The sequence below is a fragment of the Paraburkholderia dilworthii genome (assembly GCF_000472525.1).
In the GTDB taxonomy this organism is placed as follows: domain Bacteria; phylum Pseudomonadota; class Gammaproteobacteria; order Burkholderiales; family Burkholderiaceae; genus Paraburkholderia; species Paraburkholderia dilworthii.
On sequence record NZ_AWZT01000001.1, the window covers coordinates 337,278 to 567,963 of the forward strand.

Sequence of the window (230,686 nt, forward strand, 5' to 3'; positions counted from 1 at the left end):
TGCAAAATGCCCGAAGCGGCGGTGCTGAGAACATTGACCACCACCATGCCCACGACCACGGCGGGCAACACGCCGAGGATCGCAGCGCGCACGGCGCGCCAATCGATGTGATGCAGCTTGCCGGGCAACGCGGTCGCGCTGTTGGCGAGCGTGACGAGGCTCGCCAGCGCGGCGAGACTGGTCACCGGTGCAAGCTCCATGCCGCTAGCGGCGCCGATCACGATCATGCTGAGGCCGAAGCCGGTGATGGTTTGAAAATAGCTCGCGGCGCCCATCAGCGCGAGTAGGGGCAGCAACTTCTGAACGATCATGAATGAGATGAAAAAGATACGGGGATGTCCGCGCCGGGGCCAGCCAGGGCGGCTTGCGCCTGGACTGCCGTGACGGCGATGACGTAGTAGATGTCGTCCGCGCTGCAGCCGCGCGAGAGATCGTTGGCCGGCTTTTGCAGGCCTTGCAGCAAGGGACCGATTGCCTTCGCGCCGCCGATCCGCTCGGCCAGCTTGTAGCCAATGTTACCCGCTTCGAGGCTCGGGAAAATCAGCACGTTGGCGTGCCCTTCAACCTGCGAGTGCTTGACCTTGCGCAGCGCGATCTCGGAGACGATGGCCGCGTCGAGTTGAACGTCACCGTCGATGGCGAGTTCGGGGCGGCGCGCCTGCACCAGGTGCGTCGCCTCGATCACCTTGTCGACAGCCGCATGATGCGCGCTGCCGCTGGTCGAGAACGACAGCATGGCGACGCGCGGGTCGTCCATGAGCAGGTTGCGCGCGCTGTCCGCTGCCGCCATCGCGATCTCGGCGAGCTGGCCCGCGTCGGGTTCGACCACCAGCGCGCAGTCGGAAAAAATGAGGCCGCCTTTGAGCGTGTGGAACGGCTCGCACAGCATCATCAGGAAGAAGCTGGAAACGAGCTTGAACGAAGGCGCAATGCCGATGATCTGGATCGCGGTGCGGACCACGTCCGCCGTGGTGTTGACGGCGCCCGACACCGAGCCGTCTGCGTGACCGAGCCGCACCATCAGGTTGGCGAAGCACAAGGGGTTGAGAATCGCGCGCCGTGCTTCGTCTGGCGTCATGCCTTTCCTGCTGCGCAACGCAAACAGTTCATCCGCGTAGGACGGTGCGAGCGCCGAACTGACCGGGTCTACCAGTTCCATGCCCGACAGGTCGATGTCTTGAGCGGCGGCTGCCTCGCGGATCTGTGCGGCGTCACCCACCAGCACGATGCGGGCAATGCTTTCACGGACGGCTCGCTGTGCCGCCAGCAGGACGCGCGGATCCTCCGCCTCGCTCAACACGATGCGCATGGGCTTGGTGCGCGCGCTGTCGATGATGCGGTTGATTGCTTTCATGGAAGTCGTCGGTGACGGTTGCGAAGGGTGAAGCGGAACAAAGAGGCCGGAAACGGAGGGCCGGGCCGAAGACACCCGGAGTAACCCATTTCCGGCCTGTGAGCACCAACGAATCCCGAACGGCTACAGGACCCGTCGACGCTCAGCTTCTTAGACGTAATCCTTGTACTTGTCGAGCATGCGTACTGGCTTCGCAAGCGCGTCGCGACGGAACGGGTCACCCAATTCACGCGTGCACATTATCTCGATGATGGTCGTCTTGCCCTCGTTCATCTGCATCTCGATCGCGCGCTTGAGCGCGGGGCCGACATCTTCCAGCCGATCCACCACGATGCCCTCGGCACCCATCGCGCGGCCAATTTCCGCAAAGCTCTGGTTGTCGAGCTCGCCGGCGACGAAGCGGCGGTTGTAGAAGTCGACCTGGTTCTTCTTCTCGGCGCCCCACTGGCGGTTATGGAACACCACCGCGGTTACCGGAATATTGTGACGTACGCAGGTCATGGTTTCCATCAGGCTCATGCCCCAGGCACCGTCGCCGGCATACGAGACGGCCGGGCGGTGCGGCGCTGCGACCTTCGCACCGATGATCGTCGGGAATGCGTAGCCGCAATTGCCCCAACTCATCGCGGCGAAGAAGCTGCGCGGTTTGTTGAAGCGCAGGTAGCTGTTGGCCACCGAGTTGATATTGCCGATGTCCGTCGAGACCATCACGTCTTCAGGCATGGCCTTTTCAAGCTCGCGCAGCACCTGGCGCGGATGCAGGTAGGTTCCACCGCCAGGGGTGCGCTCGTTCTTCTGCTCCTCGATCATGTCGAGACTGTAGGGGTCGCGTTCATGCGTCCACTCGTCGAGCTCTTTCTCCCAGGCAGCCTTCTCGGCGGCGATCTGGCTTGCGCGCTCGTCGAGCGTGGCGTCGCAAGCAAGCTTGCGTCCCGCGAGGCGCTCCGTCAGGGCGACAGCGGCGGCCTTGGCGTCGCCGCAGATGCCCACCGAAATCTTCTTCACCAGACCCAGCATCTTGTGGTCGGCGTCGATCTGGATGATCTTCGCGTTGGTCGGCCAGTAGTCCATGCCGTGTTGGGGCAACGTGCCGAAGGGTCCGAGCCGCGAGCCGAGCGCGATCACTACGTCGGCGCGTGACAGCAGCTTCATGGCGGCCTTGGAACCCTGATAGCCGAGCGGGCCGCACCACAGCCGGTGGTTGGCCGGGAACGAGTCGTTATGCAGGTAACTGTTGACGACCGGTGCACCCAGACGCTCGGCCAACGCCTTGCACTCTTCGATCGCGTCGCCCATTACCACGCCGCCGCCGGAAATGATGACGGGGAACTTCGCCTGCGCGAGCAGTTCGACGGCTTCGTTCAGACGCTGCTCGCCACCGGCGCCGCGATCGAGCCGCTGCGGTTGCGGGATTTCCGCCTTGATCTGACCGTAGAAATAATCGCGCGGGATGTTGAGCTGCGTGGGGCCCATTTCCGCCAGGGCACGGTCGAAGCAACGGCCGGTAAATTCCGCCATACGCGCAGGGTGGGTGACGTGGCCCTGGTACTTGGTGAACTCCTGGAACATCGGCAGTTGCTTGGCTTCCTGGAAGCCGCCGAGGCCGATGCCCATCGTGCCCGCTTCCGGCGTGACGATCACGACAGGGCTGTGCGCCCAGTAAGCGGCTGCGATGGCGGTGACGCAATTGCTGATGCCCGGGCCGTTCTGACCGATCACCACGCCGTGACGCCCTGAGACTCGGGCATAGCCGTCGGCCATGTGGCCAGCGCCTTGTTCATGCACGACGGGAATCAGGCGAATGCCGGCGGGCGCAAAGATGTCCATCGCGTCCATGAACGCGGAGCCCATGATGCCGAACATGTCGGTCACGCCATTGGCCGCGAGGGTTTCGACGAACGCCTCGGACGGCGTCATTGCTTGAGGGCCGCTGGCCTGGGTGGCGGTGGTGGCCTCGCGGATAGTGGGGTTGTGCTCGCTCATTAATGTGTCTCCGGCTCTTTGAGATTAAACGGAACAAAAAATACCAAAATCAGTGATGTTTAAAATGTAGGTCAGGCATGATCAAGCGGTCAACCTTTATTTACAATAAACGATACGTTTTGTATCAAAAACTGAAGCCGCCAAGGTCGATTCGACGGGGTGGCGCGCAGTCAGTCCCACGGCAGCGAGTACGTTTTCACGTTGGTGAAGCTTCTGATCGCTTCCTGGACTCCTTCCTTGTAACCCAGCCCCGAATCCTTGATGCCGCCGAAGGGCGTGAGTTCGAGCCGGTAACCCGGCACCTCGCGCACATTGACGCTGCCCACGTGCAATTCGGAGACAAGGCGCGTGATGTAGTCGAGACGGTTCGTGCAGACCGACGAGGAGAGGCCGTAGTCGGTCGAATTGGCAATCCGGATTGCGTCGTCGATATCGCGGAAGCGGATGATGGGCGAAACCGGACCGAACGTTTCATATCTGACGAGCGGCATGTCCGGCGTGACACGATCCACCACCGTCGGCGAATAAAGCGCGCCTCGGCGAACGTTGCCGGTCAGCAGTTGCGCGCCGCGGCTGAGCGCGTCGTTGACTTGCGCCTCGAAGAACCTGGCGGCGGCTTCGTCGATAACGGTGCCCATGTCGGTGTCCGGATCGGCGGGATCGCCATAGCGCACCGCGTGAGTCTTTTCCACCAGCAAGTCGACGAAGCGGTTCGCCACCGCCTCGTGAACCAGCATCCGCTTGATCGCCGTGCAACGCTGGCCGGAGTTCTTGTACGAGCCGGCAACGGCGAGCGTGCTGGCTTCTTCGAGGTCCGCGTCTTCCATGACGATGAGCGGATCGTTGCCGCCGAGCTCCAGCACCGCGCGGCGATAACCCATCCGCGCCGCGATATGCTTGCCGATGGCAACACCGCCGGTGAATGTGATCAGATCCACGTGCTCGTTGGTGATGAGCTCGTCGGCGATGTCTCGCGGATCGCCGGTCACCACCTGAAGCATTTGTGGCGGCAAACCGGCGCTGTAGAGAATGTCCGCGAGGAGGCAGGTCGACAGCGGCACCTTCTCGGACGGTTTGACGACGATCCGGTTATTCGTCGCAATGGCCGGCACAATCTTGTGTGCGACCTGGTTCATCGGATGATTGAACGGCGTGATTGCGCAGATCACACCCAGCAGCGGATCGCGCTGCGTGTATACGCGGCGCTGTTTGCCGTGCGGCGTCAGATCGCAGGAAAAGATCTGACCGTCGTCCCTCAACGCCTCGTTGGCGCCGAAGGTCAGTACGTCGCTGACGCGGCCTGCTTCGTAGATGGAATCTTTTCTGCACAGGCCGGATTCCGCAGTGATGAGGTCGGATATTTCGTTGGTCCGCTCGCGCACGATGTCTGCCGCGCGGCGCAGGATCTGCGAGCGCTCATAACGTGTTAATTGCGCACGGTACGCGTGCGCGTAGTCGAAAGCGCGGCGCACGTCGTCCACCGTAGCCCTCGGGACGCTGCCCACCAGGGCTCCTGTGTACGGGTTCAAGACTTCGATCACCTCGGCGCTCGTTACTCTCTCCCCACCGATGCGCATGGTTTCGTGCCGAACTGTCGAAGACGGCTCCGGCTTGACGATCGCGTTCATGCGCACCCCTGATTGGATTGACGAGCGTAGTAGGTGAAAACGCACCGGTAAGCTTGCAGGTCATGCAAAGTGCGCGAACTGCGCAAGCTGCGCGAGTTGCGGCTTACCGGCCGGTCACCGAAATGTCCTACGGTTAAGTTCGATATTGCCGAAGAGGGCGGCAGAGGAGTAGAGCCAGCTTGGAGGAGTCGCTGAGGCCAGCGTTGCGCCGGCGAAGAGCCCGAAGGGCACGCATCAGTTGAAGATGACGGCGCCTTCCAGTGTGAGGCATCGGCACAGCGATTCGAACTGCGGTGAACTGTGCGGCGAGGATCGGTCGACCCCGATGGCGTGACCGATTTCCTCGGAAGCGTAGGTGAGCAGGGTGTGCGCAATGCCACTGCGCCGGTATGCCGGCTCTACAAACAAAGTGGCGAGCGATGCATAGCCGTCAGCCCCGCTGGCGTCAATCTCTATACGTAGCTCGCCAACAGGCTCGCCCTGGTGATAGGCAATAGCACGCGTGCAATCGGCGTCAAGCTCGATTTGAATGACCCGATTGCAACGGTCCTTAAAGACGACCACGCGCATGACAATTTCCTCGACTGGCCTTCACTGGAGGAGCCGGGAATCGGTTTTCCTCACACCTTGCCTTTCCATGGGACCAGCACGCGTTCAACATAACGCATCAGCAGATCGAAACAGAGCGCAAAAAAGCCGATCACGATGATTCCCATGATCACCACATCGCTCGCCAGAAACTCCGCCGCGTTAAGCACCATGAAGCCCAGTCCGCTGGTCGATGCGACCATCTCCGCGGCGACCAGGGTCGTCCAGCCGACGCCGATGCCGATGCGCATGCCAGTAAATATTTCGGGCAGCGCGGACTTCAGGATCACGTGGAGGACCACCTGGGTACGCGAGGCGCCCATCGAATAGGCGGCATGGATCTGCTCGATGGATACCGAGCGCACGCCAGCGCGCGCCGCTATCGCAAGAGGCGCGAAAATGGCGAGGTAAATCAGAAGGACCTTGGAGAATTCGCCAATGCCGAACCAGATGATGATGAGCGGCAGATAGGCGAGCGGCGGCAGCGGGCGGTAGAACTCGATCGGTGGATCGAATGCGCCGCGCGCGAAACGCGATACGCCCATCATCACGCCGACAGGGATGGCGGTCAGACAGGCCAGCGCGAAAGCGCCGAACACGCGCAACAGGCTGATACCGGTGTGCTGCGCAAGTGTCGAATTGGCAAAGCCCTCGGTGGCGACATAGACGAACTTGGCGTAAACGGCCTGCGGGGACGGCAAAAACAGGGGCTTGATCCAGTGCAGGTTGGTCGCCGCGAACCAGAGCGCGATGAAAGCAGCGACGGTGATCAGGCTCGTCGCGACACTGCTTCCTTGCCCCGGCACACCGAATGTGTCGCCGGGCTTAGCGGGCTTCTTCGCGAGAACACGAGGGCCCCGGCCGGGTTTGCGCGGAGGGCGAACGGCTGCGTCCGCTTCCCGGGGAGCCGCATTGCCGTGCATCACGGCGTGAGCAGATTTTGAGCTAAACATGCGCCACCTCGGCTTGGGCGCCGTGCATCTTCTCGTCGCCGTAAATGATGTTGAGAACACGCTCTCGCATTTCGATGAAATCCGGACTCGATTTGATAGCGCGTGCGTCACGTGTTTCGAGAAAGCGCCGGTTAAAGTCAAGTTCATAGGTATGCGTGATACGGCCTGGCCGCGGCGACATCACGATCAGATGGCTCGCAAGAAATAGCGCTTCTTCGACGCTGTGGGTGATGAAGAAGAACATCTTGTTGGTCTTCTTCCAGACGTCGAGCAGGAGTTCCTGGATAGTCTCTCGCGTGAGCGCGTCGAGCGCAGCCATTGGTTCGTCCATTAGCAGCATCGCGGGATCGCAGGTCAGTGCGCGGGCGATCCCGACGCGCTGCTGCATGCCGCCGGAGAGCTGATAGATCATGTGCTTGTGGAAGTCCTGCAAGCCGACCAGCGCCAGATTGCGGACTGCGATCTCGCGCCGCTGCGCTCTCGGCACGCCCTGAAGCTTGAGACCGAACTCGGCGTTATCAATGACATTGAGCCACGGCAACAGCGCGTGCTTCTGAAACACCACGCCGCGGTCGGCGCCCGGGCCGGCGATCGTTTCTCCACCGAGCAGCAGTTCACCCTCAGTCGGCGCGATGAAGCCGGCCATCAGCGAAAGCAATGTGGTCTTGCCGCATCCCGACGCGCCCAATGCGACTACGAAGTCGCCCGTGCGAATCGTCAGGTTGATGTTGTCAAGTGCCTGCACGGTCTGACCGGGACGCCGTCCCGGAAAGACCACGCTCACGTTTCTGACTGTCATGTTTTCCATGTTGCCTCCAGGTCCGGCGGATTTCGATCAGTTCATTTGAGCTTCGCTGCGGCCTCGGCATAAGCCGGCGTCACGAATTTCGAGTAGTCCGGCAGAACGGTGCTGATCTGTTTCTGGCTCTTGAGGAATTCCGACGTGTCCTTCAGCGCAAGAGCGGCGCGGCTTGTTGTGCCGCCGCCGAGCCATTGCTGGGACGCCTGCTCCTGGAGCGTCGGGAAGGCATAGAGCGACAGCGATCCAGGCACCTCCGCCGGTGAGCCGCCGATCATCTTCGCGATGGCCGCGGCTTGCGGCGACGTCGCGTTCCATTGCGAAGGATTGCGCCTATATTGCTCGTCGGCGTCGGCAATCGCCCGGACCAGTTTTGCCATGAACTCCTTATGATCCTCGCCCCATTTGCGATCGACCACAATCCCGTCAAACGTGGGCTTGCCGAGCTTGGAGAGGTCGCCGGAAGTAATCAGCACCTTGCCGCTTTTCTTCAATTCCGAGAGCGCCGGATTCCACACGTAGGCAGCATCGATGTCGCCACGCTCCCAGGCCGCGACAATCTGGTTCGGCTGCATGTTGAGGATCTTTACGTCAGATGGATTGATGCCCCAGTGCTGTAGCGCGAACATGGTGTGATAGTGGGTCGTGGAAACGAACGGCACGCCGATGGTTTTGCCCTTCAGATCCGCGGGCTTCGTCACGCCGGAGCCGTTACGCACGACCATCGCTTCGGCCTGGTTGATGTTGTCCAGAATCCAGAAAAGCTGCAGATCGAGACCTTGACTGACGGCCGCAGCGAGCGGACTGGAGCCGATCACGCCAACCTTCACGTCACCGGATGCAAGCGCGGTGGCAACTTTTGCCCCAGACTCGAATTGCCGCCAGTTGATCTTGTAGCCAGTCGCTTTTTCGATCGATCCGTTCGCGATGCTGACCACCCAGGGATCGACGATCTGCTGGTAGGCGATTGTGATTTCCTTATCGTCAGCATAGGACGGCGCCGCCACGAGGCTCGCGGCCGCGGCCAGCACGAGAGACAGGACGCGCGCCGTCCATAGGAACGGCGAGCGGGATATCGAGTTTTTATGGTGTTTCATAATAGGTCTCTCACGTAGCTGGCTATGGAGCAGGAAGTCGTGTCGAGCACGACCGGTGCTTGTCCCGATCGCGGCGAACGGGGTGATTCGAGTATCGTCAGTAAAAAATAGAGCAAGTTAGTGCCAGACGCCGCCGATCGTTGAGTCCACATTGCCGGTTCGCGGGCGCTCCTTGCGCCCTTGCCGAAACGCAACGCGCGCCGACAATAGTGGCCATGCGCACCCACGCCGCCGCAGCCGCGCGGTGCATCGCATTTCAGGAGGAAGCATGTCTAGCCGTACTTCGACGGCTCTTTGGACCCAGCGTTTTCAGCGTTCGGCCGACTCCAATATGAGCCTGCAAGGGCAGATTCGCCAGATGCTGGTCGCCGCGATTCTGGATGGGCAACTGCCGCCGCAGACCGCGTTGCCGTCGAGCCGCGAGCTGGCCGATCAATTGAGCGTCGCTAGGAATACGGTCGTGCTGGCCTATCAGCAACTGGTGGAAGAGGGCTATCTGATATCGCGCGAGCGCAGCGGGCACTTCGTTAATCCGGCGATGCTCGAAGGGCGCCTTGGTACCTTCGCGGCACAGACGGTTGCCACGTGCCCGGCCAACGAGACCATCGCGCGGCCAGATTGGGCTCACCGGGTTCAGCGGCGGCCTTCTGACCAGCGCAATATCGTTAAGCCCGGCAACTGGCAAAGTTACGAGTACCCGTTTATCTACGGACAGTTCGACCAGTCGCTGTTCCCGACCAACGACTGGCGCGAGTGCTGCATGAAGGCGCTTTCGGTGATGGAGATCCGCAACTGGGCGCCCGATCTGATCGGACGCGATGACGACACGCTGATCCAGCAAATTCGCACGCGAGTGCTGCCGCGGCGCGGCGTCTTTGCAATGCCGGATGAAATCGTGATCACAATCGGCTGCCAGCAGGCGCTCTATCTCGTCGCCGATCTGCTTGCCCGCGAGCACACCACCGTGGGATTCGAGAACCCCGGCTATCCCGATGCCCGCAACATCTTTGAAAACCGTAATGCGCTGCTGTTGCCGCTGCCGGTCGATGAAGGCGGGGTGCGTCCCGTCGAGGACGCCGACCTGTTTCGACAGTGCGATTATGTCTACGTGACGCCGAGCCACCAGTGTCCCACAACGGCCACCATGCCGATTCAACGCAGGCATGCGCTACTGGAACTTGCGCAGCAACATGACTTTGTGCTGATCGAGGATGACTACGAAAGCGAAAACAATTTCTCCGGTACTCCGCACCCGGCGTTAAAGAGCCTGGATACGGCGGATCGGGTTATCTACATTGGCAGTCTGTCGAAGACCTTTGCGCCCGGCTTGCGCCTCGGGTATATCGTCGGGCCCCGCGAGCTGGTTACCGAGTTGCGCGCATTACGGCGGCTGATGGTGCGTCACCCGGCGGCATACATCCAGCGCGCATTCGCTACCTTTCTCGCGCTTGGCCACCATGACGCGCTGCTGCGCAAGCTGGCGTACGCATATCGCGAACGCGCCCAGGTGCTGATGGCCGCCCTCGACGCTCATCTGCCCGAAGCCCGTCATTTTCCCGTTACCGGCGGCGCTTCGTGCTGGGTCGAGGGGCCGCCCTGGCTTGACGCAACGCGCCTCGCCGCCGACGCCGAGGCGCACGGCATCCTGATCGAGTTGGGCAGCGTATTCTTTATGAACGGACGGGAGCAGAACAATTGCTTCCGCATGGGCTTTTCGGCGATCAGGCTCGACAAGATCGATGCGGGCGTGCGCCTCCTGGCCCAACTCGTGCGCGAGCAGCAGCCGAAGGGTTGAATACGGCAGAGCCGCGACGGCCCTTCCCTAGAACGTCTCGACGAGTTCTCGCGCCGCCTCCTTAAGCCGCGGCACGAATTCGAGCGCCCGCGAAAGCGGTGCGCGCGACACCGGTGCATGGACGGCGACCGCCGCGATGCAGGTACCGCTCGCATCGACGATCGGCGCCGCCACGCATACGATACCGGCCACGAACTCTTCATTGTCGATGGCAATGCGCTTGTGCGAGGTCCGGTCGAGTTCGGCTTCGAGCAATTCGGTATCGGTGATGGTGTTCGGCGTGAAGCGTTCGAGTTTCAGCGCGCGCACGAGCGCCGCGCGTTGTTCGCGTGGCTGCATGGCGAGCAGCAGCTTGCCGCTTGCGCTGCAATACGCGGGCACGTGCGAGCCGGGCTTGAGATCGAGGCGCAACGGCCACGGCGCTTCAACCCGGTCGAGATAGAGCACGTCGGTTTCATGCAGCATCGTCAGGTTGCAGGTCTCGCCCAGATCGGCGACGAGCCGCGCGAGGATCGCATGGCGTAAGCGGCGCGAGCCCGAATGCATCATGACGCCAACGGCCAGTTGCGCCAGTCGTGGGCCGATCACATAAGCGTTTTTCTGACCCGGCTCGCGGATCACGAGGCCACCCGCCTCCAGTGAAGCAAGCATGCGATGCAGCGAAGCCTTGGGCAGCGTGACCTCTTGCGCGATGTCCGCCAGTGAGACGGGGCCTTCGGTGTTGACGAGGTGTTCGAGCAGCGCGAATGCGCGCAGCGTCGGGGTATCCGCTTTAGTCACGTCCGCCGTTCCGGAAAATTGGTCGGCATCATTGTACAGGCCACCTTGATCGGGGCGGCTCCTCGACCGATCGACTGACGCGGAGGCCGAATTCGGCGCGGCACCGTTGCGTTTTCCGGAACGCGGAGCCCGCGCAAAATCTGATTCGGCGACTTCGCCGGTTGTCGCACGGGCTTCAGGGTCGATGTCCATTGCTCAATCTCCTCGAAAGCGTGAGCCGCCATTGTCGTGGTTTGCCGCGGACATGCCCGCACTGAGCAGCGGGGCGATCTTCAAGGCGGATTCCTTGAGCCGGGGCACGGCTTGCAGCAATTCCTGCAGGCTCGCCCGCGCGGTAGGCGCATGAATGGCGAGCGCCGCGAGCACGTGAGCGTCGGCAGTGTTCCACACCGGCACTGCGACGGCGACCATGCCCCGCACGAATTCTTCGTTGTCGATGCCAATGCCGCGGGCGGCCAGGCGATCCAGTTCGGCCTCGAGCAAACTCGATTCAGTCAGCGTGCCGTGGGTTCTCCGGTCGAGCGTCAGCCGCGCGAGCACGAGACGGCGTTCGGCCACCGGCATATGCGCAAGAAACAGCTTGCCGCTGGCCGTGCAGTGCAGCGGAACGCGCGTGCCGGGCTCCAGATGCAAGCGCAACGGCTCGGTGGTTTCCACCCGCTCGACGTACAGCACGGTGTCGCGGTCGAGCGCGGTGAGGTTGCAAGTCTCACCGAGCGCTTCCACGAGCGAGCGCAGCAGCGAGCGGCAGGCGCGCCCAAACGTATTGTTGGCGAGAGTGGTCAGTGCGAGCCGCGCCGCTCTCGGGCCCAGCGTGATGCCACGGTCAGCGCCGCGCGAATCGGGCAGGTGTGTCACATAGCCTTGTGCTTCAAGCGATTCGATCAGCCGCATCAGCGTCGCTTTGGGAATGCGCAGCCGCACCGACAGCTGCGACAGCGAAAACGGCTGTCCTGCTACCGCGAGTTGTTCAAGCACGGACAGGGCGCGCAACGCCCTTGAGTCTTCGGCAAGTTTGTCGTTGCGCGCGACGGGACAAGGTTCTTGCATAGCGCTTCCTTGCTGTCGAAAAGAGTCGAGGTTCCGCATCCGTTGCGTGGCCTATCGTCCAACTCGGAAATGAAACAAAAATGTCTGTTTTCGTTTCACATGAACCGATGGTAAGGGGAAATCCTTGAACTTGGAACGTCTCTTACATAAATTCGACCGAAACGTACCGGTTTATTAAAACAGGAGACATATCACATGGCAGACCGATTCGACTTTGTCGTCGTCGGCGCAGGATCGGCCGGTTGCGTGCTGGCGAACCGGCTTTCCGAAGGAGGCCGTTATTCCGTCTGTCTACTGGAAGCCGGGCCTGCCGACCGGTTCATGTGGATTCACATCCCCATCGGTTATGCCAGGACGATGTTCCATCCCGTCTACAACTGGGGTTTCTATACCGACCCCGACCCGAACATGCACAACCGCCGTTTGTACTGGCCACGCGGACGCACGCTCGGCGGTTGCAGTTCGATCAACGGTCTGATCTACGTGCGTGGTCAGCGCGACGACTACGATCACTGGGCAAGGCTCGGCAACGGCGGCTGGAGCTGGCAGGAGTGCCTGCCGTATTTCAAGCGCCTCGAGCACAACGAACTTGGCGAATCGCCCACGCGCGGTGTCGGCGGTCCGCTGTGGGCCTCGACCATCAAACAGCGGCACGAACTGGTGGACGCGTTCATTGCGGCTTCGAATTCATTAGGCGTAGAAACCGTCGAGGACTTCAACACGGGCGACCAGCAAGGCGTCGGCTACTATCAGTTGACGACGCGGCACGGTTTGCGGTGCTCGACAGCCGTGGCCTACCTGAAGCCTGCACGGCACAGAGCTAACCTTCACGTGGCGACGGAAGCCACGGCTTCGAAGATCCTCTTCGAGGGGACGCGCGCCAGTGGCGTGCAATACCGGCAACATGGCGCGCTGCGGGAAGTGCGCGCGAATCGCGAAGTCATTCTGGCAGCAGGCGCGTTGCAGTCTCCGCAACTGCTGCAACTGTCCGGTGTGGGGCCGGCTGCGCTGTTACGGGAGTATGGCATTCCGGTGGTGGCCAATCGCGCGGGCGTCGGCGAAAATCTGCAAGACCATCTGCAAATCCGTCTGATCTATGAGGTGAGCAAGCCGATCACGACAAACGATCAACTGCGCTCCTGGACGGGCCGCGCGAAGATGGGCCTTCAGTGGGCGCTGATGCGCAGCGGGCCGCTTGCGGTCGGCATCAACCAGGGCGGCATGTTTTGCCGGGCGTTGCCGCACGAGTCGAGAACGCCGGACATCCAGTTTCATTTCTCCACTTTATCGGCGGATTCCGCTGGCGGCGACGTGCACGCGTTTCCCGGTTGCACCTACTCCGTTTGCCAACTGCGCCCCGAGTCGCGTGGGACGGTGCGCATTCGCGCCGCCGACATGCGTGAGGCGCCATCCATCCAGCCCAACTATCTCGACACGGACCTCGACCGGCGCACGGCGATTGCCGGCCTGCGCTTCGCGCGGCGCGTCGCCGCCGCGAAGCCGATGGCCGCGCTGATGAAGCGTGAAGTGCGGCCAGGCGCAGAGGCGCAGACCGACGACGAGCTCCTGCATTTCTGCCGCGAATACGGACAGACAATTTTCCACCCGTCGGGCACCGCGAAGATGGGGCCGGCCAGCGATCCGCTCGCGGTCGTCGACGAACGCTTGCGCGTGTACGGAACGCGAGGTCTGCGCGTGGTCGATTGCTCGATCATGCCGACTCTCGTGTCGGGCAATACCAATGTGCCGATCGTCATGGTGGCTGAGAGAGCGTCGGACATGATCCTCGACGACGCGCGCAGCGCCGATCGAGGCGCGGCGACGACGCCTGCGCGCGCAGTGGCCGTCTAGTGCGAACAACCGCGGACCACGGACCACCGTCTGTGACAGCCGCAACACGCAGTGCTCGCGGCACCCCTTCGTGGGCGGTGCGAGCGCTGTCTATAAGGCGCCCCGGAGGAGACAACTGGGGTCTACCGTCCGGCCGCTGCTTGACGACTTAGAACTCAGGACTCAGCGCGGCATGGTCGTCCATTGAGGAGCTGCTATGGCAATCGATTCCCGTGCTGTACGTCGTGTCGCGTTCGCCAGCGTCATCGGCGCAACTGTCGAATGGTATGACTTCTTTCTTTATGGCGTCGTGGCCGGCATCGTTTTCAACAAGCTGTATTTTCCGGCGAACGATCCGCTGGTGTCGACGCTGCTCGCCTACACCACCTTCGCAGTCGGCTTCGTCACGCGGCCGCTGGGTGGCATCGTGTTCGGCCATTTCGGCGATCGGATCGGCCGCAAGTCCGCGTTGATCCTGACGCTCGTGATCATGGGCGTTTCGACGGCGGGTGTCGCCTTTGTGCCCACCTACGCGCAAATTGGCATCTGGGCGCCGATCCTGCTGTTATCGCTGCGGGTGCTACAAGGCATCGGGCTGGGCGGAGAGTGGGGCGGCGCGGTCCTGATGGCCTACGAATACGCGCCGCCTCAACGGCGCGGCCTGTATGCCAGCCTGCCGCAGATCGGTTTGTCGATCGGACTATGCCTCGCCTCCGGCATGGTCGCGGGACTTTCCCGGCTGCTGCCCGAAACGGCGTTCCTGGCGTGGGGCTGGCGGATCGCATTCGGCGCCTCGCTCGGCCTCGTCCTGATCGGACTTTATATTCGCGTCAAGGTCATGGAAACCCCCGAGTTCCTTGCGCTCAAAAGGAACCGGCGCGAAGTGAAGATACCGTTTGTCGACATGATCACGCGCTATCGCGGCGCAGTGGTGCTCGGCATGGGCGCGCGTTATATCGACGGCGTTTTCTTCAATGTCTTCGCGGTGTTCTCGATCGGCTACCTGACGCAGCATGTCTCGATGAGCCGTACCGATGCATTGCTCGGCGTGATGATAGCGGCGGCCGTCATGTGTTTCTTTATTCCGTTGTTTGGCAATCTGTCCGATCTGCTCGGTCGCGCGCGCGTGTATCGCTGGGGCTCGCTGATTTGCGGCGCGTCGGTATTTCCAGCGTTCTGGCTGATGGAGAGTCAGCCGGCCAACACGATGATGATCTGGCTAGCGATCATCATTCCCTTCGGCATTTTCTACGCCGTGGTGTACGGTCCCGAGGCCGCGCTCTTTGCTGAACTGTTCGACGCTGAAGTTCGCTATACAGGTATTTCGTTCGTGTACCAGTTCTCCGGCATCTTCGCGAGCGGGCTCACGCCGATCATCGCCACGGTGATGGTACGCATGAACGGCGGCAAACCGTGGACGGTCTGCGCGTATGTGCTGTTCGCGGCGCTGGTGTCGGCATGGTCGGCGCGTGCGATCGAGAAGAGACGGATGGGGACTTTCGGGGCAGTCGTACAGGCACGATGACCGGCAACGTTTTACGGGCAGCCAGTCGCGACGTACGCACGGCGTGCGTTGGTACGGCTGCATGCCCCGCCTGGCCGTTGTCCACCTGTCTCACTCCCGGAATGTCTTCGCGGTCTCCTCCGCGGCGTGGCGCAAGTCCGGCAGGAAGGTGAGCAGATCGTCCAGCGTGACGCGGCCGACGGGTGCCTGAACGGCAATCGCCGCGCACGCCCGGTTACGATCGAGTATGACGGGCACGGCAATGGCGATCAGCCCTTGCAAGTGCTCCTGATTGTTGATCGCGAGCAATCGGCGACGTGTGGTCGTCAGTTCCTTGCGCAACGCGTCCCGGTCGGTGATGGTTCGCTCGGAATAGCCGCGTAGCGGCAGCGTTTCGATCATCCGCTCACGTCTTTCCTTTGGAAGAAAGCTGAGCAGCAGCTTGCCGCTCGCCGAGCAGTGCAGCGGCACGTGCGAGCCCGGCTGAAGATGCATGCGCAGCGGCCACTCCGTTTCGACGCGGTCCACGTACACCACGTCGTTGCCTGAGAGCATCGTCAGATTGCAGGTCTCGCCGATTTTCGCCACCAGCTGTTCGAGCAGCACATGGCGAGCCGCGGCCGGCCCCGCGTGCATCAGCACGTTGACCGCGAGCGTGCGCACGCGCGGCGAACATTCATACAAACGATCGCCCGCGCCGCGTGTGACGAGCCATGCGTCCATCAATTGCACGAGGATCCGGTGCACCGTCTGTTTGGGGAGGCCGAGCGCGTTGACGAGATCCGTCATCGACATTGGGACGCCGGCTTCGGCAAGTATTTCGAGGACCCTAAACGCGCGCACCGCCGCTGCATTCGACTGATTGGAAGTCGTCATTCCCTCTCCTGGCCGCCGGATTCATCCGTATCCACAGGATCAATTTTGCATCGACTTGATCGTTTTTCGGGACTAAGGAAAGTACCGAATTTTGCATGTTTCGATGCTATGGAGTGCGTTATAAGCGATAGCGCAAAAAACGGGACTTCGGATTGGACCCGGCTCGCTAGATTGATACCACCGCAGCCACTCTTTTCCATCCGGAGTTGAACGTATGAATGCCAGGGACACTGGAGTCGAACTCAGAAACACACCTGTGGACAGCGAAGCGGAGCGCATCGCGGCATCGCTCGTTGCGCGCGCCCGCGCCGCGCAGCGCAGATTCGAGAGCGCGGGGCAGCAGGCGCTGGACACAGCGTCAGCGGCAGCCGCGTGGGCCATCATGGAGCCTGGGCGCAACCGGCAGCTTGCCGACCTCGCTGTGCGCGACACGGGCCTCGGCAATGCGGACGACAAGTACCGCAAGAACTTTCGCAAGACGCTCGGCCTGCTGCGCGATCTGCACGGCCAGAAAACTACGGGTGTGATCGCCGGGGACAAGGCGCGCGGCATTGTCGAAATTGCGCGCGCGGCCGGCGTGGTCGCGGCGGTCACGCCGTCCACCAATCCCGCGGCGACGCCGGCCAACAAGATCATCAATGCGCTCAAATGCGGCAATGCGGTAATTGTCGCACCGTCGCCGAAAGGGTATTCGTCTTGCGCGCTGCTGCTCGAGTTCATCCACGAGCAATTCGACAAGGCCGGCATTCATCCGGACCTCGTCCAGATGCTGCCCGCGCCGATCAGCAAGCCGGCGACCGCGGCCCTGATGCGGCATTGCGATCTGGTGGTTGCGACCGGCTCGCAGGCGAACGTGCGCATGGCCTATGCAAGCGGGACGCCCGCCTTCGGCGTGGGCGCGGGCAACGTTGCATCGATCGTCACCGCATCCGCCGATCTGCGGGATTCGGCGCGCAAGATTCTTCACTCGAAAACGTTCGATAACGCGACGAGCTGTTCTTCCGAAAATAGCCTCGTGATCGAAGACGCGGTATATCAGCCGATGTTGTCCGAACTGGCCGCATGCGGCGGCGTGCTGCTCGACGCCGCCCAGAAAGCCCGTTTGCAGGCAGCGATGTGGGTCGACGGCAAGCTTTCCGAACAGTGCACCGCGAAGTCGGCTGAAGTGATCGCGCGGGTCGCGGGCCTGGAGGAGGTCGCCGCGCGCCGCCCCGCCTTTCTGATGGTGGAGGAAAGCGGTGCTGGCGCCGACTATCCCTTCTCCGGCGAGAAACTCGCGCCGGTTCTCGCCGTGTATCGCGCGGCCGATTTCGACGCGGCGGCCGGCGTGGTGCGCGACATCTACGAATATATGGGCGCAGGACATTCCGTCGGGCTGCATTCCGGCGACGCGGGCCAGGCGGTTCGACTCGGCGTCACGCTGCCGGTCGCGCGCGTCATTGTGAATCAGGCGCACTGCCTGGCTACCGGCGGCAATTTCGATAACGGTCTGCCATTCTCGCTTTCAATGGGCTGCGGCACGTGGGGCCGCAACAATTTCTCGGACAACCTTGGGTTTCGCCATTACCTGAACATCACGCGGATTGCCTATCCGATTGAAGAGCGCGTACCGGAAGTGGACGAACTGCTCGGGGACTTCTTCAAAAGGTTCGGCCAATGAAAACGCCTGCAACGATTCGTGCGCTCATTGACGAGCGCGCCGCGCAGTACGCGGATAAGCCCTTTCTGCTGACCGCGCTCGACGAAGAAGGAATGCAACTGGACGGGCGGCATGAAAAGGTACTGACGTTTCGTGAACTGCGCGATGACTGCCGCATGCTGGCAACGCGCTTCGGGGAGGCCGGCTTGCAGCGCGGCGATGTCGTGTCGGTGTTCATGGGCAACGGCATTCAGACCGCGCGTCTGTTGCTCGCCGCGATGTACAGCGGGCTGATTGCGAACCCGCTCAATCTGTTGTGCCAGGCGTCGCAAGTGCGTTATATCGTCGAGCATTCGGATACGCGGATGATTTTCGTCGCACGCGACACGCACGACGCGATCGAAGCGGCCGTGGCCGATTTGCGGGTAGACGGCCTGAGCCGCGAGATCGCGTTGATTCAAACAGAACCGGACGCTATCGCACCGCCGGAACTAGCGCGCTGCGAGCCGGCTTGGGCGGAAACGGTGCCGCCGCGCGGCGCGGCGCGGTCTGCGTCGGCCCTCGAAGCAGCCCCCGCTTCCACGCAGCGCGTTGCAGAAGAGAACCCGATATACGGTTCGGATGCCGAAGACGTGGCTCTGCTGATGTACACCTCGGGCACGACAGGCACGCCCAAAGGCGTCATGCTGACGCATCGCAACCTGCTGGCGAACGCGCGCAACATCACCGGCGAACACCGGCTGAACGCTGATGACCGCGTGCTAGCTTCGCTACCGCTTTATCACATCAACGGCCTGGTCGTGACCCTGCTCGCGCCGCTCTTTCACGGCGGTTCGGTGGTGATCACATCGCGCTTTTCCGCCCGCACGTTCTGGCGTGACGTCGCGCGTCATGCATGCACCTGGATCAATGTAGTCCCGACGATCGTCGCCTATCTGCTCAACGCCGACGAACCCTGCACCTTCGATCTGTCGGCGCTGAAGTTCTGCCGCAGCGCATCGGCGGCGCTGCCTGTCGATCACCATCGTGCCTTCGAGGCGCGTTTCGGTATCGGCGTGATCGAGACTATGGGTATGACTGAAACGGCCGCGCCAGTATTCAGCAATCCGTATGATTCCGAGCGCCGGCGCATCGGCAGCATCGGACTGCCTTCGGGTGGCGAGGCGAAAGTGATCGATCGCAATGGCCGCGAGTGCGCGCCCAACGAATGCGGCGAACTCGTCTTGCGCGGGGAACAGGTGATGGGCGGCTATTACAAACAACCGGAAGAAACCTCGGCGGCCTTCACCGCCGATGGCTGGCTGCGCACCGGCGACCTCGGCTACCGCGACGACGACGGCTACTTCTACATCAACGGCCGCGCGAAGGAGCTGATCATCAAGGGCGGCGAAAACATCGCGCCGCGCGAGATAGACGAAGCGTTGCTCAGGCATCCCGATGTACAGGATGCGGCAGCGGTCGGCATGCCCGATCCGGCTTATGGACAGGACATCGTCGCCTTTGTGGTGCCGCGCCTAAGAGAAGGGCAGCCCGCGCCAGATCCGGCGGATTTGCGCGAGCACTGCCTGCGCGAACTCGGCCGCTACAAGACGCCGAAGGAATTCCGTTTTGTCGATGAACTTCCGCGTGGGCCGTCGGGCAAGGTTCAGCGGCTCAAGCTGGTGCCCACCTGAGATAGCGCCGACGTCAGACGGTTGAGCCAGCAGGTACACGTTGGTAGTCGTGATCCGTCACATGCATCGGCGGATCACGGACGACCTGGACACACATAAGAGAGATAGGAGACAGTATGGAGACGCGTATCCGGCGTGTCAAAACACGCCATATCATCCTCGCGGTCATGTGCCTGATGTACTTCATTTCGTACATCGATCGCGTGAATATCGCAGTGGCGGGTCCGTTGATTCGCCATGAAATGGGCCTCACGACGGTCCAGCTTGGGCTGGTGTTCTCGGCATTCGCTTATCCGTATGCCGCGATGCAGATTGTCGGCGGCTGGCTCGCCGACAAGTACGGGCCGAAAGTAGTGCTTACGGTGCTTTCGCTGATATGGGGCGCTGCCACGTTCGCCACGGGTTTTGCCGGCAGCGTCACGACTCTCGTGCTGCTGCGCTTCGCGCTCGGCATCGGCGAAGGCGGCGCGTTTCCGACCGCCACGCGTGCGTTTACCTACTGGATGCCGGTCGGCGAACGTGGCTTTGCGCAAGGCATTACACATAGCTTTGCGCGCCTGGGCGGTGCGGTCACGCCGCCGCTTGTTCTGGCGGTGGTGGCCACGGGAGGCTGGCGCGACGCATTTATCCTGCTCGGCGTCGCGAGTCTCGCGTGGACGGTGCTTTACCTCTTCGTGTTCACGAACTCGCCGGAACAGAACCGGCGCATCACGCCCGAGGAAACAGCGGAAATCGGCTACCGTACGGGCGACTGCGACCGCGCAAAGCACGCGGCCACTCCGTGGCGCAAGCTAATCCGCCGGATGTGGCTCGTCACGTTCGTCGACTTCTGTTATGGATGGTTGCTGTGGGTCTATTTGACCTGGCTGCCGTCGTACCTCAGGGAGTCACGCGGATTCGATCTCAAACAGCTTGCATTGTTCACGGCGTTGCCGTTGCTTGCAGGTGTGATCGGCGACACGCTTGGCGGCGTCGTATCCGACAAGATCTACAAGGTTACCGGGCGATTGCGGTTCGCGCGCTGCGCGGTGCTGGTGGTCGGCATGGGCGGCTCGCTGGCGTTTCTGCTGCCGATGGTATCCGCGTCCAATCCGCTCACCGCCGTGCTGTTGCTGTCTGCATCGTTCTTCTTCCTCGAAATCACCAATCCTGTGCTGTGGACCTTGCCGCTCGACATTGCCGGCAAGTATGCGGGCACGGCCGGCGGCATGATGAACACAGGTTTCGGCGTGGCGGGCATGGTGTCCCCGGTGGTATTCGGTTATCTGATTGAGAAGAGCGGCAGCTACAACGTCCCGTTCAATATCTCAGCGGGTCTGCTCGCGATCGGTGTCGTGGCGGCACTTTTCATCGATACCAGCAAGACGGTCGAGGCCGACGAGGAACGCAAGCGCGAAGCCGGCGTGCAGATCGACAGCATGCCTGCGTTCCTGCCCGCAGGAGCGGCGGTGCGGCTGGAGCGTCATCACTTGCGCCGCCCGTTGCGATGGCGCAAGTGAAGTGCGCCGGATGCACGCGCGCTGGCCGATCTCAGCTGCCCGGCTTAAGCGCGCGTAAGCGCATGATCAGACTCGATGTATCGAAGCGGCTGCCGCCCAGGGCCTGAACCTCGGCGTAGAACTGATCGACAAGCGCGGTCACCGGCAGGGATGCTCCGTTACGCCTCGCCTCCTCCAGGCAGAAGCCAAGGTCCTTGCGCATCCAGTCAACTGCAAAGCCATAATCGAACTTGCCGTCGATCATGGTTTTGCCGCGGTTATCCATCTGCCAGCTTGCCGCTGCACCCTTGCTGATCACTTGCAGCACTCGCTCCATGTCGAGGCCCGCGAGCTGACCGAAGTTAATTGCCTCCGACAATCCCTGCACCATTCCGGCGATGCAGATCTGGTTGACCATCTTCGCCAGTTGCCCTGCGCCGACAGGGCCAATCAGTGTGACGGCCGCCGCATAGTGCTCAAGTATCGAAGACGTTCGCTCGAAGACCGACGGCTCGCCGCCGCACATGATCGTTAGCTTGCCGTTCTGCGCGCCGGACTCGCCGCCTGAAACCGGCGCATCGATGAAATGCAGGCCTTGCTGTGCCGCGATATCCGCGAGTTCACGCGCGACGTTGGCCGACGCCGTCGTGTGGTCGACAAACACGGTGCCCGGTGCCATACCGGCGAATGCGCTCTCGTCGCCGAGAGTGATGCTGCGCAGATCGTCGTCGTTGCCGACGCACGCGAGCACCACATCGGCACCGTCAGCGGCTTCTCGCGGGGTGCGCGCCATCCGGCCGCCGTACTCGGACGCCCATTGTTCCGCTTTCGACGTGGTGCGGTTGTACACCGTCACTTCGAGGCCGGCTTTCATGAGATGGCCGGCCATCGGATAACCCATCACGCCGAGGCCGAGAAACGCGACGCGACGAACTGGGGGCGGGGAGGGCTGCGCTGCTGGGTGACTCATGATGTCTCCGTAGACGGGGGCGGGGTTGGGGTGGGGCGATTATTATGGCAAGGATAGTTGCAGGCGGGTGTCGCACTCTGGCGGTGAGGTGTTCATGCTGTGCGCTCTCCACACCCGTCCTGTCGGGTGCTGCCTGAAATTGCACCGAGCATCGTTACATGCCACGGCATCCGAATCTTGACGGTTCTCCTTAACGGCCGGTCAAGACCATTTAGCATCCATTCCCTGTGGCCGAACCGGATCTGGGCTCCACGCCCGAAAAGGGTGCGCGTTGACGCATCGCAGTGCAGGCCATCACCGAGCGCGGGCACAAAAGACGTCTGAAACGCCCCAAAGGCCAATTTCTTCGTTGGCACGCTTCCCGCTTAAGAGAGTGGGCAAGGAGCCGGCGCATCATCCGGTTCATCAGACAATCTGGAAATGGACGGCTAGGGTTCCGGCCTGCTTCTCGCAGGCGCTGGTCCGAGAGCTGTCGACCTCAGGCGAGGTTACACGGCGGGATAAAAGCCCGGGAGAGAACGCGATGTTTGCGCTGCTCCCTGCCGCCGCTAACCGTCCCCTCCGAGGTCAACCTCATGCGCAAGCTCGTTCGCTGTCTCTGCATTGCCGCCATCTCCCTCGCCACATTCGCCTCCAGTGCCGCGTTCGCCGCGGGTCGCAACGACTTCAAGGTTTGCTGGACCATCTACGCGGGCTGGATGCCGTGGGGCCAGGCAAAAACTCAAGGCATCGTCTCCAAGTGGGCCAGGAAGTACGGCATCAACATCGATGTCGTGCAGTTGAACGACTACGTTGAGTCCATCAATCAGTACACAGCCGGCAAGTTCGACGGCTGTGCGATGACCAATATGGACGCGCTCACCATTCCTGCCTCGGGCGGTGTCGATTCGACGGCGTTGATTGTCAGCGACTACTCCAACGGCAACGACGGCGTGCTCATCAAGGGCAAGGGCAAACAGATCGCCGATCTGAAAGGTCAGCAGGTCAACCTCGTGCAGTTCTCCGTGTCTCATTACCTGCTCGCGCGCGCATTGGAAAGCGCGCACATGAGCGAGCGCGACCTCAAGGTGGTGAACACATCCGACGCCGACATTTCAGGTGCCTTTGCGACGCCTGCCGTTCACAACGCGGTCACGTGGAATCCGATGCTCGCCGACCTGAAAGCGCAGCCGAACGTCACCGAGGTCTTCGATTCGAGCAAGATTCCAGGCGAAATCATGGACATGATGGTCGTCAACACGAAGACGCTGCAGGCGAATCCGGCGCTCGGCAAAGCGCTGACGGGCGCCTGGTTCGAAATGGTCGCGTTGATGCACAGCAATTCTGCAGAAAGCACCTCCGCTTTGACTGCGATGGCGAAGGCCTCCGGCACCGACCTCGCAAACTTCAGAGGTCAGCTTTCGACAACGGCGCTTTTCTACACGCCGAAGGCCGCACTCGACTTCGTCACGAGCCCCGACATGCCGAAGATCATGTCGCGCGTCGCAAAGTTCTCCTTCGACCACGGTCTGCTCGGACAGGACGCCCGCAGCGCGGACGCCGTGGGCATGGCGTTCGACAAGAACGTCGTGGTTGGCAACAAGAACAACGTCAAGCTCCGTTTTGACCCGACCTACGTCGAGATGGCTGCCGCGGGCAAGCTTTGACACGGACATTCCCGGCTTAAACAGGCGGTCACCATGAGACTCATCAATCGACATCCGAGCCGAATCGGCGGCCTGATGCTACTTCTGCTGCCGTTCGTCGTGCTGTTGGCTGTTTATTTTATGGGGTCCGCCGAGCGCCTCAAGCTCAACCCTGATGACAAACTGCTGCCGAGCGCGGCGCAAATGAGCGATGCCGTGAAGGCGGTCGCATTCACCGAGGACATGCGCACAGGTGAGTTCCTGTTGTGGGCCGACACGCTGTCGAGCTTGAGACGACTCGGAATCGGCCTTCTCGTGAGCGCGGTGATTGCTCTTGTGGTGGCCGTAGCGACCGGCTCTGTTCCGGTGGTCAGTGCAACGCTCACGCCATTCGTCACCGTGATCTCGATGGTGCCGCCGCTCGCGGTCCTGCCGATTCTTTTCATCGTGTTTGGACTCGATGAATTGTCGAAGGTGGTGCTCATCGTCATCGGCATTACGCCCATGATCGTTCGGGACTTGCATGCTCGAGCGAGAGAAATTCCCACGGAACTGTGGGTCAAGGCTCAGACGCTGGGAGCCACCAGTTGGACTTTGATCTTGCGGCTGGTGCTGCCACAACTGTTGCCGCGATTGCTTTCGGCGATGCGTCTTTCGCTCGGGTCTGCGTGGCTTTTTCTCATCGCAGCGGAGGCGATCGCTTCAACCGATGGTTTGGGCTACCGCATTTTTCTCGTGCGCCGCTATCTGTCGATGGACCTGATTCTGCCGTACGTCGCGTGGATTACGCTGCTTGCCTGGCTCACGGACGAACTGCTTCGCCGCATCACGCAGTGGTCCTTCCCATGGTACGGCGGAGGCGCGCGATGATCGAGGTCCGCAACGTATGGAAGGAGTATGGCGACCAGGTTGTCCTCGAGCGCTTGAATCTGACCGTCAAGGAGGGCGAGTTCTGTTCGATGGTCGGCGCGTCTGGATGCGGTAAATCAACATTTCTGCGACTTCTGCTGGGGCAGGAGCGAGCGACGCGCGGCGAGATTCTGCTGGACGGCCAGCCTTTGCCGGGAGAGCCGGACGCGCATCGCGGCGTGGTCTTTCAACGATACTCCGTGTTCGACCATCTGACTGTGCTGCGCAACGTGATGCTTGGACTGGAGCTTCCACGAGCGAAGTTTACGGGTCGGCTGTTCGGTGCCCAGCGACGTCGCGCGCGCGACGAGGCTACTGCGATGCTCGAACGCGTGGGTCTTGGCGCCGCCGCGAACAAGTATCCGCAGCAACTCTCCGGTGGTATGCAGCAACGCCTTGCAATCGCTCAGGCGCTGATGATGAAGCCTCGCGTCCTGCTGCTCGACGAGCCGTTCGGCGCGCTCGATCCCGGCATTCGTCAAGACATGCACGAGTTGCTGTCTGACCTGTGGCGCGAATCGAAGCTCACCATCTTTATGGTCACGCATGACCTGAAGGAAGGTTTCACCTTGGGTAGTCGCGTGCTCGTCTTCGACAAGGTGCGGGTGGACCCGCAAGCGCCCGGGGCCTACGGTGCGCGCATTACCTACAACATTCCGCTCGACCGTAGCCGCGAATCCGTATCCGCAGTCCATCTGGCTCAAGCGGCGGTGCAGGGCGCGTCGAGTGTCGAAGCAATATCGGACTGAAGGGAACCCGGATATGAATCTGCTACTTGAAGAAACCGTCCCTGGCGGCGGTCATACGTCGCTCATCGTCAAGCGCGGACAGTCGCTTCGCGTGACCGATTTGCGCGGTGGCGCTAACGTCAGCGTCATGATGGTCAATGCAACGGAAAAGAGCGAACGTCTCAACCTGCCTGATTCGCTGAAGTGCCAGCACACCGCGAAACTGACGACCGGCCACTGCCTGTATTCGGACATGGGCCGCGTTCTCGCTGCGATCGTGGCGGACACCTGCGGCTGGCACGACAGCATCGGCGGGGTATCGAACGCTGACGAAGTCTTCGAGCAATACGGCAGTGGCCGCTACCAGGAATTGCGCAACTCTTTCTATCGCAACGGTACCGACAACCTGCTCGTCGAGATGAGCAAGTGGGGGCTCACCATCTCCGACTTGCTGATGACGCTGAACCTCTTCAGTCGTGTCGACGTTAGCGACGCGGGAACACTCAGCTTCGTGAAGGGCAACTCGAAGGCCGGCGACTACATCGAGTTGTATGCGCCGATGAACACGCTGGTCGTGCTCACTGCGATCCAGCATCCGCTCGACCCTAGCCCTGAATATTCGCCGAAGCCTGTGAAGCTCGAATTGAGCGAGGCAGACCCGGGCGTGGCCGAAGTATGTCGCACCGCATGCGATGAGAACGTGCGCGGCTTTATCAATACCGAACGATTCTTCCTGTGAGCGGAGGACTACTCATGACCAGCACACTTGTTGTCAGTGACAAAAGGCCAGAAACGGCGGCTTTCCGCCAGACCGTCGCGGCTGGCGAACCCTGGCTTCACGAGGTAAAGGCAGGGCGCACATTGCGCATTGTCGATATCGAGGGCAATCAGGCGGTGGACACACTGTTCTATAGTCTCGCCGACCCTCATGAGCGTTTCGATCCCCAGCGTACGCTGCGTCGTCAGAAAAGCCTGTATCTGACAGCCGGTTCCGTTCTGTATTCGAATCGCGGCAACGCGATGTTGACCATCGTTGCGGACACCTGCGGTCGCCACGATACCCTCGGCGGTGCCTGCGCGCAGGAGAGCAACACCGTTCGTTATGCGCTCGAAAAGCGTTACATGCACAGCTGTCGCGACAACTTCCTGCGTGCCTGCGCTCATGACGGTCGCCTCTCTAAACAGGACGTCGGCGCGAACATCAACTTCTTCATGAACGTGCCGGTGACTGCCGAAGGCGGCCTTACCTTTGAAGACGGCATTTCTGCGCCGGGCAAGTATGTCGAACTGCGCGCGGAGATGGACGTCATCGTTCTGATTTCCAATTGCCCGCAGTTGAATAACCCGTGTAATGCCTACAACCCCACGCCTGCGGAGCTGCTGATATGGGACTGAAGCGTATTCGCAATTGGGTGTACTTGCTCCTGCTCGTCCGCTCGGGACGCTGCACGACCTGCACGCGCGAACAGTTGAATCTCGCAAATCGCTGACGCGACTTCGGCCGTGGACGACCGCGGCTGCAAATTCCCACGGCGGGACGGCCCGCCTTTGAGTCTGGGTTCCTCCCATGTTTGAGAAGATCCTCATCGCCAATCGCGGTGCAATCGCTTGCCGTATCCTCAGAACGTTGCGCGAGCTCGATGTCACCGGAGTCTCCATTTTCTCGGAAGCAGACAGAGGGAGCCGTCACGTAAGCGAAGCGCCTATTGCGCATGAACTGGGAGACGGCCCAGCAGCGATGACGTACCTCGACTCGACGAAGATCCTGGCAATTGCGCGCCGCGAAGGCGTGCAGGCGATTCATCCAGGGTATGGGTTTCTGTCGGAGAACGCGGCTTTCGGCGAGGCATGCGAAGCAGCGGGTATCGCCTTCATCGGCCCGACGCCCGCGCAGTTGCGAGCGTTCGGTCTGAAACATACGGCTCGCGAAATCGCCGGCAGTGAGGGCGTGCCGATGCTTAACGGCACCGGCTTGCTGGAAGACTTGCCGGCAGCACTCAAGGCAGCCAAAGCCATTGGCTATCCGGTGATGTTGAAAAGTACTGCCGGCGGTGGCGGTATCGGCATGCGGGTGTGTTGGAATCTCGATGAACTCCGCGCGCATTTCGACGCTGTCAAACGCCTTGGCGAAAACAACTTCAGCGATTCGGGCGTGTTCATCGAGAAGTACATCGAAAGGGCGAGGCATCTCGAAGTTCAGGTTTTCGGCGACGGAAAGGGAGACGCGATAGCGCTCGGCGTGCGCGACTGCTCGGTGCAGCGGCGCAATCAGAAGGTGCTGGAGGAAACCCCCGCGCCTTGCTTGCCGGAAGGTATAGCCGAAGCGTTGTGCGACGCGGCGGTCAAGCTTGCAAAGGCGGTCCATTATCGCTCTGCCGGTACCGTCGAATTCGTGTACGACAGTGCCGCTCAGCAGTTTTACTTTCTGGAAGTGAACACGCGACTGCAGGTGGAGCACGGTGTGACCGAACAGGTCTGGGGTGTCGACCTTGTTCGCTGGATGATCGAATTGGCGGCAGGAACACTTGCGCCGCTGAATGAGCTCGCCGCGGGTCTTGCACCGCGAGGCCATGCGATTCAGGCTCGACTTTACGCTGAAGACCCGGGCCGCGATTTCATACCGAGTCCGGGCCTCGTAACCGAGGTTGCTTTTCCGAAGGCCGATGGAAGCGCGCTGCGTATCGATACGTGGATTGAATCCGGTTGCGAGGTGCCGCCGTACTTTGATCCGATGCTGGCAAAGATCATCGCGTGGTCGCCGACGCGCGAAGAGGCGCGGCATGCGCTGAACGATGCGTTGCAGAACACACGCATCTTCGGCGTCGAGACAAACCGCGACTACTTGCGCCAGATTCTCGACGACCGGCCGTTTGCTTCGGGTGAACCTTGGACGCGGTGCCTGGAAGGACTCAAGTATCGAGCGAGTACCGTTGAAGTGGTCAGTGGCGGCACTCAGACCACGGTGCAGGATTTCCCCGGCCGACAGGGCTTCTGGGCGGTAGGCATTCCGCCGTCGGGTCCGATGGACGACCGCGCCATGCGGCTCGGCAATCGCCTGCTCGGCAACGAGCCGCAGGCGGCTGCTCTCGAAATCACAATGAGCGGGCCGACGCTGCGATTCAACACCGACGCCGTTATCGCCGTTACCGGTGCGGACATTCCGGTGCTGCTGGACGACGTCAGGCAACCGCTGAATACGAGCGTCTTTGTCCCGGCGGGTTCTGTGCTGGCGCTCGGTACGATTCGGGGCGCGGGCGCGCGCGCTTATATGTGCGTGCGCGGTGGTCTGGACGTTGCGGTGTATCTGGGCAGCCGCAGTACTTTCACGCTCGGTCAGTTTGGTGGACATGGGGGCCGCGCCATTCGCGCGGGCGACGTGCTTCACCTTTATCCACTGCAGGATATGCAAGCTGGCGCCGCGCTCGTCAATCTACCGAAGCTGGAGAGCGTGCGCACGATACGGGTGATCTACGGTCCGCAAGGCGCGCCGGAGTACTTCAGTGCCGCCTACATCGAGCGATTCCTCGATACGGAGTGGGAGATACATTTCAATTCCAGTCGTACCGGCGTGCGCCTCATTGGGCCGAAGCCGGAGTGGGCGCGCGAAGACGGCGGAGAAGCCGGGCTGCATCCGTCGAACATTCACGACAATCCCTACGCTGTGGGTGCCGTCGATTTCACCGGCGACATGCCTGTGATTCTCGGGCCAGACGGTCCGAGTCTTGGCGGGTTTGTGTGTCCGGTGACGATTATCGAAGCCGACCTCTGGCACATCGGTCAGCTGAAGGCAGGCGACAAGATTCGTTTCGTACCTGTAGAAATCGAGCATGCGCGCGAAGCGGCACGCGAGCGCAACCGCGAGTTGGAGAGCCTTGAGATTCGGCAGCGTGCGCCAATCGAGAGACGCCCGTTCCTGACGTCTCCGATTGTTCTCGACTCGGGCTCTGCCGGCGAAAGGCTCGTTGCACGCTTGTCGGGTGACACGCATCTTCTTCTGGAGATTGGTCCGCCGGAACTCGACCTCGTTTCGCGTTTTCGCGGGCATGCACTGATGCAGGCACTCGAAGCGAAAGCGCTTCCGGGCGTGATCGACCTCACGCCGGGAATACGTTCGCTTCAGATTCATTATCGGCCCGAGGATTTATCGCTGGCGCAACTGCTCGACATCGTGGGGAAGGCCTGGGAGCGGGTCCTGTTGATGAAAGACCTTCGCGTTCCGTCACGCGTCGTCCACATCCCTCTTTCATGGGACGACCCCGCGTGCCAGCTCGCGATTGAAAAGTACATGACCACGGTCCGCAAAGACGCGCCGTGGTGCCCGAGCAACCTCGAATTCATCCGGCGTATCAACGACCTCGAGTCTATCGACGCGGTCAAGCGCATCGTCTTCGACGCGAACTATCTCGTGATGGGGCTAGGCGACGTGTACCTGGGCGCACCGGTTGCGACGCCGCTCGATCCGCGTCACCGTCTGGTGACTACCAAGTACAACCCGGCGCGGACCTGGACTGCGGAGAATTCGGTGGGCATCGGCGGCGCGTATCTCTGTGTGTACGGAATGGAAGGGCCGGGGGGCTATCAATTCGTGGGCCGCACGCTGCAGATGTGGAATCGCTACCGCAAGGTCGCGGACTTCGCCGGGCAGCACTACTTACTTCGCTTCTTTGATCAGATCCGCTTCTACGAAGTCTCGCCCGAAGAACTGCTGCGCATTCGCGCTGACTTTCCGCTCGGACGCTACCCGTTGCGGATAGAGGAATCGGAGCTTTCTCTGCCGGACTATCAGGCGTTCCTTGCGAACGAATCTGCTGGCATTAACGAGTTCCGGTCCCGACAACAGGCAGCATTCGAAGCCGAGCGTGAGCGCTGGCGTGAAGCGGGCACATCGGAAGAGGCAATCGAGGCGCCCGTGGCCCAAGACGCTCAACTGAGTCCTCTTGACGACGGCGAGGTTGCAGTGGACAGCGAGATTGCGGGCAGCCTTTGGCAGGTGAAGGTAAAGACTGGCGACGTGGTTGCCGCAGACGACGTACTGCTTATCATCGAGTCGATGAAAATGGAAATATCCGTGTGTGCTCCGTGCGCTGGAACCGTCGGCGAGATTTACGTGGGTCCGGGCTCGCCTGTGCGCGCCGGGCAGCGGATCGCAGTCATTGAACGTCATTGAATACGAGGATATACAGCCATGTCGTCATTTGACCTGCGCCTTCCGGCGCTGCGGAATGCATACCTTGCCGGGACCCTTGCGCCTCGTACTCTCGTGAATGAACTTCTTCGGAAAGCCGCGGACCTGAATGCCGAGTTCAACCTCTTCATTCATCTTCTGAGCGAGGAAGAAGTCGCGCCATACCTCGATTGGCTCGATCGGCAGAACATTGAGAACCTGCCGCTTTACGGCATTCCATTCGCTATCAAGGACAACATTGACCTCGCCGGTATCCAGACCACGGCTGCGTGCCCGGCTTTCACGTACACGCCCTCTGAGTCGGCGACGCTGGTTGAGCAACTGATTGCGCTCGGCGCCATCCCGCTCGGAAAGACCAATCTCGATCAGTTCGCCACCGGTCTTAACGGCACTCGCTCGCCTTATGGAAAGTGCCGCAACAGCGTGCATCCGGCCTATCCATCGGGCGGTTCCAGCGCTGGTTCGTCGCTGGCTGTTGCGCTCGGTGTCGCCAGTTTTGCGCTTGGCACCGACACGGCGGGTTCCGGCCGCGTGCCTGCCGGACTGAACAATCTCGTCGGACTCAAACCGACTAAAGGTATTTTGTCGACGGCGGGCATAGTGCCCGCTTGCCGCACCCTCGATTGCGTGACGTTCTTCACGGCCACAGCGGAAGAAGCGAGCGCGCTTCTCTCGCTGACTGCGCTGACCGATCCTCGCGACGCATACAGTCGCAGGAATCCGCAATGGAATTCAGCGCGGGCCTTTGGCACGCCGACTGCGTTTCGATTCGGTGTTCCTTTGCAACTGGAGTTTGCGGGATGCGAGGAGAGTCCGGCGCTATTCGCCAAGGCTCGCGCGATGCTTGAAGCAGCAGGGGGCGAGGCTGTCGAGATCGACTTTGCGCCGTTTGTTGAAGCAGCGAATCTTCTCTATCAGGGTCCGTGGGTTGCGGAGCGTTACAGCGTGGCGGGCGAGTTGATGTCGGCGAGGCCGGACGCTGTGCTTCCAGTGATTCGCGACGTGCTGGCGAAGGCGCCGGGCGCAACCGCCGTCGAATTGTTCCAGGCCCAATATCGCCTTCAGGCATTGAAAGCTCGTTGCGATGCATTGATCGAGACATTGGACTGCGTCCTGACACCGACGTATCCGCGCCCGGTGACGCTCGCTGAACTGGAGCGAGATCCGATCGGGCCGAACTCATTGCTCGGCTACTACACGAACTTTATGAACCTGTTGGACTACGCGGCCGTCGCCACGCCGACAGCATTCATGAAGAATGGCCTTCCGTGGGGTGTGACCGTTTTCGGACGCGCTTTTACCGACCAGTATCTGTTGGGCATTGCGGACCTTTTGCAACGGACAAGCGGCATCGAATGCGTTGGAGGAAACAGGATAGCGCCGTCCGAGCGACGTCCGGCGACAAACGATCGAATGCTCGTCGCGGTTTGCGGCGCGCACATGCAAGGCTTGCCGCTGAATAGGGACATGCTTTCTCGCGGCGCGGTTTTGCTTCAGTCCACGCAGACCGCGCCGCATTATCGCCTTGCAGCGTTGCCAGCGTCGCAGGATGGCACTCGGCGTCCGGGGCTCTGGAGAGTTGACAATGGCGGCGTCAAGGTCGAGGTCGAAGTCTGGAAGATGCCCGCCTCGGAGTTTGGCTCGTTCATCGCGACGGTGCCATCGCCGCTGGCTCTCGGCAAGATCGAACTATCGGATGGCGTGTGGGTGACCGGTTTCCTGTGCGAACCGTATGGCGTTCAGTCGGGGACCGATATCTCCGAATTCGGCGGATGGCGAGCATGGCTCGCCAATGAGCGCGGCGTCAACGCCTGAGCGCGGAGTCCGGCTTGAGAGCCGTTCTTGCGATGTCACGCGTGAACGACGGGTTGCTCTGCGCGATCTGCACGTACTCTGTCGCCCGCCCGCCCGCCCGCCCGCCCGCGCACCGCACGAAGACTCGAAGCCGCGGGCCTGGCTGTACTGCGGAATCGAGCGACCGCGCCGCGGCCGGCCCGTAGCGCAGCAGAATGTCGTTTTGCTGCTAGCGGACGTCGCGTTCGCGGCATGCGGGCGAGGCGGCGGACCGCTACATTCGAAAGAAGGAACCCCGCCACGTCGCTACAACCGTGCCGCACACGACGAACGAGACTCAGCCCGAATGAAACAGGCACGCGAACCGGCGGCCCGTCAGCCGACAGGCGCGTCCTTTTTATCGGACGCGCAACCGCTTGCCGACCGGTGGCAAAACGGTGCTTCGGNCAACGCGGCTACCCAGCCGGGTCAGCAGATTCCCGGCGCCGCGCCTGCCGCGCCCGCCGCGCCTTTTCTGGAGCCCGCGCCGGTCGTCGGCAGCTTGCGCTCGACCGCGGTCCTGCTGCTGGCCTACGCGATTCTCATCACCGGCAACGGCCTGCTCGGCACGCTGATCTCGCTGCGCCTCATCCAGCAGCAGGCGCCGTCGATTGTGGTCGGTGTCGTGCAGTCGGCGTATTACATCGGCTTCCTGCTGGGCGCTGTATATGGCGGCGCGCTCATCACACGCGTCGGTCATCACCGCGCGTTCGTCACATTCGCTGCGGCCTCGGCATGCTGCGCTCTCGGCTACGCGGTGTGGGACGCGGCCGCGATGTGGGCCGGTCTGCGGTTTGTCACGGGCTTCTGTCTTGTCGGCATCTTCACGGTCGTCGAAAGCTGGTTGCATCAGGTCGCGAGCAACGCTCAGCGGGGCCGCGTATTCTCGACCTATCTGATCACCAATTATCTCGGTGTCGGCACCGGGCAGTTCCTCATTGGGCTCGCGGATCCGGGCAGCTTCGAGCTCTTCAGCGCTGTCGCCGCCTTGTTCACAGCGTCTTTGATCCCGGTCGCCCTGGCAGGCACTGCGCCTGCAATCGCCGGCACGCCCGACGCTTCCTCTGCGGCATACGGCTCGCGTCTCGCGCGCGGCGTCTCCGGCCTACAGACCATTTATCGGTGGGCGCCGCTCGGCGTGGTCGCGTGCCTCTCGGCTGGCGCGCTCAATAGCGCGTTTTATACGATGCAGCCGGTGTTCATGCGGCGCGTCGGCTATGCGGTGCCGGACGTGTCGCACTTCATGGGCTTCGCGCTGCTCGCCGCGCTCGTGCCGCAATGGCCTGTCGCGCGGTTCGCCGACCGGTTCGACCGGCGCAAGGTGCTGCTGTGTCTCGCTGTCGCCGCGGGATCGCTGAGCGTGCTGCTGTTCCTTCTACGCGATGACGGCTTGATCCGGGGCTTCGGCTATCTGTACGTGGCGGTGGCCTTCTCGATGTACGGCGTCGTCACATCGTACGTAAACGACTGCATCCCCGCCAATCAACGCATCGCAGTTAGCGCCGGTCTGCTGCTGATCTTCTCGGTGGGCGCGAGTGCCGGGCCCACACTCGCCTCCGCGACGATGGCCGCAGCGGGTCCGGCTGGCCTCTATCTGTTCACGGCGCTCGTCACAGGGGCGCTCGCCACGCTGACGATACGCAGCGTTTGGCGTCGGCAAGCGCGATAACGCAAGCTCTGTGTGCTGACAGGCGACGCGTGTGAAGCGTCGCACAGTGAAGCGTCGCGCGGCGTGCCTTCGCCGGGTACACCCTCGTCGCGCACCTTCCCCAGTTCCAGGATTCTGTCACGGCGGCGACCTGTCGCTTCGAGGATCAGGATTAACCCTATCGGCGCGCCGCTGGACGCAAGCCCCGCAAGGAAAATGCCCCGCAGCAAAATTGCGATGTCGCATTCGTGACAAACGACGTCGAATGCAGATGAAGGGTTCCGAGTTTTGTCCGGATATCTTTGCCGCATAGCGAAGCACACCGACACACGCCTGCAACAGGCCGTCAACGCCGGAACGGGAGACAACGTGGAAACCCTTGCTTTCATGCTCGATAACCTTGCATCGATCATCAGGCTCACCGTCGAGCACATAGAGATCGTCGGCGTCGGTGTCGGCCTCGCCATTGTCACGGGCGTGCCGCTCGGCATCGTGATTACGGCCAATGCACGCGCCGCGAAGATCGTGTTGTACCTCGCGGCGATCCTGATGACCATTCCGTCCGTCGCGCTGTTCGGTTTGATGATCCCGGTCCTGTCGGTGATCGGCCAGGGCATCGGCTTTCTGCCGACGGTCATCGCGCTCTTTCTCTATTCGCAACTGCCGATTGTGCGCAACACGTACACGGCGATCACCAACATCGACCCTGCGCTGCGCGAAGCGGCGCGCGGCATCGGCATGACTACGCGCCAGCGTCTGTGGAAAGTCGAGATTCCCATTGCGCTGCCCATCATCATGGCGGGCGTGCGCATGGCCGTGGTGATCAATGTCGGCATTGCCGCCGTCGCCGCTTATATCGGCGCGGGCGGGCTCGGCAAGCTGATCAGCCGCGGCATTTCCCAATCGGACCCGCGTCAGCTGATTGCCGGCGCGATTCTCGTGAGCGTTCTTGCCATCGCCGCCGACTACGGCCTCGGCTGGGTGCAACGTCTGCTGACGCCGAAGGGCCTTCGCAGTCCGTCGCGGACCGGCAGACTCGCATTGCGTCTCGGCGCGTGGGCGTCGTTCCGTAAATCTCCTCATCACGCGCAATAACCATGATCAAGCTCTCCAGCATCTCGAAGCGCTATGAAGGCGCGAGCGCCCCGGTGGTCGACGGCATCGACATGGAAGTCGGCGCGGGCGAAATCTGCGTATTGCTCGGCCCGTCAGGCTGCGGCAAGACGACCACGTTGAAGATGATCAACCGTCTGATCCAGCCGAGTTCGGGCAAGATTTTTATCGACGGCCGCGATACCGACGAGTTCGAAGTGGTCGAATTGCGCCGCCAGATCGGCTACGTGATCCAGCAGATCGGGTTGTTCCCCAACATGACGGTCGAGGAGAACATCAGCGTGGTGCCGCGTCTGCTCGGCTGGGACAAAGCGAAGGCAAAGCGCCGCGCGGCCGAGTTGCTGGAGATCGTGGCGCTCGATCCGTCGATCTATCTGTCGCGCTATCCGAAAGACCTTTCGGGCGGCCAGCAACAGCGCGTCGGCGTAGCGCGCGCGCTCGCCACCGATCCGCCCGTCATGCTGATGGACGAACCGTTTGGCGCAATCGACCCGATCAATCGCGAGTTGATCCAGGACGAGTTCCTGCGCATCCAGCAGCAGGTGAAGAAGACGATCATGTTCGTCAGCCACGACATTGACGAAGCGGTGAAGATGGCCGACCGCATCGCCATCTTTCGTGGAGGCAGGCTGGAACAGTTCGACACGCCCGACACGATTCTCGCAAGGCCCGCGAGCCCGTTCATCGCCGGCTTTGTCGGCGCGGACCGCGCATTGAAGCGGCTGCGCCTCGTGCGTGCCAAAGACGCTTTGTCGGCCTGCGACTGCGCCGCCCGCGTGGGCGACAGCAGCGACCGCGCGCGGGCGTTGCTCGAACTGCACGGCGTCGAGCAGATCGTGTTGCTCGATGCCGCGGGCAAACCGCAAGGCTATCTCAGCGCTGCGGAACTCCGTGCGATCGACGGCACGCTCACGGCGGCGCACGCGAGACCGGTGCAAGGCGTTGCGCGTCATAGCGACGACTTGCGCAGCGTGATTTCGTCGATGTTCGCACTGGGGCAATCCTGGCTGGCTACTGTCGACGACGAGGGCCGCTTCGTCGGTTACGTGAATCAGGCGCACATCGTCGACATGTTGCGTCTGCCTGCGGAGACCCGCGCATGAAGACGCTGCTTTCACGCTGCGCTGTCCTGTTCGCTTGCGCTGCGCCGCTGCAGGCGCGCGCGGACAACTGGCTTCTATCCATTGCGCAATATCGCAGCGATATCGTCTACCAGTCCATCACGCAGATGACGATGGTCGCCATCGCAGGCGGGCTCGCAATCGTCGTTGCGGTGCCGCTCGGCATCTATCTGAGCCGCGAGTCGGGCAAACACGCGCGTGTCGGTCAGGCGCTGCTGCAGACGCTTAACATGGGGCAGGCCGTGCCGAAACTCGCGCTGCTCGCGCTCGCCATGAGCGTGCTGGGCATCGGGCGCTGGCCGTCGATCTTCGCGTTGTGGGTGGCCACCTTGCTGCCGATCGTGCTGAACACGCTCGAAGGCTTGCGCGCCGTGCCGCGCTCGCTGATCGAAGCGGCCACCGGCATGGGTATGACACCGAGACAGGTTCTGTTGCGCGTCGAATTGCCCAACGCGCTTTATGTGATCTTCGCGGGTATTCGCACCGCGCTCGCTATCACCGTCGGCACGGCGCCGCTTGCATTCCTGGTGGGCGGTGGCGGGCTCGGTGAACTGATCTTTACCGGCATCGACATGAACGATTTTTCGATGCTGCTGGCGGGCGCCATTCCTACCGCGGCGCTCGCGGTTCTCACCGACGTGCTCATCGGCCAGATGCAGGTACATCTCGTGTCGCGCGGCGTCACTCCCCAACGCTAGTTCAATCACACGCATACGCGTTTTCTTCGAGGACATCATGAAGACTACTTTTTTCAAGCGGGCGTGCGCGCTCGTCGCTCTCTCTTTTGCATCCTCCTGGGCCGTCAGCTGTGCGGCGGCCAGTATCGTGGTCGGCGGCAAGAACTTTACCGAACAGCAACTGCTCGCCGAAATGACCACCGAGCTATTGCAGGCGAAGGGCTTCACCGTCACGAAGAAGGACGGCCTGGGCAGCGCGGTGCTGCGCGCGGCGCAGGAGAATGGACAGGTCGACGTGTATTGGGAATACACGGGCACGTCGCTGATCACGTACAACAAGATCAATGACCGCCTTTCGCCCGAAGACACATACAAGAAGGTAAAGGAACTGGATGCGGGGAAGGGCCTGGTGTGGCTCGACCCTTCTCGCGCTAACAATACCTATTCGTTCGCGATGAATCAGGACGAAGCGAAGAAGCTCGGCATCGTGACGCTTAGCGATCTCGCGAAGGCCATCAAGTCTGGCAAGACGCTGAGCTTCGCGTCGAACTCGGAGTTCTATGCGCGCCCGGACGGGCTGCGTCCGCTGCAAAAGCTCTACGGCTTCGAATTTTCGCAGGACGAAGTGAAGCGGATGGACTCGGGTCTCACGTATCAGGCGCTGAAGGACCGTCAGGTGGACATTGCGCTCGTTTTCGCGACCGACGGCCGCGTGCCCGCATTTAACTTCATCATTCTCAAGGACGACAAGGGCTTCTTTCCTTCCTATGCGCTGACGCCCGTGATTCGCAAGGCGACGCTCGACGCGAACCCGAAGCTCGGCCCGATCCTCAACTCGCTTTCGGCAAAGCTCGACGCGCCGACGATGGCTCGTTTGAATGCATCCGTCGACGTGCAAAAGAAATCGTTCAGCGAAGTCTCGCATGATTTTCTGAAGCAAGCGGGTCTGCTGTAACGCTCGCGCCCCGACCCAACCTGAGAGACAAGAACATGCCTTCGTCTTCCCTCGACGCGCCGCGGGACAGCGCGCTGAAAGTCGCCGCCGCGCAGATCGACAGTTCATACGGCGATCTCGACGCCAACCTCGGCAAGCATCTCAGCATGATCGCAGAAGCGCGCCAGCGTGGCGTCACGATGCTGCTGTTCCCCGAATTGTCGCTGTGCGGACATAGCGCGGGCAAAGACGCGCTGCAGCTTGCACTGCGCGTCGATCATCCGGCCATTACGGCGCTTGCGCAAGCGAGCGTCGGTCTCCATACGTCATTTGGTTTCATCGAAGAAGCGCCTGGCGGCCAGTTCTACAACAGCCAGGCGACTGTGACGCAGGGCAGGATCGTGCACGTGCATCGCAAGATTCAACTGGCGACCTACGGCAAGCTGCGCGATGGGCTGTATTACGCACCGGGAGCGGAACTCGGCGCATTCGGCATCGACCGCGACTGGCGCGTCGCCACGCCCATCTGCAACGACCTGTGGAACCCCGCGCTCGTGCACGACCTGATGTGCGACGGCGTGACGCTGCTCGCCGCGCCGATCAGTTCAGCGCGCGAGGCGGTGGGCGGCGGCTTCGACAATCCGTCCGCATGGGAACTGAACCTGCGCTTCTATGCAGTGAGCTACGGGGTCGCCGTGGTGATGGCGAACCGGATCGGCACCGAAGGCATGCTGCGTTTCTGGGGCGGGTCGCGCATTCTCGATCCGTTCGGCAACACGGTCGCAACGGGTTCGACGACCGACGAAGAACTGGTGGTCGGCGAACTCGACTATGCAGCGCTGCGCGAAGCGCGCTTCCTGCTGCCGACCGTGCGCGATTCGCGCGTCTACGCGGGCCGCGGCATCCGTGCGGCTCATTCACCCGTCAACACCTGAAGCGTCGTCTGCCATGCAAGATTTTCTCCTTACCGACGAAGACCGCGCGTTTCGCACTGAAGTACGCGCCTTTTTGCAACGCGAACTCGCGCCGCGCGCCGCCGATATAGAAGAGCGCCGCGACTGGGACGCCGTCAAGCACGTGGTGCGCGCATTGGCTCAAGCCGGCTATCTGCGGCTCATGTTTGCGGACCTGTATCGCGGCTCGCTGAAAAAGCCCGGACTCACGCACGCGACGATATTGTCCGAGGAAGCGTCCGCGATCAACTATGCATTTGAAACCACCATCGCTACGGCGCTGAGTTGCGCGTACCCGTTGCATCGTCACGCGAGCGAGGCACTGCGAGAAGCGTATCTCGAACCGATTCTGGATGGCCGCGCGGTCGGCGCGATCTGCGTGACCGAGCCCGGCACAGGCAGCGATTCCGCGGACATGCAAACGCGCGTCGAATACGACGCACGTACCGACGAATGGGTGGTCAACGGCTTCAAGCGCTATATCTCGAACGCTTCGGTAGCGGACGTCTATATCGCCTACGGCATCACGCCGCGCGATGGCACGTCGAAGCCGGGCATCACCGCGGTGGCCGTGCCGAAGGACGCCGGCGGTATCAGCTTTCCGCGCAACTACACGTTCATGGGCCGGCACGGCTGCATTGTCGGCGAGGTCAAATTCGACAATTGCCGCGTGCCTGTCGACCATGTGTTGGGCGGCGCGGGCGAGGGCTCCGCGATCATGCGCGGCATGTTCAACTTCGAGCGCGCGATTCTGGGCGGCTCGGGCCTCGGCGTCGCGCGTAGTGCGTTCGAAATCGCGCGTGCGCATGCGCAAAGCCGCAAGACATTCGGCCAATTCCTCGGCTGCAAGCAACTGATCTGGGACAAGATCGCTCAGATGAGCTGGCGCATCGACGCCGCCGAACTCATCACCTACCGCGCCACCAAGATGTACGACGCCGGCGTCGACGGCCGGGCACTGATGAAGGAAGCGGCAATGGCCAAGCTCGTCGCAACGGAGACAGCGAATTTCTGTGTCAACGAGACGGTACAGATATTGGGTGGCGATGGCCTCACCAAGGAATACGGCCGGGCCGAACAGCTGTATCGCGACGCGCGCGCGCTGACGATCGTCGGCGGCACCTCGGAAATGGCGAAATACCTGATCGCCTCGCGCGATCTCCCCGATCTGAAGATCAACCTCTGAGCGCATTCCATTTCCATCATGCTGACCATTACCTCGCTGTTCGAAAACACGGTCGCGAAGTACCCGGACCGTCTCGCGCTGGTCTGCGGCGACGCGCGCTTTACCTACGCGCAGTGGGACGCGCGCGTACGCGGACTCGCGCAGGCGCTGTTCGACCTGGGCGTGCGGCAAACGGACCGCGTTGCCATTTTCCAGAAGACGTCCGACGCAACGGCCACCGCTTATCTTGCCTGCCAGTTGCTGGGCGCAATTGCCGTGCCGATGAACTACCGGCTGTCCGCGAACGAAGCGGTATTCATCATCCGCGATGCCGGTGCACGCGTGCTGATTTACGACGATTCGATGCAGCCCGTTGTTGCAAAGATCGAACAGGGTCTGCCCGATCTGCGCATTTATGTGCGTGTAACAGGGCATGGCAACCACAGCGATGAACCCGATCGCCACGATGCGCCTTCGTATCATCACGACTTCGATGCGCTGATAGACAGCACGCGCCATCGCGATGCGCCGCTACCCACGCTCATGCCCGACGATATCTCCGCGCTCGTCTACACGTCGGGCACGACCGGGCGCCCGAAAGGCGCGATACACACGCATGGCAACGACGTCGCGATCGCCACGAACTGCGTGATGGAGTACAGCCTGACGAGCACCGATTCCGCGCTCCATATCGCGCCGCTTTACCACGTCGGCGGCATGCAGGCGTATTTCCTGCCGCACCTGATGGTCGGCGCGGCCAACATCGTGCTGCCGCGCTACGATCCGCAGCGCACGCTCGCCGCGATCGCGCAACATCGCATCACGACGCTCTTCGCCGTGCCGACGCAGATTCAGGACATGCTGTTCCATCCGTCATTCACGCAGACCGATCACAGCAGCCTGCGGATGATCACCACAGGCGGCGCGGCCATTCCCGCCGCAGCGATGCAACGGGTGATCGATGAGTTCTGTCCGAACGTGTACAACGGCTACGGCATGACGGAAGCGAGCCTCACGCTGCTTCTGCATCCACGCGATGCACTCTCGCGCCTCGGCTCCTGCGGCAAGCCGACGCTGATCAGCACCTGCCGCGTCGTGACGAACGACCCCGCGCGCGCCGTGCCGTCGACGGAAGCCGTCGTGTCCGGCGAAGTAGGCCAGCTGATCGTGCGCGGCCCGCAACTGGCGCGCGCCTACTGGAACAATCCAGTCGAAACGGCCAGGAAGTTCCGCGACGGCTGGCTCTATACCGGCGATCTGTTCAGCGTCGACGAAGGCGGCTATTTCCACTTCCGCGGTCGTGCCGACGACATGATCGTCTCGGGTGGCGAGAACATCTATCCGCGAGAAGTCGAAGAGGTGTTGTATCACTGCCCTGGCGTGCAGGAGGCCGCGGTGATCGGCGTGCCGGACGCGAAGTGGGGCCAGGCGGTGACGGCGTTCGTCGTGCGCAGCGACGCGCAGTTGACGGAAGACGCGATCATCGCGTTCTGCAAGGCTAGTGACGACCTCGCGCCGTACAAGCGGCCGAAGAAAGTGCTGTTTGTGGAGCGCTTGCCGCTGAATCCGAGCGGCAAGGTGCTGCGGCGCGAACTGGCCGCTTCGGTGGACCAGAATCTTTTGCGAACGGGAACGCGATCATGAACGAACCGGTACTTTACGAACTGGACGGCGGCGTTGCCACAATCACGCTGAACCGCCCCGAAACGCGCAACGCACTCACCGAAATGGACGTGGTCGATGCGCTGGTGGAGAGCCTCGAACGCGCGCAAGCCGATCTGCACGTGCGCGCGATCGTGCTAACGGGCGCGGGTCCCGCGTTCTCCTCGGGCGGCAATATCAAACACATGCGCGACGAGGTGGGCACGTTCAGCGGTAACTCGGCGCAAATACGCGAGAACTACCGGCGCGGCATTCAGCGCATTCCGCGCGCATTCCATGAACTCGACGTGCCTTGCATCGCCGCCGTCAACGGACCGGCGCACGGCGCGGGCTGCGATCTCGCACTGATGTGCGATATCCGTATCGCGGCGCACAGCGCGCTGTTCGCGGAAAGCTTCGCAAAAATCGGCATTATTCCCGGCGACGGCGGCGCGTGGTTGCTGCCTCGTGCAATCGGCCTCTCGCGTGCAGCCGAGATGATTTTTACGGGCACGCCCATCGACGCTCAATGCGCGCTCGACTGGGGCCTCGTATCGCGGGTCGTGCCCGACGCGGAGTTGTTGTTAGCGGCGAAGGAACTGGCGGCACGCATCGCGAGCAATCCGCCGAACGTGCTGCGCATGAGCAAGCGACTCATTCGCGAAGGACAGCGGATGGACCTGCCGAGCCTGCTGGAACTGTCGGCGGCTTTCCAGGGAATCGTGCATCGCACGGCGGATCATCGCGAGGCGCTCGCCGCGACTTTCGAGAAGCGCGCGCCGAGCTACACCGGCGATTGATGCCGGTGTAACCGGTCAATCGCAACGAACGAGGCGATGGACCGGCGCGGCGCAATATGCGAGAGTTTCGCCAACTTTGTCAATCCAGCATGGACATGCGCAGGAAAATTAACGACGAGATGCCGCAATCCGCCGCCGCCCGCCATGTGCAGTGGCCAACGGCGGTGGAGGGCGCACTCGCCGCCGCGCAAACGGAAAGCACGGCGGATTCCAGCGACGAGCGGCCGGCCGATACGCAACGCATCGGTTTTTTTCTGGTGCCTAACTTCTCGATGATGGCGCTCAGCTCCGCGAGCGAGCCGCTGCGCGCGGCTAACCGGATGAGCGGCAAGCCGCTGTACAGCTGGCATCTCATCAGCGCCGACGGCGAGCCGGTGTCCTCGAGTTCGGGGTTCTCGTTGCAGCCGGAATCGGCGATGACCTCGTCCATTGCTGTCGATCAGCTGTTCGTGGTGGCGAGCATCGGCGTCGAAAACTATCGCAATGAGCGGGTGTTCGATTTTTTGCGCCGCTACGCCGCGACAGGCAAACCGCTCGGCGGCGTGAGCCTCGGCACGATGATCCTGGCGCGCGCCGGGCTTCTCGACAAGCGGCGTTGCACGATTCATTGGGAAGCGTTGAAAGCACTCGCCGACGAATTCCCCTCGTTGGCCGTCACGCGCGACCTCTACTGCATCGACGGCGACCGGCTTACCTGCGGTGGCGGCACCGCCGCGATCGATCTGATGCTGGACGTGATCGCTCGCGCGCATAACCATCGGCTCGCCGCCGATGTCGCCGATCAGTTTCTGCATACGCGTATTCGCGCGTCGCAGGAGAGCCAGAAGATGGCGATTCAGTGGCGCTATGGCATCGAGGACCGGCGCATCGTCAATGCGATTACGCTGATGGAGCAGAACATCGAGCGCCCCGTTCCCGTGCAGACGCTCGCCTCGCTGGTCGGCATCTCACCCCGCCAGTTCGAACGTATGTGGCTCAAGCACTTCGAGATGGGGCCCTCGCAGTTCTACCTCGGCGTGCGCCTGAAAGCGGCGCAAAAGCTCCTGCACGAATCGACATCTTCCATTTTCGACATTGCAATGCAGTGCGGATTTGCCAGCGCGTCGCATCTGGGGCGGTGTTATCGGAGGGTCTTTGACGTCACGCCCGGACAGGAACGCGCCGCGAGGGGCAAGTGAAGCTGCCGTGGCGACGGTACGCCTCCCCGCCTGGCGCGCAATGTGCGTCTGGCTGCTCCTGGAGCTTCTGGCTTCATCCTTTCTGACGATGGTGCCTGCTGTCAGCCGTCCCAGGACCCGCTCCCCGAGCGTTCGCGTCCAAACGGTGTCCGGAAAAATGCTGTATCTTGGCCAGTCGTAGTGAACGGCCGCGGACAACGGAATGAGGGAAACACCTGTGCCGGCGGCAGTTTGATGGATTTGGCACGATCACAATAGAGCACGCTATACCTATGTTAAGAGAAGATAATCTGCCGACCAGCGCCGTCGCGCCGGACGATGCCGCGCCGTCGTCGCTGCGTTCGTGGCTCGCAGTTGTCGCCGTTGCAATCGGCGCCTTTGCATTCGTGACGACCGAGTTTTTGCCGGTCGGTCTGTTGCCCCGCATTGCGGCGGATCTCGGCGTGTCGCCTGGCACGGCCGGTTTGATGGTCACCGTGCCTGGTGTAATTGCCGCGATCTCCGCGCCGGGCCTGATGCTGGTCGCGGGCCGCATGGATCGGCGGCTCGTATTTCTGTTACTCACTGCTTTATTGCTCGCATCGAATCTGATTTCGGCATTTGCGCCGAACTTCAGTTTGATGCTGGTGGGCCGCGCGTTGCTCGGCGCCGCGCTGGGCGGCTTCTGGACTCTCGCGACCGCAGCGTCGGGGCGTCTCGTGCAGCCGAAAGATTCGGCGCGCGCAATGGCCACGATTCTCACCGGCGTCACGTGCGCAACGGTGATCGGCGTGCCGCTCGGAACCTTCATTGCGAGCTTCGCGTCGTGGCGCGCGTCGTTCATGGCGACAGGCGGCCTCGTCGCGACTGCGCTCATCGCGCAGTTCGTGTTCGTGCCGTCCTTGCCGTCGGGCGCCGCATTGCGTCTGCACGATCTCGTTTCGCTGCTGCGCAGGCCCCATCCGCGCAGGAGTATGCTGATGGTCGGGCTCGTATTCGGCGCGCATTTTTCGTCGTACACGTACATCACGCCGTTCCTGCTGCGCAATGCAAATCTGACGATGCCCACGATTACCTGGCTGTTGCTCGGCTTCGGCATCATCGGCTTCTTCTCGAACTTTGCCGTGTCGTCGACAGTTACGCGCAGCCTGAAAATCTCCCTTGGCGCGATGATCTCTCTGCTGATGTTCGCGCTCATCCTGCTGCCGGTGTTGCAGCATTCGTCGATCGGTGTCATCGCGCTCGTGCTCGCTTGGGGCGTTTCTTTCGGCGCGTTGCCGCTTTGCTTCAGCATCTGGATTCAGCGCGCGACGCCCGATTCTCCGGAAGCCGGCTCTGCGCTGTTCGTGAGCATCATTCAGGTGGCGATCGCGGCCGGCTCGCTCGTCGGCGGCATCGTGGTCGATCAGGTGGGCATTTCCACCGACTTTCTGTTCGGCAGCGCGCTGGCGTTGCTGGGACTGGCGGCGCTCGCGAGCTTCGGCAGAAGCAGCGAGGGCAAGACCGCGCCTAAAGCGGTGGCTTGCAGGGAGTGCAGTGCGGCGTGTGGCGACTAGTCGCGCATCGGGGCCTGCGCGCATGACGCGGGTATTGATTTTTCCGCGAGCGCCCGCAGTTTCATTTGCTGACTATCCATACGCCCGACACGCCGGCGAGTGCTGACCGATGAAAGACAAGCGGATGAAAAAGACGGAATCGACGCAGCCGTCTGCCACGCGAGCAGAACTGCTGTGCTTCCTTGTGGCGATCGCAGCGGCGTCGTATGCACTCAGTGCACAGTGGCGTGTGGATCACGTCGTCCAGTGCTGCCGCCAATGGCTCGCGAAAAACGACATGACCATGCACTGGCTCGAGCGCGTAAAGATCGGACAACTCGCTTTAAAGATCGCGAGCCAGGACCTGAAGGAAGCAGGTGTGGCAGTTCGACTGTCGAATGTGCAGGCACTCTTCACGAGCGAAATGGAACTGAACGAAGCAAGCACAATGGTTCAGCGAATGATGGCGCTTTGCCAGGAAGCGCTTTGACATGGCGTTATCGATGAGCGGTCGCGACGGGCATCGCGGCTAAGCATCGCAATTGCAGTAACCCTCCCTGTACTCCGCTAGCCGGAAGTCTCTTCGCATTGGCGCGGCACGCTCGCCGCCATTCCCGATTCACTTTTGTTATCGACCTTTCGAATTCTCGGATTGTTACGGCATCGCGTCGCTCGTATATTGGCGTGAAGCGGAACACGGCACTAGCGGCTACAACAACCGGGACGCACGTCAACGCGTGCGACAAGAGACACAAATGAATCGAATCGATCTGGAAGGACGCGTTGTCGCGATCACCGGCGGCGCGCGAGGCATCGGCTATGCAGTGGCGCAACGGGCGCTGAACTCGGGGGCGTCGGTCGCGCTATGGGACGTCGATGCCGAACGTCTCGCTAGCAGTCAGCGTGAGCTCAGCGAACTCGGCAAGGTCACCGCAGTCACCGTCGAGCTCACCCAGGAAGCGGCTGTCGCGCAGGCCGTCGCACAGACGGTTGCCGATCACGGCGCGGTCGACGTGCTGATCAATTGCGCGGGCATCACCGGCGGCAACGGCACGACATGGGAACTGGAGCCGGATGTTTGGCGCCGCGTCATCGACGTCAACCTGATCGGGCCGTATCTGACGTGCCGCGCAGTTGTTCCGCAGATGCTCAAGCAAGGCTACGGACGGATTGTCAACATCGCGTCGGTCGCGGGCAAGGAGGGCAATCCGAACGCCTCGCACTACAGCGCGTCGAAGGCGGGGCTTATCGGGCTGACGAAATCGCTCGGCAAGGAACTTGCGACGAAAAACATTCTGGTCAACGCGGTTACGCCTGCCGCCGCCAAGACCGAGATTTTCGATTCGATGTCGCAGCAGCACATCGACTACATGCTCTCGAAGATTCCGATGAACCGTTTCCTGCTTCCCGAAGAAGCGGCGTCGCTGATTCTTTGGCTCGCATCCGAGGACTGCGCGTTCAGCACCGGTTCGGTGTTCGACCTGTCGGGCGGACGCGCGACTTACTGAGCGTGAGCGCGCGGCGGCGCCGATATGTGAATGTACGGCGCCGCGGACCATACGAGCCGCAAGCAGCACACCACACAAGAACCGCGCAGCCGCCAACGCAGGCTACGCGAAGGAGACGACATGGACCCGCATGCGAGCGCTTCACTGGAGGCGATCAACAGCAAGGTAATGCGCAGGCTTTTGCCGTTCCTGCTGCTGATGTACGTGCTGGCGTTTCTCGACCGCGCGAACATCGGCTTCGCACAGAAGGCGCTGCAACACGACACTGGGCTTTCGAACGCAGCGTTCGCGTTCGGCGCGGGCGTATTCTTCGTCGGCTATGCATTGTTCGAAGTGCCAAGTAATCTGCTGCTGCATCGTGTCGGCGCGCGTGCGTGGATGTGCCGCATCATGGTGACGTGGGGCCTCGTATCGGCCGCGATGTGTCTCGCGCATACCGCGACGGCGTTCTACACGCTGCGGTTTTTGCTGGGCGTCGCCGAAGCCGGTTTTTTCCCCGGCGTCATTTATTACCTGACGCACTGGTTTCCTCAGCGTGCGCGTGCGCGGGCCGTTGGCGTGTTCTATTTCGGCGCGCCGTTGGCGTTCATTTTCGGCAGTCCGTTGTCGGGCTCGCTGCTCGAATTGCATGGCGCGCTCGGTTTTGCTGGCTGGCAGTGGCTTTTTCTCGTCGAAGGCATTCTGGCCTCGCTGGTCGGTGTGTGGGCGTTCTGGTATCTCGACAATCGTCCGGAAAACGCCCGCTGGCTTAACGTGGACGAACGCGCGAGCTTGCGCGCGGCTCTGGACGAAGACGCGCGTGCAGCGTCCGCACATGGGCCGCATCGCATTCTCGCCGCGCTGGTGGATCGCCGCGTGTTGCTGCTCTCGCTGATCTATCTGCTGATTCAGATGAGCGTCTACGGCGTGATCTTTTACCTGCCGCAACAGGTGGCCGCTTTGCTCGGCACGGCGGTGGGTTTTCATGTCGGTGTCGTCGCCGCATTGCCTTGGCTGTGCGCACTCGCGGTGACCTGGTATGTGCCGCGCCGCGCGGATCGCACAGGCGGGCATCGTCGCTGGGCGTCTGCGTTGCTGGTTGTGGCGGGTCTTGGCATTGGCGTGTCGGGTCTTGCGCATAGCGCTGCGATCGGACTGATTGCATTGTGTTGCGCGGCAAGCGGCTTCATCGCGGCGCAACCGCTTTTCTGGACCTTCCCGACGCGCCTGCTAACAGGTGCGGCTGCGGCGGGCGGCATCGCGCTGATCAACTCGCTGGGCAGTCTGGGCGGCTTTATCGCGCCCAGCTTGCGCACGGCTGCGGAGCGCGCGTTTTCCTCGACATCCGCGGGACTGGTCGTGCTGGGCGCGTGCAGTGTGCTGGCCGCGCTGCTGATCGGTACGCTACTGCGTCGCGACGGCGCAGAGGCATCCGGCAAATTCCACGACTTGCTGCACCGCGCCCGCTAGGCGCATTTCCGGCGACACGTTCGACGCCCATTACGGAGCTTCTCTCTCATGGCCATGCCTACTATCCGGCACGTGCGTGCCTTCATCGTCCGCGGCGGCGGAGCGGACTATCACGATCAGCCCGGCGGACACTGGATCGACGATCACATCTCCACGCCGATGGCGCGCTATCCCGAGTATCGCCAGAGCCGCCAGTCGTTCGGCATCAATGTGCTCGGCACGCTGGTGGTCGAAATAGAAGCGAGCGACGGCACGGTCGGCTTCGCGGTGACGACGGGCGGCGAGATAGGCGCGTTCATCGTCGAGAAACATCTCGCGCGTTTTCTTGAAGGTCAACTCGTGACCGACATCGAGAAAATGTGGGATCAGATGTATTACGCCACGCTTTACTACGGGCGCAAAGGCGTGGTGCTCAATACGATTTCCGGCGTCGATCTCGCGTTGTGGGATCTGCTCGCGAAGGTGCGCAAGGAGCCGGTGTATCAACTATTGGGCGGCCCCGTGCGCGACGAGCTCGTGTTTTATGCGACCGGCGCGCGTCCCGATCTCGCGAAGGAAATGGGCTTTATCGGCGGAAAATTGCCGTTGCAGCATGGCCCCGCCGAAGGGGAAGCCGGGCTCAAGCTCAACCTCGAAAAACTGGCGGACATGCGCAGCCGCGTGGGCGACGACTTCTGGCTGATGTACGACTGCTGGATGAGTCTCGACGTGCCGTATGCCACGCGGCTCGCGCAAGCCGCACACGAGTACGGACTGAAATGGATCGAAGAGTGCCTGCCGCCTGACGACTACTGGGGTTACGCCGAACTGCGCCGCAACGTGCCGCGCGGCATGATGGTGTCCACGGGCGAACACGAAGCAACGCGTTGGGGTTTTCGCATGCTGCTCGAAATGCAATGCTGCGATCTGATTCAACCTGACGTGGGCTGGTGCGGCGGCATCACCGAGTTGATCAAGATCTCGGCACTTGCGGATGCGCATAACGTGATGGTCGTGCCGCACGGTTCGTCGGTGTATAGCTATCATTTTGTGGTCACGCGTCATAACTCGCCATTTTCCGAGTTCCTGATGATGGCGCCTAAAGCCGACGAAGTCGTGCCCATGTTCACGCCGCTTCTACTCGACGAACCGGTGCCCGTGAATGGACGGATGAAAGTGCCCGACACGCCCGGTTTCGGCGTGCGGCTCAATCCGGAATGCGCGCTGGTGCGGCCTTATCCGCGTTGATGGACCGCCGCATTCCAGGTTCACTCAGCAAAGGAGAATGACGTGCTGCTCAAGGACAAGGTCGTGATCGTCACCGGTGGCTCGCGTGGCATTGGCCGCGCGATAGCCGTCGCGTGCGCAACCGAAGGCGCGGACGTTGCGATCAACTACTGGGGCGATAACGACGCGTCGTATGGACGCCGTTCCGCCGTCGCGGAAGTGGTCGAGGAAATCGAGGCGCTCGGGCGGCGCGTGATTGCGATCGAGGGCAACGTTGCCGCGCGCGAAACGGGGCAGCAACTGGTGCGACAGACCGTCGAAGCATTCGGCAAGGTCGACGTGCTCGCAAGCAACGCCGGCATCTGTCCGTTTCATGCGTTCCTCGACATGCCCGCCGAAGTTTTGGAGTCGACAGTCGCGGTCAACCTGAACGGCGCGTTCTATGTCACGCAAGCGGCCGCGCAGCAGATGAAAGCGCAAGGTACAGGCGGGGCGATTGTGGCGACGAGTTCGATCAGCGCGCTGGTAGGCGGTGGCATGCAGACCCATTACACGCCGACCAAGGCGGGCGTCCATTCGCTGATGCAGTCATGCGCGGTTGCGTTGGGACCGTACGGCATCCGCTGCAATTCGGTGATGCCCGGCACGATCGCGACGGACCTGAACGCCGAAGATCTCGCCGACGAAGCCAAGAAAGCCTACTTCGAAAAGCGCATTCCGCTGGGCCGTCTTGGCCGTCCCGAAGACGTGGCCGATTGCGTGGTGTTCCTCGCATCCGACCGCGCGCGCTATGTGACGGGCGCGGCGCTGCTCGTCGACGGCGGCCTGTTCGTCAATCTGCAATGACGCGCAATGCCGATTTCAGCTGACCGGGGCGGAAGCGATAACGGGCTGCGTGGACGCGGCGGTGTCCTCGCGTGCGAGACGCCGCGAGAAGCCGCGCAGCAGTTCGATGAAGCGCAGCGCCGGTTCCGCGAGCGGTTCTTCCTTGCGCGTGAGAATGCCGAAACCCGCGAGGCTTTTGCCGATTTCGAGCGGCAACGCAACCAGCAGTTTGCCGCGCAAATGATCGCGCACGACCGACTCCGGCAGCATCGCAATCGCATCGTAGTTTTCGAGCAATTGCAGCGTGGCGAAGATCGACGCGCATTCGGTGAGATTGACCGGCGTCGCGAGTCCGGCGCGCGCGAGCTCTTCCTCGAACAGCACGCGCGCCGGGCTGCTCACCGGCTGTGCAACCCACGGCCAGTCGATCAGTTCGCGCAACGTGATACGCGCGCGGCTCGCGAGCGGATGCACCGAGCGCACCACGAGCAGCAAGGTCTCGCGCGCGAGCGGCTCGAAACTGAAATCGTTGTGCTGCAAGGGACTTGTCAGGCGGCCAAGCGCCAGATCGACTTCGCGGCGATGCAGCAACTGCACGACCTGGTCGCTGGTTTCGCCGAGAATGCGCACGTTCAGCAGCGGGCTTTCGGTTTTGAGCGCGGCCACCGCCATTGCCATCAGATCGGGCGCGGCGCCCATGATCGCGCCAACGGTCAATTGCCCATGTCCGCCACGGCGTTTGACTTCCAGGTCTTCGGCGAAACGCGTGAGTTCGGCGAGCGCACGCCGCGCATAGGCCAAGGTGACGACGCCCAGCGGCGTGGGCGTCATGCCGCGCGCGTTGCGCTCGAACAGCAGAAAGCCGAACGCTTCTTCGATATCGCCCAGCATGCGGCTCGCGCTCGGCTGCGCAACGTTCACCGCTTCGGCGGCCTGGTGGAGATTGCGCGCGTCGTCAAGCGCGACGAGCAGCGCGAGGTGCTTGAACTTGAGCCGATTGACGAGTGCGACGGTTGCTGAGAGTGGGCTCATGGTTCCGGTGCGATTCGGTTTGTGGATCGCCCAATCCCAACAACGGATTGAGATGCTATCGACGCAGGAATTATAGTCTTTGAAGGCGCTTCGCCGCGAAGGCGCCAATAACGACGAGACAGCCGCAATGGAGACAATCGCTTTCCGGATGGTGCTCAACCCCGGCATGCGCGAGGAATACGAGCGCCGTCACGCGCAGATCTGGCCTGAGCTCGTTGACGCGCTGCACAACGCCGGCGTTCGCGAGTACCGCATCTTCTTCGATCCCGGCACCGACCATTTATTCGCCGTGCTGACGCGAACCACACATCACACGATGGACGCGCTCCCCGAACTCGAAGTCATGCGCAAATGGTGGGATTACATGGCCGACATCATGCACACAGCGCCGGATCACACGCCGCATCAGCAACCGCTCGAACAGGTGTTTCGCTTGAGTTCGCTCGGCTGACTTCGCGCTGACGTTTTACGTTGCCGCTTAAGCTTGAAACGACGGAGGCATCGCATGCAGGTTGTCGATTCGCATATTCACTTGTGGGATCTGAAGACGCATCGCTATCCGTGGCTGGAAAACCCGGGCGTGTCGTTCGTCGGCGACGCGCGCGATCTGAAGCACGACTATCTGCTGGACCATCTGCTCGCAGAAGCGGGCGATATCGATGTGAAGAAACTCGTGCACGTGGAAGCGAATCACGATCCCGCCGATCCAGTGGAGGAAACGCGCTGGCTGCAGTCCATTGCGGATCGTCATGAGTCGCGCGGCATGCCGAACGCGATTGTCGCCGCCGTCGATCTGTCTTCGCCGGACGCGCCCGCGTTGCTCGAAGCGCATGCGTCGTTCGCGAATACACGCGGCGTCCGGCAGATTCTGAATGTGCACGAAGACAAGCTGTTCGATTATGTGGGCCGCCATTACATGCGCGAGCCGCAATGGCGCGAGAACTTTGCGCTGCTGCGCCGTCACGGCATGTCGTTCGATCTGCAACTGTATCCGTCGCAAATGGAAGAGGCCGCGGCGTTGGCGCGCGAGCATGGCGACACGCTCTTAGCCGTCAATCATGCAGGCATGTTCGTAGACCGGGGCAGCGTCGCCGGTTATCGGGCGTGGCGCGACGGCATGCGCACGCTCGCGCAGTGCAGGAACGTCTGCGTGAAGATCAGCGGACTCGCGATGTTCGATCATCAATGGACCGTGGAAAGCTTGCGGCCCTACGTGCTCGAAACGATCGACACGTTTGGCGTGGAGCGCGCAATGTTCGCGTCGAACTTTCCCGTCGATCGTTTGTTCGGCTCTTACGCGGATTTGTGGCATGCCTATGCAGCGATCGTCGAAGATGCGAGCGTTGCCGAGAAAGAGGCGCTCTTTTGCCGTAACGCGGAACGTTTCTATCGCATCTGAGGCGGGTCGCATCGACTCAAGCAAACCGTGCACGCCATAACGCAAAAGAAGGAGACACGCAGTGCAGCAATCCTCAACCGCTCAGCCGAGACTCGAATTGCGGCACGCGAGTAAATCATTCGGCCGGGTCCGCGCGCTATCGGACGGCGATCTTTCGCTGTGGCCGGGTGAAGTGCATGCGTTGCTCGGCGAGAACGGCGCGGGCAAATCGACGCTCGTGAAAATTCTGGCGGGCGTGCATCAACCCGATAGCGGCGAGCTGCTGGTGGACGGCGCGGCGCGCCGCTTCGCGACCCCCGCCGAAGCGCGCGATGCCGGGCTCGCGGTGATCTATCAGGAGCCGACGCTGTTCTTCGATTTGTCCATTGCGGAGAACATCTTCATGGGACGGCAGCCGGTCGACCGGATCGGCCGCATTCAATATGACGCGATGCGCCGCGAGGTGGACGGCTTGCTCGCCTCGCTCGGGGTCGATCTGCGCGCGGATCAACTGGTGCGTGGCTTGTCGATTGCGGATCAGCAGGTGATCGAAATTGCGAAAGCGTTGTCGTTGAACGCAAACGTGCTGATCATGGACGAGCCGACGGCGGCCTTGTCGCTGCCCGAAGTCGAACGGCTCTTTGCAATCGTGCGCAAGCTGCGCGAGCGCGACGTGGCGATCCTGTTCATCACACACCGGCTCGACGAGGTCTTCGCGTTGACGCAACGCGTCACCATCATGCGCGACGGCGCAAAAGTGTTTGACGGCCTGACCGCCGATCTGACCACCGACGCCATCGTGGCAAAAATGGTCGGCCGCGATCTGGAGACGTTCTATCCCAAAGCCGAGCGCCCGCCCGGCGAAGTGCGGCTATCCGTGCGCGGCCTGACGCGTGTGGGCGTTTTCAAGGACATTTCCTTCGACGTGCGCGCCGGCGAAATCGTCGCATTAGCGGGGCTGGTCGGCGCTGGGCGCAGCGAAGTCGCGCGTGCCATTTTCGGCATCGATCCGCTGGATGCAGGCGAAATTCTGATAGGCGGTGAGCGCCTGAGCGCGGGCAAACCTGCCGCGGCAGTGCGCGCAGGCCTCGCGCTGGTGCCGGAAGACCGACGGCAACAAGGGCTCGCGCTGGAGTTGAGCATCGCGCGCAATGCGTCGATGACAGTGCTCGGCAGGCTCGTCCGTCACGGCCTTATCACGACGCGCAGCGAGATGCAGCTGGCTAACCAATGGGGCACGCGCCTGCGTCTGAAGGCGGCCGATCCGAACGCGCCGGTCGGCACGCTGTCGGGCGGCAACCAGCAAAAGGTGGTGCTCGGCAAATGGCTTGCAACGGGCCCGAAAGTTCTGATCATCGACGAACCCACGCGCGGTATCGACGTAGGCGCGAAAGCCGAGGTGTATAGCGCGCTCGCCGAACTCGTGCGCGACGGCATGGCCGTGCTGATGATTTCGAGTGAACTGCCGGAAGTGCTCGGCATGGCCGACCGAGTGCTGGTGATGCACGAGGGGCGTATCAGTGCGGACATTGCGCGCGCCGAAGCCGACGAAGAACGCATCATGGCCGCGGCGCTAGGACAACACATTCCACCGTTAGGGAACGCGGCATGATGCGCCATTCTTCGACTCATCCCGCGCCGGTCCAGGCACCGCCGCCGTTAAAGGGCGCGACGCGTGCCTCTGGCGGCTTTGCAGCGAACCTGGCAAAGAGCCGCGAGACGACGCTCTTCGTCGTGCTGATTCTGTTGATTGTCGGCACCGGGCTCGCGAGGCCGCAGTTCCTGAACCTGCAAAACTTGCGTGACGTGCTGCTCAACGTGTCGATCATCAGTCTGCTTACCGCGGGCATGACCGTGGTGATTCTGATGCGTCATATCGATCTGTCGGTGGGTTCGACGGTCGGCATCAGCGCATATGCAGTGGGCAGCCTGTACGTCGCGTTTCCGCAGATGCCGGTGATCGTCGCGCTCGCGGCGGGGCTCGTCATCGGTCTCGTGGCGGGCGGCATCAACGCTGTGCTTGTGGCCGTGGGCCGCGTGCCGTCGCTGGTGGCGACGCTCTCCACGCTTTATATCTTCCGGGGCGCGGATTACGCGTGGGTACACGGCGGACAGATCAACGCGACCAGTTTGCCCGACGCGTTTTCGCGCCTTGCGACCGGCACTTTCTTTGGCATACCGACGCTCGCGTTGATCGCAGTCGTCGTGCTGCTCGCTCTCGCGATCTATCTGAAGCAGTTTCGCGGCGGCCGTGAACACTATGCGATCGGCTCGAATCCCGAGGCAGCGCGGCTTGCTGGCGTCAACGTGGAACGCCGTGTGATGGCGGGCTTTCTATTGTCGGGTGCGATTGCGGGCTTCGCGGGCGCATTGTGGCTCGCGCGCTTCGGCACCGTCGATGCCAGCACCGCGAAGGGCATCGAACTGCAAGTCGTGGCGGCCGCCGTTGTAGGTAGCGTGGCAATTACAGGCGGCGTCGGCACGATACTCGGCGCGACGCTCGGCGCGCTCGTGCTCGGCGTGATCAGCATTGCGCTCGTCGTGCTGCATGTGTCGCCGTTCTGGGAGCAGGCGATTGAAGGCGCATTGATCGTCGCGGCCATTACCGCCGATACGTTGCTCGCCCGCTCCGTCGCCAAACGCATGATGAGGAAACGCGATCATGGCTAAACCCGATTCCGCGCTGCTCACGCGCAAACGCGAAACGCCGCTGCAATGGGAAGTGTTGCTGGTGATCGTGCTGATCTTGTCGCTCGCGCTCGGACGCGTGCTGTCGCCGGTGTTCCTGAGCGGCGCGAATCTGAGCAACGTGTTGGCGGACCTCACTGAAATCGCGTTAATGGCGCTGCCGATGACGTTGATTATCGTTGCCGCTGAAATCGATCTGTCGGTGGCTTCGGTGCTCGGTGCATCGAGCGCATTAATGGGCGTGCTTTGGCACATGGGCTTGCCGATGCCGGTCGTCATCGCGCTGGTGCTCGTGGCCGGCGCGTTGGCGGGCCTTCTGAACGGGCTCGTGATCGTGAAGCTCAATCTGCCTTCGCTTGCGGTAACGATCGGCACGCTGGCGCTCTTTCGCGGCCTTGCCTATGTGTTGCTCGGAGACCAGGCCGTCGCTGATTTTCCGGCGGCTTACACGGCGTTTGGCATGGATACGCTCGGCGGGACTTTTATCCCGCTGCCGTTTGCGATCGTGATTGTCGGCGCGGTGCTGTTCACGGTGCTGCTGCAATCGACCGCGTTTGGCCGCAGCCTCTACGCAATCGGCGCGAATCCAACCGCCGCCGCGTTCTCCGGCATTGAAGTGACAAAGATCAGGCTGCGTCTTTTCGTGCTGTCCGGTTTGATGAGCGCGCTTGCCGGCGTCGTCTATACGCTGCGTTTTACCAGCGCGCGTGGCGATAACGGCGAAGGCTTCGAGTTGTCCGTGATCGCAGCAGTATTGTTCGGCGGCGTGAGCATTTTCGGCGGACGCGGCTCGATGATCGGCGTGCTGCTGTCGCTGCTGATTATCGGCGTGCTGAAAAACGCATTGACGCTCGACGATGTATCGAGCGAAACGCTCACTATCGTCACGGGCGTGTTGCTGCTCGCATCGGTGCTGATACCGAATCTGGTTGCGCGCTGGCGCGCGGCGCGCGACCGGCGCTTCATCGCGAAGTCCGCTTCTCCCTTATAACGCAATCATTAAACCCGGACAGCACAATGTCCAACAACAAGCAGGAGACACTTCATGTTCAAACCTCTACGTCACACCGGCGCGGCGACGCTCTGCATTGCGTTGCTCGCGATCAGTTGCGCCTCGTCGGCTGCGGGCCTGAAAAACGGCCTGAAAATCGCATTCGTGCCGAAGCAGATCAACAATCCGTACGAAGTGATCGCCGACGACGGCGGCATGGCCGCAATCAAGGAATTCGGCGGGGTGGGCAAGGTCGTGGGGCCGTCCGATGCCGGGGCATCATCGCAGGTGCAGTACATCAACACGCTGATCACGCAGCGTCAGGATGCAATCGTGATTGCCGCCAACGACGCGAATGCGGTCGTGCCGTATCTGAAGAAGGCAATGTCGCAAGGCATCAAGGTCGTCACGTTCGATTCGGACACGGCGCCTGAAGGCCGGCAATTGTTCGTCAATCAGGCGAACGCGGAAGGGATCGGCCGCGGCCAGATCGAACTCGTGTCGAAGCTGATGGGCGGCGAGGGCGAGTTCGCGGTGCTGTCGGCCACGCCCAACGCAACTAATCAGAACACGTGGATCAAGTGGATGCAGGAAGAGTTGAAGAAGCCCGCGTACTCGAAGATCAAGCTCGTGAAAATCGCTTACGGTAACGACGACGATCAGAAGTCGTTCGTCGAAACGCAGGGTTTACTGCAGGCGTATCCGAACCTGAAGGCGATTGTCGCGCCGACCACGGTTGGCATTGCAGCGGCGGCGCGTTATATCTCGTCGTCGTCGAGCAAGGGCAAGGTGGCCGTAACTGGCTTGGGCACGCCGAATCAGATGCGCGCGTTCGTGAAGAACGGCACCGTGAAGGCGTTCCAGTTGTGGGACCCGAACCAGTTGGGCTATCTCGCCGGCTACGCGGCGGCAGCACTCGCGTCGGGTACGATCGACGGCAAGGAAGGCGAATCGTTCGATGCGGGTAAGCTCGGCAAGCGCACGATTGGGCCGCAAGGCGAGATCATTCTCGGGCCGCCGACCACGTTCGATGCGGGCAATATCGACAAGTTTAATTTTTGAGGGCGGGCGCCGCGCATTTCGCGCGGCGAAGGCATAGCGAGGCGCGTCGGGCGAAGAGCTGCTCGCGTGCCTCCCTGTTTTTCACGCGTGACTGAACTTAGGCGTCAAGCCGTGTTAAAACCGATGCTGAATCCCCGCAGTGACACCCGTCTGCGTATCCGCCGCGCCGGTCAGATCGCGCGACAGACTCACTGCGTTGCCGTGCTTCGCCATCGCATAGCCGCCCGCCAGATACAGCACGGTACGCTTCGATAGAGCGTACTGACCGCGCAGCGAGAACAGCGTCGGGTCGGCGTCGCTACCATCCTTGATGTCCTGATGGTAGACCGCGCCGAACAGCGAGATGAACGGCGTCACATCGTATTGACCGCCGATCCAGTACAGGTCGCTGCGCAGCGTGGGCGTGGCCGTGTGGAACGTGCGCCGGTAGTTCCGGTAACCGGCCATCGCCTTCACCGCGCCGAAATCGTAGCTCAGGCCCGCATGAATGCCCTGGATGTAGTTGGTGGTATCCGCGGGCGTCACGCTGTCGTTCGCGCCGTTCTGACGGTCGAAGGTCGCGACCACGGCGAACGGACCGTTTTCGTAGCCAAGACCGAAGTCGTACTTCGAGCTTGATTTCATGCTGCCCGGCACGTTACCGAAGCCGTACATGGCGCCGAATTTGAAGCCGGCGAACGTGCCGTCGTAACGCACCGCATTGGAAGAACGCGAGAAGAGCCCGTCTTTACGGCCGCCTGTCGCCGTGGACGACGTCGCCCACGAATAGTTCGGCGCATAACCCATTGGGTCGAACTGCAACATGTAGTCGTAGGTTGTCGTGAAATTGCGGCCGAGCGTGATCTGCCCGAAGCGGTTCTTCAGGCCGATGGTCGCGCGCCGGTCGAAGATCGCACCGGTCGTATCGTCGAACTGGCCGTTCGCGATGTTGATACCGCTCTCCAGCTGGAACACCGCCTTCAGCCCGCCGCCGAGATCTTCGACGCCGCGCAGACCCCAGCGCGACGTGTTCTTGCCGCCGGACACGAGACGCGTCGCGCCGCCGTCCGCGCTTGCATGGTTCACGTATTCGATGCCCGCGTCGACGATGCCATACAACGTCACGCTCGATTGCGCGTGTGCGCCTGCTGCAAAACCGGCGAGACCGGCGCACGTGACGCCGAGGGTTGCCTTTCTGATGCTCAACTTCATCAACAGTCTCCTGTAGCTGCTATTTTTACTTCGGTTGGGGATTTCGTACCGCGATGCCAGGCCCGACGCTTCAGCTCGCCTGAGCGAACGCCCAGCAGTCGTTGGCGGGGAATTCGATCCAGTGACGGCCGGCCGCGCGCGGCACGTTGCCGAACGCACGCAGACGCAGGTCGCCGCAATGGAACAGGTACTCCCAGCGGTCGCCGAGATACATCGACGTGATCAGTTCGGCTTCAAGGCGGTTCGCGCCCGGACCGTCGGCGACCTGCACTCGCTCCAGCCGGATCACGGCTTGCGCTTCTTGGCCAGCGGTCAGTGCTTCGCGCGCTTGCGCCTGCAATTGCCAGCCGTCGCCGGTCAAGGTCACGCGCTCGCCATCGACCGCGGCCACGCGTGCGTCGATGCGGTTATTGCTGCCCATGAACTCGGCGGTATAGAGTGAGCGCGGCGCGCCATACAGTTCCGCGGGCGTGCCTTCCTGTTCGATGCGGCCGTTGCGCAACAGCAGGATGCGGTCGGACATCGCCATCGCTTCGGTCTGGTCGTGCGTCACGCAAAGCGCGGAGAGACCCAGCGAGACGATCAATTCGCGCAGCCACGCACGCGCTTCCTCGCGCAGCTTGGCGTCGAGATTCGACAGCGGTTCGTCGAGCAGAATCACCGGCGGGTTGTAGACGAGCGCACGCGCAATCGCCACGCGTTGCTGCTGGCCGCCCGACAGTTGATACGGATAGCGCGCTGCCAGATGACCCAGGCCGAGCTGATCGAGCGCACTCTGTACGCGTTTTTTCTGTTCCGCCGCCGATACGCGCCGCAGTTTCAATCCGTAGCCGACGTTATCCGCCACCGTGCGATGCGGCCACAGCGCATACGACTGGAACACAAGCCCGAGCGAGCGCTGTTCGACCGGCAGATCGACATGCGTGGCGCCGTCGAAAAAAGTCTTGCCGTCGAGCTCAATACGTCCCGACGACGGCTGCTCGAGGCCGGCGACCGCTCGCAACAGCGTGGTCTTGCCGCTGCCCGACGCGCCGAGCAGGCACACCACTTCGCCGGGATTCAGTTCGAACGACACGCCCTTGAGAATCGGATTGTCGCCATAGCTGAGAAAGAGGTTGTCGACCGAGAGCTTATCCATGAAGTTTCACTCCGAAGCGCAGTGCCACGCCGAGTCCGGCGCCGACCATCGCGATGTTGATGACAGAAAGCGCCGCGACCTGATCGACCGCGCCGGTCGCCCACAGCGACACCAGCAGCGCGCCGATTACTTCAGTGCCGGGCGAGAGCAGATAGACGGCGGTCGAGTATTCGCGCTCGAAGATCATGAAGATCAGCAGCCACGCCGCGAGCAAGCCAAAGCGCACGAGCGGCAGCGTCACGTCGAGACTGACCCGCGCGCGCGTGGCGCCGACGCTGCGTCCCGCTTCCTCGAGTTCGGGGCCGACTTGCAGCAGCGCGCTTTGAATCAGGCGCATGCCGTATGCGAGCCACACGACGGTGTACGCGATCCAGATGCTCCACATCGAGTTCTTCAGCTCTTTCAGTCCGGGCACGAAAAGAAAGATCCACAGGAACGCGAGGCCGGCGAGCAGGCCAGGGACGGCGCGCGGCAGCAGCACCAGGTAATCGAGCAGACGCGTCGCCCAGTCGTTGCGGCGATGGCCGGCGAACGCAACCAGTGAATAGAAGCCCACCGCGACCGCACCGCCGATCACGCCGATGCCGAGTGTGTTGAGCATTGCGCGAACGAGGTTGTCCTGTTCGAACAGTTCGGTGAAATTGGCGAGCGTCAGCACCTCGGCGAGATGCACGCCTTCGCCCCAATTCGTGACGAACGCACGCAGCGTGATGCCGGAGAGCGGCACGAACACCGTCAGCATCAGCCACAACGCGACGATCGCAAGCGCGACCCAGCGCCATGCGCCGAGCGGCAGCACGGTTTGACGTCCGGCCTTGCCCTTCACCGTGACGAAACGGTTAGCGCTCTTGAGCAGCCTGCGTTGCAACAGCACCAGCGGGAACGTGATTGCGACGATGCACACGGCGACCGCGGCCATCAGGTGATACGACGGCACGCCGAGCTTGTTGGTGAGCTTGTACAGATACGTGGCCAGCACGAGGTGCCCTTCGGGGTCGCCGAGCACAAGCGGCAAGCCGAACACTTCGAAGCCGAGAAAGAACACCAGCACGCCGGCAAAGAGCAGGGCGGGCAGCGTCATCGGCAGGCTCACGTCAAGCGCGACGCGGAACGGCCGCGCACCCGCGACTCGCGCGGCTTCCTCGACATCGGAGCCGAGATTGCGCAGCGCCGCCGACGAATACAGGTACACGTGCGGCACATGCGTCAAGCCGACAATCACCGTGATCGCGAGAATCGAGTACACGGTCCACGGCGCTTCGGCACTGCCGAAAAGTTGCTTCCACCAGACCGAATAGAAGCCGACCGGGCCGGCCGCGACGACATAGCCGAACGCGAGCACCATCGGCGAAACGAATACGGGTGTGAGCAGCAACGGTTCGAGCCAGCGGCGGCCGGGGAGATCGGTGCGCACCATCAGGAAGGCAAGAATGCCACCGAGCGGAATCGAAATGAACAGCATGCCGCCCGCGATCACGAACGAGTTTTTCAACGCGGACCAGAAGTCCGGGTCGCTGAAAATGAATTCGAAACCGGCGAGGCCAAGCGTGCGTTTCGCGTCGAAGAACGGCGCGTTCAGCACGCTCTGAAACAGGATGAAGCCGAGCGGCAGCGCCACCGCGACCGTCAGCACCGCGACGACGAGCCAGCGCAGCAGCCCCGCCAACGGTTGCAGACGGCCGCGCGGCAACGCGCCGATAGGGCCGCTGTCTGCCGCGAGCGGCGCGGCGTCGCGAGGCCCGGTTGCGCTAGTGAAAAGCATGAGTGTCCCCCTGCGGCAGATAAGCCGCATATCGACAGGTATTCAACGGAAGGTCAGGCGTTCGCGCGTGACGGCGCGAACGTATCAGTCACACGCGCACGCCTAGCGCTTGATCGACTGTTGCCATTGCTTGAGGAATTCCAGGCGCTTCGACTGGTCGAGATAGACCAGCAGACCCGCGCCGATCGGAATCGGTTTGAGCGAGTCGCCGAGTTGCTTCGTGAGGCCGGCCATCGAGGTTTCGCCTTCGACATCCGAGCGGATCGAGAACAGGCTCGCCTGATTTGCGAGCAAGGTCTGGCCGCGTTGCGACAGCAGGTAATCGACCCACAGCCTCGCAGCGTTCGGGCTTTGCGCCTTCTTCGAAATGGTCACGAGGCGGCTCACCACCAGCGTGTAGTCCTTCGGATAGACGTAGCCGATCGACGGATCTTTCTTCGCCTTGGTGAGCGCGTACGAGCCGAGAATGTTGTAGCCGATCAGGTTCTCGCCCGACGAAATGCGCTCCATCATCGCACCGGTGCTCGATTGCAGCTTCGGGCCCGTGGCGCCCATTGCCTTCACCAGATCCCACGTGACCTGCGGATTCACGCGTGCATCCTGCGTCAGATAGTTAAAGCCCACGCCGGACTTTTCGATGTCGTAAGTCGTGACCTTGCCTTTGAACTGATCGGGCTTGCCTTGCAGCAGCTTGATCAGATCGGCGCGCGTTTGCGGCACTTCGCCGGCGGCAAGAAGACGCTTGTTGTAGACGATCGCGAGCGGCTCGTAGGTCGTGCCGTACGCCTGCTTCTGATACTGCGCCCATTGCGGCAAATGCTTCGCTTCGGGCGATTCGTAGGTGGCCATCAGGCCGTCGTTGACGAGCTTCACCTGAAGGTCCATTGCCGAGCTCCACAGCACGTCGGCGCTGGTGCTGCTGGCCGCGTTTTCGCTGATGTAGCGGTTGTACAGCTCGGTGCTGTTCATGTCGTTGTACTCGACCTTGATGCCGTACAGGCTTTCAAAATCCTTGATGAGCGGACGCACGAGAGCCGTGTCCGTGACCGAGTAGACGATCAGTTTGCCTTCCTTTTTTGCCCCGTCGACGGTGGCTTGATAGTCGCCCGGATAGCCCGCTGGAAACGCCGCCCATGCGGAGTTTGCGGCGAACGCGACAGCGGCGGCGAGAAGCTTCAGAGAGATTTGCACGTCTTCCTCCAGAAATCATCATGTTGGTTTTGTGAAGGCGAATGGTAAGAGACGTGTGCTTTCTGAACGCTTTCAATTTGTGAGGGAAATGCGTCACAATGGACGAATTCGCCTCATGGATTTCCCTGGGATTCTGTTCATGCGTGTGCTGCTCGTCGAAGACAATCCGGTTCTTTCCCGCTCGCTGACCGACGCGCTGACCAGCGCCAAACTCACGGTGGACTGCATGCATGACGGCGAATCCGCCGACCATGTTCTGCGTACGCAGGACTACGCACTGGTGATTCTCGACATCGGTTTGCCGAAGCTCGACGGGCTCGAGGTATTGCGCCGTTTACGCGCGCGCCGCAACGCGGTGCCGGTGTTGATACTCACCGCGCACGGCTCGGTGGAGGAGCGCGTGCGCGGCCTCGATCTCGGCGCCGACGACTATCTCGCCAAACCCTTCGCGCTCACCGAACTCGAAGCGCGAGCCCGTGCGCTGCTGCGGCGCGGTCATGGTCAGGAGCCGTCGGGCGCCCAATGCGGAACCCTGCTTTACGACAGCGTGGATCGCGGCTTCACGCTCGACGGCGAACCGCTCGCGCTGACGCCGCGCGAGCGTTCGGTGCTGGAAGTGTTGATCCTGCGCAATGGTCGAGCAATCAACAAGGAGACGCTGTCGGAGAAAATTTTCGGGCTCGACGAATCGGTGAATGCCGACGCTATCGAAATTTACGTGCACCGTTTGCGCAAGAAGCTCGAACGCAGTTCGGTCGGCATCGTCACGTTGCGCGGGCTCGGTTATCTGCTCGAAGCGAAAACAGCATGAGGCGGCCGAATTTGCGTGTACGGGTCGCGCTCTGGTTGTTGGTACCGCTGCTTCTGCTGCTCGCGCTCGATGCCTGGCTCACCTATCAACGCGCGATGAACGCCGCGCACGTCGCATTCGACCGCACACTCGAATTCTCGTTGCGCTCGATTCGCGACGGCGTGCGTCTGCGTGATGGCCGCATCGAAGTAGATCTGCCTTATCTTGCGCTGGAGATGTTCGAATCGAATGGCGGCGGCAACATCTACTATCAGATTCGCGAGGAACATGGCCGCGTGGTGACGGGTTATCCCGATCTACCCGAAGCGAAGAAGGTGCCGGCCGAGCCGTACAGCGTGCAGTTCTACGACGATGTATTTCGCGGCCGTCCACTGCGCGTCGCAATGCTGAGGCTACCTGTGCACGACGTGCCGACTGCGCAGACTCGCGTGGTGCTGGTAAGAGTCGGCGAGACGATCGAGCAGCGCCAGGCGTTGGCGCGCGAGATCCTGACGGGCTCGCTGCAACAGGAAGGGCTGCTGGTGGTGCTCGCGCTCGGCATCGTGTGGCTCGGGGTCGCGCGCGGTCTGCGGCCACTGAACCGGCTTTCCGCAAAGGTTGCCGCGCGCGCCGAGGACGACCCCACGCCGCTCGATACGGCCGGCTTGCCGAGCGAGGTCGCGCCGCTTGTCGATTCGATCAACCAGTACATTGGCCGCACGCAGAAGATGCAGTTGTCGCGGCGGCGTTTTTTCAACGACGCCGCGCATCAGTTGAAAACCCCGCTTGCGGTGATTCAGGCCGAGTCGGAACTTGCGCTGCGCGACACCGATGGCGTCGACGAAAAGAGCGCAGGTCAGAAGCGTCCGGGCGTCCATTTGCGGCGCCTGAATCGCGCGGTGCAGCAGGCCGTGCGCATCGTGCAGCAATTGCTGTCGCTGTCGCGGCTCGATGCGGATAGCGGCTACGCAATCAAACATGCGACCGTGCCGCTGCACAAGGTGGCGCGCAGTGTGACGCTCGACTGGTCGCCGGTGGCGCGCTCGCGCGGCATCGACCTCGGCTTCGAACAGGAAACGCGTATCGACGTGACGGGACAGTCCGATTTGCTCGCGGAGCTGGTAGGCAATTTGATCGACAACGCCATCCGTTATTCGGGCGATGGCGCGGTTATTACGGTGCGGGTCGCATGCGAGGACGGACAGCCGTTGCTTCAGGTGATCGACAACGGACCCGGCATTGCCGCGAGTGAACGCGAGGCGGTTTTCGAGCGCTTTTACCGCAGTGAGGCGACGCAAGCGGTGGAGGGCAGCGGCTTGGGTTTATCGATTGTGCGAGAGATTGCGCGGTTTCATGGCGCGCACGTTGCGTTAGGCGATGCTGCTGGGGGCGGGTTGGTGGTGAGTGTTCTGTTTCCAGCGCAACGCTCACTGTAACCTGCCAGCCGCCCGTTATCGCCGCACCGCGAACGTGCGCGCAAAACCCGCGGAAGGCGTCGCGCTATCCCACACTTTCCCATCCATCAAGGTCCGGGCGTTCTCTTCGGCGGGCACCGCGACCTTCACCCGTGCGGCGGCTTCGCGATAAACCTGCGTCTGGTTGATTTGCGAGGCGACCTCCGCATAATCGCTGCGCGCGTCGATCATGCCCCAGCGCTCGAATTGCGTGAGAAACCACGCACCCTCGAACGGCCGCGGATAGTTGACCTCGCCATTGTCGAAGAAACGCACCGGCAAACCGCGCGGCACGGAGGCAGGAATCGCATCGCCGAAGCGCGCGGCGATCAGTGCTTCGTCGATGCCGATATAATCCGGCCGCGCAAGCCAGCGCGCGATCTCATTGCGATGACCGGGGCCGTCGAGCCAGCGGCACGCTTCGAGCATCGTCTGCACGAGTGCGCGTGCGGTATTCGGATTCGCGCTCACGAAATCGCGCCGGCACGCGAGCACTTTCTCGGGATGGTCGGGCCACACCTCGCTCGTATAAGCGACCGTCCTGCCGACGCCTTGCACTTCGGCCATCGCGTTCCACGGCTCGCCCACGCACAGGCCGTCGAGCTTGTCCCCCGCGAGCGCCGCGACCATCTGCGGCGGCGGAATCACCACGCTTTCGATATCGCGCAAAGGATGCACGCCCTGCGCGGCGAGCCAGTAATACAGCCACATCGCGTGCGTGCCGGTGGGGAATGTCTGCGCGAACACCGGCTTGCGGCCGAGCGTGGCGAGCGCGTTGCGCAGCGTGCCGTGTTCGGCGAGCGCATCCGCGAGACGGCTCGACAGTGTGACCGCCTGGCCGTTGCGGTTGAGCACCATCAGCACGGCCATGTCGGTTTGCGGGCCGCCCAGGCCGAGTTGCACGCCGTAGACGAGGCCGTACAGCGTATGCGCCGCGTCGAGATCGCCGGACAGCAGCTTGTCGCGCACGGCGGCCCATGAAGGCTGGCGCGACAGTTCGAGCGTGAGCCCGTGCGCATGGCCGAATTCGAGCAGCTTCGCGGCGACGAGCGGCGCGGCGTCGGCGAGCGCCACGAATCCGAGCCGCAAGTGGGTCTTCTCCAACGGCCCTGATACTGACGAAGCGAGGTGACTGGCAGAGTTCATGGACGTGCTTCACTTGAGCGATTCAGCCGACGCGACGACCGCGCGCGCGACTTCGGCGAGCTTGACGCCCTGATTCATCGCGCGTTTGCGCAGCGTGGCGTAGGCGGCGTGCTCGGTGATTTTCTGCTGATCCATCAGCAGGCGTTTGGCGCGGTCGATCAGCTTGCGCTCCGCGAGTTCGTTCTCGACTTGCGCGAGGCGTTCGCGCAACTGCGATTCCTGCGCGAACCGCGCGAGCGCGACTTCGAGAATCGGTGCGAGCCGTTCGGTCGCGAGCCCTTCGACGAGGTACGCGGTGACACCGGCGCCGACGGCGTCGCGGATCAACTGCTGGTTGGCGTCGTGACTGAACATCAGCACCGGGCGCGGTGCAGTCGCGTTCATTACCGCGAGCTGTTCGAGCGTGTCCCGCGAAGGCGAATCCGTATCGATGATGATCACGTCCGGCCGTTCGCTCTGAACCGCGCTATGCAGCGCTTGCGGTGTCGCGGTGCTGGCGAGCATCTCGTAGCCGAGGCGGGCGAGTGCGTCCCGCAGGTCGCCTATCGGCTTATCGGTATCGGTGACGAGGAGAACACGCAGCATGGGGTAGTGGCAATCGACGGCTGAACATCGTTCAAGCAATTATGATGCCATTCACCGAAAAGGCCGTATCTACAAAGGATCAGGTGTTTAGGCCGAGTTTTTCGGGGAGGGATGCGCACCACGAAAGGGCATGTCGAGCCGATGCACCGAAGCCGCGCATGCTGGGTAACGAGGGGCGAAAGACGGGAACAACCCGCGCGCAGTAAGCCGCAGCAAGCGCGCAATTGACATCGCAACGAGCGTTGCGAGTGAATTTCAAGGATAAAGCGCCGCCGCTGCGCGCCGCTCAGATTCGAATCGAGCCGAATCGGAGGAGGCGCGCGAAAGGCTTCGCGAACAACGTTGCTACAAGAGCACTACAAGGGCACTACGAGGGCACGCCAGACAGGCCGCGAGGCCGTGTGCCGTTCGCCTTAACGGCGACGGAATTGCGAATTGCTGCGGGCTGCGCCGCCACCGCCTGCGCGCTCGTCTTTATGACGGAAGTTGATCCGTCCTTTGGTCAGGTCGTAGACCGACAGTTCCAGCGTCACGCGGTCGCCCGCGAGAATACGAATGTGGTTCTTGCGCATGCGTCCGGACGCGTAAGCACCAACTACGACGCCGTTGTCGAGCGTCACGCGGTAACGACTGTCCGGAAGTACTTCGTCGACGATACCGTCAAGTTCAAGCAGTTCTTCTTTCGCCATGCATAACTCCTGGTCGATGGGATTAGGGGTGCGCGTCGCCTTGCGGCGGCGCTGCATCAGATACGGTTGCCAGCGGACCTCGGGCCCGCTGTTTTTGGCGGCACCGGCTTATGCGCCGATAGTAGTGCCGCGCGTGATGCCGCGGCTAGTGCCGCTTAAAGATCGGCGACCGACTGGCCGTCAACGCGGCCGTCGATCAGTTGCTCGGCGTGAGCCATGCACGCGATGCGCGCCTTGCCCGTGCCGTCGAACGGAAACAGATATTGCAGGCGGAACACACGGCCCTCGGCCGCCGCATTGGCGCCCACGCGGCAAATGCGCACCGACGCGTCGTAGCCTGCGTCCGGATTGCGGCTCGTCTGACCGTCCGTGGGACGGCGCGGATAGACGAGCGGGTGAATCTCATAACCCTTGTACGTCTTGACTGCTGAATTCATAAGCATATCTGTGTCCTGTATTACGTGGGCCGTGTGTCACGCGTGTTACGCGCAGCACGACGGACCGGGCAGCGCAGCACCCTTGGGGCGCGCCGCTATGGAAAAAGGTTGGCACAGGCCCGATGGAAAGGGCTTGAGCGCGCCGCGCAAAGTCGCGGATTCGATGGAGAAGAAACACGCTGATGTCGCGCGGAAAGCGGGCGCGCGGAAGCGGGAAACCTGACTGAACAACTCAGCTGCACAACTCGCGACGGCTAATGCAGGCGGCGCATTGCCGGAGTGACGGGATCGCCGGCGGGCGGCGGCCGAACAGTCGGGGGTGTTGCGAAGATGCCGCGAAGTGCCGGGTTGAGACTGCCAGTGCTGCAATGTGCGGAATACGACTATTCCAATATGATGCACTAAATAGGGCTAATTGGATAGCGAAAAGTTCCTCGCACGAACGGAGCGCCGGGCCGGCCGGCCTTTGGGCGCGCTATCAAAACACGGCAAGGAGCCCAAAAGGGCGTGAAATGCGGCTAATCCGACGTCTCTGCGATGCGCTTCTGCAATTCGCGCGACGCCGCAAGCGGAATGCGCGGGTCGTCCCACGCGGCGAGCCATTCGACTTCCTTCGACGTAAAAATCTGTCCGTGATTGCGCAGCGCGTATTGAAGCGAATCGATGATGTGATTGCGAATGATTTCCGGCGTTCTCGTGTCGTCGAGCACGGCGCGAAATGCCTCGAGCGTTGCCATCTGCTGCTCCGTGAAGTAGATCGCCTTTTATCGCACGAAAAAATAGCGCCTGCCAGGCGGACAAAATTCGCTGCGGTCCCGTAGGCGATGCCGGGTGGCTACAATGGCGAGTTGCCGCGCGGGGCCACGCCCGAATGCGCTGCCCGGACCTCCGATCACTGCGCGTCGAACACCGCGCCCTCGAACACTGTCATTCTCCAATGCGCCAGACAACCGTGTCTCCTGTGAAAGATCTGCTGCTGGAGCGTTACGCTCCGATCGCCGACGGCATCGCGGCGCTGTTCTATCCGTGCGCCGAAGTCGTGATTCACGATCTGCGCGATCAGACCATCGCTTATCTCGTCAACAATCTGTCGAAGCTCGAAGTAGGCGGCCCCTCGGTGCTCGACGAAGTGCACTACGCTGCACGCGGCCGCACCATCGGTCCGTACGAGAAGCTCAATTGGGACGGCCGGCGCATGCGTTGCGTGAGCAACATTCTGTTCGACGACAACGGCAAGCCGGCGGGCATGCTGTGCATCAACTTCAATATCGCGGTGTTCGAAGACGTGCGTTCCACGCTCGATCTGTTTATCCGCGGCGGCAATCTGACCGATGCACCGGCCGAAGACCTCTTTCGCGACGACTGGCAGGACCGTATCAACACCTATCTGCATGCGTGGCTGCGCGAGCGGCAAATTGGCGTCAACGCGCTCACGCGCGAGCACAAGCGCGAAATCGTCGAGGCGCTGCATGCGCAGGGCGCGTTTCGCGGCCGCAGTTCGGCGAACTATGTTGCCGCCGTGCTGACGATGGGGCGCGCGACCGTCTACAAAATTCTGAAGCAGATGAAAGAGGGCGGCTGAGTTTGCCGCTTCTACACGAGGAGAATTCATTGGTGCACACCACACGTTACCGGCATTACAAAGGCGGCATTTACGAACTGTTATGCGAGGCGACGCTCGAGTCGGATCACACTGTCACGATGATCGTCTACAAGGCAGCCAACGGCACAATCTGGACGCGTCCGGCTTCGGTGTTCTTCGAGACGATCGAGCATGACGGCGCTAAGGTGCCGCGCTTTGCTGCGATTGACTGAACGTGCGGAAATCTGTCGAATTCGCATCAAGGATGCAGGCGCCGCCGCTAGCGTGACGACGGCAATTCGATAGCTTCGGGCGCTTCGATTACTACGTCGGTTTCGGCGATAGCCACACACGGCAAGATGTAGCCTTCCTGTTTTTCCTCGCGGCTGAGACCAGGCCATTCAATCGTATAGCGCACGTGTCCCGCCGTCATTTTGCACAGGCACGTGCGGCAGGTGCCGTTGCGGCACGAACGCGGCAGACGCAGGTTCGCAAAGCCGGCGGCTTCGAGAATCGTCAGTGCGTCGGGGGCCTCGAAGCTGTAGCCGAGCGGCTCTACGCGGACAAGCGGCGGGCGGTTGGGAGCGGGCATCGTGTGAATGTGTGGCGGAACGCGTCACACTTTACACGGCCGATGAGCAAAGCGCGCGGTGAATAGGCGGCAGCACGCGCGAGAGGCGCTTGACGGTGTGCATCGCAGTTGACGCCGCAGTGAGAGCGCGGCTGGGAGCAGTGGAGGAGAAGAGCGCCGCAGGAACGCGCCGCGCTCTGAGCATACGGCGAGAGCAGCGCAGGAGAGCTTCGCAGGAGCAGAGCGGGAAAGCGCCGCAGGAGACCATCACAGCAAAACCCCGTCAATGAGTCGCCCCACCGCGCCGCAAGTAGCGGTACACCGTATTGCGCGCGAGCCCCAACTCCCGCGCCGCGGCCGACACGTTGCCGTCGAGGCGTGCGAGCGTCTGCACGATCAACGTCGCTTGCCAGTCTTCCATGCGCGAGGGCTTAGATACATGCGCGCCACTTCCATCGCCTTTCACATCATCGACGGCTTCGAGCGTTGACCGCGCGTTGTCATCCGCTGCGGCATCGGCGCAATCCTGCAGGAAGTCTTCGGGCAAATCGTCCAGTTCGATCTGCTCCGCGCCCTCAGCCATGATGCTTGCAGTGCGCAGCACATTTGCCAGTTGCCGCAAATTGCCGGGCCAGCGGCATTGCATGAAGCGCTTGAGCACCGCCGCCGAAACACGGCGCGGCAAACCGTCGCCTTCACGCTGGAGCTCGAGCATCCGCTTGACCAGCGCCGCGAGATCGGTGCGCTCGCTCAGCGCGGGCAAGGTCACCACGAGTCCATTGATCCGGTAGTACAGGTCTTCGCGGAAGGTGCCTTCTGCGATCATCGCGCGCAGGTTCCGGTGCGTCGCGCAGACGATCCTCAGGTCCACGGGAATCGCGCGAGTGCCGCCGAGCGGCACCACCGTGCGCTCCTGGAGCACGCGCATCAGCCGCACTTGCTGCGCGAGCGGCATATCGCCGATTTCATCAAGGAACAGCGTGCCGCCGTCGGCCTGCACGATCTTGCCGACGCTGCCCCGCTTTTTAGCGCCGGTGAATGCGCCGTCTTCGTAGCCGAACAGTTCCGCCTCGATCAATGTGTCCGGCAGCGATGCGCAATTCAACGCAACGAACGGCGCCGCGCGCCGCGGCGAATCGTGATGGATCGCGCGCGCGAGCCATTCCTTGCCGGTGCCCGTCTTACCGAGGATAAGAATCGGAATATCGCGGCCGCGAACCTTGGCGACACGCGCGAGAATCGCGGACATTTGCGCGTCACCGGTGTCGAGTGTTTCGAGCGTGGCGAGCGGCGCCGTATCGGCGAAATCCGGCACATGACGCGCACCGTTCGACGCGAAGTTGCGTGACTTCTCCGCGTGACCCATTGCCGGCGCCACATAACGCTGCGCCGAATATTCGCCGCGCGCGACCACCCGCACTCCGCTCGGCAATGTGAGCACGAGGTTCTCGCCCGGCGCGCGAGCGGTCTGCTGCAACACGTTGGCGAACGCAGCGCCGAACAGCGCCTCGAAACGTTGTCTTTGCAATACGGCGAGCGGCTCGCCGAACTGGAACAGCGCGCTGCGATTCGCCGACAGGAACGTACCGTCGGCGCCGAACGCGGCGAGTCCTTCGAATAGCGTACCGATGAATTCGGCGCGAGCGTGAAAGTGCACGCGAACCGCATCGGCGAATTGATTGGAGAACAGATGATTTTCGATCATCTGCGCGGACATGCGCACGAGCGCGAGCGTGTGCTTATGAAAGCCGCGTGTGTCGCCGCTGACGTCGAGCGCGCCGATGGTCCGCCCGAACGGATCGGCAATCGGCGCGCATGAACATGTGAGAATTCGGTTAGCGTGCAGAAAGTGCTCGTCGGCGTGGACAACGGTCGGCTGTCCGTCGACAAGTGCAGTGCCGATCGCATTCGTGCCGCGATCCGCCTCCGCCCACGACACGCCAGGACACAGCGCGACGCGATTTGCCTTTTCGACGAAGTCGCTGTCGCCGAGACTGTGCAGGATCACGCCGTGACTGTCGGTGAGCAGCACCATGCTTTGCGTATCGACGATCTGCGCGTGCAGCGTCTCCATGACCGGCAGCGCGTGCGTATAAAGCGACTGGTTACGATCGACGAGTTCGCGCAGCGCAGGCCGTCGCAGCGGATGGAAATCCGGCGTTTCCGACGCGCGCAGCCCGAGTTCGAGCGAACGGGCATGAGATTGCGCGATGACATCGGGCCGACCGATCGACGGCGGCGTGATGGGGCGATGAGTCAAAGCATGTCTCCGGTAATCGAAGGCGGCGGGTACGTTGCCCGCCGTTCGATGCCGCAGCGCAGCATCTCGCTAGCGGCCGAACCCCATATTACAGGAGGCAAAGCTCTGCGCGCGGCAGGGAAAACACCGCAGCGGCATGACGCACCCCGCACGATCGACGCAGCACGCTGCACCGGGATCAAGCAAACAAAAAGGAAAACTTGCGCCGCGCGCGAACTCGTCTAAAGTGAATCAAATCATCGTCGCGAGGCGCGAAGTGCGTCCGCGCGCGACGGATGACGAGCCCGCGTCGCCAGCATTGGACAAGGAGGAGGGAGCTGCAGGCGCGACCAGATGCAACCGGCGTGCGCAATACCCGTGCGAATCATGCGCAGCGCCCAACTTCCAGGTGACTCCCATGCAGATCCTTTTCCCGAATGAAAGCCCTGAATATTCAGGTCGCGAACTCACCCTGGCGTTCCCGGCGCTGGTCGATGGGCAGAGGGTCGAGTGCATGATCACCGCGGAAGCGCTGGAAGATCACTTTGGCGCTGCCTCGCCGCGCCTCGAAGACATGGTCGGTGCATTCGACACGCACCGCGAGCGTATCGAAGCGGCCACGCGGCGTCTGCTGTCCGAGACGAGCGCTCAGTGCGTCGTGCTGCGCAGCGGTTATGTGCGCTTTTACGAAGCGAACTGGCGTGCCTGAGGAGAGCGACACGCCGGGCCGGACGCGAGCCTACTCGCTGCCGAGATAGAAATAGCGGAACAGAAAAATCGCGGCGATGATCCACACCACGAGCTTCACCTGCCGCGCGCGGCCGGTGAGCAGCTTCAGTCCCGCATACGAGATGAAACCGAACGCGACGCCGTTGGCAATGGAGTAGGTGAACGGCATCAGCAGTGCGGTCAGCGCGGCCGGTACGACCTCCGTTGCGTCGTCCCACGGCAGGTCGAGCATTTCGCGCAGCATCAGGCACGATACATAGAGCAGAGCCGGCGCCGTCGCATAACCCGGCACCACGCCCGCGAGCGGCGCGAAGAACAGCGCCGCGAGGAACAGCACAGCCACGGTGATCGCGGTCACGCCGGTGCGCCCGCCTGCCTGCACGCCCGACGCGCTTTCGATATATGCGGTCGTCGACGATGTGCCGAGCATCGAGCCGGCCAGAATGGCGGTGCTGTCGGCGAGCAGCGCGCGGTTCAGGCGGTGCATCTTGCCTTCGACGAGCAGTCCCGCGCGATTGGCCACGCCCATCAGCGTGCCGGTTGCATCGAACAGTTCGACGAGAAAGAACACGAGGATCACGTTCAGCACGCCGGTGGACAGCGCGCCGCGGATGTCGAGCTGGAACAGCGTCGGCGAAATCGAAGGCGGCGCTGAGACGATGCCGTGAAACTCGTTGCCGCCGAAGAAAAAGCTCAGCACGGTCACGCCGACAATGCCGATCAGAATCGCGCCGCGAACCCGCAGATAGTCGAGCGTGACGATGGCGAAGAAGCCGATGATCGCCAGCACCACATGCGGGTTATGCAGATCGCCGAGCGTGACGAGGGTAGCCGGATTGCCGACCACCACGCCCGCCGTCTTCAGCGAAATGATCGCGAGAAAGAGGCCGATGCCGCCGGTAATGGCAATGCGGATCGAGTGCGGAATGCCTTTGACGATCACTTCACGCACGCGAAACAGCGTGACGACGAGAAACAGGCAGCCGGAGATGAACACCGCGCCGAGCGCGGCTTGCCAGGTGAAACCCATGCCCTTGACCACGGTGTACGCGAAATACGCGTTCAGGCCCATGCCCGGCGCGAGCGCGATCGGATAGTTCGCATAGAGACCCATCATCAGCGAGGCGAGCGCGGCCACGATGCAGGTCGCGACGAATACGGCTTCTTTCGGCATCCCCGCGTCGCCCAGAATTGCCGGGTTCACGAAGATGATGTAGGCCATCGTCAGAAAAGTGGTCAGGCCGGCCAGCACTTCCGTGCGCACATTAGTGCCGGCGGCGTCGAGGCCAAAGTAGCGTTTTATGGATTCCATATGGCGGGTCTCTCGTCGTAGGGGCGAGATGATACCTTGCCAGCGCCCCCGCCGCAGCCGCAAGCGAATTTACGATGTGGCGGTGAAATGGCGGCAAGCGGGGCGGAAAGAGGAGTGGCAGGCGCGGCTTGAGTCGTCCACCGTCCGGGCGTGTTGCAATCGCGGGCAGCGCGGCTTGGGCGGCTCAACCGGGCGTCGTCGGCTTGCTAAAGCGATCGAGCACGGCGCTGAGCAGGTCGATCGGCAGTGGAAACACGATGGTCGAGTTCTTGTCGGCGGCAATCGTCGTGAGGGTTTGCAGATAACGCAACTGCATTGCCTGCGGCTGAAGTGCGAGCGTCTGCGCGGCTTGCAGCAGTTGCTGCGAGGCCTGCAATTCGCCTTCCGCGTGAATCACCTTGGCGCGCCGTTCGCGCTCGGCTTCTGCTTGGCGGGCAATCGCGCGGATCATCGTTTCGTTGATGTCCACATGTTTGATTTCGACGATCGCCACCTTGATGCCCCACGCATCGGTCTGCGCGTCGAGCACTTTCTGGATGTCGGCGTTCAGTTGCTCGCGCTCGGCGAGCAACTCATCGAGTTCATGTTTGCCGAGCACTGCGCGCAACGTCGTCTGCGATAGCTGGCTTGTCGCCTCGAAGTAGCGCGCCACCTGGATCACTGCTTTTTCCGGATCGACCACGCGGAAATAGACGACCGCGTTGACTTTCACCGAGACGTTGTCGCGCGTGATTACATCTTGCGGCGGGACGTCGAACACGATGGTGCGCAAGTCCATGCGCACCGCCTGCTGGACGACCGGAATGATGAGCACGAGCCCCGGCCCCTTGACCTTCCAGAAGCGTCCGAGCATGAACACGACGCCGCGTTCGTACTCGCGAAAGATCCTTATCGACGAGGCGATCAGCGCGGCCGCCAACAGGATCAGGATGCTGGTGAAGCCAAATGTAAACCCAATCATGAGCTTTCTCCTGTCGACCAGAGTTGGCGCTTTAGCGCCTTACTCTGGTCCCATGCACAGCGGTCGACCAGAGTTGGCGCTTTAGCGCCTTACTCTGGTCCCATGCACAGCTGTCGACCACAATTGACGCTTTTGCACCGTACTCGGTCCGATGCAAACCGGTCAGCCATAGTTCACGCATCAACGCGTTGCTCCGGCCCCTGGCGAAGTCCTTGCTGCTTCATCCGTCGACTGCTCCAGAGGCCCCACCGTGAGCGTCAGCCCATGTCGCGCGGTCACACGCACCGCCTGACCCGCCGCGACAGGACCAGCGCTCGACACTTGCCAGCGCTCGCCGTTCACCCGCGCCCAGCCGGCGGACGTGCCGTTGGGTACCGCCGCATCGCCGAGCAGGCCGCCTTCGAGCACCACTCCCACGCTGCCGATCAGCCCTTCCGATCCGGCCACCACCGGCCGGCGCCGCGCGCGCAGCGCGAGTCTCGACACGCCCAGCACGAACAGCACGCTGAACACGACAACGGCGGCGATCATCGGCAACGGAATGCCGTAGCCGGGCACGTCGGTATCGATCAGCATCAACGCGCCAATCACGAACGCCACGATGCCGCCGAAGCCGAGCGAACCGAACGTCGGCAAAAACGCCTCGCCGATGAGAAAGGCAATGCCGAGAAAGATCAGCCCGAGGCCGACGTAGTTGATCGGCAGCATCTGCATCGCGAAGAGCCCGATCAGCAGACTGATCGCGCCGACCACGCCCGGCAGCACGAAGCCCGGATTGGCGAATTCGAAAAAGAGGCCGTACATGCCGAGCATCAGCAGCATCAGCGCGACGTTCGGATCGGTGATGACCGCGAGGAAATGACTGCGCCAGTCGGCTTCGAGCGTGACGACGGGCGCCTGCGCTGTCGCGAGCCTGATGTTGCCCGCGCTCGTCGTGACCGTGCGGCCGTTGAGCTGGCGCAGCAGATCGGGCACGTCGCGCGCATTCAGATCGACGACATGCTGCGCGAGCGCGTCACTTGCGCTCAGGCTCACCGCTTCGCGCACCGCGCGTTCGGCCCAGTCGGCGTTGCGCCCGCGCATCTGCGCGAGGCCGCGGATATAGGCGGCAGCATCGTGAACCTGCTTGCGCAATTCGGTCGATTGGGTGTCGAGCGGGAGTGCGCTTGTAGCGCTGGTAGAGGCGCCACTTGCGGCGCCGCGCGAAGCGCTCGGAGACGCGCCGCTTGAAACGTGGCCAGAAGCACCTCCCGCGGCACCGCCCGCGCCACTTGCCGACCCCGCCGACCCCTCCGGCTCGCGATCGTCCGTGCCGGGCAAGCCCGGCAGGCCCGGCTTGCCGCGCCCAGCTGGTTCCGTCCCGCCGATGCCCATCTGAATCGGCGTCGCCGCACCCAGATTCGTGCCGGGCGCCATCGCCGCGATGTGGCTCGCATAGACGATGTACGTGCCCGCGCTCGCCGCCCGCGCGCCGCTCGGCGCGATGAACGTCGCCACCGGAACCGGGGAGCCGAGAATTGCCTTGATGATTTGCCGCATCGACGTATCGAGCCCGCCCGGTGTGTCCAGTTGCAGCACCGCGAGTTGCGCATGATCGTCGGCGGCGCGCTGAAGGCTGCGCACGATGAAATCGGCGCTCGCCGGACCAATCGCGCCGCTAACCGGAATGACGACGACGCTGTTGGGCGCGTGCACAGCGGTGGCCTGTGTAGCGACGGGCGCCGCCTGAGCCGTAGATACCATCAAGTATTCGCACAGCGCGAACGCAGCCGCGAACACGAACGCCAAAAGCATCCCACACGCGGTCATGCCGCGCATGAACCGGCGCACGACACCGCCGCGGATAGGCGGCCGGCGCGCGCCAGATTGCCGGAACGGGCGACGCGAATACGTGCTCATTGCTAACGGGCGCCGCGCGCCGTCGACGGATATCGACCGGCGCGGGCCGACACTCCAGGAAGACTGGCCTGCTGCTTACAGCTTAGTCCGATTCCACGCGACGCGTGAAGCCCGCACGCGCCGGCCGATAGTCGGTGGGCCGCATGCCTGTCCATTTGCGGAACGCGCGATGAAACGCGCTTGGCTCGGCAAAGCCCAGCAAAGCGGCGATGTCCGCGATCGTGCGCCCCGATTGCTGGAGTTCGCCGATTGCAATGTCGCGCCGCAGGTCGTCCTTGATCGACTGATACGTATGGCCTTCCTGCTTCAGCCGCCGCCGCATGGTTGCCTCGGCGACGTGCAGGCGGGCGGCCATCTGATCGGCGGCGGGCCAGCTGATCATAGGCAGCGCCCGCAGCGTCTTGCGCACGCGCGCGGCGAACGAGCCGGGATTGCGGTACTTGACGACGAAGCTCGCCGGCGCGTCGCGCAAGAATGGTTTGGCCGATCCCGGTGTCTGGATTACCGGCAAATCGAGAAACACCGGCGAGAGATCCACGTACGAGCCGGGTTGCCCGAATGTCATATCGTCGCAGAACATCAGCCGGTACTCGTGCGCGGCGGGGGGCTCCGCACAGCGAAAGCGCGCCTCGATCAACGGAATGCGGCGTCCGACCAGCCAGCACAACAGCCCATAGACGACGATGAAATACGTCGCGTAAGCGAACATCGCCGGCGGCTTTGCGCCTTCGCGTTCGACAAAGCGCAGCCGCACGCGCTCTGCGTCGGTCTCGATGCATGCGCTGAGGTCGTCCAGCACGAGCCGCATGAAGCCGACCGCGCGGGCCAGCGCCTGCGCGCCGTTGCGCGCCGTGAGCGCGGTCTGCGTCATCGCGATGAAGCTGCCGCATTTCATGCGATGCGAGTCCTGCCCGAAGAATTCGTCGTCGAGCGCGCGTGCGATGCCGGCCCACAGGGCGCCGTATTGCGCGGACGACACGCGGCTTTTCGGCGATGCGAGCATGGGCGCCGCGATACCGGCGGCTTCGGCGAGCGGCAACGCATCCAAACCGCGTGCCTTCGCAAGCGCAAGCGTTTCCTCGACGAGACTCACGGAGATCGTGCCTTTATCGGTTTTCATCCGCGTTTGTTTGCAAGTGTGGGCAAGGTGGCAATCGCGCTCAACATTTTCCTTGTGGCGAACCGGTCAAAGCATAAAAACCGCGTGTGTGCGCCATCGTATCCTACCTCTATGGCAAATGCGCTCACACACAATGAGCGGGCTGAGCATCGAAGCCGGCGGCCGGCTTGCCTACACTGGGCCTCGAACGCAAGCACAGGACCCAGGCTCATGGACAGCTTCTACACTGAAGAACAACGCATGATCCGCGACGCCGCCCGCGACTTCGCGACCGAACGCCTCGCGCCGAACGCTGCCCAATGGGACCGCGATGCGCATCTGCCCGCGGACGTGGTCAGGCAAATGGGCGAGCTCGGTTTTCTCGGCATGATCGTGCCGCCGCAGTGGGGCGGCTCTTACACCGACTACGTGGCCTACGCACTCGCGCTTGAAGAGATCGCCGCGGGCTGCGCCGCGTGCGCGACGCTGATGAGCGTGCATAACTCAGTCGGCTGCGGGCCGATCCTGAACTTCGGTAGCGACGCGCAAAAAGACCGCTATTTGCAGGACCTCGCCACGGGCCGGCGCATCGGCGCGTTCTGCCTGACCGAGCCGCAAGCGGGCTCCGAAGCGAACAATCTGCGCACCCGTGCGGTGCTGCGCGACGGCAAGTGGATACTCAACGGCAGCAAGCAGTTCGTGACCAACGGCGCGCGCGCCGACCTTGCGATCGTATTCGCCGTCACCGATCCCGAGCGGGGCAAGCGTGGCCTGTCCGCGTTTATCGTGCCGACGGATACACCGGGCTTCAATGTCGGCAAGCCGGAACACAAGCTCGGCATTCGCGCGTCCGACACCTGTCCGATTTCACTCGACGACTGCGCGGTGCCGCAAGCGAATCTGCTCGGCGAACCGGGCGAGGGCTTGCGCATCGCGCTGTCGAATCTCGAAGGCGGGCGCATCGGCATCGCCGCGCAAGCCGTGGGCATCGCGCGCGCCGCGTTCGACGCCGCGCGCGCCTATGCCAGCGAGCGCATGCAGTTCGGCAAGGCGCTGAAGGACCATCAGACCATCGCCAACATGCTCGCCGACATGGCCACGCGCCTGAACGCCGCGCGCCTGCTCGTGCATCACGCGGCGCGGCTGCGCTCGGCGGGCGAGCCGTGTTTGTCGGAGGCATCGCAGGCGAAACTGTTTGCGTCCGAGACCGCCGAACAGATCTGCTCGAACGCGATCCAGATTCACGGCGGCTACGGCTATCTCGAGGACTACGCGGTGGAGCGCCACTACCGCGACGCTCGCATCACGCAGATTTACGAAGGAACCAGCGAAGTGCAGCGCATGGTGATCGCGCGTCACGTTTGAACGCTGCGCGAGTCGCGTTTGAGCGCAAAATAGCTTGCGGATAAAACCCAACCCGAGCAAAAGCGGATTCATACCGCGCCCATCAGGAGACGACCATGACTGCAGCGAAAACTTTTTTCGACGCGCGTGACCTATTATTGCGACATCGAACCGATTACGAGCGTGCATACCGCGAGTTCGCGTGGCCTGCGCTGGACGAGTTCAACTGGGCGCTCGACTACTTCGACGTGATCGCGCGCGGCAACGACAACCCCGCGTTATGGATCGTGGACGACCCAGCGGGCGACGGCTTGCGCCTGTCGTATGCGCAGATGTCGGAGCGCTCCGCGCGCATGGCCAATTTTCTGCGCAGCGTGGGCGTGAAGCGCGGCGACCGCGTGCTGCTGATGCTGCCGAATCGCGTCGAACTGTGGGACGTGATGCTCGCCGCAATGAAGCTCGGCGCCATCGTGCTGCCGGCCACGACCCAGCTTTCCGCCGACGATGTGCGCGACCGCGTGCAGATCGGCGGCGCGAACTTCGTGGTGGTCGACAGTGCGGAACTGTCCAAATTCGATTCGCTCGACGTGCCGTTGACGCGTCTTTCAGTCGGCGCACCGCGCGACGGCTGGATCGATATTGCAGCGGCGTATGACGCGTCGCCGCAATTCACGCCTGACGGTGTGACGCGCGCCACCGATCCGCTGCTGCTTTACTTCACATCCGGCACGACCTCGAAGCCGAAGCTCGTCGAGCATACGCACCAAAGCTATCCAGTGGGCCACCTCTCGACCATGTATTGGATTGGCCTGCAACCGAACGACATCCATTGGAATATCAGCTCGCCCGGCTGGGCCAAGCATGCGTGGAGCTGCTTCTTCGCACCGTGGAATGCGCAAGCGTGCGTGTTCGTTTTCAACTTCGCGCGCTTCGTGCCGAAAGACACGCTGAATGTGCTGGTGCGTTTCAACGTCACGACACTGTGCGCGCCGCCCACCGTCTGGCGCATGCTCGTGCAGGAGCGTCTCGTCGATTATCCGGTGAAGCTGCGTGAGGTTGTCGGTGCGGGCGAGCCGTTGAATCCGGAGATTATCGAACGCGTGAAGCACGCCTGGGGCATCACGATCCGCGACGGTTTCGGGCAGACTGAGACCACTTGCCAGATCGGCAATTCGCCGGGGCAACCCGTTGTCGCGGGTTCGATGGGACGACCATTGCCGGGCTACAGCATCGAACTGCTCGATGCCGACGATCAGCCGGTGACCGAAGGCGAAATCGCATTGCCGATCGGGCCTGACGGGGCGCAGCGTCCGCTCGGTCTGATGACGGGCTACGCGAACAACGAGAAAGCCACCGCGCAAGCGATGCGCAACGGTTTTTACCGCACGTCCGATGTCGCGCTGCGACGCGATGACGGCTACTACGTGTACGTCGGTCGGGCCGACGACGTTTTCAAATCGTCTGATTACCGGTTGAGCCCGTTCGAACTCGAAAGCGTGCTGATCGAGCATGAGGCCATCGGCGAAGCCGCCGTAGTGCCGAGCGCCGATGCGCTGCGCCTCTCGGTGCCCAAAGCGTTCGTCACGGTGCGCCAGGGCTATGAAGCCGGGCCCGAACTCGCGCGCGCCGTATTCGCGTTCTCGCGCGAAAAGCTCGCACCGTATAAGCGGATTCGCCGTCTGCAATTCAGCGAGTTGCCGAAGACCATCTCCGGCAAGATTCGCCGCGTGGAGTTGCGGCGCCGCGAAATGGAGCGCGAAGCGCAACCGGCACGCTTGCCGGATGAGTACTGGGAAGAAGATTTCCCGGACCTGCGTTGAGCTCTATCGGCCTGCGTCGAACGTCATTCAGCGCGTTTGATTTTCAGTCACTGTCCGGCCGCGATGTGGCCACCGCACAGGAGTTTTAAGCATGAACGCAATTGCTTCAAATACCGTCAAGCTGTTGATCAACGGCGAATTCGTCGAATCGAAAACCACCGAATGGCGCGACATCGTCAACCCGGCCACGCAAGAGGTGCTGGCGCGCGTGCCGTTTGCCACCGTCGATGAGATCAACGAAGCGATCCGCTCGGCGCATGCTGCGTTCAGAACGTGGAAGGACACGCCGATCGGCGCGCGCATGCGCATCATGCTCAGATATCAGGCGTTGATTCGCGAGCATATGCCGCGCATCGCAAAGACGCTGAGCGCGGAGCAGGGCAAGACGATTCCCGACGCCGAGGGCGACATCTTCCGCGGGCTCGAAGTGGTCGAGCATGCATGTTCGATCGGCACCTTGCAGCAAGGCGAATTCGCGGAAAACGTCGCGGGCGGAGTCGATACGTACACGCTGCGCCAGCCGCTCGGCGTATGTGCAGGTATCACGCCGTTCAACTTTCCCGCGATGATCCCGCTGTGGATGTTCCCGATGGCCATCGTATGCGGCAATACGTTCGTGCTGAAGCCTTCTGAGCAGGACCCTTTGTCGACGATGCAACTCGTCGAGCTCGCGCTCGAAGCGGGCGTGCCGAAAGGCGTGCTGAACGTCGTGCACGGCGGCAAGGAGGTGGTCGACGCGCTATGCACGCATGAACTCGTGAAGGCGATTTCGTTCGTCGGCTCGACGGCGGTGGGCACACATGTATATCGCCTCGGCAGCGAACACGGCAAACGCGTGCAATCGATGATGGGCGCAAAGAACCACGCCGTCGTGCTGCCCGATGCAAACCGCGAGCAGACCTTGAACGCGCTTGCGGGTGCGGGCTTCGGCGCGGCGGGGCAGCGTTGTATGGCGACCTCGGTTGTCGTGCTGGTGGGCGCCGCGCAGCAATGGCTGCCGGACCTCGTCGCAAAGGCGAAGACGCTGAAAGTCAACGCGGGCAACGAACCGAACACCGATATCGGCCCCGTTGTTTCGCGCGCGGCGAAGCAGCGCATTCTCGGCTTGATCGAAACGGGCGTGAACGAAGGCGCCACGCTTGCTCTCGACGGCCGTGACGTGAAGGTGCCGGGCTACGAGCAAGGGAATTTTATCGGGCCGACGATTTTCACGGACGTCGGCATGGAGATGGAAATCTATCGCACGGAGATTTTCGGGCCGGTGCTGCTGGTGCTGAACGCGGCAACGCTCGACGACGCAATCGCGCTCGTCAACCGCAATCCGTTCGGCAACGGTGTGGGCCTTTTCACGCAGAGCGGCGCGGCCGCGCGCAAGTTCCAGAGCGAAATCGACGTGGGCCAGGTTGGCATCAACATTCCGATTCCAGTGCCCGTGCCGTTCTTCAGCTTTACGGGTTCGCGCGGCTCGAAGCTCGGCGACCTCGGGCCATATGGCAAGCAGGTCGTGCAGTTCTACACGCAAACCAAAACCGTCACAGCGCGCTGGTTCGACGACGACACCGTCAACGACGGCGTGAACACGACGATCAGCCTGCGCTAAACGAGCCCGCAAGAACGGAGACGAGATCATGAAAATAGGCTTTATCGGCCTCGGCAATATGGGCGCGCCAATGGCGCACAACCTGCTGAAAGCGGGCCACGTTGTCAATGTATTCGACCTTAGTGCGGAGGCGGTGCAGGCGCTCGTCGACGCGGGCGCTCAGGCTGCCGGCTCGCCGAAAGCGGCGGTGGCCGATGTCGAATGCGTGATCACGATGCTGCCTGCGGCAGCACATGTGCGCAGCGTGCTGACCGCGGATGACGGCGTGCTGGCCGGCATTCCGCCGGGCGTTGCCATCGTCGATTCGAGCACGATCGATCCGGCGAGCGTCAAGGCGTTTGCCGAACTCGCGCAGCAACGCGGCAACACGTTTGTCGACGCACCGGTGTCCGGTGGAACCGGCGGTGCGGCCGCGGGCACGCTGACCTTCATGGTCGGCGGCAGCGCGAGTGCATACGAGCACGTCAAGCCTGTGTTGTCGGCGATGGGCAAGAACATCGTGCATTGCGGCGATACCGGCACGGGCCAGGTCGCGAAGATCTGCAATAACCTCGTGCTCGGCATCACGATGGCGGGCGTCGCCGAGGCCATGTCGCTGGGTGAAGCGCTCGGCATCGACGTGAAAGTGCTGGCCGGCATCATCAATACGTCGACGGGGCGGTGCTGGAGTTCGGACACGTATAACCCGATGCCGGGTGTGATCGATAGTGCGCCGTCGTCGCGCGAATATAGCGGCGGCTTCGGTACGGATCTGATGCTGAAAGACCTCGGGCTTGCCACCGACGCCGCCAGGTTCGCGCGTCAACCGGTCTACCTCGGTGCGCTCGCGCAGCAGCTTTATCAAACGATGAGCGCAAAAGGCGCGGGACGTCTGGACTTTTCCGCGGTCATCAAGCTGTATCGTAGCCACGCCGGTAATGACGCAGGCAATGGAGATGCGCGATGATCGAACTCGACTACGCGCATGGCGGCGCCGTTGTGCAACTCACGCTGAAGCGTCCGCCCGCGAATGCCTTCACGCCCGAAGGCTTAATGCAATTGCGGCAGACGGTGGAGCGCCTGAACGGCGAGGCTAATGTCCGCGCAATTGTAATTACCGGCGAAGGACCGAAGTTCTTCAGCGCGGGCGCCGACCTGAACACTTTCGCCGATGGCGATCGCGAAGTCGCGCGCGTCGCGGCGGCGCGCTTCGGCGCGGCGTTCGAAGCGTTGCAGAATGCGCGGCCCGTCGTGATCGCGGCGATCAACGGCTACGCGATGGGCGGCGGGCTCGAATGCGCGCTCGCTTGCGACATCCGCATCGCCGAGCAGCACGCGGTGATGGCGCTGCCCGAAACCGCAGTCGGCTTGCTGCCATGCGGTTGCGGCACGCAAACGCTGCCGTGGCTCGTCGGCGAAGGTTGGGCGAAGCGCATGATTCTCACGGGCGAACGCGTGGACGCGGCGACCGCGCTGCGCATCGGTCTTGTCGAAGAGGTCGTGGAAAGGGGCGCCGCGCGCGAGGCTGCGCTGACAATGGCGGCGCGCGTCGCGACGCTCAGTCCGCAGGCAGTCGGCTTCAGCAAGACGCTGATTCATCACGCGCGCAATGGCGTACCGCGCTGCGCCGCGCTTGCACTGGAGCGCGAGCGTTTTGTGGACCTGTTCGACGGCGCCGATCAGCGCGAAGGCGTCAACGCGTTCCTCGAAAAGCGTGCGCCGCGCTGGCACGTGGCGCAAGCCGGGCAAGCCGGGCAGGCCGGGCAAGCGGTATACGCCGACAAGGAGACGCAATGATGAGCGCCTTGCAAAGCGCCGCACCCGATGTCGAATCGGGTGTTACGTCCGGAGTTACGTCCGACAGAGCCGGTGAAGCACAACGAGAGATACTGTTTCGCGTGATCAACCGCGTCGCGGTCATCACACTGAACCGGCCGGCAGCGCTCAATGCGCTATCGCACGCGATGATTCGCGAGCTCGCGATGCTCGTCGAACATTGCCGCAACGACGGCGGCATTGTCGCGCTCGTGCTGAAAGGTGCTGGAAACAAGGGCTTTTGTGCGGGCGGCGATGTGCGCGAAGTGCATCGGCTCGCGAAGAACGGCGACAGCCGCTGGCTCGCGTTTTTCGTCGACGAGTATCGGCTCGATTACGCGTTGCACACGTTTCCAAAGCCGGTGGTCGCGATACTCGACGGTATTGCGATGGGTGGCGGCATGGGGCTCGGGCAGGCAGCGCGCTTGCGCATCGTTACCGAGCGCAGCAAGATCGCGATGCCGGAAACGCGCATCGGCTTCCTGCCCGACGTCGGTGCAACCCGTTTTCTGAGCGTGATGCCTGCGGAGCTCGAATTGTATGTCGGCCTGACCGGCGCAACGTTGTCCGGCGCCGATGCGTTGCGCCTGCAACTGGCCGATCAATGCGTGCCGGCCGACTGGCTTGCTTCTTCCGAAGAGCGTTTGCAACGCATGTCGCACGAAGGCGACCTCATGAGCGCATTGCGTGCCGTGGTCGAACCGCCGTGCAACATCGTGCCGCACGCTGCGCTTACGCCATTCACGCAACTGATCCTGCGGCACTTCGACCGGCGTGCGGGCGTCGACAGAATCATGGCGACGTTGCGGCACGATCTCGAACGCGACCCGCCGCGCGAAGTCAGGCAGTGGCTGCAGTCAACTTACGATACGCTCGCCGCTCACTCGCCCACCATGCTTTACGTCACGCGCGAGGCGCTGTTGCGTGGCCGGCAAATGACACTCGCCGAGTGCTTCCGGATGGAACTCGGTATCGTGAAGCGCGCGATCGAGGAGGGCGATTTCTGCGAAGGCGTGCGCGCGCAGTTGATCGACAAAGACCGCAAAGGACGCTGGGCGCCCGCCACGCTTGCGGAAGTGCGGCCTGAGCGCGTCAGGCATTTTCTCGCTTCGCCGTGGAAGCAGGAGACGCATCCATTGGCCGACCTGGGGGCCGGGCCGAACTGATGTCCGCGAACAGTCCGTGCAGGCGAGCGCCGCGAGGCTTAGCCCTCGCCGAGCGCTTCGCGGTGCACAACGGCAGGCGCCGGTGCAGCGCCATCGCCCTGCGCGCCTCGTACTCGCGAGACCCAAAGGACGCCGGCTAGCGCGACCGCGACCGACACCCATCCAACGGTTCCATAGCCGACGATCTGGCCGGCAGGCGAACTGCCGAGCATCAGACCGCCGATCCACGCGCCGCATCCTGTGCCGAGCGCCTGGAGCGCGCTGTTTGCGCTGAGAAAAGCGCCCCGTCGGTCGGGTTGCGGCACGGTGGTCAGCAGGGCCTGCATCGGCACCATTCGCCCGGACATCAGCACCATGAAAACCGGGAAGAACAGAAGTAGCGCGTAGAACGGCAGATCCGGCAGGTGCGTCACGAAGAGTACAGGCAGACATGCAAGCAGCGCCGCGATCCGGAACACACGCCGTGCGCCGAACCGGTCGGCGAGCTTGCCGACCCGGCGCGAAGTGAAGAACGTTGCCGCTCCCCCGGCCATATACAGCCACGACAGTTGCTCGGGCGACACGCCGTGGTTGGCAACCAGCACCGGCGAAATGAACGGAATGACGAGCATATGCGCGACCATCATCACGAAGGTCAGTGCAAAGGCTGCCATATGCCGCGGGTTGCCGAGAAGCCGCATCAGATCGGGCAGCACTTCGGCGAGCGGCGGCTGACGCCGGTTCAGATGTGCGGCCAGCGGCGGCACCAGTTGCCAGCCCGCCACCCACACGGCGAGCGACAGCGCGACCAGCAGGAAGAACGGCGCGGCCCAGCCGAAATGCGCGCCTAACATCACGCCGGCCGGCACACCGGCGATCGCCGCGAGAGAGAAGGCGGTCATGATCGTGCCGGTTGCGGCGCCACGTCGTTGCACGGGAATCACGTCGGCCACGATCGCCATGATCACCGATGCGAGCACGCCCCCGGTAATGCCCGCAAAAGCGCGCGCGGCCAGCAGCAACGCAAAGCTGCTCGCCAACGCGCACGCCAGGTTCGACAGTGCGAACAGCGCATACATGGTGAGCAGCAAACGCCGCCTGTCGAAGCGGTCGATGTAGGTCGCCGCGAAAAGTCCGGACAAGCCCGAGCACCACGAATACGCCGATACGGCTGTGGCGAACCCGGCTGGCGCAATGCCGAACGCGTGCATGATCTGTGGACCGAGCGGCATCATCACCATGAAATCCATGATGACGGTGAACTGGGTTAGTGCAAGCAGCCAGAGCAAACGGCGTTCATGCTTTGAATCAATTGAATACATCGGCAGGTTCCTTGTTGGTAGCGCACCGCTCGCTTGCGCGCGCCCTGGCCGCTCATGGCATTCGCCGGATGCTCGCGCGGCGTTCAGTCGTCTATCGTTTCATGCACGGCTGCCGCGCCCTGTTTCCAGTAGCTCGCCGCGCGAATGCGCGCTTTGTCGACGCCGCGTTCCGTGCACAGGTGGTAGCGGATCGTGCGAATCGTCGCCGATTCGCCCGCGGCCCACACGTAGCCTTCGCCGTTTTCAGGCAGATAGGTTTCGCGGACCGCTTGCAGCAAAGCCTCGCCGCGAGAGCCGGCTTCGCTGCGATAACGCCACACGAGATGCAACTCGGCCTGCGTCTCCAACTCGATGCGAGCCGACGGGTCGGCCACTTCGATCACGGCGGCCACGCGCTTACCGGCCGGCAGTTCTTCGAGGCGGCGCGCGATCGCGGGCAACGCGGTGTCGTCGCCGATCAGCAAATGCCAGTCGAAGCCGGTAGGAATCACGAGCGAGCCGCGCGGCCCGCCGATGCCGAGGTACTGGCCGACTTCCGCTTGCGCAGCCCATGTCGCCGCCGGACCCGCTTCGTGCATCGCGAACTCGATATCGAGCTCGCGTGCTTCGCGATCGAAGCGGCGCGGCGTGAAATCGCGTGCGATGGGACGCCGTCCTTCGGGAAACACGGGACCGTCGGGGCCGGCTTCCGGCAGCACGGGTTTATCCGCGCCCGGCTCGGGGAAGAACACCTTGATGTGATCATCGAACGAAGCGGACATGAAGTCGTGCAAATCTTCGCCGGTGAAGGTCACGCGGACCAGATGCGGCGTGAGTGCCTGTACTTTCGTGACTTGCAGCAGGCGGAACTTGAGCGGATGCCGCACGCGATGCACGGCGAGGTCGGGTCGGGTATCTTGAGTCGTCATTGAGCGGGTTCCATGCAAAGCGGTTTGTTCGGTTAGCCGCGTACCGCGCGTCTGCGCGGCCGCGTGGGGTGAAGCGTCAGGCGTCGCGAAACGCCGGGGTTCGCCGTGTCACGCCGTGGGTGCATCGTCGCTAGTGCTGCCGCCCGGATTGCGTTCGCCTTCGATTTCTCTTGCTGCACGCATCAGGATCGCGGCAATGCGGCGCTGCTCGGCAGCCGGCGCATTGTCACGACGCAGCAGTGCGTTTTTCAGCGCGCGGCGTGCTTCGTTCAGCTCGGGCGTCCAGCCGCCTTCGCTGACATCGGCCGGCTCTTCGCCGGCAAAGGCTCGGCGTACCGAATCCATCTTGCGGGCTATGTGGCTCAGCTGCGCAAACATCATTTCGACGCGGTCGCGGTTAGTCGCAAGATACTCACGTCCGGCTTGCGCGAGTTCGTAGCGCTTGCGGTTGCCTTCGAGCTGCACGGTGACGTAGCCGAGTTCTTCCAGATACGTGAGCGCCGGATACACCATGCCGGGGCTTGGACTGTAGAAGCCGTTCGAGCGCGTTTCCAGAGCCTTGATGAGCTCGTAGCCGTGGCTCGGTTGCGCGTCGATCAGGGAGAGCAGCAGCAGTTGCAGATCGTCGGAGCTGAACTTGCGGCCACGCGGAAAACCGTCGCCTTCGCCGCCGAAGCCGCCCGGGCCGCCGCCGAAATGGCCGCGCCCGCCGCGATGCTCATGGTGACGCCCGATCGCATGCCACAGTGCATGCGCCGCGAAGCGATGATGATCGTCGGCGCGTTCGTCGGCGCCGTGTGCGCGATGTTCATGGTGACGGGCAAATGCATGCCAGAGCGCGTGCAGCGACGGGCGCTCGAAACCCGCGCCGAAAGGATGGTCCGCGCCATGCTGGCGGCCAGAACGATGGTGATGACGCATCTTGCACACTCCATTTGTGTCTTAAGATGTGTCGTAAGATATATATCTAAAGATAGTCTGTCAAATTTTTGTTTGCGCAGATATGGGCGCACAACAAGTCTGCAGTAACGGGAAAGCCGGCGTCCGGAGACAACAAAGTTTGCTGCACCGGGAAAATTTGTTGCGCAATGCACAATTGTGATAGTATCGCCTATCACTTTTTTATTTTGATAGTAGTTGAATTCGGCGCCCTGGGATCCGGGAATGCGGTGATTCGCTACGGTCGGATATCGAATTCGCGAAATGGCCACGCGCGCGCGGGAGCCTCTAGGTTGTGGGAGCCCGGGTGGCGTCCGTTGAGCGCCTCAGTCAAGACGTCGCAGTGGTCCGGCTGCAGACGCCCGCTGGTTGCGGGTTCAGCTTCGCGCCTGGTCAATACCTCGATGTCGTGCTGCGCGACGGGACGCGCCGTAGTTACTCAATAGCGAATGAACCGGCTGAAGATGGGCAGGTGGAATGGCATGTTCGGGCGATGCCTGGTGGACGGTTTTCGCAGCACGTCTATCAGAGCCTCAAAGCGCGAGACCTGCTGCCCGTCGAGGGGCCTTTTGGCTCTTTCGTGCTGAGCGACACAAAAGCACCTTTGATTTTTATTGCGTCGGGCACCGGCTATGCGCCAATCGCGTCGATGATGAAAACGCACTTTGAAAGCATTGCGAAGAGAGGGGCAACCTTTTATTGGGGAGGACGTCGCCAGGCGGACCTTTATGCACTGGAAGAGGCGCGCGCTTGGGCTAGGTCCGCAGAGAGTCTTACCTTCGTACCCGTGCTTTCCGAGCCGGGAGCCAGGTGGCAGGGACGAAGCGGGTTTGTCCATGAAGCCGTCCAAAAAGATCATCCGAACTTGGCCGAATTACGTTCAATGGCGATTGTGGGCTGCCTGCGGCGAGTTTTTTCAGTGATGCGTTCGAAAACGGTCGACCGTAATATCACAGTCAGTTATGAGAAGTCTTGTTTTTCGCCTCCCAGTTGCAACGACGAATTTCAGTAATCCAGGTTATCTAATTGGCTAATTTTTCAGGGTTCTTTTCGTCCGGAGCTTCGCTGGGTCTGCCCGCCGTGATCGAACCGCCCTGCACTGCCTTTATCACTGAACGTTGTCGGACGACCGATGGGACTCCCTCTGGCCGAAGTGTGGGTGGGGCATCTGGTCGACCGGGCAATCCGCACCGCGTTATCCGAACGACGCGCGACCGCGGTCGTGCTACCGACCACCGTACATAGACGCCACTGAACAGACGATTGCGCTGGCAGGCAAACTCTGCGGCGCCATCGCGTCGGATCATTGCGGCGAAGGATGCCCCGAGCACTTTATATCGTTTAAGTACGGTGACCTACGCTGAATTCACTGATTTAAAGAGCGCGCACGGGCGTCCTCTGCGTTGCCGTGTCGGCTCATATGTAGGCAACAATCGTCGGTATCGTGATCTGCGTATTAAGTGCTTGCGCTTCTAACGAATAGAGACACCTATAGCGGGAGATGTCATGGACATTGCCCATAACGAAGGCTTCGATGACAGTCGACGACAATGGCTGATCGCGACGTCATGTCTGGGCGGTATTGCTGGCGTTGCCACCCTTGTACCGTTCGTCGATTCGCTTGCACCGTCGGCCAGGACCAGGGCCGCCGGTGCGCCGGTTACGGTAAATATAGGCGGATTGCGTCCCACAGATATGATTACCGTGGCCTGGCGCGGCCTACCGGTGTTTTTCGTCAACCGGAGCCGACAGACGGTTCGACGTACGACCTCGCTGGCCGCGTGTTCCGAAACAAACCTGCCCCGCAAAACCTGGATGTGCCTCGCTACATGTTTGCATCGGCTGTCGAGGTCGTCATTGGACAGGACGAAGCAGGCGAAGCGTAATGCAGGTCACTACTCGGAAATCGTGTTCCTTCCGCATGCGAGCCAACTCAGTCTCGCCGTTCAAACGACGGAGAAATGTGAAAGGTCAGGCTTACGCAGGTGATGCTCAACCTGCTGCATAACGCGAGTAATACTCACCACATGGCGGTCGCATTTCTTACGGGTGATCCGCAAGGATGACCGCGCCATGGTCTGCCTTCGTGATTCCGGTGTTGGGATCGCGCCTGAAAACCTCGGTACTGTGTTCGACATGTTCTCGCAGGTGGCCGCTTCGGAAAAGCGCTCGCACGGCGGGCTTGGCATCGGCCTGGCGCTGGCGCGGGGTGTCTACTCTGCACGGCGGCACCATTGAAGTCAGCGGCGAGGGGACCGGACAGGGTAGCGAGTTCGTGGTTCATCTCCGGTATCGAATGCGACTCTATCAGTTGAGGAAGTACTTTCGGTCCACGAATATCCGGCACCGGCCGGTCGCCGCATCATCGTAGTGGATGACAATCAGCACGCGGCGGAAAGCCTTGCCATGCTGCTCGAACTGAACGGGCATGAAATTCGTACTGCGGGCGACGGTCTGACCGGTTTGCAGCTTGCACAGGAATTTTGCCCCTAGGCCGTCCTGCTTGATATCAGACTACCGGGGATCGATGGCTACGAGGTTGCCCGGCGTATCCGGCGGCAACCTTGGGAAAGCAGTTGCTACTGGTTGCAGTGTCCGGCTGGGGCCAAGAAAGCGACAGGCAGGCGGCGGACAATGCCGGCTTTGATCATCATCTGATCAAGCCGGTCAACGTCGACGAACTGACGGCCGTTCTGTCCGGTCAACCAACACACTGACGAGCGCGTCGCTCGAGCGAGTGAACGAGAAGGTCTCGCTGCCCGCAGCTGTGAGCAAGCTAATTGCGGATATGGAACACTCCCTCGGCGCCGCACTGCTTTCAAGGCGGAGCAGAGGAGTAATCCCGACTGCTGCTGGCTAGATGATGCTCCGCCACGACACTCAAGGGAGTCACCGAGCTGTTCACCTGAGGCTGCTACATCGATTCAAGATGCCTTCCCGGGTGCTTATGAAAAAGGGCGGCGTTCAACGTGTGCGACTGTACCGATTTCCGGGCCATCTCTCCTTGACCTAGCGCCGTCCAAGCGCCAGTGCGTTATTCAATTTTTCGCCGGCCTCTCTCGTCTGGCTGATCAGTGTATCGAGATACTTAGAGTCGCTGTATCTCGTCGCGGTGCCGGAGAGCGAAATCGCCCCGAGCAACTCACCGTTCCGGTCAAAAATAGGGAGGGCAACTGCAGCGAGTTCCGTCACTCGGGCACCGATGGAGTAAAGCACTTCCGGTACGTAGTCCTTGGGCTTGCCTTCCTCAAATTGAGTCAGTGCCTTGCCACTTGCTCCGCGGTCAAGCGGTAGCCGGTCGCCAACCTTGAGGCTGTGACTAATCGAATGCCCGCCTTGCGCGCAAGCGATGCACAACCGCTCACCGCCTTGTCTAACAAAAAAGCCCGCCGTTTCTTCAGTTTGTGTCGCTAGACGCTCCAAATAGGGACGAACGATTACTTCCAGCCAGTTTGCGCTAGTCGACGAATGATTCAGTACGGCAATAGCTGGGCCGATGCAGTACCGCTGGTCAACAGTCTTTCGCACAAAGGCAAACGCCTCGAGCGATTGCAGCAGCCGGAAAGCGGTTGTCTTGTTCAGCGAACTGGCGCGCGCTGCGTCACTAAGTGTGAGGCCCTCTTCTCGCTGGCCGATTGCCATGATCAGCGACAGGCCTCGCTCTAGCGCCGTTACGCCGTTCGCGGCCTGAGGCGCACGGCTGCGGGTTTCCCCAGATGTCACGACTTGGTCTCCATAAGTACAATCAGTTATAACATGAAACGAGCGTTACGTACAATGGAACACACAATGGACGGACAGATTGACAGCAACAGCCCGCTGACCGGCATTAAAGTCCTGGATTTCGGCCATACGGTGATGGGACCGTGCTGCGGGCTGATCCTTGCAGATCTTGGTGCCGAGGTCGTGCGTGTAGAGCCCATCAATGGCGACCCCACCAGGAACCTAAAGGGTTTCGGTTCGGGATTTTTCGGGTTCTTTGGACGCAACAAGAAGAGCATCTCGATTGACCTTAAGAATCCCGAAGCACGTCCCGCCATTGAAGCCGGTATTAAGTGGGCTGATGTGATTATTGAAAATTTCGGTCCTGGCACGATGCAGCGGCTAGGTCTGGATTACGACACGGTCGCTCCGCTTAACGACCAGCTCATCTATTGTGCGCTGAAGGGTTTTCTACCCGGCCTTTACAGCGCGCGTCCTGCACTCGACGAGATCGTGCAAATGATGGGGGGGCTTGCGTATATGACGGGGCCATCTGGCAGGCCTTTGCGCGCAGGCTCGTCCATCGTGGATATCACCGGCGGAATGTTCGGTGCCATCGCCATCCTGGCCGCGCTACGCGAACGTGCGTTGAGTGGAAAGGGCACCTTGGTGCAGAGTGCATTGTTCGAAACGACCTCATTCCTCGTTGGTCAGCACATGGCCATGTCTCGGCTTGGTGGTACAGATGTCACACCGATGCCCGAGCGTGCGCACGCGTGGGGTGTCTACGATCTGTTTGACGTCTTTGACGGTCAGACGTTTGTAGGTATCACGAGTGACAAACAGTGGGTGAGATTCTGCGAGCGGTTCGGCTTCTCGGACTTCACTACGGACGAGCGTCTGTCCACAAACAATATGCGCGTTGAGGCGCGCCCTTGGCTCATTCCTGCTCTCGCTGAAAGATTGCGGAAGTTGTCAATGTCGGAAGTGGCGGCGGGTTGCGAGGCGGCGGAGGTGCCGTTCTCGCAAGTCCGGACACCCGAAGATCTGTTCGACGACCCCCATCTCAATTCTAATCACTCGCTGTTGCGAACCACGACCGACAGGACGGCCGACCTGCCTGCACTGCCCGTGCGCATCGGTGCACACGTGCCTGAGATTCGTCTGCAGCCGCAGCCCATTGGCGCACAGACACGCGCGCTGCTCAGTGACTGGGGCATCAACGAAGAACTCAGCGAGGCGCTCCTGTCGGCAGGTGCGGTGCGGTCATCTGACATTCAGGCAGTGGTTGACGCTTCCGCAAATTGAAATACCGATCACCCGCACTAGCTAAAAAGTCATGTCGGAGACATTTCATGGAATTAGATGCTGCATCAATTGCCCCGCGATCTTATTCGGAACAGACCGCTCCTCCGTCATTGGTTTTGCTGGAGCGGCTTGACCGGTTGCCTGCTACTCCGTACCTCTGGAAGCTCGTCGCTTTGCTCGGTATTGGCTTCTTTTTCGAAGCCTACGATATCCTGTATGCCGCTTATATCGCGCCAGCGATGGTGCGGTCCGGCGTTTTCACGATGAGCACCGGAAGCTGGTTCGGGCTCAGCGGCGTGGCAGCGTTTATTTCCTCCCTCTTTGCAGGGCTCTTTGTGGGAACGATGTTCTGCGGGTTCCTCGCCGACAAGTTTGGTCGACGCGCCATCTTCACGTACTCCTTACTTGTCTATGCAATCTCAACGGCATTCATTGCGTTTCAAGACACCGCCGCCGGCATGAACTTCTGGCGATTCGTCGCGGGGACTGGACTCGGCGTCGAAATGGTCACAATTGGTGCTTATGTCTCAGAGTTCGTACCGCGCACCGTGCGTGGACGCGCGTTTGCCCTCGTGCAGGCAATCGGCTTTTTGGCTGTACCGGGCGCGGCATTCCTTGCTTTGTGGTTGGTTCCTCTGGCGCCACTGGGACTCGAAGGATGGAGATGGGTTGTGCTGGCCGGCGGTATCGGCGCAATCTTTGCCTGGTTTTTGCGCCGTGCATTGCCTGAAAGCCCACGGTGGCTTCTTCAAAAAGGGCGCGTGAAGGAGGCGCAAGCGGTGGTTGAGATGATTGAGCGACACGTCAGCAGTAAAAGTAAAGCGCCGCTTAGTGCGCAAGTGTCCGACAGCGATGCGCGAACGGCTACTTTGAAAGCGGCAACGACCACATTCCCGCGCGGGACGCTAGTCAAACGGGCCGTTATCCTCAGCATCTACAACATCTTCTCAACCGTCGGCTACTACGGTTTTGCCAGTTGGGTGCCTAACCTGCTCGTTAAGCAGGGCGTGCCCGTCGCAAGCAGCATGCTGTATTCCGGCGTCATCGCACTTGCCGCACCCGTAGGTCCCGCGATTGGCCTGCTTCTTGCCGACAGGATTGAACGTAGAACCCAGCTCGCGGCGGTCGCCGTGCTGATCGCAATCTCGGGAATAATCTTCTCTCAAACGAGGGCGCCGGCGCTGCTCATTGGAATGGGAGTGCTCATCACGGTTGCTTCAAACACGATGACGTACTGTTTGCATACCTATCAGGCTGAATTATTCCCAACGTCAGTGCGGGCCCGCGCGGTCGGCTTTGTCTACTCATGGAGCCGCATCACAGCAATCTTTGTCCCGTTCTGCATTGCGTGGATCCTCTCGAATGACGGTCCGTCGGGAGTCTTCTTGTTTGTGCTTATCTCGGAAGCTATCTGCGTGATCGCCATACTCTTTGGACCAAAGACTGCCAACCGCTCGCTCGAGTTGCTTTCCGAACGAGGCATCAACTCCACCGGTACCAAAGAATGAACCCGACACTCGACATCAGCGGTCGCATACTGTATCTGACAGACGATCCGCAGCAGTTGCAGCGCCAGTTACGCGGCGAGAACCTCGACCATCAGAGCGCCGGCCCGCTTCGCGACAACGTTTCAACGGATGAGATTACACCTGTTGATGTGCTTATCCATTTTGACGAACGCCTCGGCAGGGTGCCATATGTGGGAGTGCGGTCCGGAGGGCAAAAACTCATTGAAGCAGACTCTATCCGTAACGGAGGTTTTTCTGTCACCGTCGCTGGCAAACGCTATGGGAAGGGCTCTTCGCGTGAGCACAGTCCGATGGCCGAATACGAAGGAGGTATCCGACTGGTGATTGCAGAGAGTTTTGAACGGATATACCGGCAAAACGCTGACAACATCGGTCTTTTCACTTCGACCGACTTCGGGTTGATTAAGCGCATTGAGCGAGGAGAACACATCACGCTTGACGAGTTACTCGCCGACCGTGACCCTCTAGCCGCGTCTGTTCTTCGGGCCGGAGGCCTGCTGCGCTTCGGCCAGACAGAAATGAAATCGCTCGATCGCGCTATGTCGTCAGTGCGGGCATCCGAATTTCTTGCGCCCATGAGCTACATTGAAAAGGTGCTTTGGCGCCACGTCGTGTATCTTCCGGACAAGCCGCGACCTGTTGCAGGTGAGGGCGCATTTGTCCGGACGAACTGGCGCTTTCTTCACGAATACTTCAGCGGTATGTGTGCTCACCTTTTGAAAAAGCACTTGGGCGATGACGTTACGCTGATGGATACGGACCACACGATCCTGTTTGCGGACCACCTGTCTTTCGCAGAAGTTAGCCCTGCTCATCAGACCGAGGCGGCAAGGAGCGGCGTCAGTGCTATGAAATTTGCGCATAATGCCTTCGCAAAGCGTTTCGGCTTGCGTGAACACGCGTATCTCGATGGCTCACTTGGGTCGGAAGGCATATCGCATCCGATGATGACCGAACGCTACGCGTTGCCTGGACAGATGATTGCTGGCACGGATTCGCACACGCCACACAGCGGCGCCGTAGGATGCGCTGCGTTCGGAGTGGGAACCACTGACATGGCGAACGCGCTCGTTACCGGTGCGGTACGCCTCACCATTCCGAAAGTCATTCGAGTCGAGTTCACTGGAAAGCGCCCGCTGGACATCACGGCGAAGGACCTCGTACTTTACCTTTTGGCAAACGAGCGCATCCGCGCGGGTGCTGGCGTCGGCAAGGCTTTCGAATTTACCGGGGAGGTCGTACGTAGCCTTAATACCGATGAGCGTGCAACGCTGACGAACATGACCGCTGAACTCGGTGGCCTGACAGGGATTGTTCAGCCTGACGAGGAGACGGTGAGGTTTCTTCGTGAGCGACGCAACGTCGATTTCAAACTTGAGAGCTGGATGCAGGCAGACCCCGGTGCGACTTATTCTGAAACAATAAGCATGGACTGCACGAACCTTTCTCCGATGATTGCTAGACCCGGCGATCCGGGCAACGGCGTAATGCTGTCGTCGCTCCCGCAGCGGCAATCGATCGACATTGCTTACGGGGGCTCCTGCACTGGTGGAAAGCGCGCCGACTTCGACGCCTACTACGAAGTTTTGAAGTGGGCGAAGGACCATGATGTGAAGTTACCAGCCGGTGTGAAGCTCTTTCTTCAGTATGGGACGGCCGACGTCAAGAAATACTGCGAAGCTCAATCGTATCTCGAAGTGTTTTCGTCGGCCGGCGCGATGATGCTCGAACCGTCCTGTGGTGCGTGTGCAAACTGCGGCCCCGGCGCTTCCGAGAGCAGCGATCAGGTCACGATCAGCGCTGTGAACCGTAATTTTCCCGGCCGCTCTGGGCCGGGAAGCGTCTGGTTAGCAAGTCCGGCGACCGTAGTAGCGAGTGCCCTCGCCGGAAAACTCAGCTCCTTCGCCGAACTGAAGGCCAGTTACGGTAGCGCTGGGTGAGCCATCAGTTCGATCCCGGAAGCCGCCTGCACAATCGCCACGGCCGTTTGCAGGTATGCCAGCTCGAAGCGCCGCCCCAGGCACAAAGCTGGGGAATCACTCATTGTCATCGAATCCGCGACTGCGAACACGGCGTTGTCACGTTACCGAGGCGGTCGCGTAAGATGTCGCGATGAAAGAGACGAACTCGCCAGCATATCGATCGTCCCTTCCGGGTCCAGAGTGTGTGAAAACACATTGATCGCCTAAACCGAATCAACGCACTGAGACCGGGTGACTCATGAGGCGATTCGTTGAAGGCGATGACCGCAAGCAGGTCGCACTACTTCCCGAATGTGTCGATGACTACATCGGACAGGACAACCCGGTCAGGGTCATAGACGCCTTCGTCGACGAACTGGACCTTGCGGATCTTGGTTTCAACGGTATCACTCCAGCGATCACGGGGCGCCCGTCCTACCATCCAGGCGTGATGCTCAAGATCTATATCTACGGCTATCTGAACCGGATACCTTCGATCTGCACTGGCGTCGCCGCTGTTCACGGACGATTCCGGTGAAGCGGTCGGATCGCTTGCGGTGATCGTACCGACGCAGCCACTCGAATTTGCGAATCTGGACCGGCTCGTAGAATCGATCCGGGAGGCAGCGGCGCGAACCTCTCAGCGCACGCGCGCGGTCATCGAAACTAGGGGAGCCGGGGCCGCAGCTTCGTCGCACACGATATCGCGAGCCAAGCGGTCCGCTTAGTCACAAGCTGAAGGCCGTTCATCAGCGGTCCAAGGATGGCGACCTCGCCTCCAGTGTCAACGGGGCATTCAATTGATGTCGTGGCCGACCCGCAAATTCTTTCCGATAGGCCGCGGGAGTCGTCTTTTTCAGCGCGCGAAATTGACGGTTGAAATTGGCAACGTTGGGAAATCCGAATGCGCGGCGATAACCCACACGGGCCATGAGGTGTCTGCGAGCATTCGACATGCGTGACCGATTCGCACGCGGCTCACATATTTCCCGACACTTTCGCCGATATGCTGAACAAAATATCGATCATCGACATTTATTCGCAATTCTATGTTTCCGAGTGAAGAGGTTTCAATTTGTGCAGGAGGCTGCTGCACAAATTCTGGATTCGGCCATGCCTTCAGGTTGCGCGGTGACAATTTGCGCAAGGCGGGGAGGGCTGGCTTGCGCTGGATCAGTGTGGCGATACGCTCTTCAAGTTGCTGATGATCGAAACGTCGAAGGGGGCAGATTGCCTGTCTCACGAGGCCACGATGAAGGGTCTCGAATTGGCGATTGGTGACCTGGCCAAGGTGTTGGGTGCCGTGGACATGGAGGCTGACTGGTCGCTGGAGGAGCGTGAGCAGGCGTCAACTCCGTTACCATCACCTGGTATGTAAATCCGAAATCAGTAGCTCAAAACCGCCAGTTCTCTCCGGAGCCTGGCGGGTTTTTCTTTGCCTGCGGGGCGCGGGCTACATACAGCGGTGGGAGTCGCTCAGCCGTTCCACGACTCGACGTTCAGGACGATCCGTGCGACCGGGTTGGCCTCTGCGGACTGTGGAGCGAACTTGATCTGGGCGAACGTGACGACGCCGAGAGCGACGACCAAAAGCGCTCCGGACGCGGCGATGCGGGGAAGGAATTTCACAGAGACCTCATTTTGATGGCTAACCAGGAACCGGCGAAGCTGACAGGCGTGTCGAGTCACCTTCAGCGGCATATCTGTCCGCAACCGGGCAACGCCGGACACGGTCGTCAGATCGCATTTGCCGATCAGACGGGGCTTGTGCAGTGCACTATAAATGGTTTATTGGCGTGCGCAGTGCGACACCCTGTCGCCAGCGGATTCTTAATTGCTTGAGCGTTTCGTGTATGAAAGGTTTCTGTAGGCCGCGTGCCGTCATGCTATGTGGGCGATTCTCGCAGGCACGGACGATGTCGAGGTGGCCGCCTCGACAGGCTCCCCGCTGGAGCCCGCTGGACCTAGGCTACATTGCGCAGCTTGGAGCTGCGCTCTGCTTGCTTCTCGAGGAAGCGCTTGTAGTGCGCCTCCAGGTAGAGCGCCTGTTCTGCAGTGGGCGTCTTGCGCAGACGGGTATGGTCACCCACCAGACGGGCACGTTCCGCCTCGCCGATCGCATCAGAGAAGAGCAGATTGCCGGTCTTGGGGTGGATTGACATAAGGTAGCCGTCGTAGACCTTGTCCAAAGTGCCAGCGAGCAGCAAGCCATTGCTCGGGTCCAGCTTCTCTACATCGGTGCTGTCCTTCGATGGCTTGGCATGACCCGCGACCAGCGCTCTCAAAGGTGTAAGCGCCGGTCACTGCACACTGGCCCTCCCAGGAGACCGCGCCGAAGCTGGGGCTGAAGTCGGATCCCAGCGAACATGGCCGATGCGGAGCTTATAGTGGGTCGGTGGACTCCGATCCTTCCGATCCGGCTTCCGTTCTCCAGTTGCGAATCAGTCTGCGCGGCGTCAGCCCGCCGGTCTGGCGGCGACTCCGCGGCGAAAGAAAGCCGGCCACGAAGGGTCGGCGGCGTCTCCGACTGGAGCATTGAAGACGGGTTTCCCGTAGAGCAAAGTAATGTCGTCACTGGCCGATGCCCGCCAGGACAGGGCGTGCGCCCTTGAATTGACGACTTTGCTTCGTTACGCTGCGAAGCAAAGTTGTCAATTCGCATCAGTGCGCAATAATTCTGTCAATTCCCCTTCGCCCGAGATCATCGCATCGGCTCCCGCGAGGTGGGCTTCTTGGTCGGTTCTTCATGATCCTCGAGCCGCTCACTTTTCCGCGCCCACGCGACGCCGGTCGCTGCGATGGGTTCAGTCCGAGGCTCAGGTGAGGTTCGACGCTTTACAGGCGCGGGCCATTCACCGCACGAGCAGCAATCGATTCGGATACTACGGGAAAGGCGTTAGAGACGGGCGTGGCTTCATGGCGGTCGAGGAACACGATGCGTCGTCGATTTCCATCTAGATGGTGACAACCACAAAGGATTCGCACTACTAATAAATAAAATGACCACAAGATGGTGGCCTAAGATGTTGTTTATAGCTCGACCGAGGCATTCGCCGTACGGCACTTCCATACGGCGTGAAGGGCATCTGCGCGTGTCGAGGCCGGAAACAGACAGCGCACGCTGCCTGCACTAGCGGCGCCCGCGACCTCTTTGCATCCGCACGCGAGCCAGCAGTTGGTCACGTCAGCTCAAGCGCTAATGACGACAGAGCGTGCGTTATGCTCGGGCGATTGGGGCGCCATCCGGACGGCCCTTTTTCAAACGTTTGCACTGCGGTCGCATAAGGAGCGACGAAGTTTTTTTGTGAAGAGCCTGCAGCGTTTCAGACCCACGCAAAGAGCCTGCGCGTATTAGATTTCCGCGGGCGTGGCATTGTTGATCCCGACGTGCAGCTCGTAGGGCATGGAGTGTCAGGGGAGCCTGCTCCTTGATAAGCGCCTCCAATGATTGACCCCTAGCTGATAGGAGAATCACACAAAAATGCGGTGTTGACGAAATTACTTCGCTTTTGGTGACGACTTTCCTTCGCTCTACGAATCTCGAGCGTGTCGCTCGCGGACATGCCTGATCTTGCGAAGCCATGGCCTGTCGCTCCAAGGCCGTTTTTCGAAGAGGGATTTGGCAGTTGGCTAGGACGGGTCGCGACGTGTTACCAGATCAGAGTGGGCATGCTGTGGGAAACGAGCACGGCTGAATCTGCCGAACCTTGGAAAAGCGGGATGGATATTATTTCCTCCAGTCTCCGCATCACCGCCGGATCAGATCTCTAAGTTGGCCCGGGTGAGCGAGGGGAGCTTGGCAGCGATCCAGACGCCACCCGAATGGATGGCCGACCAGCGTTACCTTGTTTATTGTTTCAGATGTCTCGTGTTCAACGATGTCGACGTGTCGGCCCCACGGTGGAAGAGAGAGTGGTTCAATCCTGAAGCTGAATACTGCACAACGCATCACAGCCTGCTGGAAACGGTCCCTGCATCGATGTTCGGAAAAGCCGCCAACTTCGGTGCGGCGCTCCGGGCGATATCGTGCTATCGAACTCCTCGATTTCCCAGAAACGGACGGCTACGCTAGCGGCGTTACTGAACTTGCTAGCGCTTCTGTGAACGCTGCTAGCGTCAATTGTGGGCGCCAACTGCACGTACGGCGCATGGATGGACGGTCGATGAACTTGCGCGTAAAGCGGGCCTCTCGCGTTCAGCGCTTGCACAGCGCTTTACTCAATTGTTTGGCCCGCCACCGATGCAGTATCTGGCGCGCTGGCGTCTGCAAATTGCGGCACAGGCGTTACGTGACGGAGCGAAGTCGCTTAGGGCTATCGCCGAGCGGATCGGCTATGAGTCGGAGGCGGCATTCAATGGCGCATTCATGCGGGAATTCGGCTTACCGCCCGCCAGTTGGCGACGCAGCCACTTGACGATGGACGGCCAAGATTCGTTGTCCGGCGCGGCCGATGCCCGTTTTCTCTCAGCCGAATCTCGCCTCTACAAGCCGGTTCTGGGCGCGGCAGAGAAAGATCATCCGGCCAATATTGAACGACTCATGAAGCACATGCAGAGCGAGTGGCGTCGTGAGAATGGCCAGTTCTTTCCGCCGTTCAAGCGACCTTGCGGCGCAGCCGGCGTGCATAGAGCCACACCGCGGAAACCAGATAATAGATTGCGCCCACGGCGGCGTAACCCGCCACGCGTGAGATTGCTGGGGGCAACGACACACCGGCTGGCACGAGGAAGTAAGCACCTGCCAGCGCCGATTGTGCGCCGCTCAGAACCATGACCCATTGCGCGGAAGAGCGCTTCCAGCGGCGCAACGCAGTTCCGAGTTGCAAGAGCCCTGACAGTATCGCCCACGCCCCGAAGACGCCAAGCACCCAGCTCATACTGGTTTTCAACGCCAGAATTACTGCGATCGCCGTGATGACGCTGATGACAATGTTGATTGCCTGCGTGCGGCTTTCCGCCATCCCGCCGCTGCGCAACATATCGAAGTAATTGGCGAGCGCGTCCCATGCGGGATAGACGAAAAGCAAAGCCGCTGTCGCCTCCGGTGAGTGTTGTCCAACCGAAAAAGCAAGTGCGACCCAGACCGCTGAAAACGCGGTCCGCAAAAAATAGTAGCGCGTTAGCCAGTGTTCTTCGCGAACGCTATTGGCGTTCATGGGATCTTCATTCATTGCAACTCCTTTTCTAATCTCCGCTACCGTGGGGCTTCGTCAGCGGCAATCATAGATAACGCTCGTGACGGCCCAACTCACATCGGGGGTGCCAGCCCGTCCTTCTCCACGACGATCTGCAGCCCTTTGTAGGCGGCACCTGTGCCGTGGCTCGCCACGACGAACACCCGCTTGCCCGTGGTCAGTTCGTCGCGCGTAGCGGGAATGAGCGTGACGACCGGCGCGTTCGCGGGCACCGTGACGGTGTTATTGCCGCCCTTGTACGAAAGCTTGAGGTCGCGACCGCTGGTGCCCTGCACGACCGTATCGACGTTCGCGTTTGTCATCGAGCTATTCGCGCCCAAGTCCCATGCATAATGACCTTCCGCAGTTCCGCGCGCGGCCTCGGGAAATACGAGGACTTCCTTCGCCACGAGCTTGCCGTCGGCGCCTGGCATTGCGGCGGCCCCCACGTAGGTACCAGGCTTGATATCCGAAAGCTGTACGGCTTTCACGGCATTCAGGCCCGTTGAATCGTCTACTGCGATGCTGACCGTTTCGCCGCTGCGCCGGTGTACCTGTAGCATGCCGGCTGAATACGACTGGATGGTGCCCCTGATCCGCTCAGGCTTATCCCCCGAGGGTTGAGCAAACGAGGCGTTAGCGAGCGTGAGGGCAATCGCCGAAACGACGAGTTGAAATCGGAAGGACATGGATACTCCGTATGGTCGGGTCTGATCGGTGTAACAATCGCACGTCAGGATCGCATTTCGCACTCTTCGTCGGCATCGGTCAGATGACCGACCCCCCCCAAAAAAAGGTGCAATCGCATATAGTTATCAGTCGTTCCCAAAAGTGATTGTTCACATGACGCCAACGATCGACGACGATGCTAGTCACACGCCGCTGCGCGTATTCGATTCGGTGAAGGCGCTCGCCTTCATCGGCGATCTGAGCATGGGCCAGCCAACCGACCATTCGCTGCGCACAGGGTGGCTCGCAGCGCGCCTTGCCGAGGCCGTTGGCATCGACGCGACAGCATGCGACACCGTCCGCGAGGCGTCGATGCTGCGGTGGTCAGGGTGCACGGCGAACGCCGCGGGCTTCGCCGACGTTTTCGGCGACGACATCACAAGCCGCGTCGCGATGCTCGAAGGTCGGGTTGACTGGATCGAGCCGCTCGAGGCGCTAGGCGGCGTCGCCGCGGTGCTCACGCCGCTCGCGCAAATTCACTGTGAGGTGTCGGGCGAGATCGCGCGCATGCTGGGCCTCGCACGCGCAACCGAAACTGCGTTACGGCACATCTTCGAAACGTGGGACGGCAACGGGCTCCCCGCGCGTCTGGAGGGAGTGGCGGTGCCGGTTCCCGTGTACGTGGTCGCCCTCGCCGGCGATCTGGAGGTCTTCTCCCGCACGTATGGTATGGAACGGGCGCTCGGACTGATTGCACAACGCGCCGACGCCCGCTACCCGGCGCGGCTAGTCGACACCGCCGTGCGCCATGCGCCCTCGTGGCTGACGGAACTGGATCTGCTGTCCCCTGCGGATCTCGACGCCGCGTTGACGACGTCGAGAATGCAACAGGCGACGTCGGCCGAATTGATCGCCGACGTCATCGATCTGAAGCTGCCATGGATGACCGGCTTCTCGCGCGCAGTGGCCGCGACGGCAGCTGCAGGTTGTGCGCGGCTCACGCCAGACGAAGCGGCGCACCGGCGCGTCTATCGCGCGGGTTTGATTCACGGTATTGGCCGCGCGGCGGTTCCAAACAATGTCTGGAACATGGCCAGAGGCCTGCCCCCGAGCGCCTGGGAAAAAGTGCGCCTCGTCCCCTACTGGACCTGGCGCGCGGGCCAGCAGGCCGGGGCGCTCGGCGAAGCGGCCAAACTTGCATCGCATGCGTACGAACGCTTGGACGGTTCCGGCTATTTTCGTGCAGCCCGCGATGCGGTGTTATCGCTCGAGGCGCGGGTACTGGCGGTGTCGGTGGTGTGGGTCGCGTTGCGCTCGGCGCGTCCGTGGCGTGCGGCACTCTCCGCCGACGCAGCGGCGAAGCAGTTGCGTGAGGAGGCGGCAAGCGGCCGGCTGGATGGCCACGCGGTAGAGGCATTGCTTGGTGACGGCGCGGCCGTCGCCAGACGCGCCACCAGCAGCACGCCTCAAGACGCGCGCCTCTCTGCACGGGAGATCGACGTGCTGCGTGCCATTTCGCGGGGCGCGAGCAACAAGAAAGTCGCGCAGGAGTTGGCACTCAGCCCGAGTACGGTGCGCACGCACGTGGAGAGCGTGTTTCGCAAGCTCGAATGCTCAACGCGCGCGGTAGCCACGCTCAGGGCATCGGCAATGGGCTTGCTATGATCGCTCGACTCGTGCAGCGGCTCCGACGCTCAACTGGAGCCGCTGCTAGCAGGATGTCCGGGGCGCCTCCCACCTAAACCATGATGTAGACGACATCTTCTTCCGTCTCGTTCTTGACGTGATGAACGACGCCGGTATCGACGTTAAAGAAGTCACGCACTTTTATGCTCATGACCAGCCCGCCGATTTTCGTCTCCACAGTCAGGACTCCGCGGACTACGAGAAAGCGATCCCGCGGACAGTCATTTTAACGACGGTGTAGCCACTCTCCCGCAAGGTTTGATATTCAACGTTGCTATTGGCAAGAGGAATGTCGTTATCGTCCACGCTGATGATCTCGCTGAAGAGTTACAAGAGAAAAGTCAGCACGGTGACACGGCCCCGCCTGTAAGTCCGGCAGCGTTGATCGAGTCGCGATGCACACCCATACGGGATTTGTAGTCGCCCTGCTAGCTACAAACAATCTTGTTTCAGGGTAATTTCGAAAGCCCGTTCGCGAATGGCTTGAAGAAAAGGATCTCCTGTCGGCGGCCGCACCGTACCGGTCAAACGACCGATACCCGTTCGGTCCAATGAGGCCCGTGTCGAACGAGACTAACTTACCGCTTGCAGTGCACAGCCTCCGTGAATCAGTGCACCGAAGCACACCGGTAAACGGTCCACGATGAAGCGCGCTCGGCTCTGAGGCCGCCCGGCATGCGCCGTCAGGAAGAAGAGTCGATAGTTGCAAAGCCTTTCCGGACAGGCATCTGCGGTCTGTATTAGCCCTCTGGCACAAAGCCTGCATTCCACCGCTCAACTTGTATTCAAGATTGAACTCATGGAACGCATCGCTCCGTTCAAGGTTCGCGCGCTGCTAGACGCATATCGTCAAGGCGAAACATCGCCATGCGACACGGTCGCCACAGTGCTGCAACGTCTTGCCATCACGCATCGTCCGGAAGCGTGGATTCTTCGCGTGTCCGAAGCCTCGCTCGCCGCGCGCGCCGCCGAACTCGAACGCCTGCTCGCGGACGAAGGCCCGGCGCTCTTTGCCCGCATGCCGCTGTTCGGCGTGCCGTTCGCGGTGAAGGACAACGTCGACGTGGCCGGCCTGCCGACCACCGCCGCATGCGATGCCTTCGCCTACACGCCGGACGAGACGGCGTTCGCGGTGGCGCGTCTGCTGGACGCGGGCGCGATTCTCGTTGGCAAGACCAATCTCGATCAGTTCGCGACGGGGCTCGTCGGCACACGTTCGCCATACGGCGCGGTGCGTCAGATCACGCGGGATGAATACGTGTCGGGCGGATCGAGCTCCGGTTCGGCGATCGCGGTCGCGACGGGTATCGTCGCGTTCTCGCTCGGCACCGATACCGCCGGGTCCGGACGCGTGCCTGCGGGCTTCAACGGGCTGGTGGGGCTCAAGCCGTCGCTCGGGCTCGTCAGCAAGCGCGGCGTTGTGCCGGCGTGCCGCACGCTCGATACGCTGTCGGTGTTCGCGCACGACGTCGCCGATGCCTGGCAAGTGCTCAATCAGCTCGCGTTCTACGACCCGCGCGACGGTTACTCCAGGCCGCTGCCCTCGCGCGGTTTGCAACACGCGCCATTGCGCATTGCGATTCCCGACACGCTCACGTTCTTCGACGACCACCACGCGTCGGCCGCGTTCGCCGCGACCATGGATGGCATCGCCACGCATCTCGCGTTGACGCCGGCGACGTTCGCCTTCGCGCCGCTACAGCAGGTCGCCGCGCTTCTTTACGACGGCCCGTGGGTCGCCGAGCGGCGCGCCGCGCTCGGCACGTTTTTTATGACACATCACCACGATATCGACCCAACCGTCGCGAAGGTGATCGGCCAGGCGGAGCGTTTCGATGCGGCCGCCGCATTCGACGGGCAGTACGCGCTCGCGAGGCTGGCGCGCCAGGCCGCAGCGCTGTTCGAGCACGCCGACGTGCTGATCGTGCCGACCACGCCGACGCACCCGACCATCGCCGACGTAAAGGCCAATCCGGTGGAGGTGAACAGCCGTCTGGGCATCTATACGAACTTCGTCAATCTGCTCGATCTATGCGCGCTCGCCGTGCCCGCCGTGCCGCGCGCCGACGGTCTGCCCGCGGGCGTGACGCTGATCGGACCAGCGGGTGCAGACCAGCAACTCGCGTTGCTCGGCGCGCGTATTCAGGCGCTGTTCAGCGAAGCCGTCGAGCAACGCGATGCGGACGCCATCGCGAGCCAGCCGCTGCCGATTCAGGAACCGGTCGTCACGCTGGCCGTGGTCGGTGCGCATCTGCGGGGCGAGCCGTTGAACTGGCAACTGCTGCAAGCCGGCGCGCGCTTCGTCGAAGCCACGACGACCTCGCCTCACTACCGGCTCTATTCACTTGCCGGCACGTTGCCGCCGAAACCCGGCCTCGTGCGCCGCACGGGCGACGCGGCAGAAGGCGAAGCCATCGCTATCGAACTGTGGGAAGTGCCGCTGCGCACGTTCGGCGCGTTCGTCGCGGCCGTGCCCGCGCCGCTCGCCATCGGCACGCTCGAGACCATCGACGGGCACAGTGTGAAGGGCTTCGTCTGTGAGCCCTCGGCGGTCGCGCACGACGCGGGCGCCCTCGACATTACCGCTTACGGCGGCTGGCGCGCGTATCTCGCGCACCGCGCGCCGCAGCCGAACGCCTGATGCCCGCCATCGGAAATCCAGCATTCAGAACGCAGTGAACGACCAACTTAGGGAAACCACACCATGACTCAACGTCGCGACTTCATCAAGCAGGCGGGCGCCCTCGCGCTCGGCAGCCTGCTGCCGTTCGAAAGCGTGTTCGCTGCCGAAAAGCTCACCGTCGGCGTGATCTACGTCGGTTCGAAGGGCGATTATGGCTACAACCAGGCGCAGGCCCAGGCGGCCGCGGTCATCAAGAAGATGCCGAACGTGAAGGTGGTCGAAGAAGAGAATGTGCCGGAAACGGTGGCCGCGCAGAAGTCGATGGAAGCAATGATCGAGCAGGACGGCGCGACGCTCGTTTTCGCCACCTCGTTCGGCTACTTCGATCCGCACGTGCTTAAGATGGCGGCTAGGTATCCGAAAGTGCGTTTCGCGCATTGCGGCGGCCTCTGGAAGCAGGGCAACCCGTCGAACATCGCGAGCTACTTCGGCTACATCGACGAATGTCAGTACCTGAACGGCGTTGTCGCCGGCCACATGAGCAAGAGCAAGAAGCTCGGTTTCGTCGCGGCCAAGCCGATTCCGCAGGTGCTGCGCAACATCAACGCGTTCACGCTCGGCGCGCAGTCGGTCGATCCGTCCATTACGACACACGTCATTTTCACGGGCGACTGGTCGATGCCGGTCAAGGAAGCCGAAGCGACCAACAGTCTCGTCGATCAGGGTTGCGACGTCCTGACCTGCCACGTCGACGGTCCGAAGGTCGTCATCGAAACGGCGGAGAAGCGCGGCGCGATGAGCTGCGGCTACCACGCCAGCCAGGCGGCGCTCGCGCCAAAGGGATATTTGACGGGCGCCGAGTGGGACTGGGCGACGCCGTACAAAACGCTCGTCACTGACGCGCAGAGCGGCACGCCGCAGCCGAACATTCTGCGCGGCGGCCTCAAGGAAGGTTTCGTGAAGATGTCGCCCTATGGCGCCAAAGTGACGGCCGCCGCGAAGACCAAGGCCGACGCCGTGAGGACGCAGATGATGGCCGGCCAGTTCGTCATCTTCAGGGGCCCGCTGAAGGACAACAAGGGCGGCAGCGCGATCGCGTCCGCCACGGCCTACGCGCAGACCGACATCACGCTCGAAAGCATGAATTATCTCGTCGCGGGCGTGGTGGGCCAGATCTGATCCCGCGTGCTGACAGCGCAATTCGCGCAACTGAAGGAGAGACAATGCGTGCTCATGCTTCCACGGTGACGTCGCCCGGTCTTGCCCGCGCGCTGCTCGGCGTGCTGCCCGCACTGCCGACGCTCGCGGCGCTCGCCGGCTCACTGCTGCTGTTCGCGATCTTTCTGCTCGTGCAGGGCCAGCCCGCGGGAGAGGCGATCGTGCTGATCGTGCAAGGCGCATTCGGCTCGGCGTTCGCGTGGCAGAGCACGCTGCTGCGCGCCGCGCCGTTGATGCTCACCGCGCTGTGCGTGGCGCTGCCTGCGCAGGTCGGCCTAATCGTGATCGGCGGCGAGGGAGCGCTCGCGTTTGGCGGACTCGCTGCGGCGGTCACGCCGCAACTGCTGCCGCACGGCACGCCGTGGTTCGTCGCGACGCCCGCGATGGCGCTGGCGGGCATGATCGCCGGCGGTGCGTGGATCGGCACGGTCGGCGCGTTGCGGCAGTGGCGCGGCGTAAACGAGACCATCAGCTCGCTGCTGATGTCGTATATCGCGATTGCGTTGTTCAAGCATCTGGTCGAAGGGCCGTTGCGCGATCCGGCGAGCCTGAACAAGCCGTCGACGCTGCCGCTGCCCGATGCGTTCACGATCGGCTCGCTGCCAGGACTCGACGTGCATTGGGGACTCTTCTGGGGCGCGCTCGCGTGCGTCGGAGCGTGGATCTTCGTGCGTCACAGCACCAAGGGTTTCGCGATGCGCGTGATGGGCGGCAACGCGCGCGCCGCACGCCTCGTCGGCCTGCCAGTCAACTCGCTCGCGCTGAGCGCATGCGTCCTCGGCGGCGCCGCCGCGGGACTCGCCGGCATGTTCGAAGTTTCGGCGGTGCAGGGTAGCGCGAACGCGTCGCTGCTCGCAGGTTACGGCTACGCGGGCATCCTCGTCGCATTCGCTGCACGGCAAAATCCGCTCGCGATCATCGCATGCGCTCTGATGATTGGCGGCATCGAGGCGAGCGGCAGTCTGCTGCAACGCCGCCTCGATCTGCCCGACGCGACCACGCTCGTCTTGCAAGGGCTGCTGTTCGCGAACCTGCTCGCGTGGGAAGCGCTCGGCGGCCGGCTCGCCGCGTGGCGCGTGAAGTTGCAGGCGCTCGCGCAATCCGAAGTGCCGCATCCGCTGGAGCAAACTCATGCCTGATCTGCACTCGCCCGTTGCCGTGCTGCTGCTCTCGCTCCTGGCGGGCGCGATTCGCGTCAGCACGCCGTATCTGTTCGTGAGCCTCGGTGAATGCCTGACCGAGAAGGGCGGCCGCGTGAATCTCGGGCTCGAAGGCATTCTCGTGTCGGGCGCGATGAGCGGTTACGCAGGCTCGTATCTGACCGGTTCGCCGTGGCTCGGCGTGCTGATTGCCGGATGCGCGGGCCTGCTGCTCGGCTGCCTGCACGGACTCATCTGCTCGCTGCCGCGCGTGTCCGACATCGCGTTCGGTATCGCGTTGATGCTGTTCGGCACCGGCCTCGCGTTCTATCTCGGCAAGCCGTTCATCGAGCCGCAGGCGGCAATGCTGCGCTCGTTCGACTTCGGCGCGTGGAGCGCATCGCCGCAATTGCATAACGCGCTGCACTTGAATCCACTGTTCCTGATAGGCGTCGCGCTTGCATTCGTTCTGCAGTGGGGTTTGCGCTCCACACGCTGGGGCATGACGCTGCGGCTCGTCGGCGACAACGCGGAGAGCGCGCGGGCGATGGGCTATCCGATCACACGCGTACGCATCGCGGCGACGGCGGTCGGCGGCTTTTTCGCGGGCGTCGGCGGCGCGTATCTGTCGCTCGTTTATCCGGGCAGCTGGAATGAAGGCCTGTCGAGCGGCCAGGGGTTGATGGCCGTCGCGCTCGTGATCTTCGCGCGCTGGCAGCCGCTGCGCTGTCTGTGGGCGGCGCTGCTGTTCGGCGCGGCCGGCGCACTCGGCCCCGCGCTGCAGGCGATCGGCGTGACGAGCGGCTACTACCTGTTCAACGCCGCGCCGTACGTCCTCACACTGGCAATCATGATCGTCAACTGTCGGCAGGATCGCACGCTCGCAGGTGCGCCCGGCGAACTGAGTCTCACGCGCTGAAACCGCCGAAGCGATCCACCTACATTTCGTCTACCCGGAGTCCACATGACCTGTTTCATCGAAGCCCGACCGTATCCGTGGCCCTTCGACGGCGCGCTGCGCGCCGACAATACGGCGCTCATCATCATCGACATGCAGACCGACTTCTGCGGCATCGGCGGCTATGTCGACAAGATGGGCTACGACCTGTCGCTGACGCGCGCGCCGATCGAACCGATCAGCCGCGTGCTGGCAACGATGCGCGAGCAGGGTTTCACCGTCATCCATACCCGCGAAGGACATCGGCCGGATCTGTCGGATCTTCCTGCCAACAAGCGCTGGCGCAGCCGCCGGGCGGGCACGGACGGTATCGGCATCGGCGACGACGGTCCGTGCGGCAAGATCCTGGTGCGCGGGCAACCCGGCTGGGACATCATCGAGGAGCTAGCGCCGCTGCCGGGCGAAATCATCATCGACAAGCCCGGCAAGGGCTCGTTCTGCGCCACCGATCTTGAACTCATTCTGCGCACGCGCGGCATCGTCAATCTGGTGCTGACCGGCATCACGACCGACGTGTGCGTGCATACGACGATGCGCGAAGCGAACGACCGCGGCTTCGAATGCACGGTTCTCGCCGACTGCTGCGGCGCGACCGACAAGGGCAATCACGACGCGGCACTGAACATGGTGCTGATGCAGGGCGGCGTGTTTGGCACGGTGTCGGATTCCAGCGCGCTGATTGCCGCGCTCGGACGCTGATCATGTCGACGCTCGCCAGCATGAAATCGTTGCCGTCACGCACCGGAGCGCTTGGCATCGAAGTGCTCGGCGCGAGCAAACGCTTCGGCGCTTTCCGTGCGCTCGACGACGTGACGCTCAAGGTGCGCGCAGGCACCGTGCACGCGCTGCTCGGCGAGAACGGCGCGGGCAAGAGCACGCTCGTGAAAGGTCTCGTCGGTTATGGCGTGCTCGACAGCGGCCAGATCGCCGCGGACGGCCGCGAAGTGCGCATTGCTTCGCCCCGCGATGCGCAGGCGCTCGGCATCGGCATGGTGTACCAGCATTTCACGCTGGCGGCGGGTTTGTCGGTGGAAGAGAACCTGCTTCTCGCGCGTGGCGGGATGCCGTGGAAAATCGACTGGCAAGCCGAACGCAAGGCGCTCGGCGCATTCATGCGCGGCATGCCGTTCCGGCTGGCGCTCGACGCGCCGGTGTCAAGTCTCGCGGCCGGCGAAAAGCAGAAGCTCGAAATATTGAAGCAACTGTATCTGCGTCAGCGCTTCCTGGTTCTCGACGAACCGACCTCGGTGCTGACGCCGCAGGAAGCGGACGAAGTTCTCGGCCTCATGCGCGATCTCGCCACGCGCGGTGATCTCACCGTACTGATGATCACGCACAAATTCCGCGAAGTGATGGTCTACGCGGACGACGTCACGGTTCTGCGCAAGGGCCGCTTCGTCGGCAGTTGCGCAGTGCGCGACACCGACCGCGACCGCCTCGCTTCGTGGATGATGGGCAGCGACGCCGGTTTCGACGCGCGCGCGGCAGCCGGCATCGACGACGTGCGGCCTGCGCGCCGGCCGCTTGTCGCCGATGCACCGGTGGCGCTCGAACTGTCGGCGCTGACGGTGGTGGACGATCGCGGACACGTGGCAGTGCGCGATGCGTCGCTCGCCGTGCGGGCGGGCCAGATTTTCGGCTTGGCGGGCGTGTCGGGCAATGGCCAGAAGGAGCTGATCGAGGCGCTGGTCGGCCAGCGGAGCGTGCAATCTGGCGACATGCGCGTGAAGGGAGAAGCGTACCGCGCGACACGCGAAGCGATGACGCGCCTGAAAGTCTTCGCATTGCCCGAGGAGCCGCTGCGTAATGCGTGTGTCGCGAATCTGAGCGTCGCGGAAAACCTCGCGTTGCGCGACTTCGATCGCGCGCCGTTGCGCGCAGGCGGCTGGCGGCTCAACCGTCGCGCGTTACGCGAACGCGCTGAAAAGCGCATTGCCGAGTTCAACGTGCGGCCGCCGGTGCCGGAGCGCGCGATCGGCACGCTTTCGGGCGGTAACGTGCAGCGCGCGGTACTGGCTCGCGAACTGGGCCAGCCGGTCGATGTGCTGATTGTCGCGAATCCGGTGTTCGGCCTCGACTTCTCGTCGGTGGCCGATATTCACACACGGATTCTAGCGGCCCGCGACGCGGGCGCGGCGGTGCTGCTGGTGAGCGAGGACCTCGACGAATTGCTGGAACTGGCCGACCGCATCGCAGTGATCGCGGAAGGGCGGCTCGTTTTCGAAACCGCCGTGGAACACGCGGACCGCGTGGTGCTCGGGCGCCACATGGCGGGCCACGGCGACGATCGGCAACCCGAAGTGGCGGACACTTCCGCCGCCTTTCATGGAGCATGACAGATGAGTTCCAGTGGACTCGGCGGACTTAACCGCTCGCCCGCGGGCGTCGTAGTCGGCCTCGTGCAATTGCAGAATCCCAATGTCGAAACGCCCGCGCAGCTCGCGTCGCAGACGCAGCGCGTGGTGGAACTGGTCGGCAAGGCGCGGCGCAACAACGCGGCGATGGATCTCGTCGTGTTTCCGGAATACGCTTTGCATGGCCTTTCAATGCGCACCGACGACGCGATCATGTGCAGCCTCGACGGACCAGAAGTGGCCGCCTTCAAGGCGGCGTGCGTCGAGCACCGCATCTGGGGTTGCTTTTCGATCATGGAGCGCAATCCAGGCGGCAATCCGTACAACAGCGGACTGATCATTGACGACAAAGGCGTGATCCAGCTCTACTACCGCAAGCTGCATCCGTGGGTGCCGGTCGAGCCGTGGGAGCCGGGCGATCTCGGCGTGCCAGTCTGCACCGGCCCGCGCGGCGTGAAGCTCGGCCTCATCATCTGCCACGACGGCATGTTTCCGGAGATGGCGCGGGAAGCCACCTACAAGGGCGCCGAAGTCATTCTGCGCACGGCGGGATACACCGCGCCGATTCGCCACGCGTGGCGCATCACCAATCAGTCGAACGCGTTTCAGAACCTCGCGCAGACGGCGAGCGTCTGTCTATGCGGTAGCGACGGCACGTTCGATTCGATGGGCGAGGGCATGTTCTGCGATTTCGACGGAACGGTGATGGTGGAGGGCAGCCATCGCCCGGACGAGGTCATCGTCTGCGAGATGCGGCCCGATCTCGTGCGCGAGGCGCGTATCCATTGGGGCGTCGAAAACAACATCTATCAGTTCGGACATCGCGGCTACGTTGCGGTGAAGGGCGGCGCGCAGGATTGCCCCTATACGTTCATGCATGACATCGTGCGCGGCGAATATCGTTTGCCCTGGGAGGCCGAGGTGCGCGTGACCGATGGCACACCTTGCGGCTTCGCACCGCCGGAACGCACTTACAAGAGATAATTGCCATGCCGACCGTCAAGCAGGCGTTACCGTCGCCGTTCGCGTTCGAGCCGTCGAAGACGGCGCTCGTCGTGATCGACATGCAACGCGATTTCATCGAACCGGGCGGATTCGGCGCGGCGCTCGGCAACGACGTGTCGCTGCTCGCGGACATCGTGCCGGACGTCGCGCGGCTCATCGCGCACGCGCGCATGCGCGGCTGGCACATCGTGCACACGCGCGAATCGCACGTGCCCGATCTGTCCGATTGTCCGCCGGCGAAACGTCTGCGTGGGCAGCCGAGCGCGCGCATCGGCGACAAAGGGCCGATGGGACGCATACTCGTGCGAGGCGAACCGGGTAATGCAATCATCGACGCGCTCGCGCCGATTGACGGTGAACTCGTGATCGACAAGCCAGGCAAGGGGGCGTTCTACGCGACGCGGCTCGGCGAAGAGCTTGCGATGCGCGGCGTCACGCATCTCGTGTTTGCGGGCGTAACGACTGAAGTGTGCGTACAGACCTCGATGCGCGAAGCGAATGATCGCGGTTACGACTGTCTCGTGATCGAAGACGCGACCGCGAGCTACATTCCCGCGTTCAAGGAAACAACGCTCGCGATGACCCGTTCTCAAGGCGGTATCGTCGGCTGGACTGCGACGCTCGAACAATTGCTGGAGGCCGACGCTTGACCACACCGCCTGTCATCAACGACCCGGCGATCGTCGCCGAGGTGACCGCCGTGTTCGAAGCCTACGAACGTGCGCTGGTCGATAACGACATCGACACGATGAACGTGTTGTTCTGGGACGCACCGGAAACGGTACGCTATGGAATTGCAGAAATCCAGCACGGCGGCGAGGAGATTCGCGAGTGGCGTGAATCGTGCGTGCCGGTGCCGGCTTCGCGCAGACGGCATCGCACGGTCGTGACGACGTTCGGCCACGACTATGCGACGGTCAGCACCACGTTCACCAGCGACGCGACGCCGCTCATCGGCCGTCAGATGCAGTCGTGGGCGCGGCTTGGCGCGCACGATGCGCCGTTCGGCGGCTGGATCGTCGTTGCGGCGCACGTGAGTCAGATCGATGTGCCCGACGGACAAGCCGTCCACGGGAAACGCGAATAATGTTGAGAGCATTTGCAGGAGACTGGTCATCGAACGGAACCGGCTGACCGAAGCTAAAGACCCGATCGACGAACCCGACGACGTTGCGCCTGATGCGTCAAAAGTCGCGTTTGGCGCTAACCAGCTTGCCGAGCAGGTGTATCTGCAACTCAAGCACGACATTTTCGACTTCCGGCTGTTTCCAGGCGATCGCTTCTCGGAGACTGACATCGCGCAGCACTACGGCGTGTCGCGCACACCGATGCGCGACGCGCTGTTCCGTCTGCTGCGCGAAGGCTATCTGGAAGTGGGCTTCCGGCGCGGCTGGAAAGTGTCCAACATCGACTTCGAGCGGCTCGATCAGCTGTACGACCTGCGCATCGTGCTCGAACTGGCTGCCATAGAGCGTGTGACGAGCGGCTCGAACCATCGCGCGATCAACGCACTCAAGGGCATCTGGTGCGTGCCGCGCGACGCACGGGAAACCGATCCGGCGCGCATGTTCCGGCTCGACGAAGGCTTTCATCGCGGGCTGCTGGAAGCGACAGGCAACGCCGAAATGCTACGGGTGCACAACGAAGTGACCGAGCGCATTCGCATCGTGCGACGACTCGATTTCCTGAAACCACATCGCACCGACGCAACCTACAACGAGCACGCCACAATGCTCACGCTGATCGAACGCGGAAAGCTCGCCGAAGCGGGCGTTATGCTGCGCGCGCATGTCACGCAGAGCAGGCTCGAAGTCCGCAAGATCACCCTTTCGATGCTCGCGCAGGCGCGGGACAGCAAGTTGCCGTTTGTAAGTTGAAGTGACGGCGAACCGGCAAGACACTTGGTCGCTGGGTACACTGCAACGCGGAAGCCGACTTCCCGCACGGTTGGCACGCGCGCCAGCAACGGAGCGCGATCGGAGTCCTCATCAGGCAGATACCGTCGGTTCGCGTAGTTTTGTTCCTTCCGCACCGACCTCTGAAGCGGCGGTCCATGCTTCAAGGAACAAATTTGCTTCGGGATATTTTGCATGAAATTGTTCTTTCGGCGGGCAGCCGAGCCGATTTTGTAAGTTGCCCGACGTGGTCTACGAGTCGCGAACTTGAATTCCCTGCGAGGGCGTCTATGGTTCATTGCCATGCCCGCACGTGCGACGGTCCCTATTTGATGCGACGCGGCAGGCCTTTGATGCAACGCTTTTTATTGTTGACTTCACAGGCAGTGTTGGCCGGCGATCCCGCAGACTTTGCGGAGCTGGAATCGATACCGTCTCGAAGATCGTGGTTGTTGCTGCAGACTTTGACCCTTTCTCGTGCTTGGGACTTCGACAGTGGTTGCAGCCTTTTGACCGTTTTCCACTGCAGACTTTGGTGTCTCCCGATAGCAGATAACGCAAACCGGGCACAAGCCGGCGCCCGCTGCAGTGGTGGCAGCCAGTTGCGGCGGTGCTTGGGATTTGAGGCGAGCGCGGCGTGACAGCGAACCTGGGTGCGAGAACACTGCGTTGCGTCGGGTGGACGCGGATCGCATCGGTTCGCTTAATGGCGCTCGCTCAGTCCTGCTATGGCGAGGCCGCCCGCGCGGTCTTGGGATGTTCCGCGCGTAATGCTTGCAGGCGCAGCGATCGTCGCGGCGCCGGCATATCCCGCTCGATCAAAGTTCAGGCTTGAGCCGATACAGTTCCGGAACGAGCGCGAGCAACAGTCGCTTCGCCGAAAAGAGCCGCGGCGAGATATGAGTGGCGACATACCACGTCGCTGCCACGTTCATGCTCCGCAGTTTCAGATCGGGGCCGACCAGTGCGCTTGCAAAATGCAAGTCGCCCAGCGTCTTGCCGATGATCTCCTGCTTGATCCTCGCGCGCGCCGGTGGATCGAGTGCAATGAACGACAACTCCGACATCTCGTGGAGCAGCCGGTACATGCTGTTGTAATGGTGCAGCGTTTTGGTGGTGAACATCGTCGAATCCATTCGCAGGCGTCTTTTGAATAGCGCCTGATTCAGCACCGCGAGCTTGAGTCTTTGCTGCAGCAGCAATGCGGCGAAAAAGTGATTGTCTTCGTACACGATGCCTTCTATGAAGCGCAGGTTTCCGATGGCCGAGCGCCGTGCAACGAAGCAGCACGGCGACACGAAATAACGCCCTTGCCGCAACGACTCGACGACGAACTCTTCCGACCACAACATCGCATTTCCCAGCGGCCGCCGATAGCCGTTGACTTCCTGCTTGTACATGGGGGCGTCGTTCGGAAACACTGCGGCTTCGAACATGACGGCGTCGACCTCGGGGTCGCTGAATTCCCGATGACAGACGCTCAACGTATAGGTGTCTATGATGTCGTCGCTGTCCATGTAGTACACATATGAGCCGGTCGTGAGCGACGTGCCCAGATTGCGCGCAGCGGACTGTCCGCGGTTGGGCTGATACACGTACCGGAATCGCGTGTCGTTTTCGCAATAGCGTTGGGCAATCGCGGCGGTGCCGTCCGTGGAGCCGTCGTCCACAATGATCGCTTCGAAATCCGTGAAGGACTGACCGGCGATGCTGGCGAGCGCATCGTCGAGATAGTTCTCCACGTTGTAAGCCGGCACGATGATGGAAAAAGCTGACATAGGGCACCTTGATTGTTTGACGAAACAAAACCGCAACTCAACCGGCATCCGCGCCGCGTGCCTCGGGGCCCGCCGGCGACGTAACCGGCATGAGGCCCGCGCCCCGGGAGGCAGGAGCGACGCCGCGAAAATACAGCCACACGAATGCCACCGCGCCGACCACTTCCGTCAGGATCACGGCCACGATCGTTCCTTTAGCGCCGCCGTAGCGGGTCAGTGGAACGACATAGAGAAGATGCAGAACCGTTGCGCCGAGAAACACATTGGTCAGAGAGCGCGCCCGTCCTTGAGCGAGCAGTCCCAGATCGCCGAATACGACTGCGACGCTGATGATCGGCGGCAATACGGCCTCGAGTCTGAGTAGAGGAATCGACGCATGAAATTGCGGACCAATCCATGTTTCGATGCCCCACGCCGCGAGCAATTCGATACCGACAAAGAGGCTGATCGAGGTTGAGAACACGGCGATCATTGCCAATCGCATCAGACGTCTCGCGGCTTGCGGATCGGTCGCATGGTATTGACTGATGCGCGGATAGAAAGCCTGGCTGATCACCATGAACATGGCTTGCGCGGCCACGCGTATCTTGTCCGCCATCGCGAACTGTCCGACGACTTCCGGTCCGTGAAAGTAATTCAGCAGAATGGAATTGAAGTTCACATAGAAGCTGATCAATACAAAAGAGAGAAATAACGGAAAGCCGTCCTTCAGCGCCTCGACAATCTTTCTGGTGGATGTGCCGACGAGTTTCACCAGTCGATTGCGATGAAGAATCCACAGCGCGCAAACTGCCAGCAGTACATTCCCGAGACTTACGCCAAGTGCTGCGAGCGCGGCATCTCCAGGACCTTTCACGGCGACGTACACGAAGGCCAGACCGACGAGCCGTGAAAGAAACGTCGGCAAGACTAGCGCGCGCATGCGTTCGAGGCCCTGGAACAGCCATATCGGCGTAATGGCGTTGGCGACGATTCCGAGAAACAGCGCGGCCAGCACGTCCATATGCTCCCGCAGGTCCGGCACGAACAGCACGCCTGCAACGATCAGCAGGAGTGCCGCCACAACGAGCACGAGCCGTGCGGCGGACGTGCTCGTATAGACCTCGGCCAGCCCGCGTGGATCGCCGCGGCTGACGGACACAAGCCGCGTTGCCGTGAAGTTGAAGCCGTAGTCGGTCAGCAAGACCATGTATTGCGCAACAGCCTGACAGTAGGCCAATACACCGAACTCTCTCGCGCCGAGTACATGGCCGAGATACGGCAACATCAGCAACGGTACGATGTAATTGCCGCCCTGAATCAGAATCAGATAAAGCAGCGTCTTACGAATCGGAGTTGTCATATCGATTGGTCTGATGCAATGGTGGCTTTCTTGCGTAAGCCGCTCTAAAGGATCAGGTGCCGTTGCGCGCGGAATTCGGTGGGCGACATGCCATACCTTTCCTTGAAAAGACGGCCGAGGCGGTTGCCGTCGCCCATTCCACACCGCCGTGCAATCTTTCCAATCGGAACATTGGTAGAACTTAGCATTGTGCGGACAACTTCAAACCGCGTACGCAGCAGGTACTCCAACGGCGTCATGCCGAACTCCTGCTTGAAACGGCGCCGGAAATTGCGTTTGCTCATTGCGGCAGATTCCGCTGCCTGCGCAACGGAAATCGGCTTGCTGTAGTTTTCTTTTATCCAGCGCGCGGATTCTCGAACCTTGCTGACCGTCGTGAGCGATTTGGCGTCGCCTTCCCGGGGGCTCGTGGGCTTGACCGCATTAGTCTGGAGTTCAAGGGCAACCTTGTGCGCAATGTGCGGACCCAGATCGCGCTCGATTTGCGAGACGGCCAGCTCAGCCGGTGTGGCGCCGCCTGCGCGCGATGCCGCGAAATCGTCGTCGAATAGAAAGACGGGCACCGCCAGCCGGGAGGCGTTCTTGTAGACCATCGCAAGCTTCGAACCTTGCGTGATTCGAAGCGATGCAATAGCGCCCTGCCGGGTAATCCACGAATGAAGGCGATCGTTCGGCTCGGTCGTCACCGTTGCGTCACGGCACGCCACGAAGAATGCGTGGAAGTCGCTGATGTTGTAATGGTTCAATTGTTCGGTGGCAATGGAGATTCCGCACGAACTGGTGACAAGGCCTCCAAGGTCCGACAATACCGTTAGCCGGTAGGGCGCCTCCTCGCCACGGGCCAACTCGGCCGCGTTGGCAAGGTGGAAAGCATCCCCAATGGCCCCTGCCGTTGCAGTGAAGAAGTTCTGCGACACGAGAAGGCCAATGTGCTTCGGCAGTTGTGAATAGTCGCGTTTCTCATTTACGCGCGAACTTGAGAATTCAACGAGATCCATCACGATTAGGGCTCCAAATATATTTATCAAATGCACATAGCCGGTTTTGGCGATAGCTGAATTGTAGTGACAGCGGATTCGGCCAACGTCCGCTTGATCGGCGGCACAGCCGCCAATTGCTTGTCGCGCTTCGCCAACACGCGGCTCCTTGAAACGCCGTCATCCGCGCCGTTTTGCGGCTTTTAAAGCGCCGGCAATCGACCAGAAGATCCGTACCGGAATCAATACGATCGATACGACGGCGACCATGCGCCCCGCCTTCTTCCGCGATTGCTCCCGCTCAGGCAGAACCTGGGCGAATGCGGCGGCGAAATTCCGTTGGCGAGATGCTGAACCGTTTGCGAAATAGCTTCGCGAGTTGCGATCCGTTACCCATGCCGCTGCGGCGAGCAATCTTGTCGACAGGAAGATCGGACTCGGACAGTAGCCGGCACGAGCGCTCCAGACGAGCCCTCAGCAAATACTCCGAGGGCGTGGTGCCGATCTGCTGCCGAAACCGGCGCAAAAAAGTCCGCTCGCTCATTGCGGCGGCCTGAGCGACATCGGCGATCGAAATGTCGTGCTCGCAGTTTTCAGTGAGCCATTGCGCCGAGGCGTGAATCTTTTCGTCTTCCCTATTCGGCTTGCCAGGCGTTGCGGAACCTCTGCGGCTTGCGTATGGAAAAAAGCTGATGCGTATTTCCGCAGGGCGCGCAATCACCGCGCCATGATCTGTGCGGTCCAGGATCCATACCGGCGCAATTAGATCTTGACAATCCAGGCTGGATCTCACAATGGATGCAAGCGTCGCGTCGGTATCGGGTGCAATGAGCATCTGCAATTTATCGGCGCCGTCGTGTGCGCGGCGGTGAATGGACGCAGGGCCCCCGGAAGCGAGACTTTCGAGATCCATTTCATCTTCGCGGGGCTGAAGATCATTGCTCGAAACGATATCGATGTGTGCATTCGTATTAATTAGACGTAGTACTTGTGCCGCGTTATCCATCGGTAGGAGGCAACTAGCGGGGCCGAGTTTATTCATGCTGTCTCCTGGTGTTCAAGATCTAACGATTTAGTGGTTGGATGCCGGTCAGGTAACAGTGCTTTATATGGGCATAGGCCGAAGAAGCGTCTACGAGGACGATGCTTACGCAATCTTTCTTCGTGCAGGATTGAATGAAAGGATACGCTGTAAGGCTAGTTGCATGCTCACCTAAATTCAGCCTCAAACAGCCAACCTTGGCTGAGAACGCAGACCTGCGTTAAGGCATGCCGCTGAGTGCAGTAGCGCGAACGCCGAGGCGTGGAAAGTTCAACCTGATTACCCAAAAAATGCCGGTAAATGCACTGGAAATTCGGCAAGAAGAGTGCGTCATGCAGAATGCGTGGACATATATACGCAGGAATGCAAATTAGGTGGAAATAAGTTTTATTCGTAGTTGTGGAATTGCTCGACCGTGTCACGGTCGGACAACATCGGGTGTGCATCGGTCAGTACTTTGATTGCGCACACCGCGATCACGTCAGCCGGCATCGGTGTGTAGTGCGGCTTCCCTTCCGGCGTCGGTGCCCTCGCGCTGCGAAGAGTTCTGCTGCCATGCGTTTGACTCTTCGAGTCCGGTGTATCTGCGAATGACGTTGCGCGTGATCTGCTGCACCACGCCATTGCTCTTCGCGGCGGTGTCCATTAGCGCGCGAGCCCAGTCAGTCGTGCCTACGTTAAAGACTTCTCCCGCGCTGCGGCGGCCGTCACGCAGCAGCGGACGGAATATGCCGATCGCGCAAGTTCCGCCCATCTCCCAACCGGTAAGACGCTCCGTGAGCGCCAGCGTTTCAAATGCATCGTCAGTCCATTCGGGCGGCATGCCATCGGCCTCATAGCCGACAAGGCGATCTTCCGCGCCAAACGTCTCACCCTTTTGCAGTTGAGTACCGGCGAATACCCAATGCTCCGGCCGTCTGACCGTAAAGCCGATTGCCTGGCGCTCGCACTTGACCCAGCGCCGACGCCAGCGCGACCACGTACCCCAGTGGCCACCGCCGTGCTTATAAGTCAGTCCAATCAGGTTGCTTTCATTGCCGCTTACTCGAGGGTCCAGGTCAATCCGCTCTCTGAGCACGTCCCAGTTCTCCGCGAGCTTGCGCATTTCAGTGAGCTGACCGGGATCCGGGCCGATAAACCTCACAGGTCGATAGCACGTATTGCCGCTGAAAACGGCAACCTTTCCGCCTTGCGTGACGAAATAGGCGACATGTGCGCGCATTTCTTCGCTCCAGTACTCGTGATGACCGACGCTCAGCATGCAGCGGTAGTGCGTCAGATCGAGAGCGGTCGCGCTATGCAGGTCGAGGTCCGTATAGAAGTCGCAGGCAATGCCTTCGTTGCGCAGCCATCGGATGAACTTCGCGTCCCAATGAGCGAATTGCTGGCGGGTCGAACGCGTGTCATAGGGATCGACCGGTTCGCCGAGCAGGGCGCCGAGGCCGCCGCCCGGGCGACGCAGGCTGACCGTGTTCACGGCACGATAGCGGTGAACGCGGTCATCGTAGAAGCTGCCGCCGCCCATCGAGTTATAAGCGTGGTAAGTCGCGGTCGGAATGATGTACGCAAGAGCCGCCATGGGTGTACGTGGACGGGCGATGACGAGCGCCATGCTGTCGCTCTCGGGTGGTGCCGCGAATATCGGCCGGTGCGCGGCGCACGACCGCCCGATTTCCTGTGTCGGCTTGCCGTCGGCATCCACTTCATAGGCGATCGCCACATACGCGCCGCTGCGCAAGCCCGACACGTTCGGCCGGATGGTGATGGTCGGCCAGTTCCAGTCTTCGTCGAAATGCATCGGCGCGCTATTGCCGGCCGACTCGAATACGTACTTGCCGTCCTTCAACGTGGCCGTCACACCGTTCTTACCTGCGACGACCACACCGCACAGGCTCGTCAGCGAGTCGTCGTCCTGTTGCTGATAAATGGCGATGCTAAAGCGCCTGTTCGGCTGCACGGCCAGTTCGAAGCACGCTTGCGCGACAAAGCTCGGATGAATAGGGTAGATCTGCATGCTCGCTTCCTCGCCGCTATCAAGCCGGCAGTAGCTGACTTGATGAGTTCCGGTTGCATTGCAACGCACGACCAACGTCATGCAACCGTTTGCTTGTACGCGCAAACTGTCGGCGCATCTGTGCGCTATGCCTCATTCGACAGTGACCGACTTCCCGGGATTGCGCGGCTTGCCGCCGTCGGTGTCTCGCGCGCAGGCCGTGTGATATGCAACTGCCACAGCACCACGTGCTGGATCGGCGACAAACTGCCGTAGTGGTTCGGCATGGATTACGTGAGCGCCACTGCTTCTACGATTCCGCACATGGAAGATCTCCTATCCGCAGCGATCAGGACGGACGCAACTGATGTGTTCGATGTGTTGCATTGCAACCAAGCATAAATACGGCAAGGTAAGCCGCGTTGAACGCGGCGCGAAACGTTGAACCGTTGTCCGGTAAATGGGGCGTGTTGGTTTCATACGCAACAACGATGAAACACGGACATGCTGTTTCGTCATTGGACAAATGACATTGATGCTCTCGCGAAATGAGCTTTAAACGATGAGAATACGTCGCACTACCGCATTCATCATTTCAAGGAGCGATCGAACATGTATGCAATTACCGGTGTGACAGGGCAGGTGGGCGGCGCAGCAGCACGCGCCTTATTGGCAGCAGGGCATCGAGTCCGCGCTGTCTTGCGCGACAGGACGAAGGCCGCGCAGTGGAAGGAGCGCGGCGCCGAGGTCGCGATTGCGTCATTCGAAGACGCCGATGCGCTCGCCGCGGCGTTTCGCGATACCGCCGGCGTATTCGTGATGATCGCGCCGAACTTCGCGCCACAGCCCGGTTATCCGAACGCGCATGCCGCAGCCGCTGTACTGAAAGAAGCGCTGACCGACGCACGGCCCGAGCGCGTTGCGGCATTGTCTTCGGTTGGCGGTCAGCGTGAGTCCCGCCTGGGACTCATCACGCAAGTACATATTCTGGAAGAGGCGCTCGCGGACCTGCCATTACCCACGGCCATCATGCGGCCCGCGTGGTTCATGGAAAATTCGCTGTGGGACATCGCGCCGGCGCGCGAGACGGGTGTCATGCCGGGCTTTCTGCAACCGCTAGAGCGCGCCTATCCGATGGTCGCCACGGCGGACATCGGCCGGGTTATCGCGGATACGCTTGCCCAGTCGTGGCAGGGGCGACGCGTCATCGAAATAGAAGGTCCGCAGCGCTACACCCAGCACGAGATCGCGGCGCTGCTTGGCAGCGTGCTAAAGCGCGAAGTAAAAGCGCAAGCGGTGCCGCGCGATCAATGGGAGGCGTTGTTCCAGGCACAAGGTACGGCTTGGCCCGCGCCGCGCATCGAAATGATCGATGGCTTTAACTCCGGCTGGATCGATTTCGAAGAAGGTGGTAATGAGCATGTGATCGGCGAGACCGGCTATCTGACAGTGCTGGCCGAACTCGTCAAGCGCGCTGGTTGATCAGTACAGAGCGGTGCGAAACACAGGTCGAAGAATAGCGCGGCGTAAGGTTCCAATTAAAGCTCCAATCAAAGTCAGGCGGCGCCGCGCTTTTTCCATTGCCTCAATCCACAGTCCTCTATCGATGTCTGTGCGCCGCCGCTCATTCGCAATTAAAAAATCGACTGTCCCGTATAGGTCGTCAACCATTCGAGTGCGAGAACGCCGGCTAGCGAATTGCCATTTGCATCGAGTCCGGGCGACCACACGCACGCTGCCATTTCTCCGGGCAACACGGCGACGATTCCCCCGCCCACACCGCTTTTCGCCGGCAAGCCAACGCGGTAAACAAAATCGCCAGCCGCGTCATAAGTGCCGCACGTCAGCATCAGCGCGGAAAGACGTTTTGCGGAACTCGTGTCGAGAATCCGCTCGCCGGTGAACGGAGCCACGCCATGATTGGTCAGAAACAGTGCCGCCTTCGCCAGTTCGACGCAACTCATCGAAATCGCGCATTGCCGACAATACGCGTCGACCACGACTTCCGGCGGCATTTCCATATTGCCGAAGCTCGCCATGAAATGCGCCATCGCGCGATTGCGGTGGGCGTGCTGCAACTCCGACTGGGCGACGCGCGAATCGTAGTCGATGCTCGTTTCGCCTGTTAAGCGCCGCATGAATTCGACGAGCGCGGTTTCCGCCTGCACAAAGCGCCGGCATAGCACGTCGGTCACGATCAGCGCGCCCGCATTGATGAACGGATTGCGCGGCTTGCCGTGCTCCGCCTCGAGTTGAACCAACGAATTGAAAGCATTGCCCGACGGCTCGCGGCCGACGCGCTGCCACAACTCGTCCCCGAGCAGCCGGAACGCCATTGTGCAGGCGAATAGCTTCGAAATGCTTTGAATGGAAAAACGCGTGTGCGCCTGACCGGTCGTGAATACTTCGCCGGATGCCGTGACGATCGCCATGCCGAAGCTGTCGGCGGGAACGGTCGCCAGTTGCGGAATGTAATCGGCGACCTTGCCCGTGCCGAGATAAGGCCGCAAGTCGCGATGGATCTGTTCGAGGACGGATGCGTAGTTCATAAGGCTCAACCCAGTGGAGCCGCGATTCTACTGGGAAAGCACCCGCAAGTTGTTCATGCGGGCGCCACGCGCAGCTTTTGCGAGCCGCAGGCGACGTCCGCGCCGTACGGTCAATGCGCGCCGGCTGCGTCCTGAGCGCCACCCTTCGCGGGCCGCGTAATCCAGATCAACGGAATGATCAGAATGAAGATGATCGCCGATACATAGAAGATGTCGTTCAGGCCCATCATCGCCGCCTGTGTGTTCACGGTGAAATCGAATAGCGCGTGTGCCGATTGCGTGTTCATATGCAGCAACGACTGCGTCGAATCGATCTGTTGATTGAACAAGGGGTTGTCGACGGAGGCGCGTTCGGTGAGCCTTTCATGATGCAGTACCGTGCGGTTGTTCCACGCGTTGCCCGCGACCGAGGTGCCCACCGCGCCGCAAAACACGCGCACGAAGTTCGACAGGCCGGCCGCCGCCGGAATTTTGCTGGGCGGCTGGCCGGAGAGAATGATCGAGGTCAGCGGCACGAAGAAGAGCGCCATCGGAATGCCTTGCAATAGCGTGGGTATCACGAGATGCCAGGTGTCGATTTCGATCACGTACTTTGAGCGCATATAGAAGACGATCGCGAAGCCGACGAAAGCCATCGTGGAGATCACGCGCGCGTCCGAGCGCGGCAGCACGCGGCCCATCACCGGCGCGAGAATCACGGCGAAAATGCCGAGCGGCGCGGTGACGAGACCGGCGTCGACTGAGCGGTAATTCAGATACTCCTGCATCCACTGCGGCAACAGCACGAGATTGCCGAAGAACACGCCGTAGGCAACCGAAATCGCAATCGTGCCGCCGAGAAAGTTGCGCTCCCGAAAAAGCCGCAAATCGACGATGGGGTTCTCTTCTGTCAATTCCCAAACGAGAAAGAACGCGAAACTGATCAGCGCGGTAATGCCGAGAACGACGATAACCGGCGAGGCGAACCAGTCGAGATCCTTGCCCTTGTCGAGCATGATCTGCAGCGAAGCCACCCACGTAATCAGCAGCCCGAGCCCGACCACGTCGATTGGCGGCTTGCGGGTGGACGACTCGCGAGTGCGATAGATCATCCACGTGACGCCGGCCGCGAACAGGCCCACCGGAATGTTGATGTAGAAGATCCATGACCAGCTGTAGCTGTCCGTGATCCAGCCGCCGAGTGCCGGACCCGCAATCGGGCCGACGGTGGCGGTCATCGCCCATAGCGCGAGCGCGGTCGACGCTTTCTCCTTCGGATACGAGCCGAGCAGAATGGCTTGCGACAGTGGAATCAGCGGGCCGGCCACCGCGCCCTGGAAAACCCGCGCGAGCAGCAATATCGGCAGCGTCGGCGCAATCCCGCACAGCCACGAGGCGAGTACGAACATCAGGATCGCGCCGACAAACAGCTTGATCTGGCCGATGCGTTGCGTGAGCCAGCCGGTGAGCGGAATCGAAACGGCATTGGCCGCGGCGAACACGGTGATGACCCAAGTGCCTTCGTCGACAGAAACGCCCAGGTTGCCAGAAATGGTCGGAATCGCGACGTTTGCAATCGATGTGTCGAGCACGTTCATGAATGTGGCGAGCGCGACGGCGATGGTCGCGAGCACCAGTTGCCCGCCTTGCAGCGGCGGCGGAGCGGGTGGAGCGGACGCAGGCGCGGAAGACGCCGCGGACGTAGGTTGGCTCAAGACATTCTCCCGGATCGATGTGCCGCGGACCTCGCGCGCCGGTGCGCCTGCGTTGCTGCGCGACCACATGGGCATGCGCCGCTTATGTGACGCCGAGCGATGTGCGGCATGTGAGGTATGCGCGAGGCGGCGGGTCCGCTGGATGCTCGCAAAAGGATACCTGTATTCATCTCCCGACGTCGCCGACGCGTGCACGCGGAAGCGCCATGAGCAAGCCGACAGCGTATGCTCGCGGCTAGGGCCGAACCAGAGTGCATATTGCTGCGTCGAGCGATGCGCGAGACGGCCGCCATCAACCGCAATTAAACCGGGCAAAGGAAACCAATATGGTGTGGGAACAATTCGAACACGGCTGGCGGCGCGCGCCGCTGAGCGCGCCTGCGAAGGGGCTGGTGGTGCTGATGCACGGCGTGGGCAGCAACGCGCGCGATCTGATGCCGCTCGCGGACATCTGGAGCGAGCGTTTGCCGGATGTGGCCTTCACGTCGCTCGACGGCACGGATCCCTTCGACGGCGGTTTCGGCGGACGTCAGTGGTTCAGTCTGCGTGACATCAGCGAAGGCAACCGCGAGGCCCGTTCGGCAACCGCGTACGCTGCACTGCGCCGCATGCTCGAAGCGGAACTCGCGCATTGGCAGCTTGCTTTCGGGCGGCTTGCGCTCGTCGGCTTTTCGCAAGGTTCCATCATGGCGCTGCATCATGTGGCGACGAGCGCGGAGGGCGCCGCATGCGTCGTCGGCTATTCGGGGCGGCTTGCTTCGCCCGTCGTCGCGCATAACGGCACGCCGCTCACGTTGATCCACGGCGAAGAAGACGAGGTGATTCCGGTTCAGGAGCTCGAATACGCCGCCGACGCGTTCAGCGCGGCCGGCTATACCGTCGACGCCTACGCGTTGCCGGGCGTCGGCCACACGATCAGCGCGGATGGTGTCGCACTCGGCGAGCAGGCGCTAGAACGCACGCTGGGCGCGTTGTCGCGGGATTAATACGGTTCGCGTGAAAAGCGGCCCTAAAGATATTGATCCGCTTGCCGTTAACTGCTCATAGCACGAAAATCACGCCCGCCGCGGGACTGCGCAATATCCGCGGCCTGGGTGACCGGGGGCGCATTTTTCACACAGTCGTGCATGGGCGCTAACGACGCAACTGAGCGACGCTACTGAGCGACACAACAGAGCCTTATGGCCACATCGACGCCGCATCACCCGCTTTTCGACCGACTGTTCCGCCAGGCTGTGACCGTAGACCTCGGCACGGCCAACACGCTTATCTATACCGACGATGGCGGCGTCGTGCTCAACCAGCCGTCGGTTGTCTGCTTCGAAAAAGATCACTCCACTGCGCCCAAACGCGTCGCGGCGGTCGGCACCGAGGCGCGCCAGCTTCTCGGCCGCGAGCCGCGCAATCTGGAAGCCGTGCGGCCCCTGCGCCACGGCGTGATTGCCGACTTCTCCGCTGCCGAGCACATGATCCGGCAGTTCGTCGACATGGCCCGCCCGCGGCAATTGTTCAGCCGCCGCGCTGCATTCACGCTGTGCGTGCCGGCGGGCGCGACCCAAGTCGAGCGTCGCGCGATCAAGGAGGCGGCGGTTGCGGCCGGCGCGTGGAAGGTGAGTCTGATCGGCGAATCGCTGGCGTCGGCGGTCGGTGCGGGCTTGCCGGTGTCGGAGGCGACCGGCTCGATGGTCGTCGATATCGGTGGCGGTACGACTGAAGTCGGCGTGATCACGCTCGGCGGCACCGCGTATAGCGGCTCGATCCGCGTAGGCGGCGACAGTTTCGACATGGCGATCATCAGCTACGTGCGCAATCTATATGGCGTGCTGCTCGGCGAGCAGACCGCCGAGCATGTGAAGAAGAACATTGGCTCGGCCGTGCGCGATGTGCCCGCCGAGCACATGAACGCGACGGGGCGCAGCGTCGACGACGGTCTGCCGCGCACGGTGCAACTGAGCAACCACGATATCGCCGATGCAATCGAAGGGCCGTTGCGCCAGGTGATCGGCGCGGTGAAGCGCGGGCTGGAAATGGCGCCCGCCGAGCTCGTCACCGACATTGCGCATAACGGCATCGTGCTGACGGGCGGCGGCGCGCTGCTCGGCAATCTGGAGCGGCGCCTGACCAACGAGATCGGCCTCGAAGTGCGCGTAGCCGACGAGCCGCTGACCTGCGCGGTGCGCGGCGCGGGCGCGGCAGCCGCTGCCGGCCTGCTCGACGAAATCGCTTACGAGTGAGTTGAGCCGAACCCGCCGCGTTCTTCTTTGCGCGACACGGCAGGTTTCCGTAAGCGCGCGTGGCGCGAGCTTACCGGCTGTCACGCGCATGGCGCGGCTATGTGACAATACGCGTCGCGTCCCGATTGTAGGGACCGGTAATCACCCCTGTTAGTCCACCAATTCATTCGACCGGCGCCGCGCCCCGCATTGCTGCGCTGTCCCGAACCGTCCGTGAATCGATCCGTTTCTACTTCGTCCATTGCTTCGGCGTCATTCATCGAACTGCAAAGCGGTCTGCGCATGCCTTATGTCCAGGCTGGCGAGGGCGAACTGCTGCTGTTCGTGCACGGCTCCCTTTGCGATTACCGTTACTGGCAGCCGCAACTCGCCGGGCTTTCGAAGCATTACCGCTGCGTCGCGGTGAGCCTCACGCACTATTGGCCGATGACCGCTATCGAGCCCGCCGCGCCGTTCAGCTGGAGCGCACATGCGGATGAGCTCGCGCAATTCATCGAGCGTTTCGGCATGGGCGCGGCCCACGTGGTCGGCCATTCGCGCGGCGGCTGCGTCGCGTTTCATTTCGCGCGACGACACCCGCAGCACGTGCGCACGTTGACGCTCGCCGATCCCGGCGGGCCGTTCCAGATCGCGGGACGCCCGAGCGCAAGCGTGCCCGGAACGGTCAATGCATTGCGTGCAAGAGCGGCGCGACTGATCGAAGCCGGCGACGTGGAGACGGGCTTGCAACTGTTCGTCGATTCAGTGAGCCGCCCCGGTTTCTGGGCGATGAGCACGCCGGCTTTTCGCCGCATGGCAACCGACAACGCAGCCACGCTCCCGCTGCAATTGCGCGATCCGTTGCCTGCCTATGTGCCCGAAGAAGCAGCGCAGGTGCGTTGCCCGGTGCTGCTGATCGACGGCGAAAAAAGTCCGGAGATGTTTCGACGCACCGCGGCCGCGCTGCAATCATGGTTGCCCGATGCGCGCCGGGAAACGGTGCGCGGCGCGTCGCACGGCATGAATCTCGCGCATCCTTCGGCCTTCAATCGTTACATCGACGAATTCATTCGCGCGACGAGCGCCAGATGACCCGCAGACCTTTCACGCCGATTGCTCAGGCCTTGCGATGCGCGTCCTTGTCGAGCGCGTGTTCCGCCGCTTCACCGACGAGACCGTGATAGTAGAGATGCACGCCGATCGCAAGCGAGTCGTTGCGAATTTCGTGAAAGGCTTTCCACGCTTTCGCCGGATCCTTGAACAGCAGATAGTGCGCCTCGTGCGCGATCAGATCGGCGACTTCATGCAAGCCGTGTCCGTGTAATACATCGACGAGCGCATCGAGGCTGCGATGCGTGCGTGCATCGGTACGCGGATAGAGCATGTGCAACACCGCCACGTCCTGTGTCTTCAAAGCCGCCGACAACGCGACGACGATATCCTGGTGGTTCAGCGCGCTGACGGCGCTGTCTTCGCTATGGACGTGGTCCGGAAAAAGCGTTTCAAGAGAGGCGTTCATTCGGGTTCTTCCTGTTCTTCTGGCTGATTAAAAAGGCCCGCCGAAGCGCGGCGGGCCAAAGACAGCGATGTGTTCGCCGGGCAAGCAGAACACGAATGCAGTATCTCAGAAGTGCCGTTGAACACTCAGTCCAGCCAGAGCAACACATTGTTGCTGTTAGCGCCCCGAACCAGTCTTTGGCGAAGCGAAAGCCGGCGCGAGGTTGCCGGCGCAAAGAGGCGTCTCTCTGCACGTGCTGTGCCACGGAAAAAAACCGAAACTCCCCGGTGATAAGTTCGTCTGACGAGACGAGACCTTCTACAATCGGAAGCGACCGGGCACCCACCCGCGGCAACCGCAAGTGAAGCGAAACGCAGCAGCGAACCCATAGGAGCGAACCTGATGCAGCAGCCTGAAGCCCTCGGCGGCCTGTCCCACTCGGGCGGAATCGATCATCGTGAATCCGAGCCGGACGGCGCATTCATCCCGACGGAAAACCTCAACGTTGCAAGCGCCACCCAGCATGTGCTGAAGTCGGGCGACACCTTCATCGTCAACGATCCTCTCGGCGATATCACCGGCCACGACGATGGCCTGTTCGTCAACGATACCCGCGTGCTCTCGCAACTGCGCCTCACGTTCGGGGGCCGCGCGCCTTCGCTGCTCTCGGGCAGCGTCAGCAGCGACAACACGTCGTTCACCGCGCATCTCACCAACCGCCCGTTGCCGCCGCTCGGCGGCGACAGCACGCCTGAAGGCGTGATCCACGTCGAGCGCGTGCGCGTGCTGTCGGGCACCGTGCTCAATGAAGCGATCGAGCTCACCAACTACGGCGCAAGCGACGCAATACTGCCGCTGTCCATTTCCTTTGCCAGCGACTTTCGCGACATGTTCGAAGTGCGCGGTCTGAAGCGCGCGAAGCAGGGGCGTATCGAGCCGGCGCGCGTCGAGAACGACGAAGTGCTGCTTGGCTACGTCGGCCTCGACGATGTGGCGCGCAATGTGCAGATCGCATTCGCGCCGCAGCCCGACAAGTTGTTCGCCGATCGCGCCGACTATACGGTCAAGCTGCCGGCCCAGGCCTGCGTGTCGATCTATCTGTCGGTTGCGGTTCAAGTGATCGCGAAAACGCCGGATGCGCCGGGCGCAGGCGTGTCGTCGCCGACTCATCCTGTGAGCGAAGCGCATATGTCGCAGATCGACACCGAGCGGCCGCGCGTCGGCCGCGCCGCGGTGCGCGCGGCACTGGTCGATGCGCACCTCGTCATGCGCGAACGGCGGCGCGTGACCGCGCGCGTGCGTTCGAGCAATCCGCTCTTCAATGCGTGGATCGACCGCTCGCTCGCGGACCTCGGCTTGTTGACCACCGACCTCACGACCGGACCGTATCCGTATGCGGGCATTCCGTGGTTCTCCACGCCGTTCGGGCGCGACGCCGTGATTACGTCGTTGCAAACCCTCTGGTTGCAGCCGCAACTTGCAGCGGGCGTGCTGCGTTTTCTTGCCGAGCATCAGGCGCGCGAGAACTCGCCGTTTCGCGATGCCGCGCCGGGCAAGATCATGCATGAAATGCGCAAGGGCGAAATGGCGGCCACCGGCGAAGTGCCGTTCGCGCTGTATTACGGCGGCGTCGACACCACGCCGCTTTTCATCGTGCTGGCGGGCGCCTATGCGGCCCGCACCGGCGATGTCGCGCTGATCGACGAACTGTGGCCCGCGCTCGAGCGCGCGGCCGGCTGGGTCGCGGGTGTATGCGACAAGAACCGTTATGGGCTGCTCGACTATCAGCGCGAGTCGGACGGCGGGCTTGCCAACCAGGGCTGGAAGGACAGCCACGATTCGGTGTTCCATGCGGATGGCCGCTTCCCCGATGGCCCGATTGCACTGGTCGAAGTGCAGGCCTATGCAAGCGCCGCATTCGACACGATGGCGCATTACGCGAAGCTGCGCGGCCTGCACGACGCGGCCGCGCAGTACAAGGCGCGCTCGAAGAAATTGCGCGAGTGCGTCGAAGAGAAGTTCTGGATGGAAGAGTCGGGCTTCTACGGCATCGCGCTCGACGGCCACGGCGAACTGTGCCGTGTGATGGCGTCGAACGCCGGCCACCTGCTGGCTTTCGGTTTGCCTTCGCGCGAGCGCGGCGAAGCAGTCGTGCGGGCGCTCGACTCCACGCTGTTTCACACCGGCTGGGGTGTGCGCACGCTGGCCGCGAGCCAGTCGCGCTTCAATCCAATGGCGTATCACAACGGCTCGGTCTGGCCGCATGACAACGCAATCTGCGCGCGCGGGCTTTCTCGTTACGGCGGCAAGGCAGCGGCGGTGCGATTGCTGCAAGCGCTGTTCCAGGCGGCGGTCAATTTCGACATGCGCCTGCCGGAGTTGTTCTGCGGATTCCTACGCCGACGCGGCGAGCCGCCCACCGCCTATCCGGTCGCCTGCCTCCCGCAAGCCTGGGCAGCGGGCTCGCCTTTCATGATGCTGGAGGCGTGCCTCGGCATCACGATCGACGCCGAACGCCGCGAAGTGTTGATCGAGCAGCCGATGCTGCCCGAAGGCATCGACTGGCTCGAACTCGGCGATCTGAAGGTGGGCGACGCATCGGTGTCGATCACGTTCCGCCGCATCAGCGAGAAGGTGGTGGCCTCGGCCGAGCAGGGCGATGTGCGGGTTGTAGCGCTTCTCTGACATCACGTGCACCGATTGCGGCGGCGCGGCCGTTGGCGGACTGATCCCGTCGGCCAACGGCCGGGCTTCAATCGGGCTTCTTCAGGCCGCTGGGATTGCCGGGCGTGCCGGGCGATGCCTCGGGACGCGGCGGCCGCCCGCCGTCGTCTGGTGCAACGATGATACCGGTGCCCGGCAGTAGCGACGTGCTGCCCGTCGTCGGCGTGGAAGCCGGCGCTTGAGGCCTCGCGCTGTTGCTAGTCGAGCCCACGTCTGCACGCGGGCGGCCAGCGCCCGTGCCCTGCGCGTGGGCCGTTACTGCCAGGCCGAGCGCCAATGCAAAAATTGCGAAGAGTCTCGTGGGCATGATGGCTTCCTCGGCCTGAGTTCGGCTATCGCGCGCGACGCCGCGCATCTGCATCGGCGGATATGCATAGTGAATTCTTAGCGCACGCCGGAAGACGGGTCAATCGGGGGGAAATACTCCGTTTTCATTGCGCGCCGGACAGCCAGCGCTGACTTGCCCACCACGCTCGAATGCGGTTGCTGTTCGGTGGACAGGCTTAAGTTTTCGCTTAATCGTGCCGATATTGCATTGCCGGGACACGATAAGGAAAACGTTCATTGTGGTCAGCCTCAAAGTAGTCCTCCCCTCAGCGTTTGCCGTAGCGATGCTTTGCGCATGCGCGCCTTCCATGCCAGTCCAGAGCACCGAGTTCACACCGCTTGTCGCGGTACAGCCGCGGGTTCGCGTGGTGAAGCCGGTTTCTGTACGTCTCGCGTCGGGCTACTCGCGCGAAGTGCGCGCGGGTTCGTCGTGGCGGCCAGTGGGACACATCTCGCAAGGCAATGTGCTTCGACCGGTGGGTTTTGTTTTCACTATCGAAGGCCGCCAGGTTCACGAGGCGTATCTGGTCACGAAAGCGAATACCCTGGTCGGTTTCTTTTTGCCCGGCGAATCCCGTTTTTCCCCATTGAATCCTCCCCAACCCATAACAATCGAGAGAACCGATGACTAAGTTGTTGAAAACAGTAGCAGCGGGCGTGTTCGTGGCGTTTGTCGCGTCGGGCTGCGCCAGCGGTCCGCAGTACAAGGAAGTGGCGTCTTCCATTCCCACGTTGAAAGAGGCGCAAGGCCGAATTTATTTTTACCGTTCCAGCTCGATGATCGGCGCCGCGTTGCAGCCCTCCATCAAGGTGAACGGCAATCCGGTCGGAAAATCGCAGCCGGGTGGATTCTTCTATGTCGACGAGCCCGCTGGTCAGTATGTCGTGTCCACCGCAACCGAGACCGAAAAGACTGTGTCTTTCAAGCTCGACGCCGGTGAAACGAAATACGTGAAAACCAGTGTGGGATTCGGACTGCTGGTCGGGCGGATCATCCCGTCGATCGAATCGCCCGATGAAGCATTGAAGAACCTCGAAGATCTGCATTACGTTGCGGCTCCGACTACGGCCGCGCAAAAATAAAACAACCGCTTCGGGGATGCGCGCTCAAGCAGTACCGATGCTCGCATCCCAATCGGCATCCGGCTCCAGCTCGATTTGCACGCGGGATATCCGATAGGTGCCTTTCCCCGCCTTCTTTGCGCTGTACATCGCCTCGTCGGCGCGCCTGATCAGCTCGTCGACGGGTTCGTGCGGCTCGGCCAGCGCAATACCGATGCTCGTGCCGATACTGATCATGCCGCCCGGCACCAGAGAATACGGCTTCGCTATTTCGCGGATCACACGCTGCGCAATCGCAACGATCGAAGGCAGCGCTGCATCTTCGACGATGACGGCAAACTCGTCACCGCCGAGGCGCGCGGCGAATTCGCCGTGCCGGAGCGACTGTTTCAGGCGCGCTGCCACCGTCTCCAGAACCTCGTCGCCGGCGGTATGGCCGTGCCGGTCGTTGACCTGCTTGAAGCCGTCGAGATCGAGGTATAGAACGGCGGTCCGCGTATCGCTGTGGGAGTGCGTTCGCAAAAGAATCTTCTCCAGACGCTCGCGCAGTTCGCGCCGGTTCGCGAGTCCGGTGAGCGAGTCGTGGCGAGCCAGATACAGCACCCTGGCTTCGCTTTGCCTGCGTTCGGTCACGTCCTCGATGATGACGACGGCGCTGCCGTCGGGCACAGGATTTCGCGTCAATTCCAGGTGACGGCCGTTACGTAGTTCCAGCGTGAGGGGTCGCCGTTTTTCTTGCAGCCAGGCGGTGCATCTTTCCATGAAATGCGCGCGCAGCGTCTCGCCGAAGTGCACAAAGCCGACATGGCAGATGAACTCGGGAAGCGGCACGTTCAGTTTCAGCATGTCGACGGTCGTGCCGAACAACTGCGCGGTGCGGCTATTTGCAATGACGACTTTTCCCGACCGGTCGATGGTGCACAACCCGTGCGGCATGTGCGTGAGCGCGGCGTCGAAGCGCGCCGCGAGCTCGGCATGATTCTGCTCCGCGATCATCAGAGCGACGAGTCCCCGGTAGTGGCGCTGCACGATAGACGTCATTGCGCCGACGTAGAGAAGCAGAGGCGGCACGAGTATCCAGGAACCGTCGGTGGGCGAGAGCAGTGCGCCAAACCCGATGGGTATCGACACGACGCATATCTGCGCGATCGCAAGGCGCGGGACCGCGGCGTTCCTCGAAGCGACTCCGCCGAGCGTGCCCGATGCGACCATGATCGCGAGCGATGCCAGAGTAGTGTCGGCGGTGCTGACGCATCCCATCGTCCCCAGTCCGAGCATGAGGCTCGTAGCGAGGCACAATGGAGCGTAAGCCGCGGCCCACGGACGCGGATTGACCGCACCTTTGCGGCCATGCGCGGCGTACGCGTGGATGACGCTCAGGCGTCCTAGCAAAACCCACGCGTCGGAGAGTAGCCAGACGATCGCCCACGGCTGATGCAGGCGCATATAGGCCACCACGGCGACGAACGTACTGGCGACCACTGACATGAGCAGGGGCCATCGGTTGTCGAAAAGCGTCGACAGCAGGCGCGCGCGGATAGATGGCGATACGGCTGCGCCCAGTTCGGGCGGAGTCGCGAGAATCGACTTCGAAACGGAAAGATTTGCTGCCATGATGCCGCTCGGTCAGTGCGGGGCGGAGCTATGTTCCTTGTCTTAACGGCGAGGCGGAGCGGTTCTTTATGGGGAATTGCCCGGAGGTGGAGTGTGCGGGGTTGGCGATGTGGTCCTGGAACCAGGCTCTTTGGGCACAATGAGTTAATCGCGGTCAACACGCTGATCGACCCGATCAAGTCCCTGTCGCGACATGGTCCAGTTTCGCTAAGCAAGACCGGCGGATCTTCGACGCTAATGCCAACGGATTAAGCGGTACGGTTAAATCATCATGGTATCGCTGTTTGCGCGCTTACGGACCCGCGACTGCAGGCACCGTGCTTTCGGGGGCTGCGCCCACGGGCACCGCGGTCGCAGGTAGCGCTCGATAACTCCGGTCGAGATACGCAGCAATGCTGACGCAGATAGTGATCACGAACCCGACGTTCAACATACTGAAGTTGCGTAATTCTCCGGGATAGCAAAACGCCAGGAATAACGGCACATTAACCAGCAGCGCAATCTTCAAATGCTGTCGCACGGCCGGCAAAAGTTTGCCCCACGCGGTGCGCACGAGCGCCGCGACCAAAACGATATTGATCACATGGAAGCCCTTGGTCATTGGAATGCCGTAGTTGTATTCGAAGCCTATGTAACTCGACGGATGGGTAAGGAAAACGAGATTCTGCATCAGGTGGTATGTCACGACGCCGCCGCCGTTGTGCGCGTACTTCAGCTTGATCACCACGTTGACCGCCGCTGCGACGACCAGCAACACGCACTGGAGAGTCAACGTTGCTTTAACCGAAAATCGGGAGCGCAAGAACGGGAACAAGGTGAGGATGAAAAAGAAAAAAGACTCCTTGTTCAACGTCGCCAGTGCGGTAATCGCAATGAGCCATAACACCCGCCCTCGCATTGATAACCACACCGCTATCGCCATGAAAAGAAGCTCCGGCGGATCATAGAAATAGCCGCCAACGGTGAGGATAAGCGGCAGGATCGCTGCAAAGGCGATCGGCGCCAGCGTGGCGGCAACCCGGTTGGGCTGCATGTCGATGCATACCGCGCGCAAGGCGAACATCGCCAGCAGAAGCGACGCGAATGACATGGCATAGATCAGGTAATAGCGTAGGGCGTATTGGGGGTTGCGGGCGTCGACGGCATTTGGGTAGAACTGTGCAATGGGACGATAGTTGCGCTTTTTGTCGAACAATATAGCGGTGGCGTGATCACGGACGCTGACCGGCAGCGCGTGCTCAATGCTGTTGGCAATGAGCGGCAATAGTTGCCGGTATACATACGGGCGGTCGGCGGTTCCGTCGACCATCGCAGGGAGCGACGCCTCGGTCGCAAACAGAGCTGGCATGTCCTCGCGAAACTGCCACTTTGTGAAGAAGCCGCTGAAGGACGCGGAAGCCACCACGAAATAGATGAAAGCGAGAAAAAGCCAGCGAATGCCCGGACGGGAAAGTGGTTCGTTCAACAAGGCTTCCTCCAACAAGATGGATTGCTGGCAAGGCGCCAGGCATCTTTCCTACCGCAGTCGCCGCATGTGGCCGCGTGTCCCCGCAGGAATACCCGGAGCAAAAGAACTGCACTGGCTGATGTTCCCTGTTTTTCGGGACGATGAAGGTGGCCTATCGCACGGATAGAAACGATAAGCCGCGTACTATCGTATGCAAATCACCCTAAGCAGGCTGTTCATAGGCCGACTGTTCGTTGCGTCGGCATACAAGCAAAACTGCCGACGACAGCCCGAGGTAAAGCATGTCCGATGCAAGCATTCCCCTGTGTGTCGATCTCGACGGGACGCTGACGTGCACCGATCTTCTTGTTGAGTCTTTTCTCGTTCTTTTTAAAAGAAATCCTCTCTATGCGTTCTACTGCATCGTGTGGTTACTGCGAGGCAAGGCGAATCTGAAAGCACAGATTGCTTCGCGCGTGGCAATCGATGTGTCGGTGCTTCCGTACGACCCGAGGTTTGTCGAGTTTTTGCGCGAGGAACAGTCGAACGGGCGCGACCTGTACCTTTGCACTGCATCGAATCAACGATTCGCGGAACAAGTCGCCACTCACTTCGGCTTTTTCAAAGGTGTCATGGCGAGCAACGAGGCGCGTAATCTGTCCGGCAAAAACAAGGCAGGCGCGCTATCGGCGGAATTCGGTGTCGGTGGCTTCGATTACTGCGGCAACGCGCTCGCCGATGTCGCCGTCTGGGAGCAGGCACGCAGGGCGATTGTCGTGGGAAGCCGTCATATCGCTGCCGCGGCGCAGAAGGTCAACAATACGATTCTTTTCTTCGAGCAGAAACGTTCCTTCGTGCGCCTCGTCATCAAGGAAATGCGGGTTCATCAGTGGGTCAAGAATCTGCTCATCTTCGTGCCGCTGCTGGCGTCGCATCGCTTCACCGATGTCAATTCCATCATCGCCGAAGGCATCGCCTTTTTGTCCTTTAGCTTTTGCGCGTCATCCGTGTATTTGCTGAACGACATGCTCGATCTCGATGCCGACCGGCGTCACGTACGCAAGCGCAACCGGCCGTTCGCGTCAGGCCAGCTATCGCTGACGTTCGGTATTTTTCTGACGCTTGCGCTGCTCGCGGCAAGCGCCGCGCTGACGGTTTTGCTGCCTTCTGAATTCGGCCTGGTGCTGGCGTGTTATTTCGTCGCGACCGTTGCTTATTCGTTCGCGCTCAAGCGCATGATGCTCGTCGACGTCTTTACGCTCGCCGTGTTGTACACCGTGCGTATTGCCGCTGGCGGCGCGGCCGACGACATTCCGCTTTCGCATTGGTTGATCATGTTTTCAGTACTTATCTTCCTGAGCCTTGCGATGGTCAAGCGCTACACCGAACTCGATGCACTCCTGTTGCGAGACGGCGAATGCGCGGTAGCAGGGCGCGGTTATATCACTCAAGACCTGGGGATCCTGCGTTCATTCGGTACCGCCTCCGGATACCTTGCCGTGCTGGTCCTTGCGCTCTACATGAACTCTTCCGAAATCAGCATCCTGTATCATCATCCACACGCCCTTTGGTTCTTGTTCGGCCTTTTGTTGTACTGGATCAGCCGGGTCTGGATGCTTGCATTCCGCGGCCAGATGCACGACGATCCAATCGTGTTTGCAATCAAGGACCGGCTGAGCATGCTGGTCATCGGCCTTTGCATCACGACAGTTATTGTCGCTATTTGACTGGTTCCCTTCCGTTCCTATGTCCTATTTATTTCTTTTTCTGAGCGGTACTTTTAGCGCGATGGCCAGTATTTTGTTGCGTGTGGCCGGGAAAATAGTCATTGCTCAAGGAGAGGTATTGATAGCAGGGTTTGCTAGCCGACCCTTGCTTTTACGGATGGCGGCAATTGGTGCATACGGAGCTGGATTCCTGTTTTATGCGCTGGCACTAAGGCGCGTTGAACTCAGCGTTGCCTATCCATTGATGGTCGCGGTAACGATCCTGGAAATCCTGTTGTTCGGCTTTTTTTCCGGCGAGGCGGTATCGCTGCGTACCTTGGCGGGCGCGGCGCTTCTGTTCGCCAGCGTCCTGCTGCTGTATCTCCCGGCGCCAGCACCGGTTCGGCCGTGAGAGTGCCTTGCGGCTGGCCCATTAGATGCGCCGCATAACCTGGCGAACTGACGATGGGGCGGATCAAAGGTTGCAACGAACCCGCCTGCTGCCGCGCGCCCCCAAACATTCGCAACAAACGCATATCGAACCGTCCTCCCATCAGCCCGTCCTGCACCCCGTTCCCCCCCATCCCCAGTGGTAACATTTGTTGTCACGCCTCTCAACCCTCCGCCGGACCATCGCATGCCAGACAGTTTCGACCAGCTCGCCGCCCTGATCCGGGCGCGCTTCTCTGAACTGAGCCCGCAATTCCAGATGGGCGCGGCATTCCTGCTCGATCATCCGGACGAAGTCGCGGTCTCGTCGATGCGCAAGGTCGCCGAGCGCGCGCAGGTGCAGCCCGCGTCGCTGGTGCGTTTGTCGCAGCAACTGGGCTTTCCCGGCTGGAACGAACTGCGCAACCTGTTCGTCGCGCGCGTGCGCACGCGCCCCGAGCCGCTGACGAGCCGCGCGCGCTCGCTCGTCAAATCGAAGGACGCGCTCGCCAACGATCTGCTCGTCGCACAACAACACAATCTCGAAGTCACCGCCGCCCACAACGGCCGCGTGATCGTAGAGGCTGCGCGACTGCTGCGGCGGGCACCGCATGTTCATGTGGGCGGCTTCCGCTCCTGCTACCCGGTCGCGTTCGGCCTCGTGTACGGCTACCGGCTGTTCCGCTCGTCGGTGTCGCTGCTCGGCGGCGAGGCCGGCACGCTCGAAATGCAACTGCGCACGGTGCAGCGCGATAGCGCTACCATCGTCATCAGCTTCGCGCCGTATTCGGTCGAAGCCGCGCGCGTCGCAGAAGCCGCGCTCGAAAAAGGCAGCAAACTCATTGCCATTACCGACAGCGCCGTTTCGCCGATCGCACTCAATGCCGACAAGGTGCTGATCTTCTCGCACGAGAGCCCGTCGTTCTTCCCATCGCTGGTCGCCGCCACGGCGATCGCCGAATCGCTCGTCGCGCATCTGCTCGCGCTCGAAGGCGCCGACGCCGTCGAACAGTTGAGCATCGCCGAGCAGTCGCTGCATGCCAAAGGCGCGTACGTGCCTTGATGTAATCCGCTCGTGAAATTGCCTGTCGTGCCCTTGTTGCCGCTTCGTGCCGTTTGACAACATATGTTGTTTAAAAGTATAAATGCATATCGATTGTTGAATGAGTGCAAGCCGTGGAATTCGCGCGAGGTTTGGAGCTATACGAGGTAAGCGGCGAGCCGTATGAAATCGGCTATCGCCTGGGCGAACTGGCGAGGCCCGTGTTCGCCGGTTATATGGAGCAAAGCAGCGCATGGCGAGCGGTTCGCCGCTGGCGCGGCGCTCCGTTCGTGCGTGCGCTGCGTGACGCCGCCCGCGCTCACTTCCCGGCATTGCTGACTGAACTCGAGGGGATGGCGGCCGGCTTGGGCTGGTCTGCCGACGACGTCCTGCTGTGGAACTGCCGCGGCGAACTGACACATAACGCACCGGACGGCTGCACGACGCTTGCGGCGGTCGAACGCGACACGCGCTTTATCGCCCACAACGAAGACGGTGACCCGTTTCTGCGCGAGCGCTGTGCATTGGTCGACGTAAGGCCCGTCGGCAAGCCGTGCTTCGTGAGCTTCTACTACCCCGGCTCGCTGCCCGGACACACGTTCGCGGCCAACCGCGCGGGTCTCGTTCAGACGATCAACAATCTGCGGATTCGCATTCCCGCGGCCGGCGTGCCGCGCATGATCGTCGCTCGCGCAGTGCTCGATGCCGCGTCGCTCGATGAGGCGCTGCGCGTGCTGCGCAACGCACCGGCTGCGAGCGGTTTTCATCACACGCTAGCTTGTGCCGAGGACGCGCGCATTGTCAGCGTCGAAGCGAGCGCACAGCGTTATTCGGTGCAAAGCGTCGCCACGCGCGCCGGTCATGCGAACCATATGGTCCATCCAGGTTGCGAAGCCCTGCCGCAGATCGTGACCGATTCGTCGCGCGACAGGCAGCTTCGCGTGGACGCGTTGTTGCGGGCCGCGGACGGTCCGCTGAACGCGCACGACTTGCTCGCCATGCTGCAGGATCGCGCGCCATCGGGCTTGCCGATCTATCGCGACGACCGTTGCGATCCTGACGATGAGAACACGCTTGCAACGGCGCTGTTCGAAATCGGCGACACGGGTGTGTCGATGCATGTCGTCCGCGACGGGCAGCGCGTCTTCGAGACGTTTATTTCCCGTACGACATCCACTACGTCCACGCCCACTTCCTGAGCGGCCACCGCAATCCTCTACGAGTGCAAACCATGTCCAACGTATTTCATCGTTCGCCGAAGCAGTCGTTGCCGGTTGCCGTCGCCGGCGACGGCATCGAAATCATCGACTCCACCGGCAAACGTTATATCGACGCCTCTGGCGGCGCCGCCGTGTCGTGCCTCGGCCACAGCAACCAGCGCGTGATAGGGGCAATCAAACGGCAGGCGCAGCAGTTGCCTTACGCGCACACGTCGTTCTTCACGACCCAGCCCGCCGAGGAACTCGCGGAGCGGCTCGTCGCGAGCGCGCCGCAAGGGCTGGAGCATGTGTATTTCGTGTCGGGCGGTTCCGAGGCGATCGAGGCCGCGCTGAAGCTTGCCCGTCAATATTTCGTAGAGAAGAGCGAGCCGCGGCGGCGCCATTTCATTGCGCGGCGGCAGAGCTATCACGGCAACACGCTGGGGGCGCTCGCCATCGGCGGCAACGCGTGGCGGCGCGAGCCGTTTCTGCCGATGCTGATCGAAGCGCATCACGTGAGCCCGTGTTACGCGTATCGCGAACAGCGCGCCGACGAAAGCGAAACGGAATTCGCGCAGCGCCTCGCCGACGAGCTGGAGCAGAAGATCCTCGAACTCGGCGCCGATACGGTCGCGGCTTTCGTCGCCGAAACGGTGGTTGGCGCGATCGCGGGCGCAGTGCCGCCCGTGCGCGAATACTTCCGCAAGATTCGCGCGGTGTGCGATCGCCACGGCGTGCTGCTGATCCTCGACGAAATCATGTCGGGCATGGGCCGCACCGGTTATCTGTACGCATGCGAGGAAGACGGCGTCGCGCCAGACATCCTGACCATCGCGAAGGGACTGGGTGCGGGCTATCAGCCGATCGGCGCAACGCTCGTGAGCGACCGGATTTATCGGACGATCGTCGGCGGATCGGGTTTTTTCCAGCATGCCATACGTATATCGGTCATGCTACGGCGTGCGCCGCGGCGCTCGAAGTGCAGCGCGTGATCGCCGAAGAAAACCTGCTGTCCAACGTGCTGGCGCGCGGCGAACAGCTGCGCGGCCTGTTGCGAGAGCGCTATGCGCAACATCCGCATATCGGCGACGTGCGCGGCCGTGGGCTTTTTGTCGGTATTGAACTGGTCAAGGAGCGCGCCAGCAAGACGCCTTTTGACGCGGGCCTGAAGCTGCACGCCGCGATACGCCGCGAAGCGTTCGCGCGCGGCCTGATGGTCTATTCGATGGGCGGCACGGTCGACGGCAAGATCGGCGATCATGTGTTGCTCGCGCCGCCGTTTATCTGCACCGCGCGCGACATCGAAGAAATCGTCAACCGGCTGGCCGATGCGATCGACCGCGCGCTGGCTGCGCTCTGAACGCATGCGGCGATCCGCGATTCGCCATGTCAGCCCCCGCACTCTCAAACCCTCAACCTGCGAGACCGACGATGACCGAGCGCTTGCCCCCATTTCAGATATCCGATGCAACGCCCGAACAGAAGGCTGTTCTCGACGAGATTGTGTCCGGTCCGCGCGGCAATCTGAACGGACCGTTTCTCGGCTGGATTCATAGCCCCGAACTCGCGCAGCATGCCCAGCGTCTCGGCGCGTTCTGCCGTTATCGCACGGGTTTGCCGCTGCGCCTCTCTGAGCTGGCCATTCTGGTGACGGCGGCGCGCTGGCAGGCGCAGGCCGAGTGGTACATCCATTATCCGATTGCGCTCGAAGCGGGAATTCGCGAGGCGGACGCCCAGTTGATCCGCGAAGGCCGGCGTCCCAGCTTTGCCGATCCGGACGACGTGCTGATCCATGACTTCGCGAGCGAGCTGTACGACACCAAACGCGTGTCGGACGCGATCTTTGCAAAGGCGGTCGAGCGCTTCGGGCATCAGGTGGTGATCAACCTCGTGGGCCTGCTCGGCTACTACGCGCTCGTCGCGATGACGCTCAACGTGTTCGGCATGCGCGCCATCGGCCAGCAGAGCCTGCCGTTCGCCGAGTAGCGCGCAACAGGTCGCGGCGTCGCGCGGCTGGCGCCGTCACGGCATTGGCACACGGAAGCGCCTATGATGAAGGTCGGTCCACGTCCGCGCCTGTCACGCAGCGCCGCACTCGCGACCGATGCCAAAGCCGCGGAACATCCGGGCTGGACCGTTGCGGCGGGCATCGCATCGTTATCAGTCGTGCAGCGCGTGAAGCAGGGCACTACAGGAGAGAACGATGAAGCGCAAGGCATCAGCAGTCTGGCAAGGCGGTCTGCAAGACGGCAAGGGCTCCATTTCCACCGATAGCGGCGTCCTCAAGGAGACTCAATATTCGTTTTCCACGCGTTTCGCGGACGGCATCGGCACGAATCCGGAAGAGTTGATTGCAGCTGCGCACGCGGGCTGCTTTTCGATGGCGCTGTCGGCTGAGCTGGGCAAGGCCGGGATCACGCCACAGAGCATCGGCACGACTGCAACGGTCACGCTCGACAAGGACGGTGGCGGCTTCACGATTACCGCCGTGCATCTGGACGTAGCGGTGAAAATTCCTGGCGGCGACAAGGCCGCGTTCGACAAAGCCACCGCGGACGCGAAGGCGGGTTGCCCGGTGTCGAAGGTGTTGAACGCCACCATCACGATGGACGCGAAGCTCGAAACCTGAGCGAGCGGTGGCAGCTTCGCGGCGTGCGATGCCGATCGGCATGGTTCGCCGCTCGACGAAATTCCCTGCAACTCGCGCCGCAGTGCCGGCATCTTGCGCCGGCGCGGCGCTTCTTCGATGGCATTGCGATGACAACCCAAGCCGAAAAGGCAGCGCAATTTCAGGCGCTGCATGCAGCGCAGCAAGCTTTCGTCATTCCTAATCCGTGGGACATCGGCTCGGCGCGGCTGCTTGCGCTGGCGGGCTTCAAGGCGCTGGCGACCAGCAGCGCCGGCTATGCGTTTTCGCGTGGCTTGCCCGATAACGCCGTGGGCCGCGCGCAAATGATGACCCACCTCGCCGAAATCGCGGGTGCGACCGATTTGCCGGTCAGCGCCGATCTGGAAAACGGCTTCGGCGATGCGCCCGAAGACTGCGCGGAAACCATCCGGCAAGCGGCGCAGGCGGGAGTGGTGGGCGGCTCGATCGAAGACGCGACCGGCCGTGCGGACGAGCCGATCTACGCGTTCGAAGCCGCTGTTGAGCGCGTGCGCGCAGCCGTCGAAGCGGCTCGCGCGCAGCCGTTTCCCTTCACGCTCACCGCGCGCGCGGAGAACTATCTCGCCGGCCGTGCCGACCTCGACGACACCATCCGCCGCTTGCAGGCCTATCAGGATGCCGGTGCGGACGTGCTCTATGCACCGGGGCTCAAGACCCGCGAGGAAATTGCCGCTGTGGTCGGCGCGCTCGAGCGGCCCGTCAACGTGCTGATGGGCTTGCAGGGCGTCCTGCTCAGCTTCGACGAATTACGCGCGATGGGCGTGCGCCGCGTGAGTGTGGGCGGCTCCCTGGCGCGTGCGGCGCTCGGCGGTTTCCTGCGCGCCGCGCACGAGATACGCGATCACGGCACCTTCAATTACACGAAAGATGCGGCGAACGGCAACGAGCTCAATCAGCTCTTTGCCACGGCCGAGGAAAAGTGGCCGACGCCGAGCTAGAAGGGCGGCTGTCCGTGCCCGGTGGACGGCGAAACGGCAATGCGGGAACTTTTTCGCGAAATCTGCCGCCGAGAACCGCGAGTCGTAAACCGCGAGCTGCGAGGTAGCGCGGTAAAACGCTTTGTGACCACGCGGGACAATGTTTCGCGGCATACAACACATGCAACATCGCATCGTTGTTGGCAGTCCAGCGCTGAGCGCGGTTCGGCTATCGATCGTTTGACTGGTACTGTAGCGGCTACCGACGTGCGATCCTGTTCTTCAAGCTACCCAACAACCGCCTGTTCGAAATCTGGCCGAAAACAGGTTCTAACTCTTCACGGGGATCATCACGATGGACGACAAGGACATTCCTCTTGCCAATGGCAAGGTTGAATATCAAACGCTGCTACGGGAAAGCGACTACACCGTCGCTAAAACGACCGTCCGCGCCGGTGGCGCGACACAATGGCATCACCACACCAACGTCAGCGATCGCTTTCTCGTAGTCCGTGGAGTCCTGACTGTCGAGACGAAAATCGACGGGCTACTGAAAAGCATGAAAGTGCGCGACTTTTACAATGTCGATCCGGGCATAGTTCATCACATCAAGAACGAGACGGAAGAAGATGTGGTCTACATCATGGTTCAGGCGGGAGGCGCGTCGGATATCGTGCTAACCCCGGCTCAAGATTGAGCCCGGGCGCCGCCGCACAAGCCCAGCGGTCGGAGCAAGCCCATTGCCGATGCCCTAAGCGGGGCCACCGCGCGCGTTGAGCATTCCAGCTCGCGAAAGACGCTCTCGACGTGAGTGCGCACCGTACCCGGACCGAGCGCCAATTCCTGCGCGACGTCCTTGTTGCTTGCGCCCCGCGAAATCGCGCGCAGCACGTCGATCTCGCACGCCGAGAGACGCGGTGCGCGCTGCGGTGTCCTGCTAACTGCGCGTGTGCTCCATGACTCGTTCGACATTGGCGGAATGATGTCCTCCAGCGACACTCTGAACCGCTTACGGACAAGAGATCCCACCGGCATCGGGCTTGACGACGGCGTCGGCCGAATATTCGCCGGTTGGGAGATAACGCGAGTCGTCGGCATTGCGCAACGAATCGTGCCCGTCCGTCGTCAAGTGGCTGCGTCGCCAACTGGCGGGCGGCAAGCCGAATTCCCGCTTGAATGCGCGATTGAACGCTGCCTCCGATTCATAGCCGACGCGTTCCGCGATAGCCGCGAGCGACTGCGTTCCACCACGTAACGCCTGTGCCGCGATCTGCAAACGCCATCGCGCCAGATATTGCATCGGTGGCTGCCCGAGCAATTGAGTGAAACGCTGCGCAAGCGCGGAACGCGAAAGGCCCGCTTTGCGCGCAAGTTCGTCGACCGTCCATCCATGCGCCGGTTGCGCGTGCAGTAGCGCAAGCGAGCGGCCCACGAAACGATCGCTGACGCCGGCCAGCCATCCTTTGCGATCGGCGGGCAGCGAATCGATACAACGCCGTACCGCCTCCACGAACAGCAGTTCGGACAAACGGCCGAGCACAATCGCGCTGCCCACACGCCATTCGGCTGCTTCGACGGCCGCCACTTTTAACGATGATTCCAGCCACGCCGATCGCGCGTCGTTGCGCATGTCGATCTTGAACATACGAGGCAGCGCGGAGAGCACCGGATTGGTCAGCGTGTCGTCGCAGGCGAGAAACCCGCAAATGAGGCGCGTACATGCGCCGCCCCCGCCGTAGGTCAACTTCATCACATCGCCCGGCGTGGTTTCCAGATACTCCGACAGCATTTCGTGCGCGGGCGCCGGATCGAGTTCGAGCGAACTACCTATTACATGCGCTTCACCTTGAGGCACGACGAGAAGCTCTCCGGCATCGACGCATAGGGCGGAAGAGGGATCGTCGACGAGTCGCGCGCGACAGCTTCCTTCCGTGACGAGGTGATAGGACACGATGCGTTCCGCGCGCGGCAGGAACGAGACGCACAACTCCCGGGTCGCTTCGCCGAAAACACACCAGGGTGCAGTGAAGTCGGCGCTTAGATACACGGCTCCACTCAGGTGTACGAGGCGAAGTACGTCCGAAAGAGCATCCATGACGTCCTCCATCGATTCGGCGTCCTGCGCAAAAGATCTGGACGACCGGTCATTCACCGAAATGGCTTGCGTCCCGATACTAGCACTCACGCGAATCCGCAACAACGAACGGTGGCGCGTGCCCGAATTACACCATCAGGAGAACGATATGAGTGACACAGACACCTATAGCGGTCAATGCTTTTGCGGCGCAGTGCAGTTCACGGTAAGCGGAGAATCCGCCGGGATGGGCTATTGCCATTGCGAATCGTGCCGCCGCTGGTCGGGGGCGCCCGTCAATGCGTTCACGCTCTGGAAGCCGGCCGCGCTGCACGTTACGCGCGGCGCCGATGATATCGGCACTTACAACAAGACTGCCCATAGCTACCGCAAGTGGTGCAAGTCGTGCGGTGGACATCTCTTCACCGAGCATCCCGGTCTCGATCTGATCGACGTGTACGCGGCGGTCATCGCCGACTTCCCATATGAAGCGGGTGTGCACGTTCATTACCCGGAGTCGCGCCTTCCGATGAAAGACGGTCTGCCGAAGCAGAAGGATCTGCCAGCGGAAATGGGCGGCTCGGGCATCAGCGTCGCGGAGTAGCCGTTTGCATTTCGCGGTTGCGGTTTGATTTGCCCGATCGTCGCGCGGGCATTTTCCTGGTGCAAGTTCGCGGCGTCATCTGAATGGCGGCACCTCCGGGCATTGGCTCGTCGCTGCCTTTGGTTCTCAGGAGTCGTTTATGTCCGCAGTCGATTCTTCTCTTTCCCCCATTGCAGACTTCGCTGCCGTCAAAGGCCGTCAACACGCCGCGTGGTCGACCGGCAACTATGCTGTCGTCGGCACGACGCTGCAGATCGTCGGAGAAACGCTGTGCGAAGCGCTCGATCTGCGCGCCGGTTCGAGCGTGCTCGACGTTGCAGCCGGCAACGGTAACGCAACGCTGGCGGCCGCGCGCCGCTGGTGCAATGTCACTTCCATCGATTATGTCGCGTCACTGCTGGACGCCGGCCGTGCCCGCGCGGATGCAGAAGGTCTTCCGGTTCAGTTCCAGGAAGCGGACGCCGAAGCGCTGCCGTACGCCGACGCCTCGTTCGACATCGTGATGTCGACGTTCGGAGTGATGTTCACCCCGGACCAGGCGAAGGCAGCCGCCGAACTTGCACGCGTGTGCAAGCCGGGCGGCCGGATCGGCCTCGCGAACTGGACGCCGGAGAGCTTTATCGGGCAGGTGTTCAAGACAATCGCCACGCACGTTCCGCCGCCAGCGGGCGTGGCATCGCCAGCGCTGTGGGGAACGAAGGCGCGGCTGGAAACACTGTTCGAAGGGAAGGCCCGGAAGATCGTCGCGAATAGCCGGCATTTTACGTTTCGTTACCGCTCCCCCGAGCATTTCATGGAAGTTTTCTGCACCTATTACGGGCCGATGAATAAGGCATTCGGCGCAATCGAAGGCGAGCGGCAAGCGGCACTTCTCGGCGATCTGATGACATTGATCAGAAGCCGTAACCGGTCGGGCGACGCGACCCTCGTGCTGCCGAGCGAGTACCTTGAAGTGGTGGTGGAACGATCATGAACGGCGTCGGGCGTAGCGTCGCCGTGCTGCTCAAATCCGGCTCGCGCCTCTGGTCGCTCGCTTGCCTGATTGGCGTTCGGCACCGTTCGATGCTGGTTGCGTTGCCGCTCTGCTCGTCGCTGTGCTTCTTCGGTCTTCGCCTCGTTCTGTCAGTGTTGGGTCTGGCGGCTTGAATACTGTTTCATTGCAATGGATCGCTTCACCGCGCTTTCGTGCGCGGTGAAGCAGATCTGCACATTGCCCGCGTGCAGATGAGGGCGCGGACCACGTTGATCGAGGCAGTCCGCATCTACGAAATCCCGGGTTGATTTGTTGAACGATTAGTCATAATATGCGTGGATGAAGTCAGCTGACCATCCGCGATCATCGTCAAAGCCCTCATCGAAGAAAGCGGGCGAAGTCTGCCTGCGCGGCCGGCCGCGCGAGTTCGACACGGACACGGTGCTCGCGAGCGCGAGCCAGGTGTTCTGGAATCACGGCTACCATGCCACCTCGATCGACGACCTGTGCAAGGCCACCGGCCTGCTGCGCGGCAGTCTGTATGGCGTGTTCGGCGACAAGCACGGCATCATGCTCGCTGCGCTGGACCATTACGCCGAGGGCTCGGTCGCGCGTCTCGCCGAGCGGTTGAATGCGCCGGTGCCGCCGGAACAGGCGCTGCGCAACGCGCTGCTTCACTATGCGCGGGTTGCTTGCGCATTGACCGGCGAGCGCAGTTGCTTCATCACCAACACCACGCTCGAAATGCAGCCCGGCGACGAGGAACTGCGCAGCCGCGTCGCCGCGATCCAGCGCCGCATGGCAACCTTGCTGGCGGCCTCGGTAATCCGCGGTCAGGCGAGCGGTGCATTCAATTCGACGCTCGACGAAAAAGCCGTCGGCGATTTCCTGCTGTGCATCATGCAAGGCCTGCGCGTATTAGGACGCGTCGCCCATAAGGAAGACGCGTTGACCGGCATCGTGGATGTCGCAATGCGAGCGCTCATCTAAATTTTTTTGTCGAATTATTGAACGATTGGTCATGAAATCCGAACCGAACAAGTCCGCATCCACAGCATTGGCCGGCGCGGCGGCGGCAGCTTGCCCAGCTGCGAGCGTTGCGGTGTGTCCCGGCTTCGCGGTCGCGAGCGCTGCGATGAATAGCGCTGCCAGCGGCGCAGCCAGAAGCGCGCGGGTCGCCGAGCAGGCCGCGCCGCGTTTCGAACGTCAAGGGCTCGCGCTTGCTGTGCTGTTCGTCGGTGCTTTCCTTGCGCCGCTGGATTACTTCATCGTCAACCTGGCGCTGCCGTCGATCCGTACCGGCCTGAGCGCCACCGACGCGCAGTTGCAACTCGTGGTGTCCGCCTACGCGTCCGTGTACGCGGTGCTGCTGATTACCGGCGGGCGGCTCGGCGATCTGTTCGGCCGGCGCCGCATGTTCATGACGGGCATGGCCGCGTTCGTCATCGCGTCGGCGCTGTGCGGCTTCGCGACGAGCGGTCACATGCTGGTGGTCTCGCGCATCGTGCAGGGCATGGCCGCAGCGGTCATGGCGCCGCAGGTGCTCGCCACGATCCGAGCCGTTGTGCCGCTGCATCAGCAGACCCGCGTGATGAGTTTTTACGGCTTCGTGTTCGGGCTGTCGTCGATTGTCGGGCAGCTCGGCGGCGGCGCGTTGATCACGTATCACCCGTTTGGGCTCGACTGGCGGATCATCTTTCTGATCAATATCCCGATCGGCATTGCGGCGTTTCTCGGCACATGGAAGTTCGTGCCCGAGAATCAGCCGGCCACGCGCACCGGCCTCGACATGAAGGGTGTCGCGCTGCTGTCCGCCGTGCTGCTGCTCGTTATCTATCCGATGACGCATGGCCGCGAAGCCGGTTGGCCCGCATGGACCTTCGCGATGTTCGCGCTCGCCGTGCCCGTGCTCGCGCTCTTCGTTCTCATCGAGCGGCGTGTGGAGCGCGGCGGCGGCCATCCGCTCGTCGATCTGCAACTGTTCCGCAACCGCGCGTTCGCGCTTGGTCTCGTGCTCGCGTTCCTGTTCTATTGCAACAGCGCGTTTTTCCTGACCTACGGCATCTTTTTGCAAACCGGCCTGCACTGGACGCCGCTCGCGTCCGGCGTCGCGATCATGCCTTTCGCCATCGGCTTCGTGATCGGACCGCTGACGTCGCCCGCGGTCGTCAGGCGCATCGGCGGGCACGTCCTTACCCTTGGCTTTTCGATGATGACGCTGGGCTTCACGGTCACTGGCTGGGCCGCAAGCGAGGCGACCGTGCCGGATCTGCTGTTCTATGCGGGCCTGGTGTGCGCGGGCGTCGGTCACGGTTTGCTGCTTCCGTCGATTATGCGCATCGTGCTGCTCGAGGTCGCGCCTGAAAAGGCGGGGCTCGCGTCGGGTGTGGTTTCTTCAACGTTGCAGATCGGCTCGGCGTTCGGCACTGCAGCAATCAGCGGCGCGTTCTTCGGCGCACTGGGAGCGGGCGCGCGCGCTACGCCTGCCGCGTACGCCCACGCGTTTCAATTGAGCCTCGCGATCAACGCGGTGCTCATGTTCGTCTGCATCGGCTTGAGCGTGCTGCTCGTACGGCATCAGCAGCTCGCGTTGCGGCCCGCTACCGGTACGGTTTGAAAGCAGTGCGACGGTAATCGTTTTCATAGCTGTGTTGCCGCTTCGAAAAATTATTATGCATTTCACACGGAATTCATTTTAATTGCGCTCGCATTTACGGATGATTGAGTCGTTCACAGGTAATCCGAGACCATGCGGAAAATGTCAACAACGCTAACCGGATTCAAAAAATGTTTCAAATATGAAGCATTCCGTCGCATGCATTTTCTACCCGATGCCACGCCAGAAGCAGTAACTCTTGCGGTCTGTGCGTTGTCGCACGGTGACCGCTGGGGGCGCCCCGGCCGGGCGACTCCGGTTTAACCCGCAATTGCAGTGCGTCAAATTGCCTTTGTCAGGTTTGTGAAAACGGTATCAATAAAAAGCGCTTGCCGTCTTTAATTTCAATTGTTAATCTGAACGCGTTTTAGAGGTATCTCTCAGTAGGTCTTAGTCGATAGACGGCGCAATGACTTAAATACTGCTAACGGTTCCGTAGAGGATTGAATATGCTGACCGCTACCATTGACGCACTCTCACCGCCTTCCGCCCGGTTCACCATCGGCGACGTCGTCACGTTGAAAGACGGAGGCCCGCGCATGACCGTAACGTATGCGGGGCCGGTGGCGCTCAATCCTGGTGAGTGGCTTGTCTGCGAGTGGTTCGACGACCACGGTGAATTGCGCCGCGAAATGTTCGCGCCTTCGAGCGTGCGCGCCGAGCCGCGCTCCATTCCGGCCGGCTCCGTGCAGTGGAACCGCATGGTCCGCGCGGCGTAACGGCGGCCACTTCGGGCCGGGCTTATCGCACTGCCTCGTCGCACCGTCTTCTCGCACCGGCTCATCACTCGAAGGCGATCACCCGCGCCTATTTCTGCGAACGGTCCTGTGTCGTGCCGCGCTGTTGCACATGCAGCAGCAGCGCGGACGAAAACGCGCGCATGCGCCCCAGCTTGCGTTTTTCCACCACGTCGCCCGCAAGGTCCTTCGGCGGATTCGGCTGCAGCGACCAGTAAAGCGCGAGTACCCAGCCAAGAACAGTCCATCCAAGGCACGCGTTGAAGAGCGCGAGCGTCAGCACGTCGACGCGTTTGCGTCGATCGGCCAGAATCGCCGGCAGAAAATACAGCGCCAGCGCGATCACCACGGCGATGATCTGAACGACAAGCCTGTCATTCATATGCCGCCTCCCGGAAACGCCACTCGCCACTCGGCCTCGACACCCGGCTCGCGAAGAGAGCCTGCACACGCAGCTCATCTACCGATTGTCGCGCGATTGTGTGCCGCGTGCAGCCTGAATGAAAGCGGGCGACGCAGACGAGCCATGCACGCGGCCGTCCGGCCCTTCGCAACGCGCCGGCAAGCGATGGGGGTTTTAGTGCACCGAACATCGGGACTATCATGTTCGTTTCGAGCGAACGAAACCCGAACCCGAACTCCGCTACGGACCGCCATCATGATCTCCGACGATACGACCCAACAGGCCGAGCGCCTGAACCCCGACACGCTCCGCGAGTTCGTGGACCGCAAATGGAACGACGAGATCGTGCCTGCGCTCACCGACTACATCGCGGTGCCGGCCAAGAGCCCGGCCTTCGATCCCGAGTGGGTCAAGCACGGTTATCTCGAACGCGTGATTACCGACGCCGCGCAATGGGTCGAGCAGCAGCCGGTGCGCGGCCTCAAACTGGAGATCGTTCGCTTGCCTGGCCGCACGCCGGTGATTTTCTTCGAGACGCCGGCGACGCGTTCCGGCAGCGACGAAACCATCGTGCTCTACGGGCATCTGGACAAACAGCCGGAATTCGACGGCTGGCGCGCCGACCTCGGCCCGTGGACGCCGAAGCTCGAGAACGACAAACTCTACGGCCGCGGCGGCGCCGACGACGGCTATGCGATCTACGCGAGCATCACCGCACTCGCCGCGCTCGACGCGCAAGGCATCGAGCGGCCGCGCTGCGTCGGTCTGATCGAAACCTGCGAGGAGTCCGGCAGCTACGATCTGCTGCCCTATGTCGACGCATTGCGCGAACGGCTCGGCAACGTCGGCCTCGTCGTGTGCCTCGATTCGGGCGCGGGCAATTACGATCAACTGTGGCTCACCACGTCGCTGCGCGGACTCGTCGCGGGCGACCTCGAAGTGCAGGTGCTCGACGAAGGCATTCACTCGGGCGGCTACGGCGGCATTGCGCCGTCGAGCTTCCGCATCATGCGGCAACTGTTCGACCGGCTGGAAGACGCCGCCAACGGTACGCTGCTGCCAAAGGGCTTTCACAGCCCGATCCCCGCCGACCGTCTGCGCGAAGCCGAAGCCACCGCGCAAATTCTCGGCGACGACGTGTGGAAGAAGCTGCCGTGGGCATGCGGTCAGGACGGCCGCCAGGTGCTGCCCACCACGACCGATCCGAAAGAGGCGTTGCTGAATTCGACGTGGCGCCCGTCGCTTTCGGTGACCGGCGCGGCCGGCTTGCCCGCACTCGCCGATGCCGGCAACGTGCTGCGGCCGCGCACGGCGTTCAAGCTGTCGCTGCGGCTGCCGCCGATGATCGAAGCGGAAAAGGCCGTCGCGGAACTGAAGGCGCTGCTCGAATTCGACCCGCCGTACAACGCAAAGGTGACATTCAAACCGGACGCCGGAGCGGCGAGCGGCTGGAGCGCGCCCGACCTCGCGCCGTGGCTCGCGACCGCGCTCAACAGCGCATCGCGCGAGCATTACGGCGCCGACGTCGCGTATATGGGGCAGGGCGGCACGATCCCGCTGATGAATGTGCTGAAGGCCGGTTTTCCGAAATCGCAGTTCATGGTGTGCGGCGTGCTCGGGCCGAAGTCGAATGCGCATGGGCCGAACGAATTCCTGCACGTGCCCTATGGCAAGAAGCTGACGGCCGCCGTCGCGCAGGTAATCGCCGCCGCGCCATGAGCGGTGCCCGCCGCGCTTTGTGAAGCCGCGCGAACTCGCGTGCCCTTGCATGCAGGCCGGGTGCAATCCGCGCGAGTCGTCGAGTATTTGTTCCAGACCTGTCCACGTACGCCGATACCCGAATGACCGACAACGAGCTCGCTCAATCCACCACGCCCCGCATTGCGGCCGATCAACTGCACGCCTTCGTCAGGGCGATCTGGGAGCGGGCGGGCAGCGCGCCGCGCGAAGCCGAACTGGTCGCGGATCATCTGGTGGCGGCGAATCTCACAGGGCACGATTCGCACGGCGTCGGCATGATTCCGCGCTATGCGGCGTCGCTCGCCGACGGGCAACTGCGGCTGAATCTGCACGCCGAAGTCGTGAAAGATGCGGGCGCGGTGCTCACCGTCGAAGGCCGCAAAGGCTTCGGCCAGGTGGTTGCGTTCGAGGCGATGGAAGAAGGCATCGCGCGCGCACAGCGCATCGGCATTTGCGCAGTGGGCTTGCGCGATGCGCATCACATTGGACGCATCGGCCACTGGGCCGAGCAATGCGCGCGAGCGGGGCTCGTGTCCTTCCACTTCGTCAACGTGGCCGGCGATCCGCTCGTCGCGCCGTTTGGCGGCGCGGACCGCCGCATCGGCACGAATCCGTTCTGTGCCGCATATCCGCGGCCCGGCAAGCCGCCGCTCGTGCTCGACTTCGCGACCAGCACCGTCGCGTATGGTAAGACGCGCGTCGCTTACAACCAGGGCAAGCAGGTGCCGCCCGGCGCGTTGATCGACCATGAAGGCGTGCCGACGGCCGATCCCAAAGTCATGCATGAGGCGCCGTTCGGTTCGCTGACGCCGTTCGGCGGCCACAAGGGTTTCGGGCTGGCGGCCATGTGCGAGATTTTCAGCGGCGCGCTGGCGGGCGGTTTCACCACGCATGCGGATACCCTCGGCACCACCAGCGCGATCATCAATTGCATGCTGTCGGTCATCATCGATCCGGCCGCATTCGACGCCCCCGACGCGCAAGCGGAAGCCGACGCGTTCATCGCGTGGGTCAAGGCCTCGCCGCTCGCGGCGGGCGTGGAGCGCATCTATGAGCCCGGCGAGCCGGAGCGTGTGACGCGCGCCGAGCGCGAAGCCAAAGGCATTCCCGTCGATGCCGCCACATGGACACAGATCTGCGCGGCAGCGCTTGCCATCGGCATGAGCGAACACGAGGTTGCGCGCTGGTCGGCGTTTCTCCGGTAGCACTCATTGAAACAACCGCCGCTTTGCGTTTATGCGATATAGATATTCCGTCTGTTAGACCACGAATAAAAAAATATTCGCAAGCGGCATTTTCGACTGCGTCGCCTAATCGACGCTTATTTTTTTCTTTCGAATCCGCAGGGCGAATGCCGCCTTTGACCGCTCGCTAATCGATTCGCGGCCGGCATCTAATCCCGCCCAATCTCGTGCATCTTCGCCGCGCAAGCGTTTGCGGTGCGGCGCACGCGCCGCAGTTGTTGGTCGCCGCCGCGACGCCCGTCCGGCAAGGCTTTGCGATTTCGTTGCATTGATCTGTTGGTTATCCCGCTCCCATCTGATTCCGGTCTGCTTTAGGCTCGCATTGCAATATCAGTGTTTAACCTTACAGGACCGTTCAAAATGAATCTGCATAACCACCACGCCTGCCGTCCGTTCCTCGAAGCCGGCAATCTGTCGCAAATCTCCGCTTACTACGAAGAAGGCCGCAATGTCATGTGGATGATGCTGCGCGCGCAGCCGCGTCCCTGCTTCAATCTGGATCTGGTCCACGATATTCTCGGGCTCGCGCAGGCCGCGCGCGAATCAGGCTTGCCCATCGACTTCTGGGTGACGGGCTCGCTGATCCCGAACATCTACAACGTGGGCGGCGACCTCGATTTCTTTGCCGATGCGATCCGCTCGGGCAAGCGCCAGGCGCTGTTGGCGTACGCGCGTGCTTGCGTCGACTGCGTCCATGCTGCGGCGCGCGGTTTCGACACCGGCGCGATCTCAATTGCGATGGTCGAGGGCACGGCGCTCGGCGGCGGCTTCGAGGCCGCGCTCGCGCATCACTTCCTGCTCGCGCAGGCGGACGCGCGCATGGGCTTTCCAGAGATCGCGTTCAACTTGTTTCCGGGCATGGGCGGCTATTCGCTCGTCGCGCGCAAGGCCGGCATGCGTCTCGCCGAGGAGCTGATCGGGGTGGGCGAACCGCACACGGCGGAATGGCACCGCGAAAAGGGTCTCGTCGACCAGCTGTTCGAACCCGGCGACGCCTACGTGGCGACCCGCACGTTTATCGACACGCTCAAGCCGAAAATGAACGGCATCCGCGCGATGCTGCGGGCACGCCAGCGCGTGCTGCAACTGCCGCGCGCCGAGCTGATGGAAATTACCGAGGATTGGGTGGACGCCGCCTTCACGATCGAGGAAAAGGATCTCGCCTTCATGGAGCGGCTCGTGATGCTGCAAAACCGCCGCACCGCCAATCTGCGGCAGGCGGCCGCGAGTACGGCCAATTTCGGCTGACTCAGTCCTGAGACGGCCCGAGTGCGCCGCTTGCGACGCGCAAGGCTCAGGCGATCAGCCTGAGCTTCTGCCGGTCCTGCAACCAGCGCTCGAAGTCCGCGGCAGGCATTGGGTGAGCGTACAGGTAGCCCTGTACGTATTCGACACCCAGCCCTTTCATGAAAGCCTCTTCCGACTCCGTTTCGATGCCTTCGGCGACGACCTTGAAATCGAGTTCCTGGGCGACCACCACCATCGAGCGGACTAATGCTTGCGCTTTGGTATCGGCGTTGATCGAACGCACGAAGCTGCGGTCGAGCTTGATCACATCGAGCGGAATGCGGCCCAGTTGCGACAGCGATGAATAGCCGGTGCCGAAGTCGTCAAGGTGCACCTGCGCGCCGAGCTGACGGAATTGCTTGATGAGGTCGATCGCCGCGGCTTCGTCCTCGATCAGACAGCTTTCGGTGAGTTCGACGTCGACGAGGCATGGTTCGAGATTCGCCTGCTGAAGCGCTTCGTTAAAATGCCGGACCACCGCCGTATCCACCAGTTGCCGCGCCGACACATTGATCGCGATGCGCAGGTTGTAGCCGTCCGCCTGCCATTTGGCCGCCTGTTTCGCGGCCGTTTGCATCACCCAGCGGCCGAGCACGCCGATCAATCCCGACTCCTCGGCATAACGAATGAACTCGGCCGGCATGATCTGCCCGCGCTCCGGCGAGTTCCAGCGCACCAGCGCTTCCACGCCTTGCACGGCGCCCGTCGAAAGCAACAGCTTGGGCTGGTAGTGCAGCGTCAACTGGCCTTCCTCGAGCCCGCGCCGCAGGTTCGTGTCGAGCCACATGTATTCGGCGACCTTGCGGTTCATCTCCGGCGAAAACACGCGGTGCGTGCGCTTGCCTTCGTCTTTCGCGACATACATGGCGGTGTCGGCCGAGCGGATCAGCGACTCCAGGTTGTCGCCGTGCTCCGGATAGCGCGCAATGCCGATCGAGCAGCCCGTATAGACTTCGACGAGCCCGAGGCTGAACGGCGTGCGCATGCGTTCCAGAATGCGCTGCGCGGTCGCTTCGAGTTCGTGCGCCATGTCTTTCGCGGCGAGCACGATGAACTCGTCGCCGCCAAGGCGCGCGAGCGTGTCGCCTTCGTTCAGGCACATGCCGATCGCGGCCGACACGTCGCGGATCAGACGGTCGCCGAATACGTGGCCGTAGTGATCGTTGACCTTCTTGAAGTTGTCCAGATCGAGAAAGAGCACGCCCACCGATTCGCCGGGCGCCGCCTCTTCGATAGCGGTGCGGATCTTGTCCTGAATCGCATTGCGATTGGCGAGGCCGGTGAGCGAATCCGTGTTGGCGAGTTGGGTGAGGCGTTCCTGCGCGAGGCGTTCTTCGGTGATGTCCGTGCCGGAGCAGATCAGGTACTGCTCGTCAACGCCGCTGCCGCTCTGCACGAACTTGTTGCGAAACAGGAAGAGCCGTTCGCCGTGCAGCGTCTTGATGCGCCGCTCGACTTCATACGACACGCCGCGATTGAAGAAGCCCGCAATGTTCTGACTCGACGCCGCTCCGTCCTCCGAGGACATGAATAGCGCCCACACATTGCGCCCGATGATGTTCTCCTCCTTCACGCCCGTGAGTTCTTCGGCGAGCCGGTTAAAGCGCTGGATTCGCCCATGCCGGTCGACGATCACCACGACCGAATTGACTTCGGACACGACCTGTTCGGCGAACGACAGTCCATGCATCAGATCGCGCGCGACGGACTCGGTGTCGTCATAGGCCGACGCCGTGCCGGCCCAACTGCTGCTGTTGATCTTTCTGCCGACGAGGTGCAAGCGCAGCGGCTCGCCGAACAGCCGCACGTCGAGAACTACGTGCGACGTGACGCCCGTGAGGCAGCGGATCTGCGAGGCCTGCTGGGGATTCAGCGGAATGGCAACGTTGGCCGGCATGTCGCCAGTAACTGGCGTCAGTTCGAGCGCGTTGCTGTCGCTCGACAGACGCCAGCAAGGGCTGCTTGTGCCGAACTGCGCATAAAGCACCTGCTCGTGATGGTCGTCGTTCATGGGATCCCCGGGCGGTGTGCCGTTTCTGCCGTGACGGCGGATGACGGCAGACAGTCTTCATCATACTTAAAGACGGGCCATTGTAGCGAAGCGGCTGGAATTCGGGCCATAAAGATGAGAGGCGTGCACTTGGCGCATTGGCGCGCGAATCGGTAAAAGAAGCATGGCTAACGATGCGCAGCCAGGCACTCTTTACAGACGCGCAACCTCAAAACCTGCGGGTGAGCCAGCTGCGCGCGCGCTCGCGTTCGAGCGGACTAGCCTCGACGGACGGTTCGAACCAGAAGCCACCCGCCACGAGCGTCGCGATCACGACGCCGTCGCGGTACAGCACGCGGTTGCCGGCGACGGCCGGCACGCGTTCTCCGACCAGCAGCGTCCCGGCGAGATTGAGCGGATCGGTGCCGCCGACGCAGACAAAAGCACCATCGTTCGCATGCCGTCGGACTTCGCGCAGTAACGGAATCGCTTCGGGCAACGCGAACTGTTCCCCCGCGAGTCCGTTGATGAAGCGTCCGCCGCGGATCACGCCGCGCGCTTCGAGCCGCTGATAGACGCGTAGCAGATCGCGCCACGGCGGCAGCCAGTCGGCTTCGCGCTCGAGCACACGCCAGAAAACCACGCCGTAGCGCCGCAGCAACGTCATCGCGACATGTTCGAGGATGTCAGGCGGCAACTGGCGGCGCTGCTGTTGTGGTGGTTGCCGTTGCTGTTGAACATCCGGCTTCGCCGCGAGCTCGGCGTTCGCCGCCACTGAACCGCGCCGGTTGACGAGCGCCCAACGTCCGGCGTCGTCCATTCCGCCGATCAGCGCGCTCGATCCTGCGCCGGATCTCGCGCGCCTGCTGGCGGAATACGCGTTGCGTTTCGCGGCCGGCTTGAGCAGCGCGCGCAAGCCCGCAAAGCTGTCCGAATTGACGAGGCCGGCCGCGACCAGTTCGCCGAGCGCGTTTTCGAGCTCGATACGCAATACGCGAAGCTCGTGCAGCAGTTCATCGAAAAACATCGCGCCGTGTTGCGACAATGCGTCATGGACAGATTGCGCGCGCGCCGACAACTCCGGCTGGCGCGCCGGATCGATCAGCGCGCTCCATGTGCGCACCTGGGCGCGCGGCAACAGCACGATAGGCGTGCTGCGCACCGGACCGGCCGCGCTGCGCGAGCGCTCCGTCAGCCGGGTCCAGACGATCTTGCCCGCGCGGCATAGTTCGTCGAGCGAAGTATTCGAATACGCCTTCACGCGTGCGGGCAGAATGTCTTCTTCCCACGCGCTTGCCGCGGCCTCGAAGCCTTCCATCTGATCGAGCACGGCCGCGAGCGCGTCGCGTCCCTCGCTGCGCGTGTCCGGCGTCAGATGCTGCCATTCGAACAGAAAGCGCATGAAGTCATGCCGCTCTACCGGCTCGATTTCGCGGCGCAAGCGTTTGACGGTGTAGCGGTGAATACGCGCGAGCAGATGCCGCTCGCACCATTCTTCTTCGCTCGTTTGCGGCGTGAAGCGGCCGCGCATCACGTAGCCTTCCGCCTCCAGACGGCCGAGCGCCTGTTCGACCGATGTTTGCGGCAGCTTCAGCGCGTCTGCAATCGCGCCGGCGGGCAGCGGGCCGAAACCGGTCAGCCGGGCGCGCAGCACGTCGAGTAGGGCGTTCTCGGCGGTCCATTCGTCGGTGTAGCCCTTCGGCGCGGCGAGCGGCGGTGTGAAGCGGGCGCCGCCATGCATCTCACCGTTGTTAGTGTCGCCGCTTTCGGTGTCGGGGTAGAGCGCGTCGAAACAGGTCAGCCGTTCCGCGGGCAACCACAGTGCCGCATCGGCGGCAATCTGCAAGCGGGTCGCGCGGCCCGCTTGCGCGAGCGACGCAAGCCAAGCCGGCCAGCCTTCGTTGTGCTGCGCCTCGGCCTCGGTAATGCACGCAAGGCCTGTCAGCGCTTCGTGCATTTCGTCGACGCTGCGCGCCTGGGGCCATGCTTCGTCGCGCACGCTCGCGATCGCGTCGGCGTCGAGCGCGCCGAGGTCGTCCGCGCTCGCCGGATCGGTCCAGCGGCGATTGAGCACCGCCTGCGTACGGCGCTCCTCGATCGGCGCATCGTCGAGATACGCGTAGGGCTTTGCGTTCAGGATTTCCGCGGCGAGCGGCGAGGGCGCCGGCAGATCGCGCGCGACGAGCCGCATGTCGCCGCTTTCGATACGGCGCAGCAGCACGAGCCAGCGCTCGCTATCCATCGCGTCGTGCAGGCAATCGTCGACGGTCTGATCGACTAACGGATGACGCGGCAGTTCGCGCTCGCCGACCACGTTCTCCAGACACGCGGCTTGTTCCGGAAAGACGCTCGTCAGCAGATCCTCGCTGCGCATGCGCTGTAGCTGCGGCGCCGTTTTGCGTCCGCTGGTGTAGCGCGGCAAACCGAGCGCAGTCGTCGCGTTCCAGCGCCAGCGCACGCCAAAGAGCGGCGCGTCGAGCAGTGCCTGAATCAGAAGATGCTCGGCGCTGTTCGAATGCAGATAGCGCCACACTTCGTCGAGCACGAACGAATGGCTACCGGTCAGCGACAGCACGATCGCGTCTTCGGTCGCGGCGGCTTGCAGCTCGAAATTGAACTGGCGGCAAAAGCGCTTGCGCAGCGCGAGTCCCCACGCGCGATTCACGCGGCTGCCGAACGGCGCGTGAATCACGAGTTGCGTGCCGCCCGATTCGTCGAAGAAGCGCTCCATGACGAGCGTGTCTTGCGTCGGCAAAACGCCGAGCGCGGCGCGTGCTCGCGCGAGATATTCGACGATTTGACGCGCGGCGGCTTCGTCGAGACCCAGTTCGGCGATGAGCCAGTCGATCGCGCGTTCGAGCCGCGCGGGCATCGGGTTGGACGTGTCGGCGGTTGCGTCCGGCAGATTTTCAGAGGCGACTGACACGAGGGCGCCGCTCTTCGCCTGCGCTTTTGCAAGCGGCGGCGCCGCTGCCGCGCCGTCCGCGGCGAGCAGACGCGCGACCTGCTCGCGCAGGCGTGCGACGCCCAACGACAATTCGTCGCTGCGCCCCGGCGCTTCGCCGAGCCAGAACGGAATGTTCGGCGGCTGACCTTGCGCGTCCTCGACCCGCACACGGCCGCTTTCGATCCGCAGAATCCGGTACGACGCGTTGCCGAGCTGGAACACGTCGCCGGCGAGGCTTTCGACCGCGAAGTCTTCGTTGACCGTGCCGATATTGATCGCCTGCGGTTCGAGCACGACTGCATAGTCGCCGTTCTCGGGAATCGTGCCGCCCGACGTGACCGCGACGAGCTTGCCGCCGCGCCGGCCACGCAGTGTGCCGCTCACCACATCGCGATGAATGTAGGCGGCCCGCCGTCCATTGCGGCTCGTGTAGCCCTCGGCCAGCATGCGCAGCACTGCGTCGTACTGTTCACGTTCCAGGTCGGCGTACGGCGCGGCGCGCCGCATGAGCTCGAAGAGCGCGTCTTCGCTCCATTCGGCGCTCGATACTTCAGCGACGATCTGTTGCGCGAGCACATCGAGCGGCGCGCGCGGAATGCGCAGCGCGTCGAGTTCGCCGCGCCGCACGCAATCGAGCAGCGCCGCGCATTCGATCAGATCGTCGCGCGAAGTCGGAAAGAGCCGTCCTTTCGGCATGCCGCCGACATGGTGACCCGAGCGCCCCACGCGTTGCAGGAACGGCGCGATTGCACGCGGCGAGCCCATCTGGCAGACCAGATCGACGTCGCCGATATCAATGCCCAGTTCCAGCGAAGCGGTCGCAATCAGCACGCGCAGTTCGCCGCGCTTGAGCCGCTGCTCGGCGTCGAAACGATGCTCTTTGGCGAGGCTGCCGTGATGCGCGGCCACCGCGTCCTTGCCGAGCCGTTCGGTCAGATGACGTGCGGCGCGCTCGGCCATGCGCCGGGTGTTCACGAAGATCAGCGTCGTGCGGTGGAGCGCGACGAGTTCCGCGAGACGGTCGTAGACGCGCTCCCAGACTTCGTTCGGCATGACGGCTTCGAGCGGTACCGGCGGAATTTCCAGCGCCAGGTCGCGCTCGCGGATATGGCCCACGTCGATGATTGCGCAATCGGCCGGCATGCTGCTTTCGACAGGGGCGCCGCCTACGAGAAACCGTGCTACCGCGCTTACTGGCTTTTGCGTCGCGGACAGGCCGATGCGCGGCAGGCGCCGTTGGCACAACGCGTCGAGCCGTTCGAGACTGAGCGCGAGATGGCTGCCGCGCTTGCTGCCGGCGAGCGCATGAATTTCGTCGACGATCACGGTCCGCACGGTGCACAGCATCCGCCGGCCGGAGTCCGAGCCGAGCAGCACGTAAAGCGACTCCGGCGTGGTGACGAGAATATGCGGCGCGCGCTTTCTGATCGCGTTGCGTTCCTGCTGCGTGGTGTCGCCGGTGCGCACGGCGGTGCGGATGTCGAGCGGCGGCAGGCCGCGCGCGTCGAGTTCCGCGGCGATCCCTTGCAACGGCAGTTGCAGATTCAAGCGGATGTCGTTGGACAGCGCCTTGAGCGGCGAGACATAGACCACCAGCGTTTCGTCGGGCAACGCGCCGTTGTTCGCGAGACCTTGCTGGACCAGGTCGTCGAGCGCGGACAGGAAAGCCGTGAGCGTTTTGCCCGAACCGGTGGGCGCGGCGACCAGCGTGGAGCGGCCCTGGCGAATCTGCGGCCAGGCGGCGGCCTGCGCGTCGGTGGGCGCGGGGAATGTGTTCAGGAACCAGTCGGCAACCGCGGGATGAAAGCCCGCCAGCGCGCCCGCCGCGGCGCCGCGGTCCGCAAGCGGCGAAGCTGCGGGCGNGCGAGCCACGTCGGCTGTTGCTGCTGGGTTGGCGGTTGCAGTGCTCACTGAGGTCATGCCTGTTTAGATGGGGATGCGACGCCCGATATCCAGACGGCGGCAAAACCCGCCGCCGTTGCCGGCGCAGACGGACGTCGCGGAATCAGAGGACCAGTCTGGCAGGTTTCGGCGGCACGTGCTAAACGGTGCGGCAGCGGTGGTGCTGCACATTGTGGTTGCCCGTCGGCGTTCCAGAAGCGACGGCAGCCAGCCTGCTCCGCGGCGCCAATTGCAGTACCCTTTACGGCTCACCTGTCCACTCATCCACAATGGAGTTTCGACAATGCGATACAACCAGCTTGGCCGCACCGGCGTATTTGTTTCCGAACTATGTCTGGGCACGATGACCTTCGGCGGCGGCGAAGGCATGTGGAAGCAGATCGGCGATTTGCAGCAGGCCGACGCCGAGCGGCTCGTCGGCCGGGCGCTCGACGCGGGCATCAATTTTATCGACACAGCCGACGTCTATGCCGAAGGGCTGTCCGAGCAGATCACCGGGCAGGCGCTGAAAAACCTCAAGGTGCCGCGCGACAAGGTGGTCGTGGCAACCAAGGTTTTCGGCCCGACCGACGAGTTTCCGAACGCGCGCGGCGCGTCGCGGTATCACATTGTCGACGGGGTGAAGGCCAGTTTGAAGCGGCTGCAACTCGATCACGTCGACCTCTATCAGATCCACGGTTTCGACCCGGCCACGCCGATCGAGGAAACCGTGCGCGCGCTCGATACGCTCGTGCAGCACGGTCATGTGCGCTATGTCGGCGTGTCGAACTGGGCGGCGTGGCAGATCGTGAAGGCACTCGGCATTGCCGAGCGGCTGGGACTCGCGCGTTTCGAGACGCTCCAGGCGTACTACACGGTCGCGGGCCGCGACCTGGAACGCGAACTCGTGCCGATGCTGCAAAGCGAAGGGCTTGGGCTGATGGTATGGAGTCCGCTCGCGGGCGGACTGTTGAGCGGCAAATACGGGCGCGAGCAGCAGGGCGAAGCGGGCAGCCGTCGCACGACGTTCGATTTTCCGCCGGTCGACCGCGAGCGCGCGTACGACTGTATCGACGCGATGCGCGAGATTGCCGAGGCAAAGCACGTGTCGGTCGCGCAGATCGCGCTTGCGTGGCTCCTGCATCAACGGGTGGTGACGTCGGTGATCGTCGGCGCGAAGAAAGTCGAGCAACTGGACGACAACATCGCGGCCACCGGCGTCGCGCTCACCGCGGAGGAACTGGCGAAGCTCGATCAGGTGAGCGCGCTGCCCGCCGAGTACCCCGGCTGGATGCTGGCGCGCCAGGGCGAGGCGCGCCGTAAGCAACTTGAGGAGGCGCGCCGTTTGGTGGTTTGAGGCGACTGTTTTGGGGGTGTCAGGCTGGCGCTCGGTGTGTTTGATGCGGAATTCCGGTGTATCGACGGACGTTCTGCCTATCCAACGGACCACCGCGTGTTTGGCGGACGTCCGGTCTATCGCCGGACGCCCCCGCGTTAGCGTACGTTCCCCCGCATCAGACGCCCGGCGCGTTAAACACTCGTGTCGGAGGAATAAGCCGCGACAGCGTCCATCGTGCGGGCCGAGTACACCATCGTCGCGCCAGCGTTTATCGCGACCGCTACGCCGAGCGCTTCGGCGATTTCCTCGCGGCTCGCGCCATGCTTGAGCGCTTCGGCCGTATGCACGGTGATACAGCCGTCGCAGCGCAAGCTCACCGCGACGGCAAGCGAGATCAGTTCGCGCGTCTTCGCGCCGAGCAGGTCGTTTTTCTGACCGGCGCCGGATAAGGTCTGATAGCCCTTGAGGGTATCCGGCGACAGCTTGCCGATTTCGCCGATACGTCCAAACAGCTTTTTGCGGTACTCAGTCCAGTTCAACATGGCGGTGCTCCTTCCTGTTGCGCGCTGGCGGTTGCCGGCGTCGTGGGACACAGTATTGCGCCGGGCGGCGATATCCTGAATACTCGATTCGCTCAATTTTTAGCGCGAACGTCTCATGGATACGCTTAGCCGATTGCTCGACCTTGCCCGGCCGCAGGCCAGCCTCGATTTGCGCTGCCTGTTGAGCGGCGCGTTCGACGTCGATCATCCGCCGATGGAGCCGGGCATAGCGCCGTTTCATCTCGTTCTCGCGGGCGAGTGCGTCATCGAACTGGCGGACGGCGCGCAAGTGCGCTTACAGGCCGGCGATTTCATGTTGTTTCCGCGCGGTGCGGCGCATCGCGTGAGGGATGTCGAACTCGGCGCCGCGAGCGCGCCGCTGGTAATGAGTCACGACGGGCTGCTGCCGGTCAGGCGAAACGACGGCCTGCGCGCCGGCAAAGCGACAGGCGGCGATCGAGTCGACGGCGAACCGGCGAGCGAAGCCGCCTCCGCCTCCACCGACCTCGACCTGCTCTGCGGCCGCTTCGTCTACACGCCGGGTTCGTCGGCATTGCTGCTGAATGCGCTGCCCGATCCGTTCCATGTCTCGCTCGGCAGCGCCCGCGCGCTTGCGCCCTTGCACACGCTGATCGCTTTGATGCGCGACGAAGCCGGCCAACGCCGGCCGGGCGCGCTCGCCATCGTCACGGCGCTGAGCCAGGCGCTCTTTGCAATGGCGTTGCGCGTGCACGGCGAGCGGGCCGATTCGACGCCCGGCATGTTGGCGCTGCTCGCCGACGCGCGTCTTGCGACGTCGGTGCAGAGCATGCTGAGCGCGCCGCAGCGAGCGTGGACCATCGCCGAACTAGGCGAACTCGCGGCGATGTCGCGTGCCACTTACGCGCGGCGCTTTAACGAACGCGCCGGCATGACCGTGATGGATTTCCTCACACAGGTCCGCATGACGATTGCTTGCGACCTGCTGCGCCGCACGCAGCGCAGCGCGGCGGAAATCGGCGAAGCAGTGGGGTATCAATCGGAAGCCGCGTTCGGCAAGGCGTTTCAGCAAAGCGTCGGCGTGACGCCGGGGCGCTACCGGCGCGGTCCACAGCAAAGCGCGGCGGCCAGGACTGCATGAAGCGGGCGATGCGCTCAGCGCGCCTTGCCGCGCGTGCCGAACCCATGCCGTTCTGCGCGCGACATCAGCCACGCGACCAGCAGCGCGCAAACGGTGCCGAGCGTGACTTCGCCGAGCCGCAACAAGGCCGTGTCCCACGCCGAACCGATGCCCGGAACCAGCAGCATGATGGTCGCGGTGATGCCGCCGAGCCGCGCCGCGCTTCCCACGTTGACGATCCAGCAGATGACAATGGCCGCCGCCACCGTCGCCGCATAGGCCGCAAAATAGCCGTGGCCGAGCGTCGCGCCGGCAAGTCCGCATAGGCCGCCGGCCATCGCGCCGATGAACTGGTCGCGCGACAGCTTGCGCGTGTCGATATAGCTGTGCTGGCTGACTGCAATCGCAGTGATCGCCGCCCAGAACGCCTGCTCCGTATGCAGCACCCGGCCGATGCCGAACGCGAGGCTCGCGCCCGCCACCGCCTGAAACGCCATCACACTGCCTTCGGTCAGCCGCTCGGCAAGCGGCAGCGCTTTGAGGAACGCGAAAAGCGATTCGCCGGCGCTCGCGCGTGTCGTTCCTGCTGGATCGTCGGAAGGCGTCATCGAATCGCGAGGTCCAAAAAAAGCGGCAGCGGCTGCAAAGGCAGCGAACAGGCCAAGTAGTCTAGCTTTCGCTATGACGCAGCCGGCGGTAGCGGTTCATCAGCGGCGTTGCCGACACGCCGTGGATCACCACCGACGCCGTGACGACCGCGAGCGCAAGCGGCACGAGCGGCTTGATATCGGCAGCCGGGCCGTGTTCGAGCGAGTAAGCCAGATAGTAGAACGAACCCACGCCGCGAATGCCGAACCAACTCATCAGGCGCCTTTGCGTTGGCGCGGCGTCCGAGCCGAGCAACGACAATTCGACCGACGCGGGCCGCACGAAAACGAACAGCGCCACGATGAGCGCGAGCGCGTGCCACGTGAAAAGCGGTGCGTTCAGCGTGGCGAGCACGTTGCCGACGGTTGCCATGATGATCACTTCCGCGATGCGTTCGAGCTCGATCGTGAAGCCCAATACAGATTCCGTCATGAATGCGTGCGCTTTCTCCGGATCGGACGCGGTGGCGTCGACGTCTTCCGAATCGACGGTGCCGATGGTTTCGCGCGGCGAGGCTCCGCCGCTCGCCCGATATTCGACACGACGCATCGATACGCCCGCCGCGAACACGGCGAGAAAGCCGTAAGTCTGTGCAAACTGCGCCGCGCCGAACGACAAGCCGATCAGGCCGAGTGCAAAGAAGCCTTCGAGGCCGAGCGCGTGCGCATAGTGCGTGCGCAGCCACGCGACCGCGTGCGTCGTGACCCAGCCGAGCAGCCCGCCGATGGCGAGCGCCCCCAGCACGCCCCACACGACGGCGCCGGCGAGCTTCAGATCGAGCACGTCGCCGGCGTCGGCTCCATGCGTCGCACAAAACGCGAGACCCACCATCGCGAACGGCAACGCAATGCCGTCGTTCAGGCCGCCTTCGCCGGAAAGCGCGAAGCGCAGCAGGTCGTGATCGCCGGGGTCGTGCACCTGGACGTCGTGGGCCAGCACCGGGTCGGTCGGGGCGAGAATCGCGGCCAGCAAGATGGCCGGTCCCCAGCCAAGATGCAGCACGTACACGCAGAAGAGGGCGAGGAGCGGCACAGTTGCCAGCATCGCGAGAAAGCCGAGACGCAACGGCACCATCCACAGTTTGTCGAACACGCCCACGCGCAAACGCAGTCCGATGGCGAACAGCGACACCAGCAGGGCGATTTCGGTGACGGTGCGCAGCAGATGCGCGTCGGCGACCATGTCGAGGTGCAGCAGATCGAAGCCGGGTGGCCCGAGCGCATACCCGAGCGCAACGTAGAACATGGCCGCGCTGACGGGCAGACGGCGCAGGGTGGTCGCGGCCAAGCCCATGAATACGAGCACCGCGCCGACGATAAGGAACCACAAGGTCTCGTGCATGTTCATCCGGTTAAGGCCGGCATGCGGGCGGCGCATGCGAAGCCGGGGTGGATGGGTGCGGAGCCGGACGCGTCAGGTGGCTAAAGCCAGTCCATAACAGCACGCATCAATGCAGTTACGGCGTGCGTCCGAACGCTTCGCGCAGCTTGCGCTTCGCTTGCTCCAGCGTTGCGCGGCGAGTTTTCGGCAGATTTTTGCCCGCGCGGTTGATGTAGAAGTTGAGCATCGACATCGCCGATTGGAACGGCGTGCCTTTGCGGCGGCGGCTTCTGGTCGACGACTGTTTCAGCGATTGCGCGATCTCTTCGGCGTTGCCCGTTTTGAAGATGTCCCGTTCGAGATCCATCGCGTCGCTGGTTTCCATCACATGATGCGACCACTTGCGCGAACTCTTGCCGCCTGTGCGCGACGCCTTCTTATGCTGCGCCGCATGAGCTTGCGCATGGCGCTGACGCGGCGGCCGTCCCGACTTGCCGCGCGCCGGCGAGCGCCTCGATTTGCGCGTCGATTTGCTGGTCGTTTTTCTGGCCGCCATCAGCGCCGCCTCCGTTTTTTTGAGTTGAGGTTGCAGGGCTCCTGCTCGCGCGTTCACTGGGGATTCGCGACGCTATTCGCACGCTGAAAATCACACGCCCTGAAAGTCGAACGCGCCGGCCGCCGCGATGGCGGCGTGCCGGCGCATCGTCATCAGGACGCCGCGTGCAGCGCGAACGGCTTCACGCGTTCGCCGCGGATCGCCGATTACAGCTTGACTCCACCGGCTTCAGGCGCGTCCGACGAACCCGCCGGAATATCGCCCACGCCCGCGTCATCGCGCATATCGAACCGGTCGCGGCTCCAGTACGGCTCGCTGCCGTAGTACTGGTGCACGGATGTGGCCCACGTCTGGTCCGCCATCGACGGCCAATGGTCCTTGTCGAAGCCGGGTGCGTTTTTCACGCGCTCCGCTGTCATGTTGAGCACGAAGCACTTCTGCTCGGTATCGAGCGTGAGCGCGCGCCACGGAATCGCAAGCAGTTTGTCGCCGATGCCGAGAAAGCCGCCGCTCGACAGCACCGCATACGCGATGCGGCCCGAGCCCACGTCGAGCATGATGTCCTTGATCTTGCCGATATCCTCGCCGTCGCTGCTGAGCACTCTGTTGTCGTCGAGCGTGTCTGCCGCCATCACGTCCGGGCCGGGGCCGTCCGCCGTCGCGCTGCCTTTACCGACGATGCGTGCACCTTCCGTGCCTTGCGTCTGACTTTGCATGACCATGATGTGCCTCCTTTGCAGGTTAGGGGTGACGACCAGTGCAGCAACGTCCGTTCCTCGACCGGTTTCGCCGCCGCGCGTGGCGCGTCGCGGAAAGCGTCGGCGCAGGGCCCGAATGCGCGCACAGGGCGGCTGCGCGAAGCGCGGACACGCTCGCCGCAGGGTGTCGACGCGTGCCTGCAAGCGTGCCGTAGCTGCGTAAAGGATGCGTGCGCGATTGAAATTCCTGCGCCCATGCAACGCTTGCAGAGGGGCCGGAAAGAAAGCTCAGGCGGCATATCGATTGCTCGACGACGGTTGAGCATCATGAATGCGGCGGATATCGGCGCCGCGCTGTATCGATGCGCCGAAGCACACGTCGGCGCATCGCGGGAGATACGATCATGACCCAACGAATTCACTATCAGTCGAACATTTGCGGCGGGGATTTCAAGCACGTACGCGAGTGTTTTCGCGACTGGAAATCGCAGCCGCTCGTGTATCGCAGAAATCAGCGGATGTTCGAAGGCAAGCAGGAAGTCAGGCCGTTGACGGAGCGCGTGTTCGCCAACGGGGAAGTCGCACATGAAGCGCTCGCGCGAGTTTGCGATCCCGGCGACCCGTATGCGCTCGCCGCGGAAATCCGCGACGGCGAGCGCGACGTCTGGCTCGTGATGGCCGCATTCGAAGAAGAAATTTGATTCGTTACCCGAAATAACAGGCGTGCATAGGCGCGACGCTAACGGACCGCTGGTTTTTCCGCGCGCTGCGCTGCGCGCGGCTTCGCGGATGGCCGCGCGGTTCGCGCGCTGGCTTTGGCGCTGGCTTTATTGCGGGCGTCACTGCCGCCTTTTGCAGCGGCATTCGCTGCCGCCTTGTTCGCTTGCTTGCGAATCGTGCGCGATTTCTTCAGGAGCGTCGTAATGGAACCGTTGATGCTATTGGCGGTATCCGTTTCGCGCAGCCTGCGGCCCTTCGCGCCGGCCTGACGCGCGAGCCTGGCGGCGCGTTTCTCCGCATGCGCGAGCAACGCGGCGAACGCCACCTCGTCCACTTTCAGACCGCGACGCGACTGGCCAGGCGGCAGGCTCTGCAACTCGTCGGCCTCGAACGCGCTGATAACCGCCGGATGAATGTAGCAGCGCCGGCACACCGCGGGTGTGTTGCGCAGCAAGCCCGCCACTTCCTTCACGGTCGCGACGATATGATGCCGCGCTTCGGCGGCGCTGCCGCACACGAGGCGCCGCAGCGTCGCCAACGCGTAGACGCTGCCCGCCCACGTTCGATAGTCCTTCGCAGTGAAGTCGGCGCCGCTCGCGCGGCGCAGATAGTCGTTGATGTCGGCCGAGCCTACGGTGCGGCGCGTGCCGTCTTCGTCGAGATACTGGAACAGGTCGTGACCCGGCAGTTCCGCACAGCGCCGCACGATGCGCTTCACGCGCGGGTCGTCGACCGTCACGTCGTGTTCGATGCCGCTCTTGCCGCGAAACCTGAAACGCAACTGTCCCGCTTCGACCTTGACGTGTTTCTTGCGCAACGTCGTCAAGCCGTACGACTGGTTTTCACGCGCGTATTCGACACTGCCGATGCGAACCAGCGTCGTATCGAGCAGCCGCACGACCGCTGCGATCACTTTGTCGCACGGCATGCCGGGCAGTTCGAGATCGCGGGCGACGCGCGCGCGAATTCTCGGTAATGCCCGTGCGAATTCCGCCATGCGTTCGTATTTGTCCGCGTCGCGCGTTTCGCGCCAGCGCGGGTGATAACGGTATTGCTTGCGACCGCGCGTGTCGCGGCCCGTCGCCTGAATATGGCCGCGCGGGTCCGGACAGATCCATACGTCTTCGTAGGCGGGCGGAATGGCGAGCGAGTTGATGCGCTGGATTTCCGCTTCGTCTTCAATGCGCTTTCCCTGCACGTCGAAATACGCGAAGCCGTCTTTCTCGCGCTTGCGCGTGTAGCCCGGCTTGCTGTCGTCGGCATGGTGCAGGCCGGGCGGCATCGAGGCTGTCGCGGGCTGCTTCGCGCTGTCGTCGGTCGATGCATGACCGTTGTGGGTTGTGCTGGTTGTCATAGCCATCTTTGCAGGTAGAACTTTCAAGCGTGAAGCGCGTTGCGCCAGTGATGGCCCGAAGCAAAGGCAATGCCCGGCAATGTTCGCGCAATCGAGGGGGGAACGGTCCTTGCGATGAACGTCATACGTATCAACCCAGCAAAGGAGAGCGCCATGAGCAGCACGCTGAACCCCGACGAAGAGCCGCAACAGGTCGTCAAACAAACGTCAGGCACGACGGGCGCGTTGGGACCGAGCGATTCGTCCGATAGCGGCAGCGACGTCGCCGGCGCGAAGCGTCACGAGTTCGACGTCGACACCGAGCTCGACAATCACGCGCTCGAAGCGGGCGAGACGGAGCTCGGCAGCGACACGGACCGCGCGGGCACCGGCGAGCGCGCTGCGGCCGACGGCGATTCGACGCTCGACCCCGATCGCGACATCGAACCGGATCGCATCGTGACGCCGCCAACCGCCGACGAGGACGATGGTCTCGACGAGGATCCGAGCGGTCTTTGAACCGCTTCCGCTTCGGCGCGCGCTTACCGCAAAGCCCGCCCGCGCGGGCCGCACGGCAAGGGCGTTGCGGCGATCGTACGCAGCAGGCACATGCCTTGCTGCCGCAATCTGGTAATCAATGACGAAGGGACGCTCGCGCACAGCGTGCGCGGCCCAGCAATTGAACGAAGGAGAGAACGCATGGCAAACAGCCTGGAGGGTCTGAAGGTCGCGGTCCTCGCGGTGGATGGTTTCGAACAGGCGGAACTGGTCGAGCCGAAACGCGCGCTTGCCGAAGCCGGCGCGACCGTACACGTGATTTCAGCGAAGCCTGGCAAGATTCAGGGCTTCAAGCATGTCGATAAAGGCGACGCGGTCGACGTCGATTCGACTTTCGACAAGGCAAGCGCGGACGACTACGACGCCGTCGTCCTGCCGGGAGGCGTAGTGAACGGCGACGCGATCCGTCTGTTGCCGCAAGCGCAGGCATTCGTGAAAGCGGCCGACAGCGCGAAGAAGCCGATCGCGGTGATTTGCCACGGCACGTGGCTGCCCGTATCGGCGGGAATCATCAAGGGTCGCACGGTGACGAGCTGGCCGAGTCTGCAAGACGACATCCGGAATGCGGGCGGCACATGGGTCGATCAGGAAGTAGTCGAAGACAGCAATCTGATTTCGAGCCGCAAGCCCGACGACATCCCCGCATTCAACAAGGCGTTGATCGGGCAATTGTCGAAACGCAAGGCCGCATGAGCGGCGCGAGTGGCGAATGCGTGGCGCCGGCGACTCAGTCAAGCAAGGGAGAAAAAGCATGAAACTACGGTATTCCCTACAAGCGATCACTGTCGCGCTAGGTCTTTGCGTGGCGTCGCCCGGCGCAGTCTATGCGCAGGCAAGCGACGCCCCCGCGAGCGATGCGCCCGCCGGCGGCACGAAGCTCTCGCCCGCAGACCAGCAGTTCATTCAGGACGCTTCGAAGTCCGACGCCACTGAAATCGCGGCGAGCAGGATCGCGCTGAAGAATTCGCGCGATCCGCGTGTGAAGAAATTTGCACAGCAGATGATCGCCGATCACACGAAACTCTCGCGCAGCATGGCGGCGCTCGCGGCGAAGAAGGGACTTGCCACGACGCCGTCGGCCGACTCCGCGCTTGTCGGCAAGCTGCAAACGCTCAAAGGTCAGCAGTTCGACGAAGCTTATATGGAGCAGCTCGGGCTCGAGGCGCATCAGCGCGCGGTCGATCTGTTCCAGCAGGAGAGCCAGAGCGGCACCGACTCGCAACTGAAGGCCGCGGCCGCGCGTGCACTGCCGATCATCAAGCATCATCTGGAAATGGCGCAGCAGCTCGCCGGCGCAATGAAGGGTTCGTCATCATGAACGCAATCCTGCCGCGGCCTGCCTATGAGGATTCCCTTATGCAGATCACTTTTTCCGACGACAAGCCGACCTTCGACGGCGCGAACCTGATGGTTCGCTTCATGGCGAGCGTGGACGGCGAGCCGGTTGTCTGCGCTATTACGGTGGAGGCGCTGGAAGATCACTTCGGCGCCGGCTCGCCGCTTGAAAGCGCGTTGATGGAGGCGTTCGACAAGGGCCGCAACCGGATCCGTTCGGTGTGCGCCGAGGCGCTCGATCAGAACAACGGCGAGGGTGTGGTCTTGCATAGCGGATTGTTCAGAGTGGAAGGCATGGAGCCCGACCGCGGTACGGCGGTCTAGCGCCTTCGCTCTTCTGAAGACGCACCGCGACTCGCGGGCGTCGTCCGTAAAAACGCTCTCACGATGCAAGGAGGCCTCATGTCACTCATCGTCGCAGCACGCTTTACGACTTTCCCTGCCGCCGAAGAAGCGGCGCAAAAGCTTTTCAATGCAGGCTTCGTCGAGGAAGACGTCACACTCTTCTTCGTCAATCCGCGCGGCCAGCATGCGCGCTTTCCAATTGGCGGCGATACGGACACCGATGCCGGTGCGAAGGGCGCGCCCAAAGGCGCCGGTCTCGGCGTGACGATCGGCGCGGTAGCGGGCGCGATCATCGGCGTCGGCATTTTCGCGGCATTCTCCGCGCCGCTGCTGGTTTCGGTGATAGCCGCGGGCGTCGGCGCTTATATCGGCTCGCTCGCCGGTGCGATGTGGCGCACGCGCGATACCGGTGACGCCGCGCGCCGCACGCCGTTTCACGAAGAGGCGCGTGATTCGGGTGTACTGGTCGCGGTACATGTATCGCCCGATAACCAGCTCGAAGCCGCGCGCGTGTTGCGCGAAGCAGGGGGCGTGTCGATCGAACGCGCGACCGGCCGCTGGCAACAGGGCCGCTGGGCCGACTTCGACCCGCTGAAGAAGCCCGTTCCGCTCAACGAGTACAGCGAAAAGCGCGCGTGATGCAGTAGTAGGCGCAGGTAAAGCGGCAAGGGCCCGATCTATGTCGGGCCCGTTCTCTTTTGCGGGCATCGAACAGCGCGCCGGGGGCTCGCTACATCGTCATACCCAGATACGCGATGCGCCGCGTCGCGGCAGCGGCGCATGCTCTGCGGAACGTTCATCGCGTGTGGGTTCGCATGAGGCCGGCATCATGCCGTTGGACGAACCTTCGCACGAGGAAGGCGCGGTTTGCACGCTGTCGCGCGTGCTTGCCGCAATACCCTGATGGGGCATTACGTGTTCGCGAATCTGCAATACGGCGGCCGACGTGACTATCGCGACGGCGGCCAGTAGCTCTGCGCTGCGGGTCTTCATGATGTTGCTCTCCCTGTCGCTATTGCCTGCCCATTCTTTTCAATTCGTCGATACGTCGTGCAGTTTTCAGCTGATGCACTGCATGGCGTTACGCGGGCAAGCAACAGGAGCAACAGCTATGCCAAGGCCAAAGCCGCGCTGCGCCAAGCGCGCGCGTCACATGAGGACATTCCGCGCCGGGCAACATTTACGCGCGCCGGCAAGAATCGAGACCTTACAAGCGCCGGATGGGAGGAGCGCGAGCCGAGCGCCGCTCCAGGCACGCGCCATGCGATGTAGTCGACGAACCCCGTTGCCGTATGCAGGCGATGACAAAGCAGGCGGCAGACGCATCGCGAAGCATGCGTGCCTGCCGGCGACGGATTCCGCGATTAACGAAACCCTTGGAGGTATTGAATGGCTACGAACGTTGTTTCCGTGCTGAACGATCTCATCGAAACTTCGAAGGATGGTGAAAAGGGCTTTCGCAAGGCAGCCGAAGATGCGCGCGACACGCAGTTGAAGACGATGTTTCTGACGCGTGCAGAAGATTGCGCGCGCGGCGCACGCGAGTTGCAGGATGTGGTTCAGCGCTTGGGCGGTAAGCCGGAAGCGGGCGGCAGTGTGAGCGGTGCGCTGCATCGCGGCTGGGTCGATATGAAATCGGCCGTGACCGACCGCAGCGACCATCAGATTCTCGTCGAGGTGGAAAAGGGCGAGGACGTCGCGAAGAAGAACTATCACGACGCGCTGGAAAAGGAACTGCCCGCCGATGTGCGCGCGATTGTCGAGCGGCAATACCAAGGCGTGCTGCAAAACCACGACCGCGTTCGCGATCTGCGCGATCAGTATGCGGCGAAGAGCTAACCGAAAAGCCAGGCGTTAGCCCCGGGCTTCAGGCAGAGAGGCCGTCCGCACAGATGCGGACGGCCTTGTCTTCGCCGGGCGGATTTGCCCGGCGTCTTTGCCAGCGTCTTTGCCAGCGTCTTTGCCAGCGTCTTCGCCCGGCGCGAAAGGCCGGGCTCGACGAACTTATTCGGCGGCGATCTTCAGGCGGTTCTTCACGCTGCTCACACCCTTCACGCCTTGAACGACCTCTGTGGCGGCCGTCTTGTCCTCGGCGGAAGGCACCGAGCCTGTGAGCCACACCACGCCCTTGCGGGTCTTCACATGGATATGCGTGGACTTCACATTCTTCGCGCCGAGCAGTTCGGCCTTAACCTTGGTGGTGATGGTGCCGTCGTCGAAATGCTGGCCAATGGTTTCGGACGAAGCCGACGGAGCCGAGGCGCTGGTTTGCGCGGTGGCGTTCAGCGCGAAAGCAACACAAGCGATGCTGCCGGCAGTCTTCAGGAATTGGATCGTCTTCATGGTTTCTCCTTCGGGTGTTGATGAAAATTGCGGTCTTGTTGCCTGCGGTCGATCGCGGCGAAAGCCGCCGATGACTCGCGTGGGGTCGTTGCCGCTACGGTTCCGTCAGGGCCCGTTATCGACACCGGCCGGTCCTTCGCAGTCGTTGCGCGCATTCGCGCCGGATACAAAGAAACTCGTCCGTCCACGTCCTGCCAGAGCGCAAAGTCTGTGCCCGGGTTGGCGTTTTGCGCGCGCTGCCGGTCGTAACCTGCCGCTCCATGAGGCGTTTTCCGCTGATGAATAGGCGATACAAGCGGCGTCTGAGCACTCTTTGGCCTCGGTGCGGGCGACCCGCAATTTGCCGGGTCGCTTGTAAAAATGGCCCCGCGCCCCGCCGCAATTGATGGGCCCGGAAAAACAAAGATCAGCAAAAACAGCGTGTTGCAAAAGCTGGTACAGGTGTTGCTCTATTGAGGTCACTCTCTACTTTCAGTTTTCAACCGGACCTCAACACGATGCCTTCAATTGAACTTCGCACAAGGCAGTCTCTTGCACTTACGCCGCGTCTGCAGCAGTCGGTGCGTCTTTTGCAGCTATCGTCTCTGGAGTTCCAGCAGGAATTGCGAACGGCGCTCGATACGAATCCGTTCCTCGAATACGACTCGTCGGATACGGAGGACGTCGCGCTCGCAACCGCGACCCCGGGCGAAGAAGCCGGTGCGCTGCCCCCAACCGATGCGGTCGCGGCAGCCGAGCCCGACGCGTTGCCCGCTGAAGCGGTTACCAGCGAGACGCTCGACAGCGGCGGTCCCGACGATATGCCCGGCGATTTTTCCGGCGACTACAGCAGCCGCAGCTCGGCACGCCAGAACGGCGACTCCGACGGCAGCGATCCCGCCGAATGGGCGCGCTCGCAACCGACTTTGCGCGAGCAATTGCACGACGCACTGCGTCTGTATCGCCTCGACGACCGCGATCGCGCCGTGGCGCGCTTCATCATCGAGGCGCTCGACGACGACGGTTATCTGCGCCAGGATCTCGCGGATCTGGCGGACAGCGTCGACCTCGAACCGGAGTTGACGGAAGAAGAATTACTCGTGGCGCTGCGCCTCGTGCAGTCGCTCGATCGGCCCGGCCTCGGCGCGCGTTCGCTGTCCGAGTGCCTGCTTCTTCAGGTCAATGCGTTGCCCCCGGATACGCCGGGGCGCGATGTCGCGCGGCAGATCGTCGAGCATCATCTGGAGCGGCTCGCGCGCCGCGAGCAGGCCGAACTGCAAAAGCAGATCGGCTGTACTGCGGAAGAACTGCGGGTGGCCTGTGCACTCGTGCGCAAGCTCGATCCGAAGCCGGGCAATTGCTACGGCCGCACCGAGGACAACTACGTCGTGCCGGATGTCATCGTGCGTCAGGTGCGCAATAAGTGGGTCGTGACGATCAACCCAGCGGTGCAGCCGCGTGCGCGCATCCACCGCATGTATGCCGAGTTGTTTGCGCAGTCGGCGGGGGCAAGCCGTTCTCCGCTCGCGCAGCAACTTCAGGAGGCACGCTGGTTGATCAGGAATGCGCAGCAGCGCTTCGACACCATTCAACGCGTGGCCGAATGCATCGTCGCGCATCAGAAGGCGTTCTTCCAGTACGGTGAAATTGCGCTCAAGCCGATGGTATTGCGCGATGTCGCCGATGAACTGGGTCTGCACGAATCGACTATCTCGCGCGCGACCGGCAACAAATATATGGCCACGCCACGCGGCATTTTCGAGTTCAAGCATTTCTTCCCGCGCGAGCTCGGCACCGAAAGCGGCGGCACATGTTCCGCTGCCGCAGTGCGGGCGCTGCTCAAAGAGATGATCGCTGCGGAAAATACCCGCGATCCGCTTTCCGACGTGACGCTCGCAAAGATGCTCGCCGATCAGGGCGTGCTCGTCGCGCGCCGCACCGTCGCGAAGTATCGTCATCTGATGAAGGTGCCGCCGGCAGAGTTGCGCCGTCAGGTTTGAATTTGCCGAGCCCCCTGCAAGCAGGGTTCAGTTTAGAGCGCCACGCGAGGCTGTCTGCTCACGTGGCGCTTTTTCGTATCTGGACGTTTCGCGCACGCCCCATTACATTGGCGGGTCGAATCAGGAACGGGTGAGTGCGATGAAGTATTCGAGTCGGGTAGAAGGGTTGCAGGGCAGGCGCACGTCGGCGTGGGAAATCCATCGCGTGGCGCAGCAAGCCGCCGCGCGGGGCGAGGACGTCATCGTGCTGAGCGTAGGAGACCCCGACTTCGCGACGCCCGCGCCGATTGTCGAGCGTGCCATTGAGGCGTTGCGCGACGGCGATACGCATTACAGCGCGGTGTCCGGTCGCGATCCGCTGCGTGCGGCGATCGCTGAAGAACAGGCGCGCATGAGCGCTTGCGCGGTCAGCGCGGCGAACGTGATCCTCACGGCGGGCGCGCAAAACGGCGTGTTCGCCACGTCGCTTTGTCTGCTCGAAGCAGGCGACGAAGTTATCGTTCCCGAGCCGATGTATCTCACCTACGAAGCTTGCGTGCGCGCCGCGGGTGCGACGCTCGTGCCGGTGCCGGTCGACCCCGCGCGTGCATTCCACCTCGACTGCGATGCGCTCGAACGCGCGGTTACGCCGCGCACGAAAGCGGTTTTCTTCGCCACGCCGTGTAACCCGACCGGTGTCGTGATGCCGCGCGCGGACCTCGAACGGATCGCGCGGCTCGCATGCGAGCACGATCTCTGGGTGCTGTCCGACGAGGTCTACGCCGATCTCACGTTCGAGCGCGAACACGTGAGCATCATGTCGTTGCCCGAGATGGCGGAGCGCACGGTGACGCTCGGCAGCCTGTCCAAGTCGCACGCGATGGCGGGCTGGCGCGTCGGCTGGGCAATCGGGCCCGCGCAACTCATAGAACACATGGGACGGCTCGCGCTCGCCATGCTGTACGGCTTGCCGGGCTTCATCCAGCAGGCCGCCTTGACGGCGTTGCACGACAAGGCGCGAATCGTCGCCGGGATGCGCGATATCTACCGGCGCCGCCGCGACGTCGTGTTCGAGCATTTGAGCCGTATTCCGCGATTGCGCTGTCTGCTGCCCGAAGCCGGCATGTTCATGATGGTCGACGTGAGCGGCACCGGCCTCGATACGATGGACTTCACCTGGCAGCTGTTTCGCGCGCAAGGGGTGTCGGTGCTCGACGCGAGCGCTTTTGGCGAGACCGCGAACGGTTTCGTGCGGTTGGGCTTTGTCGTCGACGAAGCGCGTCTTGCGACCGCGTGCGAACGGATTGCGGCGTTCGTGGCGGCGTTGCCGTCGCGGTGAGACTCGTGAACGTGTGCGTGCTCGCAGCGCTAATTTGATGCGAACCGCTCGACGGTATAATTCATTCGCCTCTCGCGCGCCGCTAACTGTCGCTAAATCGTCGCTAATCAACCCTCCGGAACACACGGCTTTGCCGGCCGCAGCCCATGCACTTTCGCCCAATCCAGTCCTTCACGCGCAAACGGCTCTCTGACGTCGTCGCCGACCAGATCAAGCAATTGATCTCCGACGGCACGCTGATGCCGGGCGACCGGTTACCCGCTGAGCGCGATCTGGCGACGCAACTGGCGGTGTCGCGGCCTTCGTTGCGCGAAGCGCTGATCCGGCTCGAGTCGGACGGATATATCGCGACATCGGGGCGCGGCGGTTTTACGGTGGTCGATCTCACGGCGCCGATCATATCGAACCCGCTCGCCGAACTGCTTTTGCAAAACCCGCGTACCAGTGCCGACATTCTGGAGTTGCGCCAGGGGCTCGAATCCATTTCGACGGTGTATGCCGCCGAGCGCGCGACCGCCGCCGATCTTCGCAAGATCAGGAGCGCGTTCGAGGCATTGAAGGCGGCCTCGCAGTCGCAGGACCGCGTCAATCTCGCGGAGCTCGATGCCGCGTTCCACCTTGCGATTGCCGACTCCACGCACAACGTCGCGCTCGCGCATGTGATGCACGGCATCCACACGCTGATTCGCGAAGGCATGCGTCAATATCATCGGCTGATCGATTACGACGAAGCGATGGAAAAGCAGTTGATGAGCCAGCACCAGGCCATTTACGACGCCGTTATCGCGCGCGATGCGCAAAAGGCACGCAAGGCGGCTGAACGTCATCTAGCCTTCGTGCGCGAGATCTATCAGGAAGACGCCGCAAAGCTTTAGGCGTCGCCTGCAGGTTCCGTTTCACCTTCATCGCTATCGAATCGGAGCGGCGGTTCACGCCGTTTCGCCGCCGCACGCGCATTTTCAATGACGATCTACCGATTGACACGCTGCGGCGACTTCCTTATATTTTGGTCAGACCAACAATACCAGTCTGACTCGCGGCGCCTTTCGCGTACTGCGTTCTCGCGTGCCTCAATCCCTGCAATGAACCTATGAAAGTCGCCCTCTTTATCCCTTGCTTCATTGACGCGTTCTATCCCGAAGTCGGCATCGCCACGCTCGAATTGCTGGAACGCTTCGGCATCGAGGTCGATTATCCGCAGGAGCAGACCTGTTGTGGCCAGCCTATGGCTAACAGCGGCGCGCATGCGGAAGCGGCCGGCGCGGAGCGGGTGTTCGCGCGCAACTTTGCGGGCTACGACTACGTCGTCGGACCGTCGGCGAGCTGCATTCACCACGTGCGCGAGCATCTCACCGCCATCGACCAGACGGACGAAGTCAAAAAGGTGCGCGCGAGCGCTTATGAGCTCGTCGAGTTTCTGCACGATGTGGTGGGCGCGCGCGAATTTCCATGGGCCGAATTTCCGTATCGCGTCGGCTTGCACAACAGTTGCAGCGCGTTGCGGCATCTGAAGCAAGCGTCGGTGTCGGAAGTGGCGGGCCAGCCGTTTTCGAAACCGCGTGCGTTGCTTGAGGGCGTGAAGGGGATCGAGTTTGTGAAGCCGGCGCGTCCCGACGAATGCTGCGGTTTCGGCGGCACGTTCTCCGTGACCGAGGAGCCCGTCTCGGTGCGCATGGGGCAGGACAAGGTTCGCGATCATCTGAACGCGGGCGCGCAATACATCATATCGGGTGACATGTCGTGTCTGATGCATCAACAAGGCTGCGCCGAACGCATGAAGGCGGACGCGCACTTCATTCATATTGCACAAGTGCTGAATGGGACACGCGCATGAGCCGGATCGACCACGCGACAGCAGCCGGCGAGTTCATCAAGAAGACGGAGCATGTTGCGTTTCACGACAGGCGTCTGTGGGATTTGCGCGAGAAACGCGACGCACAGGCGCACGGCATTGCTGAGTGGGAGACACTGCGCGAACTGGCCTCCGGCATCAAGGAACATACGCTGTCGCATTTGTCCGCGTACCTCGAACAGTTCGCGGCCGCGGCCGAGGCGAACGGTGTCGTGGTGCACTGGGCAGCGACGGCGGAAGAGCACAACGCGCTTGTACACAAGATCATGTCGGAGCGCGGCATGACCACGCTCGTCAAGAGCAAGTCGATGCTCACCGACGAATGCAAGATGCGCGAGTATCTCGAACCGCGCGGCATCACGGTGATGGAAACGGATCTGGGCGAGCGTATTCAGCAGCTCGATCATCAGGACCCGAGCCATATGGTGGTGCCGGCGGTCCACAAGCTGCGCGCCGATGTGGCTCAACTGTTCGGCCGAACCATTGGCACCGACCCGCAAAATAGCGACATTCACTATCTCGCCGAAAGTCAGCGGATGAATACGCGGCCATATTTCGTGCGCGAGAAGACGGCCGGCATGACCGGCTGCAACTTTGCCGTTGCAGAGACGGGCACGGTGGTGGTGTGTACGAACGAAGGCAACGCGGACCTTTCGGCGAATGTGCCGCCCTTGCATATCGCGTCGATTGGTATAGAGAAGTTGATTCCGAAGGTTTCCGATCTCGGTGTATTCATTCGCATGCTCTCGCGCAGTGCGCTCGGTTCGCCGATCACGCAATACACGTCGCATTTTCGCGCGCCGCGTCCGGGCACGGAGATGCATTTCATCCTCGTCGATCATGGCCGCTCCGAGCGGCTCGCGATGGAGGACTTCTGGTACTCGCTCAAATGCATCCGCTGCGGCGCCTGCATGAATACATGTCCGGTGTATCGACGCAGCGGAGGGCTTTCGTATGGCGGCACTTACTCCGGTCCGATCGGCGCGATCATCAATCCGACCTTCGATCTGAAGCGCTATAGCGCGCTGCCGTTCGCGTCCACGCTCAACGGCAGTTGCACGAATGTGTGTCCGGTGAAGATCAATATTCACGAGCAGATCTACAAATGGCGCACGGTGATTGCCGAGCGTCACGAAGTGCCGTTCGTGAAGCAGGAAGTGTTGAAGATGGCCGGGCGGCTGCTCGCGAGCCCGACGTTGTATCGCGCGGCAGTCGCGTCGATGAGCGGCGCATTGCGGCGGCTGCCGAACTTCGTGCTCTATAACCCGCTGAATATCTGGGGCAAACAGCGCGAGTTACCCGAGGCGCCGAAGCAGACGTTTCATGCGTGGTACAAGAAAAACCGTGGAGGTGGCGATGGCAACACGTGAGGCTTTTCTCGCCAAGGTGCGGCAGGCGCAACCAGCGGCGCGGCCGCGCCCCGACGTGCCGTTGTTTAGCGCGGTCGGCGGCGATTTGCGCGCACGCTTTACGTCCGCATTGCAAACGATGGGCGGCACCTGCGTCGAAGCAGCGGCTGCGTCGGACGTGGCAGGCTTGATCCGCGAGCGATTCGGCGCGACGGCGACGATCGCGTCGGCCACGGCTGAAGTACGCGGCACGCGCCCGCTCTCTGCAGACACCGAACCTTCGTCGTTGCAGGATGTCGACGTCGGTGTGGTGCGCGCGCGTTTTGGTGTCGCGGAGACGGGCTCCGTGTGGTTCAGCGAACGCGAGTACGTGGTCAACGCGTTAGGTTATATCGTCCAGCATCTCGTGGTTCTGCTCGATCCGTCACAACTGGTCGACGGCTTGCAGGACGTTTATCGCCGCGATGACTTCCGCGACGCCCGTTATGCGGCGCTCGTCACCGGACCATCCGCGACGGCGGACATTGAAGGCGTGTTGATCCGCGGCGCGCAGGGCGTGCGGTCGTTGACGGTGGTGTGGTTGGCCGCTGAATAGCCGCCGCAGTGGAGTTTGCTATTATCACTGTATAAACGTACAGGTCATGCAAACTAGTGGCAACCGATGCTCCGCCGGATTCCCTCGCCGGCGTCCCTTACTATCTGCTGAATTTCGAGCGTGCGCTTGCATGGCTTGCGCAACGCTACGACGATCTGTTCGATGCAAGCGAGCGCGCTTTTCTCGGCACATTCGCGCTGTTGCCGCAGGCGTCGCGCGCGTTGCTCGTCCGGATGCTGATGAGGAAGGGCGCATTATTTCGCGCGAGCCGCCTCTCTTATGACGAAATCGGCTGCCCATTGCAGGCCGCCGCGCCGATCACCGCGCTTGGGTGGCTCGACCCCGCGCCGCATCTGACGCTCGACGATCTGTTCACGCTCACCACGCGCCCCGAATTGCTGGACATCTTTGCAGATGCGCTTGCATTGATTCCCGGCGCACGGGGTCTGCGCAAGCCCGATTTGCTGGAAGCGTTGCGCCCGTTTTATCGGGCACATGATGAGCATGAGAACGACGCCGGCACCGCACGCCCGTTGTCCGCATGGCACCGCCACACGATAGATTGCGTGTTTCGCGTCGACATTGCGCCGTTGTGCGAGCGTCTGCGTCTGATGTTCTTTGGCAATCTGCAGCAGGGTTGGTCGGAATTCGTGCTCGCCGATCTCGGCGTGTTCCAGTATGAAAAGGTGGCATTCGGGCTTTCGTCGCGTGCGTTTCAGCAGCGGGCGGACGTCGACGTCTATCTCGCGTTGCAGGCTTGTCGTGATGAACTGGATTCGATAGAAACGTTCGGATCGCTGATTAATTCAGAAGTAGAAAGTTCTGCGATCGATGAACTTGTGGATCGGGTTCAAAGAGTAGAAGCATCTAACTCGTGGCTCGAAATGCGCCGCGCGAAGCTCATCTTTCGCATCGGCCAGTATTGCGAACGGCGGCAGATGTGGGCCGCTGCACTCGCCGTGTATGAGGTTTGCACATGGCCGGGCGCGCGTCATCGGCGCGTGCGCGTGCTCGAACGCAGCGAGCGTTTCGACTCAGCGCTTGCGCTTGCGTTGCAAGCCGCAGCGTCGCCCGAAGGCGAGGAAGAGGCGCAGCGTATTGCGCGCATGTTGCCCCGCCTGCGGCGCAAAGTCGGTGAGGCGGCGGTGCCCGTGTCCGCTGCGCGAGCGGCTGAACGCAGCATGTTGATATTGCCGAGGCCGCAGGCGCCGCAGTCGGTCGAGTACGTCGTACGCGATCATCTGACGTGCGAGTCGGCGCCAGTGCATTACGTCGAGAATGCACTGATCAACTCGCTGTTTGGATTGCTCTGTTGGGAACCGGTATTCGCGGCACTTCCGGGTGCATTTTTTCATCCGTTTCAACGTGGTCCCGCCGATCTTCACGCGCCGGACTTTCGTGCGCGCCGAGCCGGGCAGTTTGCCGCGTGCCTTGCTCAACTCGATAGCGGCGCGTATCGCGAGACGATCTTGCGGCACCTTAGTGACAAGGCTGGTGTGCAGTCGCCGTTCGTCTTCTGGGGAATGCTTACGCTCGAACTTGTCACCACGGCGCTCGACTGCCTTCCCGCCGCACATCTGAAATTGTGGTTCGAGCGTTTGCTGCTCGACATTCGCGGCAACCGCTCGGGTCTGCCCGATCTGATCCGCTTCTGGCCTGCCGAGCGCCGTTATGAACTGATCGAGGTGAAAGGGCCCGGCGATCGCTTGCAGGACAATCAGATTCGCTGGCTCGGTTACTGCGTGCAGCACGGCATGCCAGTACGCGTGCTTGACGTGCGTTGGGCCGACGAAGTGCTTGAGCATGCGGTCACGAATCCAACCGTCGACGCGACGCAGCACGCCACCTTCGACGCGGAGCGTACCGCATGAGCTACGTCGTCGCCGTGCGAGCCATGTGCGAGTTCACCGCGCGACGCGGCGACCTCGATCTGCGGTTCACGCCCGCGCCGACGTCGCTGGAAGGCATGGCGGGCCACGTGACGGTGGCGGGACGCCGCGCGAGCGGCTATGAAACCGAAATCACGCTGACAGGTACGCATCGCAATCTCACCGTGCGAGGCCGCGCGGACGGCTACGATCCGGTGGCGAACCGCCTGGAAGAGGTGAAGACGCATCGTGGCGATCTCGAGCGCATGCCAGCAAATCATCGCACGCTGCACTGGGCGCAGGCACTCGTGTACGGGCATTTGTTGTGCCGTGCACGCGGACTCGCCGAGTTGAGGGTCGCACTCGTTTACTTCGACGTCGGCAGTCAGAAGGAAACATTGCTCACGCAAATGCATACCGCGCGCGAACTCGAGATTTTTTTCGTCGAGCAATGCGAGCGGTTTCTCGATTGGGCCGTGCAGGAGGAAGCGCATCGTGCCGCGCGCAATGCCGCGCTGGGCGCGTTGCAGTTTCCGCATGCGCAGTTTCGCAGCGGGCAGCGCGAGCTGGCAGTGTCCGTCTATCGTGCGGCGCGCGACGGCAAGCCGCTGATGGCGCAGGCGCCAACCGGCATCGGCAAGACGCTCGCCACGATCTTTCCGTTATTGAAGGCATGCGCGGCGGAGCAGATCGATCGCGTGTTTTTTCTGACCGCGAAGACGCCTGGCCGCGCGCTCGCGCTCGACGCTATCGAAACGCTTCACCGTAGCGCAGCGCCTTTGCCGTTGAGGACGCTTGAACTGGTTGCGCGCGACAAAGCCTGCGAGCATCCCGACAAAGCGTGCAACGGCGAATCGTGTCCACTCGCGCGCGGTTTCTACGACCGGCTCCACGTGGCGCGCAGCACGGCGCTCGCGGGCCCGCGACTCGATCGCGCGGCGGTGCGCGAAGCAGCGCTCGCGCATGACGTCTGCCCGTATTATCTGGCGCAAGAACTCGCACGCTGGGCCGACGTGGTGGTGGGCGACTACAATTACTACTACGACAGCAGTGCAATGCTTTACGCGCTCACGCAGATCAACCAGTGGCGCATTGGCGTGCTAGTGGACGAAGCGCACAATCTGCTCGACCGTGCACGCCGTATGTACACGGCGTCGCTGGATCAGGCGGCGTTGCGGCTCGCGCGCAAGAGCGCGCCGCTCAGCCTGCGCAAGCCGCTCGAACGCTTGCAGCGCGAATGGAATGCGGTCAAGCGCGCGCAATCCGCGTCGTATCAGGTCTATGCGGATGTGCCCGGCAAGTTGCTTTCGGCCGCACAAAACCTGATCGGCGCGGTCACGGATCAACTGGCCGAAGCGCCGCTCTCGATCGATGAGGCTTCGCTGCGATTTTTCTTCGACGCGATGCATTTCGTTGCGCTCGCGGAGCAGTTCGGCGAGCATTCGATTTTCGACATCACGCTGACAACAGACCGCCACGCGCCGCGCGACAAGACCAGTTGCACGCTATGCGTGCGCAATGTGATTCCCGCTCCGTTTCTCGCGCCGCGTTATGCAGCGGCGCGCACAACCGTCATGTTTTCCGGCACGCTCAGCCCGCATCACTTTTACCGCGATACGCTCGGGCTTGCGAAGGAAACCCAATGGCTCGACGTCGAAGGGCCGTTTCGCGCGGCGCAGTTGCAGGTGCGTGTAGCCGGCAACGTGTCGACGCGCTGGCGCGATCGCGGCCGCTCGCTTGAGCCCATCGTCGATCTGATCGCAAAGCAGTACATCGCGCAGCCCGGCAATTACCTTGGGTTCCTAAGTAGTTTTGAGTACTTGCAGCAAGTGGTCGCGCTCATGCGCGAGCGCCATCCAGGATTACCGGTCTGGGCGCAAGAGCCAGGCATGGACGAAGCGGCCCGCGATGCATTCCTCGCGCGGTTTCGCGGCGCGAACCAGGGCGTCGGTTTCGCGGTGCTTGGCGGCGCGTTTTCGGAAGGGGTCGATCTGGTCGGGCAGCAGTTGATCGGCGCTTTCATCGCGACACTCGGCTTGCCGCAAATGAACGAAGTCAACGAACAGATGCGGCGCACGATGGAAGCCCGCTTCGGCAATGGCTACGAATACATGTACCTATACCCCGGTTTGCAGAAAGTGGTACAGGCGGCAGGGCGCGTGATCCGCACCGAGTTTGATGAGGGCGTCGTGCATCTGATCGACGACAGGTACAGGCGGCCCGAAGTGCGCCGCCTGTTGCCTGGCTGGTGGGAGGTTCAATAATTCAATCGACGCGAGTGGTCAGTGCCTCACTCATGCGGCGACGTCGACCCTGGATTCGCCGGTGTGCCGGGCCCGCCGGCGGGCTTGGAGTCGACAGGAATCTGGTCTTCCACCGGCGCGTCGCCCTTCGAAGCACCATCGGCAGACGGGTTGCTCGCAGGCGTTTGCTCCGGCTCCTGCTTCGGAGGCTCGCCCGCTTCGACGCGCGGCGCGATGCTGTCCGGATCCCACGTCAGCAGATTGCGCTGGGGGTTCGCGATTTCGATGCCGCGCTCGCGGAACCGGTCGAGAATGCGCCGGTTGAATTCGCGCTGCACGCCCCAGCGCGCCGAATCGCGGCACTGCATCTGTCCGGCCAGCGTCACCGCGGAGCCATCCACCGCATCCACGCCCCAGAAGCTGAAGTCGGACAGAATGCCGTCTTTGAACTTCTCGTCCGCGCGCAGCGCAGCGCCGATTTCCTTCAAGGTATCTATCGCGAGATCCACGTCCTGGCCGAACACGATGTTGACGCGCACCGCCGCATTGCCGATGCCGCGATTCGTATTATTGACCGTCGATACGGAACTGAATGGCACGGTGAAAAGCGAACCGTCGCTGCCGCGCAGGCGCACCGTGCGGATCGACAGATACTCGACGGTGCCCGACACGCCCGCGAGCGTCACCCAGTCGCCGACTTGCATCGCGTTTTCCATCAGCAGGAAAATGCCGGTGATGAAATCCTGCACGAGCTTTTGCGATCCGAAGCCGAGCGCCACGCCGAAGATGCTCGCGCCCGCAAGAAGCGGCCCGATGTTCACACCCAGCTCGCTCAATCCGGTGAGCACGACCACGAGCGCGATCGCGCAGAAAAGAGCGGTGCGCAGCATCGGCAGCAGTGTGCGCAGACGCGCGGCGCGTACGAGGTCGCCGCTCGTGGTCCAACGATCGAGCCGCTGCTCGACCGATACGTTGACGCTTTCCCACACAATCAGCGCGATTACAGCGGCCACGCCGATTGTGACGATGGCCGACGCGAGCCGGTGGCCGACGCTGCCGTCGCGGAACAGATTGCCCACGTCGACGCCCCACACCTGGAGCAGCGCGAGCGCGGTCAGGATGCCGATGATCCACGAGACCACGCGTCGCAACAGCGGGTAATAGCGATAGGCGTGCTGATGCACGAGCGACTTGCCGGCGTCTTCCTGGCCGTTAAAGAGCCGCGCGAGTCCGCCGAAGACGACAATCGCGAGCACCCGCGCGCCCACCAGCACCGCGAGCGACATGCCGCCCAGATGCAGCAGCGCGTGATAGCCGTTGCGCACGTCGAGCGCCCAGATAAACCACAGCGCCATCACGACGAAGACCGCGAGCCACGCCCATGCATCCGCGAGTGCATTGCCGACCAGTTCGAGCGACTTGCGCGCGGCCATGCGCTGGCGGATCAGTTCGCCGACTGGCTTGGCGCATTGCAGGATCAGGATCGCGATCATCACGTGGCCGGCGAGCGCGACGACCTTCATCAACGCGAGATGCGCCGCCTCGCTCAGGCCGAGCGATTGCGCGATTTCCGCAGCCGCCGAGCCCACGCCCACGACGCTGACAATGCGTATCATCCAGCGATGTACGAACGCGGCCCACGCATCGCTCATACGCAACAGACGCAGACGCGGCGCCGCGGGTTGCAGGAAAAAACCGCTGACGATCACGATCAGGCGGCACAGCACGTAGATATCGACGAGCGAATCGAGCGCGCGGTCTTGCGGCGTGCCGTCGTCGGTATAGATCGACATCAGCGCGCTCGCTGCGCCGACGAACACCGCGAGGGGCAGCAGGCGCAGAACCGTGATCAATAGCGCGCGGGGCAGACGCTGCAGGAGCGTCCAGTGATGTGCGGCGTTCTGCTTGCCCTTGGCTTCAGCCGCTTTGCCGCCCGTTGACGCGGCTGAAGGCGTGGGCGTCACGGCGGGTTGGCCGGTGGCCGCGGTCGTTGTCGCGCTCGCCGCAGTGCCGGTTTCCGCCCCGGCCTGCGCCTCGGCCCGTACCTCGGCGACGGGCGGGGCAGGCAAAGGCGGCGCGGCGTTTGGAGCGTCGGCGGGCTGCGGTTCGACGTCGACCGGTAAGTCGGTGCGCGGGGCGTCGGCGGCGTCGCCACGTTCGCGGCGCGCGGCCACGGCGCGATACGCCCGGCGCAACAGACGCCGCGCGAGCCATTCGAACACCAGCGCGGGCAACAGCGCAGCCAGCAGCGACCACGCGACGTGAGCCAGAACGGAGCGCGCTTGCGGATTGGTCGATTGCCAGTTCCACCACGCGCGCACCGAAGCGACGTCGAGCAGCGCCGTGACCGAATTGCGCAACGACGTTCCGAGGTGGATGGCCCAGTGTGCGCCCTGACGCGCGAGCTGCGACGCGAGCCCATTGGATTTGAACGCGGCGGGAACGAGTGCGGCCGCGCCGCTCGCGGCAGCCGGCGCCGAGGCTGCCGGTGCAGCGGAGGCCGGTGCGCTGAGCGCGCCGGCTGCCGCGATAGCCTGCAAGGTATCGGCGACCTGGGCGCGGCGCTTGGGATCGTTGAGGACCGAGAGCGCTTGCCGCGCCTGCTCAGGCGTCAGGGTGACAGCGGTGCCGGAGGCTGCCTGTGCGGGAGTGGCCGGCGTTACCGCGGCGAAGACGGGCGGTGCGCCCAGGATGACGAAAACGAGGAAACAGACGTGTAGTAATTTGCGCATAGGGTGTAAGACGGGCTGCGGGTGCGGACGGCTTGAAGGACGCATCGGACGGTCTGCGGTTCGGCTCAACCTTAAACCGACACGGCTTTCGTCGCACAAGTTCCTTTGGGCTTCGCCGCTATGGGCGAGCATCGGTCTGGCGAAGAGTAGCCGGCGCTGGCAACCAGGGGTAGCAAGTTACTTGCCTGTTTGCGCGGGGCGGGAGAGGGCTAACGATTCAAAATGTAAGCGGATCGCAGCGCGGCGAGCGGGTGGTGCTTCCTGGGATGAGCAATTAAGGTCGGGGAAGGGCCTTGCTGCGAGTGGAGGACCTTCCGCAGTCGCCCGCTGGAGCGCTGCTGCGCGCGCTTGATATACAGCGCATCAGCGCATCAGCGTCTCGAACCTGCGCGCGCACAACCGCGTTTGACATCGCGCGCCGTATTGACCGTGGGCCATCGGCATTGCGGCTCTCGGGCAAATACCACTGAATCTGCACGAGAGTTTGTCGCGCTTCGATAGTTATAGGCAAATCACGAGCGAACAGCCCGAAACCAACCCGAACTAAACCGACGCCGCCGACATCAACGATGGTGCGCGCCGCGGCCTCTCGCCGGCCGCATCGTCGTCGGCGCCTGCGTTCGACGCGCGACCGCCCGACGGCTCCGCGTGCAGCCGGTCCGCGTGCATCAGCCGATACAGCGTGGCGCGCGAAATGCCGAGCTCGGCCGCCGCCTCCGACAATCTGTAGCCATGCCGCTGCAGCGCATGCTCAATCGCGTCTTTCTCGGCTTTGCTGCGGATTTCCGCGAGCGTGACGGCCGGCCCGTTGTCTGTCTCCGGCAAGCCGAGGTCGCTCGCGTTGATGAAACGGCCCTCGCTCATCACGACGGCGCGCCGCACGCAGTTGATCAGTTCGCGCACGTTGCCCGGCCACGCATAGTTCGACATTGCGACGATTGCGTCGCTCGACAGGCCGCGCAGCTTGCGCGCGCCGTCTTGCCTGTACATGCTCAGTGCATAGCTCGCGAGCAGCTTGATGTCGCCGCCGCGCTCGCGCAACGGCGGCTCGACGAGGCACAGCACGCATAGCCGGTGATACAGGTCAGCGCGGAAACGGCCCTCTTCGACGGCCTTGTCGAGATCGACGTGCGTTGCGGAAATGACCCGCACATTCACGTGTATCGGCCCATTGCCGCCGAGCCGCTCGATCGTGCCTTCCTGCAGAAAGCGCAGCAGCACGGCCTGGCATTCGTGCGGCATGTCGCCGATTTCATCGAGAAAGAGCGTGCCTTCATGCGCGCTTTCGATCCGCCCGATCTTGCGTTGAAGCGCGCCGGTAAAGGCGCCGCGTTCATGGCCGAATAGCTCGGCCTGCAACAGGCTCGGCGGAATCGCCGCGCAATTGATGGCGACGAACTGCCGGCCCGCGCGCGGCGAGCGCTCGTGGATCGCGCGCGCGGTCAACTCCTTGCCTGTGCCCGATTCGCCGGCGACGAACACAGGCGCTTCGGTCGCGCTGCATTTGTCGATGCGCCGGTACAGTTGCTGCATCGCGTCGCACTGACCGACCATGCCGTGCCGTCCGAGCGACGGTTCCGGCGTCACATGCGCGTGCCGCAGCGCCGATAATCCATGTGCGTGGCCGAGCGCGAATATGAGCCGCTCGTTCAGCCAGGGCCGCGTGACGAAGTCGAAGCAGTAATCGAGGATGAAACGGCTGACCAGTTCGTTGTCCGCCTCGCCCGGCGCGATTTGCGCGACCCAGTTGGTTTCGGGACGGCGCATGCACGACGCAAGCGCCGACAATTGCTGCGACGTGCAGTCTTGCGGCAATTCGACCAGACCCACCTTGATGTTGTCGCGATCGATCATGCGTTCCGCACTTGCGGTGCTTTTCGCATGTACGGCGTGCCAGCCAGATGCGGCGAGGAAGTCGGCGAGTTTCTGATCGGGTGAGTTCGACAGGTAAAGAACGGTGCGTTCGGTGTCCGCGGATACGAAAGTCATTTGCATTACCCTCGATTCAATGCTGCTCTCAAGACTGCTGTTCGACATTCTTAATGACCGCAGGCCGCGCCGGCCTGCGGACTCAACGAGTCAGCCAGCCTTTTTGCAAGCGCGGGCGTGAAGCCTGGAGCCATCGGCGGATGCCTGATTCGCGCAACGCGGGCGATGGCCGATCAACAGTAAACGTTATAGCGGGGCAAGCAGGAGCAGCGTGAGCCGCGAGGTGCCGCATTTTGGGCGGCAGACGGGAGAACGTTCTACGTTGCAACCGCCGGAGTGTTTCATCCCCGAATCACTTGTACCGTTTTTTATCTCGTTGGCTTTTTGATGCGCTCTGAACGGCGCGTGACTTAAACATAAGCGAAAGCGCTTTGGAATGCTATACAAACAAATCAGTAGCTGAAAAGTTTATTGCTCCCGCGGCGTTTATTAGGTAATCGCCTCATAGCCGGAACACAGCGGCGGTGAACCGGAACCGTTCGCGGCGCACGTCAAGTGCCGTTGTGCGCGCTGAAACACAAAACGCGTCGATAAATGTGTCGCAAGCATGCCCGCTTCGCGATTTTTTGATGTTTCAAGTATGCAACAGAATTGACGGTATGCATTTCGGGCGTATTTCGAATGATTCGACGCGTTCACCAGCCGGCATATTCGACCGGAACCTCAACGCAAACGGCGAAGGGGCGCGCCGCGGCCGTACACGACGCGTACATGAAGCGCGTACTCCAGGCGCTCGGTTCACCTCCAGCGCATGGGCTTAAACTCAGGAAGGCGTCTCGAATACGAATCATCGCCGGCCCGCTAAACCGGCGACAAAGCGTGGCGATAGTCGCGCGTCGTCGCGAACTCCCGCGCGACGGGACCTGGGCGCGCATGGCATGCCCATTGCAATAAGCGACTCGCAGCGAATCTGTTGCTGCCGGTCGGCCGAGGAACAGGGGAACGCGGAAAACGACCGGCGGTACAACGACTTCGTAGACGCGGCCGGGGAAAGCCAATGCGTCATACGAGGCTGCGGCGGGGCCACTGACAAACGGACGTCAAACAAAACGGGGCGAATACCGATGCGAAGCGGTTGTTCGTCACCCGGCGACGCAAGGCTCTGACCTCGCCGGTTTTTTCGTCTGTGCAAGAGCAAGTGGCGGACATATAACGACAGGTACCTCGCGCGGCAACGTTTGCGCGAGCGACATGCATAACAGGGAAGGGGCAGCGCACGGTCCGGACCAACCGGCGCGACGAAGCGGGGAGAAGGCCAGAGCTTCCATAGAGAAGCGCATAGCGAGGTGGACCGGGCGCCGTGTTCGCGCGTATTGCGTGGGCACGGCGGACCTGGAAGGCTGTGAGGCCAGGAGGTTGGAAGGCGGCCGTCAGCGTGTCACTTACGGGGAATGTCATGAAAGCGCACATTACCGGCCCGGCCTGCGCGCCGCGCCACGACCAGCCCATCACCGAATGTACCGCCAACGCTGTCCGTCTTCATTACCGAAGACATGTTCGCGCCCGCGCGCTATTTGCGGCGCCGCCGGTCGATCTGCTTACGCTCGTGATTGCCGAGGCAGCGAAGCGCAAGGCACAGGCCGAGATCCAGCGCCCGGCGCTGCGCGACGCGTACGAGATGCCGGTTTCACATGAGAGGAACTGCGATCGCGATGCGGACATCCGTCGACGGGAATACGGCGAATCGGATTGAACGCCGTTCGTGAGTGGCCGGCGGCTTGCATAAGCGTTACGAACAAGGACGCAGACGCAGGCCCGGAAATCGCCCCGCCCGCATGCGGGCCGGCTCGTGCTCGTGGCATCATGTAAAGCCAGCCACAGTTAGCAAGCCGAGCGGGGCGTCATTCATGGCCTACCAAACCAGCGGTCCTAGCGGCATTTCTTCGATCCTTTCGAACCCGATCCTGAACACGGATTCGTACAAGGCGTCGCATTATCTGCAATACCCGCCCGAAGCCTCGGCGATGTTTTCGTACATCGAATCGCGGGGCGGGCGCTACGATTGCACGCTCTTTTTCGGCTTGCAGATGCTGATCAAAGAGTATCTGTGCCGGCCCATCACAGTGGAGATGATCGAACAGGCCAAGGCGTTTTTCGGCACGCATGGCGAGCCGTTCAACGAAGCCGGCTGGCATCACATCGTCGAGCGTCATAACGGTTATCTGCCAGTGCGGATTCGCGCGGTGCCCGAGGGTTCGGTGGTGCCGACGCATAACGTGCTCGTCACCGTCGAATGCGACGATCCGCAGGTTTTCTGGCTCGCTTCGTATCTCGAGACCATGCTGCTGCGCGTGTGGTATCCGGTCACGGTCGCGACGCAAAGCTGGCATCTGCGCAAGACGATCCGCGCATATCTGGTAAAGACGAGCGACGACCTCACGCAACTGCCGTTCAAACTGCACGACTTCGGTGCGCGCGGCGTGTCGAGCGCGGAATCGGCGGCAATCGGCGGCGCCGCGCATCTCGTGAGCTTCATGGGCTCGGACACGGTGCTCGGCGTGGCCGCTGCCAATCACTATTACAACGAGAGCATGGCCGCCTTTTCGGTGCCGGCCGCCGAGCACAGCACGATCACTTCGTGGGGCCGCGAGCGCGAGGCCGACGCGTATCGGAACATGATCGCGAAATTTGCAAGGCCGGGCGCAATCGTTTCCGTGGTATCGGACTCCTACGATCTGTACGCGGCACTCAAGGTCTGGGGCACCGAACTGAAGCAGGCCGTGCTAGAGTCCGGCGCCACCCTTGTCATCAGACCCGATTCGGGCGACCCGCAGACCATCGTGTTGCAAACCTTGCAGGCGCTGGAGGCGTCGTTTGGATCGGCGCTAAATAGCAAGGGGCGGCGCGTGCTCGACAACGTGCGCGTGATTCAGGGCGACGGCGTGAATCCCGACTCGCTCGAAGCCATTCTCGCCGCGATGGACGATGCGGGCTTCGCCGCGGACAACATCGTGTTCGGCATGGGCGGCGCGCTGTTGCAGCAGATCAATCGCGACACGCAGCGCTTCGCGATGAAGTGCTCGGCGATCCGCCTCGGCGACGCGTGGCGCGACGTGTCGAAAGACCCGGTCACGGACGCGAGCAAACGTTCGATGAAAGGACGTCTCACGCTGCTGCGCCATCGTCGGACGGGCGCGTATCGGACAGCCACGCTGCCGCTCGCGGCGGATGACGGCGCGGGCGCCGGGCAAGCCGATTGGGAGGATGCGATGGTGACGGTGTTCGATTCGGGCAAACTGCTCGTCGACGTATCGTTGTCGGAGATCCGCACCCGCGCGCATGCGCACGAAGTGTAGCGGCTCGACGTGCGGGCCCGCGCGCTATGATTCGATACAACAACACGGGCTTCAACACGCGCTTCAATACAGGCAACGCAGATCCCAGAACAATGAGCCATTCCAACACCCAATTGATCGAGCGCTTCTACACCGCGTTCCAGCAGCGCGACGCCGACACCATGATCGCCTGCTATGCCGACGACGTCGTCTTCAGCGATCCCGCATTCGGCGACTTGCACGGCGACGAAGTGCGCGACATGTGGCGCATGCTTGTCACGCGCGCGCAGGATTTTTCGCTGACGTTCGACAGCATCGAAGCCGACGAGCATAACGGCCGAGCGCATTGGACCGCGGGCTATGTGTTCAGCCAGACGGGCCGCCCGGTGGTTAATCAGATCGACGCGCGCTTTGCGTTCCGCGACGGGCTGATCGTCGAGCATCGCGACAGTTTCGATCTATGGGCGTGGATGCGCCAGGCATTGGGCGCACGAGGCGCGCTGCTCGGATGGTCGCCGCTCGTACATCGCTCGATCCGTGCGCGGGCGAGAAGAGGGCTTGCGCTTTATCGGCGCCAGGACAACAACAGTTGAGTGCGCGGGCAGCGGCCGATGCAGTATTCTTTTCCATCGAACAGCGGGGACAGGTATGCCGGTAATGGATGCCGCATGGCAGGAGTGGCTGCGCACCAACGCAGCGCGTGGCTGCACGATGGACTCGATGATCGGGGCCATGACGCAAGCGGGTTTTGCCGCCGACACAGCCTTTGAAGCGGTGCGCAACGCGTTCGGCTCGAACGTGGTGAGCGCCGCAACTGCGCCGGTCGCTGCGGCGGGCGGCACCGAAGCCGCGTTGCGGCAAAAGGCGCCGCAAGCGTACCAGTACGACGAACCACCGGTCGCGCGCGGCAATACGATCCGCGCTTATGACCGCGACGTGCAGGTGTTGACGCGTTGCGAGCGGCCGCAGGTGATCGTGTTCGCGAACGTGTTGTCGCCGCAGGAATGCAGCGAGATGATCGAGCGTTCGCGGCATCGGCTGAAACGCTCGACCACGGTCAATCCCGCGACCGGCCAGGAAGACGTGATCCGCAACCGGACCAGTGAAGGTATCTGGTATCAACGCGGCGAAGACGCGTTTATCGAGCGGCTGGATCAGCGCATTGCGAGCCTGATGAACTGGCCGGTCGAGAATGGCGAAGGTTTGCAGATCCTGCACTATGGCCCGACTGGCGAATATCGGCCGCATTTCGACTATTTTCCGCCCGATCAACCCGGCAGCGCGGTACATACTGCGCGCGGCGGCCAGCGCGTGGCCACGCTCGTCGTCTATCTGAACGATGTGCGCGAGGGCGGCGAAACGATCTTTCCGGAAGCGGGCTTGTCGGTCGCAGCGAACCCGGGCGGCGCTGTATATTTCCGCTACATGAACGGTCAGCGCCAACTCGATCCGCTAACCTTGCACGGCGGCGCGCCAGTGCTCGCCGGCGAAAAGTGGATCATGACGAAGTGGGTGCGCGAACGCGCGTACGTCTAATCTGAACGCACGGCGCGCGCGGCGCCTTCACTTGCGCTCAGGTGCTTCGGTAGACGTCCGGGTCATGCACTTCCATGAAAAGCGCCGGGTTCGACAGCGCCTTGAACCCGTGCGGCCGATACACATGGTGCGCGTCTGTCGTCGCCAGCATTATTCTTCTCAACCCTTGCAGCGACTCGCTCGCCAGAAGGTGCGCGAGCAACGCATGCGCATATCCTTTGCCGCGATACTGCGGCAGCACGAAAACATCGCACAGGTATGCAAAAGTCGCGTGATCCGTGACGACGCGCGCAAACGCCACCTGTTTGCCGTCGACATAGCCGCCAATACACAGCGACCCCGCAATGGCGCGTTCGAGCGTTTCGCGCGGCATGCCCTTGGCCCACGGCGTTTCCTGCGACAGAAACGCGTGCACCGTGGCAATGTCGAGCTCATCCTTGTTGCTTGAAATTCTCAGATCGCTCATATCGTTTATGGCCGTCACGTCGTCTCCCGATGGTTGTTAGCCCTTGGCGGGATCTTCCGCGCCGCGCGAACCGCCGCCGATGCTCTGGCCCGCATCGCGCGAAAGACCCATGTAGCCGATCACCGATACGAGCGTCAATACGCCGGCAAGCAGAAACGCGAGCCGGAAATCGTCGAGCGTAAACACACCACCCGCCGTCTCACCGTTGAAGAGCGCCGCGGCTCGCAGCGAAACCGCGCCGAACGCGATGCCAAGGCCAATCGTCATTTGTGCCGCCGCGCTCCATAGCGTGCTGGCCGCGCTCATTTGCGGCTGCGCGACGTCCGCATAGGCAAGCGTTGCAAGCGTCGAAAACTGCATCGAGCGCGCGACGCCGTACATGAACACGACGATCAGCACGAGCGCAAGCGGCACGTCCGGAGTCAGCAAGCCGCACGCAATGATGAAGATGCCCGCTACCGTTACGTCGACGATCGACACCATACGGAAGCCGAAACGCTGCAGGATTCGCGTGGTCAGCGCCTTCATGCCGAGGTTGCCGAGCGCGCTGGCGAGCAGCAGCAGGCCCGACTTGAACGCCGACAAGCCGAAGCCGACCTGGAACAGCAGCGGCATCAGATAAGGCACGGCGCCAATGCCGATGCGCGTGAACGAGCCCGTCACAACGGTCACCGAAAACGTCGGAATCTTCAGCGTGGAAACGTCGATCAGCGGATGCGGATGCCGCTTCGCATGCTGGAAAGCGATGACGCCCACCAGCAAGCCCGCGACGATGACCGCGCCGGCAATCCACGGATTTTCGGCGGGCTGGCTCGCCAGTTCCGCGCCGTACAGGATTGCGGTGAGCGCGGTGCCGCTCAACAGCAGACCGGCTACGTCGAGCGGCTTGCGTTCGCTGCCGCGCAGGTTCGGCACCAGCGCTAGCGCGACGGCCATCGCGGCGAGACCGAAGGGCACGTTGAGCAGGAAAATCCAGCGCCACGACGCGTAGGTGGTAATGAAGCCGCCGATCGGCGGGCCGACCACGGGCGCGGCAATCGCAGGCCATGTGATCGTCGAGATCGCCTGCATCATGCGGCTTTTTTCGGTGCTGCGAACCACGATCAGCCGGCCAACCGGCACCATCATCGCGCCGCCGATGCCTTGCAGCAAACGCGCGGCGGTGAATTCCGCGACGTTCTGCGACAGGCCGCACAGCACCGAAGCCACGGTGAATACGCCAATCGCGCTGAAGAACACGGTGCGCGAGCCGCAGCGGTCGGCGACCCAGCCGCTCGCGGGGATAAAGATCGCAAGTGCCAGCATGTAGGCCGTCATGCCGAGACTGACGCTATTGGGCCCGACGCCGAACGAGTGCGCCATTTGCGGCAGCGCGGTCGCGATCACCGTGGTGTCGAGATACTCCATGAAAAACGTGGCCGCGACGATGTACGGCAGCCAGCCGCCATGCTTCAGAGGCGTGCTGCTTGCACTCATTGCACGGCTCCTGCCAGCGCGCGTGTGGATGCGCGGTCAATGCCGCGCACGTGCGGGCGGATGCGGCGCCGTGTACGCGCTACAGGCGATGTTATGCACTTCATTTTTTCGACTACCTTTCGAAGACGTGTTTGCGCCGTCCAGGCGACGAGAACTAGGGCCGCGAGCGGGCTGGCAGAACGTGCGCCGCCGTGCCCGTCGCACTGCTCAGCAGAACCCCGCGCGACGACGCTGCGCGCTGACTTTGGCTGGCCGGCCCTGAATCCTAACGCAATACGGATCGCAGTATCGGCAAGCCATGCACGCCGGGCGAGCCCGCGCGGACGCCATCCAGGAGGAGCATGGCGTGTGCCGTCGCGTGCGCTGAAGACACGTTTCGATGCAACGCGCGGCTCAGTCCTTCGCCGCGTATTCGCGATCCAGCCGGTCGTACAACGGCTTGTTCACGAGACGCTGGCGCTCGCCGAACGGAGCGACGAGCGTCGCATCTTCATCGAGGCGGCCGTTGCTCTTCAGGCTGCCGAGCGCGCGCTGCATGCCGAGCACGGCACCTTGCAGGGCGGCGTTCGCATAAAGCACGATGCCGTAGCCGAGCTTGGCGAGCGCTTCTCGCGATTGCACCGGTGTCTTGCCGCCGATCACGATGTTGACCAGTTGCGGCTTGTCGAACAGCGACGGCAAACGCTCGATGTCCGCCAGCGATTCGGTCGCCTCGATGAAAAGGATGTCGGCGCCCGCTTCGATGAAGCGATGACCGCGCTCGATCGCGTCTTCGATACCGTGGACGGCCGCCGCGTCGGTGCGCGCCATGATCTGCAGATTGCCGTCCTCGCGGGCGTCGACCGCCGCGCGGATCTTGCCGGCCATTTCGCTTGCACCGATCACTTCCTTGCCGGAAAAGTGGCCGCATTTCTTGGGCATCACCTGATCTTCGAACTGGATCACGTCGGCGCCGCTGCGCTCGAGCACGCGCACGGTCTGGCGCACGTTCAACGCGTTGCCGAAGCCGGTGTCGGCGTCCACGATCAGCGGTAGCGCAACCGCATCGCGAATTCGCGCGGTGTGCTCGGCGACTTCGGCAAGACCGATGAAGCCGAGATCGGGCAAGCCCAGCGACATGTTGGTGACGCCCGCGCCCGTGATGTAGAGCGCCTCGAAACCGGCGTCCTCGATCACGCGGGCGCTCATTGCGTTGAAGGCGCCGGGCACGAGCAGGCCCTGGCGTTCGTTGATCCTGGCGCGGAAGGCGGCGCGGCGCGTGGCGGAAGTTGTCATGACGGTGTGTCTCCGGGTGGAGTGAGCGTTGTTGAGCGGGCTTCAAAGTGCAGAAACTATGCCAATCCGTTTAGGCGGCCGGATAGGCAAGCAAGATCAAAGACTTGCGACGATCCGGGCAGTGGTGGGCGCGTCATGGCAAAATGCAGACTGTTCCATGAAACGTTCCATGAAACGTTTCGTGCAATGTTTGGGGTAACGTTTTCAACCGCCGTCGCTGGAGCGTCTTACATGTCCACGTTTGCCTCGTCGCTCGTCAACGCCGATCCCGGCCGCCCCGGCATTGCATTGGTAAGTATCAGCCGCTTGCAGTCGCTTTGCGAGACTATCGCGCCGCGCTACTCCGCCCGCGCGAGATTTTTCCCGGTCCGCGAGGGGTATGACGCGGCTGTCACCGCGCTACAGGCATACGTCGATGCCGGTTCCGTCGACGTCGTTCTCGCGGCCGGCTCGAACGGCGCCTATTTGCGCGACAACCTGAGCGTGCCGGTGGTGATGGTCAAAGTGAACGGCTTCGACGTGCTGAGCGCGATCACGCGCGCCACCACCACGTGGCCAGGCGCTCCGATCGGGCTCGTGTTGCACGACACCATTTCGCACGAACTCGCCGATCTGAGCGGCTGGTTGAACGTCGGCCTGAAACAGCGCGCGTACCGCTCTGTCGATGAAGTCCGAACCGCCGTGAATAATCTCGCTGCGGAAGGTTGCCGCGTGATCATCGGACCTGGAATGGCTTGCGATCTGGCCCAGCAGGTGGGTCTGGACAGCGTGTTCCTCTACTCGCTCGGCGCTGTCGAGGAGGCGTTCGAACGTTCGGTCGAGCTTGCGCGCGTGAGCCGGCAGAAGGAGTCCAAGCGCGTGCGCCTGAACACGATCGTCGCGCACCTGCGCGACGGCGTGGCCGCTTTCGACGACGCCGGTCAGCTCGAAGCCGTCAACCCCGCAATGCTCGATCTGCTCGGCCTCGAACGCGAGCAGGACGTTGCCGCGCAGCTCGCGCGGACGGTCGGCCCGTGGCTGCGCGACGCGCTGCAACGTGGCGGCGCGGTCGACGAGCGCATCGAGCAGATTGGCGAGCGTTCGCTGATCGTCAATTGTGTGCCGATCGTCGAGCAGGGCGCCCGCTCGGGCTCGGTGGTGACGGCGCAGGACGCGCTGGTCGCGCAGCGGATCGACCGGTCGCTGCGCACCAGTCAGCGGCCGAAGCATCTGGTTGCGCGGCATCGGCTGGACGATCTGATCGGCGAGTCGCCCGCGCTCGAACGCGTGCGGCGGCTCGCGCGTGCGGGCGCGGCGCACGACGCCACGGTCTTATTGACCGGCGAAAGCGGCACCGGCAAGGAACTGGTCGCGCAGGGTATCCACAACGCGAGCCGGCGGCGCGGCAATCCGTTCGTCGCGTTCAATTGCGCGGCGCTGCCGGAAGGGCTGATCGAAAGCGAACTGTTCGGCCACGAGGAAGGCGCATTCACCGGCGCGCGGCGCGGCGGCAAGCCGGGCCTGTTCGAGATTGCCCATACGGGGACGATTTTCCTCGATGAAATCGGCGAAATGCCGCCGGCGCTGCAAAGCCGGCTGCTGCGCGTGCTCCAGGAGCGCGAGGTGATGAAACTCGGCTCGGGCCGCGCGACGCCGATCGACGTGCGGGTGATCGCCGCCACGCACCGCGACCTGCATGGGCTCGTCGAGCAGGGCGGGTTTCGCGCGGACCTGTATTTTCGTCTGAATCTGCTTCAGATAGAATTGCCGCCGCTGCGCGAGCGGCGCGCCGATGTTGCGCCGCTCGCGCGGCACTTGTTAAGCCGTAGCGCGCTCCAATATGGGTTGTCGAAGGCTGCAATCGGGCGGCTGTTGAAGTTTCTGGCGCCGCTTTTCGAGCGCTACTCATGGCCCGGCAACGTGCGGGAACTGGAAAATCTGCTGGCGCGCGCGGCGATTTATCTCGGCGATGCCGCCAGCGACCCCGGCCCGAACCTCGAGCCCGATTTGCTGGCGCTGTTTCCGGAATTCAGCCGGACGAAACCGGCGCGCGTGAACCGCCTGCCTTCAGATTCCCCAGCTGATGACATCGCGGGCGCTGCCCGCACTGCGCCCAGCCGCGACGATGCGATGAAGGCGCTCGCCCAATCTGGCGGCAACCGCGCAGCGGCAAGCCGGGCGCTCGGCATCGGCCGCACGACACTGTGGCGACTGCTAAAGGACGACGCAGCGCGATAGCCGCCAGGGTCGGAACAGATAGCGTCAATCTATCAATATAATTAACACAATCCACTTTACCTATTAAGCGTCGTCTGACATACTGACTCCACTTTCCAACCACTCAGAAAGAGGACTCAGCAAATGCCGATCATCAATAGTCAAGTCAAACCGTTCAAGGCACAGGCTTACCACAACGGCGATTTCGTGACCGTCACCGAAGAAAGCCTGAAGGGCAAGTGGTCGGTTTTCGTTTTCTATCCGGCCGACTTCACGTTTGTTTGCCCGACCGAACTGGGTGACCTGGCCGATCGCTACGCCGATTTCCAGAAGCTCGGCGTTGAAATCTACAGCGTGTCGACCGACACGCACTTCACGCACAAGGCTTGGCACGACACGTCGGACACGATCCAGAAGATCAAGTACCCGATGATCGCCGACCCGACTCTGGCAATCTCGCGCAACTTCGACGTGCTGATCGAAGAAGAAGGTCTGGCGCTGCGCGGCACGTTCGTGATCAATCCGGAAGGCGAGATCAAGCTGTGCGAAGTGCACGACAACGGCATCGGCCGTGACGCCGGCGAACTGCTGCGCAAGGTGCAGGCTGCGCAATACATCGCGGCGCATCCGGGCGAAGTTTGCCCCGCCAAGTGGACGCCGGGCGCTGAAACGCTGACCCCGTCGCTCGACCTGATCGGCAAGATCTAAGGTTTCGCCGCTTCAAAGCTTCAGGCAAGTAGTAGCGCCTTTGACGCGCATCACCGTGCGAACCGCTTCATGCAGCGGTTCGCGCGTCCCCGGTCCGCACGTGTTCTATCCGGACGCGAGCGGGGCCGGGAACCCAACACCCCATCGTCACGGAATCGAATAGCCATGCTTGATGCCAATCTCAAGACTCAGTTGAAAACGTACCTCGAAAGGGTTAGTAACCCTATCGAGATCGTCGCGTCGCTCGACGACAGCGCGAAATCGCAAGAGCTGCTGGCATTGCTGAACGATATCGCGACGTTGTCCGAACGCGTCGCCGTGATCGAACGCCGCGACGACAGCGAGCGCAAGCCGTCGTTTTCGATCGGCGCGCCGGGCAAAGACATCGGCATCCGCTTCGCGGGTATTCCGATGGGGCATGAATTCACGTCGCTCGTCCTCGCATTGCTGCAGGTCGGCGGCCATCCGGTCAAACTCGACGACGCAGTGATCGAACAGATCCGCAGCCTCGACGGCGACTATCAATTCGAAACGTATTTCTCGCTGTCGTGCCAGAACTGCCCGGAAGTCGTGCAGGCGCTGAACGTGATGGCGCTCATCAACCCGCGCATTCGTCACGTGGCGATCGACGGCGCGCTGTTCCAGAACGAAGTCGAGTCGCGCCAGATCATGGCTGTACCGACGATGTTCATGAATGGCGAAGTGTTCGGCCAGGGCCGCAGCGGTGTGAAGGAAATCCTCGCAAAACTCGACACGAATGCGGGCGCGCGTGCGGCGAAGGAACTGGAAAAGAAGCCGGTGTTCGACACGCTGATCGTCGGCGGCGGGCCTGCTGGCGCGGCTGCGGCGATCTACTCGGCGCGCAAGGGCATCGCGACGGGCGTTGTCGCGGAACGCTTCGGCGGTCAGGTGCTCGACACGCTTGCTATCGAAAACTTCGTCTCCGTTACGGAAACCGAAGGGCCGAAGTTCGCCACCGCGCTCGAACAGCACGTGAAAACGTATGAAGTCGACATCATGGACGTGCAGCGCGCCGAGGCGCTGATTCCCGGCCGCATCAACGAAGTGCGTCTCGCGAATGGCGCGGTGCTGAAGGCCAAAACGATCATCCTCGCCACAGGCGCGCGCTGGCGCGAAATCAATGTGCCGGGCGAGCGCGAGTACCGCAATCACGGCGTCGCGTACTGCCCGCACTGCGACGGTCCGCTCTTCAAGGGCAAGCGGGTCGCGGTGATCGGCGGCGGCAACTCGGGCGTGGAAGCGGCAATCGACCTTGCGGGTATCGTGCGCGAAGTCACGCTATTCGAATTCGGCGCTACGTTGCGTGCCGACGAAGTACTGCAACGCAAGTTGCGCAGCCTCGCTAACGTGACCATCATCACGCAGGCGCAGACCACCGAAATCACCGGCGACGGCAAGAAGGTCAACGGTCTGGTCTACAAGGACCTGCGTTCGGGCGAAGCGAAGAGCGTCGAACTGGAAGGCGTATTCGTGCAGATCGGTCTCGTGCCGAATACCGAATGGCTGAAGGGCACGGTGGAGTTGTCGAAGCACGGCGAGATCGTCGTCGATGCACGCGGTGCGACGTCGGTGCCGGGCGTGTTCGCGGCCGGCGACGTGACTACCGTGCCGTTCAAGCAGATCGTGATTGCGGTCGGCGAGGGCGCGAAGGCATCGCTCAGCGCGTTCGACTACCTGATCCGCAATAGCGAAGAAACCGAAGCGGTTAGCGAGGTTGAAGCCGAAGCCGCAGTTTGACGATAAGGCTTTACATGTAGTGAACGACGGCGGCCCGAGGGCCGCCGTTGTCATTTGCTGACGAGTATTCGGACTGCGCTGTGCGATGTACCGGCTACTATGCGGCGAAATGGCGAGGGTGCAAAAAAAAACCGCCCGGCACAAACCGGGCGGCTTTTCATTCAAGCATAAGCACTAAAGCAACCGCTTAGGCCCACAACTCCGACACCTCGTTGTCGCGCAAATCGAACACAAGCACTTCCGCGTCGCGACCTTGGGCGAAGTTGAGCGCTTCTTCGCCGCGCACACGCGCGCCATCGCCTTCGCCGAGTTCCACGCCGTTCACCGTCACGCTGCCGCGCGCCACATGCACATAGGCGTAGCGGTTGCTCGCAAGTTCCAGTTGCGCGGTTTCATCGCCGTTGAAGAGGCCGGCATAAACGCGTGCGTCCTGTTGCAACACGACCGAACCGTTCGCGCCATCCGGCGACAGTACGAGGCGCAGCACGCCGCGCTTGTCGTCCGCGCTGAAATGCTGTTGCTGATAACGCGGCGCGGTGCCCTTTTGCGCCGGTGCGATCCAGATCTGCAGGAAGTGCACCGGCTCGCTCTTCGAATGGTTGTATTCGCTGTGCGCGACGCCGGTTCCCGCGCTCATCAACTGGATATCGCCGGGTACGATTACGGAGCCGGTGCCCATCGTGTCTTTGTGCTCGAGCGCGCCGTCCAGCACGTACGAAAAGATTTCCATATCGCGATGCGGGTGCTTGCCGAAGCCTTGCGCCGGCGCGACCCGGTCGTCGTTGATCACGAGCAGATCGGAGAAGCCGTTCTGCTTCGGATCATGGTAGTTCGCGAACGAAAACGTATGACGCGAACTGAGCCAGCCGTGCTCCGCGCGGCCGCGTTGATTGGCGTGTCTGATTTCAAGCATCTCTTTCTCCTGTCGACCGGAGCTGGCGCAAGGCGCTCGCTCCGGGGTTCCATGCAACTTTCGCTGCGGATGATCCGGGCAAGAGGTTGTCCGCGATCCATGAACGTCAGTGTAGGTCAACTATTGACGCTATAATCGCCGGAAAATCGGAAACATCGTCTCATTACTGTGGACAATTGCCATGCAACTCGACGACATGCGAATCTTCGTGGCCACCGTCGACGCCCATAACTTCACCGCCGCCGCAAAGCGCCTCTCGCTTTCGAAACAGTTCGTCAGCCGCCGGGTCATGGCGCTCGAAGAAGCGCTCGGCGTGCCGCTTCTGGTGCGCAACACGCGCAAGCTGGCCGTCACCGAGCTCGGTCTGGAATTCTACGAACGCGCCAAACGCATCCTGCGCGAAGTGGAGGACGCCGAGCAGGCGATGTCGCTGCGGCGTGCGGGGCCGCGCGGCCTGCTGAGAGTCAGCGCGCCGATGTCGTTCGGCATGATGCATCTGTCGCCGCTCGTCGCGGATTTTCTGCGCGGGCATGGCGATGTGCGCTTCGACATGGAGTTGAGCGACCGCACCGTCGACGTGGTCGGCGAGGGCTTCGACATGGCGGTGCGAATAGGCGTATTGCCCGATTCCACGCTCATCGCGCAAAAACTGGTCGACGTGAATCTGGTCGCGTGTTGCAGCCCGGGCTATCGGCGCCGCCGCGGCGCTCCGGCCTCGCCTGCCGACCTCGCGCGCCATTCATGCCTGTTATACGGGCACGGCGGCGTAGTCACATGGGACTTCGCAGTGGAGGGCGCATTGAAAAGCTTCGAAGTACACGGACCGCTGCGGGCCAACAATGGCGATCTGATTCGCGATGCGGCGGTGGCCGGTCTTGGAATAGTTCGGCTTCCTGATTTTATTGTCGCCGATGCATTGCGAAGCAGCCAGCTCGTCACGGTGCTCGATGAATTTCTGCCGAGCCCGACGGGCGTCTATGCAGTCTATCCGCAGCATCGGCAAAGCTCGCTGACCATTCGGGCTTTCGTCGACTTTCTGCGCAAGCATTTGAAAAAGCGCCTCGCAGCGTGACGCCGTGCAGCAGCGGCCCAATCTTCAAAAAGGAACTGAGCCGCTGCAAGAACTTACGATCAACCGTCGCGGAAAATAAAGCTATAGCCGTTCAGTGCCGGCACGCCGCCCAGATGCGCATAGAGCACGCGCGAGCCGTCGGGGAATTCGCCGTTGCGCACCATGTCGATCATTCCGTGCATCGACTTGCCCTCGTACACGGGATCCGTCAGCACGCCTTCGAGCCGCGCGCACAAGCGGATCGCCTGCAGCGTGCCTTCATTCGGCAGGCCGTATTCGGGACCGCCGAAGCGTTCGTCGAGCACCACGTCCTGAGCGGTAATGTCTCGTCCGAGGCCGACTTTCTCGGCTGTTCTATTCGCAATACGCGTAATCTGCTCGCGCGTCTGCGCCGGTTTTGCGGACGCGTCGATGCCGATGACTTTATCGGCGCGACCGTCGGCGGCGAAACCGACCACCATGCCGGCTTGCGTGCTGCCGGTCACCGAGCACACTACGATGTAATCGAACTTGAAGCCGAGCTCCGCCTCCTGCTGGCGGACTTCCTCCGCGAAGCCAACAAAGCCGAGACCGCCCAGCGGATGATCCGAGCAGCCCGCCGGAATCGCGTAGGGCTTGCCGCCGGCGGCACGGACGCTTTCCAGCGCGTCTTCCCAGCTCTTGCGAAAGCCGATATCGAAGCCATCCGGCACGAGGCGCACGTCCGCGCCGAGAATGCGCGACATCTGGATATTGCCGACGCGGTCGTACACGGCGTCCGAATAGTTGACCCAGTTCTCCTGCACGAGCACGCACTTCATGCCGAGATGCGCGGCGACCGCCGCGACCTGGCGCGTCTGATTCGACTGAATGCCGCCAATCGACACTAGCGTGTCGCAACCTTGCGCGATCGCTTCGGGAATCAGGTATTCGAGCTTGCGCGTTTTGTTGCCGCCGAACGCAAAGCCGCTATTGCAATCCTCGCGCTTTGCATACAGATGCACTTTGCCCCCTAGGTGATCGCTTAGCCGCTTGAGCGGCTGGATAGGCGTTGGCCCGAAGGTGAGCGGGTAACGGGGGAATCGTTGCAGATTCATGGCATCTCCGGTGGTCGGTGAGTGCGGTTGCCGGCAGTGGGGCCGGGTTCAACACATGGTAGAAAAAACAGTGAGAAATGAGCTTGCGAAGAAAATCCTAACGGCGTAATTTCAGCAATTGAAAAACGTACCGCGCATAACTTAATTTTGCAAACAGCTACATGAACAAAAGAAAAATTCGCACCACGGCATCGGCGTACGCCGTTGCAAGCGCCCCGGCCGATCCCCTTCAATCGCTCGATCGCATCGACCGCGCGATCCTGCGTCAATTGCAAACGGACGCGTCGATCTCGAACGTCGCGCTGGCGGCCAGGGTGAAACTCAGTGCGCCGGCTTGCTTGCGACGAGTCGAGCGGCTCAAGGAATCGGGGTTGATTCGCGGCGTCGTTGCGTTGATCGATCCCAAGGCAGCGGGCGCCGGCATGCTGGTGATCATCGGCGTGGTGCTCGATCGCTCGACGCCGGAATCGTTCGCGGAGTTTGAAAAAGCCGCGCAGAAAGTGGCCGGTTGCATGGAGTGTCACGTCGTGACCGGCGAATTCGATTACTTCATGACGATCCGTACGCGCGACAGCGACAGCTTCAATCGACTGCATGCGGAGCAGCTGCTTTATTTGCCGGGCGTGCGGCAGATTCGCTCGTTCATGGTGCTCAAGGAGATTCTGTCGACCACTCGCTTTCCGGTCTGACGCTCGCCGTGCCGAAACGTGAAGCGATAAACGCGCGCATGCTGTCATTAACAGGCCGCGCGTGCGACCAACATTGGGGACCATTCGCGTCATACGCATTCCGCGCCGGCACGAGTGAGCCCGCATTGCCTTCGAAGCTGGAACCAGGACAGGACATCATGAACATGGACACACATATCGACAGCAAGCACGCCCGCTCGCGCGCGGCTAGGCTTTCGCTCTCCGTCGGCTTCGGCGCGCTCGCGCTGCTGCTGGCGCAACGCATGGCGTTTTCATCGGAGGGCGCGGTGGCGATCGCCCCTCCCGCGCTCGATGAACCGGTCTCCGCAGCCACGGCTCACGAAGAATCAGCCGTATTCGCAGGCGGCTGCTTCTGGGGCGTACAGGGCGTGTTCCAGCATGTGCGCGGCGTAAAGCAGGCCGTGTCGGGCTATTCCGGCGGCCAGCGCGACACCGCGCACTACGAAACGGTTAGCGGCGGCGCGACCGGCCACGCGGAATCCGTGCAGGTCACGTTCGACCCCGCGCAAGTCACCTACGGTCAGTTGTTGCAGGTGTATTTCTCGGTAATCCACGACCCGACGCAACTCGATCGTCAGGGGCCCGATAGCGGCACGCAGTATCGCTCGGCGGTCTTTCCACTGAACGATATACAGCGGCGCGTCGCACAGGGCTATATCGCGCAAGTCGACAAGGCGCACGTTTTCGCGGCGCCGATCGTGACCAGGGCGGAACCATTCAAGGGCTTTTATCCGGCAGAGTTCTATCACCAGAACTACCTGACGCAGCATCCCAACTCGGCGTATATCGCGCTCAACGACATGCCGAAGGTCGCCAGTCTGAAGCGCCTGTTCCCTAATCTGTATCGCGACAAGCCGGTGCTCGTTCAGGTAGCGCAGTAAAGCTGTGGACGTTGTACCGTTCGTCTGGTTACGACGAGCCGTGACAAGCGCCGCCCTGTGCGGCGCTTTTTCTATCGGTGGGCTTTATCGGCCATCGTGCTTCGGAATCCCGGCATGCGAGCGCACCCTTGAGGCGCGTTTCACACGATGGAGGCGAGCCTCCATGCGGTAGGCCCGCATCTTGCACTAGCAGGTCCGTCGGCAAGAGCTTCGCGTGCGTCTCTTCTGATGAATACCTCAGCAGGAAGGCCGGTTCACTGTTGTGGCAGACGGTTCGAACAGCGCATTTTGCCGTGCAACGCGTGTCGGTTGCTGAAAAATTTACATGTCGCGCTTAGCAGGCCGGCGGTCGTTCGGATCTCTTGTGCCACGCGAGCGCGGCCGGACGAGAAACATAACCCTCTTCGCGATACGCGAGATCGGAGGCATTGGTGTTGAACAGCCGTAGAAAGCGGATCGGCAAGACCCGCAATAAACAAACAGGCGTCGCGGCAATTTCTTTGGCGGCCGTCACGATCGGCGGCCTGGCCGCGCTACCGGGGTCGGCGTTGGCGCAAACGCCTTCGCCGTTGGGTGAATGGCAGTACTCGGCCGGCATTCCGCTGCAAAGGATGTGGCAGCCGACAATTCCCGACTGGCAACTGCGCGTCGGCGCGGCGACGTCGTTTCAGCCGCGCTATGAAGGCTCGGACCGCTATCACCTCATGGCAGGGCCGAGCATCGACGTGCGCTATAAAGACCTCTTCTTCCTTTCTAGCGGCGAAGGTCTCGGGGTGAACTTCGCGCAAGGCCAGAACTGGCGCGCAAGCCTCGCAGTGGTATACGACCTGGGCCGCCGCGGCCACGACGATCCGCAGGAATTGAGCGGGCTCGGCAATATCAATCCGGCGCCGGGTCTCAAGCTTTCGGGCGAGTACGTCGTGTCGAAAGACTTTCCGCTGGTACTGCGCGCCGACGTGCGCCGCTATTTCGGCGGCTCGAATGGATGGATCGCCGATTTCGGCGCGTATATGCCGATGCCCGGCAGCTCGAAGAAGTTCTTCTGGTTTGCCGGCCCCAACGTGACGCTCGCGGACTCCACCTATATGAATAGCTGGTTCGGCGTGAATCAGAGCCAGTCCGCGAATTCGGGATATCCGCAGTATCACGCGAGTGCGGGTGTCAAGTCGGTGGGCTTCGGCATCAGCGCCGTATGGCTATTCGACAAGCATTGGTTCGCTACCGCCGACGGCGCGTTCCAGCAACTCGTCGGCAGCGCGGGGAATAGTCCGATCACGCACCGCAAGGCCAATGGCGTCGCGGACATATCGATCAACTACCGGTTCTGAGTGAAGCGCAACCGCAGCGGTTACGCAACCGTGGCGGTTACGGATTCACCCGCGTGCCCTGTAGCCGGTGCGTGTTTTTCGGTGCAGCGGCGGCCGACGCGGCCGCTGCGGAGACCCCCGCCGGACCGGCGGGAATGTCGCTGGGACGCGAAGTGCTGACTGCTTGCGGATAAAGCGCGAGCAACGTGCGCAACACACCGTTGGTCCAGCCGAATCCATCCTGCAACGGATACTCGCCGCCGCCCGCGGACACGCCGGGCGATGCGGCATCCACGTCATATTTCTCCACGAGCTTGCCGGTGTGCTGATAGTACGAGACGTTGGTCCCGATCCAGCGCGTGGCGATGGTTTGCGCGAGCGCCGGTTCGCTATAACGGCGCAGGCCGATCACCGCGAGGTATTGCAAAGGCGCCCAGCCGTTCGGCGCGTCCCACTGCTGGCCGCTCGCGACCTTCGTGGTGGCGAGGCCGCCGGGGCGCAGCAGTTCGCGCTGCACGGTCGCGGCGACGGCCTTTGCTTGCTGCCGGCTCGCGACCCCGGTGTACAGCGGATAAACGGTGGCGGCGGTGAGCCTGTGCGTGAGCGTGCGATGCACGAAGTCGTAGTCGCCGAACGCTTGCAGTTGCGGGTCCCACAGCACGCGTCGAATCGTGTCGGCGCGAGCGGCGGCACGTTGCGCCATGTTCTCTGCATGCGTGACGTCGCCGCGCACACGGTACGCCTTCGCGAGCGCGCGTTCGAGATCGACCAGCAGACAATTCAGATCGACGGGCACGAGCGACGTGATGTCGACGGTGGCAAGCGTCTTGCCGTCGGCAAACCATCGCGAGCTGAAATCCCAGCCCGTCTCGCCGCCCGCGCGCAGATTGCGCCACAGATCCTCGGGACTGCGTTGCGGCGTTTGCTGCGAGGTCGCGACGTCTTCGCGATACGACTCGTCGCGTGGTGCCGCGCGTTCGTCCCAGTAACGATTGAGCAGCGAACCGTCGGCGAGGCGCACCACATGGCGGCTCGCATGGCCGGCCTGCAGCCCGTCGCTGCCGTTCATCCAGTACGCGTATTCGCGTTGCAGTTCGGGCAGATATTGCGCGTAGACCGCGTCGCCGTCTTTATCTGCCACGAGCCGCACCATCTCAGCGAAGAACGGCGGTTGCGAGCGGCTCAGATAGTAAGTGCGATTGCCGTTCGGAATATGGCCGTAGCGGTTAATCAACGTTGCGAAGTTCTTCAGTTCGTCGACGACCCACGCATGGCGCCCACTCGCTTCGAGACCCAGCATGATGAAGTACGAGTCCCAGTAGTAGATTTCGTCGAAGCGGTCGCCCGGCACGATGTACGCATCGGGCAGCGGCAGCAGCGAGGACCACGCGCTCGCCGTCGCGTCCGGCTCGCGGCGCAGCACATTCCACAGCGTATCGATATGGCTCGCTACATCCTCGTTCGGATCGGACACATAGCTCTTCGCTGTACGCGCGGGCAGCGTGAAATTGCGCTTCACGAAGTCGCCGAGGTTAAAGCCCGGCTGCTGCTTCGCGGTTTCGTACGTCGCGGCAATCTGCGCCGGCGGCGCGAGCGGCACCATGTCGGCGAACGTCTTGCTGTCCGGATAGAGGTGGGCGAGTTGCACGTCCCGATAGAGGCCGGGGTACTGCTCGGACGGCGGCACCGGCACAACCGGCGAAGCCTGGACAGGTGGCTCGACATGCACCGCGACACGCGTGATGCCGCTCGCTCGCGGCGTTGCGTCGGTAGCCGGGGCAGCAGTTGCGAGCGACGCATGGAGCACGAACGCGGCAACGAGCGCGGTGCGCAACCGGAGGCCGGAGAAAGCGGCGAGGGTGTGATCGGTCATCGGCTCCACAAAGGAGGTGAAGGCATGGACAGGTGAGCGAAACTGCATTGTTCGCATCATTGACCGCGCGTGCGCCGGCAAGTTGCGTATATCTTTGCGGCCTTGTGCAGCAAGGCAGAGCGCGTTTGCACAAGCAAAAGACGAGGCCCCTCCTGTATGATTACGCGCTTGTGTAGCGACTCGAAAAACCGCGCGGAAGGCCCGAAAAATATTCCGGATTGCAACGATCCGCTTTGTTGAATATAGAAAAAATGACCGCATCCCAGGCTGTCGACGAACGTCACTTTCGCGGCATCGTCCGCCGCAACATCGCCTTGCCTTTATTTGTTGGCCTGACCACGATAGCGGTGTTCGTCGGGCTGATCGCCTATCTGGTTTCCACCACGAATTGGGCCGAGCATTCGGAGCGCGTGGTTGGCAAGGCCAACGAAATGCTGCGCCTCGCGGTCGATCGCGAATCGTCGATGCGCGGCTTTCTCATCACTGGAGACGAAAGTTTTCTCGGGCCATACGAGAACGGCGGACCGAAGTTCAAGGCGCAAATGGATGAACTGCAGCAGCTCGTTGCGGACAATCCGCCGCAAGTCGAGAAACTCAAGCAGATTCAGGCGATTCAGGACCGCTGGGAACGCTTCGCCGAAAGCATGGTCGACGCACGCCGCAGAATGCAGGAAGTCACCCGCGTCGTGGCGAGCGGCCGCGGCAAGATGGAATTCGACGAGACTCGAAAAATATTCGGCGACTTTCTCGAGGTCGAATCGCGCTTGCGTCAGGAGCGCGGGGAGGCGTCGCGCCGCGTCACCGGAATTCTGGTCGGCGTGTTTCTGATCTTCAGCATCGGCGTGAACAGCCTTCTTGCATGGATGGGCCGCCGCGAATTGCTCAACCTGGCTGGAACTTACGACAGCGCTATGCGCCAGCAGGCGGAACAGACAGAAGTACTGGAAAAACAGGTGTGGCTGCGCTCGGGGCAGCGCATGCTTGCCGAGGGAGTGATCGGCCAGGCCACGCCGCAACTCGTTGGCCGCGCAATGCTCGACTGCCTCGCACAGTACATGGATGCAGCCGTCGGTGCGCTCTATGTGCGCGACAGGCGGCACGCCACATTGCGCCGCATCGCGACTTACGGCTTCAGCCGCGAAAGCGAGCAGGCCACCGCGCGCGATCTCGGCGAGGCCGACACGCTGGTCGGCGAGGCAGCGATCTCGCGCCGCATGGTCGTGATGCGCGACGTGCCGGACAATTACGTGCAGGTGGTGTCGGGCACCGGCAAAAGTGCTCCGAAGAATCTGATCATCATGCCGATCAAAAGCGAAGGCGAAGTCAACGGTGTGCTGGAACTGGGGTTTGTCCGCGGACTCGCGCCGCGTGACGAAGAGTTCGTCGAACTGGTCAGCAACAGCATGGGCGATTTCATCGAAGCGGCGCTCTATCGGGAGCGCTTGCAGGATGCACTGATCGAAACGCAGCAGTTAAATGAAGAGCTTCAGGTTCAGCAGGAAGAGTTGCGTGTTTCGAACGAAGGGCTCGAAGAGCGCGGTCGCGCGCTGCTCGAATCGCAAACGCGCCTGGAAGCGCAGCAGGCCGAACTCGAACAGACCAACGTCCAACTGGAAGAATATGCGCAGCGGCTCGAGCGGCAGAAAGCGGATCTGCTGCGCGCACAGGACGACCTTGCGGCGAACGCAGAGCGCCTCGAGCAATCGAGCCGCTACAAGTCGGAGTTCCTCGCGAACATGTCGCACGAACTGCGCACGCCGCTAAACAGTTCGCTGATTCTCGCAAAGCTGCTGCAGCAGAACCGCACCGGCAATTTGACCGAGGAGCAGGTGCGCTACGCGGAAACGATCCACGCATCCAATAGCGACCTGCTGGTGTTGATCAACGACATTCTCGATCTGTCCAAGGTCGAGGCGGGGCAGGTCACTGTCGAACTTGAAACAGTGTCGCTCGACGCAACGCTGCAATCGCTCGAGGAAATGTTCAAGCCGTTGGCGGGCGCAAAGCGCTTGAGCCTCGCGTTCGACCGCTCGCCGGGCGTGCCGGATACGTTCATCGGCGACGGCCAACGCGTTACTCAGATAGTGCGCAATCTGCTGTCGAACGCAGTGAAGTTCACCGAGCGCGGAGAAGTGGCGCTTTCGGTCGCGCCGGCCGACGGCGACATGTTGCGTATCGATGTGCGCGATTCCGGCATCGGCATCGCGGCAGACAAGCTGGAAATGATTTTCGAAGCGTTCCAGCAGGCTGACGGATCGACCAGCCGTCAGTACGGCGGGAGCGGCCTCGGTCTGTCTATTTCGCGCGAATTCGCGAGGTTGATGGGCGGCCGGATTACCGTGGCAAGCGAAGTCGGCAAGGGCAGTGTGTTCACGCTGTGGCTGCCGCTCGATGCGCGCGCCGCTCTCGCGGCCAATGACGGGAGTACACCCGCGCCAGGGACGAACGCAGCCGCCACCGCACAGGCTCACACGGCAGGCAACGCAGCGGCCGCGAGCGGCATGCGAGGCGAGCTGCTCGTGACCAGCACGTCGTGGAGCAGCACTGCTTCGACAGTCTTCACGCCGGCTAACGGCGTTACCACAGGAACGCGGGAAAACGGGGCGGGCGTTTCGAATGCAAGCAGTGCGGCCAGCGTGCCGGAAACGGCCGTAGCGTCGATTGCCGACGATCGCGACAATCGCACGCGCGCCGGCCGTCTCATCGTCGCAGTCGAAGACGATGTCGCGTTCGCAGAAATCCTGCGCGATCTCGTGCATGAACTCGACTTCGACTTCGTGCATGCAAGCAATGCGGCGAGCGGGCTCGCTCTCGTGCGCGACATGCGCCCGGCGGCGGTGCTGCTCGACGTGGGCTTGCCGGATCGCTCCGGTCTCACGGTGCTCGAGTGGCTGAAGAACGATCCGCTCACGCGTCATATTCCGATCCATATCGTCTCGGCCACCGACCACGCGGACAAGGCGCTGCACCTGGGCGCAATCGGCTACACGCTCAAGCCGACCGCGCGCTCCACGATGGAAGCCGCGATCCGCCGCCTCGAAGCGCGCTTGCAACAGCGGCTCAAGCGCGTGCTGGTGATCGAAGACGACGCGCCGATGCGCGAAAGCATTCGCGCGCTGCTGCAAAGCGAAAACACGGAGATCGTTGCAGTCGCAACGCTGGCCGAAGCACTAGACCACCTGGACAGGTTCTCGTTCGATTGCGTGGTGACCGACCTCGCACTGCCCGACGGCACCGGCTACGATCTGCTGGAGCGCCTCGCGGGCAACGCCGAACATGCGACGCTGCCGGTGATCGTCTACACGGGGCGCATGCTGTCCGACGAAGAGGAGCACCGCCTGCGCCGCTATTCGAAATCGATCATCATCAAAGGTGCGAAGTCACCGGAGCGTCTGCTCGATGAAGTGACGCTGTTCCTGCATAGCGTGGAGTCGTCGCTCGCGCCTGAGCAGCAGCGCATGCTGCGCACTGTGCGGCAACGCGATAATGCATTCGAGGGCCGCACGATCCTGCTTGCCGAAGACGACGTGCGCAACATCTTCGCGCTCTCGCATGTAATCGAGCCGCTCGGCGCAAAACTGCAGATCGCGCGCAATGGCCGCGAAGCGCTGGAGGCGCTGGAAAACGGCCCGGAAGTGCATCTCATACTGATGGACATCATGATGCCCGAGATGGACGGTTTGACCGCAATGGGCCAAATCCGGCGCAATCCGCGCTTTGCGCATCTGCCGATCATCGCATTGACGGCGAAGGCTATGGCGAACGATCGTCTGCGTTGCCTCGAAGCAGGCGCCGACGATTACGTGTCCAAGCCGATCGACGTCGACAAGCTGGTTGCGCTCTGCCGTGTCTGGCTGCGGCAAGGCTAGCGGTAGAAGGGTGGAGATCGAGGTACAGATACGGAAAACGCAATGAGTCAGTCTGAAGCCGACGTACAGCAACGCATGAGCGATTTCGACATCGAGTTGAAATTGCTGCTGGAGGCTATTTACCTCAAGTACCAGCACGATTTTCGCCACTATGCGATGTCGTCGCTGCGCCGGCGTTTGTCTCAGGCGCTGGAGGAATTTGGCTTGAGCACGCTATCGCAATTGCAGGACCGCATCATGCGCGACGGCGAGCAGTTTTCGCGGCTGTTCCAATACCTGACCGTCCAGGTCAGCGATATGTTTCGCGATCCTGCCTATTTTCTGGCGTTGCGCGAGCACGTGTTGCCGCGTCTTCGCACGTATCCGTCGATCAAGGTGTGGGTGGCCGGTTGCAGCACCGGCGAGGAACTGTGGTCGCTAAAAATTTTGTTCGACGAAGAGGGCTTGACCGAGCGCACGCTGTTTTATGCGACCGACATCAACCCCGATGCGCTCGCGCGCGCCGAAGCCGGCATCTATGCGCTGGACCGCATTCAGGGCTTCACGCAGAATTACCTCGCGGCCGGCGGCACGCGCTCGCTGTCGGACTATTACCATGCGGCGTATAGCGGCGCGCGCTTTGCAGGTTCGCTCAAAGGCCGCGTGGTGTTCGCCGACCACAGTCTGTCGACCGACGAAGTTTTTCTCGAAGCGCATCTCGTTTCGTGCCGCAACGTGCTGATCTATTTCGATCGCGGCTTGCAGGACCGGGCGCTCGGGCTATTCGAAAACGCGCTCGTACGACGCGGTTTCCTTGGCCTCGGCGGCAAGGAAACGCTGCGGTTTTCCCGTCACTACGAAGCCTTCGACGAATTCCGTCCGGGCGAACGTATTTACCAGAAGCGCTGATACGATCTTGATCCCACGCTCAACGATCCAGCCAGGCGTCGATGCGCAGCGCAGCGCGCCCGATGCGCGCGCCTGCGAGCTCGTCGTGATCGGCGGCTCGGCAGGCAGCATGGAAGTCCTCAACCTGCTGCTCGCCGCGCTGCCGGCGAGCTTTGCACCCGCCGTGATGGTCGTCATGCATCTGCCGCCCGATCCGCCGAGCTACCTCGTGCATGCGTTGGCGCACCGCTGCCGGCTGCCCGTGATCGAACCGGACGCGGGCGAGCAGATCATGCCGGGTCGCGTGCATGTCGCACCGCCGGGCTATCACATGCTGGTGGAGGTGGACCGGACGGTGGCGCTTTCAACCGATGCAGCCGTGCGCTTCTCGCGGCCTTCCATCGACGTGTTGTTCGAATCCGCGGCGGCGGTATATCGCGAGCGGTTGCTGGCGATGCTGCTGTCCGGCGCCAACGACGACGGCGTGCGCGGTTTGCAGCGTGTGCGGGCGTTGGGCGGGCTCACGTGGGTGCAGGCGCCCGACACCGCGACTTCGCCGGAAATGCCGCGCACCGCGGTTGAACGCGGCGCGGCCGATTACATCTACTCTCCCGAAACAATGGGCCGGCAGCTTGCAGCATGGCCGGCCTCTCACTGATCCGATGCCATGTCGAACCCACCTGTGAACATTCTGATCGTCGACGACATCGCTCATAACATCACCGCGCTCAAGGCTCTGCTGACGCGGCCCGATGTCGCCGTGCTCGTGGCCGACTCGGGCACCGCCGCGCTCGATCTGCTGCTCAAGCACGAAGTGGCGCTCGCGATTCTCGATGTCAACATGCCCGGCATGAACGGTTTCGAACTGGCGGCGCTGATGCGCGGCAGTCCTCGAACCTCGCATGTGCCGATCATCTTTCTGACCGCGACCGCGCAGGACGCGTCGCGCACGTTTCGCGGCTACGAAGCCGGCGCGGTGGATTTCCTCTACAAGCCGTTCGACCCGCGCATTCTGCAATCGAAGGTGGACGTGTTCGTTCAACTCGAACAGCAAAAGCGTCAGCTCGCCGCGCAACTCGTGACCACACGCCAGATGCTCGAAGCGAACGAGATGCTGATGGCCGTGCTGAGCCACGATTTGCGCACGCCGCTCGGCGCCGTGCTCGCGTCCGCGGAATATCTGATGCGCACCGCCGCTGATCAGCAATCGGCAACAGTGGCCGCGCGCGTGAAAAACAGTTCGCTGCGCATGGCGCGCATGGTGGACCAGTTGCTCAACCTCGCGCGTCTGCAAGGCGGGCGCCTGCCGTTGCAGCCTCGTTCAATCGAGCTCGCATCGCTGTGCAGGTCGGTGATCGACGAGTTCACGTCGCGCGAGAACGGCAAGCGCATCGTCTTCACGAGCCGCGGCAATACGGCGGGCGCGTGGGACACGGACCTCATCTGGCAAGCGGTGTCCAATCTCGTGAGCAACGCGCTGCACCACGGCGCGGCGGGCGGCGACGTGAGCGTGGAGGTGGACGGCGAAGCGGCCGACCTCGTACGCCTGAAGGTAGCCAACGGCGGTGCCATTCCACCTGAGGTTTTCCCGCATCTGTTCAAGGCGTTCGGACCGAATAGCAGTGGCTCGCGCTCGCGCGAGGGCCTCGGGCTCGGCTTGCATATCGTGCAGGAAATCGCGCGGATGCACGGCGGCGGCGTCAGCGTCGAGTCCGATGAAACGGATGGCACTGCCTTTACCATCGAACTGCCGCGAATGGTGACGCTGCAACGCGGCTCGTTTTCCGGGAAGTTTTCGGGGAAATAAGCGCGACCGACTGCATGCGGCGCAGTGGCCGTCATGGCGTTGTGAGCGCTGTCGCGACATTGCGGACATCGCGCTGTGCTACGCTTGGCGGATCCGAATTCACGCTGCACGATTCCCGAGCCATCATGCGTTCCTGGCGCATTTCCCCGCCCCATCGAAGCGAACAGGTCAGCGCCGCGCGTGCGGCCGACCTCGTCATGTCGATTTCGCACCGCGACGCGGACGCATTCGCCGCCAGCATGCTGAGAACAGTCGGCGATATGCTGCCGGTCTCGCAGTGCACCGTGTTCGCGTATGAATTCGGTGCGCGGCCGCGCACCGTTTCGGCTGCCGATCATCGGGGCGGCCGTTTCCTGCGCGACGTGGCGGACCGCTACGCGACGCACTTTTATGCACTCGACGGCAATCGGGCGATCATCGAAAGCCCGCATAACGTGCGATCCCGCGACACGCTGGTACTGCATCAGCAGCAAAGCAAAGAGATCGCGAACGAAGCGTATCGCGCGGCCTGCTACTCGCGGCCCAATGTGTCAGACCGTTTGTCGCTGCTCGTGCAACCCCTGGAAAACGTGTGGCTGTCGATCAATCTATACCGCGACCGTGCGCACGGCACGTTCACAGTGGGCGAGTTGGAACGTGTCGAAAGTCTCGCGCATCTGTTTGCGCATGCGGCGAAAGGCCATTACTCGCTTCATGGACAACATCAGGAAGGCCCGGCAGCGACGATGCTTGCACGCATCAGACGAATTTGTCCTGCACTTACGCCGCGCGAGCTCGACGCGCTGCGCGGGACGCTCGAAGGTGCGAGCGCAGTGGAAATTGCCGGACAGATGGGCGTGAAGCCCGCGAGTGTCGTTACTTATCAGAAGCGCGCGTATGCGCGGCTCGGCATATCGAGCCAGCGGCAACTGTTCGCGCTGTGCGTGGCGCCGCAACGCGGCTAACACTGCGTTTTAGTCGCGCAACAGACACGGTTTCAACCGAGCATTCAGTCACGTCTTGCGCGCGCATCGGCTTGCGTCTCACGGTCCCAGCGTTTGAGCCACGGCAACAGGAACTCGGCGAAACCGGCTGCGGGCGGCGACAGCGCGCGTTCCGTCGAGCGATAGACGCAAACTTCGCGGATGGTCTCCGGCTCGACGATTCGCTTCATCACCAGCCCGAACGTGCGCGCGAGCGGCGCGACGTAGGCCGGCGCAAGGGTCACGGCCAGTCCGCGCGAAGCGATGCCGAACGCGGTGGTGACATTGTCCACCACGTCGACGGGAACGATGCGCGCTTCGAGCGGCAGGTTCGCTAGCATCTGGTCGACCGCGCGTTCGTGATCGCGGCCTGTAGCAACGATGGGTATATCGCGCAACTGCTGCCATTGCACACGCCGCCGCGTGCTGAGCGGATGCGACGCCGCGCACCACATGACCCACGGACTCGCGAACGCCGGATCGCGGCGCACGCGTGCGCCACTTTGCCTGTCGGGTCCAACCGCGAGATCGACGTCCGCGCTCTCGACACGCTCGACCAGTTGCTCGACCACAGTGTCGCAAATGCGCACGACCACCTTCGGCTTGTCGCGTGCGTATTCGGTGATGGCCGCGGGCAACGCGGTGGACGCCAGCACCAGCGGCGCGCCGATTCGAACGATGCCGGCAGCGCGGTTGCGGATATCGTCGGCGGATTGGGCGGCGGCGCGCACGTGGCGCAACACCGACTCGGCCGACGCGAGAAAGTCCTGCCCCGCGCTCGACAGATTCACGCGCCGCGTGGTCCGGTCGAACAGGCGAAAGCCGAGTTCCGCTTCGAGTTCGGCGAGCAATTGACTGACCGCCGACGATGTAAGCCCGAGCCGCTCCGCCGCCGCGCCGATGCTGTGAAGATCGACAATGGCGAGAAACGCCTCGAACTGACGGATGGTGACGCGAGTAAGTGCCATGCCCCGATTCTAAAGAAAAACTTACGAATCGTGAAAAATCGATTGATTGTGAATCGGGGCGCGTTCATCGACACTTGCCCCAATCGACGCGAGCACACAAAGGCGCTTAGACTTTCAGTCTCGCCCGGCGGTCGGCACAACGTCGGCATCAAGTCAGGGCTCAATCAAGGAAACGCCATGTTCGAACACATCCCCGCTTATCCAGGCGATCCGATTCTTAGCCTGAATGAAGATTTCCAGCTCGATCCGCGCCCGAATAAAGTCAACCTGAGCATCGGCATCTATTTCGACGACGCAGGCAAGCTGCCCGTCATGGACGCTGTGCGCCGCGCGGAAAGTGCGTTGCTCGATGCGATCGGCCCGCGTTCCTATCTGCCGATGGCGGGTTTGCCGCTCTATCGCGAGACCGCGCAGTCGCTCGTGTTCGGCGCGAACAGCGAAGCGCGCGCCGCGGGCCGCATCGCGACGTTGCAGACTATTGGCGGCTCGGGCGCGTTGAAGGTCGGCGCCGATTTCCTGCGACGCTATTTTCCCGCTTCGCAAATCTGGATCAGCGACCCGAGTTGGGAGAATCACCGCGTCGTGTTCGAGGGCGCGGGTCTAACCGTCAACACTTATCCGTATTACGACGAAGCAACCGGCGGCCTGCGTTTCGCCGATATGATCGACGCGATCGGCCGCCTGCCGGAACGCAGCGTCGTGCTGCTGCATGCGTGTTGCCACAACCCGACCGGCGTCGATCTGAGCGCTGCGCAATGGGCTGAACTCGTGCCGGTATTGCAGCGCCGCCAGCTGATCGCGTTTGTCGATATGGCTTATCAGGGCTTTGGCGCAGGCCTCGAAGAAGACGCGGCTTGCGTTCGGATGCTGGCCGAGGCCGACGTACCGCTGATCGCAGCCAATTCGTTTTCGAAGAATTTTTCGCTGTACGGCGAACGTTGTGGCGCACTGAGCGTGGTCTGCAAGAACGCGGACGAGGCGAGCCGCGTGCTTGGTCAGTTGATGTCCACGGTGCGCGCGAACTACAGCAATCCACCGACGCACGGTGCGCGCCTCGTCGCGAACGTGTTGTCCGACACGTCGTTGCGCGCGTCGTGGGAAGCGGAACTGGCTACCATGCGCGAACGCATTCTTGCGATGCGCGGCACGATCCACGCGGGGCTTGCCGGTCGTGTCGATGAAGTGATGCGTGCGCGCTACGTCGCGCAACGCGGCATGTTTACGTATACGGGCTTGACCGAGAGCCAGGTCGAACGTCTGCGCAACGAACACGCGGTGTATGTGCTGCGCTCGGGGCGCATGTGCGTTGCGGGTTTGAATGCGCGCAACGCGGACTACGTGGCGTCGTCGATTGCGGCTGCGGTGTCGGGCGCATAACGGCGGCGACACGAACACCGCGCAGCCAATAGATAACCTTGGAGACGTCGATGACGACACTTGATATGCCGGCGGCGAGTGCCCCGAAAAACGCGGACATGCATCCCGACGAATGGCAGGCGCGCGTTCAACTGGCGGCGTGCTACCGCATCTTCGACATGCTCGGCTGGACCGAGATGATCTATAACCACATCACGTTGCGCGTGCCGGCAAGCGTGAGCGGCGGCGAGCGGCAGTTTCTCATCAATCCGTTCGGCCTGCATTACAGCGAAGTCACGGCGAGCAATCTCGTGAAGATCGACTCCCAGGGCCGCGTGCTCGACGACTCGCGTTATCCGGTGAATCCGGCCGGTTTCGTCGTGCACGCGGCGATCCATGAAGGTTTGCCCGACGCGCATTGCGTGATGCACACACACACCACGGCTGGCGTCGCGGTGGCGTGCCTGGAAGACGGCTTGCAGCAGACCAACTTTTACAGCGCGCAATTGCACGAGCGCATCGCGTACCACGACTTCGAGGGCATCACCGTGCATGCGGAAGAAGGTCCGCGGCTCATCGAACATATCGGCGACAGGCAGGCAGTGATCCTGCGCAACCACGGACTGCTTGCGTGGGGCCGCACGCTGCCGCAGACTTTCGCGATTCTCTGGACCTTGAACCGCGCGTGCGAAATCCAGATGGCGACATTTTCGATGGGCAAGGCGCGGCCGGTTCCCGAAGAAGTGGCGATCCGCTGTTCGCGCGACGCGCTTCAATTCGACCCGCGTCACGGCGCGGGACAGGATGTGTACGATGCGCTGGTGCGGCGCGTGGAGCGCATCGACGCGAGTTACAAGGAATGAATCGATGAAAGCAGTCATTTACGGCGCGGGCGCGATTGGCGGATGGATGGGTGTGAAGCTCGCGCAAGCGGGCCACGATCTCGGCGTGGTGGCGCGCGGTGCGACGCTCGCCGCTTTGCGCGAGCACGGCTTGCGTTTGATCGAACGCGGCGAGACGCAGACCGTTCGTGTGAAAGCCGCTGAAGATCCAGCAGAGCTCGGCGTTCAGGACCTCGTCGTGGTGGCGGTTAAAGGTCCTGCAATGGCGTCGGTGGCCGCGCATATTGCACCGCTGCTCGGGCCGCAAACCATCGTGCTTACGGCGATGAACGGCGTGCCGTGGTGGTTCTGCGACGGGCTTGGCGGCGACTTGAAGGGCAAGCGGCTCAAGTCCGTCGATCCCGATGGTACGATCGCCGCGGCTATTCCGAGCGCGCAAACGGTGGGCTGCGTGGTGCATGCGAGTTGCCTCGTCGAAGCGCCTGGCGTGATCCGGCATCATCAGGGCAATGGCCTGATTGTCGGCGAGGCTGCGGGACGGCCGGGCGAACGCGTCAAGGCGCTGACCGGCACGCTGGTCGCGGCCGGTTTCAATGCGTCGATGTCGGAGCAGATTCAGCGCGATGTCTGGTACAAGCTGTGGGGCAACATGACGATGAACCCCATCAGCGCAATGACCGGCGCGACCACCGACCGCATTCTCAACGATGAGCTCGCGCGCAACTTCGTCACAAGCATCATGCTCGAAGCGAAGGAGATCGGCGCGCGCTTCGGCATTCCGATCGACCAGGCGCCGGAGGACCGGCATGCGGTCACGCTCAAACTCGGCGCGATGAAAACGTCGATGCTGCAGGACGTGCAGGCGGGCAAGGCGGTCGAACTGGATGCACTCGTGAGCGCGGTGCGCGAACTCGGTCAGCTAACCGGTGTTCAAACGCCGTACACGGATGCACTACTCGGTCTCGCGCGTTTGCATGCGAGCACGCTGGGTTTGTATTGAACGCGGCGCGTCTGTAATGTTCGATGGAAGCAGTAGCCCGCCGCGTATTGTCTCGCGGCGGCTTTTTTTTACGCCTCTTTTACCGGGCTTTTTCGAACTATGCCGCTGTTGTGGTGATTGCGGTCATTGTCCCCGACGAAGGCAGGCGAGCCGCTTCGATCAGAGACGAGGCGCGTTGCGCGTCGTCCAGTTCGATCATGCAGAGCAGCGCGAGGCGGGCGAGATAGAGCGGAGCCTGCGCTTCACCTTCAGCCGTGATGGTTTGGCAAAGCGTCGTGTAGATGCGGTCGAGATCGCTATCGGTCATGACTGGCTCTCCTTGCTTTGAACGTTCAGTGTCGCGATGAGCGCGCAGTGGGTTGCCGCGGCGCTGCCTTCGCGCCAGCGGGCGAGCACATGGCCGTCGGGGCGGATCAGATAGACCGTGCCCGCTGTGGCGTCGAGCATCTGATGCAGGTGGCCGGTGTGATCGATTGCGATAGTGCCGTCTATGCTCGCGCCGTTGTTCGTGTCGACCACGGTGATCGCCTTGAAGGGAACCTTGCGGCTCGCCATGTCGTCCTGCATGCGCTGCCATCCGGCATCTTGCGATGCGTCCGTGCCGAAACGCAGCACAGTGAAGCAAGGGGCAAGCAGATCGGTAAGGTGCATATCCGCCGGCTTGCCATCGACCATGCGCTTCAGTCTGCACTCAGGTAATACACTGCCAGGCGCCGGACCTTTGGTAAATTGACCGGCTTCGTGCACTGAGTCGGCTTTTTGCACGGCGTCCGGCGCAACGCGATTGAGCGGCGATTGCACGTACGCAATCGGGTGCGTCTGCCGCGGATTGATCAGCGGCCGCACTGCGGCATGATGCTCGGCGAGCCCAAGCACGGCCGTTCTCATCAGATCGAACCCGAACGTGGGCGGCGCCATGAACTCCGTGCTCTTCATCCCGTAGCTCAGGTTCTCGCGCGCGGCGAACACGCGCTCGTCGCTATAACTGTCGAGCAGATCGGGCGATGCGACGCCGTTGACCACACAGCCGAGTTTCCAGCCGAGATTGTCGGCGTCGTCGATGCCTGAATTGGCGCCGCGCACGCCGAAGATCGGCACAAGGTGCGCCGCGTCGCCCGCGAACAGCACCGAGCCGTGGCGATAACGGTCGAGCGTCAACGCGTTTGCCTTGTAGACAGTGATCCAGATCGGCGACCATTCGCCTGTCTCGCCCATCGCGTCGAGCACGCTCTGAACGCGTGGCATCACGTTGTCCGGCTCGACGGCGGCCTGCGGGTCTTCGTCGTCGCGAAGCTGGTAGTCGATGCGCCATACGTCGTCTGGCTGCTTGTGCACGAGCACCGTTGAGCCGGGATTCGACGGCGGATCGAAATACGCAAGCCGCTCGGTCGCACGCGCGCTCCGCAATGCGATATCGACGATCACATAACGGCCTTCGTACGTGGTGCCGGTGAGCTTCAGTCCGAGCGCTTCGCGTACGGTGCTGCGCCCGCCGTCGCACGCGACGACCCAATCGGCTCGCATGTGCCATGCGGTGTCGCCGGTGCTCAGTGCGAGCGTTGCGCCACGCGGGGCGTCGGCATCATCGGACTGCTCAATGCCAGTCACGCGCGTTTGCCAGCGGATATCGATCAGATCCGCATGCCGCTCCAGTTCGTCCAGCAGGAACTGTTCGATCTGATATTGCGCGATGTTGATCATCGGCGGCAACGATTGCTCTTCGTCCTGATGCATCGAGAAGCGGAACACTTCCGTATCACGATAGAAGCTGCGGCCTCCTGTCCACGGCAGGCCTTTTTGCAGGAAGGCCTGCACGGCGCCCAGGCGCTTGAGTATCTCCAGACTGCGCCGCGAAATGCAGATTGCGCGGCTACCGGTGCAGACGCTGTCATCGGCTTCGATCAGCACCGAGCGCACGCCTTGCCGGGCGAGCGCAAGCGCGAGCGTCATGCCGACCGGCCCGCCGCCGACAATCGCCACGGGCCGCCGCACGGGATCATGTCCGTCGACGAGCGGGGGCACGGCGCCCTCGTAATGGCGGGGCGCAAACGGATAGGGTTTGAAACTGCGGATCATGCCTGTCTCCTCGATCTTCGCTGCAGTTCACGGCCGCCGCGGCATGGAGTTTTTTTTAGTCGCGCGGCGAAACCAGAAAAGCGATGAGCGAAGTATGGCGGAGAGCTTACGCGCGTCTGTCCTCATTTTGGGTACAGGCGCGCAGCGAATCGATCGACGCGTAGTTGGCGCGCCCTTCGCTCAGTTGGCTATCAGTCGGTGCCAGGTTGGCGCTTAATTGGCGCTCAGTTGGCGCTCACCCCGCGTTCAATCCGCAGCGCCCGCTGCATGCGCATGCTGACGCGCATGCAGCGAGGACGCGGCCTGCTGACATTCCTCGATCATCGCGCGGAAGGTGGGCGCCGAATGCGAAGCGGCAGTCGCACTCATACCCGTTTCGTGTCCGTTTTCCGCGGTGCTGCCCACGCCGACTACGACGGTCGCCCTTGGCCGCCATTCGCGCGTGCGCCGAAGCATATTGCGCAAATACGGCGGCGATTCAGGAGCGTCGAGCGTGACGATGCAGATGATCGGCGCATTCCTGTAGCTCGGTTCGTCGGCGCGAGCGCTGCGGTAGCCGGAGTGCGTCGCCATGATCGGCGCGAAGCCCAGGCGCCCGAGCAGTTGCACGGCAATGGCGGTCGTGACTTCGTCGAACGCGCCGCGCCCCGGCACGCACAGCACCGCGGTTTTGTCGCTCTCGTTGTTCGCGGAGGATTGAGCACGCGTCTGGCTATCGTGCCGCTCGGAAAGATCGGCCGAGGAAGCCGCGTGTAGCGCTTCCGCGGATTCGGCGCGCGTGAGGCGATCCGGCAAGCCATCCGCGATCTCAAGGTTTTCGACGATATCCACCAGCGCTTCGTTGACACGCGCCAACTGGTCGGGCATCAGCACGCCGCGCATCGCGTCGTTGCGCGCGAGCTTGAGTCCCTCGAGCGCGACCTTGTCGTAGTAGTCGATCAGCGACATCTCGCGCAACAGACGCTCGGCCTGCACGATCGCCTCATGCGGATCGTCGGCGAGCAAGCGCTGATAAAAATTCTGCGCGGGCGTGAGCGCCGGCTGATCGCCGAGCAGCACCGTGAGAAAGTTCAGACGATCGGCGTAACGCCCGAGTGTCACGACGCACAGCGTGAGCGGCGTGGACAGCACGAGGCCGATCGGCCCCCACAGCCAGCTCCAGAAAATTGCCGCGACGACAACCGCGAGCGGCGACAGCCCCGAACGATGTCCATACAGCAGCGGCTCCGCGATCTGCCCGGCCACCACATCGACGACGATGAAAAGAATCAGCGTGTACACCGCCATCGTCCATTGCGGCTGAATGGCGGCGGCGAGAAACACCGCAAGTATTGCCGCGATCCAGATGCCGATATACGGCACGAAGCGCAGCAGGGCGGCGATCACGCCGAACAGCAACGCGCCCGGCACGCCGATGATCGCAAGCCCGATTGCGATCACACCGCCCGCACTCAGATTCACGCCGAGTTGCGCGACAAAGTAACGGCTCAGACGCACGGCCGCGTCGTTGATCGCGGTCGTCGTGCGATGCAGGTCGCGTGAGCCGAACAGACTGATCAGGCGGTCGCGCAGATCCTCGCGTTGCAGCAGGATAAAGATCGTCACCACCAGCACGATGAAGGTGGTTTCAATCGGCGCGATGGCTGGCGACAATGCACGCTGCGCGAGTTGCAACGGCGTGGGCGACGGTTCGTGCACTTCGACAGGCGTCGGCACGGCGGGCGCATTGCGCGCCGCGCGGCCGGTAGGACGCGGCGGCGGCGGCTTCGAAGGCGCCACGCGTTGTAGCGTGGCGGCTGCGCGGCTCATCAGCGAATCGGCGCGGCCAATCGTTTTCTCCTGCACCGTCTCGATCTTCTGTTCGATGGCGACCTGATACTGCGGCAGGTCGCCCGCCAGTTGCACGAGCTGCGCGCCGATCAGCGCGCCGACGGCAAGCAGTGCGGCCAACGCGAACAGCACGGCGATGAAGATGGACGGCAACTGGCCCATATGCAGCCGCCGTAACGTTTGCACGAGCGGTGCAAGCAGAAAACTGAGCAGCACGGATAGCGTGATCGGAATCAGCACCGCGCGGCCGAAGTAAAGCGCGCACACCACGACAACGCCGGTGATGACCGAAGCAAGGCCATGCAGACTCGGTGGGGCAGGCGGATAAACTCGGTTCGGCCGCCCATGCGGCGGTAAGGATATTTTCATGAGCACACTGTCCGATTGAGTGGCGCGGTCGCTTTTTATCGAGCGCGCGATGAATGCGGCGGCGGCATGGTGCCAGCATGGTGGCATACAGGCCACCGCGGCTACGCAAATCACATGCCCGAATTGTAGGCGCTTTGCGTCGCGCGACGCCTCAACGGGCCGCTCATCCGCTGTGCATGCGCAGCAAGTTACCCATCAGGTCGCGCATCAAGTCAAATCCTTGCGTGCTTGCGTAGAGTAGCAAGCCGATAAAGCCACCGACTACCGTCCCGTTGATGCGGATATATTGCAGGTCGCGCCCGATGTTCAATTCGATCTGCCGCGACATCTCATGCGGGTCCCAGTTCTTCACCGTATCGCTGATATGCCGTGTGAGGAACTGCGCGAACTCGGGCGCCATTGCACGTGCCGCTTCTTCGAGGTGATCGTTGAGCGACTGGCGCAGCGCCGGATCGTTCGCGAGTTCGCGGCCTACCCATTGACCGGCCGCGACGACTCGCGCATGCAACGCCGAGTCGCTGCTTTGCAGATCGCGTTTGAGCCAGGCGCGCAATTCACCCCACATGTCCTTCACATACGAGGCGAGCGCTTCGCCTTCCACCAGATAGCGCTTGAATTCCTCGCCTTTTTGCAAAAACGCCGGATCGGATTTGAGCTTTGCGATGAGCTTGT

201 protein-coding genes, 5 pseudogenes and 1 riboswitch (2 of these 207 only partly in view) are annotated in these 230,686 nt (G+C 62.4%); of the genes and pseudogenes, 130 read left to right on the forward strand and 76 right to left on the reverse strand.

What is annotated here, in order from left to right:
* The 8 genes from F759_RS0101885 to tauA all read right to left on the reverse strand — a co-directional run.
* Positions 1-311, reverse strand: partial view of a sulfite exporter TauE/SafE family protein gene (locus F759_RS0101885; protein WP_027798339.1) — the 5' portion only. Its footprint begins 451 nt before the window's first position; only the first 311 of its 762 coding nucleotides appear in the window; its start codon is at positions 309-311; its stop codon lies off the left edge, out of view.
* Positions 308-1,354 carry a phosphate acetyltransferase gene (gene pta / locus F759_RS0101890; RefSeq protein ID WP_027798340.1) on the reverse strand — a complete coding sequence of 349 codons (1,047 nt, stop codon included), beginning with the start codon at positions 1,352-1,354 and terminating at the stop codon, positions 308-310. The genes F759_RS0101885 and pta overlap by 4 nt, the downstream gene beginning before the upstream one ends.
* A 150-nt stretch (positions 1,355-1,504) precedes the next feature.
* Entirely contained in the window at positions 1,505-3,337 is a 1,833-nt protein-coding gene (xsc, locus tag F759_RS0101895) for a sulfoacetaldehyde acetyltransferase (RefSeq protein ID WP_027798341.1), read from the reverse strand.
* 170 nt (positions 3,338-3,507) lie between these two features.
* Entirely contained in the window at positions 3,508-4,965 is a 1,458-nt protein-coding gene (phnY, locus tag F759_RS0101900; protein WP_027798342.1) for a phosphonoacetaldehyde dehydrogenase, read from the reverse strand.
* Between the two features lie 234 nt (positions 4,966-5,199).
* Positions 5,200-5,535 carry a GNAT family N-acetyltransferase gene (locus F759_RS0101905; RefSeq protein ID WP_027798343.1) on the reverse strand — a complete coding sequence of 112 codons (336 nt, stop codon included), beginning with the start codon at positions 5,533-5,535 and terminating at the stop codon, positions 5,200-5,202.
* 50 nt (positions 5,536-5,585) lie between these two features.
* A complete protein-coding gene (locus F759_RS0101910; protein WP_027798344.1) occupies positions 5,586-6,506 on the reverse strand; it encodes an ABC transporter permease subunit in 921 nt (306 codons plus the stop codon).
* Positions 6,499-7,314, reverse strand: coding sequence for a taurine ABC transporter ATP-binding protein (locus tag F759_RS0101915; RefSeq protein ID WP_027798345.1), 816 nt, complete (start codon positions 7,312-7,314; stop codon positions 6,499-6,501). Before F759_RS0101915 ends, F759_RS0101910 begins: the two co-directional genes overlap by 8 nt.
* Before the next feature lie 32 nt (positions 7,315-7,346).
* Positions 7,347-8,381 (reverse strand): taurine ABC transporter substrate-binding protein, encoded by a 1,035-nt coding sequence (tauA, locus tag F759_RS0101920; RefSeq protein ID WP_407668511.1) that lies wholly within the window; start codon positions 8,379-8,381, stop codon positions 7,347-7,349.
* Between the two features lie 289 nt (positions 8,382-8,670).
* Here tauA and pdxR point away from each other — a divergent pair, with 289 nt between their 5' ends.
* On the forward strand, positions 8,671-10,197 hold the full coding sequence (pdxR, locus tag F759_RS0101925) for a MocR-like pyridoxine biosynthesis transcription factor PdxR (RefSeq protein ID WP_027798347.1): 1,527 nt from the start codon (positions 8,671-8,673) through the stop codon (positions 10,195-10,197).
* A 27-nt stretch (positions 10,198-10,224) separates the two neighbouring features.
* Here pdxR and F759_RS0101930 read toward each other — a convergent pair whose 3' ends face one another.
* Together F759_RS0101930 and F759_RS37145 are read right to left on the reverse strand one after the other, a co-directional pair.
* A complete protein-coding gene (locus F759_RS0101930) occupies positions 10,225-10,977 on the reverse strand; it encodes an IclR family transcriptional regulator (RefSeq protein WP_027798348.1) in 753 nt (250 codons plus the stop codon).
* 195 nt (positions 10,978-11,172) lie between these two features.
* Positions 11,173-12,027: an IclR family transcriptional regulator gene (locus F759_RS37145; RefSeq protein ID WP_036023335.1), complete on the reverse strand. Its 855-nt coding sequence runs from the start codon at positions 12,025-12,027 to the stop codon at positions 11,173-11,175.
* Positions 12,028-12,222: 195 nt separating this feature from the next.
* On the opposite strand from F759_RS37145, the gene F759_RS0101940 reads away from it, so the two are divergent.
* A complete protein-coding gene (locus F759_RS0101940; RefSeq protein ID WP_027798349.1) occupies positions 12,223-13,878 on the forward strand; it encodes a GMC family oxidoreductase in 1,656 nt (551 codons plus the stop codon).
* Positions 13,879-14,074: 196 nt separating this feature from the next.
* Positions 14,075-15,382 carry an MFS transporter gene (locus F759_RS0101945; protein WP_027798350.1) on the forward strand — a complete coding sequence of 436 codons (1,308 nt, stop codon included), beginning with the start codon at positions 14,075-14,077 and terminating at the stop codon, positions 15,380-15,382.
* 90 nt (positions 15,383-15,472) lie between these two features.
* On the opposite strand, the gene F759_RS0101950 is transcribed toward F759_RS0101945, so the two are convergent.
* Entirely contained in the window at positions 15,473-16,237 is a 765-nt protein-coding gene (locus tag F759_RS0101950; RefSeq protein WP_027798351.1) for an IclR family transcriptional regulator, read from the reverse strand.
* A gap of 214 nt (positions 16,238-16,451) precedes the next feature.
* Between F759_RS0101950 and sauS the strand changes: the two genes are divergently transcribed.
* From sauS to F759_RS0101965, 3 genes are all read left to right on the forward strand, one after another.
* Positions 16,452-17,897, forward strand: a complete 1,446-nt coding sequence (gene sauS / locus F759_RS0101955) for an acylating sulfoacetaldehyde dehydrogenase (RefSeq protein WP_027798352.1) — start codon at positions 16,452-16,454, stop codon at positions 17,895-17,897.
* Positions 17,894-19,549, forward strand: coding sequence for an AMP-binding protein (locus F759_RS0101960; protein ID WP_027798353.1), 1,656 nt, complete (start codon positions 17,894-17,896; stop codon positions 19,547-19,549). The genes sauS and F759_RS0101960 overlap by 4 nt, the downstream gene beginning before the upstream one ends.
* Positions 19,550-19,665: 116 nt before the next feature.
* Entirely contained in the window at positions 19,666-21,048 is a 1,383-nt protein-coding gene (locus tag F759_RS0101965) for an MFS transporter (RefSeq protein WP_027798354.1), read from the forward strand.
* Between the two features lie 31 nt (positions 21,049-21,079).
* Here the strand turns inward: F759_RS0101965 and F759_RS0101970 are convergent, their stop codons facing one another.
* Positions 21,080-21,997: an NAD(P)-dependent oxidoreductase gene (locus tag F759_RS0101970; protein WP_027798355.1), complete on the reverse strand. Its 918-nt coding sequence runs from the start codon at positions 21,995-21,997 to the stop codon at positions 21,080-21,082.
* A 417-nt stretch (positions 21,998-22,414) separates the two neighbouring features.
* Positions 22,415-22,514: riboswitch (guanidine-I (ykkC/yxkD leader) on the forward strand.
* 58 nt (positions 22,515-22,572) lie between these two features.
* Between F759_RS0101970 and F759_RS0101975 the strand changes: the two genes are divergently transcribed.
* The 16 genes from F759_RS0101975 to F759_RS0102055 all read left to right on the forward strand — a co-directional run bounded on the left by F759_RS0101975 (position 22,573) and on the right by F759_RS0102055 (position 42,329).
* Complete coding sequence (locus tag F759_RS0101975) at positions 22,573-23,643, forward strand: putative urea ABC transporter substrate-binding protein (protein ID WP_027798356.1); 1,071 nt, start codon at positions 22,573-22,575, stop codon at positions 23,641-23,643.
* A gap of 33 nt (positions 23,644-23,676) precedes the next feature.
* On the forward strand, positions 23,677-24,492 hold the full coding sequence (locus F759_RS0101980; RefSeq protein ID WP_027798357.1) for an ABC transporter permease: 816 nt from the start codon (positions 23,677-23,679) through the stop codon (positions 24,490-24,492).
* Positions 24,489-25,280: an ABC transporter ATP-binding protein gene (locus F759_RS0101985; protein ID WP_027798358.1), complete on the forward strand. Its 792-nt coding sequence runs from the start codon at positions 24,489-24,491 to the stop codon at positions 25,278-25,280. The genes F759_RS0101980 and F759_RS0101985 overlap by 4 nt, the downstream gene beginning before the upstream one ends.
* Before the next feature lie 13 nt (positions 25,281-25,293).
* The gene (locus tag F759_RS0101990; protein WP_027798359.1) at positions 25,294-25,998 is read left to right on the forward strand and encodes an urea amidolyase associated protein UAAP1; all 705 of its coding nucleotides are present in this window, start codon (positions 25,294-25,296) and stop codon (positions 25,996-25,998) included.
* Positions 25,999-26,012: 14 nt separating this feature from the next.
* Positions 26,013-26,654, forward strand: coding sequence for an urea amidolyase associated protein UAAP2 (locus tag F759_RS0101995; protein ID WP_027798360.1), 642 nt, complete (start codon positions 26,013-26,015; stop codon positions 26,652-26,654).
* A gap of 172 nt (positions 26,655-26,826) precedes the next feature.
* A complete protein-coding gene (gene uca / locus F759_RS0102005; protein WP_027798361.1) occupies positions 26,827-30,426 on the forward strand; it encodes an urea carboxylase in 3,600 nt (1,199 codons plus the stop codon).
* 18 nt (positions 30,427-30,444) lie between these two features.
* The gene (atzF, locus tag F759_RS0102010) at positions 30,445-32,259 is read left to right on the forward strand and encodes an allophanate hydrolase (protein WP_027798362.1); all 1,815 of its coding nucleotides are present in this window, start codon (positions 30,445-30,447) and stop codon (positions 32,257-32,259) included.
* A 325-nt stretch (positions 32,260-32,584) separates the two neighbouring features.
* The gene (locus F759_RS0102015; protein ID WP_027798363.1) at positions 32,585-33,946 is read left to right on the forward strand and encodes an MFS transporter; all 1,362 of its coding nucleotides are present in this window, start codon (positions 32,585-32,587) and stop codon (positions 33,944-33,946) included.
* A gap of 348 nt (positions 33,947-34,294) precedes the next feature.
* Positions 34,295-35,020: an ABC transporter permease gene (locus F759_RS0102020; protein ID WP_027798364.1), complete on the forward strand. Its 726-nt coding sequence runs from the start codon at positions 34,295-34,297 to the stop codon at positions 35,018-35,020.
* Between the two features lie 2 nt (positions 35,021-35,022).
* Entirely contained in the window at positions 35,023-36,141 is a 1,119-nt protein-coding gene (locus F759_RS0102025) for an ABC transporter ATP-binding protein (protein WP_027798365.1), read from the forward strand.
* Positions 36,138-36,857 (forward strand): ABC transporter permease, encoded by a 720-nt coding sequence (locus F759_RS0102030; protein ID WP_027798366.1) that lies wholly within the window; start codon positions 36,138-36,140, stop codon positions 36,855-36,857. Before F759_RS0102025 ends, F759_RS0102030 begins: the two co-directional genes overlap by 4 nt.
* 37 nt (positions 36,858-36,894) lie before the next feature.
* Entirely contained in the window at positions 36,895-37,791 is an 897-nt protein-coding gene (locus F759_RS0102035) for a glycine betaine ABC transporter substrate-binding protein (protein WP_027798367.1), read from the forward strand.
* Positions 37,792-37,826: 35 nt separating this feature from the next.
* Positions 37,827-38,705 (forward strand): nitrilase-related carbon-nitrogen hydrolase, encoded by an 879-nt coding sequence (locus tag F759_RS0102040; RefSeq protein WP_027798368.1) that lies wholly within the window; start codon positions 37,827-37,829, stop codon positions 38,703-38,705.
* Positions 38,706-38,718: 13 nt separating this feature from the next.
* Positions 38,719-39,909: an acyl-CoA dehydrogenase family protein gene (locus F759_RS0102045; RefSeq protein ID WP_027798369.1), complete on the forward strand. Its 1,191-nt coding sequence runs from the start codon at positions 38,719-38,721 to the stop codon at positions 39,907-39,909.
* Positions 39,910-39,927: 18 nt separating this feature from the next.
* The gene (locus tag F759_RS0102050) at positions 39,928-41,532 is read left to right on the forward strand and encodes a class I adenylate-forming enzyme family protein (protein WP_027798370.1); all 1,605 of its coding nucleotides are present in this window, start codon (positions 39,928-39,930) and stop codon (positions 41,530-41,532) included.
* Positions 41,529-42,329 (forward strand): crotonase/enoyl-CoA hydratase family protein, encoded by an 801-nt coding sequence (locus F759_RS0102055; protein WP_027798371.1) that lies wholly within the window; start codon positions 41,529-41,531, stop codon positions 42,327-42,329. The genes F759_RS0102050 and F759_RS0102055 overlap by 4 nt, the downstream gene beginning before the upstream one ends.
* A 79-nt stretch (positions 42,330-42,408) precedes the next feature.
* Here the strand turns inward: F759_RS0102055 and F759_RS43915 are convergent, their stop codons facing one another.
* Entirely contained in the window at positions 42,409-42,759 is a 351-nt protein-coding gene (locus tag F759_RS43915; RefSeq protein ID WP_244438783.1) for a hypothetical protein, read from the reverse strand.
* Here F759_RS43915 and F759_RS0102060 point away from each other — a divergent pair.
* The 7 genes from F759_RS0102060 (at position 42,650) to F759_RS0102090 (ending at position 50,030) form a co-directional block, all read left to right on the forward strand.
* A complete protein-coding gene (locus F759_RS0102060; RefSeq protein ID WP_244438782.1) occupies positions 42,650-43,507 on the forward strand; it encodes a GlxA family transcriptional regulator in 858 nt (285 codons plus the stop codon). The genes F759_RS43915 and F759_RS0102060 overlap by 110 nt on opposite strands.
* 272 nt (positions 43,508-43,779) lie before the next feature.
* Positions 43,780-45,042, forward strand: coding sequence for an MFS transporter (locus tag F759_RS0102065; RefSeq protein WP_027798373.1), 1,263 nt, complete (start codon positions 43,780-43,782; stop codon positions 45,040-45,042).
* Between the two features lie 124 nt (positions 45,043-45,166).
* Positions 45,167-45,511: a hypothetical protein gene (locus tag F759_RS0102070; RefSeq protein WP_027798374.1), complete on the forward strand. Its 345-nt coding sequence runs from the start codon at positions 45,167-45,169 to the stop codon at positions 45,509-45,511.
* Positions 45,512-45,776: 265 nt separating this feature from the next.
* On the forward strand, positions 45,777-46,529 hold the full coding sequence (locus F759_RS0102075) for an SDR family NAD(P)-dependent oxidoreductase (RefSeq protein WP_027798375.1): 753 nt from the start codon (positions 45,777-45,779) through the stop codon (positions 46,527-46,529).
* 120 nt (positions 46,530-46,649) lie between these two features.
* Positions 46,650-47,978 carry an MFS transporter gene (locus F759_RS0102080; RefSeq protein WP_027798376.1) on the forward strand — a complete coding sequence of 443 codons (1,329 nt, stop codon included), beginning with the start codon at positions 46,650-46,652 and terminating at the stop codon, positions 47,976-47,978.
* A 48-nt stretch (positions 47,979-48,026) separates the two neighbouring features.
* Entirely contained in the window at positions 48,027-49,205 is a 1,179-nt protein-coding gene (rhmD, locus tag F759_RS0102085) for an L-rhamnonate dehydratase (RefSeq protein WP_027798377.1), read from the forward strand.
* 42 nt (positions 49,206-49,247) lie between these two features.
* Positions 49,248-50,030 carry an SDR family NAD(P)-dependent oxidoreductase gene (locus F759_RS0102090; RefSeq protein WP_027798378.1) on the forward strand — a complete coding sequence of 261 codons (783 nt, stop codon included), beginning with the start codon at positions 49,248-49,250 and terminating at the stop codon, positions 50,028-50,030.
* 15 nt (positions 50,031-50,045) lie between these two features.
* On the opposite strand, the gene F759_RS0102095 is transcribed toward F759_RS0102090, so the two are convergent.
* On the reverse strand, positions 50,046-51,041 hold the full coding sequence (locus tag F759_RS0102095; protein ID WP_027798379.1) for a LysR family transcriptional regulator: 996 nt from the start codon (positions 51,039-51,041) through the stop codon (positions 50,046-50,048).
* Positions 51,042-51,168: 127 nt separating this feature from the next.
* Here F759_RS0102095 and F759_RS0102100 point away from each other — a divergent pair, with 127 nt between their 5' ends.
* From F759_RS0102100 to rhaS, 6 genes are all read left to right on the forward strand, one after another.
* Positions 51,169-51,492, forward strand: coding sequence for an L-rhamnose mutarotase (locus F759_RS0102100; protein WP_027798380.1), 324 nt, complete (start codon positions 51,169-51,171; stop codon positions 51,490-51,492).
* Between the two features lie 54 nt (positions 51,493-51,546).
* The gene (locus F759_RS0102105; RefSeq protein ID WP_027798381.1) at positions 51,547-52,440 is read left to right on the forward strand and encodes an amidohydrolase family protein; all 894 of its coding nucleotides are present in this window, start codon (positions 51,547-51,549) and stop codon (positions 52,438-52,440) included.
* Positions 52,441-52,501: 61 nt separating this feature from the next.
* Entirely contained in the window at positions 52,502-54,031 is a 1,530-nt protein-coding gene (locus F759_RS0102110) for a sugar ABC transporter ATP-binding protein (RefSeq protein WP_027798382.1), read from the forward strand.
* Positions 54,028-55,089 carry an ABC transporter permease gene (locus F759_RS0102115; protein WP_027798383.1) on the forward strand — a complete coding sequence of 354 codons (1,062 nt, stop codon included), beginning with the start codon at positions 54,028-54,030 and terminating at the stop codon, positions 55,087-55,089. Before F759_RS0102110 ends, F759_RS0102115 begins: the two co-directional genes overlap by 4 nt.
* Positions 55,082-56,098: an ABC transporter permease gene (locus F759_RS0102120; RefSeq protein WP_027798384.1), complete on the forward strand. Its 1,017-nt coding sequence runs from the start codon at positions 55,082-55,084 to the stop codon at positions 56,096-56,098. The genes F759_RS0102115 and F759_RS0102120 overlap by 8 nt, the downstream gene beginning before the upstream one ends.
* A 54-nt stretch (positions 56,099-56,152) precedes the next feature.
* Positions 56,153-57,160: a rhamnose ABC transporter substrate-binding protein gene (rhaS, locus tag F759_RS0102125; protein ID WP_027798385.1), complete on the forward strand. Its 1,008-nt coding sequence runs from the start codon at positions 56,153-56,155 to the stop codon at positions 57,158-57,160.
* Between the two features lie 114 nt (positions 57,161-57,274).
* Here rhaS and F759_RS0102130 read toward each other — a convergent pair whose 3' ends face one another.
* The 4 genes from F759_RS0102130 to F759_RS0102145 form a co-directional block, all read right to left on the reverse strand.
* Positions 57,275-58,351 carry a porin gene (locus tag F759_RS0102130; protein WP_027798386.1) on the reverse strand — a complete coding sequence of 359 codons (1,077 nt, stop codon included), beginning with the start codon at positions 58,349-58,351 and terminating at the stop codon, positions 57,275-57,277.
* Between the two features lie 70 nt (positions 58,352-58,421).
* A complete protein-coding gene (locus F759_RS0102135) occupies positions 58,422-59,489 on the reverse strand; it encodes an ABC transporter ATP-binding protein (protein ID WP_027798387.1) in 1,068 nt (355 codons plus the stop codon).
* Complete coding sequence (locus tag F759_RS0102140; RefSeq protein WP_027798388.1) at positions 59,482-61,251, reverse strand: ABC transporter permease; 1,770 nt, start codon at positions 61,249-61,251, stop codon at positions 59,482-59,484. Before F759_RS0102140 ends, F759_RS0102135 begins: the two co-directional genes overlap by 8 nt.
* A 102-nt stretch (positions 61,252-61,353) precedes the next feature.
* On the reverse strand, positions 61,354-62,442 hold the full coding sequence (locus F759_RS0102145; protein ID WP_027798389.1) for an ABC transporter substrate-binding protein: 1,089 nt from the start codon (positions 62,440-62,442) through the stop codon (positions 61,354-61,356).
* A gap of 139 nt (positions 62,443-62,581) precedes the next feature.
* Between F759_RS0102145 and F759_RS0102150 the strand changes: the two genes are divergently transcribed.
* Both F759_RS0102150 and F759_RS0102155 read left to right on the forward strand, forming a co-directional pair.
* Positions 62,582-63,253, forward strand: coding sequence for a response regulator (locus F759_RS0102150; protein ID WP_027798390.1), 672 nt, complete (start codon positions 62,582-62,584; stop codon positions 63,251-63,253).
* Positions 63,250-64,668: a sensor histidine kinase gene (locus F759_RS0102155; protein WP_027798391.1), complete on the forward strand. Its 1,419-nt coding sequence runs from the start codon at positions 63,250-63,252 to the stop codon at positions 64,666-64,668. Before F759_RS0102150 ends, F759_RS0102155 begins: the two co-directional genes overlap by 4 nt.
* Before the next feature lie 15 nt (positions 64,669-64,683).
* Here F759_RS0102155 and F759_RS0102160 read toward each other — a convergent pair whose 3' ends face one another.
* From F759_RS0102160 to F759_RS0102185, 5 genes are all read right to left on the reverse strand, one after another.
* Positions 64,684-65,832 (reverse strand): CmpA/NrtA family ABC transporter substrate-binding protein, encoded by a 1,149-nt coding sequence (locus F759_RS0102160; protein ID WP_027798392.1) that lies wholly within the window; start codon positions 65,830-65,832, stop codon positions 64,684-64,686.
* Between the two features lie 9 nt (positions 65,833-65,841).
* Positions 65,842-66,417: an ANTAR domain-containing response regulator gene (locus F759_RS0102165; protein WP_027798393.1), complete on the reverse strand. Its 576-nt coding sequence runs from the start codon at positions 66,415-66,417 to the stop codon at positions 65,842-65,844.
* A gap of 413 nt (positions 66,418-66,830) precedes the next feature.
* Positions 66,831-67,106 carry a translation initiation factor IF-1 gene (gene infA, locus F759_RS0102170; protein WP_013343004.1) on the reverse strand — a complete coding sequence of 92 codons (276 nt, stop codon included), beginning with the start codon at positions 67,104-67,106 and terminating at the stop codon, positions 66,831-66,833.
* Between the two features lie 155 nt (positions 67,107-67,261).
* The gene (locus F759_RS0102175; RefSeq protein ID WP_027775843.1) at positions 67,262-67,543 is read right to left on the reverse strand and encodes a hypothetical protein; all 282 of its coding nucleotides are present in this window, start codon (positions 67,541-67,543) and stop codon (positions 67,262-67,264) included.
* Positions 67,544-68,061: 518 nt separating this feature from the next.
* Positions 68,062-68,280, reverse strand: a complete 219-nt coding sequence (locus F759_RS0102185) for a hypothetical protein (RefSeq protein ID WP_027798394.1) — start codon at positions 68,278-68,280, stop codon at positions 68,062-68,064.
* Positions 68,281-68,480: 200 nt separating this feature from the next.
* Between F759_RS0102185 and F759_RS0102190 the strand changes: the two genes are divergently transcribed.
* Together F759_RS0102190 and F759_RS0102195 are read left to right on the forward strand one after the other, a co-directional pair.
* Entirely contained in the window at positions 68,481-69,125 is a 645-nt protein-coding gene (locus tag F759_RS0102190; protein ID WP_027798395.1) for a helix-turn-helix transcriptional regulator, read from the forward strand.
* Positions 69,126-69,154: 29 nt separating this feature from the next.
* A complete protein-coding gene (locus F759_RS0102195) occupies positions 69,155-69,358 on the forward strand; it encodes a DUF1653 domain-containing protein (protein ID WP_027798396.1) in 204 nt (67 codons plus the stop codon).
* 47 nt (positions 69,359-69,405) lie between these two features.
* On the opposite strand, the gene F759_RS0102200 is transcribed toward F759_RS0102195, so the two are convergent.
* Both F759_RS0102200 and F759_RS0102205 read right to left on the reverse strand, forming a co-directional pair.
* On the reverse strand, positions 69,406-69,717 hold the full coding sequence (locus tag F759_RS0102200) for a 2Fe-2S iron-sulfur cluster-binding protein (protein ID WP_027798397.1): 312 nt from the start codon (positions 69,715-69,717) through the stop codon (positions 69,406-69,408).
* Positions 69,718-69,979: 262 nt separating this feature from the next.
* Positions 69,980-71,956 (reverse strand): sigma-54-dependent Fis family transcriptional regulator, encoded by a 1,977-nt coding sequence (locus F759_RS0102205; RefSeq protein ID WP_027798398.1) that lies wholly within the window; start codon positions 71,954-71,956, stop codon positions 69,980-69,982.
* A 3-nt stretch (positions 71,957-71,959) separates the two neighbouring features.
* Between F759_RS0102205 and F759_RS37150 the strand changes: the two genes are divergently transcribed.
* Positions 71,960-72,181 carry a hypothetical protein gene (locus F759_RS37150; RefSeq protein ID WP_036023354.1) on the forward strand — a complete coding sequence of 74 codons (222 nt, stop codon included), beginning with the start codon at positions 71,960-71,962 and terminating at the stop codon, positions 72,179-72,181.
* Positions 72,182-72,353: 172 nt separating this feature from the next.
* Positions 72,354-72,644, forward strand: a complete 291-nt coding sequence (locus tag F759_RS0102210; RefSeq protein ID WP_025597272.1) for a DUF1488 family protein — start codon at positions 72,354-72,356, stop codon at positions 72,642-72,644.
* 30 nt (positions 72,645-72,674) lie between these two features.
* Here F759_RS0102210 and F759_RS0102215 read toward each other — a convergent pair whose 3' ends face one another.
* The 4 genes from F759_RS0102215 to F759_RS0102230 all read right to left on the reverse strand — a co-directional run bounded on the left by F759_RS0102215 (position 72,675) and on the right by F759_RS0102230 (position 77,956).
* Positions 72,675-73,976: an NCS2 family permease gene (locus F759_RS0102215; RefSeq protein WP_027798399.1), complete on the reverse strand. Its 1,302-nt coding sequence runs from the start codon at positions 73,974-73,976 to the stop codon at positions 72,675-72,677.
* A gap of 184 nt (positions 73,977-74,160) precedes the next feature.
* Positions 74,161-74,937 (reverse strand): slipin family protein, encoded by a 777-nt coding sequence (locus F759_RS0102220; RefSeq protein WP_027798400.1) that lies wholly within the window; start codon positions 74,935-74,937, stop codon positions 74,161-74,163.
* A 180-nt stretch (positions 74,938-75,117) separates the two neighbouring features.
* On the reverse strand, positions 75,118-76,836 hold the full coding sequence (locus F759_RS0102225) for an NfeD family protein (RefSeq protein WP_027798401.1): 1,719 nt from the start codon (positions 76,834-76,836) through the stop codon (positions 75,118-75,120).
* A gap of 82 nt (positions 76,837-76,918) precedes the next feature.
* A complete protein-coding gene (locus F759_RS0102230; RefSeq protein WP_027798402.1) occupies positions 76,919-77,956 on the reverse strand; it encodes an AraC family transcriptional regulator in 1,038 nt (345 codons plus the stop codon).
* A 210-nt stretch (positions 77,957-78,166) separates the two neighbouring features.
* On the opposite strand from F759_RS0102230, the gene F759_RS0102235 reads away from it, so the two are divergent.
* From F759_RS0102235 to F759_RS0102260, 6 genes are all read left to right on the forward strand, one after another.
* Positions 78,167-79,300, forward strand: a complete 1,134-nt coding sequence (locus F759_RS0102235) for an acyl-CoA dehydrogenase family protein (protein ID WP_027798403.1) — start codon at positions 78,167-78,169, stop codon at positions 79,298-79,300.
* 95 nt (positions 79,301-79,395) lie between these two features.
* Positions 79,396-81,099, forward strand: a complete 1,704-nt coding sequence (locus F759_RS0102240) for an AMP-binding protein (RefSeq protein ID WP_027798404.1) — start codon at positions 79,396-79,398, stop codon at positions 81,097-81,099.
* Positions 81,100-81,190: 91 nt separating this feature from the next.
* Complete coding sequence (locus tag F759_RS0102245) at positions 81,191-82,699, forward strand: CoA-acylating methylmalonate-semialdehyde dehydrogenase (protein WP_027798405.1); 1,509 nt, start codon at positions 81,191-81,193, stop codon at positions 82,697-82,699.
* 28 nt (positions 82,700-82,727) lie between these two features.
* A complete protein-coding gene (gene mmsB, locus F759_RS0102250; protein ID WP_027798406.1) occupies positions 82,728-83,645 on the forward strand; it encodes a 3-hydroxyisobutyrate dehydrogenase in 918 nt (305 codons plus the stop codon).
* Positions 83,642-84,475, forward strand: coding sequence for an enoyl-CoA hydratase (locus F759_RS0102255; protein WP_027798407.1), 834 nt, complete (start codon positions 83,642-83,644; stop codon positions 84,473-84,475). Before mmsB ends, F759_RS0102255 begins: the two co-directional genes overlap by 4 nt.
* Complete coding sequence (locus F759_RS0102260; protein ID WP_027798408.1) at positions 84,475-85,659, forward strand: enoyl-CoA hydratase/isomerase family protein; 1,185 nt, start codon at positions 84,475-84,477, stop codon at positions 85,657-85,659. The genes F759_RS0102255 and F759_RS0102260 overlap by 1 nt, the downstream gene beginning before the upstream one ends.
* A 38-nt stretch (positions 85,660-85,697) precedes the next feature.
* Here F759_RS0102260 and F759_RS0102265 read toward each other — a convergent pair whose 3' ends face one another.
* The 3 genes from F759_RS0102265 to F759_RS0102275 all read right to left on the reverse strand — a co-directional run bounded on the left by F759_RS0102265 (position 85,698) and on the right by F759_RS0102275 (position 88,789).
* A complete protein-coding gene (locus F759_RS0102265) occupies positions 85,698-86,960 on the reverse strand; it encodes an MFS transporter (protein WP_027798409.1) in 1,263 nt (420 codons plus the stop codon).
* Between the two features lie 83 nt (positions 86,961-87,043).
* Entirely contained in the window at positions 87,044-87,868 is an 825-nt protein-coding gene (locus tag F759_RS0102270; RefSeq protein ID WP_027798410.1) for a siderophore-interacting protein, read from the reverse strand.
* Between the two features lie 108 nt (positions 87,869-87,976).
* Positions 87,977-88,789, reverse strand: coding sequence for a PadR family transcriptional regulator (locus F759_RS0102275; protein WP_027798411.1), 813 nt, complete (start codon positions 88,787-88,789; stop codon positions 87,977-87,979).
* A gap of 325 nt (positions 88,790-89,114) precedes the next feature.
* On the opposite strand from F759_RS0102275, the gene F759_RS37155 reads away from it, so the two are divergent.
* The 3 genes and pseudogenes from F759_RS37155 (at position 89,115) to F759_RS40555 (ending at position 91,045) form a co-directional block, all read left to right on the forward strand.
* Complete coding sequence (locus F759_RS37155; protein WP_051377055.1) at positions 89,115-89,819, forward strand: NAD(P)H-flavin reductase; 705 nt, start codon at positions 89,115-89,117, stop codon at positions 89,817-89,819.
* Positions 89,820-90,313: 494 nt separating this feature from the next.
* A pseudogene (locus tag F759_RS40550) lies at positions 90,314-90,693 on the forward strand (ubiquinol-cytochrome c reductase iron-sulfur subunit N-terminal domain-containing protein).
* Between the two features lie 163 nt (positions 90,694-90,856).
* Positions 90,857-91,045 carry an ATP-binding protein gene (locus tag F759_RS40555; RefSeq protein WP_152530569.1) on the forward strand — a complete coding sequence of 63 codons (189 nt, stop codon included), beginning with the start codon at positions 90,857-90,859 and terminating at the stop codon, positions 91,043-91,045.
* 69 nt (positions 91,046-91,114) lie between these two features.
* On the opposite strand, the gene F759_RS44785 is transcribed toward F759_RS40555, so the two are convergent.
* The gene (locus F759_RS44785) at positions 91,115-91,237 is read right to left on the reverse strand and encodes a hypothetical protein (RefSeq protein ID WP_274533463.1); all 123 of its coding nucleotides are present in this window, start codon (positions 91,235-91,237) and stop codon (positions 91,115-91,117) included.
* Between the two features lie 134 nt (positions 91,238-91,371).
* Between F759_RS44785 and F759_RS42965 the strand changes: the two genes are divergently transcribed.
* Both F759_RS42965 and F759_RS45125 read left to right on the forward strand, forming a co-directional pair.
* On the forward strand, positions 91,372-91,524 hold the full coding sequence (locus F759_RS42965; protein ID WP_161633304.1) for a response regulator: 153 nt from the start codon (positions 91,372-91,374) through the stop codon (positions 91,522-91,524).
* Positions 91,525-91,595: 71 nt separating this feature from the next.
* Positions 91,596-91,667, forward strand: a complete 72-nt coding sequence (locus F759_RS45125) for a hypothetical protein (protein WP_407668512.1) — start codon at positions 91,596-91,598, stop codon at positions 91,665-91,667.
* Positions 91,668-91,816: 149 nt separating this feature from the next.
* Here the strand turns inward: F759_RS45125 and F759_RS0102300 are convergent, their stop codons facing one another.
* Entirely contained in the window at positions 91,817-92,530 is a 714-nt protein-coding gene (locus tag F759_RS0102300) for an IclR family transcriptional regulator (protein ID WP_027798412.1), read from the reverse strand.
* A 66-nt stretch (positions 92,531-92,596) separates the two neighbouring features.
* On the opposite strand from F759_RS0102300, the gene F759_RS37165 reads away from it, so the two are divergent.
* The 4 genes and pseudogenes from F759_RS37165 to F759_RS37170 all read left to right on the forward strand — a co-directional run.
* A complete protein-coding gene (locus F759_RS37165) occupies positions 92,597-93,817 on the forward strand; it encodes a CaiB/BaiF CoA transferase family protein (protein ID WP_036023358.1) in 1,221 nt (406 codons plus the stop codon).
* 47 nt (positions 93,818-93,864) lie between these two features.
* Positions 93,865-95,325, forward strand: coding sequence for an MFS transporter (locus F759_RS0102310; RefSeq protein WP_027798413.1), 1,461 nt, complete (start codon positions 93,865-93,867; stop codon positions 95,323-95,325).
* Positions 95,322-97,286, forward strand: a complete 1,965-nt coding sequence (locus F759_RS0102315; protein ID WP_027798414.1) for an aconitase family protein — start codon at positions 95,322-95,324, stop codon at positions 97,284-97,286. Before F759_RS0102310 ends, F759_RS0102315 begins: the two co-directional genes overlap by 4 nt.
* 280 nt (positions 97,287-97,566) lie before the next feature.
* Positions 97,567-97,803: pseudogene (locus F759_RS37170) on the forward strand (transposase); the annotation flags it as partial.
* 360 nt (positions 97,804-98,163) lie between these two features.
* Here F759_RS37170 and F759_RS45130 read toward each other — a convergent pair.
* Complete coding sequence (locus F759_RS45130) at positions 98,164-98,550, reverse strand: hypothetical protein (protein ID WP_407668508.1); 387 nt, start codon at positions 98,548-98,550, stop codon at positions 98,164-98,166.
* A 9-nt stretch (positions 98,551-98,559) separates the two neighbouring features.
* On the opposite strand from F759_RS45130, the gene F759_RS44790 reads away from it, so the two are divergent.
* Positions 98,560-98,685 (forward strand): hypothetical protein, encoded by a 126-nt coding sequence (locus F759_RS44790; RefSeq protein WP_274533464.1) that lies wholly within the window; start codon positions 98,560-98,562, stop codon positions 98,683-98,685.
* Positions 98,686-98,783: 98 nt separating this feature from the next.
* Here F759_RS44790 and F759_RS42790 read toward each other — a convergent pair whose 3' ends face one another.
* Both F759_RS42790 and F759_RS0102340 read right to left on the reverse strand, forming a co-directional pair.
* Positions 98,784-98,936, reverse strand: coding sequence for a hypothetical protein (locus F759_RS42790; protein WP_154670898.1), 153 nt, complete (start codon positions 98,934-98,936; stop codon positions 98,784-98,786).
* A 335-nt stretch (positions 98,937-99,271) separates the two neighbouring features.
* Entirely contained in the window at positions 99,272-99,592 is a 321-nt protein-coding gene (locus F759_RS0102340; RefSeq protein ID WP_027798415.1) for an HNH endonuclease, read from the reverse strand.
* A gap of 1,850 nt (positions 99,593-101,442) precedes the next feature.
* Here F759_RS0102340 and F759_RS40575 point away from each other — a divergent pair.
* Positions 101,443-101,721: pseudogene (locus F759_RS40575) on the forward strand (helix-turn-helix transcriptional regulator); the annotation flags it as partial.
* Positions 101,722-101,902: 181 nt separating this feature from the next.
* On the opposite strand, the gene F759_RS0102345 reads toward F759_RS40575, so the two are convergent.
* Both F759_RS0102345 and F759_RS0102350 read right to left on the reverse strand, forming a co-directional pair.
* Positions 101,903-102,478 carry a DUF308 domain-containing protein gene (locus F759_RS0102345; RefSeq protein WP_027798416.1) on the reverse strand — a complete coding sequence of 192 codons (576 nt, stop codon included), beginning with the start codon at positions 102,476-102,478 and terminating at the stop codon, positions 101,903-101,905.
* A 77-nt stretch (positions 102,479-102,555) separates the two neighbouring features.
* Complete coding sequence (locus F759_RS0102350) at positions 102,556-103,170, reverse strand: hypothetical protein (protein WP_027798417.1); 615 nt, start codon at positions 103,168-103,170, stop codon at positions 102,556-102,558.
* Positions 103,171-103,324: 154 nt separating this feature from the next.
* Between F759_RS0102350 and F759_RS0102355 the strand changes: the two genes are divergently transcribed.
* The 11 genes from F759_RS0102355 to F759_RS0102410 all read left to right on the forward strand — a co-directional run bounded on the left by F759_RS0102355 (position 103,325) and on the right by F759_RS0102410 (position 116,010).
* Positions 103,325-104,815, forward strand: a complete 1,491-nt coding sequence (locus F759_RS0102355; protein ID WP_036023363.1) for an HD domain-containing phosphohydrolase — start codon at positions 103,325-103,327, stop codon at positions 104,813-104,815.
* Positions 104,816-105,635: 820 nt separating this feature from the next.
* Entirely contained in the window at positions 105,636-107,477 is a 1,842-nt protein-coding gene (atzF, locus tag F759_RS0102365; protein WP_027798419.1) for an allophanate hydrolase, read from the forward strand.
* 63 nt (positions 107,478-107,540) lie between these two features.
* Positions 107,541-108,638 (forward strand): BMP family ABC transporter substrate-binding protein, encoded by a 1,098-nt coding sequence (locus F759_RS0102370; RefSeq protein ID WP_027798420.1) that lies wholly within the window; start codon positions 107,541-107,543, stop codon positions 108,636-108,638.
* A gap of 44 nt (positions 108,639-108,682) precedes the next feature.
* Positions 108,683-109,816 (forward strand): ABC transporter permease, encoded by a 1,134-nt coding sequence (locus tag F759_RS0102375; RefSeq protein ID WP_027798421.1) that lies wholly within the window; start codon positions 108,683-108,685, stop codon positions 109,814-109,816.
* Entirely contained in the window at positions 109,809-110,735 is a 927-nt protein-coding gene (locus tag F759_RS0102380) for an ABC transporter permease (RefSeq protein ID WP_027798422.1), read from the forward strand. Before F759_RS0102375 ends, F759_RS0102380 begins: the two co-directional genes overlap by 8 nt.
* A 45-nt stretch (positions 110,736-110,780) precedes the next feature.
* The gene (gene biuH / locus F759_RS0102385; protein ID WP_027798423.1) at positions 110,781-111,473 is read left to right on the forward strand and encodes a biuret amidohydrolase; all 693 of its coding nucleotides are present in this window, start codon (positions 110,781-110,783) and stop codon (positions 111,471-111,473) included.
* Positions 111,474-111,475: 2 nt separating this feature from the next.
* Complete coding sequence (locus F759_RS0102390) at positions 111,476-113,110, forward strand: ABC transporter ATP-binding protein (protein ID WP_084534184.1); 1,635 nt, start codon at positions 111,476-111,478, stop codon at positions 113,108-113,110.
* A gap of 3 nt (positions 113,111-113,113) precedes the next feature.
* Positions 113,114-114,112, forward strand: coding sequence for a formamidase (locus F759_RS0102395; RefSeq protein ID WP_027798425.1), 999 nt, complete (start codon positions 113,114-113,116; stop codon positions 114,110-114,112).
* Between the two features lie 5 nt (positions 114,113-114,117).
* Complete coding sequence (locus F759_RS0102400) at positions 114,118-114,783, forward strand: cysteine hydrolase family protein (RefSeq protein ID WP_027798426.1); 666 nt, start codon at positions 114,118-114,120, stop codon at positions 114,781-114,783.
* Positions 114,780-115,220, forward strand: a complete 441-nt coding sequence (hpxZ, locus tag F759_RS0102405) for an oxalurate catabolism protein HpxZ (RefSeq protein WP_027798427.1) — start codon at positions 114,780-114,782, stop codon at positions 115,218-115,220. The genes F759_RS0102400 and hpxZ overlap by 4 nt, the downstream gene beginning before the upstream one ends.
* Positions 115,180-116,010: a GntR family transcriptional regulator gene (locus F759_RS0102410; protein WP_027798428.1), complete on the forward strand. Its 831-nt coding sequence runs from the start codon at positions 115,180-115,182 to the stop codon at positions 116,008-116,010. Before hpxZ ends, F759_RS0102410 begins: the two co-directional genes overlap by 41 nt.
* Before the next feature lie 836 nt (positions 116,011-116,846).
* On the opposite strand, the gene F759_RS0102415 is transcribed toward F759_RS0102410, so the two are convergent.
* The 5 genes from F759_RS0102415 to F759_RS0102445 form a co-directional block, all read right to left on the reverse strand.
* A complete protein-coding gene (locus F759_RS0102415; protein ID WP_027798429.1) occupies positions 116,847-117,806 on the reverse strand; it encodes a glycosyltransferase family 2 protein in 960 nt (319 codons plus the stop codon).
* 37 nt (positions 117,807-117,843) lie between these two features.
* On the reverse strand, positions 117,844-119,148 hold the full coding sequence (locus F759_RS0102420; protein ID WP_027798430.1) for a flippase: 1,305 nt from the start codon (positions 119,146-119,148) through the stop codon (positions 117,844-117,846).
* Positions 119,149-119,192: 44 nt separating this feature from the next.
* A complete protein-coding gene (locus F759_RS0102425; RefSeq protein WP_027798431.1) occupies positions 119,193-120,146 on the reverse strand; it encodes a GlxA family transcriptional regulator in 954 nt (317 codons plus the stop codon).
* Between the two features lie 280 nt (positions 120,147-120,426).
* On the reverse strand, positions 120,427-121,167 hold the full coding sequence (locus F759_RS0102435) for a helix-turn-helix domain-containing protein (protein ID WP_027798432.1): 741 nt from the start codon (positions 121,165-121,167) through the stop codon (positions 120,427-120,429).
* Positions 121,168-121,648: 481 nt separating this feature from the next.
* Complete coding sequence (locus F759_RS0102445) at positions 121,649-123,181, reverse strand: N,N-dimethylformamidase beta subunit family domain-containing protein (protein ID WP_027798433.1); 1,533 nt, start codon at positions 123,179-123,181, stop codon at positions 121,649-121,651.
* A 591-nt stretch (positions 123,182-123,772) separates the two neighbouring features.
* On the opposite strand from F759_RS0102445, the gene F759_RS0102455 reads away from it, so the two are divergent.
* Complete coding sequence (locus tag F759_RS0102455; protein ID WP_027798434.1) at positions 123,773-124,642, forward strand: NmrA family NAD(P)-binding protein; 870 nt, start codon at positions 123,773-123,775, stop codon at positions 124,640-124,642.
* 152 nt (positions 124,643-124,794) lie between these two features.
* Here the strand turns inward: F759_RS0102455 and F759_RS0102460 are convergent, their stop codons facing one another.
* Together F759_RS0102460 and F759_RS0102465 are read right to left on the reverse strand one after the other, a co-directional pair.
* Positions 124,795-125,709, reverse strand: coding sequence for a glutaminase (locus tag F759_RS0102460; protein WP_027798435.1), 915 nt, complete (start codon positions 125,707-125,709; stop codon positions 124,795-124,797).
* Positions 125,710-125,819: 110 nt separating this feature from the next.
* Positions 125,820-127,403 carry a DHA2 family efflux MFS transporter permease subunit gene (locus tag F759_RS0102465; RefSeq protein WP_027798436.1) on the reverse strand — a complete coding sequence of 528 codons (1,584 nt, stop codon included), beginning with the start codon at positions 127,401-127,403 and terminating at the stop codon, positions 125,820-125,822.
* A 326-nt stretch (positions 127,404-127,729) separates the two neighbouring features.
* Between F759_RS0102465 and F759_RS0102470 the strand changes: the two genes are divergently transcribed.
* From F759_RS0102470 to F759_RS0102480, 3 genes are all read left to right on the forward strand, one after another.
* Positions 127,730-128,389: an alpha/beta hydrolase gene (locus tag F759_RS0102470; RefSeq protein ID WP_027798437.1), complete on the forward strand. Its 660-nt coding sequence runs from the start codon at positions 127,730-127,732 to the stop codon at positions 128,387-128,389.
* A gap of 195 nt (positions 128,390-128,584) precedes the next feature.
* Positions 128,585-129,637, forward strand: a complete 1,053-nt coding sequence (mreB, locus tag F759_RS0102475) for a rod shape-determining protein (RefSeq protein ID WP_027798438.1) — start codon at positions 128,585-128,587, stop codon at positions 129,635-129,637.
* A 213-nt stretch (positions 129,638-129,850) separates the two neighbouring features.
* Positions 129,851-130,708, forward strand: a complete 858-nt coding sequence (locus F759_RS0102480) for an alpha/beta fold hydrolase (protein ID WP_209440467.1) — start codon at positions 129,851-129,853, stop codon at positions 130,706-130,708.
* Positions 130,709-130,733: 25 nt separating this feature from the next.
* Here F759_RS0102480 and F759_RS0102485 read toward each other — a convergent pair whose 3' ends face one another.
* Positions 130,734-131,135: a hypothetical protein gene (locus tag F759_RS0102485; protein ID WP_027798440.1), complete on the reverse strand. Its 402-nt coding sequence runs from the start codon at positions 131,133-131,135 to the stop codon at positions 130,734-130,736.
* Between the two features lie 381 nt (positions 131,136-131,516).
* Here F759_RS0102485 and F759_RS0102490 point away from each other — a divergent pair, with 381 nt between their 5' ends.
* Positions 131,517-133,799 carry an amylo-alpha-1,6-glucosidase gene (locus F759_RS0102490; protein ID WP_027798441.1) on the forward strand — a complete coding sequence of 761 codons (2,283 nt, stop codon included), beginning with the start codon at positions 131,517-131,519 and terminating at the stop codon, positions 133,797-133,799.
* Between the two features lie 67 nt (positions 133,800-133,866).
* Here the strand turns inward: F759_RS0102490 and F759_RS0102495 are convergent, their stop codons facing one another.
* Entirely contained in the window at positions 133,867-134,145 is a 279-nt protein-coding gene (locus F759_RS0102495; protein WP_027798442.1) for a hypothetical protein, read from the reverse strand.
* Between the two features lie 328 nt (positions 134,146-134,473).
* Here F759_RS0102495 and F759_RS0102500 point away from each other — a divergent pair, with 328 nt between their 5' ends.
* Both F759_RS0102500 and F759_RS0102505 read left to right on the forward strand, forming a co-directional pair.
* Positions 134,474-134,797 (forward strand): hypothetical protein, encoded by a 324-nt coding sequence (locus tag F759_RS0102500; protein WP_244438775.1) that lies wholly within the window; start codon positions 134,474-134,476, stop codon positions 134,795-134,797.
* Positions 134,790-135,248, forward strand: coding sequence for a DUF2846 domain-containing protein (locus F759_RS0102505; RefSeq protein ID WP_027798444.1), 459 nt, complete (start codon positions 134,790-134,792; stop codon positions 135,246-135,248). Before F759_RS0102500 ends, F759_RS0102505 begins: the two co-directional genes overlap by 8 nt.
* A gap of 24 nt (positions 135,249-135,272) precedes the next feature.
* On the opposite strand, the gene F759_RS0102510 is transcribed toward F759_RS0102505, so the two are convergent.
* On the reverse strand, positions 135,273-136,841 hold the full coding sequence (locus F759_RS0102510; protein WP_027798445.1) for a sensor domain-containing diguanylate cyclase: 1,569 nt from the start codon (positions 136,839-136,841) through the stop codon (positions 135,273-135,275).
* 292 nt (positions 136,842-137,133) lie between these two features.
* Entirely contained in the window at positions 137,134-138,306 is a 1,173-nt protein-coding gene (locus tag F759_RS0102515; protein WP_152530571.1) for a hypothetical protein, read from the reverse strand.
* A 284-nt stretch (positions 138,307-138,590) separates the two neighbouring features.
* Here F759_RS0102515 and F759_RS0102520 point away from each other — a divergent pair, with 284 nt between their 5' ends.
* The 9 genes and pseudogenes from F759_RS0102520 to F759_RS0102560 all read left to right on the forward strand — a co-directional run bounded on the left by F759_RS0102520 (position 138,591) and on the right by F759_RS0102560 (position 146,946).
* Positions 138,591-140,015, forward strand: coding sequence for a UbiA family prenyltransferase (locus F759_RS0102520; protein WP_027798447.1), 1,425 nt, complete (start codon positions 138,591-138,593; stop codon positions 140,013-140,015).
* On the forward strand, positions 140,002-140,406 hold the full coding sequence (locus tag F759_RS0102525) for a DMT family transporter (protein WP_244438776.1): 405 nt from the start codon (positions 140,002-140,004) through the stop codon (positions 140,404-140,406). Before F759_RS0102520 ends, F759_RS0102525 begins: the two co-directional genes overlap by 14 nt.
* 225 nt (positions 140,407-140,631) lie before the next feature.
* Complete coding sequence (locus tag F759_RS0102530) at positions 140,632-141,486, forward strand: MurR/RpiR family transcriptional regulator (protein ID WP_027798449.1); 855 nt, start codon at positions 140,632-140,634, stop codon at positions 141,484-141,486.
* A 113-nt stretch (positions 141,487-141,599) separates the two neighbouring features.
* The gene (locus tag F759_RS0102535) at positions 141,600-142,664 is read left to right on the forward strand and encodes a C45 family autoproteolytic acyltransferase/hydolase (protein ID WP_027798450.1); all 1,065 of its coding nucleotides are present in this window, start codon (positions 141,600-141,602) and stop codon (positions 142,662-142,664) included.
* Between the two features lie 32 nt (positions 142,665-142,696).
* A pseudogene (locus tag F759_RS37185) lies at positions 142,697-144,024 on the forward strand (aspartate aminotransferase family protein).
* A 71-nt stretch (positions 144,025-144,095) separates the two neighbouring features.
* Positions 144,096-144,650 carry a carboxymuconolactone decarboxylase family protein gene (locus F759_RS0102545; protein WP_027798451.1) on the forward strand — a complete coding sequence of 185 codons (555 nt, stop codon included), beginning with the start codon at positions 144,096-144,098 and terminating at the stop codon, positions 144,648-144,650.
* 217 nt (positions 144,651-144,867) lie between these two features.
* A complete protein-coding gene (locus F759_RS0102550) occupies positions 144,868-145,293 on the forward strand; it encodes an OsmC family protein (protein ID WP_027798452.1) in 426 nt (141 codons plus the stop codon).
* 128 nt (positions 145,294-145,421) lie between these two features.
* Positions 145,422-146,270, forward strand: coding sequence for an isocitrate lyase/PEP mutase family protein (locus F759_RS0102555; RefSeq protein WP_027798453.1), 849 nt, complete (start codon positions 145,422-145,424; stop codon positions 146,268-146,270).
* Positions 146,271-146,604: 334 nt separating this feature from the next.
* Positions 146,605-146,946 carry a cupin domain-containing protein gene (locus tag F759_RS0102560; protein WP_027798454.1) on the forward strand — a complete coding sequence of 114 codons (342 nt, stop codon included), beginning with the start codon at positions 146,605-146,607 and terminating at the stop codon, positions 146,944-146,946.
* On the opposite strand, the pseudogene F759_RS0102565 reads toward F759_RS0102560, so the two are convergent.
* Positions 146,937-147,170 (reverse strand): annotated as a pseudogene (locus tag F759_RS0102565) (response regulator transcription factor); the annotation flags it as partial. The gene F759_RS0102560 and the pseudogene F759_RS0102565 sit on opposite strands and share 10 nt — an antisense overlap.
* An 88-nt stretch (positions 147,171-147,258) precedes the next feature.
* Positions 147,259-148,344, reverse strand: coding sequence for an AraC family transcriptional regulator (locus F759_RS37190; RefSeq protein ID WP_244438777.1), 1,086 nt, complete (start codon positions 148,342-148,344; stop codon positions 147,259-147,261).
* A 148-nt stretch (positions 148,345-148,492) separates the two neighbouring features.
* Here F759_RS37190 and F759_RS0102575 point away from each other — a divergent pair, with 148 nt between their 5' ends.
* The 6 genes from F759_RS0102575 (at position 148,493) to F759_RS0102600 (ending at position 153,275) form a co-directional block, all read left to right on the forward strand.
* The gene (locus F759_RS0102575; RefSeq protein ID WP_027798456.1) at positions 148,493-148,927 is read left to right on the forward strand and encodes a GFA family protein; all 435 of its coding nucleotides are present in this window, start codon (positions 148,493-148,495) and stop codon (positions 148,925-148,927) included.
* Positions 148,928-149,066: 139 nt separating this feature from the next.
* Positions 149,067-149,900, forward strand: a complete 834-nt coding sequence (locus tag F759_RS0102580; RefSeq protein ID WP_027798457.1) for a class I SAM-dependent methyltransferase — start codon at positions 149,067-149,069, stop codon at positions 149,898-149,900.
* Entirely contained in the window at positions 149,897-150,073 is a 177-nt protein-coding gene (locus tag F759_RS42795; RefSeq protein WP_154670899.1) for a hypothetical protein, read from the forward strand. The genes F759_RS0102580 and F759_RS42795 overlap by 4 nt, the downstream gene beginning before the upstream one ends.
* 166 nt (positions 150,074-150,239) lie before the next feature.
* On the forward strand, positions 150,240-150,890 hold the full coding sequence (locus tag F759_RS0102590) for a TetR/AcrR family transcriptional regulator (RefSeq protein ID WP_027798458.1): 651 nt from the start codon (positions 150,240-150,242) through the stop codon (positions 150,888-150,890).
* A gap of 31 nt (positions 150,891-150,921) precedes the next feature.
* Positions 150,922-152,517, forward strand: a complete 1,596-nt coding sequence (locus F759_RS0102595) for an MFS transporter (RefSeq protein WP_027798459.1) — start codon at positions 150,922-150,924, stop codon at positions 152,515-152,517.
* 488 nt (positions 152,518-153,005) lie between these two features.
* Positions 153,006-153,275, forward strand: coding sequence for a YodC family protein (locus F759_RS0102600; protein ID WP_027798460.1), 270 nt, complete (start codon positions 153,006-153,008; stop codon positions 153,273-153,275).
* Positions 153,276-153,363: 88 nt separating this feature from the next.
* Here F759_RS0102600 and F759_RS0102605 read toward each other — a convergent pair whose 3' ends face one another.
* A complete protein-coding gene (locus tag F759_RS0102605; protein WP_027798461.1) occupies positions 153,364-153,675 on the reverse strand; it encodes a superinfection immunity protein in 312 nt (103 codons plus the stop codon).
* 276 nt (positions 153,676-153,951) lie between these two features.
* Here F759_RS0102605 and F759_RS0102610 point away from each other — a divergent pair, with 276 nt between their 5' ends.
* The 3 genes from F759_RS0102610 (at position 153,952) to F759_RS0102625 (ending at position 157,928) form a co-directional block, all read left to right on the forward strand.
* Positions 153,952-155,415 (forward strand): M20 family metallopeptidase, encoded by a 1,464-nt coding sequence (locus F759_RS0102610; protein ID WP_027798462.1) that lies wholly within the window; start codon positions 153,952-153,954, stop codon positions 155,413-155,415.
* Between the two features lie 122 nt (positions 155,416-155,537).
* Complete coding sequence (locus F759_RS0102615) at positions 155,538-156,641, forward strand: malate/lactate/ureidoglycolate dehydrogenase (protein WP_027798463.1); 1,104 nt, start codon at positions 155,538-155,540, stop codon at positions 156,639-156,641.
* A gap of 399 nt (positions 156,642-157,040) precedes the next feature.
* Positions 157,041-157,928: a crotonase/enoyl-CoA hydratase family protein gene (locus tag F759_RS0102625; protein WP_027798464.1), complete on the forward strand. Its 888-nt coding sequence runs from the start codon at positions 157,041-157,043 to the stop codon at positions 157,926-157,928.
* A 46-nt stretch (positions 157,929-157,974) separates the two neighbouring features.
* On the opposite strand, the gene pdeR is transcribed toward F759_RS0102625, so the two are convergent.
* Positions 157,975-159,978: a cyclic di-GMP phosphodiesterase gene (gene pdeR, locus F759_RS0102630; protein WP_027798465.1), complete on the reverse strand. Its 2,004-nt coding sequence runs from the start codon at positions 159,976-159,978 to the stop codon at positions 157,975-157,977.
* Positions 159,979-160,186: 208 nt separating this feature from the next.
* Complete coding sequence (locus tag F759_RS0102635; RefSeq protein WP_027798466.1) at positions 160,187-164,824, reverse strand: DEAD/DEAH box helicase; 4,638 nt, start codon at positions 164,822-164,824, stop codon at positions 160,187-160,189.
* A 265-nt stretch (positions 164,825-165,089) separates the two neighbouring features.
* Between F759_RS0102635 and F759_RS0102640 the strand changes: the two genes are divergently transcribed.
* On the forward strand, positions 165,090-166,142 hold the full coding sequence (locus tag F759_RS0102640) for an aldo/keto reductase (protein WP_027798467.1): 1,053 nt from the start codon (positions 165,090-165,092) through the stop codon (positions 166,140-166,142).
* Positions 166,143-166,315: 173 nt separating this feature from the next.
* Here the strand turns inward: F759_RS0102640 and F759_RS0102645 are convergent, their stop codons facing one another.
* The gene (locus F759_RS0102645) at positions 166,316-166,666 is read right to left on the reverse strand and encodes a carboxymuconolactone decarboxylase family protein (RefSeq protein ID WP_027798468.1); all 351 of its coding nucleotides are present in this window, start codon (positions 166,664-166,666) and stop codon (positions 166,316-166,318) included.
* 115 nt (positions 166,667-166,781) lie between these two features.
* Here F759_RS0102645 and F759_RS0102650 point away from each other — a divergent pair, with 115 nt between their 5' ends.
* Positions 166,782-167,786 carry an AraC family transcriptional regulator gene (locus F759_RS0102650; protein ID WP_027798469.1) on the forward strand — a complete coding sequence of 335 codons (1,005 nt, stop codon included), beginning with the start codon at positions 166,782-166,784 and terminating at the stop codon, positions 167,784-167,786.
* Positions 167,787-167,800: 14 nt separating this feature from the next.
* Here F759_RS0102650 and F759_RS0102655 read toward each other — a convergent pair whose 3' ends face one another.
* The 4 genes from F759_RS0102655 to F759_RS0102670 all read right to left on the reverse strand — a co-directional run bounded on the left by F759_RS0102655 (position 167,801) and on the right by F759_RS0102670 (position 171,011).
* Positions 167,801-168,373, reverse strand: coding sequence for an FUSC family protein (locus F759_RS0102655; protein WP_027798470.1), 573 nt, complete (start codon positions 168,371-168,373; stop codon positions 167,801-167,803).
* Between the two features lie 61 nt (positions 168,374-168,434).
* Positions 168,435-169,754 (reverse strand): cation:proton antiporter, encoded by a 1,320-nt coding sequence (locus tag F759_RS0102660; protein ID WP_027798471.1) that lies wholly within the window; start codon positions 169,752-169,754, stop codon positions 168,435-168,437.
* Positions 169,755-169,869: 115 nt separating this feature from the next.
* Positions 169,870-170,289 carry a DUF3175 domain-containing protein gene (locus F759_RS0102665; protein ID WP_027798472.1) on the reverse strand — a complete coding sequence of 140 codons (420 nt, stop codon included), beginning with the start codon at positions 170,287-170,289 and terminating at the stop codon, positions 169,870-169,872.
* Positions 170,290-170,495: 206 nt separating this feature from the next.
* Positions 170,496-171,011 (reverse strand): PRC-barrel domain-containing protein, encoded by a 516-nt coding sequence (locus tag F759_RS0102670; RefSeq protein ID WP_027798473.1) that lies wholly within the window; start codon positions 171,009-171,011, stop codon positions 170,496-170,498.
* Positions 171,012-171,391: 380 nt separating this feature from the next.
* Between F759_RS0102670 and F759_RS0102680 the strand changes: the two genes are divergently transcribed.
* Positions 171,392-171,688 carry a hypothetical protein gene (locus tag F759_RS0102680; RefSeq protein ID WP_027798475.1) on the forward strand — a complete coding sequence of 99 codons (297 nt, stop codon included), beginning with the start codon at positions 171,392-171,394 and terminating at the stop codon, positions 171,686-171,688.
* Between the two features lie 38 nt (positions 171,689-171,726).
* On the opposite strand, the gene F759_RS0102685 is transcribed toward F759_RS0102680, so the two are convergent.
* Entirely contained in the window at positions 171,727-173,067 is a 1,341-nt protein-coding gene (locus tag F759_RS0102685) for a DNA topoisomerase IB (RefSeq protein WP_027798476.1), read from the reverse strand.
* A gap of 147 nt (positions 173,068-173,214) precedes the next feature.
* On the opposite strand from F759_RS0102685, the gene F759_RS0102690 reads away from it, so the two are divergent.
* The 5 genes from F759_RS0102690 (at position 173,215) to F759_RS0102710 (ending at position 175,917) form a co-directional block, all read left to right on the forward strand.
* Positions 173,215-173,559 carry a hypothetical protein gene (locus F759_RS0102690; RefSeq protein ID WP_027798477.1) on the forward strand — a complete coding sequence of 115 codons (345 nt, stop codon included), beginning with the start codon at positions 173,215-173,217 and terminating at the stop codon, positions 173,557-173,559.
* 180 nt (positions 173,560-173,739) lie between these two features.
* Positions 173,740-174,291, forward strand: a complete 552-nt coding sequence (locus F759_RS0102695; RefSeq protein ID WP_027798478.1) for a type 1 glutamine amidotransferase domain-containing protein — start codon at positions 173,740-173,742, stop codon at positions 174,289-174,291.
* Between the two features lie 58 nt (positions 174,292-174,349).
* Entirely contained in the window at positions 174,350-174,916 is a 567-nt protein-coding gene (locus F759_RS0102700) for a DUF4142 domain-containing protein (RefSeq protein ID WP_027798479.1), read from the forward strand.
* On the forward strand, positions 174,913-175,257 hold the full coding sequence (locus F759_RS0102705) for a DUF1488 family protein (RefSeq protein ID WP_027798480.1): 345 nt from the start codon (positions 174,913-174,915) through the stop codon (positions 175,255-175,257). The genes F759_RS0102700 and F759_RS0102705 overlap by 4 nt, the downstream gene beginning before the upstream one ends.
* Before the next feature lie 78 nt (positions 175,258-175,335).
* The gene (locus F759_RS0102710; protein ID WP_027798481.1) at positions 175,336-175,917 is read left to right on the forward strand and encodes a membrane protein; all 582 of its coding nucleotides are present in this window, start codon (positions 175,336-175,338) and stop codon (positions 175,915-175,917) included.
* Between the two features lie 99 nt (positions 175,918-176,016).
* On the opposite strand, the gene F759_RS0102715 is transcribed toward F759_RS0102710, so the two are convergent.
* On the reverse strand, positions 176,017-176,271 hold the full coding sequence (locus tag F759_RS0102715; protein WP_027798482.1) for a hypothetical protein: 255 nt from the start codon (positions 176,269-176,271) through the stop codon (positions 176,017-176,019).
* A 396-nt stretch (positions 176,272-176,667) separates the two neighbouring features.
* Between F759_RS0102715 and F759_RS0102720 the strand changes: the two genes are divergently transcribed.
* Complete coding sequence (locus F759_RS0102720; RefSeq protein WP_027798483.1) at positions 176,668-177,117, forward strand: ferritin-like domain-containing protein; 450 nt, start codon at positions 176,668-176,670, stop codon at positions 177,115-177,117.
* A gap of 165 nt (positions 177,118-177,282) precedes the next feature.
* Here the strand turns inward: F759_RS0102720 and F759_RS0102725 are convergent, their stop codons facing one another.
* Positions 177,283-177,621, reverse strand: coding sequence for a BON domain-containing protein (locus F759_RS0102725; RefSeq protein WP_027798484.1), 339 nt, complete (start codon positions 177,619-177,621; stop codon positions 177,283-177,285).
* Between the two features lie 497 nt (positions 177,622-178,118).
* Between F759_RS0102725 and F759_RS0102730 the strand changes: the two genes are divergently transcribed.
* From F759_RS0102730 to F759_RS0102765, 8 genes are all read left to right on the forward strand, one after another.
* Entirely contained in the window at positions 178,119-179,600 is a 1,482-nt protein-coding gene (locus tag F759_RS0102730; protein WP_027798485.1) for an RNA polymerase factor sigma-54, read from the forward strand.
* 139 nt (positions 179,601-179,739) lie between these two features.
* Positions 179,740-180,918: a pyridoxal phosphate-dependent aminotransferase gene (locus tag F759_RS0102735; protein ID WP_027798486.1), complete on the forward strand. Its 1,179-nt coding sequence runs from the start codon at positions 179,740-179,742 to the stop codon at positions 180,916-180,918.
* 146 nt (positions 180,919-181,064) lie between these two features.
* Positions 181,065-181,793 carry a FadR/GntR family transcriptional regulator gene (locus F759_RS0102740; protein ID WP_027798487.1) on the forward strand — a complete coding sequence of 243 codons (729 nt, stop codon included), beginning with the start codon at positions 181,065-181,067 and terminating at the stop codon, positions 181,791-181,793.
* A 215-nt stretch (positions 181,794-182,008) separates the two neighbouring features.
* Positions 182,009-182,752: a (Fe-S)-binding protein gene (locus tag F759_RS0102745; RefSeq protein WP_027798488.1), complete on the forward strand. Its 744-nt coding sequence runs from the start codon at positions 182,009-182,011 to the stop codon at positions 182,750-182,752.
* On the forward strand, positions 182,749-184,140 hold the full coding sequence (locus F759_RS0102750; RefSeq protein ID WP_027798489.1) for a lactate utilization protein B: 1,392 nt from the start codon (positions 182,749-182,751) through the stop codon (positions 184,138-184,140). The genes F759_RS0102745 and F759_RS0102750 overlap by 4 nt, the downstream gene beginning before the upstream one ends.
* A complete protein-coding gene (locus F759_RS0102755) occupies positions 184,127-184,714 on the forward strand; it encodes a LutC/YkgG family protein (RefSeq protein ID WP_027798490.1) in 588 nt (195 codons plus the stop codon). Before F759_RS0102750 ends, F759_RS0102755 begins: the two co-directional genes overlap by 14 nt.
* Before the next feature lie 56 nt (positions 184,715-184,770).
* A complete protein-coding gene (locus tag F759_RS0102760) occupies positions 184,771-186,585 on the forward strand; it encodes a VRR-NUC domain-containing protein (RefSeq protein WP_027798491.1) in 1,815 nt (604 codons plus the stop codon).
* A complete protein-coding gene (locus F759_RS0102765; RefSeq protein ID WP_027798492.1) occupies positions 186,582-188,846 on the forward strand; it encodes an ATP-dependent DNA helicase in 2,265 nt (754 codons plus the stop codon). The genes F759_RS0102760 and F759_RS0102765 overlap by 4 nt, the downstream gene beginning before the upstream one ends.
* Before the next feature lie 26 nt (positions 188,847-188,872).
* On the opposite strand, the gene F759_RS0102770 is transcribed toward F759_RS0102765, so the two are convergent.
* Together F759_RS0102770 and F759_RS0102775 are read right to left on the reverse strand one after the other, a co-directional pair.
* Positions 188,873-191,557 carry a mechanosensitive ion channel family protein gene (locus tag F759_RS0102770; RefSeq protein WP_027798493.1) on the reverse strand — a complete coding sequence of 895 codons (2,685 nt, stop codon included), beginning with the start codon at positions 191,555-191,557 and terminating at the stop codon, positions 188,873-188,875.
* 543 nt (positions 191,558-192,100) lie between these two features.
* On the reverse strand, positions 192,101-193,552 hold the full coding sequence (locus tag F759_RS0102775) for a sigma-54-dependent transcriptional regulator (protein WP_027798494.1): 1,452 nt from the start codon (positions 193,550-193,552) through the stop codon (positions 192,101-192,103).
* Between the two features lie 1,390 nt (positions 193,553-194,942).
* Here F759_RS0102775 and F759_RS0102780 point away from each other — a divergent pair.
* The 4 genes from F759_RS0102780 (at position 194,943) to F759_RS0102795 (ending at position 198,357) form a co-directional block, all read left to right on the forward strand.
* Positions 194,943-195,239: a hypothetical protein gene (locus F759_RS0102780; RefSeq protein ID WP_027798495.1), complete on the forward strand. Its 297-nt coding sequence runs from the start codon at positions 194,943-194,945 to the stop codon at positions 195,237-195,239.
* Between the two features lie 154 nt (positions 195,240-195,393).
* Positions 195,394-196,842 (forward strand): nicotinate phosphoribosyltransferase, encoded by a 1,449-nt coding sequence (locus F759_RS0102785; protein WP_027798496.1) that lies wholly within the window; start codon positions 195,394-195,396, stop codon positions 196,840-196,842.
* Between the two features lie 92 nt (positions 196,843-196,934).
* Positions 196,935-197,414, forward strand: coding sequence for a nuclear transport factor 2 family protein (locus F759_RS0102790; RefSeq protein ID WP_027798497.1), 480 nt, complete (start codon positions 196,935-196,937; stop codon positions 197,412-197,414).
* A gap of 55 nt (positions 197,415-197,469) precedes the next feature.
* Complete coding sequence (locus F759_RS0102795; RefSeq protein WP_027798498.1) at positions 197,470-198,357, forward strand: 2OG-Fe(II) oxygenase; 888 nt, start codon at positions 197,470-197,472, stop codon at positions 198,355-198,357.
* Between the two features lie 37 nt (positions 198,358-198,394).
* Here F759_RS0102795 and F759_RS0102800 read toward each other — a convergent pair whose 3' ends face one another.
* The 3 genes from F759_RS0102800 to F759_RS0102810 all read right to left on the reverse strand — a co-directional run bounded on the left by F759_RS0102800 (position 198,395) and on the right by F759_RS0102810 (position 201,574).
* A complete protein-coding gene (locus tag F759_RS0102800; RefSeq protein ID WP_036023373.1) occupies positions 198,395-198,823 on the reverse strand; it encodes a GNAT family N-acetyltransferase in 429 nt (142 codons plus the stop codon).
* Between the two features lie 36 nt (positions 198,824-198,859).
* Complete coding sequence (locus tag F759_RS0102805) at positions 198,860-200,299, reverse strand: MFS transporter (RefSeq protein WP_027798500.1); 1,440 nt, start codon at positions 200,297-200,299, stop codon at positions 198,860-198,862.
* A gap of 393 nt (positions 200,300-200,692) precedes the next feature.
* Complete coding sequence (locus F759_RS0102810; RefSeq protein ID WP_027798501.1) at positions 200,693-201,574, reverse strand: isocitrate lyase/PEP mutase family protein; 882 nt, start codon at positions 201,572-201,574, stop codon at positions 200,693-200,695.
* Between the two features lie 231 nt (positions 201,575-201,805).
* Between F759_RS0102810 and prpR the strand changes: the two genes are divergently transcribed.
* The 3 genes from prpR to ahpF all read left to right on the forward strand — a co-directional run bounded on the left by prpR (position 201,806) and on the right by ahpF (position 206,236).
* The gene (prpR, locus tag F759_RS0102815; RefSeq protein WP_027798502.1) at positions 201,806-203,791 is read left to right on the forward strand and encodes a propionate catabolism operon regulatory protein PrpR; all 1,986 of its coding nucleotides are present in this window, start codon (positions 201,806-201,808) and stop codon (positions 203,789-203,791) included.
* Positions 203,792-203,914: 123 nt separating this feature from the next.
* Positions 203,915-204,478, forward strand: a complete 564-nt coding sequence (gene ahpC / locus F759_RS0102820; RefSeq protein ID WP_020067922.1) for an alkyl hydroperoxide reductase subunit C — start codon at positions 203,915-203,917, stop codon at positions 204,476-204,478.
* Positions 204,479-204,643: 165 nt separating this feature from the next.
* Entirely contained in the window at positions 204,644-206,236 is a 1,593-nt protein-coding gene (gene ahpF, locus F759_RS0102825; protein WP_027798503.1) for an alkyl hydroperoxide reductase subunit F, read from the forward strand.
* A gap of 187 nt (positions 206,237-206,423) precedes the next feature.
* Here the strand turns inward: ahpF and F759_RS0102830 are convergent, their stop codons facing one another.
* The gene (locus tag F759_RS0102830) at positions 206,424-207,149 is read right to left on the reverse strand and encodes a pirin family protein (protein WP_027798504.1); all 726 of its coding nucleotides are present in this window, start codon (positions 207,147-207,149) and stop codon (positions 206,424-206,426) included.
* Positions 207,150-207,330: 181 nt separating this feature from the next.
* Here F759_RS0102830 and F759_RS0102835 point away from each other — a divergent pair, with 181 nt between their 5' ends.
* Positions 207,331-208,221, forward strand: coding sequence for a LysR family transcriptional regulator (locus F759_RS0102835; RefSeq protein WP_027798505.1), 891 nt, complete (start codon positions 207,331-207,333; stop codon positions 208,219-208,221).
* A 59-nt stretch (positions 208,222-208,280) separates the two neighbouring features.
* Here the strand turns inward: F759_RS0102835 and F759_RS0102840 are convergent, their stop codons facing one another.
* A complete protein-coding gene (locus F759_RS0102840) occupies positions 208,281-209,297 on the reverse strand; it encodes a 1-aminocyclopropane-1-carboxylate deaminase (RefSeq protein WP_027798506.1) in 1,017 nt (338 codons plus the stop codon).
* Positions 209,298-209,458: 161 nt separating this feature from the next.
* On the opposite strand from F759_RS0102840, the gene F759_RS0102845 reads away from it, so the two are divergent.
* From F759_RS0102845 to F759_RS0102855, 3 genes are all read left to right on the forward strand, one after another.
* The gene (locus F759_RS0102845; protein WP_027798507.1) at positions 209,459-209,986 is read left to right on the forward strand and encodes an Lrp/AsnC family transcriptional regulator; all 528 of its coding nucleotides are present in this window, start codon (positions 209,459-209,461) and stop codon (positions 209,984-209,986) included.
* Positions 209,987-210,144: 158 nt separating this feature from the next.
* Positions 210,145-210,888: a peptide-methionine (S)-S-oxide reductase MsrA gene (gene msrA / locus F759_RS0102850; protein WP_051377063.1), complete on the forward strand. Its 744-nt coding sequence runs from the start codon at positions 210,145-210,147 to the stop codon at positions 210,886-210,888.
* 431 nt (positions 210,889-211,319) lie between these two features.
* Positions 211,320-212,216, forward strand: coding sequence for a MipA/OmpV family protein (locus tag F759_RS0102855; RefSeq protein ID WP_027798509.1), 897 nt, complete (start codon positions 211,320-211,322; stop codon positions 212,214-212,216).
* A 37-nt stretch (positions 212,217-212,253) separates the two neighbouring features.
* Here the strand turns inward: F759_RS0102855 and treF are convergent, their stop codons facing one another.
* Positions 212,254-214,068, reverse strand: a complete 1,815-nt coding sequence (gene treF, locus F759_RS0102860) for an alpha,alpha-trehalase TreF (protein ID WP_027798510.1) — start codon at positions 214,066-214,068, stop codon at positions 212,254-212,256.
* A 251-nt stretch (positions 214,069-214,319) separates the two neighbouring features.
* Here treF and F759_RS0102865 point away from each other — a divergent pair, with 251 nt between their 5' ends.
* The 5 genes from F759_RS0102865 (at position 214,320) to F759_RS0102885 (ending at position 221,555) form a co-directional block, all read left to right on the forward strand.
* Positions 214,320-217,937 carry a response regulator gene (locus F759_RS0102865; protein ID WP_027798511.1) on the forward strand — a complete coding sequence of 1,206 codons (3,618 nt, stop codon included), beginning with the start codon at positions 214,320-214,322 and terminating at the stop codon, positions 217,935-217,937.
* Between the two features lie 42 nt (positions 217,938-217,979).
* Positions 217,980-218,825, forward strand: coding sequence for a CheR family methyltransferase (locus F759_RS0102870; RefSeq protein WP_027798512.1), 846 nt, complete (start codon positions 217,980-217,982; stop codon positions 218,823-218,825).
* Between the two features lie 10 nt (positions 218,826-218,835).
* Positions 218,836-219,462, forward strand: a complete 627-nt coding sequence (locus F759_RS0102875; protein ID WP_027798513.1) for a chemotaxis protein CheB — start codon at positions 218,836-218,838, stop codon at positions 219,460-219,462.
* A 9-nt stretch (positions 219,463-219,471) separates the two neighbouring features.
* The gene (locus F759_RS0102880; protein WP_027798514.1) at positions 219,472-220,611 is read left to right on the forward strand and encodes a hybrid sensor histidine kinase/response regulator; all 1,140 of its coding nucleotides are present in this window, start codon (positions 219,472-219,474) and stop codon (positions 220,609-220,611) included.
* A 125-nt stretch (positions 220,612-220,736) separates the two neighbouring features.
* Positions 220,737-221,555, forward strand: a complete 819-nt coding sequence (locus tag F759_RS0102885; protein WP_027798515.1) for a helix-turn-helix transcriptional regulator — start codon at positions 220,737-220,739, stop codon at positions 221,553-221,555.
* Positions 221,556-221,599: 44 nt separating this feature from the next.
* Here F759_RS0102885 and F759_RS0102890 read toward each other — a convergent pair whose 3' ends face one another.
* Complete coding sequence (locus F759_RS0102890) at positions 221,600-222,541, reverse strand: LysR family transcriptional regulator (protein ID WP_027798516.1); 942 nt, start codon at positions 222,539-222,541, stop codon at positions 221,600-221,602.
* Positions 222,542-222,718: 177 nt separating this feature from the next.
* Between F759_RS0102890 and F759_RS0102895 the strand changes: the two genes are divergently transcribed.
* The 3 genes from F759_RS0102895 to F759_RS0102905 are packed head-to-tail and all read left to right on the forward strand — an operon-like array spanning position 222,719 to position 225,739.
* On the forward strand, positions 222,719-223,918 hold the full coding sequence (locus tag F759_RS0102895) for an amino acid aminotransferase (protein WP_027798517.1): 1,200 nt from the start codon (positions 222,719-222,721) through the stop codon (positions 223,916-223,918).
* A gap of 50 nt (positions 223,919-223,968) precedes the next feature.
* A complete protein-coding gene (locus tag F759_RS0102900) occupies positions 223,969-224,760 on the forward strand; it encodes a class II aldolase/adducin family protein (RefSeq protein WP_027798518.1) in 792 nt (263 codons plus the stop codon).
* Between the two features lie 4 nt (positions 224,761-224,764).
* Positions 224,765-225,739 (forward strand): 2-dehydropantoate 2-reductase, encoded by a 975-nt coding sequence (locus tag F759_RS0102905; RefSeq protein WP_027798519.1) that lies wholly within the window; start codon positions 224,765-224,767, stop codon positions 225,737-225,739.
* A gap of 97 nt (positions 225,740-225,836) precedes the next feature.
* Here F759_RS0102905 and F759_RS0102910 read toward each other — a convergent pair whose 3' ends face one another.
* The 4 genes from F759_RS0102910 to F759_RS37195 all read right to left on the reverse strand — a co-directional run.
* Complete coding sequence (locus F759_RS0102910; protein WP_027798520.1) at positions 225,837-226,046, reverse strand: hypothetical protein; 210 nt, start codon at positions 226,044-226,046, stop codon at positions 225,837-225,839.
* Entirely contained in the window at positions 226,043-227,815 is a 1,773-nt protein-coding gene (locus F759_RS0102915) for an FAD-dependent oxidoreductase (protein ID WP_027798521.1), read from the reverse strand. Before F759_RS0102915 ends, F759_RS0102910 begins: the two co-directional genes overlap by 4 nt.
* 246 nt (positions 227,816-228,061) lie before the next feature.
* Entirely contained in the window at positions 228,062-230,014 is a 1,953-nt protein-coding gene (locus F759_RS0102925) for an AI-2E family transporter (RefSeq protein WP_027798523.1), read from the reverse strand.
* Positions 230,015-230,177: 163 nt separating this feature from the next.
* Positions 230,178-230,686: the 3' end of a DUF445 domain-containing protein gene (locus tag F759_RS37195; RefSeq protein ID WP_051377065.1), read on the reverse strand. Its footprint extends 796 nt past the window's final position; 509 of the gene's 1,305 nt are visible here — the last part of the coding sequence; the start codon falls outside the window, past its right edge — the gene reads right to left on this strand; it ends in the stop codon at positions 230,178-230,180.

Bases quoted from the DNA above. Each gene is read 5' to 3' on its own strand.
- pta (WP_027798340.1), bottom strand. From the start codon at position 1,354: ATGAAAGCAATCAACCGCATCATCGACAGCGCGCGCACCAAGCCCATG.
- xsc (WP_027798341.1), bottom strand. From the start codon at position 3,337: ATGAGCGAGCACAACCCCACTATCCGCGAGGCCACCACCGCCACCCAG.
- phnY (WP_027798342.1), bottom strand. From the start codon at position 4,965: ATGAACGCGATCGTCAAGCCGGAGCCGTCTTCGACAGTTCGGCACGAA.
- F759_RS0101905 (WP_027798343.1), bottom strand. From the start codon at position 5,535: ATGCGCGTGGTCGTCTTTAAGGACCGTTGCAATCGGGTCATTCAAATC.
- F759_RS0101910 (WP_027798344.1), bottom strand. From the start codon at position 6,506: ATGTTTAGCTCAAAATCTGCTCACGCCGTGATGCACGGCAATGCGGCT.
- F759_RS0101915 (WP_027798345.1), bottom strand. From the start codon at position 7,314: ATGGAAAACATGACAGTCAGAAACGTGAGCGTGGTCTTTCCGGGACGG.
- pdxR (WP_027798347.1), top strand. From the start codon at position 8,671: ATGTCTAGCCGTACTTCGACGGCTCTTTGGACCCAGCGTTTTCAGCGT.
- F759_RS37145 (WP_036023335.1), bottom strand. From the start codon at position 12,027: ATGCAAGAACCTTGTCCCGTCGCGCGCAACGACAAACTTGCCGAAGAC.
- F759_RS0101940 (WP_027798349.1), top strand. From the start codon at position 12,223: ATGGCAGACCGATTCGACTTTGTCGTCGTCGGCGCAGGATCGGCCGGT.
- F759_RS0101945 (WP_027798350.1), top strand. From the start codon at position 14,075: ATGGCAATCGATTCCCGTGCTGTACGTCGTGTCGCGTTCGCCAGCGTC.
- F759_RS0101950 (WP_027798351.1), bottom strand. From the start codon at position 16,237: ATGACGACTTCCAATCAGTCGAATGCAGCGGCGGTGCGCGCGTTTAGG.
- sauS (WP_027798352.1), top strand. From the start codon at position 16,452: ATGAATGCCAGGGACACTGGAGTCGAACTCAGAAACACACCTGTGGAC.
- F759_RS0101960 (WP_027798353.1), top strand. From the start codon at position 17,894: ATGAAAACGCCTGCAACGATTCGTGCGCTCATTGACGAGCGCGCCGCG.
- F759_RS0101965 (WP_027798354.1), top strand. From the start codon at position 19,666: ATGGAGACGCGTATCCGGCGTGTCAAAACACGCCATATCATCCTCGCG.
- F759_RS0101970 (WP_027798355.1), bottom strand. From the start codon at position 21,997: ATGAGTCACCCAGCAGCGCAGCCCTCCCCGCCCCCAGTTCGTCGCGTC.
- F759_RS0101975 (WP_027798356.1), top strand. From the start codon at position 22,573: ATGCGCAAGCTCGTTCGCTGTCTCTGCATTGCCGCCATCTCCCTCGCC.
- F759_RS0101980 (WP_027798357.1), top strand. From the start codon at position 23,677: ATGAGACTCATCAATCGACATCCGAGCCGAATCGGCGGCCTGATGCTA.
- F759_RS0101985 (WP_027798358.1), top strand. From the start codon at position 24,489: ATGATCGAGGTCCGCAACGTATGGAAGGAGTATGGCGACCAGGTTGTC.
- F759_RS0101990 (WP_027798359.1), top strand. From the start codon at position 25,294: ATGAATCTGCTACTTGAAGAAACCGTCCCTGGCGGCGGTCATACGTCG.
- F759_RS0101995 (WP_027798360.1), top strand. From the start codon at position 26,013: ATGACCAGCACACTTGTTGTCAGTGACAAAAGGCCAGAAACGGCGGCT.
- uca (WP_027798361.1), top strand. From the start codon at position 26,827: ATGTTTGAGAAGATCCTCATCGCCAATCGCGGTGCAATCGCTTGCCGT.
- atzF (WP_027798362.1), top strand. From the start codon at position 30,445: ATGTCGTCATTTGACCTGCGCCTTCCGGCGCTGCGGAATGCATACCTT.
- F759_RS0102025 (WP_027798365.1), top strand. From the start codon at position 35,023: ATGATCAAGCTCTCCAGCATCTCGAAGCGCTATGAAGGCGCGAGCGCC.
- F759_RS0102030 (WP_027798366.1), top strand. From the start codon at position 36,138: ATGAAGACGCTGCTTTCACGCTGCGCTGTCCTGTTCGCTTGCGCTGCG.
- F759_RS0102035 (WP_027798367.1), top strand. From the start codon at position 36,895: ATGAAGACTACTTTTTTCAAGCGGGCGTGCGCGCTCGTCGCTCTCTCT.
- F759_RS0102040 (WP_027798368.1), top strand. From the start codon at position 37,827: ATGCCTTCGTCTTCCCTCGACGCGCCGCGGGACAGCGCGCTGAAAGTC.
- F759_RS0102045 (WP_027798369.1), top strand. From the start codon at position 38,719: ATGCAAGATTTTCTCCTTACCGACGAAGACCGCGCGTTTCGCACTGAA.
- F759_RS0102050 (WP_027798370.1), top strand. From the start codon at position 39,928: ATGCTGACCATTACCTCGCTGTTCGAAAACACGGTCGCGAAGTACCCG.
- F759_RS0102055 (WP_027798371.1), top strand. From the start codon at position 41,529: ATGAACGAACCGGTACTTTACGAACTGGACGGCGGCGTTGCCACAATC.
- F759_RS0102060 (WP_244438782.1), top strand. From the start codon at position 42,650: ATGAGCGGCAAGCCGCTGTACAGCTGGCATCTCATCAGCGCCGACGGC.
- F759_RS43915 (WP_244438783.1), bottom strand. From the start codon at position 42,759: ATGGACGAGGTCATCGCCGATTCCGGCTGCAACGAGAACCCCGAACTC.
- F759_RS0102065 (WP_027798373.1), top strand. From the start codon at position 43,780: ATGTTAAGAGAAGATAATCTGCCGACCAGCGCCGTCGCGCCGGACGAT.
- F759_RS0102070 (WP_027798374.1), top strand. From the start codon at position 45,167: ATGAAAAAGACGGAATCGACGCAGCCGTCTGCCACGCGAGCAGAACTG.
- F759_RS0102075 (WP_027798375.1), top strand. From the start codon at position 45,777: ATGAATCGAATCGATCTGGAAGGACGCGTTGTCGCGATCACCGGCGGC.
- F759_RS0102080 (WP_027798376.1), top strand. From the start codon at position 46,650: ATGGACCCGCATGCGAGCGCTTCACTGGAGGCGATCAACAGCAAGGTA.
- rhmD (WP_027798377.1), top strand. From the start codon at position 48,027: ATGGCCATGCCTACTATCCGGCACGTGCGTGCCTTCATCGTCCGCGGC.
- F759_RS0102095 (WP_027798379.1), bottom strand. From the start codon at position 51,041: ATGAGCCCACTCTCAGCAACCGTCGCACTCGTCAATCGGCTCAAGTTC.
- F759_RS0102100 (WP_027798380.1), top strand. From the start codon at position 51,169: ATGGAGACAATCGCTTTCCGGATGGTGCTCAACCCCGGCATGCGCGAG.
- F759_RS0102105 (WP_027798381.1), top strand. From the start codon at position 51,547: ATGCAGGTTGTCGATTCGCATATTCACTTGTGGGATCTGAAGACGCAT.
- F759_RS0102115 (WP_027798383.1), top strand. From the start codon at position 54,028: ATGATGCGCCATTCTTCGACTCATCCCGCGCCGGTCCAGGCACCGCCG.
- F759_RS0102120 (WP_027798384.1), top strand. From the start codon at position 55,082: ATGGCTAAACCCGATTCCGCGCTGCTCACGCGCAAACGCGAAACGCCG.
- rhaS (WP_027798385.1), top strand. From the start codon at position 56,153: ATGTTCAAACCTCTACGTCACACCGGCGCGGCGACGCTCTGCATTGCG.
- F759_RS0102130 (WP_027798386.1), bottom strand. From the start codon at position 58,351: ATGAAGTTGAGCATCAGAAAGGCAACCCTCGGCGTCACGTGCGCCGGT.
- F759_RS0102135 (WP_027798387.1), bottom strand. From the start codon at position 59,489: ATGGATAAGCTCTCGGTCGACAACCTCTTTCTCAGCTATGGCGACAAT.
- F759_RS0102140 (WP_027798388.1), bottom strand. From the start codon at position 61,251: ATGCTTTTCACTAGCGCAACCGGGCCTCGCGACGCCGCGCCGCTCGCG.
- F759_RS0102150 (WP_027798390.1), top strand. From the start codon at position 62,582: ATGCGTGTGCTGCTCGTCGAAGACAATCCGGTTCTTTCCCGCTCGCTG.
- F759_RS0102155 (WP_027798391.1), top strand. From the start codon at position 63,250: ATGAGGCGGCCGAATTTGCGTGTACGGGTCGCGCTCTGGTTGTTGGTA.
- F759_RS0102160 (WP_027798392.1), bottom strand. From the start codon at position 65,832: ATGAACTCTGCCAGTCACCTCGCTTCGTCAGTATCAGGGCCGTTGGAG.
- F759_RS0102165 (WP_027798393.1), bottom strand. From the start codon at position 66,417: ATGCTGCGTGTTCTCCTCGTCACCGATACCGATAAGCCGATAGGCGAC.
- infA (WP_013343004.1), bottom strand. From the start codon at position 67,106: ATGGCGAAAGAAGAACTGCTTGAACTTGACGGTATCGTCGACGAAGTA.
- F759_RS0102175 (WP_027775843.1), bottom strand. From the start codon at position 67,543: ATGAATTCAGCAGTCAAGACGTACAAGGGTTATGAGATTCACCCGCTC.
- F759_RS0102185 (WP_027798394.1), bottom strand. From the start codon at position 68,280: ATGGCAACGCTCGAGGCATTTCGCGCCGTGCTCGACGACACGAGAACG.
- F759_RS0102190 (WP_027798395.1), top strand. From the start codon at position 68,481: ATGCGCCAGACAACCGTGTCTCCTGTGAAAGATCTGCTGCTGGAGCGT.
- F759_RS0102200 (WP_027798397.1), bottom strand. From the start codon at position 69,717: ATGCCCGCTCCCAACCGCCCGCCGCTTGTCCGCGTAGAGCCGCTCGGC.
- F759_RS37150 (WP_036023354.1), top strand. From the start codon at position 71,960: ATGTCTCCGGTAATCGAAGGCGGCGGGTACGTTGCCCGCCGTTCGATG.
- F759_RS0102210 (WP_025597272.1), top strand. From the start codon at position 72,354: ATGCAGATCCTTTTCCCGAATGAAAGCCCTGAATATTCAGGTCGCGAA.
- F759_RS0102215 (WP_027798399.1), bottom strand. From the start codon at position 73,976: ATGGAATCCATAAAACGCTACTTTGGCCTCGACGCCGCCGGCACTAAT.
- F759_RS0102220 (WP_027798400.1), bottom strand. From the start codon at position 74,937: ATGATTGGGTTTACATTTGGCTTCACCAGCATCCTGATCCTGTTGGCG.
- F759_RS0102225 (WP_027798401.1), bottom strand. From the start codon at position 76,836: ATGAGCACGTATTCGCGTCGCCCGTTCCGGCAATCTGGCGCGCGCCGG.
- F759_RS0102230 (WP_027798402.1), bottom strand. From the start codon at position 77,956: ATGAAAACCGATAAAGGCACGATCTCCGTGAGTCTCGTCGAGGAAACG.
- F759_RS0102235 (WP_027798403.1), top strand. From the start codon at position 78,167: ATGGACAGCTTCTACACTGAAGAACAACGCATGATCCGCGACGCCGCC.
- F759_RS0102240 (WP_027798404.1), top strand. From the start codon at position 79,396: ATGACTGCAGCGAAAACTTTTTTCGACGCGCGTGACCTATTATTGCGA.
- F759_RS0102245 (WP_027798405.1), top strand. From the start codon at position 81,191: ATGAACGCAATTGCTTCAAATACCGTCAAGCTGTTGATCAACGGCGAA.
- mmsB (WP_027798406.1), top strand. From the start codon at position 82,728: ATGAAAATAGGCTTTATCGGCCTCGGCAATATGGGCGCGCCAATGGCG.
- F759_RS0102255 (WP_027798407.1), top strand. From the start codon at position 83,642: ATGATCGAACTCGACTACGCGCATGGCGGCGCCGTTGTGCAACTCACG.
- F759_RS0102260 (WP_027798408.1), top strand. From the start codon at position 84,475: ATGAGCGCCTTGCAAAGCGCCGCACCCGATGTCGAATCGGGTGTTACG.
- F759_RS0102265 (WP_027798409.1), bottom strand. From the start codon at position 86,960: ATGTATTCAATTGATTCAAAGCATGAACGCCGTTTGCTCTGGCTGCTT.
- F759_RS0102270 (WP_027798410.1), bottom strand. From the start codon at position 87,868: ATGACGACTCAAGATACCCGACCCGACCTCGCCGTGCATCGCGTGCGG.
- F759_RS0102275 (WP_027798411.1), bottom strand. From the start codon at position 88,789: ATGCGTCATCACCATCGTTCTGGCCGCCAGCATGGCGCGGACCATCCT.
- F759_RS44785 (WP_274533463.1), bottom strand. From the start codon at position 91,237: ATGCCCGTTCAGTTCGAGCAGCATGGCAAGGCTTTCCGCCGCGTGCTG.
- F759_RS37165 (WP_036023358.1), top strand. From the start codon at position 92,597: ATGGACGGACAGATTGACAGCAACAGCCCGCTGACCGGCATTAAAGTC.
- F759_RS0102310 (WP_027798413.1), top strand. From the start codon at position 93,865: ATGGAATTAGATGCTGCATCAATTGCCCCGCGATCTTATTCGGAACAG.
- F759_RS0102315 (WP_027798414.1), top strand. From the start codon at position 95,322: ATGAACCCGACACTCGACATCAGCGGTCGCATACTGTATCTGACAGAC.
- F759_RS44790 (WP_274533464.1), top strand. From the start codon at position 98,560: ATGAAGGGTCTCGAATTGGCGATTGGTGACCTGGCCAAGGTGTTGGGT.
- F759_RS0102345 (WP_027798416.1), bottom strand. From the start codon at position 102,478: ATGAATGAAGATCCCATGAACGCCAATAGCGTTCGCGAAGAACACTGG.
- F759_RS0102350 (WP_027798417.1), bottom strand. From the start codon at position 103,170: ATGTCCTTCCGATTTCAACTCGTCGTTTCGGCGATTGCCCTCACGCTC.
- F759_RS0102355 (WP_036023363.1), top strand. From the start codon at position 103,325: ATGACGCCAACGATCGACGACGATGCTAGTCACACGCCGCTGCGCGTA.
- atzF (WP_027798419.1), top strand. From the start codon at position 105,636: ATGGAACGCATCGCTCCGTTCAAGGTTCGCGCGCTGCTAGACGCATAT.
- F759_RS0102370 (WP_027798420.1), top strand. From the start codon at position 107,541: ATGACTCAACGTCGCGACTTCATCAAGCAGGCGGGCGCCCTCGCGCTC.
- F759_RS0102375 (WP_027798421.1), top strand. From the start codon at position 108,683: ATGCGTGCTCATGCTTCCACGGTGACGTCGCCCGGTCTTGCCCGCGCG.
- F759_RS0102380 (WP_027798422.1), top strand. From the start codon at position 109,809: ATGCCTGATCTGCACTCGCCCGTTGCCGTGCTGCTGCTCTCGCTCCTG.
- biuH (WP_027798423.1), top strand. From the start codon at position 110,781: ATGACCTGTTTCATCGAAGCCCGACCGTATCCGTGGCCCTTCGACGGC.
- F759_RS0102390 (WP_084534184.1), top strand. From the start codon at position 111,476: ATGTCGACGCTCGCCAGCATGAAATCGTTGCCGTCACGCACCGGAGCG.
- F759_RS0102395 (WP_027798425.1), top strand. From the start codon at position 113,114: ATGAGTTCCAGTGGACTCGGCGGACTTAACCGCTCGCCCGCGGGCGTC.
- F759_RS0102400 (WP_027798426.1), top strand. From the start codon at position 114,118: ATGCCGACCGTCAAGCAGGCGTTACCGTCGCCGTTCGCGTTCGAGCCG.
- F759_RS0102410 (WP_027798428.1), top strand. From the start codon at position 115,180: ATGTGCCCGACGGACAAGCCGTCCACGGGAAACGCGAATAATGTTGAG.
- F759_RS0102415 (WP_027798429.1), bottom strand. From the start codon at position 117,806: ATGTCAGCTTTTTCCATCATCGTGCCGGCTTACAACGTGGAGAACTAT.
- F759_RS0102420 (WP_027798430.1), bottom strand. From the start codon at position 119,148: ATGACAACTCCGATTCGTAAGACGCTGCTTTATCTGATTCTGATTCAG.
- F759_RS0102425 (WP_027798431.1), bottom strand. From the start codon at position 120,146: ATGGATCTCGTTGAATTCTCAAGTTCGCGCGTAAATGAGAAACGCGAC.
- F759_RS0102435 (WP_027798432.1), bottom strand. From the start codon at position 121,167: ATGAATAAACTCGGCCCCGCTAGTTGCCTCCTACCGATGGATAACGCG.
- F759_RS0102445 (WP_027798433.1), bottom strand. From the start codon at position 123,181: ATGCAGATCTACCCTATTCATCCGAGCTTTGTCGCGCAAGCGTGCTTC.
- F759_RS0102455 (WP_027798434.1), top strand. From the start codon at position 123,773: ATGTATGCAATTACCGGTGTGACAGGGCAGGTGGGCGGCGCAGCAGCA.
- F759_RS0102460 (WP_027798435.1), bottom strand. From the start codon at position 125,709: ATGAACTACGCATCCGTCCTCGAACAGATCCATCGCGACTTGCGGCCT.
- F759_RS0102470 (WP_027798437.1), top strand. From the start codon at position 127,730: ATGGTGTGGGAACAATTCGAACACGGCTGGCGGCGCGCGCCGCTGAGC.
- mreB (WP_027798438.1), top strand. From the start codon at position 128,585: ATGGCCACATCGACGCCGCATCACCCGCTTTTCGACCGACTGTTCCGC.
- F759_RS0102485 (WP_027798440.1), bottom strand. From the start codon at position 131,135: ATGAACGCCTCTCTTGAAACGCTTTTTCCGGACCACGTCCATAGCGAA.
- F759_RS0102490 (WP_027798441.1), top strand. From the start codon at position 131,517: ATGCAGCAGCCTGAAGCCCTCGGCGGCCTGTCCCACTCGGGCGGAATC.
- F759_RS0102495 (WP_027798442.1), bottom strand. From the start codon at position 134,145: ATGCCCACGAGACTCTTCGCAATTTTTGCATTGGCGCTCGGCCTGGCA.
- F759_RS0102500 (WP_244438775.1), top strand. From the start codon at position 134,474: ATGCCAGTCCAGAGCACCGAGTTCACACCGCTTGTCGCGGTACAGCCG.
- F759_RS0102505 (WP_027798444.1), top strand. From the start codon at position 134,790: ATGACTAAGTTGTTGAAAACAGTAGCAGCGGGCGTGTTCGTGGCGTTT.
- F759_RS0102510 (WP_027798445.1), bottom strand. From the start codon at position 136,841: ATGGCAGCAAATCTTTCCGTTTCGAAGTCGATTCTCGCGACTCCGCCC.
- F759_RS0102520 (WP_027798447.1), top strand. From the start codon at position 138,591: ATGTCCGATGCAAGCATTCCCCTGTGTGTCGATCTCGACGGGACGCTG.
- F759_RS0102530 (WP_027798449.1), top strand. From the start codon at position 140,632: ATGCCAGACAGTTTCGACCAGCTCGCCGCCCTGATCCGGGCGCGCTTC.
- F759_RS0102545 (WP_027798451.1), top strand. From the start codon at position 144,096: ATGACCGAGCGCTTGCCCCCATTTCAGATATCCGATGCAACGCCCGAA.
- F759_RS0102550 (WP_027798452.1), top strand. From the start codon at position 144,868: ATGAAGCGCAAGGCATCAGCAGTCTGGCAAGGCGGTCTGCAAGACGGC.
- F759_RS0102555 (WP_027798453.1), top strand. From the start codon at position 145,422: ATGACAACCCAAGCCGAAAAGGCAGCGCAATTTCAGGCGCTGCATGCA.
- F759_RS0102560 (WP_027798454.1), top strand. From the start codon at position 146,605: ATGGACGACAAGGACATTCCTCTTGCCAATGGCAAGGTTGAATATCAA.
- F759_RS37190 (WP_244438777.1), bottom strand. From the start codon at position 148,344: ATGGATGCTCTTTCGGACGTACTTCGCCTCGTACACCTGAGTGGAGCC.
- F759_RS0102575 (WP_027798456.1), top strand. From the start codon at position 148,493: ATGAGTGACACAGACACCTATAGCGGTCAATGCTTTTGCGGCGCAGTG.
- F759_RS0102580 (WP_027798457.1), top strand. From the start codon at position 149,067: ATGTCCGCAGTCGATTCTTCTCTTTCCCCCATTGCAGACTTCGCTGCC.
- F759_RS42795 (WP_154670899.1), top strand. From the start codon at position 149,897: ATGAACGGCGTCGGGCGTAGCGTCGCCGTGCTGCTCAAATCCGGCTCG.
- F759_RS0102590 (WP_027798458.1), top strand. From the start codon at position 150,240: ATGAAGTCAGCTGACCATCCGCGATCATCGTCAAAGCCCTCATCGAAG.
- F759_RS0102595 (WP_027798459.1), top strand. From the start codon at position 150,922: ATGAAATCCGAACCGAACAAGTCCGCATCCACAGCATTGGCCGGCGCG.
- F759_RS0102600 (WP_027798460.1), top strand. From the start codon at position 153,006: ATGCTGACCGCTACCATTGACGCACTCTCACCGCCTTCCGCCCGGTTC.
- F759_RS0102605 (WP_027798461.1), bottom strand. From the start codon at position 153,675: ATGAATGACAGGCTTGTCGTTCAGATCATCGCCGTGGTGATCGCGCTG.
- F759_RS0102610 (WP_027798462.1), top strand. From the start codon at position 153,952: ATGATCTCCGACGATACGACCCAACAGGCCGAGCGCCTGAACCCCGAC.
- F759_RS0102615 (WP_027798463.1), top strand. From the start codon at position 155,538: ATGACCGACAACGAGCTCGCTCAATCCACCACGCCCCGCATTGCGGCC.
- F759_RS0102625 (WP_027798464.1), top strand. From the start codon at position 157,041: ATGAATCTGCATAACCACCACGCCTGCCGTCCGTTCCTCGAAGCCGGC.
- pdeR (WP_027798465.1), bottom strand. From the start codon at position 159,978: ATGAACGACGACCATCACGAGCAGGTGCTTTATGCGCAGTTCGGCACA.
- F759_RS0102640 (WP_027798467.1), top strand. From the start codon at position 165,090: ATGCGATACAACCAGCTTGGCCGCACCGGCGTATTTGTTTCCGAACTA.
- F759_RS0102645 (WP_027798468.1), bottom strand. From the start codon at position 166,666: ATGTTGAACTGGACTGAGTACCGCAAAAAGCTGTTTGGACGTATCGGC.
- F759_RS0102650 (WP_027798469.1), top strand. From the start codon at position 166,782: ATGGATACGCTTAGCCGATTGCTCGACCTTGCCCGGCCGCAGGCCAGC.
- F759_RS0102655 (WP_027798470.1), bottom strand. From the start codon at position 168,373: ATGACGCCTTCCGACGATCCAGCAGGAACGACACGCGCGAGCGCCGGC.
- F759_RS0102660 (WP_027798471.1), bottom strand. From the start codon at position 169,754: ATGCACGAGACCTTGTGGTTCCTTATCGTCGGCGCGGTGCTCGTATTC.
- F759_RS0102665 (WP_027798472.1), bottom strand. From the start codon at position 170,289: ATGGCGGCCAGAAAAACGACCAGCAAATCGACGCGCAAATCGAGGCGC.
- F759_RS0102670 (WP_027798473.1), bottom strand. From the start codon at position 171,011: ATGGTCATGCAAAGTCAGACGCAAGGCACGGAAGGTGCACGCATCGTC.
- F759_RS0102680 (WP_027798475.1), top strand. From the start codon at position 171,392: ATGACCCAACGAATTCACTATCAGTCGAACATTTGCGGCGGGGATTTC.
- F759_RS0102685 (WP_027798476.1), bottom strand. From the start codon at position 173,067: ATGGCTATGACAACCAGCACAACCCACAACGGTCATGCATCGACCGAC.
- F759_RS0102690 (WP_027798477.1), top strand. From the start codon at position 173,215: ATGAGCAGCACGCTGAACCCCGACGAAGAGCCGCAACAGGTCGTCAAA.
- F759_RS0102695 (WP_027798478.1), top strand. From the start codon at position 173,740: ATGGCAAACAGCCTGGAGGGTCTGAAGGTCGCGGTCCTCGCGGTGGAT.
- F759_RS0102700 (WP_027798479.1), top strand. From the start codon at position 174,350: ATGAAACTACGGTATTCCCTACAAGCGATCACTGTCGCGCTAGGTCTT.
- F759_RS0102705 (WP_027798480.1), top strand. From the start codon at position 174,913: ATGAACGCAATCCTGCCGCGGCCTGCCTATGAGGATTCCCTTATGCAG.
- F759_RS0102710 (WP_027798481.1), top strand. From the start codon at position 175,336: ATGTCACTCATCGTCGCAGCACGCTTTACGACTTTCCCTGCCGCCGAA.
- F759_RS0102715 (WP_027798482.1), bottom strand. From the start codon at position 176,271: ATGAAGACCCGCAGCGCAGAGCTACTGGCCGCCGTCGCGATAGTCACG.
- F759_RS0102720 (WP_027798483.1), top strand. From the start codon at position 176,668: ATGGCTACGAACGTTGTTTCCGTGCTGAACGATCTCATCGAAACTTCG.
- F759_RS0102725 (WP_027798484.1), bottom strand. From the start codon at position 177,621: ATGAAGACGATCCAATTCCTGAAGACTGCCGGCAGCATCGCTTGTGTT.
- F759_RS0102730 (WP_027798485.1), top strand. From the start codon at position 178,119: ATGCCTTCAATTGAACTTCGCACAAGGCAGTCTCTTGCACTTACGCCG.
- F759_RS0102735 (WP_027798486.1), top strand. From the start codon at position 179,740: ATGAAGTATTCGAGTCGGGTAGAAGGGTTGCAGGGCAGGCGCACGTCG.
- F759_RS0102740 (WP_027798487.1), top strand. From the start codon at position 181,065: ATGCACTTTCGCCCAATCCAGTCCTTCACGCGCAAACGGCTCTCTGAC.
- F759_RS0102745 (WP_027798488.1), top strand. From the start codon at position 182,009: ATGAAAGTCGCCCTCTTTATCCCTTGCTTCATTGACGCGTTCTATCCC.
- F759_RS0102750 (WP_027798489.1), top strand. From the start codon at position 182,749: ATGAGCCGGATCGACCACGCGACAGCAGCCGGCGAGTTCATCAAGAAG.
- F759_RS0102755 (WP_027798490.1), top strand. From the start codon at position 184,127: ATGGCAACACGTGAGGCTTTTCTCGCCAAGGTGCGGCAGGCGCAACCA.
- F759_RS0102765 (WP_027798492.1), top strand. From the start codon at position 186,582: ATGAGCTACGTCGTCGCCGTGCGAGCCATGTGCGAGTTCACCGCGCGA.
- F759_RS0102770 (WP_027798493.1), bottom strand. From the start codon at position 191,557: ATGCGCAAATTACTACACGTCTGTTTCCTCGTTTTCGTCATCCTGGGC.
- F759_RS0102775 (WP_027798494.1), bottom strand. From the start codon at position 193,552: ATGCAAATGACTTTCGTATCCGCGGACACCGAACGCACCGTTCTTTAC.
- F759_RS0102780 (WP_027798495.1), top strand. From the start codon at position 194,943: ATGAAAGCGCACATTACCGGCCCGGCCTGCGCGCCGCGCCACGACCAG.
- F759_RS0102785 (WP_027798496.1), top strand. From the start codon at position 195,394: ATGGCCTACCAAACCAGCGGTCCTAGCGGCATTTCTTCGATCCTTTCG.
- F759_RS0102790 (WP_027798497.1), top strand. From the start codon at position 196,935: ATGAGCCATTCCAACACCCAATTGATCGAGCGCTTCTACACCGCGTTC.
- F759_RS0102795 (WP_027798498.1), top strand. From the start codon at position 197,470: ATGCCGGTAATGGATGCCGCATGGCAGGAGTGGCTGCGCACCAACGCA.
- F759_RS0102800 (WP_036023373.1), bottom strand. From the start codon at position 198,823: ATGAGCGATCTGAGAATTTCAAGCAACAAGGATGAGCTCGACATTGCC.
- F759_RS0102805 (WP_027798500.1), bottom strand. From the start codon at position 200,299: ATGAGTGCAAGCAGCACGCCTCTGAAGCATGGCGGCTGGCTGCCGTAC.
- F759_RS0102810 (WP_027798501.1), bottom strand. From the start codon at position 201,574: ATGACAACTTCCGCCACGCGCCGCGCCGCCTTCCGCGCCAGGATCAAC.
- prpR (WP_027798502.1), top strand. From the start codon at position 201,806: ATGTCCACGTTTGCCTCGTCGCTCGTCAACGCCGATCCCGGCCGCCCC.
- ahpC (WP_020067922.1), top strand. From the start codon at position 203,915: ATGCCGATCATCAATAGTCAAGTCAAACCGTTCAAGGCACAGGCTTAC.
- ahpF (WP_027798503.1), top strand. From the start codon at position 204,644: ATGCTTGATGCCAATCTCAAGACTCAGTTGAAAACGTACCTCGAAAGG.
- F759_RS0102830 (WP_027798504.1), bottom strand. From the start codon at position 207,149: ATGCTTGAAATCAGACACGCCAATCAACGCGGCCGCGCGGAGCACGGC.
- F759_RS0102835 (WP_027798505.1), top strand. From the start codon at position 207,331: ATGCAACTCGACGACATGCGAATCTTCGTGGCCACCGTCGACGCCCAT.
- F759_RS0102840 (WP_027798506.1), bottom strand. From the start codon at position 209,297: ATGAATCTGCAACGATTCCCCCGTTACCCGCTCACCTTCGGGCCAACG.
- F759_RS0102845 (WP_027798507.1), top strand. From the start codon at position 209,459: ATGAACAAAAGAAAAATTCGCACCACGGCATCGGCGTACGCCGTTGCA.
- msrA (WP_051377063.1), top strand. From the start codon at position 210,145: ATGAACATGGACACACATATCGACAGCAAGCACGCCCGCTCGCGCGCG.
- treF (WP_027798510.1), bottom strand. From the start codon at position 214,068: ATGACCGATCACACCCTCGCCGCTTTCTCCGGCCTCCGGTTGCGCACC.
- F759_RS0102865 (WP_027798511.1), top strand. From the start codon at position 214,320: ATGACCGCATCCCAGGCTGTCGACGAACGTCACTTTCGCGGCATCGTC.
- F759_RS0102870 (WP_027798512.1), top strand. From the start codon at position 217,980: ATGAGTCAGTCTGAAGCCGACGTACAGCAACGCATGAGCGATTTCGAC.
- F759_RS0102880 (WP_027798514.1), top strand. From the start codon at position 219,472: ATGTCGAACCCACCTGTGAACATTCTGATCGTCGACGACATCGCTCAT.
- F759_RS0102885 (WP_027798515.1), top strand. From the start codon at position 220,737: ATGCGTTCCTGGCGCATTTCCCCGCCCCATCGAAGCGAACAGGTCAGC.
- F759_RS0102890 (WP_027798516.1), bottom strand. From the start codon at position 222,541: ATGGCACTTACTCGCGTCACCATCCGTCAGTTCGAGGCGTTTCTCGCC.
- F759_RS0102895 (WP_027798517.1), top strand. From the start codon at position 222,719: ATGTTCGAACACATCCCCGCTTATCCAGGCGATCCGATTCTTAGCCTG.
- F759_RS0102900 (WP_027798518.1), top strand. From the start codon at position 223,969: ATGACGACACTTGATATGCCGGCGGCGAGTGCCCCGAAAAACGCGGAC.
- F759_RS0102905 (WP_027798519.1), top strand. From the start codon at position 224,765: ATGAAAGCAGTCATTTACGGCGCGGGCGCGATTGGCGGATGGATGGGT.
- F759_RS0102910 (WP_027798520.1), bottom strand. From the start codon at position 226,046: ATGACCGATAGCGATCTCGACCGCATCTACACGACGCTTTGCCAAACC.
- F759_RS0102915 (WP_027798521.1), bottom strand. From the start codon at position 227,815: ATGATCCGCAGTTTCAAACCCTATCCGTTTGCGCCCCGCCATTACGAG.
- F759_RS0102925 (WP_027798523.1), bottom strand. From the start codon at position 230,014: ATGAAAATATCCTTACCGCCGCATGGGCGGCCGAACCGAGTTTATCCG.